The sequence below is a fragment of the Psychrobacter sp. PP-21 genome, from assembly GCF_033790785.1.
GTDB lineage: Bacteria > Pseudomonadota > Gammaproteobacteria > Pseudomonadales > Moraxellaceae > Psychrobacter.
Genome location: NZ_JAMYEB010000001.1, coordinates 346,029 through 576,714 on the forward strand (window position 1 = coordinate 346,029; position 230,686 = coordinate 576,714).

General features: G+C 44.0%; 179 protein-coding genes and 1 tRNA gene (2 of these 180 only partly in view). 85 read left to right on the forward strand and 95 right to left on the reverse strand.

What is annotated here, in order from left to right:
• The 5 genes from NJD71_RS01480 to NJD71_RS01500 form a co-directional block, all read right to left on the reverse strand.
• A protein-coding gene (locus tag NJD71_RS01480) for an FdhF/YdeP family oxidoreductase (protein ID WP_319050152.1) crosses the window boundary here: on the reverse strand, positions 1-1,300 show its 5' portion. 1,031 nt of this gene lie to the left of the window's left edge; the window shows 1,300 of its 2,331 coding nt (coding positions 1-1,300); it begins with the start codon at positions 1,298-1,300; its stop codon lies off the left edge, out of view.
• Positions 1,301-1,491: 191 nt separating this feature from the next.
• Complete coding sequence (locus NJD71_RS01485; protein ID WP_058024151.1) at positions 1,492-2,286, reverse strand: ABC transporter ATP-binding protein; 795 nt, start codon at positions 2,284-2,286, stop codon at positions 1,492-1,494.
• Between the two features lie 64 nt (positions 2,287-2,350).
• Entirely contained in the window at positions 2,351-3,250 is a 900-nt protein-coding gene (locus NJD71_RS01490) for an ABC transporter permease (protein ID WP_319050153.1), read from the reverse strand.
• A gap of 446 nt (positions 3,251-3,696) precedes the next feature.
• The gene (locus NJD71_RS01495; RefSeq protein WP_319050154.1) at positions 3,697-4,737 is read right to left on the reverse strand and encodes an ABC transporter substrate-binding protein; all 1,041 of its coding nucleotides are present in this window, start codon (positions 4,735-4,737) and stop codon (positions 3,697-3,699) included.
• Positions 4,738-4,814: 77 nt separating this feature from the next.
• Positions 4,815-5,858: an ABC transporter substrate-binding protein gene (locus tag NJD71_RS01500; protein WP_319050156.1), complete on the reverse strand. Its 1,044-nt coding sequence runs from the start codon at positions 5,856-5,858 to the stop codon at positions 4,815-4,817.
• Between the two features lie 575 nt (positions 5,859-6,433).
• On the opposite strand from NJD71_RS01500, the gene NJD71_RS01505 reads away from it, so the two are divergent.
• Positions 6,434-6,829 carry a hypothetical protein gene (locus NJD71_RS01505; RefSeq protein WP_319050157.1) on the forward strand — a complete coding sequence of 132 codons (396 nt, stop codon included), beginning with the start codon at positions 6,434-6,436 and terminating at the stop codon, positions 6,827-6,829.
• A 132-nt stretch (positions 6,830-6,961) separates the two neighbouring features.
• On the opposite strand, the gene metG is transcribed toward NJD71_RS01505, so the two are convergent.
• Together metG and NJD71_RS01515 are read right to left on the reverse strand one after the other, a co-directional pair.
• Entirely contained in the window at positions 6,962-9,061 is a 2,100-nt protein-coding gene (gene metG / locus NJD71_RS01510) for a methionine--tRNA ligase (protein WP_319050158.1), read from the reverse strand.
• Positions 9,062-9,410: 349 nt separating this feature from the next.
• Positions 9,411-10,826, reverse strand: coding sequence for a GntP family permease (locus NJD71_RS01515; RefSeq protein WP_319050159.1), 1,416 nt, complete (start codon positions 10,824-10,826; stop codon positions 9,411-9,413).
• A 431-nt stretch (positions 10,827-11,257) separates the two neighbouring features.
• On the opposite strand from NJD71_RS01515, the gene NJD71_RS01520 reads away from it, so the two are divergent.
• The 6 genes from NJD71_RS01520 (at position 11,258) to dcd (ending at position 17,392) form a co-directional block, all read left to right on the forward strand.
• On the forward strand, positions 11,258-12,598 hold the full coding sequence (locus NJD71_RS01520; RefSeq protein ID WP_319050160.1) for a short-chain fatty acid transporter: 1,341 nt from the start codon (positions 11,258-11,260) through the stop codon (positions 12,596-12,598).
• A gap of 220 nt (positions 12,599-12,818) precedes the next feature.
• On the forward strand, positions 12,819-13,532 hold the full coding sequence (locus NJD71_RS01525; RefSeq protein WP_319050161.1) for a CoA transferase subunit A: 714 nt from the start codon (positions 12,819-12,821) through the stop codon (positions 13,530-13,532).
• Positions 13,533-13,671: 139 nt separating this feature from the next.
• Complete coding sequence (locus tag NJD71_RS01530; RefSeq protein WP_319050162.1) at positions 13,672-14,301, forward strand: 3-oxoacid CoA-transferase subunit B; 630 nt, start codon at positions 13,672-13,674, stop codon at positions 14,299-14,301.
• Between the two features lie 156 nt (positions 14,302-14,457).
• The gene (locus NJD71_RS01535) at positions 14,458-15,258 is read left to right on the forward strand and encodes a 3-hydroxybutyrate dehydrogenase (protein WP_319050163.1); all 801 of its coding nucleotides are present in this window, start codon (positions 14,458-14,460) and stop codon (positions 15,256-15,258) included.
• 212 nt (positions 15,259-15,470) lie between these two features.
• A complete protein-coding gene (gene apbC / locus NJD71_RS01540) occupies positions 15,471-16,682 on the forward strand; it encodes an iron-sulfur cluster carrier protein ApbC (RefSeq protein ID WP_442967626.1) in 1,212 nt (403 codons plus the stop codon).
• A gap of 134 nt (positions 16,683-16,816) precedes the next feature.
• Positions 16,817-17,392: a dCTP deaminase gene (gene dcd / locus NJD71_RS01545; RefSeq protein WP_149489812.1), complete on the forward strand. Its 576-nt coding sequence runs from the start codon at positions 16,817-16,819 to the stop codon at positions 17,390-17,392.
• A 120-nt stretch (positions 17,393-17,512) separates the two neighbouring features.
• Here the strand turns inward: dcd and NJD71_RS01550 are convergent, their stop codons facing one another.
• The 6 genes from NJD71_RS01550 to NJD71_RS01575 form a co-directional block, all read right to left on the reverse strand.
• Positions 17,513-17,950, reverse strand: a complete 438-nt coding sequence (locus NJD71_RS01550; RefSeq protein ID WP_319050164.1) for a ClpXP protease specificity-enhancing factor — start codon at positions 17,948-17,950, stop codon at positions 17,513-17,515.
• Positions 17,951-18,024: 74 nt separating this feature from the next.
• The gene (locus tag NJD71_RS01555) at positions 18,025-18,639 is read right to left on the reverse strand and encodes a glutathione S-transferase N-terminal domain-containing protein (protein WP_319050165.1); all 615 of its coding nucleotides are present in this window, start codon (positions 18,637-18,639) and stop codon (positions 18,025-18,027) included.
• Between the two features lie 195 nt (positions 18,640-18,834).
• Positions 18,835-19,548, reverse strand: coding sequence for a cytochrome c1 (locus NJD71_RS01560; protein ID WP_319050166.1), 714 nt, complete (start codon positions 19,546-19,548; stop codon positions 18,835-18,837).
• Positions 19,548-20,753 (reverse strand): cytochrome b, encoded by a 1,206-nt coding sequence (locus tag NJD71_RS01565; protein ID WP_319050424.1) that lies wholly within the window; start codon positions 20,751-20,753, stop codon positions 19,548-19,550. The genes NJD71_RS01560 and NJD71_RS01565 overlap by 1 nt, the downstream gene beginning before the upstream one ends.
• 22 nt (positions 20,754-20,775) lie before the next feature.
• On the reverse strand, positions 20,776-21,360 hold the full coding sequence (petA, locus tag NJD71_RS01570) for a ubiquinol-cytochrome c reductase iron-sulfur subunit (RefSeq protein WP_319050167.1): 585 nt from the start codon (positions 21,358-21,360) through the stop codon (positions 20,776-20,778).
• Between the two features lie 532 nt (positions 21,361-21,892).
• Positions 21,893-23,836, reverse strand: coding sequence for an ATP-binding cassette domain-containing protein (locus NJD71_RS01575; protein ID WP_319050168.1), 1,944 nt, complete (start codon positions 23,834-23,836; stop codon positions 21,893-21,895).
• Positions 23,837-24,074: 238 nt separating this feature from the next.
• Between NJD71_RS01575 and NJD71_RS01580 the strand changes: the two genes are divergently transcribed.
• The 3 genes from NJD71_RS01580 (at position 24,075) to NJD71_RS01590 (ending at position 27,569) form a co-directional block, all read left to right on the forward strand.
• Complete coding sequence (locus NJD71_RS01580) at positions 24,075-24,332, forward strand: SlyX family protein (protein WP_319050169.1); 258 nt, start codon at positions 24,075-24,077, stop codon at positions 24,330-24,332.
• Between the two features lie 231 nt (positions 24,333-24,563).
• Positions 24,564-25,766 (forward strand): OmpP1/FadL family transporter, encoded by a 1,203-nt coding sequence (locus NJD71_RS01585; protein WP_319050170.1) that lies wholly within the window; start codon positions 24,564-24,566, stop codon positions 25,764-25,766.
• A gap of 378 nt (positions 25,767-26,144) precedes the next feature.
• Positions 26,145-27,569, forward strand: coding sequence for an outer membrane protein transport protein (locus tag NJD71_RS01590; RefSeq protein ID WP_319050171.1), 1,425 nt, complete (start codon positions 26,145-26,147; stop codon positions 27,567-27,569).
• Positions 27,570-28,072: 503 nt separating this feature from the next.
• On the opposite strand, the gene putP is transcribed toward NJD71_RS01590, so the two are convergent.
• The gene (gene putP, locus NJD71_RS01595) at positions 28,073-29,572 is read right to left on the reverse strand and encodes a sodium/proline symporter PutP (RefSeq protein ID WP_319050172.1); all 1,500 of its coding nucleotides are present in this window, start codon (positions 29,570-29,572) and stop codon (positions 28,073-28,075) included.
• 461 nt (positions 29,573-30,033) lie between these two features.
• On the reverse strand, positions 30,034-30,906 hold the full coding sequence (locus NJD71_RS01600) for a LysR family transcriptional regulator (protein ID WP_058023799.1): 873 nt from the start codon (positions 30,904-30,906) through the stop codon (positions 30,034-30,036).
• A gap of 505 nt (positions 30,907-31,411) precedes the next feature.
• Here NJD71_RS01600 and leuC point away from each other — a divergent pair.
• From leuC to NJD71_RS01625, 5 genes are all read left to right on the forward strand, one after another.
• Positions 31,412-32,830, forward strand: a complete 1,419-nt coding sequence (gene leuC / locus NJD71_RS01605) for a 3-isopropylmalate dehydratase large subunit (RefSeq protein WP_319050173.1) — start codon at positions 31,412-31,414, stop codon at positions 32,828-32,830.
• 141 nt (positions 32,831-32,971) lie between these two features.
• A complete protein-coding gene (leuD, locus tag NJD71_RS01610; protein ID WP_319050174.1) occupies positions 32,972-33,622 on the forward strand; it encodes a 3-isopropylmalate dehydratase small subunit in 651 nt (216 codons plus the stop codon).
• Positions 33,623-33,773: 151 nt separating this feature from the next.
• The gene (locus NJD71_RS01615) at positions 33,774-34,490 is read left to right on the forward strand and encodes a hypothetical protein (protein ID WP_319050175.1); all 717 of its coding nucleotides are present in this window, start codon (positions 33,774-33,776) and stop codon (positions 34,488-34,490) included.
• Between the two features lie 42 nt (positions 34,491-34,532).
• Positions 34,533-35,636: a 3-isopropylmalate dehydrogenase gene (gene leuB / locus NJD71_RS01620; RefSeq protein ID WP_319050176.1), complete on the forward strand. Its 1,104-nt coding sequence runs from the start codon at positions 34,533-34,535 to the stop codon at positions 35,634-35,636.
• 291 nt (positions 35,637-35,927) lie between these two features.
• Positions 35,928-37,181: a L,D-transpeptidase family protein gene (locus NJD71_RS01625; protein ID WP_319050177.1), complete on the forward strand. Its 1,254-nt coding sequence runs from the start codon at positions 35,928-35,930 to the stop codon at positions 37,179-37,181.
• A gap of 254 nt (positions 37,182-37,435) precedes the next feature.
• Here the strand turns inward: NJD71_RS01625 and infA are convergent, their stop codons facing one another.
• From infA to dinB, 7 genes are all read right to left on the reverse strand, one after another.
• On the reverse strand, positions 37,436-37,657 hold the full coding sequence (gene infA / locus NJD71_RS01630) for a translation initiation factor IF-1 (RefSeq protein ID WP_021814850.1): 222 nt from the start codon (positions 37,655-37,657) through the stop codon (positions 37,436-37,438).
• Positions 37,658-37,778: 121 nt separating this feature from the next.
• The gene (gene truA / locus NJD71_RS01635; RefSeq protein ID WP_319050179.1) at positions 37,779-38,618 is read right to left on the reverse strand and encodes a tRNA pseudouridine(38-40) synthase TruA; all 840 of its coding nucleotides are present in this window, start codon (positions 38,616-38,618) and stop codon (positions 37,779-37,781) included.
• Between the two features lie 43 nt (positions 38,619-38,661).
• The gene (locus NJD71_RS01640; RefSeq protein ID WP_319050180.1) at positions 38,662-39,762 is read right to left on the reverse strand and encodes an asparaginase; all 1,101 of its coding nucleotides are present in this window, start codon (positions 39,760-39,762) and stop codon (positions 38,662-38,664) included.
• A gap of 161 nt (positions 39,763-39,923) precedes the next feature.
• The gene (locus tag NJD71_RS01645; protein WP_319050181.1) at positions 39,924-41,624 is read right to left on the reverse strand and encodes a FimV/HubP family polar landmark protein; all 1,701 of its coding nucleotides are present in this window, start codon (positions 41,622-41,624) and stop codon (positions 39,924-39,926) included.
• A gap of 51 nt (positions 41,625-41,675) precedes the next feature.
• Complete coding sequence (locus NJD71_RS01650; protein ID WP_319050182.1) at positions 41,676-43,463, reverse strand: type IV pilus assembly protein FimV; 1,788 nt, start codon at positions 43,461-43,463, stop codon at positions 41,676-41,678.
• Between the two features lie 111 nt (positions 43,464-43,574).
• Entirely contained in the window at positions 43,575-44,777 is a 1,203-nt protein-coding gene (gene queA, locus NJD71_RS01655) for a tRNA preQ1(34) S-adenosylmethionine ribosyltransferase-isomerase QueA (protein ID WP_319050183.1), read from the reverse strand.
• Between the two features lie 177 nt (positions 44,778-44,954).
• The gene (gene dinB / locus NJD71_RS01660) at positions 44,955-46,040 is read right to left on the reverse strand and encodes a DNA polymerase IV (RefSeq protein ID WP_319050184.1); all 1,086 of its coding nucleotides are present in this window, start codon (positions 46,038-46,040) and stop codon (positions 44,955-44,957) included.
• 503 nt (positions 46,041-46,543) lie between these two features.
• Here dinB and NJD71_RS01665 point away from each other — a divergent pair.
• Positions 46,544-46,789 (forward strand): hypothetical protein, encoded by a 246-nt coding sequence (locus NJD71_RS01665; RefSeq protein WP_319050185.1) that lies wholly within the window; start codon positions 46,544-46,546, stop codon positions 46,787-46,789.
• Between the two features lie 125 nt (positions 46,790-46,914).
• Here the strand turns inward: NJD71_RS01665 and NJD71_RS01670 are convergent.
• Positions 46,915-47,001 (reverse strand) — tRNA-Leu (locus NJD71_RS01670).
• A 140-nt stretch (positions 47,002-47,141) separates the two neighbouring features.
• Positions 47,142-47,915 carry a ferredoxin--NADP reductase gene (locus NJD71_RS01675; protein WP_319050186.1) on the reverse strand — a complete coding sequence of 258 codons (774 nt, stop codon included), beginning with the start codon at positions 47,913-47,915 and terminating at the stop codon, positions 47,142-47,144.
• 442 nt (positions 47,916-48,357) lie between these two features.
• Between NJD71_RS01675 and tsaA the strand changes: the two genes are divergently transcribed.
• From tsaA to gspK, 8 genes are all read left to right on the forward strand, one after another.
• Positions 48,358-49,263 (forward strand): tRNA (N6-threonylcarbamoyladenosine(37)-N6)-methyltransferase TrmO, encoded by a 906-nt coding sequence (tsaA, locus tag NJD71_RS01680; protein ID WP_442967627.1) that lies wholly within the window; start codon positions 48,358-48,360, stop codon positions 49,261-49,263.
• Between the two features lie 53 nt (positions 49,264-49,316).
• Complete coding sequence (locus NJD71_RS01685; protein WP_319050187.1) at positions 49,317-51,104, forward strand: GspE/PulE family protein; 1,788 nt, start codon at positions 49,317-49,319, stop codon at positions 51,102-51,104.
• Positions 51,105-51,306: 202 nt separating this feature from the next.
• A complete protein-coding gene (locus NJD71_RS01690; protein WP_319050188.1) occupies positions 51,307-52,095 on the forward strand; it encodes a TatD family hydrolase in 789 nt (262 codons plus the stop codon).
• A 233-nt stretch (positions 52,096-52,328) separates the two neighbouring features.
• On the forward strand, positions 52,329-53,012 hold the full coding sequence (locus tag NJD71_RS01695; RefSeq protein WP_319050189.1) for a TetR/AcrR family transcriptional regulator: 684 nt from the start codon (positions 52,329-52,331) through the stop codon (positions 53,010-53,012).
• Between the two features lie 159 nt (positions 53,013-53,171).
• Positions 53,172-54,011 (forward strand): prepilin-type N-terminal cleavage/methylation domain-containing protein, encoded by an 840-nt coding sequence (locus NJD71_RS01700; RefSeq protein ID WP_319050190.1) that lies wholly within the window; start codon positions 53,172-53,174, stop codon positions 54,009-54,011.
• A complete protein-coding gene (gene gspI / locus NJD71_RS01705; RefSeq protein ID WP_319050191.1) occupies positions 54,011-54,505 on the forward strand; it encodes a type II secretion system minor pseudopilin GspI in 495 nt (164 codons plus the stop codon). Before NJD71_RS01700 ends, gspI begins: the two co-directional genes overlap by 1 nt.
• Positions 54,502-55,320: a type II secretion system minor pseudopilin GspJ gene (gene gspJ / locus NJD71_RS01710; RefSeq protein ID WP_319050192.1), complete on the forward strand. Its 819-nt coding sequence runs from the start codon at positions 54,502-54,504 to the stop codon at positions 55,318-55,320. The genes gspI and gspJ overlap by 4 nt, the downstream gene beginning before the upstream one ends.
• Positions 55,321-55,368: 48 nt before the next feature.
• Positions 55,369-56,424 carry a type II secretion system minor pseudopilin GspK gene (gspK, locus tag NJD71_RS01715; RefSeq protein ID WP_319050193.1) on the forward strand — a complete coding sequence of 352 codons (1,056 nt, stop codon included), beginning with the start codon at positions 55,369-55,371 and terminating at the stop codon, positions 56,422-56,424.
• Positions 56,425-56,445: 21 nt separating this feature from the next.
• Here the strand turns inward: gspK and NJD71_RS01720 are convergent, their stop codons facing one another.
• The 4 genes from NJD71_RS01720 to ychF all read right to left on the reverse strand — a co-directional run bounded on the left by NJD71_RS01720 (position 56,446) and on the right by ychF (position 60,585).
• A complete protein-coding gene (locus NJD71_RS01720; RefSeq protein ID WP_319050194.1) occupies positions 56,446-57,126 on the reverse strand; it encodes a TetR family transcriptional regulator in 681 nt (226 codons plus the stop codon).
• 105 nt (positions 57,127-57,231) lie between these two features.
• Positions 57,232-58,644 carry a deoxyguanosinetriphosphate triphosphohydrolase gene (locus NJD71_RS01725; RefSeq protein WP_319050195.1) on the reverse strand — a complete coding sequence of 471 codons (1,413 nt, stop codon included), beginning with the start codon at positions 58,642-58,644 and terminating at the stop codon, positions 57,232-57,234.
• 182 nt (positions 58,645-58,826) lie between these two features.
• Entirely contained in the window at positions 58,827-59,309 is a 483-nt protein-coding gene (locus tag NJD71_RS01730; protein ID WP_319050196.1) for a hypothetical protein, read from the reverse strand.
• A gap of 184 nt (positions 59,310-59,493) precedes the next feature.
• Positions 59,494-60,585: a redox-regulated ATPase YchF gene (gene ychF / locus NJD71_RS01735; RefSeq protein ID WP_319050197.1), complete on the reverse strand. Its 1,092-nt coding sequence runs from the start codon at positions 60,583-60,585 to the stop codon at positions 59,494-59,496.
• Positions 60,586-61,088: 503 nt separating this feature from the next.
• Between ychF and NJD71_RS01740 the strand changes: the two genes are divergently transcribed.
• The 3 genes from NJD71_RS01740 to NJD71_RS01750 all read left to right on the forward strand — a co-directional run bounded on the left by NJD71_RS01740 (position 61,089) and on the right by NJD71_RS01750 (position 65,244).
• Entirely contained in the window at positions 61,089-63,272 is a 2,184-nt protein-coding gene (locus NJD71_RS01740) for an ATP-dependent helicase (protein WP_319050198.1), read from the forward strand.
• Between the two features lie 326 nt (positions 63,273-63,598).
• On the forward strand, positions 63,599-64,846 hold the full coding sequence (locus tag NJD71_RS01745; protein ID WP_319050199.1) for an NAD(P)/FAD-dependent oxidoreductase: 1,248 nt from the start codon (positions 63,599-63,601) through the stop codon (positions 64,844-64,846).
• 59 nt (positions 64,847-64,905) lie between these two features.
• Positions 64,906-65,244 carry a RidA family protein gene (locus NJD71_RS01750; protein ID WP_319050428.1) on the forward strand — a complete coding sequence of 113 codons (339 nt, stop codon included), beginning with the start codon at positions 64,906-64,908 and terminating at the stop codon, positions 65,242-65,244.
• Positions 65,245-65,349: 105 nt separating this feature from the next.
• Here NJD71_RS01750 and NJD71_RS01755 read toward each other — a convergent pair whose 3' ends face one another.
• The gene (locus NJD71_RS01755) at positions 65,350-66,162 is read right to left on the reverse strand and encodes an enoyl-CoA hydratase (protein ID WP_319050200.1); all 813 of its coding nucleotides are present in this window, start codon (positions 66,160-66,162) and stop codon (positions 65,350-65,352) included.
• A 192-nt stretch (positions 66,163-66,354) separates the two neighbouring features.
• Positions 66,355-66,855: a lactoylglutathione lyase family protein gene (locus NJD71_RS01760; RefSeq protein WP_101205448.1), complete on the reverse strand. Its 501-nt coding sequence runs from the start codon at positions 66,853-66,855 to the stop codon at positions 66,355-66,357.
• A gap of 108 nt (positions 66,856-66,963) precedes the next feature.
• On the opposite strand from NJD71_RS01760, the gene NJD71_RS01765 reads away from it, so the two are divergent.
• Positions 66,964-67,833 carry a LysR family transcriptional regulator gene (locus tag NJD71_RS01765; protein ID WP_319050201.1) on the forward strand — a complete coding sequence of 290 codons (870 nt, stop codon included), beginning with the start codon at positions 66,964-66,966 and terminating at the stop codon, positions 67,831-67,833.
• Between the two features lie 99 nt (positions 67,834-67,932).
• Here NJD71_RS01765 and NJD71_RS01770 read toward each other — a convergent pair whose 3' ends face one another.
• The 8 genes from NJD71_RS01770 to ppsA all read right to left on the reverse strand — a co-directional run bounded on the left by NJD71_RS01770 (position 67,933) and on the right by ppsA (position 76,696).
• Positions 67,933-69,069, reverse strand: coding sequence for a glycerate kinase (locus tag NJD71_RS01770; protein ID WP_319050202.1), 1,137 nt, complete (start codon positions 69,067-69,069; stop codon positions 67,933-67,935).
• Positions 69,070-69,181: 112 nt separating this feature from the next.
• On the reverse strand, positions 69,182-70,540 hold the full coding sequence (locus NJD71_RS01775) for a GntP family permease (protein WP_319050203.1): 1,359 nt from the start codon (positions 70,538-70,540) through the stop codon (positions 69,182-69,184).
• A 554-nt stretch (positions 70,541-71,094) separates the two neighbouring features.
• Complete coding sequence (locus tag NJD71_RS01780) at positions 71,095-71,334, reverse strand: hypothetical protein (protein WP_319050204.1); 240 nt, start codon at positions 71,332-71,334, stop codon at positions 71,095-71,097.
• A 353-nt stretch (positions 71,335-71,687) separates the two neighbouring features.
• Positions 71,688-72,194: a 50S ribosomal protein L9 gene (gene rplI / locus NJD71_RS01785; RefSeq protein ID WP_319050205.1), complete on the reverse strand. Its 507-nt coding sequence runs from the start codon at positions 72,192-72,194 to the stop codon at positions 71,688-71,690.
• Between the two features lie 20 nt (positions 72,195-72,214).
• A complete protein-coding gene (rpsR, locus tag NJD71_RS01790; RefSeq protein WP_010198808.1) occupies positions 72,215-72,445 on the reverse strand; it encodes a 30S ribosomal protein S18 in 231 nt (76 codons plus the stop codon).
• Between the two features lie 16 nt (positions 72,446-72,461).
• Complete coding sequence (rpsF, locus tag NJD71_RS01795) at positions 72,462-72,866, reverse strand: 30S ribosomal protein S6 (protein ID WP_101205443.1); 405 nt, start codon at positions 72,864-72,866, stop codon at positions 72,462-72,464.
• Positions 72,867-73,158: 292 nt separating this feature from the next.
• Positions 73,159-74,142, reverse strand: coding sequence for an RDD family protein (locus NJD71_RS01800; protein WP_319050210.1), 984 nt, complete (start codon positions 74,140-74,142; stop codon positions 73,159-73,161).
• 169 nt (positions 74,143-74,311) lie between these two features.
• On the reverse strand, positions 74,312-76,696 hold the full coding sequence (gene ppsA, locus NJD71_RS01805) for a phosphoenolpyruvate synthase (protein ID WP_319050211.1): 2,385 nt from the start codon (positions 76,694-76,696) through the stop codon (positions 74,312-74,314).
• 628 nt (positions 76,697-77,324) lie between these two features.
• On the opposite strand from ppsA, the gene ppsR reads away from it, so the two are divergent.
• A complete protein-coding gene (gene ppsR / locus NJD71_RS01810) occupies positions 77,325-78,221 on the forward strand; it encodes a posphoenolpyruvate synthetase regulatory kinase/phosphorylase PpsR (protein WP_442967628.1) in 897 nt (298 codons plus the stop codon).
• 165 nt (positions 78,222-78,386) lie between these two features.
• Positions 78,387-80,030, forward strand: coding sequence for a Si-specific NAD(P)(+) transhydrogenase (sthA, locus tag NJD71_RS01815; RefSeq protein ID WP_319050212.1), 1,644 nt, complete (start codon positions 78,387-78,389; stop codon positions 80,028-80,030).
• 163 nt (positions 80,031-80,193) lie between these two features.
• Here sthA and NJD71_RS01820 read toward each other — a convergent pair whose 3' ends face one another.
• The 5 genes from NJD71_RS01820 to NJD71_RS01840 all read right to left on the reverse strand — a co-directional run bounded on the left by NJD71_RS01820 (position 80,194) and on the right by NJD71_RS01840 (position 86,650).
• Positions 80,194-81,390, reverse strand: coding sequence for an ABC transporter permease (locus NJD71_RS01820; protein WP_319050213.1), 1,197 nt, complete (start codon positions 81,388-81,390; stop codon positions 80,194-80,196).
• Positions 81,390-82,703 (reverse strand): ABC transporter permease, encoded by a 1,314-nt coding sequence (locus NJD71_RS01825; protein ID WP_319050215.1) that lies wholly within the window; start codon positions 82,701-82,703, stop codon positions 81,390-81,392. Before NJD71_RS01825 ends, NJD71_RS01820 begins: the two co-directional genes overlap by 1 nt.
• 3 nt (positions 82,704-82,706) lie before the next feature.
• The gene (locus tag NJD71_RS01830) at positions 82,707-83,906 is read right to left on the reverse strand and encodes an HlyD family secretion protein (RefSeq protein ID WP_319050216.1); all 1,200 of its coding nucleotides are present in this window, start codon (positions 83,904-83,906) and stop codon (positions 82,707-82,709) included.
• Between the two features lie 62 nt (positions 83,907-83,968).
• Entirely contained in the window at positions 83,969-84,835 is an 867-nt protein-coding gene (locus tag NJD71_RS01835) for a YihY/virulence factor BrkB family protein (RefSeq protein ID WP_319050217.1), read from the reverse strand.
• 222 nt (positions 84,836-85,057) lie between these two features.
• Positions 85,058-86,650 (reverse strand): TolC family protein, encoded by a 1,593-nt coding sequence (locus NJD71_RS01840; RefSeq protein ID WP_319050218.1) that lies wholly within the window; start codon positions 86,648-86,650, stop codon positions 85,058-85,060.
• Positions 86,651-87,285: 635 nt separating this feature from the next.
• Between NJD71_RS01840 and NJD71_RS01845 the strand changes: the two genes are divergently transcribed.
• The 4 genes from NJD71_RS01845 (at position 87,286) to NJD71_RS01860 (ending at position 92,021) form a co-directional block, all read left to right on the forward strand.
• Positions 87,286-88,920 carry an FGGY family carbohydrate kinase gene (locus tag NJD71_RS01845; RefSeq protein ID WP_319050219.1) on the forward strand — a complete coding sequence of 545 codons (1,635 nt, stop codon included), beginning with the start codon at positions 87,286-87,288 and terminating at the stop codon, positions 88,918-88,920.
• A 369-nt stretch (positions 88,921-89,289) separates the two neighbouring features.
• Positions 89,290-89,760 carry a hypothetical protein gene (locus NJD71_RS01850; RefSeq protein ID WP_319050431.1) on the forward strand — a complete coding sequence of 157 codons (471 nt, stop codon included), beginning with the start codon at positions 89,290-89,292 and terminating at the stop codon, positions 89,758-89,760.
• A gap of 308 nt (positions 89,761-90,068) precedes the next feature.
• Complete coding sequence (locus NJD71_RS01855) at positions 90,069-91,091, forward strand: endonuclease/exonuclease/phosphatase family protein (RefSeq protein ID WP_319050220.1); 1,023 nt, start codon at positions 90,069-90,071, stop codon at positions 91,089-91,091.
• A gap of 237 nt (positions 91,092-91,328) precedes the next feature.
• Complete coding sequence (locus NJD71_RS01860; RefSeq protein ID WP_319050221.1) at positions 91,329-92,021, forward strand: TetR/AcrR family transcriptional regulator; 693 nt, start codon at positions 91,329-91,331, stop codon at positions 92,019-92,021.
• Between the two features lie 154 nt (positions 92,022-92,175).
• Here the strand turns inward: NJD71_RS01860 and NJD71_RS01865 are convergent, their stop codons facing one another.
• The 5 genes from NJD71_RS01865 to NJD71_RS01885 all read right to left on the reverse strand — a co-directional run bounded on the left by NJD71_RS01865 (position 92,176) and on the right by NJD71_RS01885 (position 103,056).
• Positions 92,176-92,973, reverse strand: coding sequence for a hypothetical protein (locus NJD71_RS01865; RefSeq protein ID WP_319050222.1), 798 nt, complete (start codon positions 92,971-92,973; stop codon positions 92,176-92,178).
• Positions 92,974-93,120: 147 nt separating this feature from the next.
• Entirely contained in the window at positions 93,121-98,442 is a 5,322-nt protein-coding gene (locus tag NJD71_RS01870; RefSeq protein ID WP_319050223.1) for a hypothetical protein, read from the reverse strand.
• Between the two features lie 105 nt (positions 98,443-98,547).
• The gene (locus NJD71_RS01875; protein ID WP_319050225.1) at positions 98,548-100,587 is read right to left on the reverse strand and encodes a hypothetical protein; all 2,040 of its coding nucleotides are present in this window, start codon (positions 100,585-100,587) and stop codon (positions 98,548-98,550) included.
• A 44-nt stretch (positions 100,588-100,631) separates the two neighbouring features.
• Positions 100,632-101,096, reverse strand: a complete 465-nt coding sequence (locus tag NJD71_RS01880; protein WP_319050226.1) for a hypothetical protein — start codon at positions 101,094-101,096, stop codon at positions 100,632-100,634.
• Between the two features lie 268 nt (positions 101,097-101,364).
• Positions 101,365-103,056 carry a hypothetical protein gene (locus NJD71_RS01885; RefSeq protein ID WP_319050227.1) on the reverse strand — a complete coding sequence of 564 codons (1,692 nt, stop codon included), beginning with the start codon at positions 103,054-103,056 and terminating at the stop codon, positions 101,365-101,367.
• A 542-nt stretch (positions 103,057-103,598) separates the two neighbouring features.
• Here NJD71_RS01885 and aceE point away from each other — a divergent pair.
• The gene (gene aceE, locus NJD71_RS01890) at positions 103,599-106,412 is read left to right on the forward strand and encodes a pyruvate dehydrogenase (acetyl-transferring), homodimeric type (protein ID WP_319050228.1); all 2,814 of its coding nucleotides are present in this window, start codon (positions 103,599-103,601) and stop codon (positions 106,410-106,412) included.
• Positions 106,413-106,437: 25 nt separating this feature from the next.
• On the forward strand, positions 106,438-108,159 hold the full coding sequence (locus NJD71_RS01895) for a 2-oxo acid dehydrogenase subunit E2 (RefSeq protein ID WP_319050229.1): 1,722 nt from the start codon (positions 106,438-106,440) through the stop codon (positions 108,157-108,159).
• Between the two features lie 214 nt (positions 108,160-108,373).
• Here NJD71_RS01895 and NJD71_RS01900 read toward each other — a convergent pair whose 3' ends face one another.
• Positions 108,374-109,000, reverse strand: coding sequence for an OmpW/AlkL family protein (locus NJD71_RS01900; RefSeq protein WP_319050230.1), 627 nt, complete (start codon positions 108,998-109,000; stop codon positions 108,374-108,376).
• Positions 109,001-109,816: 816 nt separating this feature from the next.
• Here NJD71_RS01900 and NJD71_RS01905 point away from each other — a divergent pair.
• Positions 109,817-110,800, forward strand: a complete 984-nt coding sequence (locus tag NJD71_RS01905) for an ion transporter (RefSeq protein WP_319050231.1) — start codon at positions 109,817-109,819, stop codon at positions 110,798-110,800.
• 197 nt (positions 110,801-110,997) lie between these two features.
• On the opposite strand, the gene NJD71_RS01910 is transcribed toward NJD71_RS01905, so the two are convergent.
• The 3 genes from NJD71_RS01910 to NJD71_RS01920 all read right to left on the reverse strand — a co-directional run bounded on the left by NJD71_RS01910 (position 110,998) and on the right by NJD71_RS01920 (position 115,882).
• Positions 110,998-111,645 (reverse strand): TerD family protein, encoded by a 648-nt coding sequence (locus tag NJD71_RS01910; RefSeq protein ID WP_319050232.1) that lies wholly within the window; start codon positions 111,643-111,645, stop codon positions 110,998-111,000.
• A gap of 144 nt (positions 111,646-111,789) precedes the next feature.
• Positions 111,790-112,863 (reverse strand): helix-turn-helix transcriptional regulator, encoded by a 1,074-nt coding sequence (locus NJD71_RS01915; RefSeq protein WP_442967637.1) that lies wholly within the window; start codon positions 112,861-112,863, stop codon positions 111,790-111,792.
• Positions 112,864-113,155: 292 nt separating this feature from the next.
• Positions 113,156-115,882: an AAA family ATPase gene (locus NJD71_RS01920; protein WP_442967629.1), complete on the reverse strand. Its 2,727-nt coding sequence runs from the start codon at positions 115,880-115,882 to the stop codon at positions 113,156-113,158.
• A gap of 398 nt (positions 115,883-116,280) precedes the next feature.
• On the opposite strand from NJD71_RS01920, the gene rsmG reads away from it, so the two are divergent.
• The 10 genes from rsmG (at position 116,281) to NJD71_RS01970 (ending at position 126,335) form a co-directional block, all read left to right on the forward strand.
• A complete protein-coding gene (gene rsmG, locus NJD71_RS01925) occupies positions 116,281-117,000 on the forward strand; it encodes a 16S rRNA (guanine(527)-N(7))-methyltransferase RsmG (protein ID WP_319050235.1) in 720 nt (239 codons plus the stop codon).
• 246 nt (positions 117,001-117,246) lie between these two features.
• Positions 117,247-118,026, forward strand: a complete 780-nt coding sequence (locus NJD71_RS01930; RefSeq protein WP_319050236.1) for a ParA family protein — start codon at positions 117,247-117,249, stop codon at positions 118,024-118,026.
• Between the two features lie 147 nt (positions 118,027-118,173).
• Complete coding sequence (locus NJD71_RS01935) at positions 118,174-119,304, forward strand: ParB/RepB/Spo0J family partition protein (RefSeq protein ID WP_319050237.1); 1,131 nt, start codon at positions 118,174-118,176, stop codon at positions 119,302-119,304.
• Positions 119,305-119,404: 100 nt separating this feature from the next.
• Positions 119,405-120,130, forward strand: a complete 726-nt coding sequence (locus NJD71_RS01940; protein WP_319050238.1) for a MotA/TolQ/ExbB proton channel family protein — start codon at positions 119,405-119,407, stop codon at positions 120,128-120,130.
• Between the two features lie 85 nt (positions 120,131-120,215).
• A complete protein-coding gene (locus NJD71_RS01945; protein ID WP_319050239.1) occupies positions 120,216-120,647 on the forward strand; it encodes an ExbD/TolR family protein in 432 nt (143 codons plus the stop codon).
• 76 nt (positions 120,648-120,723) lie between these two features.
• A complete protein-coding gene (gene msbA, locus NJD71_RS01950; RefSeq protein ID WP_319050240.1) occupies positions 120,724-122,511 on the forward strand; it encodes a lipid A export permease/ATP-binding protein MsbA in 1,788 nt (595 codons plus the stop codon).
• 105 nt (positions 122,512-122,616) lie between these two features.
• Positions 122,617-123,747 (forward strand): tetraacyldisaccharide 4'-kinase, encoded by a 1,131-nt coding sequence (gene lpxK / locus NJD71_RS01955; protein ID WP_319050241.1) that lies wholly within the window; start codon positions 122,617-122,619, stop codon positions 123,745-123,747.
• Positions 123,748-123,795: 48 nt separating this feature from the next.
• Positions 123,796-124,656, forward strand: coding sequence for a 3-deoxy-manno-octulosonate cytidylyltransferase (gene kdsB / locus NJD71_RS01960; RefSeq protein ID WP_319050242.1), 861 nt, complete (start codon positions 123,796-123,798; stop codon positions 124,654-124,656).
• Between the two features lie 89 nt (positions 124,657-124,745).
• Complete coding sequence (locus tag NJD71_RS01965) at positions 124,746-125,876, forward strand: DNA polymerase III subunit (RefSeq protein ID WP_319050243.1); 1,131 nt, start codon at positions 124,746-124,748, stop codon at positions 125,874-125,876.
• A gap of 111 nt (positions 125,877-125,987) precedes the next feature.
• Positions 125,988-126,335, forward strand: coding sequence for a PilZ domain-containing protein (locus NJD71_RS01970; RefSeq protein WP_319050244.1), 348 nt, complete (start codon positions 125,988-125,990; stop codon positions 126,333-126,335).
• A gap of 90 nt (positions 126,336-126,425) precedes the next feature.
• On the opposite strand, the gene ppk2 is transcribed toward NJD71_RS01970, so the two are convergent.
• A complete protein-coding gene (gene ppk2, locus NJD71_RS01975; RefSeq protein ID WP_319050245.1) occupies positions 126,426-127,526 on the reverse strand; it encodes a polyphosphate kinase 2 in 1,101 nt (366 codons plus the stop codon).
• A 179-nt stretch (positions 127,527-127,705) separates the two neighbouring features.
• On the reverse strand, positions 127,706-129,358 hold the full coding sequence (locus tag NJD71_RS01980; RefSeq protein ID WP_319050246.1) for an acetyl-CoA C-acetyltransferase: 1,653 nt from the start codon (positions 129,356-129,358) through the stop codon (positions 127,706-127,708).
• A 551-nt stretch (positions 129,359-129,909) separates the two neighbouring features.
• On the opposite strand from NJD71_RS01980, the gene NJD71_RS01985 reads away from it, so the two are divergent.
• From NJD71_RS01985 to NJD71_RS02000, 4 genes are all read left to right on the forward strand, one after another.
• Positions 129,910-131,310, forward strand: a complete 1,401-nt coding sequence (locus tag NJD71_RS01985) for a 3-oxoacyl-ACP reductase (protein ID WP_319050247.1) — start codon at positions 129,910-129,912, stop codon at positions 131,308-131,310.
• Between the two features lie 312 nt (positions 131,311-131,622).
• The gene (locus tag NJD71_RS01990) at positions 131,623-132,540 is read left to right on the forward strand and encodes a MaoC family dehydratase (protein WP_319050248.1); all 918 of its coding nucleotides are present in this window, start codon (positions 131,623-131,625) and stop codon (positions 132,538-132,540) included.
• Positions 132,541-132,601: 61 nt separating this feature from the next.
• Positions 132,602-133,186 carry a beta-lactamase hydrolase domain-containing protein gene (locus NJD71_RS01995; protein ID WP_319050249.1) on the forward strand — a complete coding sequence of 195 codons (585 nt, stop codon included), beginning with the start codon at positions 132,602-132,604 and terminating at the stop codon, positions 133,184-133,186.
• A 216-nt stretch (positions 133,187-133,402) separates the two neighbouring features.
• Entirely contained in the window at positions 133,403-134,824 is a 1,422-nt protein-coding gene (locus NJD71_RS02000; RefSeq protein WP_319050251.1) for a serine hydrolase domain-containing protein, read from the forward strand.
• A 97-nt stretch (positions 134,825-134,921) separates the two neighbouring features.
• Here NJD71_RS02000 and NJD71_RS02005 read toward each other — a convergent pair whose 3' ends face one another.
• The 3 genes from NJD71_RS02005 to NJD71_RS02015 all read right to left on the reverse strand — a co-directional run bounded on the left by NJD71_RS02005 (position 134,922) and on the right by NJD71_RS02015 (position 139,323).
• On the reverse strand, positions 134,922-136,169 hold the full coding sequence (locus tag NJD71_RS02005) for a cation:proton antiporter (protein ID WP_319050252.1): 1,248 nt from the start codon (positions 136,167-136,169) through the stop codon (positions 134,922-134,924).
• A gap of 263 nt (positions 136,170-136,432) precedes the next feature.
• Positions 136,433-138,319 carry a dihydroxy-acid dehydratase gene (gene ilvD / locus NJD71_RS02010; protein ID WP_319050253.1) on the reverse strand — a complete coding sequence of 629 codons (1,887 nt, stop codon included), beginning with the start codon at positions 138,317-138,319 and terminating at the stop codon, positions 136,433-136,435.
• A 191-nt stretch (positions 138,320-138,510) separates the two neighbouring features.
• A complete protein-coding gene (locus NJD71_RS02015; RefSeq protein WP_319050254.1) occupies positions 138,511-139,323 on the reverse strand; it encodes a hypothetical protein in 813 nt (270 codons plus the stop codon).
• Between the two features lie 396 nt (positions 139,324-139,719).
• Between NJD71_RS02015 and NJD71_RS02020 the strand changes: the two genes are divergently transcribed.
• The 4 genes from NJD71_RS02020 (at position 139,720) to dusB (ending at position 144,710) form a co-directional block, all read left to right on the forward strand.
• Entirely contained in the window at positions 139,720-140,541 is an 822-nt protein-coding gene (locus tag NJD71_RS02020) for a hypothetical protein (RefSeq protein ID WP_319050255.1), read from the forward strand.
• A 140-nt stretch (positions 140,542-140,681) separates the two neighbouring features.
• Entirely contained in the window at positions 140,682-141,125 is a 444-nt protein-coding gene (locus NJD71_RS02025) for an HIT family protein (protein WP_319050256.1), read from the forward strand.
• Between the two features lie 386 nt (positions 141,126-141,511).
• Positions 141,512-143,557, forward strand: a complete 2,046-nt coding sequence (locus NJD71_RS02030) for a BCCT family transporter (protein ID WP_319050257.1) — start codon at positions 141,512-141,514, stop codon at positions 143,555-143,557.
• A gap of 121 nt (positions 143,558-143,678) precedes the next feature.
• A complete protein-coding gene (gene dusB, locus NJD71_RS02035) occupies positions 143,679-144,710 on the forward strand; it encodes a tRNA dihydrouridine synthase DusB (protein ID WP_319050258.1) in 1,032 nt (343 codons plus the stop codon).
• Between the two features lie 87 nt (positions 144,711-144,797).
• Here the strand turns inward: dusB and NJD71_RS02040 are convergent, their stop codons facing one another.
• Positions 144,798-145,205 carry a DUF1622 domain-containing protein gene (locus tag NJD71_RS02040; protein WP_319050260.1) on the reverse strand — a complete coding sequence of 136 codons (408 nt, stop codon included), beginning with the start codon at positions 145,203-145,205 and terminating at the stop codon, positions 144,798-144,800.
• 199 nt (positions 145,206-145,404) lie between these two features.
• Between NJD71_RS02040 and NJD71_RS02045 the strand changes: the two genes are divergently transcribed.
• Entirely contained in the window at positions 145,405-146,292 is an 888-nt protein-coding gene (locus tag NJD71_RS02045) for an SDR family NAD(P)-dependent oxidoreductase (RefSeq protein WP_319050262.1), read from the forward strand.
• 988 nt (positions 146,293-147,280) lie between these two features.
• Entirely contained in the window at positions 147,281-148,135 is an 855-nt protein-coding gene (locus tag NJD71_RS02050) for a patatin-like phospholipase family protein (RefSeq protein WP_319050263.1), read from the forward strand.
• 61 nt (positions 148,136-148,196) lie between these two features.
• Here the strand turns inward: NJD71_RS02050 and NJD71_RS02055 are convergent, their stop codons facing one another.
• The 3 genes from NJD71_RS02055 to lipB all read right to left on the reverse strand — a co-directional run bounded on the left by NJD71_RS02055 (position 148,197) and on the right by lipB (position 150,396).
• On the reverse strand, positions 148,197-148,664 hold the full coding sequence (locus NJD71_RS02055; protein WP_319050264.1) for a hypothetical protein: 468 nt from the start codon (positions 148,662-148,664) through the stop codon (positions 148,197-148,199).
• Between the two features lie 168 nt (positions 148,665-148,832).
• Positions 148,833-149,363: an inorganic diphosphatase gene (locus NJD71_RS02060; RefSeq protein WP_319050265.1), complete on the reverse strand. Its 531-nt coding sequence runs from the start codon at positions 149,361-149,363 to the stop codon at positions 148,833-148,835.
• A gap of 196 nt (positions 149,364-149,559) precedes the next feature.
• On the reverse strand, positions 149,560-150,396 hold the full coding sequence (gene lipB, locus NJD71_RS02065) for a lipoyl(octanoyl) transferase LipB (protein WP_319050266.1): 837 nt from the start codon (positions 150,394-150,396) through the stop codon (positions 149,560-149,562).
• A gap of 506 nt (positions 150,397-150,902) precedes the next feature.
• On the opposite strand from lipB, the gene NJD71_RS02070 reads away from it, so the two are divergent.
• From NJD71_RS02070 to pncB, 4 genes are all read left to right on the forward strand, one after another.
• Complete coding sequence (locus tag NJD71_RS02070; RefSeq protein ID WP_442967630.1) at positions 150,903-152,387, forward strand: coniferyl aldehyde dehydrogenase; 1,485 nt, start codon at positions 150,903-150,905, stop codon at positions 152,385-152,387.
• Positions 152,388-152,865: 478 nt separating this feature from the next.
• On the forward strand, positions 152,866-154,794 hold the full coding sequence (locus tag NJD71_RS02075) for a glycine betaine ABC transporter substrate-binding protein (RefSeq protein WP_319050267.1): 1,929 nt from the start codon (positions 152,866-152,868) through the stop codon (positions 154,792-154,794).
• Between the two features lie 63 nt (positions 154,795-154,857).
• Positions 154,858-155,778 carry an ATP-binding cassette domain-containing protein gene (locus tag NJD71_RS02080; protein WP_319050433.1) on the forward strand — a complete coding sequence of 307 codons (921 nt, stop codon included), beginning with the start codon at positions 154,858-154,860 and terminating at the stop codon, positions 155,776-155,778.
• Between the two features lie 364 nt (positions 155,779-156,142).
• Positions 156,143-157,369: a nicotinate phosphoribosyltransferase gene (pncB, locus tag NJD71_RS02085; protein ID WP_319050268.1), complete on the forward strand. Its 1,227-nt coding sequence runs from the start codon at positions 156,143-156,145 to the stop codon at positions 157,367-157,369.
• A gap of 21 nt (positions 157,370-157,390) precedes the next feature.
• Here pncB and xseB read toward each other — a convergent pair whose 3' ends face one another.
• The 3 genes from xseB to NJD71_RS02100 form a co-directional block, all read right to left on the reverse strand.
• Complete coding sequence (gene xseB / locus NJD71_RS02090; RefSeq protein ID WP_319050269.1) at positions 157,391-157,651, reverse strand: exodeoxyribonuclease VII small subunit; 261 nt, start codon at positions 157,649-157,651, stop codon at positions 157,391-157,393.
• 58 nt (positions 157,652-157,709) lie between these two features.
• A complete protein-coding gene (xseA, locus tag NJD71_RS02095; protein WP_319050270.1) occupies positions 157,710-159,242 on the reverse strand; it encodes an exodeoxyribonuclease VII large subunit in 1,533 nt (510 codons plus the stop codon).
• Positions 159,243-159,480: 238 nt separating this feature from the next.
• A complete protein-coding gene (locus NJD71_RS02100; RefSeq protein ID WP_319050271.1) occupies positions 159,481-159,849 on the reverse strand; it encodes a hypothetical protein in 369 nt (122 codons plus the stop codon).
• A gap of 303 nt (positions 159,850-160,152) precedes the next feature.
• On the opposite strand from NJD71_RS02100, the gene NJD71_RS02105 reads away from it, so the two are divergent.
• The 11 genes from NJD71_RS02105 to purF all read left to right on the forward strand — a co-directional run bounded on the left by NJD71_RS02105 (position 160,153) and on the right by purF (position 171,076).
• Positions 160,153-160,812, forward strand: coding sequence for an alpha/beta hydrolase (locus NJD71_RS02105; protein ID WP_319050272.1), 660 nt, complete (start codon positions 160,153-160,155; stop codon positions 160,810-160,812).
• Between the two features lie 211 nt (positions 160,813-161,023).
• A complete protein-coding gene (gene zapE / locus NJD71_RS02110; protein WP_319050273.1) occupies positions 161,024-162,124 on the forward strand; it encodes a cell division protein ZapE in 1,101 nt (366 codons plus the stop codon).
• Between the two features lie 226 nt (positions 162,125-162,350).
• Positions 162,351-162,935, forward strand: a complete 585-nt coding sequence (locus NJD71_RS02115; protein WP_319050434.1) for a nitroreductase family protein — start codon at positions 162,351-162,353, stop codon at positions 162,933-162,935.
• A 123-nt stretch (positions 162,936-163,058) separates the two neighbouring features.
• Positions 163,059-164,351, forward strand: coding sequence for an NAD(P)H-dependent glycerol-3-phosphate dehydrogenase (locus NJD71_RS02120; protein ID WP_319050274.1), 1,293 nt, complete (start codon positions 163,059-163,061; stop codon positions 164,349-164,351).
• A 66-nt stretch (positions 164,352-164,417) separates the two neighbouring features.
• Entirely contained in the window at positions 164,418-164,876 is a 459-nt protein-coding gene (locus NJD71_RS02125; RefSeq protein ID WP_319050275.1) for a SixA phosphatase family protein, read from the forward strand.
• A gap of 94 nt (positions 164,877-164,970) precedes the next feature.
• The gene (gene gspL, locus NJD71_RS02130; RefSeq protein WP_319050276.1) at positions 164,971-166,293 is read left to right on the forward strand and encodes a type II secretion system protein GspL; all 1,323 of its coding nucleotides are present in this window, start codon (positions 164,971-164,973) and stop codon (positions 166,291-166,293) included.
• 32 nt (positions 166,294-166,325) lie between these two features.
• Positions 166,326-166,895: a type II secretion system protein GspM gene (gspM, locus tag NJD71_RS02135; protein ID WP_319050277.1), complete on the forward strand. Its 570-nt coding sequence runs from the start codon at positions 166,326-166,328 to the stop codon at positions 166,893-166,895.
• A gap of 237 nt (positions 166,896-167,132) precedes the next feature.
• Positions 167,133-167,546 (forward strand): DUF4870 family protein, encoded by a 414-nt coding sequence (locus tag NJD71_RS02140; RefSeq protein WP_319050278.1) that lies wholly within the window; start codon positions 167,133-167,135, stop codon positions 167,544-167,546.
• 223 nt (positions 167,547-167,769) lie between these two features.
• A complete protein-coding gene (locus tag NJD71_RS02145) occupies positions 167,770-168,804 on the forward strand; it encodes a quinone-dependent dihydroorotate dehydrogenase (protein ID WP_319050279.1) in 1,035 nt (344 codons plus the stop codon).
• Positions 168,805-168,834: 30 nt separating this feature from the next.
• Complete coding sequence (locus NJD71_RS02150; protein WP_319050280.1) at positions 168,835-169,332, forward strand: CvpA family protein; 498 nt, start codon at positions 168,835-168,837, stop codon at positions 169,330-169,332.
• A gap of 208 nt (positions 169,333-169,540) precedes the next feature.
• Positions 169,541-171,076: an amidophosphoribosyltransferase gene (gene purF / locus NJD71_RS02155; RefSeq protein WP_319050281.1), complete on the forward strand. Its 1,536-nt coding sequence runs from the start codon at positions 169,541-169,543 to the stop codon at positions 171,074-171,076.
• Positions 171,077-171,195: 119 nt separating this feature from the next.
• On the opposite strand, the gene NJD71_RS02160 is transcribed toward purF, so the two are convergent.
• The 6 genes from NJD71_RS02160 to yajC all read right to left on the reverse strand — a co-directional run bounded on the left by NJD71_RS02160 (position 171,196) and on the right by yajC (position 177,871).
• On the reverse strand, positions 171,196-171,555 hold the full coding sequence (locus tag NJD71_RS02160; protein WP_319050282.1) for an AzlD domain-containing protein: 360 nt from the start codon (positions 171,553-171,555) through the stop codon (positions 171,196-171,198).
• Positions 171,545-172,276: an AzlC family ABC transporter permease gene (locus NJD71_RS02165; protein ID WP_319050283.1), complete on the reverse strand. Its 732-nt coding sequence runs from the start codon at positions 172,274-172,276 to the stop codon at positions 171,545-171,547. Before NJD71_RS02165 ends, NJD71_RS02160 begins: the two co-directional genes overlap by 11 nt.
• 116 nt (positions 172,277-172,392) lie before the next feature.
• The gene (locus tag NJD71_RS02170) at positions 172,393-173,796 is read right to left on the reverse strand and encodes an MATE family efflux transporter (protein ID WP_319050284.1); all 1,404 of its coding nucleotides are present in this window, start codon (positions 173,794-173,796) and stop codon (positions 172,393-172,395) included.
• Positions 173,797-174,032: 236 nt separating this feature from the next.
• A complete protein-coding gene (secF, locus tag NJD71_RS02175; RefSeq protein WP_319050285.1) occupies positions 174,033-175,277 on the reverse strand; it encodes a protein translocase subunit SecF in 1,245 nt (414 codons plus the stop codon).
• Between the two features lie 9 nt (positions 175,278-175,286).
• Positions 175,287-177,164, reverse strand: a complete 1,878-nt coding sequence (secD, locus tag NJD71_RS02180) for a protein translocase subunit SecD (protein ID WP_319050286.1) — start codon at positions 177,162-177,164, stop codon at positions 175,287-175,289.
• A gap of 377 nt (positions 177,165-177,541) precedes the next feature.
• Entirely contained in the window at positions 177,542-177,871 is a 330-nt protein-coding gene (gene yajC / locus NJD71_RS02185; RefSeq protein WP_319050287.1) for a preprotein translocase subunit YajC, read from the reverse strand.
• Positions 177,872-178,559: 688 nt separating this feature from the next.
• Here yajC and NJD71_RS02190 point away from each other — a divergent pair.
• From NJD71_RS02190 to NJD71_RS02200, 3 genes are all read left to right on the forward strand, one after another.
• Entirely contained in the window at positions 178,560-179,780 is a 1,221-nt protein-coding gene (locus tag NJD71_RS02190; RefSeq protein WP_319050288.1) for a hemolysin family protein, read from the forward strand.
• A 313-nt stretch (positions 179,781-180,093) separates the two neighbouring features.
• Positions 180,094-180,588, forward strand: a complete 495-nt coding sequence (locus NJD71_RS02195) for a hypothetical protein (RefSeq protein ID WP_319050289.1) — start codon at positions 180,094-180,096, stop codon at positions 180,586-180,588.
• 327 nt (positions 180,589-180,915) lie between these two features.
• Complete coding sequence (locus NJD71_RS02200) at positions 180,916-183,897, forward strand: LysM peptidoglycan-binding domain-containing protein (protein WP_319050290.1); 2,982 nt, start codon at positions 180,916-180,918, stop codon at positions 183,895-183,897.
• A 142-nt stretch (positions 183,898-184,039) separates the two neighbouring features.
• Here the strand turns inward: NJD71_RS02200 and NJD71_RS02205 are convergent, their stop codons facing one another.
• The gene (locus tag NJD71_RS02205; protein WP_319050291.1) at positions 184,040-185,248 is read right to left on the reverse strand and encodes a transglycosylase SLT domain-containing protein; all 1,209 of its coding nucleotides are present in this window, start codon (positions 185,246-185,248) and stop codon (positions 184,040-184,042) included.
• A 983-nt stretch (positions 185,249-186,231) separates the two neighbouring features.
• Positions 186,232-187,050 (reverse strand): Nif3-like dinuclear metal center hexameric protein, encoded by an 819-nt coding sequence (locus NJD71_RS02210; RefSeq protein ID WP_319050292.1) that lies wholly within the window; start codon positions 187,048-187,050, stop codon positions 186,232-186,234.
• 311 nt (positions 187,051-187,361) lie between these two features.
• Between NJD71_RS02210 and NJD71_RS02215 the strand changes: the two genes are divergently transcribed.
• Positions 187,362-188,690 (forward strand): S1C family serine protease, encoded by a 1,329-nt coding sequence (locus tag NJD71_RS02215; RefSeq protein WP_319050293.1) that lies wholly within the window; start codon positions 187,362-187,364, stop codon positions 188,688-188,690.
• A 133-nt stretch (positions 188,691-188,823) separates the two neighbouring features.
• Here NJD71_RS02215 and yfaE read toward each other — a convergent pair whose 3' ends face one another.
• The 7 genes from yfaE to NJD71_RS02250 all read right to left on the reverse strand — a co-directional run bounded on the left by yfaE (position 188,824) and on the right by NJD71_RS02250 (position 196,346).
• The gene (gene yfaE, locus NJD71_RS02220; RefSeq protein WP_319050294.1) at positions 188,824-189,093 is read right to left on the reverse strand and encodes a class I ribonucleotide reductase maintenance protein YfaE; all 270 of its coding nucleotides are present in this window, start codon (positions 189,091-189,093) and stop codon (positions 188,824-188,826) included.
• Positions 189,094-189,170: 77 nt separating this feature from the next.
• Positions 189,171-190,304 (reverse strand): class Ia ribonucleoside-diphosphate reductase subunit beta, encoded by a 1,134-nt coding sequence (gene nrdB / locus NJD71_RS02225; protein WP_319050295.1) that lies wholly within the window; start codon positions 190,302-190,304, stop codon positions 189,171-189,173.
• A 97-nt stretch (positions 190,305-190,401) separates the two neighbouring features.
• The gene (locus NJD71_RS02230; protein WP_319050296.1) at positions 190,402-190,773 is read right to left on the reverse strand and encodes a hypothetical protein; all 372 of its coding nucleotides are present in this window, start codon (positions 190,771-190,773) and stop codon (positions 190,402-190,404) included.
• Positions 190,774-190,857: 84 nt separating this feature from the next.
• Entirely contained in the window at positions 190,858-192,018 is a 1,161-nt protein-coding gene (locus NJD71_RS02235) for a hypothetical protein (RefSeq protein WP_319050297.1), read from the reverse strand.
• A 62-nt stretch (positions 192,019-192,080) separates the two neighbouring features.
• Positions 192,081-194,357 carry a class 1a ribonucleoside-diphosphate reductase subunit alpha gene (nrdA, locus tag NJD71_RS02240; RefSeq protein WP_319050298.1) on the reverse strand — a complete coding sequence of 759 codons (2,277 nt, stop codon included), beginning with the start codon at positions 194,355-194,357 and terminating at the stop codon, positions 192,081-192,083.
• A gap of 501 nt (positions 194,358-194,858) precedes the next feature.
• On the reverse strand, positions 194,859-195,149 hold the full coding sequence (locus tag NJD71_RS02245) for a YbeD family protein (RefSeq protein ID WP_442967638.1): 291 nt from the start codon (positions 195,147-195,149) through the stop codon (positions 194,859-194,861).
• 270 nt (positions 195,150-195,419) lie between these two features.
• Positions 195,420-196,346, reverse strand: a complete 927-nt coding sequence (locus NJD71_RS02250) for a bestrophin family protein (RefSeq protein WP_319050299.1) — start codon at positions 196,344-196,346, stop codon at positions 195,420-195,422.
• Positions 196,347-196,978: 632 nt separating this feature from the next.
• Here NJD71_RS02250 and NJD71_RS02255 point away from each other — a divergent pair.
• Positions 196,979-198,478, forward strand: coding sequence for a SulP family inorganic anion transporter (locus NJD71_RS02255; RefSeq protein ID WP_319050300.1), 1,500 nt, complete (start codon positions 196,979-196,981; stop codon positions 198,476-198,478).
• A 70-nt stretch (positions 198,479-198,548) separates the two neighbouring features.
• Here NJD71_RS02255 and rpoD read toward each other — a convergent pair whose 3' ends face one another.
• From rpoD to NJD71_RS02270, 3 genes are all read right to left on the reverse strand, one after another.
• On the reverse strand, positions 198,549-200,471 hold the full coding sequence (rpoD, locus tag NJD71_RS02260; RefSeq protein WP_319050301.1) for an RNA polymerase sigma factor RpoD: 1,923 nt from the start codon (positions 200,469-200,471) through the stop codon (positions 198,549-198,551).
• A gap of 545 nt (positions 200,472-201,016) precedes the next feature.
• Positions 201,017-203,212 (reverse strand): DNA primase, encoded by a 2,196-nt coding sequence (locus NJD71_RS02265; protein ID WP_319050302.1) that lies wholly within the window; start codon positions 203,210-203,212, stop codon positions 201,017-201,019.
• 138 nt (positions 203,213-203,350) lie between these two features.
• Positions 203,351-204,559 carry an outer membrane protein assembly factor BamD gene (locus NJD71_RS02270; RefSeq protein ID WP_319050303.1) on the reverse strand — a complete coding sequence of 403 codons (1,209 nt, stop codon included), beginning with the start codon at positions 204,557-204,559 and terminating at the stop codon, positions 203,351-203,353.
• 826 nt (positions 204,560-205,385) lie between these two features.
• On the opposite strand from NJD71_RS02270, the gene NJD71_RS02275 reads away from it, so the two are divergent.
• Complete coding sequence (locus NJD71_RS02275; RefSeq protein ID WP_442967639.1) at positions 205,386-206,501, forward strand: RluA family pseudouridine synthase; 1,116 nt, start codon at positions 205,386-205,388, stop codon at positions 206,499-206,501.
• Between the two features lie 139 nt (positions 206,502-206,640).
• Entirely contained in the window at positions 206,641-207,537 is an 897-nt protein-coding gene (locus NJD71_RS02280) for a polyphenol oxidase family protein (RefSeq protein ID WP_319050304.1), read from the forward strand.
• Positions 207,538-207,641: 104 nt separating this feature from the next.
• On the opposite strand, the gene NJD71_RS02285 is transcribed toward NJD71_RS02280, so the two are convergent.
• A complete protein-coding gene (locus tag NJD71_RS02285) occupies positions 207,642-208,898 on the reverse strand; it encodes a YeeE/YedE family protein (RefSeq protein ID WP_319050305.1) in 1,257 nt (418 codons plus the stop codon).
• A gap of 743 nt (positions 208,899-209,641) precedes the next feature.
• Between NJD71_RS02285 and NJD71_RS02290 the strand changes: the two genes are divergently transcribed.
• A complete protein-coding gene (locus tag NJD71_RS02290; RefSeq protein WP_319050306.1) occupies positions 209,642-210,253 on the forward strand; it encodes a flavodoxin family protein in 612 nt (203 codons plus the stop codon).
• A gap of 105 nt (positions 210,254-210,358) precedes the next feature.
• On the opposite strand, the gene NJD71_RS02295 is transcribed toward NJD71_RS02290, so the two are convergent.
• A complete protein-coding gene (locus tag NJD71_RS02295) occupies positions 210,359-210,490 on the reverse strand; it encodes a hypothetical protein (RefSeq protein WP_319050307.1) in 132 nt (43 codons plus the stop codon).
• A gap of 676 nt (positions 210,491-211,166) precedes the next feature.
• Here NJD71_RS02295 and NJD71_RS02300 point away from each other — a divergent pair.
• From NJD71_RS02300 to guaD, 4 genes are all read left to right on the forward strand, one after another.
• Positions 211,167-212,867, forward strand: coding sequence for a xanthine dehydrogenase small subunit (locus NJD71_RS02300; protein WP_319050308.1), 1,701 nt, complete (start codon positions 211,167-211,169; stop codon positions 212,865-212,867).
• A gap of 64 nt (positions 212,868-212,931) precedes the next feature.
• On the forward strand, positions 212,932-215,505 hold the full coding sequence (gene xdhB / locus NJD71_RS02305) for a xanthine dehydrogenase molybdopterin binding subunit (protein ID WP_319050309.1): 2,574 nt from the start codon (positions 212,932-212,934) through the stop codon (positions 215,503-215,505).
• On the forward strand, positions 215,498-216,562 hold the full coding sequence (locus NJD71_RS02310) for an XdhC family protein (RefSeq protein ID WP_319050310.1): 1,065 nt from the start codon (positions 215,498-215,500) through the stop codon (positions 216,560-216,562). Before xdhB ends, NJD71_RS02310 begins: the two co-directional genes overlap by 8 nt.
• Positions 216,563-216,669: 107 nt before the next feature.
• Positions 216,670-218,091 carry a guanine deaminase gene (gene guaD / locus NJD71_RS02315; RefSeq protein WP_319050311.1) on the forward strand — a complete coding sequence of 474 codons (1,422 nt, stop codon included), beginning with the start codon at positions 216,670-216,672 and terminating at the stop codon, positions 218,089-218,091.
• A 124-nt stretch (positions 218,092-218,215) separates the two neighbouring features.
• Here guaD and NJD71_RS02320 read toward each other — a convergent pair whose 3' ends face one another.
• From NJD71_RS02320 to uraD, 7 genes are all read right to left on the reverse strand, one after another.
• Complete coding sequence (locus tag NJD71_RS02320) at positions 218,216-219,025, reverse strand: DUF5020 family protein (protein ID WP_319050312.1); 810 nt, start codon at positions 219,023-219,025, stop codon at positions 218,216-218,218.
• Positions 219,026-219,549: 524 nt separating this feature from the next.
• Positions 219,550-220,080 (reverse strand): ureidoglycolate lyase, encoded by a 531-nt coding sequence (locus NJD71_RS02325; protein ID WP_319050313.1) that lies wholly within the window; start codon positions 220,078-220,080, stop codon positions 219,550-219,552.
• Positions 220,080-221,201 (reverse strand): allantoicase, encoded by a 1,122-nt coding sequence (alc, locus tag NJD71_RS02330; RefSeq protein WP_319050314.1) that lies wholly within the window; start codon positions 221,199-221,201, stop codon positions 220,080-220,082. Before alc ends, NJD71_RS02325 begins: the two co-directional genes overlap by 1 nt.
• Positions 221,202-221,286: 85 nt before the next feature.
• On the reverse strand, positions 221,287-222,267 hold the full coding sequence (puuE, locus tag NJD71_RS02335) for an allantoinase PuuE (RefSeq protein ID WP_319050315.1): 981 nt from the start codon (positions 222,265-222,267) through the stop codon (positions 221,287-221,289).
• A gap of 82 nt (positions 222,268-222,349) precedes the next feature.
• A complete protein-coding gene (locus NJD71_RS02340; RefSeq protein ID WP_319050316.1) occupies positions 222,350-223,696 on the reverse strand; it encodes a urate hydroxylase PuuD in 1,347 nt (448 codons plus the stop codon).
• A 195-nt stretch (positions 223,697-223,891) separates the two neighbouring features.
• Positions 223,892-224,260 carry a hydroxyisourate hydrolase gene (gene uraH, locus NJD71_RS02345; RefSeq protein ID WP_319050317.1) on the reverse strand — a complete coding sequence of 123 codons (369 nt, stop codon included), beginning with the start codon at positions 224,258-224,260 and terminating at the stop codon, positions 223,892-223,894.
• Between the two features lie 120 nt (positions 224,261-224,380).
• Positions 224,381-224,902 carry a 2-oxo-4-hydroxy-4-carboxy-5-ureidoimidazoline decarboxylase gene (uraD, locus tag NJD71_RS02350; protein ID WP_319050318.1) on the reverse strand — a complete coding sequence of 174 codons (522 nt, stop codon included), beginning with the start codon at positions 224,900-224,902 and terminating at the stop codon, positions 224,381-224,383.
• 476 nt (positions 224,903-225,378) lie between these two features.
• On the opposite strand from uraD, the gene NJD71_RS02355 reads away from it, so the two are divergent.
• On the forward strand, positions 225,379-226,044 hold the full coding sequence (locus NJD71_RS02355) for a TetR/AcrR family transcriptional regulator (RefSeq protein ID WP_319050319.1): 666 nt from the start codon (positions 225,379-225,381) through the stop codon (positions 226,042-226,044).
• Between the two features lie 207 nt (positions 226,045-226,251).
• On the opposite strand, the gene NJD71_RS02360 is transcribed toward NJD71_RS02355, so the two are convergent.
• From NJD71_RS02360 to tolR, 4 genes are all read right to left on the reverse strand, one after another.
• Entirely contained in the window at positions 226,252-227,658 is a 1,407-nt protein-coding gene (locus tag NJD71_RS02360) for a nucleobase:cation symporter-2 family protein (RefSeq protein WP_319050320.1), read from the reverse strand.
• Between the two features lie 467 nt (positions 227,659-228,125).
• On the reverse strand, positions 228,126-229,418 hold the full coding sequence (locus NJD71_RS02365) for a translocation protein TolB (RefSeq protein ID WP_319050321.1): 1,293 nt from the start codon (positions 229,416-229,418) through the stop codon (positions 228,126-228,128).
• A gap of 135 nt (positions 229,419-229,553) precedes the next feature.
• On the reverse strand, positions 229,554-230,576 hold the full coding sequence (locus NJD71_RS02370; protein WP_319050322.1) for a cell envelope integrity protein TolA: 1,023 nt from the start codon (positions 230,574-230,576) through the stop codon (positions 229,554-229,556).
• A 67-nt stretch (positions 230,577-230,643) separates the two neighbouring features.
• On the reverse strand, positions 230,644-230,686 hold the 3' end of the coding sequence (gene tolR, locus NJD71_RS02375; RefSeq protein WP_319050323.1) for a protein TolR. The gene runs 419 nt beyond the window's last position; only the last 43 of its 462 coding nucleotides appear in the window; its start codon lies off the right edge, out of view; it ends in the stop codon at positions 230,644-230,646.

Sequence of the window (230,686 nt, forward strand, 5' to 3'; positions counted from 1 at the left end):
CATCGTAGCCATGTTCTTTTGGCATAGGGCGCTCAAAGACGCGCTCTAGACTGTCTAATAAGGTTTTACTCGGGCGTTCATGGATACCCATGGTACGATCGCCCTGAACGTTGGAGTGACCACGAACAGGGGAGGCGCCCGCACCATCAATACCAATCATACCCATTAGCAGCAGTAAATTGGTAATCATTGCGACATTGTCATCGCCTTGTACGTGCTGGGTGATGCCCATGCCCCAAGTACAAATCGTCGCTGAACTGTCAGCAACTAGCTTAGCGAGATTGACAATATCTGTTTGAGTGATACCGCATCCGAGCGTGATATCTTCCCAATTTTGCGCTGTTAGCCACTGTTTTAGCGCTTCAAAACCTGAGGTATGAGTGGTGATAAAATCGTGGTTGATTCTATCATTTTCAATCAGCCATTTGGCAATGCCCGTCAATAGCGCGGCATCCCCGCCGATTTGAATTTGAATGACGTCATCAACCATATCATCGCTTTGACCCGCGGCCATATGCGTTGGTTTTTGCGGATTTCTAAATCTACTCAAGCCTTGTTCACGCATCGGATTGATTGAGATGATGCGGCACCCTTGCTCATGCGCGTGGGCGAGCATCTCCAGCATTCGTGGATGATTAGTCGCTGGGTTTTGCCCAAACATCAAAATAAGCTTGGCCTGCTCAAAGTCTTCTAACATGACGGTGGCTTTACCAATACCTAACTGTTTGCTGAGCATGACCGATGTGGGTTCATGACACATATTAGAGCAGTCTGGCAAGTTATTAGTACCAAAGCAGCGTACAAATAACTGATATAAGAAGGCTGGCTCGTTGGTCACGCGGCCTGATGTATAAAATAGTGCTTCATCGGGTGAATCAAGCTGTTTTAGCTGTTCAGCGATCAAGCTATAAGCCGTTTCCCAAGGAATAGGGACGTAGCGATCTTGCGCGGCATCGTAATAGACAGGCTCTGATAAACGACCACTATGCTCAAGCTCGTAGCCAGACCATCCTTGTAACTCGGTCACGGTATGCTTCGCAAAAAACTCGGCATCAGCTTTGTGCGTCATGGTTTCACTAGCAATGACCTTGATGCCGTTTTCACAAACATCGATGGCTTTATGCGACTTATGATCAGGCCATGCACAGCCTGGACAGTCAAATCCGCCTCGAGGTTGATTGCTTTTGAGCACGCTAAGGCCGCCCCGTAGAAACGTTTGATAGTCCATCAGTTTTTGAGTCGAGGAGATCAGCGCAGGCCAACCAGCAGCAGGGTGGGAGTAAATAGGAATTTTGCGCATGACAGACCTCATAGATAGATGACAATAACGAAGCATTGATAGACAACAACTATATAATGGTCAACAGAAACTTCATATGATCATTAACTATAGATAACAAAAAACCTTCAAGAAAAATCAATTCTCTTGAAGGTTTTAGGAGTAGCTAAAACAGTTATATCTGCTACGTAAAATTCATAAGTTAAAAAGTATTAGCTTAAAATCAAGCTGTCATCTTCGACCTTTTCGCCGCGTGTTTGCTCGAACATATCTAACAAATCGTGTACGGTCATGCCTTTACGAATGTCTCCAGACACGTCCAAGACCACTTGCCCTTGGTGTAGCATCACGGTGCGCGTACCATGTGCCAATGCTTGTTGCATAGAGTGGGTCACCATCATGGTGGTGAGCTTATTGTCTGTGACAATTTTATCTGTCAATTCTAAAACAAAGGCGGCAGTTTTTGGATCAAGGGCAGCAGTATGCTCATCGAGCAATAAAATCTTAGAGGGCTGTAGCGATGCCATCAGCAGGCTCACCGCTTGACGTTGACCACCAGAGAGTAGACCCATACGGTCTGTCAGGCGATTTTCTAGTCCCAGTTTTAACACAGACAGTTTTTCACGGAACAAGTCACGGTTGTTTTGATTTAGTGCAAACTTCAAGCCGCGCTTGCCGCCACGTTTGTAGGCCAGTGCCATGTTTTCTTCGATCGTCAGCGCTTCACAAGTACCTGCCATCGGATCCTGAAAGACACGAGCGACCCAGTGTGCACGTTGATGGGCGGATTTTTTGGTGACATCAATGCCATTTAGCAAGATTGAACCACTATCGACGCGCGTGGTACCGCTTACTGCGTTCAAAAAAGTCGATTTACCTGCACCATTGGTACCAATAACAGTGACGAACTCACCATCAGCAATGTTTAAGCTGATACCACGTAGGGCAGGGTTTTCGATAGGTGTGCCTGGATTAAAGGTCAACTGTAAATCGGTGGCTTGCATCATAATCGTTATTCCTTATTATCTCTTCGGGCAAAGCAAGTGCTGTTGGTACTTGCTTAAACTGTCATTAGGCGCGAACTTTGCGTGATAAAAACTTCGTTTTCGCTTTTGGTAAGACCAAAGCCAGTACCACGAGTAACGCGGTAATTAAGTTCAAATCTTGCGGACCAAAGCCGATACTACGCAGTGTATCGCTCGATAGTGCGACCTGAATAAACAGCTTGTACAATACTGCACCGACCACAACCGCAAAGGTAATTAACCAAATACGCTTGGCAGGAATGATGGTCTCACCAATGATGACTGCTGCTAGACCGATGACGATGGTGCCGATACCGATAGAAATATCAGCGCCGCCTTGGGTCTGGACAAATAGCGCACCTGCCAAGGCAATCAAACCGTTAGAGATTGCCATACCGATGATGGTCATCCATGAGGTATTAATACCTTGTGCTTGTGCCATTCTCAAGTTTGAGCCCGTAGCACGCATTGATAAACCAGTTTCGGTACTATAAAACCAGTTTAAAAATATCATAGCAATCGCCACGACGACCCCGATAATCAGACAGCGCATCCAATAACCATTACCGTCAGTGACTAAGCTACTAAATACTGTCGTTTCACCAAGTAAGGGTAGGTTTGGCGCACCCATAATACGTAGGTTGACAGAATATAGAGCGACCATCACCAAGATACTAGCGAGCAGTTGCAGGATACCGAGCTTGACGTGCAGCCATGCGGTGACGATACCAGCGACTGACCCTGCTAACATACCAAAAGCACAGGCGATCCACGGGTTGATACCAGCGACGATAGAGATGCCAGCGACGGCGCCGCCTAACGGAAAACTACCGTCAGCGGTCAAATCAGGAAAGTCGAGCGTACGAAATGAAATCAGCACACCGAGTGCGACTAGGCCATAAATCAGACCACTTTCAAGCGCACCAAAAAAAGCAATTAAAGACATAAGAGATCAGTAAGTCATAACCCAGTGTCTAGCGTATGGTATCAAGATAGGTAAGTGGCAATGGCCAAAACCCTCTACATGCTAAACAGCTAAGCGGTGAATTTAACAGATTAAGCAATCTGCGGTTAGGGTAAACCAAAACAGGTCACGATTAACAACGATCATAAGTTACCTTGGTTTAAAGCTCTGATTCAAGCGACAGCAATATTCGATGCGGTAAAGTGTATTTTACGCAACAAGTACCAGATAAGCCACAAGCTAAATACCGCAATATACGAAACAAGCTCATTGAAATAGGCGTTACTGAAACAAGAAGCCCAGCCTACTGATTCATAGCTGGGTTTCTTGTCTAACATTTAACATCGAAGCATAAGATAGACGATCAATTAATGAGCGTTACGGCTATCTTATAACGGCTGCTGCTCTGAGCCAAATATAAAGGTGCGTTATTCTACCACTTCTTTTGCTTTATCGATAACCGCTTGTGACAAAGTAATGCCTTCTTCTTTGGCATGTTTTGGGCTGACATATAGATTAAGCGCTTGCGGGGTATAAACAGGGATAGCGCCTGCTTTTTCACCGTTTAAGATACGCACAACGATTTTGCCCGTTTCACGGCCAAGCTCATAGTAGTCCACGCCTAATGCTGCAACTGCACCGCGCTCAACCGAGCTGGTATCCGATGCGATAAGCGGGATTTTGCTTTCTCTTGCGATTTGATAGAGTGACTCGTACGCAGATACCACGTTGTTATCAGTCGACGTATAGATCATATCGACCTTGCCTTCGAGACTACGGGCTGCCATTGCAATGTCATTACTACGCTGTGCTGGCGCTTCGAGTACATTGATACCTAGTGGCGTTAGTTTCTCTTTTAGGTTCTTTAGGATAATGGTCGAGTTGACCTCGCCTGGGCTGTAGACATAACCAACGTTCTTTAGATCTGGAATGATTTGACGCATCAGCTCGATTTGTGGCTCATATGGTAGAGCATCTGATGCGCCTGTGACATTGGTACCAGAACCATCTAGAGTAGGTACGAGCTTGGCCGCTACTGGGTCAGTTACCGCAGAGAACACCAATGGAATACTGCTAGTAGAAGCGGCAACAGACTGTGCAGATGGAGTGGCGATAGCAACGATAACATCTGGTGCGTCAGCGACGAATTGCTTGGCAATCTGTCCGGCAGTCGCTGTATTACCTTGCGCGCTTTGGAAGTTAACCGTTAGATTTTCACCGTCTTTGAATCCTGCTTCGTTCAGTTCATCAATGACACCTTTACGCACATCATCAAGCGCTGGGTGTTCGACGATAGCAGTGATAGCGACTGTCTTCATCGCTACCGTATCACCGCCCACTGCACCATCAATAGTATCTGGATCATCTGTTGGCGACTGATTACAACCCGTCAAGATAGCGGTGCAGACGCCGCCTAATAAGATAGCTTTGCCAAAATTAAAACGACCAAAACGATTTTGAGACAACATGGGTTTTACTCCTAAAATAATAGTGTGTCCATACACTATATAAATAATGAATGTGCTAATGGATAGCTGAATACTTTTTATTTGGTATCAGTATCGACATTGATGGCATTTTTTAGCAAGTCTGCTGGCAAGTTGGCACCTTGTGTTTTAGCGTGCTTAGGACTGACATACAAGGTTAGATCGTTCATGACTTCAGGCTCGATAGTATTGACGGCTTCACCGTTTAATACACGATATACCATTTTGCCTGTGGTACGTCCAAAGTCATAATCGTTGACACCAAGAGCAGCGGTGGCGCCGCGTTTCACACTGAATTCATCAGATGCGATAATCGGTAGCTTTAGCTCATTTGCTGCTTGTGTCATTGCTTCAAAGGCAGATGCAACGTTGTTGTCAAATGAGGTATAAATAATATCTGCACGTCCCTGCAAACTACGTGTTGCCATACCGATATCGGTTGGGCGGTTGGCAGGAATATCTAATAACGACAGACCTCGTGCTGGCAGGGCTTGTTTGAGACTCTCTCGCAATGATACTGAATTGGCTTCGCCTGGACTGTAGACATAGCCTATCGTTTTTAGGTCAGGCTTTATCTGCTGCAACAAATCTAACTGCGGCTCTAGCGGGAGCTGACTTGATAGTCCGGTCAAATTGCTTTGAAAAGGCTTGCCATCTTCGGTGATGAGCTTGGCACCTAGTGGGTCTGATACCGCGGTATAGATAATAGGAATCGTGGTGGTCGCCGCTACAATCGACTGAGCTGATGGTGTAGAGATTGCCACGATGGCATCCGGATTGTCTCCTGCAAACTGCTTGGCAATCTGTCCGGCTGTCGCTGTATTACCTTGCGCACTTTGAAAATTAACCGTTAGGTTTTGACCTTCGACATAACCATTATCTGCCAATTCATCAATAATACCGCGGCGCATATCATCTAATGAGGGGTGCTCAACAATTTGGGTAATGGCAATGGATTTGGCGGGTTTGTCTGTAGCGCTACTATTTTCAGTTGTCGCTGCAGTATCAGTAGAGGAGTTTGAGCAGCCGATGAGGCTAAGTGTGCTAACGGCACTAAGAGCAACGCCATATAGGCTCAAGCGTAGAGTAGAAGCAATAGTCATTATTAGATTAACTCATAGGTTATATCAATCACAAAAGTCAAATGAGTGCTATCAGAGTGGTCGCGACTACTTGTGGTAGTGCTCAAACCATCTGTCAGGCTCTATTTTTGATTGTTGAAAAAGGATATTGGAGAATGCAGATTAGCCGAGTCAATGCTATGTCGATAACGAGATAACAGGCTAACCATTAAATACAGTAATCGTTCCATCGATTATTATGTTTATATTATGACAGCAATGTAAGTTATCGCAATAAAAAATTAAAGCGCGTTCGTCATAGGTACGACAGATACAGGTATTGACGAGCAGTGTAGAGGTTTATTTTAAAGAGGTCATCATAGAGTAATGCCTTTCAAGTGAACGTTATACTCAAAAAAATAACAATAAAAAGCTTACATTCGAGCAACCCATCTATCACGTACCCGCTTCATCATTAATGTAAACTTATCTTCATACGGTAATGCGAATGCGCTAGTGCATATAACATTGAAATAATCACTATACTAAAATAATAAATATGTGATGCGCTCTGCTATTTACCCAATGTCTCGAACAACTATTGTAAGGATAATATGATGAATATCGCTAATCTGAAACTATTAACTATCGCTGGTATTACGGCCACTTCATTAGTTTGCCTGCCTGCTATGGCAAAAGACAATAATGGTAATGGACACGGTAACGGCAATGCCAAAGGCAAATCTGTTTATAGTAGTAAAGATTATAAGCAAAACGGCAACGCCCAGCCCAATATCAATGCTTATCGTAATGCTAGCCCAAACGCTTCGTTCAAGCGTGATCTTGATAAGTACGGTTATAGAGTAGTCGGCAAGATTGATAGAAGAGATTATGATCGTTCTGTTATTTTAGATCGTTATGATGATCGTTACGTTCGTATCCGTACGCCAGATAATAATATCGTGACCGTAATCAATGACACGTTGCAGATCATCGATATTTTAAGTAGATAAGATTTCAAGTAGATAACAGCAAGCTCTATTCTTTTTAAGTGAGTCATAAAAAAACGGTCTAAATAGACCGTTTTTTCGTTCTTTATTTTTCGTTCTTTAATGATTACTTACATCATTAGTGAAGCCAACGTTTTATGCGAGGACATCACCAATGACACAGTTATCAGGTAGCGTAACGACCGTTAGCTGAGTTTTTGGATTACCTGTAGAGAGTACCATGCCTTCTGAGATACCAAATTTCATTTTACGCGGGGCAAGATTGGTGACGCAAATAACTTTCTTACCCGTCAATTGCTCAGGCTCATAGAACTTACGAATACCGCTAAAAACGTTACGTGGCTTGTCCTCACCAACATCTAGGGTGAACTGTAGTAACTTGTCTGCGCCTTCTACATGGTTGCATCCTAAGACGTGTGCGACCTTCATCTCGACCTTGGCAAAGTCTTCGATGCCAATGTAGTCAGTCTGCTCGGTATCAGCATCTGTCGCAGCCGCTTTTTCGTTTGCGGCAGGCTTGCTACTTTCAGTTGCGGCAGGTGCGTCTGTTTGAGTCAGTGATGCTTTGGAGTCTTCTACCATGGCTTCAATATCTTTTTCTTCGATACGCTGCATCAACGGTTTGAACTTATTAATTTTATGACCTAATAACCACTCATTACGACTGGCAAAGCTTAAATCATCAATGTTCAAAAACTCTTTGGCATTATTAGTCAGCTCAGGCAAGACTGGGGCAAGATAGACCATCAATTGACGGAAGATATTAATAGCAACCGAGCAGACGTCTTGAACCTCTTGCTCAGTACCCTTCAACTTCGCTAGTGACCATGGTTTTTTGGCATCGATATATTCGTTGGCTTTGTCCGCACATTGCATGATAAGACGCATGGCACGTGAGAACTCACGATTCTCATAAGCCGCCGCAATTTCATCGCCTGTTTTGGTGATGTCTTCTAACAGCGCTGACTCGGCGCAAACTTCTGACAGTATACCGTCGTATTTCTTAACCAAAAACCCTGCACTACGGCTTGCGATATTGACGACTTTACCCACCAAGTCAGAATTGACCTTTTGCATAAAGTCTTCTAAATCAAAGTTGATGTCTTCTACTTTATCGGTCAATTTACTGGCGAAGTAATAGCGCAGATATTCAGGATGCAAGTGCTTAGCGTAGGTACGGGCATTGATAAAGGTGCCGCGTGACTTACTCATTTTTGCGCCATTGACCATCAAGAAACCATGGGCAAAGACGCCAGTTGGGGTGCGCAATTCGCTACCCGCGAGCATTGCTGGCCAAAATAGAGCATGGAAGTAAACGATGTCTTTACCGATGAAGTGATAGACTTCGGTTTTGTGCTCGTTTTCTTGTGCCCAGTAACGATCGAAATCCAGCGCCTCATTGGTGCCGGCACGCTTATCACATAAGTTCTTAAAACTTGCCATGTAACCGACGGGCGCATCTAGCCAGACATAAAAGTATTTGTCTGGCTCATCGCTTGGCGTATCTGGGATTTGGAAGCCAAAGTAAGGGGCATCACGAGAGATATCCCAGCTGGCGAGCCCAGAGTCGAACCACTCTTGAAGTTTGTTAGCGACTGATGTTTGCAAACGATTGTCACTGCGCGTCCAGTCCTGCAAGAACTGCTCAAACTCTGGTAGATCAAAGAAATAATGTTTAGAGGTTCTTAGGACAGGCGTTGCGCCTGAAATAGTTGAGCGTGGGTTTTTTAACTCTACAGCATTATAAGTTGTGCTACAAACCTCACAGTTATCGCCATATTGATCCTGTGCACCACATTCAGGGCATTCACCTTTGACAAAACGATCGGCTAAAAACAATTGCTTTTCAGGATCAAACAATTGCTCGACATCTTTGGTACTAATATGACCTGCATCATTAAGGCGACGATAAATCAGCTCAGAGAAATGCTTATTATCTTCTGAATGGGTAGTGTGATAATTGTCATAATCAATAAAAAACTTTGCAAAATCGGCTTCGTGTGACGCCTTTACTGCTGCAATTTGCTCTTCTGGCGTGACGCCATTGGCTTCTGCCTTGAGCATAATGCCAGTGCCATGAGCGTCGTCTGCGCACACATAAGTGACTTTATGGCTTTGTGCTTTCATCGCACGTACCCAGATGTCAGTCTGAATATGTTCTAAAAGATGCCCCAAATGGATGTCTCCATTGGCGTAGGGCAGCGCACTTGTTACTAGAATCTCACGCACTTTCATCACCTATATTTTTATATAAACGGGTTGGTTATCAAACGTCGTCAGCTATTTATGGCTATTGGACGCGATATTATCAATGCTAAAAACTTCCAAAAATGAGGAAAATTTAAAAAGTGCGCCTATGATACCGTAATTCAGTCAAATTTGTGATATTCCTTAGTAATTACTTCTCATTTACCAGCTATTTACGAGTTGTAGATAGTCGATTTTCACTGTGTTTATAGACGGTATGTTGCTACAAAAAACCCACTAAGCATTGAGCTAAGTGGGTTTTATTTGTGATGCGATGCGCTTGAACACTAGGAGCACATATCAACTTGCAACTAGACTGTCCTAGAATAAACCAAACTTAGAATGAACCAAACATTGTACCTAGCGTGATCACAGCCACCACAGCGACCAATGGAATGACCATGGTGACCATTGCCAAGTTTAGATAAGACTGTTTGTGGGTGAGACCACAGATAGCCAATAGCGTAATGACAGCACCACTGTGCGGCAGTGTATCAAGACCACCTGCTGCCATGACGGCGACACGGTGCATGAGTTCAGGGTCAATACCCGCATTAACAGCCATTCTGAGATAGTCTTCGCCCAACGTCGATAGCGCAATACTCAAACCGCCAGATGATGATCCTGTGATACCAGCCAGCGTGGTCATAGCAACCGCTTCTGAGATCAGAGGGTTGTTAGGGTTTAGGTTCAGGATGCTATCACGGATAAGAAGAAAACCAGCTAGCGACGCGATAACTGCCCCGTAACCGACTTCTGATGCGGTATTAAAAATCGGCAACATAGAATCATAAGTACCGCGGTTGATGGTTTTTTGTAGATTATTCCAATGTCCGATACGCAGCAGAATTAACACCACACAAGCCACAACTAGTGAGATGATAATTGACCACAGCCCTAATGAGCCTGCGACATTTAAGTCCGGAAACTGAGTTTGCAGACTACCAAAATCTATCGTTGGAAAAATCACATAGGTCAATAAAGCGTTCAAGCCAATAACCAATACGAGTGGAATCATAGCAACAGTGAATGAGGTTTGATGAGTGTTTAATACCTCAGCTTCTTTCTCAGCGGCACCTATACCGCCTACATCCTCTTCATCATGCTGACCATAACCTTCGCCTGCTGCATTGGCTTTTTTGGCGCGCGTTTGTAGCCACATCCACCCACCGATGAACATAATCGTACCACCGATGATACCCAAAATAGGCGCAGCAAAGACGTTGGTATTGTAGTAAGGAATAGGAATAGCATTCTGAATCGCTGGTGTGCCTGGCAGGGCAGTCATCGTAAAGGTAAATGACCCTAGAGCGATGGCTGCTGGAATCAAACGCCTTGGAATGTCTGCGGCTTTAAATAGGTCTTTGGCGATTGGATAGATAGCAAAAGCTACAACGAATAGCGATACACCGCCATAAGTCAAAATTGCACAGACCAAAATAACAGCAAGTATGGCTTTGCTCGCACCGAGCTTTTCGACAACCGTATTGGCAATAGCGGTTGCTGCGCCAGAGTCTGCCATCAAGCGCCCAAACAATGCACCCAGCAAAAATATAGGGAAGAATTTGAGTAAGAACCCACTGAGGGCGCCCATAAAAATATCAGTATAAGCGGGGATGGTACTTAAAAAATCACCTGATAGTAAGACTGCTAGTGTCGCCATAATCGGTGCTAGGATAAGCACTGAATAACCGCGATATGCAAAAAACATGAGTAATAATAGGGTAATGACAATAGCAAGCGTACTAAACATGACTGGCCCTCCTTGGCAAAATTGGCAAAAAAATAAGGCAGCGAGTATGCCGTTCTTATCGTTATAGGTCAATAAAATTAATCAAAATAAGCCTATTTCGTCTGTTTTATCAAACATAAATCCAGATTATCACTTAATTAATAACAGCTATTCTGTCGATCTATATAGCGCATTGCATTGACTCGCGTGCTTTTGGTGTTCTTTTCTAGTCGCTACGAAAATAATATGTTAAGTTAGCACAACTGTTTCATGCATGATATAGCGATATAGAATGTATTATTATAAAAAATACGATAATATATAATGTTTGCTACTTATCAGATGCAGAGCGCAGTAAGTGAGCTTGAGTCTGATAGTGACGCAAAGTAAGCGTTAAAAATAAGCAGTAGTCATCCTCAGAACCAAACATCAAATTTACAAGGAATGTGAATATGTTTAGTGCCATTACCAATATGAGCGTGCAGTTAGTCAATCGCTACCTGCCATCTCCATTTGTCTTCTCTATTGTGTTGACACTCATTGCCTTTGCTGTCGGTCTTGCGATTACTGGTCAAGACATGATCGCGATGGCAGGACACTGGGGTAATGGGCTTTGGTCACTGCATAGCTTTGCGATGCAAATGGCACTTATTCTAGTGACAGGTTATGCGTTTGCCAGTGCGCCATTCATTCAGCGTTTATTGGATAATCTAGCCAGTAGAGTCCATTCTCCTACGACTGCCATTATGGTATCGACCTTGGTCGGATTGGTGGGTTCATGGATAAACTGGGGATTTGGTCTGATTATTGGTGCTATTTTTGCCAAAGCACTAGCAAAAAAAGTCGCCAACGTGGACTATCCTTTGCTCGTCGCTGCTGCCTACTCAGGATTTGTGATTTGGCATGGGGGTTTTTCAGGGTCGATACCTCTAACGCTTAGCTCTGGTGGTGATACTTTGCTGACATTGTCAGGCAATACTATGACGGAGGCAGTACCATTATCGGAGACTGTTTTTGCTGGCTATAACTTGCTGATCGTGGGTCTGCTTATCGTTATTCTGCCAATTCTAAACCGCTTTATGCATCCAAAGAATCCTACGGTTATTGATCCTAAGCTCATCAAGGAAGAAGTGTATGTCGCGCCGCAAAGAGACACGCCTGCGCAAAAGCTAGATGATAGCCGTATTATCGCGGTGGTATTGCTAGCCTTGGCATTGATGTATTACATTAGCGAGTTTGGTACCAATGGTTTTAATCTAGGATTAAACATTGTCATCGGTCTATTCTTGTTCATAGGTCTGCTGTCGCATGGGACACTAGAGCGGTATTATCGTGCCGTCAATTCAGGGATAGGTGGTATCACCGGTATTGTGTTATTGTTCCCGTTTTATGGCGGTATCATGGGCATTATGACTGGCGCAAACGCTGATGGCATCTCTATTAGTACCCAAGTGACCCAGTTTTTTGTCAACTCCGCCTCTGCAGACAGCTTTCCAATTTTTGCATTTTTGAGTGCTGGATTGGTCAACGTCTTTGTACCATCGGGTGGTGGGCAGTTTGCGGTACAGGGACCTGTCATGATACCTGCCGGTATTGAGCTGGGTGTGAGTCCAGCCGTTACAGCAATGGCAGTAGCATGGGGTGATGCATGGACCAATATGATTCAACCTTTTTGGGCCTTACCGCTACTCGGTATTGCAGGTCTGGATGCGCGAGCCATTATGGGCTATTGCCTGATCGTACTTGCCGTATCTGGAGCCATCATTATGGGTGTGTTTTGGCTAGTGGTATAGTCATTCCATTATAAAAGTACTACGGCGTTAACCTCGCTTATACTATTTTTAAATGGAATCGACTGTATAACGTTATAACGCTCAAAAGAAAAACAAGCATGATTCATTTTCGCTGTTGGTTTTTGCCAAGAGCATCACTCAAATGGATAATTGAAACACTTAATTCAGCATTAGTTTGTGCAAGAATTAAAAATATAAACGATAATTATAGGAGACTAGCATGAGTCAATCAAAAGTATATAGCAGTGCTGAAGAGGCGCTAAAAGATGTCGTCAGTGACGGACAAACGCTTGCTATCGGCGGTTTTGGTCTGTGCGGTATTCCAGAGGCATTAATCGAAGCATTACGTGATAGCAAAGTTAAAGAACTGACCTGTATCAGTAATAACGCTGGTGTCGATGACTTCGGTCTTGGTCTGCTGCTACAAACGCGTCAAATCAAAAAAATGATCTCATCATATGTGGGTGAAAACAAAGAGTTTGAGCGTCAGTATTTGGCAGGCGAGTTAGAAGTTGAGCTGACGCCGCAAGGCACATTGGCTGAAAAGCTGCGTTCAGGTGGTGCTGGTATTCCTGCGTTTTATACTGCAACTGGCGTAGGCACACTAGTTGCTGAAGGCAAAGAGACGCGCGATTTTGATGGTCGCACTTACGTGCTCGAGCATACCTTACGCGCTGATGTCGCACTCATAAAAGCGCAAAAAGCTGATAAAGCCGGTAATTTGATATTTAATAAAACTGCTCGCAACTTCAACCCAGACTGTGCGATGGCTGGCAAAGTCACCATCGTCGAAGTAGAAGAAATCGTCGAAACCGGCACATTTGATCCAGATGAAGTGCATCTGCCAGGTATTTTCGTTCAGCGTATTGTACTGAATGCTAATCCTGAAAAACGTATCGAAAAAACCACGACTAAAGCGGTAGAAGGCGCGTAAATAACAACGTGATCGAAGCTCAGTCGTATATAACATTGATAGTCAGTTTTAAATGAATCATAGTTCATACAGCTTATCGATTACGTAACTGGCTGTCTAAATAATAACAATAGCATATTGCAAAAATAAGGAAACCGACATGGCATGGACAAGAGAACAAATGGCGCAGCGCGCTTCACAAGAACTACAAGATGGCTACTATGTGAACTTGGGAATTGGTCTACCAACGTTAGTTGCCAACTATATCCCTGAAGGCGTTGATGTGTGGCTACAGTCAGAGAATGGCTTATTAGGTATTGGTGAGTTCCCTACAGAACAAAACGTCGATGCGGACTTGATTAACGCCGGTAAGCAAACGGTCACTGCAGAAGCAGGTGCCAGTTATTTTAGTAGTTCAGAGTCTTTTTCAATGATTCGTGGTGGTCATGTCAATTTGGCTATATTGGGCGCTATGGAAGTCTCAGAAAAGGGCGATCTTGCCAACTGGATGATCCCCAAAAAAATGGTCAAAGGCATGGGCGGGGCGATGGATTTGGTCGCAGGCGTACAGCGTGTCATCGTATTGATGGAGCAAGTCAACAAGCACGGTGACCCTAAGATTTTAGCCAACTGCGAGCTACCGTTAACCGGTAAAGGCGTGGTTGATCGTATCATTACCGAGCTTGCCGTATTAGATGTTACTGACAGCGGGCTGAAGTTAGTAGAGTTGGCAGATGGTGTGAGCTTTGAGGCATTACAAGAAAAAACGCCAGTAAACATTATCCAGTAAGCATTGCACGGTAAGCTCTTTATAGTAATGCGACTGTTATTAAATAAATGATCTGTACTACTGAATAAATACGCCACTATGATTATAGTGGCGTATTTATTCAGCTCTGTTTTTATAGTATTCAAATAATACGTTAGACCATGATAAGGAGTATATATGGCGACCCAATTACAACAAGATTTGACAGGTAAAGTAGCGTTAGTCACAGGCTCTGCAAGTGGTATCGGCCGTGATATTGCTGAGACTTATGCTCAGGCAGGTGCAGCCGTTGGTATTGCTGATATCAATATTGAAGCAGCACAAAAAACCGTTGATGCTATCGAAGCTACTGGTGGCCGCGCGCTTGCGATTGCTATGGATGTGACGTCAGAAGATGCAGTAAACGACGGTGTGCAAAAGCTGGTCGATGCTTTTGGTGGTATTGATATCTTGGTCTCTAATGCTGGTATTCAGATTATTGATCCTATCGATAAAATGGCATTTAGCGATTGGAAAAAAATGCTCGATATTCATTTAGATGGTGCGTTTTTGACAACCAAAGCCGCAATTCAGCATATGTACAAAGCTGATAAAGGGGGCACCGTCATTTATATGGGCTCTGCTCATTCGCATGAGGCTTCACTATATAAAGCCCCTTACGTGACTGCCAAACACGGACTGCTGGGTCTGTGCCGCGTTTTGGCTAAAGAAGGCGCCACGCACAAAGTACGCTCGCATGTGATTTGCCCAGGGTTCGTTAAAACACCTTTGGTCGAAAAACAGATTCCAGAGCAGGCTGCCGAAAAGGGCATCAGTGAAGAGTCGGTCATCAACGATATCATGCTGGTGAATACCGTCGATAAAGAGTTCACGACAGTCGAAGATATTGCTCAGCTGGCGCTGTTTTTAGCGGCTTTCCCAACCAATGTATTTACAGGGCAGTCTATCGTTGCCAGCCATGGCTGGTTTATGAACTAGGATTGATATCGAGTTGTAGCAATATGACTCTTGTATACCACAGCGTCAGACCTACTGGCGTTGTGGTTTTTTTATGCGTCCAATTCAGCTACACTGTCACGATAAAAGGTTTGGTTAAATGCTCATCGACGCTATCGCATCAACAGATGCGCTAAGATATAAGATAAGCCGTTCACTAAGCCCACCCACTTTTATAGGCAACAATAATAGCTATGTTTAATTTTATGAAGAAAAAACCCACAAAAACTGAAACGCCTGAGCAGCAGGCAGAGCGTGATAGCGCCGTTGACAAAGTCCTACTAGGATATGAGATAGGCACCGTCAGTATCGCAACGATGGTTACAGGGCTTGAGCGTGATGGCGAAGCACTCACCTTAGACTTGCGTCTACCGCAAGACAGCAACCCTGAAGCTATTCAGCAGGAGCTTGGACAACTGTTACATCCGCACGGTATTACTACGATTCATATGAATGTGCGTCTACCTGCGCCAGAAAAAGGCGCAGGCTCAAGCTTGCCAAAGCAAATGCCGAGAACAACGAACGCAATGGAATCACAGTCCAAGCCGACGTCTAATGCTAACAATGCTGAGCCACCAATCACTAAGGCTGCACCCACCCAAGCCTCATTGGCCGCGCACCCGCGTATTCGTCATATTATCGTTGTGGCATCAGGTAAGGGTGGCGTTGGTAAATCAACGACAACGGTCAATATCGCACTAGCACTACAGAAGCTCGGCAATCGCGTGGGTGTGCTCGATGCGGATATTTATGGCCCTAGTATGCCAACGATGCTGGGCGTCGCTGATGTAAAGCCGCAGCTAGAGAACGAGCAATTTGTGCCAGTCGATGCGCATGGCATGGCTATGCTGTCTATTGGCAGTCTGCTCGATGGAGACAGCACGCCTGTTGCATGGCGTGGACCAAAAGCCACAGGCGCACTGATGCAGCTGTATAACCAAACCAACTGGCCACAGCTAGATTACTTAGTGATTGATATGCCGCCAGGTACAGGCGATATACAGCTGACATTAGCACAGCGTATCCCAGTCACGGGAGCAGTGATTGTGACAACGCCGCAGCACGTTGCATTACTAGATGCACAAAAAGGTGTGGAGATGTTTAACAAAACCAAAATACCTGTGCTGGGTGTGGTCGAGAATATGGCACTACATACCTGTAGTAACTGCAATCATACCGAAGCGATCTTTGGCACTGGCGGCGGTGAGTTTATTGCTGAGCAGTATCATGTACCATTATTGGGTCAATTACCGCTCGCCAGTGGTATCCGCGAACAAGTTGATAAAGGCGAGCCAAGCGTATTGGCTAATGATGAGTTTGCAAGCTATTATCTGGACATCGCCAAAAACATCGAAACCAATATCAATAAATTTGCAAAACCTGTCGATGATAAGCGGATTTTCTAGTAGGTAATAATAAGATAGGGTATTGGTTACTTAGTCAGTCTAAAACCAATATAGGATAAAGCAGCCATCACGCTATAAATCTAGCTGTCAATTCCGTATAATCGTCGCTATTAAATATTTGCTAAGGAACAACAATGTCTATCAAGTCTGACCGCTGGATTCGTAAAATGGCTGAAGAGCATGGCATGATTGAGCCATATGAGCCAGGTCAAGTGCGCTTTAATGATGCAGGTGAGCGTTTGGTAAGCTACGGCACCTCAAGCTATGGCTACGATGTACGCTGTGCCCCTGAATTTAAAGTTTTTACTAACGTACACTCAGTCGTTGTCGATCCTAAAAACTTTGACGAAAAAAGCTTTATCGATATCGTCGGTGATGAATGTATTATTCCACCAAACTCATTTGCGTTAGCGCGCACGATGGAATACTTCCGTATTCCGCGTGATGTACTGACTATCTGCCTTGGTAAATCAACGTATGCACGCTGCGGTATTATCGTCAATGTCACGCCGCTTGAGCCTGAATGGGAAGGGCACGTCACTTTAGAGTTTAGTAATACGACCAATCTGCCAGCCCGTATTTATGCCGGTGAAGGGGTGGCACAGATGCTGTTCTTCCAAAGCGATGCTGATGACGTCTGCGAGACCAGTTATAAAGACCGTGGCGGTAAATACCAAGGTCAGCGTGGCGTGACACTGCCAAGAACCTAGATAGTCAGCTTCTATGCATCATATTAAGCGCTTAAGCCTTTAAATAGGCAACAAAAAAGCCAGTCATATTAATTATGGCTGGCTTTTCTTATGTCAAAAAGAATAGATATGGTGCTCCAACTACTTCAATACTTTTAACCCTGCTTTATTATCACGCTTCGGTTTCGGAGCTTTTGTAGGGTTTTGGCTGGCTGTTGGCACTGAGTCATCTTCTGGTACATAGTCATCATACTCTTTAGGGTCAAAAAACATTCCTTGTGAGTTTTCTTTGGCGTATATACCCATTACCGCAGTGAGTGGTACCCAAATCTCTTGCGAGACGCCGCCAAAACGAGCGCTAAAATGTATGTAATCATTTTCCATACTCATGTTACCTGTCGCGCGACTGGCAATGTTGAGTACGATGCGACCGTCCTGTACATGCTCTGTGGGTATCTGAACATTATCGGCAGTGGCATCTACCATTAAATAAGGCGTCAAAGCGTTGTCTTCTATCCATTGATACAATGCGCGTACCATATAAGGACGGGTCGGTGTGATAGAGGTGTTTTCGCTCATCTAATGATTTCCTATAATAATGATTTTTGATAATTGAAAAATATATTTCTTAGAGTTTTGTCAAATGACAAATTCTACTTAACACTTTTTTGAAAGCTACTACGTTCAAAGACTCTCGTTTGATACTCAAACAATGGACGGCTGATCGCACGTGGCAACTCGATACCCATCTCATCCAACCGCCATAACAACGGTGCTAACAGTACATCACACCAGCCAAACTCATCAGCCATAAAATAAGGTTTATGAGCAAACAAAGGCGATAAAGTAATCAACGAATCGCTCAGTTGCTTTTTGGCAGCACCAGCTTGCGCCTTATTAAAGCTATCTGGATGTGTCAATAAGCGCTTGCCAAGTACGAGCCAATCACGTTGAATGCGCCAAGCCAGCTGACGAAACTGTGCACGCTCTTGCGGCGTATCAGGGAGCAGTTTATTAGTATGATAGCGCTCTTCAAGATATTCAAAGATCACGTTGGTTTCATAAAGAGCGATCTCACGCTGCTGTAATACAGGCAAGGTATGATAAGGGTTAAGCTCAGTCAAATCTTCAGGGCGCTCAGAATGCAGACGAGACAAGTAATAAGCGAGCTTTTTTTCTTCAAGTAACAGGCGTACCACATGACTGTCGTAGCCGTCATCAGCATACAGAATTAGCTGACTACTTGGAATGTCATTCGCATCAATCATGAAAGCCTAATGTTAAGAGTGAAGGCTGTCATCGTAAACAAACTCGCTCTGTTTATCAAGGTAGTGTACGTAAACATTACCTCTAAGAGGCTTATTTTTCAGCTTATCTGGCATTTGGGCTCACTATCAAGGCATAAAAAAGCACTACCGAAGTAGTGCCTTTTTTATTTCTAAAAAATATCTATCGACGATGACTTATTTGACGTCTTTCCAGAATTCTTTATTCAACAAGTATACTGGGATGAGCAACACTAATAAGAATAAAATCACAAAGAAACCGATAACTTGACGATCATGACGAGCAGGCTCACCCATCCACGCCATAAAGTTGACCAAGTCACCAACTTCAGATTCAAATTCTTCTTGGCTTAGCTCTTCTTGCATATTGTGCAATACATGAGGCATAGCAGCATTTGCCAGTACTAAGTTATTAGCGCCCCAAGGACGACTTGGATCTTCATAGAACGATAGTAGGTATGTGTATACCCAGTCATCGCCACGTAGACGTGTCTCAAGTGATAAATCAGGAGGCGCTGCACCAAACCAAGATGCTTGAACTTCAGGATCGATCTCAGCATCGATATGGTCACCGATTTGATCAGTGGTAACCATCAGATATTTTTCGACCAACTCAGGTGGTATCTCTAAATCTTTGGCAATGCGCGAATGACGAACATACTTTGCTGAGTGACACCCAGCGCAGTAGTTCATAAAGATCTTTGCACCGTTCTGTAACGAGCCCTTATTAGTAAAATCAATAGGGGCAGTGCTACAGGCCAAATGCTCGTCAACACCTTCAGCATTGGTGAACGTACCACATCCACCACCAGCTGCTTGGGCAGTACCAGCAGTTAAGGTCAATGCCGCGCCTAAGCCTAGACCAGCTAGGGATTTAATTAGCGTGTTCATTAGTGACCTCCGGTGACGCGTTCTGGTGGCTGTTTACACTTCTCGATAGCAGTGTAGAACGGCATCAGTAAGAAAAACAAGAAATATAGAACCGTGAATATACGAGACATCAACGTTGCTGTTGGCGTTGCAGGTGTCGCACCCAAGTAACCCAATACAACAAAGCTAATAGCAAAGATAGTCAGGGCAATCTTAGACAAGATACCTTTGTAGCGCATTGAGCGAACAGGAGATCTATCTAGCCAAGGCATTAAGAACAATACCGCAATAGCCGCACCCATCGCAATCACACCGCCAAGCTTATCTGGAACTGCACGCAAGATGGCATAAAATGGTGTGTAGTACCATACTGGTGCAATGTGCGCTGGCGTTTTCAGTGAGTTTGCCGTTTCAAAGTTTGGTGGCTCAAGGAAGAAGCCGCCGCCTTCTGGGAAGAAGAACACCACTGCAAAGAAGCAGATAAAGAATACAACGATACCAACCATGTCATGCACAGTGTAGTAAGGATGGAATTCGATACCGTCCAGTGGCACACCGTTTTTGTCTTTTAGTTTCTTGATGTCGATGCCATCAGGGTTGTTTGAACCCACATGATGTAGCGCTACAATGTGCATAAATACTAAACCTACTAGGACTAGCGGAATAGCAACAACATGTAGAGCAAAGAAGCGGTTTAGGGTGATACCAGAGATGATATAGTCACCACGTACCCATTCAGCAAGACCGTCACCAATCACTGGCAGCGCTGCAGGTAGGTTCAAGATAACCTGTGCACCCCAAAATGACATGTTGCCCCACGGTAGTAGGTAACCGAAGAAACCTTCAGCCATCAATGCTAGGTAAATACCCATACCGATGAGCCAGATAAGCTCACGAGGTTTTTGATATGAACCGTATAGCAAGGCTCTAAACATATGCAGGTATACAACTACGAAAAACGCAGAGGCGCCAGTTGAGTGCATATAGCGAATGAGCCAACCGCCTTTTACGTCACGCATGATGTATTCAACAGACGCAAATGCCCCTTCGGCACTTGGGTTGTACATCATCGTCAGCCATATACCAGTTACCAATTGGTTGACTAATACAATCATCGATAGCACGCCAAAGAAGTACCAAAAGTTGAAGTTCTTTGGTGCGTAGTACTTCGACATATGGTATTCATAGGTTTCAGTCGCCGGAAAACGCGCGTCCACCCAGTGCATTAACTTTTTACCTATACTCATGTTAAGCCTCCCCAACCGTCAAAATGGTACCATCCATACCATATTCTGGAACGGGTAAATTAAGCGGTGCAGGAACGCCACTGTATACGCGGCCTGCTAAGTCATATTTTGACCCGTGGCACGGACAGAAAAATCCGCCATACCAATCATTACCACCTAAATCAACCGCGCCCACATCAGGACGGTAGTTTGGTGCACAGCCTAAATGGGTACAAACGCCTTCGACAACCAATACGGTTGGTTCTAAAGAGCGAGTAGGGTTTTTGCAATATTCTGGCTGTAGAGACGCATCAGACTCAGGATCAGATAATAAAGGTTTGACTGATTCTAGTCCTGCGACCATGTCTTCTGTGCGTTTAACCACATAAATAGGTTTGCCACGATATTTGACAACGATCATTTGTCCATCTTCGATAGAACCAATATCTTGGGTTACTGCAGCCCCTGCAGCCTCAGCTTTAGCGCTTGGGTACCAAGAACGGACAAAAGGTGTCGCCACGGCAGCTACCCCAGCTGCACCAATTGCGGCAGTTGAGGCAATAAGAACTCTACGGCGTTGTACATTAACGCCTTCGGCTTGGCTCATTAATACTTCCTCCAGGTGAATGAAATGGGATTATCCCACACTGGGTTTGTGGCTTAGAAAATATACAATATCAAGCCACTTTAGCTGTGCCTAATTTTGCTAATTGTTGCTATTCTAAGCTATTTCGGTGATAAAATAAATTATTGCGTTAAAAATAAAGCAACCTTGATAGGACATATTATAAGGTTGAATATGACAATCAAACCAAAACAGCTGGATTATCAATGTGTAACGTCGACTTTGTTTTGATCAGGATTGTGAGTGCGATGACCTTATAATTAATAAGGATTTTTAGCAACAGCGAATGATACTTGAAATCAAGGCAATGTTCACTAACTTTCACTACCTAACTGTTTTGTAAATCATTATAAAATAGACATCACCACTACATATAATGAAGTGGTGATGTTTTTATCATGACAGTCATCATCTTTATCTAGATATAAATACCTGTCTATCTATTGCAGCAGGCTATTGATTATAGCCTGCAGCTTAAATAAGGCACACCTAAACAAAGACAGATAGCGAGTTGCTAACCTTCTAGTTCGCTCCAGCGTTCAAGCTTAACCATCATCTCATCTTCGATCGTTAATAAACGCTCACTTGCGGCAGTCGCAGCATCTACATCGGTATTGAACCAAGACCCATCAGCCAGTTTTTCTTGCAACTGAGCTTGTTCAGTCTCGAGCGCCGCGATTTCTTTTGGTAAGTTATCCAGCTCGCGCTGTTCATTAAAATTTAGCTTCTTAGTAGCTTTATTTGGCTTGGTATCTGTGCCAGATTTATGTGCTGTTTTTTTGCTAGTGACATTATTGGTTGGTGCTTTTGCCGCACGCGCGGCTTCTTCGCGGTTTTTTTGCACCAAATACTCTTGGTAGCCACCAACATACTCATTGACCACACCTTTACCGTCTTCATCTTCGCCAAACACCCATGTAGAGGTGACAACATTATCCATGAATGAGCGATCATGGCTGATCAGCAATATCGTACCGCCAAAGCTGGCTACAGACTCTTCTAGCAGCTCAAGCGTTGCCATATCTAAATCATTGGTTGGCTCATCGAGCACCAAGATATTGGCAGGCTTTAGCAACTGCTTGGCAAGTAAAACACGGTTACGCTCACCACCTGACAGTGCTTTGACAGGGGTACGCGCACGCTCTGGTGCAAACAAGAAGTCTTGCAGATAGCTCATGATGTGTGTCTTGCGACCGCCAACTTCGACAAAGTCAGAACCTTCTGAGACGTTTTGCGCCACGCTTGCTTCAAGATCCAATTGATCACGCAGCTGATCGAAGAATGCGATTTTCAGATTAGTACCTAACTCTACACTACCAGACTTGGTAACTTCGGCATCAGACATATCGAGTAGGGCTTTAATAAGGGTAGTTTTACCCGCACCGTTAGGGCCGACAATACCAATTTTATCGCCACGCATAATAGTGGTCGTAAAATCATCTACCAGTACATTACCATCGTATTCAAGATGTAAGTTTTTAACTTTACAGACAAGCTTGCCGCTTTTCTCGCCTTGACCCATGGTGATGTTTACGTTGCCCACTTGCTCACGGCGTTCACTGCGCTCTTCACGTAGGGCTTTTAGCTCACGGACGCGGCCTTCATTGCGGGTACGACGTGCTTTGATACCTTGGCGAATCCATACTTCTTCTTGCGCCAGTTTTTTATCAAAGTTAGCGTTGTTCTTTTCTTCAGCCTGTAACTGTAGTTCTTTTAGCTCTTGGTAGCGTGCATAGCCCCCTTCGCCTTGTGTCACGTCGTAACTGGTCAGTTGACCACGATCAAGCTCAATAATGCGTGTCGATAGCTTGTTTACAAATGCTCTATCATGGGTCACGAATAATAAAGTCAGACCTTGCCAGTCAAGCAAGAAGCGCTCAAGCCATTCGATACTTTCAACGTCCAAATGGTTGGTTGGCTCATCAAGTAGGAGTACATCAGGCTTAGTCACTAGTGAGCGCGCAAGTAACACGCGGCGCTTACGGCCACCCGAGAGTGATGACAAATCATCGTCCGGATCAAGACCCATGGTGGTGATAAGACGCCTAGCATCGCGTTCTAAATCCCAGCCATGTACCGCATCGATATCATGTTGCAATGTCGCCATATGCTCGCAAGCATCCATGTCGCCATTAGCACACATATCGACCTGCTCGTTATAGTTAATGAGCAGGTCAGCTGTACGGCGACTACCGCCCATGACGATGTCTAATATACGACCACTAGACTCAGGGACATCCTGTTCTAGCATAGCGACACGCATGCTGCTGTTGGTGATAATCTCACCGCTATCAGGCTGCAATGAGCCATTGATAAGTTTGAATAAAGTTGACTTGCCTTCGCCATTACGGCCAATCAAACAAACACGCTCACCTGAGTTGATAGAAAAATCAATACCATCAAGAACAGGTGCGACGCCAAAGGCTAAGTGAATGTCTTTTAAATGTATCAGTGCCATAGAGTATCTTAAGCTTATATAATAGTGAGGTAGGGGTTGTTGCAAAATTGCCAGCAGTATAACATGCCACCGTCTAACTGTAGTGCGCGTAAATGGTTTTATCAGTACTATTTATGGCGATGACCAACAACTAACACTTTGTGATTGTCATCATAGGCTTACCACTGGTGTCCAGTATTCATTGTCCACTTTACTTACTCGCCCTCCGACCTATACTCACTATACTGTAGAGAAAAACATGAACCAATCCGATAACAAAAACGAGGCTTATAATATGCAAGATGACCTACAAAACCAGGTGATTGATCTACAAATGAACTTGGCACATCTTGAGGTCACAGTAGAGCGACTCGATGAGGTTATTGCACGTCAAGACAAAGATATTCAGACACTACAGCGTCAACTTCAGCTGATTTACAAACAAATTGAGGGACAGGACACAGATAATGGTATTGCACCATTTGATGTTATAGCAGACCGTCCACCACATTATTAATAAGTGCAAAAACAGACGTAAATGAGACATATAGCTGGTGATTAATGAATCCTATATTAGCATTTTTGAATAAGAGTAACGTCTAGTGACTATAAGGTCATAATTCGAAAATAATGTGTTTTTGCAGTTGTTTTAGTGTTAAAAAATCTTTACTATCTTCCACCTCGGATACTGCTTATCTAGAAAAATCGGATATAGCGGTAAAACAATGCGGATGTTTGGAGATATAAAATGCGCGCCACTTTTCATTTAAAAACTCTTGCAGTAGCTATCGCTGCTCTTTCTGTTGCTAGCGTCGCTAGTGCTGCCGGTCTTGATCGTTCAGGTCAAGATGTCACCGCATTTCTACAAGATGGCACCTATGCTGAAGCTGTTTATACTTATATCGACGCTGATGTAACAGGTGAAGACTCTTCAGGCAACAAGCTCGATGATATTGCAGAGTCTTATGACTTTTTTCGTTATGGTGTAAAAGCAGACATCAACGAAACCTTTAGCATCGGTGTTTTATATGATGAGCCTTTCGGTGCAGCGGCTGATTATGTAGGCGATAGCAACTTTGTAGATGCAACAGGTGAAGGTACGAATGTAGAAGTACGTACAGAAAGTATTACTGGTATCCTTGGTGCAAAAATTGGTCAAAACAAAAACTTCCAAGTATACGGTGGCCCAGTTGCTCAGCGCGTAGAGGCAGATGTAAAGTTACGTGGACCTGCTTATAGTGCTGCCAATGGCTATACAACACATATTAGTGCTGATCAAGACTACGGTTATATCGCCGGTGTGGCGTATAGTAAGCCTGAAATTGCATTAAAAGCAGCATTAACGTACCGTTCAGAAATCGAACATAACACGCAAGCGGCTGAAATTTATCCTTTTGCTCCAAGAGTAGGGTTATCAACAGATAGTACCAATACTATTGAGGTTACTACTCCTGAGTCAATAAACTTTGATTTCCAAACAGGTATCAACCCTACAACGCTAGCGACTGCAAAGGTGCGTTGGGTGCCATGGAGCGATTTTGCAATTACCCCATCGCTATATAATGGTGTCAGCCAAGTACTTGCAACAACACCTGCTGGTGCTGGTATACCTTTAGATGGTTTAGACTTAGTCAGTTATGACGACGATCAGTGGCAAGTGGAGTTGGGTCTAGCCAAGCGTGTCGCACCAGCATTGGCTGTTAGTGGTACTGTAGGTTGGGATAGCGGAGCAGGTAACCCTGTAACTTCACTAGGACCTATCGAAGGCTACTATAGCGCTGGCCTTGGTGCCAAATACAACGTGACCGAAAACTGGGCGGTATCTGCTGGTGGTAAGTATTTATGGTTCGGTGATGCCGAAGGTCAAATTCCAAGTAAAACCATCGTTAGTGATTTTGAAAGCAATGACGGTTTTGTATTGGGTGTAAAGGTCTCTTACCAAGCCCAATAAATCATAGTTTCACTATAAAATGATTTTTATCGTCTAGTGATAAAAAAAGCGACTCTATTAAGGGTCGCTTTTTTTTATGTCGTATTTCTCGATACGTGCTGTTTGAAATATTGTGAACCAACATATTTAGATTGTTGATATTACTCGGCAATGTAAATATCACGATGAAACAAAACTAAAAAACAATATTTCACTAATATCTTATTTGTACTGTTCAGTCATAATTGAGAAATAAAGCACTTTAATTGTTGTTTTAGTGTCAAAAAGGCATTAGTATTCAACTTAGGACACGACTTTAATAGTTTCAATGTTTGGTAAATCAATGCTAAATACTGATTATTAAAGTAGTAATACAACAAGGACCGTTGGAGATACATAATGCGCACTACCTTTCACTTGAAAACCCTTGCAGTAGCAATTGCCGCTCTTTCTTTCGCTAGCGTAACCAACGCTGCTGGTCTTGATCGTTCAGGTCAAGATGTCACCGCCTTTTTTCAAGATGGTACCTATGCTGAAGCTGTCTATACTTACATCGATGCTGATGTCAGTGGTAGAGATAGTGCTAATACTAACCCATCTCAAAACGATTATGAACGTGGTAATGCAACGGGTGATATTGCCGAGTCTTACGATTTCTTCCGTTATGGTGTAAAAACTGATATCAACGATACTTTCAGTATTGGTGTTTTATACGATGAGCCTTTTGGCGCAGCAGCTGAATACACGCAAGGTAATTTTGTAGGGCAAGGAGACATTGATGCTTCCATCGCGTCTATTACTGATGGTGCTGCTCCGAGCCTTGCAGCAGCACAATTTGGTATATCTCAACTTGAACCAGGAGAAACTGCTGGTTTGTTGACCGATGAACAACAAGCAAGTTTGGATGGATTGCGTGGAGCAGTAGCAGTAGCAACAGCAGAAGCTACTGGTGCTGGTGAAAATACTAATGTTGAAGTTCGTAGCCAGAGCTTAACAGGTATTCTTGGGATGAAGTTTGGTGCGAATAAAAACTTTCAAATTTATGGTGGTCCAGTAGCACAGCGTATTCAAGCAGAAACAAAACTGCGCGGCTTAGCTTACGGTCCTGCTTCTGGTTATACCTCAAATAGCAATCCTGATATGGATTATGGTTATATCGCAGGTGTATCTTTTAGTAAGCCTGAAATTGCTTTGAAAGCTGCTTTGACCTACCGTTCTGAAATTGATCATGATGTAGAAATATCTGAGTCTTATCCTTTGGTAGCGATTAGAGCTATATCAGCAGGAGCTACGCCAGAACAGGCAGCAGCGCTGTCAAACAGAGTGAGTAATTATGAGATTTCTACTCCTAAATCAGTCAACTTTGATTTCCAAACAGGTATTAACCCAACGACTTTAGCTACGGCAAAAGTGCGCTGGGTGCCATGGAGTGATTTCGTTATCACACCACCACTTTATAATGATACTAGTAAAATCAGCTATGGCCCTGATGGATTAAACTTGGTTGAGTATGATGATGACCAATGGCAAGTAGAGCTAGGTCTTGCCAAGCGTATTGCACCAGCGTTAGCTGTTAGTGGTACGGTTGGTTGGGATAGTGGTGCTGGCGATCCAACAACATCATTAGGTCCTGTTGAAGGCTACTATAGTGTCGGTCTTGGTGCCAAGTACAACGTAACTGAAAACTGGGCAGTATCAGCTGGCGGTAAATACTTGTGGTTCGGTGATGCTCAAGGTCAGCTACCTAGCGATAAAATCGTTGCTGATTTTGAAGACAATGATGGCTTCATCGCTGGTGTAAAACTGTCTTATCAGGGAAAATAGTTTCTTGATGTAACTGTTAGATAATGAAAAAGCGACCTACAATAGGTCGCTTTTTTGTGGACTGTAATATTGTGATTGTTATGAAAGGTTTTGAGTGCAGGTGGTTATGTGATCATAGTCAGTTAGAGGGACGAGTGCTATTTCAATACTAGAGTTTGGCTTTGTAGCTACTATCTATTGTTTATCTATGCGTTGATGCTAACTTTATGTAGGTGCTCGACGAGTTTTCAAGCCATCTTCGTGAGTTAATAACGACAGGATACTGTCATTCTACTATCGATGCTCTAGCGAGGTATATGTTTAGCGCTATGATGGCTGGATCGTTAGTCAAGCAAGGATAGGTACCTGCATAGTACTTCAACGCCTTGCTCCACTTATCTCAATTGCTTCACTTATCGCGACTGCTTAGCTTGTAGTTAAAAGATACTGATAAGCAAAGTCAAAAAAAACCTCGCCACTAATGGCGAGGTTTTTTAGTCATAAAGTAAAGCGAGTGTATCAACTTATTTATTTAAGTTAAGCTCCATCTCTTTATACTTAGCAGATACTGAAGGTCTTGGACCACCAGTCATAATACTAACGGCAAAGATAGCGATAGTGCTTAAGATAAAGCCTGGAACGATAGCATATAACCAGCTGTTAAGCGCCATACCATCGACTTGGAATGGACCATAGATCCATAGGATAACTGTCAATGCACCAACAACCATACCAGCAACAGCACCGTTACGGTTCATACCACGCCATGTTAAGCTAAAGATAACCAACGGACCGAAAGCTGCACCAAATCCTGCCCATGCATTAGAAACCAAGTTCAATACTGAGCTATCTGGGTTAGAGGCTAGCATAATAGCGACAACAGCAACGATGATTACTGAAATACGTCCAACCAATACCTGACGCGCTTCTGGTGCGTCTTTATCAAAAAATAGCTTGTAAACATCTTTTGTTAGAGAACTTGATACCACCAACAGCTGTGATGAAATTGTGCTCATGATGGCAGCTAGAATAGCCGCTAATAAGAAACCTGACACTAATGGATGGAACAAGAACTGAGTAAATACTAAGAAAATCGTCTCAGGATCATCAAGCGTCATCGCTGTTTTTTGTACATATGCGCGACCCGCAAAACCAGTCATTAATGAACCGATAAGGCTGACAACCATCCAGCTCATACCGATATTACGTGCTGTCGGTACATCTCTAACCGAGCGAATAGCCATAAAGCGTACAATAATATGCGGCTGACCGAAGTAACCAAGACCCCATGCCATGAGTGAGATAATACCGATAACACTCATACCACTCGTCACATTTAACAGGCTTGGATCAATGTTTCTAACCGCTTCACTTGTGGCAGAAATACCACCAAGATCATTAAAGGCAACGACAGGTACGATTACCATTGCAAAAAGCATGATAACACCCTGCACAAAATCCGTCATTGACACCGCTAGGAAGCCGCCGAATAACGTGTAGGCAACAACGACACCAGCAGTAACCCATAGACCAGTACTATAAGATAGGTTAAGTGAGCTTTCGAAAAGCTTACCGCCACCTACTAGACTTGCAGCCGTGTAAACGGTAAAGAATAGAATGATAACCACCGCCGAGATAACGCGTAGCATGTGCGACTTATCTTCAAAGCGGTTGGCAAAGTAATCTGGTAAGGTGATAGCGTTGTCAGCTACTTCGGTATAAACACGAAGGCGAGGCGCTACAATGATGTAGTTTAAAAGGGCACCAAGGGTCAAGCCAAGTGCAATCCATATACTAACGACACCGTCAGCGTACATATAGCCTGGAAGACCAAGTAATAACCAACCTGACATATCTGAGGCACCTGCTGATAGTGCAGTTACTGCTGGGCCCAAGTTACGGCCGCCGAGCATGTAGCCTTCAGTATCATTGGCTTGCTTAAAGTAAGCATAGACGCCAATCCCGATCATCACTAAAAAATAGGCGCCAAGCGATATCAGCACGCCACTAGAAACTCCGTTCATATAAATTATCCTTAACCAACATGGTTGGCTGTAATTATTTTTTAACTATAAAAGTCTTCATCCTACAAGGCGATGTTCAAAACAATATCTAAAGACAAAAAAAGCCATTAATGTGAGACATAATGGCTTTTTTCAGTATCTAATGTAGTTTTATATGATTGAGATGGCTCTATGGCTAGCACTCATATAGAGATAGAGAACAACGGGAATGTCGCATTCCGCTTATTTATTATTGCTCGCATCTGCTATTTATATATGAGTATTAGCAACCTACATAATCAATCAGATGAAACCATTAAACTTACTGTTAACCATCATATCTTACTAGAAGTATTCGATATATGACTATCAGTGTCCCTGTGGTAAGTTTTTGTTATTAAAGCAACGTCAAGCGCATTATAACGCATGGCAGTCACAAATGCGAATAGCTTAATCTGATAAATTGTTATAGTAGACGGTTTTTACTCGATAGGTGCAAGCAGGTCTAATAATGCAGTCACGCTACTAGATTGGGTTAACTTTGGATTGATAACCACACCTAAATAGCGTTGTAATTCGATATTGTCAGCCATATCGATACGTTCTAAATCTTGACTGACCATTGTTTGTGGCAACACGGACCAGCCAAGTCCAACAGAGACCAACATACGAATGGACTCAAGAGGGTTGGTGCTCATCGTGGCATATGGCTTTAGGTTATGCTTAGCAAATTCAGCCAAAGTGATCTGACTGGTAAAGGTATTGGCAGACGGCAAAATGGCAGGGTAGCGTGCTAGCTGCTCTAGTGTGACATTCGATTTGGTAGCCAAAGGTGATAGCGTACCGGTCATAAAGTAGAGCGGATCTGACCATAGCGTATGATACGTTAGACGCTTATCATATACAGGGGGTAGTGTCACAAATGCCAACGACAGATCACCATCCAATACTGCTTTGTGCGCTTTTTCTGAATCAACAAAATGCACTTCTAACTGGACTGCTGGATAAGTCTGGATAAAATGCTTCAGTACTGGTGCCAGATGATGTAAGCCAATATGATGGCTCGTACCAATCACAAGCTTTCCAGATACGATATGCTGAGAGTGCTGTAGATTAATCTTAAAATTCTCATAATCTTCTAACCAGCGCTTGGCATGTGGTAACATCTCGCTGGCTGCTTGAGTAGGTACAATCCCGCGCCCTACAGTATCGAACAGAGTAATGTTAAATTCATCTTCTAGGTTTTTGATGCGCTTGCTGACGGCCGGCTGAGTGATAAACAGCTTTTCTGCTGCACCTGATATACTGCCGGTGTGCATAACGGTAACGAATGTCGTCAAGTTTGTAGTGTTCAAGCGGGTGTCCTTAGCTACTTTATGAGCTATAAATAAAAGTTGGCGTATCTAATTATAACGTATTAGAAATAAAAGTTTGCATCTGGTTAAAAATCATCAATTATTATTATAGGATTTGCCTGCTATAATCACAAGACATCAAGACGTATTGTCACATATTTATTCTACAAACCTGATTATTTACGACATAAAAACATGCTTTGAGCACTGATAATTGTCATAGAGTGCAAGTTATAGGTAAGCAATCTGTACTACTGGTTTAACGATGAGTCTAAAAATAGCGATTGAAAAATTAGCAGTCTTACTTTTGGCCTTAAAAACCATAGCCTAAAGAATATAATTTAAAGGGTATAACCTAAACAGCATAAGTGATTATCACGATTGTAGAGACGACGTTATAGATCAGTATAATATTTAAACAACCACTCAAATAGATAAAATCCCAGCTTGCCATTGAGTAAGTCTGCGAAAATTAAGTCATTAGTCATCAATAAAGGATAGCATCATGGCCGGTCAAACATTATATGACAAACTTTGGAACGCTCACGAAGTCACCAAGCGCGATGATGGTTCGAGCTTAATCTATATCGATCGTCATCTTTTACATGAAGTAACTAGTCCACAAGCCTTTGAAGGGTTAGAGCTTGCCAATAGGGCACCATGGCGCCTATCTGCCAATATCGCAAGTCCAGATCATAATGTACCGACTGTCACCAAAGAGCGACTAGAAGGCGTACCTGGTATTAAAGACAAAGTGTCACGCTTGCAAGTTGTCACTTTAGACGAGAACTGTACCAAGTTTGATATTGCTGAGTTTACCATTAATGATGCGCGTCAAGGCATTTTGCACGTCGTTGGTCCTGAGCAAGGCTTAGTACTACCTGGTATGACCGTTGTCTGCGGCGATTCGCACACAGCCACCCACGGGGCGCTTGGTTGTTTGGCTCATGGTATCGGTACCTCTGAAGTTGAGCATGTATTGGCAACGCAGTGTTTGATTCAAAAGAAATCAAAAAACATGCAGATCCGTGTTACTGGTCAACTGGGTACTGGTGTGACATCAAAAGATGTCGTATTGGCTATTATCGCCAAGATCGGTACGGCGGGTGGCACAGGACATGCGATTGAGTTTGCAGGTCAAGTATTTGAAGACATGAGTATGGAAGGTCGTATGACCGTCTGTAATATGGCCATCGAAGCCGGTGCCCGCGTAGGTATGGTAGCAGTTGATGATACGACGATAGATTATGTCAAAGGTCGTCCGTATGCGCCTGATGAATCACAGTGGCCACAAGCGGAAGCTTACTGGCGCACACTATATTCAGACAATGATGCGGTATTTGATACTGTGGTTGAAATCGATGGTAGTCAAATAGCGCCTCAGGTGTCTTGGGGTACCTCACCTGAGATGGTGGTAGATATCACGCAATCTGTACCAACGCCTGATCAAGCTATTGATGAAGCGCAAGAAGAGGGCTGGTTACGCGCTTATACCTATATGGGGCTAGAGGCAGGTCAGAAAATAACAGATATCCAGCTTGATCGTATCTTTATTGGCTCATGTACCAACTCTCGTATTGAAGATCTGCGTGATGCAGCAGCGGTAATTAAAGGCCGTAAAGTTGCTGATAACGTCAAAGAAGCTATCGTCGTTGCAGGCTCTGGACAAGTAAAATTGCAAGCAGAAGCAGAGGGTTTGGATGCTTTGTTTACTGAAGCGGGCTTTGAGTGGCGCGAACCAGGTTGTTCAATGTGTCTTGCGATGAATGCAGACAAACTTGAGCCACAAGAGCACTGCGCTTCAACCTCTAACCGTAATTTCGAAGGTCGTCAAGGTAATGGTGGACGTACGCATTTGGTGAGTCCAGCAATGGCAGCCGCTGCAGCATTGGCCGGTCATTTCGTGGATGTTCGTACGTTTTAGGTCCGATGAAGATGAGTTGAAAACTGGTATATATAGTTATGACTTATGCCAGTATATTGTTTGAATCAGTGAGAGATTTATTGCCGTTTACTGACTCATCAAAGTCTTCCGCCAGCAAAAATACAATTGATAGGAAATTTTATGCAAGCTTATAACACCCAAACCGGTATCGTTTGCCCACTTGATCGCGCAAACGTTGATACCGATCAAATTATCGCAAAACAGTTTTTGAAATCTATTAAGCGTACAGGTTTTGGCGTAAATCTATTTGACGATTGGCGCTATCTGGATGAAGGCTATCCAGGTCAGGACAATAGTACACGCGTTATTAATCCAGACTTCGTGTTGAATAAGCCGCGCTATCAAGGCGCTACCATATTGCTGGCACGCAGAAACTTTGGCTGTGGCTCTAGTCGTGAACATGCCCCTTGGGCGCTTTCAGAGTATGGCTTTCGCACCGTCATTGCGCCGAGCTTTGCAGATATTTTTTATAATAACTGCTTCAAAAACGGCATGCTCCCGATTGTTTTAGACGAAGCTATCGTGGATACTTTAATGAAAGCCACGATTGCCAATGAAGGCTATGAGCTTACCGCTGATCTAGAGCGTCAGGTGGTTATCACGCCAACAGGCGAAGAGTACGCCTTTGATGTCGATGCTTTTCGCAAACATTGCTTACTCAATGGACTTGATGATATCGGCTTAACATTGCAGCAAAGTGATGCTATCAAAGACTATGAGCACAAAATGATGCAAAAAACGCCATGGATATTCAACAGCGTACGCGCTTAGCTGGTGGGTCGATGATGAGTTTATGGGTTATTGCTTACAAAACTACCGGACAGGCGTAACGCAGCGTTGAGTTATGGCGGTGAACTGGCTAAAATGAAAGGTGGTTTTTTACAATATTTTATTATCTCTATTACAAATAGTAGCCGCCATTATGAATAAAAAACATTATGCTCTATGGACAAGCACCATTGTTACTGCAAGCTTATTTTTGTCAGGCTGTCAGCTGCTGACGGGTTACCAAAAAATAGACGAGGCAAAAAGTGCGCAAGCGTGGGTAGGTAAAATTCAACCTATCGATGGGGAAGTAAACATCGCGTGTGTGGGCACTTATCACTGTGAAATTGTGCAAATAGACAAGACGCTCATCATCGCGCCTGACAGTCACAAACCAGTCAATCCTCAGATTGTAGTGGATATGCCCAGTTACCAAGGTGCGATAAACGCCCCTGCAAGTATGGATATGACGCCTCTTATCAATAAAAACGCTATAAAGATAGTACCGTTAGCAGCGTCTGGCATGCCTGGGTTGACCAATTACTATGCTCGAGTACTGCCTGCAAAACACGAAGTCCATGTTAATTTTTATCCAGAAAACAACATGAGCTATATTGAGCGTTTTGCGATGATTCATGATTTTGCTGAGGCAGGTACTTATCAGTTACGTGCTTATCAAAAAAACATGAGCAAAAAGCCTGGTAGCCTACTAGAAACAGCATCACCTGAGCCTTTGTGTATTGAGCTATTGCAAGGTAATGAGGTGCAGCGCCGCTTCTGTAAGCAACTGGAGGCTGAGCATCAAGGTGAGTTTGTAGAGACTGACATCATAAAAACTGTATCATCATCCAAAGCCAAAAAAATCAAAGCGTAATAAAATTAATTTACCAATAAAAATATATCCAAAAGGATTAGTATGGCAACGATTTTAACATTAGCAGGCGATGGTATTGGCCCTGAAATCATGACTCAAGCTATTGATGTGCTCAAAGCAGTCAATGATAAGTTTTCGCTAGACTTAACATTAGAGTCTGGATTGATTGGCGGCGTAGCCATTGATGCAACAGGTGAGCCCTTACCTGATGAGACGTTAGCGCGTGCGCGCGCAGCAGATGCTGTATTATTAGGTGCAGTCGGTGGACCTAAGTGGGATACAATTGAACGTAGCAAACGCCCTGAGCGCGGTTTGCTAAAAATTCGCGGCGAGCTTGGTCTATTTGCTAACTTACGTGTAGCAAAACTTTATCCGCAACTAGCCAATGCGTCAAGCATCAAACCTGAGATCATATCTGGTTTAGATTTGCTTATCGTTCGTGAGCTGACAGGTGGTATCTATTTTGGTGAGCCACGTGGTATCCGTACACTAGACAACGGCGAGCAGCAAGGCTATAACACAATGGTGTATAGCACCAGCGAGATTGAGCGTATTGGTAAAGTTGCTTTTGAGCTGGCAAAAACACGTGCCGAAGCCGCAGGTAGAGCTGCCAAAGTATGCTCAGTAGACAAAGCCAATGTCCTAGAAGTGACTGAGCTGTGGAAGCAGACGATAACTCAGATGCAACAAGCTAATTATAGCGATGTGGCGCTGTCGCACATGTATGCGGACAATGCGTGCATGCAATTGATCAAAGATCCTAAGCAGTTTGATGTCATGGTGACGGGCAATATGTTCGGTGATATCTTATCTGATGAAGCAGCAATGTTGACAGGCTCCATTGGTATGTTGCCATCAGCAAGCTTAGATGAAGCTGGCAAAGGTATGTATGAGCCATGCCATGGTTCAGCACCAGATATCGCTGGGCAGGATAAAGCCAATCCACTGGCGACTATTTTGTCTGTTGCTATGATGCTGCGTTACACCTTTAAGCAAGAAGCAGCAGCACAAGCGATCGAGCAAGCAGTTAGTGAGGTTCTCGATGATGGTTTGCGTACGCTTGATATTCTAGACAGTAGCGAAGCTGGCTTAAAACAAGTAGGGTGCCAAGAGATGGGTCAAGCTGTTCTAGCTAAATTATCGTAAGTTTGTTGATGTGATATAGATTTCTTTGACAGCCTTATTTGTGTTTTTTGGACCCATAAGTTATTAAGTAACTTATGGGTTTTTTGTACTATAGGCATAGAATCGCGCTTTAATGTAAACAAACCAGTATGTTTATGCGCTCTATTAACAAATGCACAGTAGGAATAGTCAGTTATTAACATAAAGCTGTTAGAGGATAGTGGTAGCACTGTGGCAATATATTCCTACAATAAATTTTTTGACATTTTTTCGATACTTTTTTCGATATATAGTAATTATTTAGGAGGTTTTATGTCTCAACTACTCAAGGTTGGCGGCGTTGTCGTTGCTATAGGGACAGCATCATTATTATCAGTGGGTTGCAGTAACGCTAATACCACTGAAAACAGCGTACAAACGACTAATGACGCGGCAGATATGGAGACGAGTGCAGAAGCTCCTACAACGGATAGTAGTATGACTGCAAATACAGACACTGACATGAGCGCTATGAGCAATCAAAATAATGACAGTACCAATACTGGGGCAACAGACAGCATGATGATGGGTGGCAACGATACCAGTCCCGTCACCAATGGTGTCAGTCAGCAAATAGAAGGTGATAGCAACACTGCCAACTCGTTGAATAAACTACTTCCTAAAATTAAATATAGCACAACAGAATTATCGGAAACTGCCAAAAAAGTAAATGACGCCACATGGACAGCTGACAGTAAAATAGATCGAAATATCGGTACTAAAGTACAAGCACTATTGAACTGGAATCATAGTGGTGTTGGGGCAGTGGATGGCTACTGGGGAAAGAATACACGTAAAGCCATGCAAGCGTTCCAAAAAGCACAAGGCCTACCAGTAACAGAATCGCTGGACGAAACAACGTGGCAAGCATTAACTCAAAATAGTACGCTTACTTCACAACCCGTATTGGTCAGCTATCAGTTAACCGACGCTGATGTAAACGTCAAGACAACTCAGATTCCGGCTAGCGCAGAAGCCAAAGCGAAGCTAGATGGTATGTATTACGAAAGCATTCTAGAATCTTTAGGTGAAAAATTCCATATCAGTCGTGACTATCTTAAATTGCTCAATCCTAATGCTAGCTTCGAAAGTGGTGAAACTATTATCGTTTATAATCCAGGCAATCCTAACACCACACCAGTAAGTCGCGTGGTCGCTGATAAAGACACACAAACGCTATATGCTTATGACGATAGTAATAATTTGGTAGCCAGTTACCCGACGACAGTAGGCAGTACAGCAACACCTTCACCAACAGGTACGCATCAGGTCAAAGTAAAAATTCATGAGCCCAATTACACCTATACTAGTGATGATGGTAAAAAGTCGATCATACCACCAGGTCCTAATAATCCAGTCGGATCAGTGTGGATTGGGTTAAGCAAGCCCTCTTATGGCATTCATGGTTCACCAGATCCTGAGCGTATCAGCCGTCAAGCATCAGCAGGCTGTGTTCGCCTCACCAACTGGGATGCACTTAGTCTATTAGGAGTTATCAAGAGCGATGCAACTGTCGAGTTTAATTAATCTATAATTTAAGCAGTTCATAAAACACAGACAAAAAAATACCGCTAATATTGAGCGGTATTTTTTGGTAAAAATAAACAGCGAATACTAAATAACTAAAACTGTGATAGGCAATAATGAGTAGGTCATCATTTTCATTATTATTATCAGTTAAACCACCCAAGCGTCTATATTAGCTATCAGCGATAAAGTAGCTATTTGGTTGTTGGCTGTATTTTTACAAATACGTTTGTAACTATTTGGTTGGTATGTATTTAGTTCTTACCACGGTACGTGATACGACCCTTAGATAGGTCATAAGGGGTCATCTCGACCTTAACTTTATCACCTGTCAAAATACGAATATAATGCTTACGCATCTTACCTGAGATGTGTGCAATGATTTCGTGTCCGTTTTCTAAACGAACTTTGAACAAGGTGTTAGGAAGGGTATCAATGACTTCGCCTTCAAATTCGATAATATCGTCTTTTGCCATAATTTGTATCAATCAATTAAAAATAAGCCCATATTATACGTAAGTTAGTAGATTAAAGCAATACAGAACCTGGTTTTGACTTGACAGCCTGTAAGTGATATGTATATCAGGTTATGTTGCATCAATCAGGTAGATTTAGCCAGACAGGCGTTAATGGTGCATCTGGTAATAAGGACTGGAAGCGTTCGGGGTAGTAGGCATTGATAAAATACAGACCGTCGCCTGACGCCGTGGGCGGCGCAATGGTTCGATCTTTTTTATTCAAAATGTTCAAAAAATCTGCTGGTTTTAGCTCATGTCTACCGATAGCGTATAACGTACCCATTAGATTACGAACCATATGATGCAAAAAACCATCTGCCTGTATGTCGAATACAATAAACTGTCCATGAGCAAAAAGATGAGCATGACTGATGGTACGGACTGGCTGGTTGGACTGGCAGGCCGCCGCACGGTAGCTGCTAAAGTCGTGCGTGCCAACAATATCGGACGCCGCCTGTTGCATAGCGGTGAGATCAAGAGGCTCATAGATGTGAGTCACTTGATGATTCAGTATCGCAGGTCTCTGTGTTTGATTGAGCGTGATATAGCGATAACGCCGGGCAATCGCGCCAAAGCGCGCATGGAAATCAGCGGGCATTGGCTGAACCCAGCGTAGCGCAATATCATCAGGCAAGAGGCTGTTTACACCGCGTAACCAGTTATGAGTAGGGCGATACGCATGGGTGGTGAAATGAGCAATCATGTTACTGGCATGGACACTGGCGTCAGTACGTCCAGCAGCAATGACTTCAACTGATTCGTTGGCGACTTTGCTAATGGCATTCTCTAACGCTTCTTGGACACCCAGCACCTCTCGTTGTCGCTGCCAGCCATGATAGTGTGTACCCAAGAATTCGATGGCAATCGCTAAAGTATATAGTGGCGATTGTTCATGATCGATGATTTTAGTATCAGACATTGTGGTTTCTAAGCTTATAAATTTGGAATGGATGGAGAGTTGCTTATCTTTTTTTGATGCTCGTACCCGCTTGACTGACATTATTCAACCAACGCTGTCGACGTCTTGCTGGACTGTCATAGCGCAGTAGCAGCCATAGCAAACGTGCATAAATAGCAGGGATAGTTAAACGACCACCAGCAATTACATGATGGTCATATTGCCAACTACCAGCGGCATAGCTGTCGCTTACACCGCCAAACGGACATTGGCTAGCGCATATCACGATGTGTCCCTGCTTATGAGCAAGATTGAGCGTATCTGCTAGCGTATCTGAATAAGGAATATTACCAGCGCCAAACCCTAGCAGGATAATGCCACATGGCGGCTGAGATAATAAACTTTGTAATTGATTGTTTATTACAGACGCATCATTGGGCAAGCAGTATAAGGCATGAATCTTGGACTGCTCAGCGCGTGCTGTGATATTAGGTAGCAAGACTTGCTGATCATCAAGCCAATGCTGTCTGCGAGTCTCTGGGAGGTTTCTGATATAACTGTTGGCCGGATATGCCGCGCGCGAATGACCCGTAAATGCCATAAGATCATGACTGTGAATCTTTTGCACGGTTTGTGCAGGCCACGATTCACCGCCAAAGCTAATTTTGACGCCTGACTCACCAGCAGCAGCCAACCTTAATGAGTCGTTAAGATTGCCCCAAGCATCGCTATGGTCGTCAATCTCATAGGACTGTATTACCTCACTGTTTAGCAATGGTCGCATGCTTCCAGTCACTACGATACAAATATCGCTACCGGCAAAAGCTTCTGCTAAAAATGCACCTAAGTAACTCAATGTATCAGTGCCGCTAATCAACACAAAGCATCTCTCACCTTGTATGTAAGCATTAAGTAACAGCTGATAAAAATGTACAAAATCGCTGGGGGTAAGCTGGCTACTGTCTTTGATTAGCGTGTTGTCCAACCATGAAATGGCTGGTGAAGTAACGGCATTATCTTGTTCAGACAATAGTTTTTTTAGTGTAGGCAAAAAGACTTCTGCTGATAAAGGGGCCAAAGGGCGGCCATAGCTACCAAAGGTACCGCCAGCATAAATCAGTTGAATAGGATCGGATAGGTTTTTGGATGTAGCAGAAGATGGCATAATATCAACACAGTAAAAAGTATGGAAGAAAAAAGGTGCTATAGAGTTTAGTAGCAGCAGTGATAGCATTTAATAATAGATGGTATCAGAATTAGATGCAAAAAAAACAGCAAGTACACCTTAATTAGGGAGTACTTGCTGATGACTACTTTGTTTGTTGATTATGCAGTACGTTCAAGCAGTACTTGTGCTTGTTGTTTTTGCTCGCTATTACCTTGAGCAACTACTTCATTCAATAAGCGTTTTGCACTGTCATACTCACCCAGTTGTAGATACTGACCTGCTAAATCTAATGTCACCTGATTGCTATCTAGAGACTTCACAAAATCGAAATCAGCGGCAAAGCGTGATGAAAAGTCTTCTGCTGATTCAACAGCTTCAGTGGTGTTATCAGTTTCGATCTCTACTGGTGCGGTTGTAGAAGCGGGAGCTTCTAATAAAGAGTCAGCATCATCAATACCAAAGTCATCATCTATGCTTGTATTGTCATCAAATCTTAGCGGTGCAGGTGATGAATCATCCGACGCTTCAACAGGACTATCTTCAATATCATCAGCGAGTAGTTGTTCTTCAAGATTAAGATCTACAAAACTATCATCTTCAAATGTGCTGTTTTCAAACGTATTGTCTTCAGCAGCAGCTTCTTCAAAGTCAGTGTTTTCTAAAATAAAGCTATCGAGGTCATTACTTTCTTCGGTAGTAGACAATTCGTTATCAAAACCGGTATCGACATTAGAGACAGTATCAACGTTATCTGGCGTATCTAAACTATCTAGAGATAAAGAAAAGTCATCTTCACTGCTTTGAATAGCATCAGTAGAAGTGCCTACTAAGTTATCAGTTACATCGTTAGTTATTGCTGTATCTGTATCCGCAGCTAAGTCATCAAAATCTAAGACAAAATCGTCATCTTCTAACGCTAACTCTTCGTTTTGGTCGTCTACGGTATCTGAGATGATAGCGTTGTCAGTCGACGTATCGTCAGTCGCCGAGTCAAAATCAAACTCAAAGTCACTAAAGTCATTGTCTTCAACAACTTCAGTACTTTCATCAGTAGATGTAACGGAGGTGTCATCATCTGCAATAGATAATGGTGCAACAGGATTGTCAGCAGTAGTATGAGGCTCGTCAAAATCACTTTCTAAGTCGCTTTCTAATGAGTCGCTTTCTAAATCACTAAGCGTCAGGTCAAAGCTATCTGCCGCATTTTCAGTAGTTGGACTGGTATCATTGAGTTCATCGGAAAGTACTGGCTGAGCAATAGGCTCGTCTATCACAGTATTTTTGTTGTCTTCAATGACTGGCTGATCAGAGACTGTATCTGTGTCATTGACTTGGCTAGTTGGTAAATCAAAATCTAGACCGTCAAAGTTATTATCAACAGCATCCTCAGTTGCTAGTTCTTGTGTAGCGACTGGACGTGGCTCGCCAACATACAGATCTTTGAGTTCATCAGCGAGCGTAAGGGTCTTGCCATCGTTATTAAGTTTAATGGTGTTATAGACGTTATCGAAGTTTTCTGGCTGATCAATAGTGGCGTATATACTGAGTAATTTGATAGATAATTGACCATCATTAGGTTTTTCACTTAGACCACGATTGATTGTTTCGATCGCTTTGTCGTAGCGCTGTTGATCTATGAAGCGCTGAGCAATGGTAATGTGATCAAACTTATTGTTAGCGTGTTCATTGCTTTGGGCAGTAGTGCCATAATCCGTTTGCGGTGCCCGAGTAGCAGAGTTTCTTAGCGAGTTGACAGGGGGTTGAACACTCTGTTTTTGTGCTTTGTTTTTGCGCAATAACAAGCCTGCAACTAACAGAATAAGCACCAATCCGGCGATAATATATAGCATATTGTCCATTGTTACTCCTACGCCTATGATCATAGCGTCTTGCGTTGATCAGTTAGGCAATTATTGATTGCGTAGTTTTTTAAGACGAGCTTGTAGCTCAGCCAGTTTTTGATTTTGTAGTTGGAGCTTTTTAGTATAGCTATTGAGTGCGCTGCTAGTCTTTGACAAACGCTTCGCCTGTGAAGCTGTTCCTTGTCTTGACGATTTGAGCGTTGCTAAAATATCAGTGCTTAGACCATTACCAGTATCCGCCGCAGATTTTGCTTGTGTTCCATCTGCATTGCCGTCACTACCAGGGGCAAGCACAGAAAACTGTGCTTGCGGCAGTATCTTTGTTTTAGTCGTTGTGGGTTTTTCAGGACGCTTGGCTACTTGCGCTGTTTCAGATGATTTTTTGGTTGGTGATGGTGCAGCCTTTTTGATTACAGGTGTATTTGCTCTACGGTTATACTGTCTTTGGGCGCTAATAGCAGCTTCCAAACTCTGCTGCGACGGTATGATATCGTAACTGGGCAGGCTCAGCTTCGCATCTGCTTTTAACTGATCGGCATCTTTATTGATAAAGGCATCAGGGTTTTGTGATTGAATCTGCTTCATTACTGTTGGCGTATCTAGATTGTTTTCTTCTGCAATCTGCTGAGCAATCACCCACAAGCTATCGTTGCGCTGTACCTGATACTGAGTAGTAGCGCTACTCACAACTTTATTACTGGCTGTCATCGAATCATTAGGCGATGGTACAGATAGTGCTGTGCTATCCGCGGTCTTGCGGTCTTGAGAGGCCGCCGTAGGAGTATCACTCGCATCTTGCGCGATTGTTGATACGCTTATGGGCTTGCTCGTTGGTACGAGAGGTGAGCTTGCTATAGCATCTGCTTTGCTGCTTGGCTGTATTTGACGTGTCACTTGTATATTGAGAATATCGAGCTGCTGATTGGTTCTTGGTTTATCTGCTACCACTGTATTTATGCTGTTTTTGTTAGGGCGTTCATTTATAGCACTATTGTCAGTTGTCGCCGTGCCACTATTGCTACTTGCGGTACTCAAAAGGCTATTGCTCAGAGAGTTTGTTAAGTTACCGCGATTATCAGTAGGGCTAGAATTATTATCTGTATCAGAAATACGGTTCAAACGTCCATTATCAAGGCGACTAGGTGCATAAGCGAGACGGTTGACCTGTGAGGTAACGGTCACAGTGGGCGCTTGTACGTTAGGCGCCGCTAACGTGGTCGCCAATAAGGCGTCTGTTGGTGCTTTTGGTGTTGATAATTGGGGCGTTGATAATTTAGGCGAGGATATTGCAGGTACCGAAATCAGCGGTGGCGGTGCACCTCTGCGGACTGTCAAAGGCATAGCATTACTTGCAGAGACGCTAGGTAGATTTGGTTTCTTTGCTGCTGTCACCATAGTGTTACTGGTATTGATAGGCAGGGTTTCTTTCAAAGGCATCAGTAATGTTTTTGGCAACATATTGCGCTGCCCATTGTCGTTTATCGCCAAAACAACATCAGCAAACGGCTTGGATACCGGCTGTGAGGTGGTGATAAGCAATTGGCCACTGGTCGCCGAGGTCGGCTGAAAGCGTACCATCATAGAGTCAGTAGGGGAGAGTCCCATTTGCTGGTAAATAGTAGAGTTTGCCAAACTGGCTGAAAAATCCGCGGCTTCTATATTACTAACAGCGATACTCGCGGCTAGAGGCTCATGCTGAGCTGAGGTAACTACCGTTTTACCGATAGTTGCCGCCTGCGCACTTGATACTAGGACCGCCCAACCTATAGAGCAAAGCATTGCCATCGATACCGCGCGATGTACAGGAGTCAAGCGACGAGATAGATGACAAGACATGAGTAGTCCTTTAAGATATAAGTTATCTTTGCTGTTATAACAAAATACGGTTTAGTTTACCAGTTTATTTCACAACTGTTGTGTGCAATACCTCAAATGTTTAGGTCATGTTTAGTCGACTTTTTTATCTAATAGCATGGCATCACCGTAGCTGAAAAACCGATACTGTTTTTCGATCGCATGTTGATATGCATACTCAATAGATGATTTGCCTGCAAATGCTGACACCAGCATGAGCAGTGTTGATTTAGGTAAGTGAAAGTTCGTCAACAGTCGATCGATGACACCGAACTTAAATCCTGGATAGATAAAAATATCGGTATCACCTGACCAGCTAGAGAGCTTTTGCCCGTCGATAGCTGTCTTTTGATATGCCGTCTCTAGGACACGAGTGACTGTTGTACCGATAGCGATAACTTTGTTCCCATTTGCATGAGTCTGATTGATTAGCTCTGCCGTCGTTTGTGGTAGGTGTGCATATTCGCTATGCATGGTGTGATTGAGTAGGTTGTCTGTTTTGACTGGCGCAAAGGTACCAGCACCAACGTGTAATGTGACAAAAGCAGTATTGATGCCTTTTTCTGCAAGCTTGCTCAGTACCGCTTCATCGAAGTGCAAACTCGCTGTAGGAGCCGCTACGCTAGCAAGCTTAGTAGGATCATGAAAAACGGTTTGATAACGAGTGTTGTCAGTCTCATCGGCATGACGCTCAAAATAAGGTGGAATAGGAAGTTCACCATAGAGCTCTAATTGCGGTAAAATCGGCGCATCAAATGCCAAGATAAATAAGTTATCTTGACGTCCAATCATTGCAGCACTCATATGACCGTTAGCAAGTTGCAAGCGCTGACCCAGCTTAAGTGCTTTGCTTGCTTTTACATGACAAAGCGCAATGTGTTCTTGATTCACTGGCTCATCACTCATGTCTTTTAGATGCAGGGCTGCAGTATCTAAATCATCAAGATTAACTAAGCGTTCAATCAGGACTTCAAGTTTGCCGCCAGTATCTTTTTGGCCGAATAGACGCGCCTTCATTACCTTTGTATCATTAAAGACAATCAGATCGCCTGCATCCAATAAGTCGGGCAATGCAGAAAACAGACAGTCTTCTATTCGAGTAGTGTTTGTCTGAGAGTTAGCAGGCAAGTATAGCAATTTTGAAGCAGAACGCTGTGCTAGAGGATAGCGGGCAATCAAGCTATCTGGCAGCTCATAATCATAGTCCTCAACGCTCAAATAGTTTGAGGTATCGTTATTGGCGATGGTATCAAGCGATGTGTTTGTATCAGTAAGTGCAGTGTGAGAGTCAGTCATAATCAGTCTTTAGTTCAATAGAGATTTTGGCATAATTGTAGCAGAAATGCTTTTATGAAAGGATACTTTACCCGATGATAGCAGCGTATGATATGACTGTTAGAACAGAGTAATAGCCTAAGCAGAAATACGAAACTGATTGCTTTTATTAAAAATAACCATCAGTCAGCGATTAGGCTATTCAAATAAAGTTAATTGAGGCAATAACTGCGTAGAAGGTAATAAAGAAGAAAAGGTCACACCTACCAGCCGAATGGGCAGCTCGCGTGGAATATCTGCAAATAGCTTGTCTAACCAATAATGTGCAGACTCGGCGCTATCAAAAGTGGTAGATAAAGTGTGCGAGCGCGTAATTTGAGTGAAGTCCGAGTATTTTATTTTGAGCGTGATGGTATGGGCAACGAGGTTTTTTTTGTGCAGCTGGCTAAAAGCATCAGCATTCTGCTCATAAATCTGTATACGCAGCTCGTCATTATCACTCAAGTTATCTCTAAAAGTCGTCTCTGAACCGACTGATTTGTGAGTACGCTCAGACTTGACTGGTCGCTCATCACGGCCATGAGCGATATCGTAATAAAACTGACCACGTTTACCGAACTCCTCAACCATAGTAGCTGCTGGCACACGCCGGAGATCTGCGCCATTGCTCACACCCATCGCATGCAATCGCTTTGCTGTTGCTTTCCCTATACCGTGAAAGCGTTCAATAGGTAGCGTACTAATAAACGCATCAGCATCTTTTGGTGTGATGATAGCAGTGCCATTGGGCTTGTTGATATCGGAAGCAATTTTAGCCAGCATTTTATTAAATGAGACGCCAGCAGAAGCAGTCAACCCTGTCTGCTCTAGAATTTGTACCCTCAACCAGTTGGCCATTAGTGTTGCTGAGCCTTTGTGCGCGCTAAGCCCAGTAACGTCCAAATAGGCTTCATCTAGTGATAGTGGCTCAACATGAGGCGTCAAACTATGCATAATACGGCGAATATCACTACTGACCGCTCGATAAACCTCAAAACGCGGTCTGACAAATACCACCTCTGGACAGCGTCTACGTGCCTCATAGCAAGACATTGCTGAACGTACGCCAAATTGACGCACCTCGTAACTGGCAGCGGCAACCACACCGCGACCGTTAGGATCGCCGCCAACTACCAATGGCTTGCCTCGAAGCTCGGGAAAGTCGCGCTGCTCAACACTGGCATAAAAAGCATCCATATCAATATGAATGATTTTGCGAGGACTGGATTCTTTAGAAATGGTCATAGTCGATATTTTACCTGACTTGCTGACTTTTTCTATTATCAATTGTTAGATTTGATAGGAGCCAATAAAAACTGATAAACAAAGTTGCATTAATATCCATATTTTGATATATATAATAAAGTAAATATAATATAAGTGGCGCACCGCTGTTCTAGATAGATAGGAAGTTTCATGCTTTTGCAACGTTAGTGAACAGTTGTTTCTTTTTGCCCAGTTTTATTAAAAAGTTTGTTAAGTGTTTTTATTCAACTAAGCCGTTTGTCTTAGTAGTTTTGCCATTCATCGCTAATCTGATAGCTATCTATTACAGTCAGTCCATTAAAGTTTTACACTAGTAGATACTCAATAGTAATAAGCGCGGTGAAAAACAAATAACGCCTAACATGATTTTTTATACGAAAACATTGTTTGTCGTTAATACCAAATTTATGAATTGAGTACGGATAAATCAACTCTTGAAAGGTAGGTATTGTGAGAGAGTGCAGAATGTCAAGGAGCCGATGATGAATAACGAACTGAAGGGGAGTGACCTAACACGGGCAATGCTAGCACGCGGTACCAAGCGAATATGGTGTGCGGTTTGTGATGACAGCGATGAGCAAGCAATGATGGATCATTGTGGCAATGATTTTACCGCCTATATCGTATCATTCCGTGATGGATTTTTTTACTGCAGTGCGGGCATGCCATGGAGCTATGCCGTACCGATTAAGATAAGTGCGGTTACACAATACGAAGTAGCGGTATAAGTACAAGCAAATATTGCCAGTAAGAAGTGGCAAGACCAGTAAAAAGTGACAAGCGTAACGTAATAGTCATAAAGTTACAGGCACAAAAAAACCTCCGAAGGGGGAGGTTGAATTGCACTACATATTGGTACCAGTGGTCGGACTCGAACCGACACGCTTTTAAAGGCAACGGATTTTGAATCCGTCATGTCTACCAATTCCATCACACTGGCATGTTAGGAGATAATGTTTATTAAAACTATTATCGAATTTGGCTACAGTGTTGACTGTATAGGCTGCGTATTATAGCAGCCTATTTGCAGGCGTCAAGAATTATTTTAGATAATTTTCTATTCCCTAAATTACTCTCAATCTAACCGACAAAGGCGCGCTCAACGGCATAGTCAGCCTGTACACCCATACGTGGTGAAACAGTAAGACCAAAGCCATCTAGAATCTCTGAAACCTCAGCATTGAACGGCATGCTACCACATAACATGACACGGTCATCGTCTTTATTCATCGGTGGCAAGCCAATATCTTCAAACAGTTTACCTGACTTCATTAAGTCTGTGACACGTCCCTGATTCTTAAACTCTTCACGAGTAACAGTCGGGTAGTAGATGAATTTTTCGCGGTACCATTCACCAAATATCTCATCATTAGGCAGCTCGTTTTCAAACATATCACGATAAGCCAAGTCATGAGCATGACGGACACCATGTACTAAGATGATTTTATCAAAACGTTCATAAACTTCAGGATCACGTGCTAACGCTAAGAATGGTGCAAGCCCAGTACCCGTCGAGAGCATATATAGATGCTTACCAGGCAGTAGGTCATCTAGTACCAATGTGCCGGTGGGTTTTTTGCTGACCAATAACTCATCGCCCACTTTGATGTGCTGTAAGCGTGACGTCAATGGACCATCTTGAACTTTGATAGAAAAGAACTCTAATTGGTCTTCGTAGTTAGGACTGGCAATCGAGTAAGCACGTAACAATGGTTTACCATCGACAACAAGTCCAATCATCGCAAATTCGCCATTACGAAAGCGTAAGCCATCGTCACGAGTAGTTTTGATGCTAAATAGAGAGTCATTCCAGTGATGAACCTCTGTGACCGTTTCGGTGCGAAGTTTTGACATAAAGTCCTCGTTAATTAATAAGTTGCTGTCGGTGTCGTCACGTTTAAATACGTATTAAATCAAAATTTTCAATGATAGATTAAAAAATATAAAAACCTACCAGTATTCTAATAGTTATCGAAAATACTGATTATTAAAACGCAAGTAACGAAGGTTTAATAATAAATTTGGCCTATCGGTCTCTATAAAAGAGAAGGTAGCCTATACTGTATTTCGTATACCCATTCATAATTAATACCAATAGCCTTTACAAATAAGTATCAGAGAGTACAAATGAAAAAGACTCTCATCAAAATTATTGCTCATAATACCAAACTTTAAAATAAAAATCCGTCTGGCCGTTACCTTCTAGCATGATAAAATGGAATATCGTTAGTGAGTAATTTTGTATCATTTGATAGAACTGTCTAAAAAGACAGTCAGCTATTACTGGAGCAGGCTTATGTCTGATGGCAATATGCCTTTAGTTGGTTATCATCAATCGCCTATTATTGGCTACCACCGTGCACCGCTTTCACAAAAGTTTGGAGCACCGCGCCAGCCAAATTTGGTCGCGCTGACCAGCGCTATTGAAATGGTCGCGCCTTATGATACGCCAGCCGCGTTTGAGGGATTAGACGCTTTTAGTCATATATGGATCAGTTGGCAGTTTCATCATAATTATCAATACAAAAATTCTGGACATAGCGACAACCATCAAGCGGATAGTAACTTTCGAGCACAAGTGCGCCCTCCAAGATTGGGTGGTAATCAAAAGATAGGGGTGTTTGCCAGTCGTAGTATGTATCGACCATCAGCATTGGGGTTATCTGTCGTTAAACTTGAGCGTGTAGAGGTGATACAAGGTCGTATACTACTAATTATTGAAGGTGCTGACATGATAGACGGCACCCCAATTATTGATATAAAGCCATATGTATCCTATAGCGATGCACTCATACAGGCACAAAGCGGGTTTGCACCCGCTGCGCCAACGCTGCTAGACGTGATTATGACCGAGCATGCTTACGAGCAGTTTATGCTGCTAGTGAGCACTAAAGAACCAGCTGGTATCAACGATAGTGACGAGGGCAGTACTCATATAAGTAACCACATAAGTAGCCATATAAAAAGTGCCACCAGAAATGCTACAGTAGCTGCAACACTTCGTCAGATACAAAGCCAGCTGGTAGTCTCTGATATCGATGCTATCAAAGCGCTGGTCGCTCAAGACCCGCGTCCAGCTTATCGTCGTCAAGAGGTGGATGCATCATTTGTGATGCGTTATAAGTCTGTTGATGTGGGCTTTAGGCTAATAGCGTCAGGGCAGCTGCAAATAACATCAGTGGTGGCAATAGCGCTCGTATGATTTGATGCCTTGTTTGATAAGAGACCATTTAACCATAATAGAAGAAGAAAAATATGTCTGCTCAAAATTATTCGATAGTGATTGATTTGCGTTGGTGCCTAGATGAGTTATTGGCAGATAAAATCATTGATCAGCGCAGCTACAACCTAGTGATTACCAGTCGCCGTGATAAAACGCAGCATCCACTGCTGACGATTAGTGAGTTTGGGTTGCCGAATGGTCATGCAGCAGACACGAGCGCTGAAAATAAACTGACGCTGGCATGGTTAAATCAGTGGCTAGCATCAAAAGCGGGCGTGCCGCTGGTCCGTATCGACCCGCTCAAGATTGATGTTCCTGCCGTCACGCAGCTGATGTCATTTGAGTACGCGCGCTCACAGCATATTTTGCCGATAGAGGTTACTCTAGATGAGGTCGTCATCGGTACCGACCAGCCTTTTTATACCGATTGGCACTCCAGTATTGAAAAGCTGATTAAATTAAAGAACTATCGCACAGTTTATATCAGTCCTGACCAAATCAACCGTTACCGCCAGGAGTTCTATCAAGTCACGCAAGCGATCGCTGGGGCAAACAGTGTTCACAAACGCGCAGCGGCTGATGTCACTAATGTCGAAGCGTTATTACAGTTAGGTGACAATACCAATCCTGATGCCAATGATCAGCATATTGTCAGAGTCGTTGATTGGCTGTTGCAATATGCCTTTGAACAGCGCGCCAGTGATATCCATTTAGAGCCACGCCGTGAGACAGGAAAAGTGCGGTTCCGTATCGATGGCGTGCTACACACTGTGTATGAGATGCCGCTTGCGATCATCGTGGCAGTGACAGCACGTATCAAAATTTTGGGGCGTCTCAATGTCGCAGAAAAACGCAAACCCCAAGATGGTCGCTTAAAAACCCGTACACCAAAAGGATTGGAGACTGAGTTACGTCTCTCAACCATGCCCACTGCCTTTGGTGAAAAGCTGGTCATGCGTGTATTTGATCCTGAAGTACTCGTACGCTCATTTGCTCAGCTCGGGCTCTCAGGCAAGCAGCTTGAGACTTGGCATCAGCTGACTGCGAACCCTAATGGTATTATTCTAGTCACGGGCCCGACAGGCTCAGGTAAGACCACGACTCTTTATAGCACGCTCAAGCAACTGGCCACTGAGCAAGTCAATGTCTGTACGATTGAAGATCCGATTGAGATGATAGAGCCTGCATTTAACCAAATGCAGGTCAATCCAGGAGTTGATCTGTACTTTGCTGATGGTATTCGCTCGTTGATGCGTCAGGATCCTGACATTATTATGGTGGGAGAGATTCGGGATGCCGAAACGGCAAATATGGCCGTGCAGGCTTCACTAACAGGGCATTTGGTACTCTCGACGCTTCACACCAACGATGCACCAAGCTCACTCACTCGCCTGCATGATCTCGGTATCCAGTCGTTTTTGACGTCAGCGACGATACTAGGGGTTATGGCACAGCGATTGCTACGTACGCTATGCTCGCATTGCAAGCAAGCAGTAGACGTGACACCAGATAGCGAAATCGCCATTCAATGGCAAGAGTTGGTCCAACCATGGCGTGCAGCAGTACCTGCGCAGATTTATATGGCGCAGGGCTGTGAGCACTGCCGCTATACAGGCTATCAGGGCCGAGTTGGCCTCTACGAGATTATGCCATTATCTAATGAATTGAAAAAATTGGTCACCGCTGATGCAAACTTGGATGTGCTCAAACAACAAGCGTACCGTGAAGGGGTACAGCCACTGCGTCTCTCAGGTGCTAAACGCATTAGCGAAGGGGTGACAACGATAGAAGAAGTCATGCGTGTGGTGCCGCTGCATTAACGTTAGGCACAATACGTTAAGTGAAAATACGCTTATTAAACACCTAGCAGAGCGTAGACGTATCTGCCGTTGCATATGCTGAACTTACGCCACTACTTGAAAACCATCATCGATAGAACAATTAAGATACTAACGAATTTTTAATTTGCATAGTTTTTATTGCATAGTTTTTACCGATACGCTTCCAATAACGAGATTATTTATGTTTACAGATACACATTGCCACCTAAACCGCTTAGATTTAACCAAGTATGATGGTCAACTGACAGGCGCAATTGATGCCATGAAAGCTGCCAATGTGACGCGTGCGATGGCAATTATGTGTGATTTTGCGGAATATGATGAGATTGCAAAGATTGTCAGTACCTATGGCGATGAGACACTCAATTTAGGGATGAGTGTGGGTATCCATCCTTGTGAAGATATTGGTGTTTTGCAATCAGCAACAGTCGAGCGTCTAATAGAAACTGCAAAGGCTGATCACGTATGGGCAATAGGAGAAACGGGTCTTGACTACTATTGGTCAACAGAAAATAAGAAAGAGCAGCAAGCCAGCCTTGCGCGCCATGTTCATGCCAGTCAACAGTTAAAAAAACCGCTGGTGATCCATATGCGCGATGCAAAAGAGGATACGATAGATATCCTAAAAAGTGAGGGCGCTGAGCATGGCATCATTCATTGTTTTACTGAAGACTGGGAGACCGCAAAGCGTGCTTTGGATCTGGGTTTTTATATCTCATTCTCAGGTATCGTGAGTTTTAAGAGCGCGCAAGATATCAAGGATGCTGCTAAACAAATGCCAAGAGATAGAATATTAATCGAAACTGATAGCCCGTACTTAGCACCTGTACCCAAACGCGGTAGACCCAACGAGCCTGCGTATGTGCCCTACGTGGCGAGCTGCATCGCAGACATGTATGGTTGTAGTGCAGAAGAAGTAGGGGCATTGACGGCAAAAAACTTTGAAAATTTACTGGCACAGTACCACTAAAATGGTTATGCTATGACCAATCAGTCATTTATTCGATAGTCTTGTGGTTCAATCCCCCTAAGTATTTATCACAATAAATATAATCACATGACTACCGATAACTATGTCAGCAAACATAAGCATATTCCCCGTTGTAGAGCTTTAGCAGTTTTGGTATAGCATTAAACGCTTACTACCTATACTGCTGTGAATGATGGTTGTATGCTTAATCTTGTCATGTTTTAGGAGAGATTATGAGTCGTCAGCATCAGTTCAAGGCACGAGAAGAGAATATCTTAGCGATGGCAGAGCAATTGCTACTTGAGTCAGGCGATGGTGATATTACGTTGGACAGTTTGGCAGATCAGCTAGACTTGGCCAAAGGCACGCTATATAAGCATTTTTCTAGTAAAGATGAGCTCTACCTACGTATTATTATTCGTTATGAAGAGCAACTGTTCGATATCAATCGTATTGATGATTGCCCATCAGCAGGTGTTGCCCGCATGATTTTTCAGCAGCTATTTAATCCGCAAAAAGCCATGCTACTGAATCAAATCGAAGAGCGTCTTGCCGCATCAGTTACTGGTCTCAATCGCTTGTTTGGTGAGTTATATGATATTCGCCGCCAACGTATGAAACGCTTGATTGATATTATTAGTGCTTACTTAAAAGACGAACACAGTAGTTTGAGCACACGTGACTATTTGTCGTCTATTTGGGCAATGGGCCAAGGCGGTGCAGGGCTGCTAAATTCAAGTTTTTATCAGCGTTATTTAGGTCGCCGTGATACCTTGCGCTACGCGTTTGTTCAACAAATGCTAGAGTTGCCTAGTCACTATCCTGCTGAGGATGATGAGGTGATGGATGAGGACATGCAAGAGCTAGTAGAGCAGATCGACACTGAGTCAGAAGAGCATCGTAATACCAATTATTAAACAGTCTTTGATTTATTATTTTGGCTACTCTTAATGGTGTCATTTCTGTGTTGTCATACCCGCGATGGCAACACATTTAAAGGTCTCCTTTTAGCATTTGCAAAAGCAAAATCTATCATCCTACATATGTAAACGAATTACAGGCTCTATAGGTGCAATATGCCGGTCACTGTCAAGACTCAGTCCAGCTCAGTGGCCACTCGCCCTTTAGCCTTAATCAGTCAAACCTCACGTTCCTTACGTTTACCTCACTTTGGTACGATAACTACCAACCCTCACTACAGCGGTGCTTCTTCAACTGTTTGTGACTCATTATCTCCTTTATCGATATATAAGACCACGCAGACTGGCTTTACGCTGGTTGAAATCGTAGTAGTGGTGGTTATTTTGTCTATATTTGCTGGCATGATGAGTCTGTCTGTTGGGAGTAGCGAATCCCGAAAAAACCGCGCCTTTTATGAGCACCTTACCGACTCCTTGAGCTACGTTCGTCTACTGTCAGCTGAGCGTATGCAGCCAATGGGTTTACGTCTACAAGCAGATAATCAAGGTCAAATAGAGCCCGTCATCGTTACCTTGTCAAATCCCTATATCGCTTATCAAACTGCTGATAGCGTATCAGGCAACCTATCAGGTAATTTCGACAGCCAGTCCAAAAATTCGATGGAGCTGTCTGCAGATCTGGGCGGTATGTCAGGCTTCACTGGAGAGCAGCAGCCAACACCGAGCTGGGATCTTGAGTCAGAAGTGAGCTTGCCTGAGTTACCTGCTGGTGTCAGTATCAGAGTCCAAAGTTTGGACGCTATCAATCTGGCAAGTACAGGACAGACGCAGTCGCTACAACCTTGGTTTAGTGATCAAACCGTACCACAGCTATTATGGTTTGGTACGGGACAAGCGACACCAGTTACTATTGAAGTCATCCATGATTCGCGACTAGTAGGGGAAGTGATTACCATTATGCCTGATGGTAGTATGATGATAGGGCAGGGACTATAGTGAGTAAACGATCTAACAGTCCTAGAAGGATCAATAAGGCGAGAGCAATCAATGCTAAACGTGAGAGTGGATTTACGTTAATCGAAGTTATGGTTGCTTTAGCTATCTTGGCAGTAGTGGCAGTAGCAGCCAGCCGTGCCAGCAGTGCGTATTTAAAATCGGTTGATATATTGCGTACCCGTACGCTCGCTCATTTTGTGGCGCAAAATGCCGCTGCTGACTTACGAATCCAAGAGACATGGCTGACCGCCAATCGTACTCAAACCGTGAATGCTCAAGGTCGTGACTGGCAAATAGTGATGACAGTTGGCGATGCCATCACACCTGCTCTAAAAGAAGTTAATATATCGGTGGCACCTATCATAGATGGACAAACGCGTACCTCGGTCACTGATATTAGTGTCATGCTAAGTAATGCTGAGCAAAATACGGCAAGCTTAGACTTTAATAACGTGGGTGGTGATAATACCCGGCAAGCAGGAGATGGCCTGTGAAGCGACAGCGTGGATTTACACTGCTCGAGCTGATGGTTGCTATGGCGATATTCGCGATGCTAGCAGTCGCAGGCTGGCAAGTATTTGATAGTGTCAACCGCGCTCGTGAACGCGCCCAAACCCATGCGGATAACTTGGCTGTACTACAGTATGCTTATTTGCAGCTGCAACAAGATATGGCACAAGTAGTCCCTTACCAAGCGCTTAGCGATCCAAACGTCAGTGTTGCTGTGCCTACAAATAACCGTACAGATAGTACCAGTCCAGCAGGCAAGCAAACCAGAGAAACAGTACCTGAGCCTTTTATGAAGGTAGATAGTGAGCACATCAGCTTTGTACGTTTTGCTGATCCTGACCCACGCTATCAAAGCAGCACAAGTATCCAGCATATCGAATATGTATTTGCAGATGGGCGCTTGATACGTCGGCAGTACACTAGTCTAGAAAATGGAAGCAATAGCGTCAGCTTAGACAGCGTGCTATTAGAAGATATTAGCGCAGGACGTTGGCAAGCCTATCTGCCAGAGCTAAGCCCGAAATTTCCAAGTGATGATGTCAATAATAGCGCCAGTATCAACACCGCCTTAGGACAGACAGCAACTACTGCGAGTACTAATCCCGATGCTGTCCTGCTCCCAAAAGGTGTTTCTATTAACTTTACGTATCAAGATATGCCAATCACATGGCAGTGGGCGCTTACTCCGCAGCCGATACCACAAAGTACGCCAAGCTTGACTAACAATCCTGAGGGTAATGGTAACGATAGTAATGGTAGCAGCAATACAGATAATGGCAGTATAGAAAATGGTAATTGAGAGGGTAGTATTTAACAGGCATCACTTGCCGAGCAATAAAGGCTATATATGTCAATAACAGTGAACGCTCAGCGCGGTGTGGCGCTGCTTACGATATTACTATTGGTCGTGAGTATTACCGTGGTTGCAGGAGCGATGTTGGCCAGTCAAAAGGTCGCTATTAGGCGTAGCGGCTTATTGTTTGATCAAAATCAGCTATTGCAAGATATCGATGCCGGTCAACAGTTGGCAGTGACGATGATTCGCGCGGATAGTCAGCTTAACGATACCGATAGTGAGCGAGACATTTGGGCACAGCCAATCCCGCCTTATACGTTGGCGAACCATAGTATTAGTATTGAGTTACGCGATGAGGCGGGTCGTTTTAATATCAATAATTTGTACCAAGGCGGTGCGGTTAATACGGCTGCACTGGCAGTCTTTCAGCGATTATTGACTCAACTAAACCTAGAGACAGATATTGCTGTTGCGGTACTTGATTGGCAAGACGCGGACAGCGATGTCTATCAAGATGGTGGTGATGAAAGCACAGTATACGCCAAGCAGTTAAACGGCACTGCAAATGGCGCTTTACCTAATCAACCTTTTGTCAGTATTGATCAGTTACAAGAAGTGCGGGGAGTGAGCGCTGAGGCGTTAGCGACCATGCGACCTTATCTGACTGCGGTTCCTTATTACGTGCCTATCAACATCAATGCTGCCAGCCCAGTATTGTTAGCAGCACTGATTGATGATGCAACCAGCCAGCAGATGCAAGGATTGGTCGACGCGCGCGCACGGCAAGCACTGACATCTACCGATGAGATATGGCAGCTGGCAAATCTGAGCGACGTAGATGATGCACAGCGTCAAGCGATAGTTCCGTTGCTAGCAGTTGACAGTCAAGCTTTTATGGCGCTTATCACAGCAAATGACAATGCTGTGACTGATAATGGACGGGGTAGACAGCGCTTTGCTACCGTTTTAATCAGCAAGACCGCAGTGAATGACAGCCAGCAGTCAAATAATAACCAAACCCCAAACGGTAGTAATACCGATAGCGACACGCCCAAAGAAATCAAAGTGGTTGGACAGCGACTCTGGGCTTTTCGTCCGAGTTTTTAGTGAATCATCGTGAATGACTCATCAATCTCGCAGGCGAGTCTCTTCACTCGATTTCCAGTTGTAAGCACCATAAAACAACATCTGTGCTTGACGAGTACAATTATGGAGCATCAACTGCTTATTCTCTTCGATCTCATTTAGATCGATCTCATCATCGTGGTCTTCAGTATAGGTCAACTCCAACCAGTCGATAATCCAAGAAAAGAACATATTTACGCCAGCCTCAGCCAGCAAACGGCGATCATAAGCATTGATATGCGTAAACGCTGGCTGTAACGCCAAATCATCTGCTAAGCTTTGAGCATGCTTTTTTACTAACTCATTAATAGCTTTGCGTACCGCTTCTGAACCGCCATAACGCTCACTGACCAAAAACTGCCAGTAATAAGGCTGGTCGCTGACCATATACAAAAACAGCTGAATGCTCTTGGCTATTTGACGATCAAAACTGCGCTTGCGTCCGATTTGTAGACTATCGCTAAGCGCGGCTAGCGTACCGCCCAGCTCCTCGATGACTAAGGCGCGCCCTAGTGACTCCATATCATCAAAATGACGATAAAACGCAGTCGGCACTACGCCAACCTCGCGGGTGACTTGCCTGAGACTAATAGAGCTAAAAGATTGCCCTGTCATACATAGATCGAGTACGGCGTTAAAAAAAGCGTGCCGAGTTTGAAGTTTCTTTTGTTCGCGACTGCTCATAATATTTCAAAATTGTCCGATAAGTGTTTATCATACTCATTTCAACGCATAAATACGACCAAAATGCGCAATTCGTGTGAATTTACTAGACCTGTACCTGGTTTTTTAAACCACAGTACCCCAATGGCCTTGTAGTTCTTGCGCCAATCGATAAGCCTCGTGGTCATTCATACCTGTAATAAAATCTAAAATATTCAATATATTGTCATAAATATCGTCTGATAACACGCGGCGATGTTCGTCAAAATGTGGCTGTAGTAAGCTCAGTAGACGCTGCTGCTCAAAAGACATCGATGATAAGTTGTCTACTTGAGAGCCTGTCCAAGCCAATGGTACAAAAGCATCCATCAGGCGATGCAGACATTGATTGGCCATCAGCTCCATTCTGACTTTGCTTGGGTGATTGAATATTTTTTCACGCGCCAATTGCTTGGCCTGCAAGATACCGTTTTGTACGCTAGTATCACAGTGAGCAAACAAGCTGCCTTGCAGTGTACCAGCCAGCAACGCTGCACTGTTGGCGACAAAAGCATCGGTGACTGTATTAACCAAACGCATCATAGCGCGTGATCGCAATGATGCGAGGCTCTGCCTAACAGACATGTGCGCGGGCAGGCTGACGCTATCAGGACGCTCACCAATCAATTCATAAAATATCGTGGCAACCTCATGATAGGTGAGCATATTGAGATTAATGCCATCTTCTAAATCAATTAGGGCATAGCAGATGTCGTCTGCCGCTTCTAATAAGTAGGCTAAAGGATGACGAGCAAACCCATCGTGTTGTGTGGCACGCGGCAGCTGTAAACACGCTGCCAGCTCCTCTAACTGAGCAGCCTCACTATAAAAGCAGCCGAACTTCTGTATATTGTGGTTTTTATCATTAGTGTCATTGCTGTGAGTGGCGAGCCAAGGATACTTCATAAAAGCGCCTAGCGTTGCGCAGGTGAGACGCATACCGCCTTTATCAGGATGATGCTCATTGCGTACTAAGAGCCGAAACCCTTGAGCATTGCCTTCGTAAGCCAGTAAGTCCAGTCGCTCATTGCTACTTAGCTGTTGTAATATCGTTTGAGGATCGGACTGCCTAAACCAATCACGAATGGCGTACTCTCCAGCATGGCCAAAGGGCGGGTTACCAATATCATGAGCGAGACAGGCGGCCTGTACTATCACCCCGACATCATACGGTGAGACGCCTGCTGGTAGACCACTGCCCAACTTATCATGGAGTTTTTCTGCTGCCATCATGCCTAAGGAGCGCCCAATAGAGGATACCTCAAGTGAATGGGTGAGGCGAGTATGAATGCCCAGTTGATTGGTCAAAGGATGGACTTGGGTTTTTTGGTTTAACTGACGAAATGAGTGAGAAAATACCAACCTGTCGTAGTCTTTATGGAACTGAGAGCGTGTACTGGTATTTGCGTTAGGCTTTTTGGCAGCGCCAAGACGTTGCGAGTTGAGAAGATGAGACCATTGCGCGGTAGAAGACAGCAAAGAGGGAGAGGTACTTAGCATACTAAAACATCCGAAACCAAGGGAGCCTCTAGCATAGCAAAATAGCGCCCTTGGTACAGCTATAGTCCATCCTTTATACAGTGGATAGAGTGTCAGTTTCGCCTAGCTGACTTATTTTAACTGACTCATAACAGTACTGTCACTCGCCGCCTTTATAACTAATAGATATTGAACGGACTATATTAAGACTTCTGACAGTCAAAAAGTACGTCTTCATCTTCAGAAGCGATAGTGCCGTCTATTGTCTTATTCCGCAATGTCGCACTGTCACCATTTACTTGCCAGATAATACCATGATCGTTATCTAAGCCAATATCACTGGTGTAGATGGCTTTATCCGTATTCACATTGCTATCAGAAGCCGCTGACAAATCGTACTCGATACCATCGATAAGCAGATGCGCTGTCTGCGGCGTAACATCATTATAATAAGAGACACCGATAGTAGCAGCTGGCTCACAGGTGAACGGTATGCTGTTGCTGGCGTGCTCAGAATGGTCGTGACCTGCATGCTCATGTCCTTCGTGAACATCCATGTCACTATGGCTTTCATGGTCATGTCCTTCATGATCATGTTCTGCATGACTGTCTGTGGTTGTTACATCTTCAGATGCTACTGGTTCACTGTCTGTTTTGGGCTGGCAACCTAACAGTGAAACTGTCATAACACTGCTTATTAGAGAAATGCTTACGAATTTGGAGAAAGTAAAAGAATTGATCACAATATAATCCTAGAGTAAGACAAAAAAGATATGTTATATTATAACAATTAAGTAATAAAATAAAGCCGATGCTGGAGAATATCCAGCATCGGCTTGTTAGCGACTAAACAGTGTTAACTATCTAAAGCTACACGTTAAATCTAAAGTGCATGACATCGCCATCTTGCACGATATAAGTTTTGCCTTCTAGACGTGATTTACCAGCAGCGGCAGCGCCTTTCTCACCATTATGTTCGATGAAATCATCATAGGCAATGACTTCGGCACGAATAAAACCACGCTCAAAATCAGTGTGGATCACGCCTGCTGCTTGCGGTGCGGTTGCGCCAATGGCTACTGTCCATGCGCGCACTTCTTTTACGCCAGCTGTGAAGTAGGTCTGCATATCAAGTAAGTCGTAACCACCGCGGATGACTTGGTCAAGACCGGCCTCTTCCATATCCATCTCAGCCAAGAAGTCTTTCTTGTCGTCTTCGTCCAGCTGAGCGATTTCAGCTTCGATTTGGTTGCATAGAGCGATCACGATAGAGTCTTCACCAGTGGCATAATCGCGTACCGCATCGAGGTATGGGTTGTTTTCAAAACCATCTTCAGCAACGTTCGCGATATACATGGTAGGTTTTAGGGTGATTAAACCATAGCTTCTGATTAATTTTTTCTCATCAGCATCTAGAGTAGCCGCACGTGCCGCTTTGCCTTCTGCTAATAATGGCTCAATCTTCTTGAACACATCAAGCATGGCGCTGGCGTCTTTGTCACCGCCCTTGGCTTTTTTAGTCAAGTTAAGGATAGCGCGTTCAACGGCTTCTAAGTCGGCTAAAGCCAGCTCAGTATTGATGGTTTCAATATCATCAATCGGGCTGACGCGACCATCAACGTGTACCACGTTGTCATCGTCAAAACAGCGAACGACGTGAGCAATCGCATCAGTTTCACGGATATTGGCTAGGAACTGGTTGCCCATACCTTCACCTTTTGAGGCGCCTGCGACCAGCCCTGCGATGTCAACAAACTCCATCGTCGTAGGCATCACGCGCTCAGGATTGACGATATCCGTCAGTTGCTTTAGGCGTGGGTCAGGTACTGGTACGATACCAGTATTGGGATCTTTGGTACAAAATGGAAAGTTTTCAGCGGCAATACCCGCTTTGGTTAATGCATTAAACAAGGTGGATTTACCCACGTTTGGTAGGCCGACGATGCCGCAATTAAAACCCATAACATTCTCTCAATGTATTAATAAAAATAGTTGGTATGTAGTGACTATCAGACTGATTATGGCGTAAGCCTAAAACTTCACCTGTACGAAACGAAGCGCGTTTAAAATAGGCATTTAGAACAGCAGTCAGATAGTCAATCAAAATTGGGCACATTGTAGCAAATTTACCTGAATAGGGGTGAGGTTGTTACTTTATATGCTAAGGTTTTTGCCTGCCAATGACAGCCTGCTCGATGGCTAGGTTCGTATACATAGAGCGTCCATAAACGAGTCGGGCAGCTTATATGAGTGGTAAGCATTACTTTTGCGCGGTTATTCAAGACTTTTTAGTATGGTAAGCTATCTGATACAAACAGTACCCTAAAGCATAAGACGATGAAGCACTTGTGTGGTGTTTGACTTAACAGCTAATACTGATTCTATAGCCTGATATCACAGCGATAAAAAGCTGACCAAAAAACAATCAGTTCGCACCAAAATAAAACGTAAGGCAATATCTGACGATGACAATCTCGATCTTTGATACACAGCGCTATAAATATCCGCAAAACTTCCTTGAGATGAAGCCTAAGCTTGCTCGACTTGAGCAGGCCATAAAAAAGCTAGAGGCAAATTTAATTCATGCCAGTGATGTCAAAAATACCAAGCTTCTCGCTCAACGGTTAGATAGTCATTTAGGATTAACGGTTGACTATGCCAGCGAGTTAAATCCCGATCAGCTTATGGCAGCCACTACCACCGAAGGTAAAGTGTTGGTCATTGCGGGCGCAGGCTCTGGCAAAACCAAAACATTGACTTACCGTACCAGCTATTTGCTCGAAAACGGGGTATCACCTAAAGAGATATTGCTGCTGACCTTTACCCGTAAAGCCGCGAATGAAATCAAAGACCGCGCTAAGTCTTTGCTGGCAAGTAGGCTAACAAACGAAGAGCTAGCTGAAGATAAATTACCAACAGATAAGGCATTAAACAGCATAACGAGTGGCACGTTCCATTCTTTTTGCAATATGCTGCTACGTCAGTATTCTGGGCTGCTTGGTATCAATCCACGATTTACTATTTTGGATACCAGTGATAGCGAAGATGCGATTGATTTGGTGCATAAAGAAAAAAAGTATCCCGCACAAACCAAAACCCAAGCTTTTCCACGCAAAAAAACACTGCAAAACATCATATCAACGTCTAGAAACAGACGGATTCATATTCGTGACCTGATAGAAAGCAATTACCCTGATATCGCGGTACACATTCCTATCATCGAGCAGTTAGCAATCGATTTTCATGAGTATAAGCGCGCCAATCATCTGTACGATTTTGACGACATCATCAGTCAAGTGGTGCGTCATCTAAAAACCAACGACACCTTTAGGCAGCGACTCCAAAGCACGTACGGCTATGTCATGGTTGATGAATACCAAGACACCAATATCCCTCAAAAACAGCTGATCGATTTGATATGTGAGCCTGACTCGGTGTCACTGATGGTCGTTGGCGATGACAATCAAAGCATCTACGCCTTTCGCGGTGCGAACTACGAAAACATTTTGCTGTTCGGTGAAACATATTCCGCCGCCAAACTTATCAAGCTTGAGCAAAATTATCGCAGTACGCCATCAATTCTAAGCTACATCAATGCGTTGTCAGCGCAAATCACCTTGGGCTATCAAAAGCAGTTGCACTCTGACGCACCCATAGCAGGTGATAAGCCAATATTTCGACGACTCAGCGATGAGACAAAAGAAGCGGGTTATATCACTGATAAGATTGTCGAGTTAAAGCCAGAGTTTGACTATAACGATTTTGCTGTGTTGTGCCGTACGTCTTTTCAGTCGAATTACGTACAGCTAGAATTTATGGCGCGCAATATTCCCTTCATTGTAGTAGGCGGTATCAAGTTCATTGAAAGACGACATATCAAGGATGTGTTGGCGTTCGTCAAAATACTCTATAACCCAAATGACACGATTGCATGGCACCGTATATTGACATTGTTTAAAGGAGTGGGTGCAGTTACTGCCACACGGTTGACCCAAGCTATCACCGCGGATAATAATGCCTTTGAATCGTTACTGGCAGCGCCGTTTGCCAAAAAAAGCGAACAATTACAACCGCTATACCATACGCTTACTAATGCTCAGCAAGCTGAATCAGTTGAGACAGCCATTGAGCATATTCTTGAGTTTTATATTCCTGTGTTAAAGCTGATTGAAGACAATTGGCGTGAGCGTACCGAAGACTTTCGGGTGTTAAAGAACTTAGCAACAGAGCATACCAGCCTTGATAGTTTTTTAGAAAATCTTGCGCTCGACCCACCGAATGATTCGGTCGCGGTCATGGGGCGCTCTGACGATGAACAGAGTAATGATAAGGTCACCATTTCAACCATTCATAGTGCTAAGGGGCTTGAGTGGCCAGTTGTGTTCGTCAACTCGTTAGTAGATGGCATCACGCCGCATCATCGCTCGCTAGATGACTTTGAAGCATTGGAAGAAGAGCGTAAACTGTTTTATGTGGCCTGTAGCCGCGCAAAAACTCAGCTGTATCTGACCGCGCCGAACTATTTTTCTAGCTACTCTGGATACTTTGATATGGCCTCACGCTTCATCGCGGAATTATCTGCCGACGAGGTAACAGTAGAAACGGTAAAACCGCCTATCATAGACAATGATGATCCAATGTGGTGGTAACTGTTGATGAGACTGCGTAATTACGTTATTTTTATAAGACAAAGAAGAAGAGTATATTTGTGACATTAAATGAGGTTTATAGCAGAAAACTGTGCTGATTTTTAGCTTATTCTTTTTCATTTTTATGTCTAAATAACCACGCCGTACCTCCGTTATTCCTTTTGAAAATACTCTACCAATAAAGGCATAACCAAAAGTATTTAATAACGAAAATATTTTTCAGATAAGGGTTTCATATTTAGCCCAATGCGTTACTATTAGCACCTAATTCGGTTCGACCCTTATATTTGATACTCTGTATTAACACCCTAAGAAAAGGATAGGTTATGCGCTACGAAGTGATCGTTATCGGTGCAGGTATGGTTGGCACGTCAATCGCGTGGCATCTACAAAAAAATAACTCAAATGTATTACTCTTAGATAAGAAATTGCCAGGTTCAGAGACCTCGTATGGCAATGCAGGATTAATTCAGCGCGAAGCCATTCATACGCATCCTTTTCCGCGTCAGCTGACAGAGATGATCAGGGTGTTGCCGAACCAAGGTACTGATATTCGCTACCGTATACCAGCTATTTTGCGTTATCACCAAGCGCTATTACAGTACTGGAAATACTCTACGCCAGCATCTGTTAAACAAATCGAATCTGAGTGGCAGACGCTGATTGAGCATTGTACCAGTGAGCACCAAACTATGATCAGCGCCTCTGGTGCTGACGAGCTCATTACTCGTGACGGTTGGTTGCAATTGCATCGCTCGGAAGAGACGTTCAAAGAAGCCCAAGTATCAGCCATCGATGCGCGCAACCAAGGTGTTGAGCATAACGTACTGAACCTTGAAGAACTCAAGGCCATGGAGCCTAGTGCCAATTTTGAAGGGTTCGTTGGTGCGATTCATTGGAAAAACTCTTGGCAAGTATCAAACCCAAGCTCGCTTGTAAAAGCCTATGCAAAAAACTTCCAAGACATGCAGGGTACGATCAAAGAGAATGACGTTAAAGAAATCGTCAAAGATGCTGACGGCTGGAAAGTTATCACTGATAAAGATACTTACTACAGTGATAAATTAGTCATTGCAGCAGGTCCATGGTCGAATGATTTGATCAGACCACTGGGATATAACCTACCGTTATTCCCGATGCGTGGCTACCATCAGCATTTCAAAGTAACAGATAAGAACACCATCAATCATAGTATGTTTGATATGGACAAAGGCTTTGTCATGGGTCCAATGCAGCAGGGTATCCGTATCACGACTGGTGCTGAGATGACGACCATGAATGCGCCAAAGAACTTTGGTCAGTTAAAAACCGTATTGAAACTTGCTAAGAAAATCTTGCCATTAGAAGATGCCGTTGAAAGTGAAGCATGGGCTGGATCACGTCCTTGTATGCCAGATATGAAGCCCGTCATCGGACCTGCTGACAAGCATGACAAACTATGGTTTGCGTTTGGTCACAGTCATCAAGGCTTTACCTTAGGGCCAATGACAGGGCGCCTAGTTGAAGAGATGATTCATGACAAGCCGGCATTGGTAGATTTGGCACCATTTAGTGCACAGCGTTTTTCTAATTAAAAGCGCGTCTAGCAAATTTAGCACCATTTTAAATTAATAAATTAAAGGTAGATAACATGATAAAGAAATTACATAGCACCCCACGCATGAGCAGAATCGTCGTCCACAATCAGACCGTTTACTTATGTGGTCAGGTCGGTAATGCAGAAGACGATATCAAAGCGCAAACATTGACATGTCTAGAAAAGATCCAAACGCTATTAGAAGAAGTGGGTAGTGATAAATCAAAACTGCTTTCAGTGACGGTTTGGATCAAAGACATGGCTGATTTTGCAGCTATGAATGAAGTTTATGACGAGTGGTTTGAAGGTATCGAGCCACCAGCGCGCGCTTGCGGCGAATCAGCACTGGCACGTCCTGAGTTATTGGTTGAGATGATTGCCATCGCTGCTGAGTAAAGACTGCTTGCAGCACCTTTAGCCAAGCAGTAAAAAAAGCCATGATAGCAATATCGTGGCTTTTTTATGCTTTATAATAAATTAGTTTAATTATTTATATGACTATTAGCACCCTTTCCATACCGCTCGGCGCTTTTCAATAAAAGCATCAATGCCTTCGCCCACATCGCCCGCCATCATATTACAAGTCATCACGTCACTGGCATAATCATAAGCGTCTTCGAGGGTCATACCCAGCTGCTTATAAAACATATCCTTACCCGTTCTCACTGCGACTGAGGATTTGGCTGTAATCGCTGATATTAATGATTGTAGCGCTTGATCGAGTTGATCTACTGGTGCGACTCGATTGATCAATCCATATTGTAGGGCGGTATGTGCATCGATAAACTCTCCCGTGATGAGCATCTCAAACGCCTGCTTTTGAGGTAGATTGCGACTGACAGCAACGGCAGGCGTAGAGCAGAAAAGCCCCACGTTTATCCCAGAGGTAGCAAACTTCGCATTATCAGCGGCAACGGCTAAGTCACAAGCTGCGACTAGCTGACATCCTGCCGCAGTGGCAATACCTTGTACTTTTGCAATGACGACTTGTGGCATCTGGTTGATAGTAAGCATCATCTGGCTACACTGTTGGAATAGGGCACGGTGAAACGCTTCATCGTCGTGTGCGCGCATTTGTTTTAGATTATGACCCGCACAGAATGCTTTGCCTGTCGCTTGAATGACAACCACTCTGATCGTATTATCCTGAGCGATGTTGTCTAGCTCTATTTGCATGACAGACAGAACTTTCACGGATAGGGTATTGAATTGTTTGGGTTGATTTAAGGTGAGCGTGACCACACCGGTTTCTTTATGGTCTTCTCTAACAACCAAAAGGTTATCCGTGTCTAGAGTGGTGCCTAATTGAGTCATATATCATCCTTGATAATGGGTTGGTTTAGAATTTTATATAATTAACTAAATAGTAGCATGGCTTATATTCTATACAATAGATGACTGACATAGAAAGCCCACAAAAAAATAACGCACTCAGATAATGAGTACGCTATTGGTTTTTCAGTCAGATATAAGCTAAATCTATACTAAGTTAAATTTATAATGAGATTAGTATGCACCTTCGCTATAGATAAGCTCGTAGCTATGGCTATATATCTCGACGATGTTGCCAAACGGATCTTCCATATAGATCATGCGATACGGTTTTTCGCCAGGGTAGTAGTAGCGCGGTTTTTCCATACGCTTTTTACCACCTGCGGCAACCATACGCTCAGCCAACTCTTCCACATTTGGGTCTTGAACGCAGAAGTGAAAGATACCTGTTTTCCAGTATTCAAAGTTATTTTCAGGGTTTTCTTGATTTTTGAATTCAAAAATTTCTACTCCGATACGATCACCAGTAGACAAATGAGCGATACGAAAGCTTCCCCAACCTGCACCAAATACTTCAGTACACATCTCACCAATCGGACTGTCATCTTCGACAATCTCAGTTGGTTCCATGATGGTGTACCAACCCATCACTTCGGTATAAAATTTTACGGCAGCATCTAGGTCTGGGACTGATAGACCAATGTGCGAAAAGCTTCTTGGATAGACGTTATTCATAGTTTGTGCTCCTGTTTGATGTGCGTTTTCTTTAACGTGGAGCCAGTATACAAATACAGGTTAATTATGTAAAATTATCAAATATTATATAAATAAGTATGAAATGTAATGATAAACATCACATGGCTACGTACTTTTTGCACGCTTGCTGAGGTCGGGCATTTTACGCGTACCGCTGAGCGCTTATACATGACGCAGTCTGGCGTGAGCCAGCACATACGTAAGTTAGAAGAGCAACTAGATACGGACTTGTTGATTCGACAAGGTAAGCAGTTCTCACTGACCAATGCAGGCGAGCAGTTGTATAAAGAAGCAGGCGAGATATTGCAGCGTCTATCAAATTTAGAGCAACGTATCGGTGAAGACCCGCCTTATGAAGGGTTGGTACGGCTAATGTCACCGGGTAGTGTAGGGCTTAAGCTATATCCAAAGCTTCTAAATCTACAGCAGCAACACCCACAGCTGGTGATTGATTATCGTTTTGCACCCAACTCAGATATTGAGCAAGCACTTGCCAACCATGAGATTGATATGGGTTTTATGACAGATATCTCAGAGGATGAAACGGTTAGCTGTAAACCTATGGCGCAAGAAGCATTGATACTGGTGACACCTGCGACGACAACCGAGCCGAGCTGGGAGCAGCTTACTCAGCTTGGATTCATTGATCATCCGGATGGTGCCCATCATGCAGGCATGCTACTGACTGCCAACTATGAACAATTTCAGCATATCAATGATTTTGAGAAAAAAGGATTTTCTAATCAGATTGGTCTGATTTTAGAGCCTGTCAGCAGAGGAATAGGCTTTACGGTTTTACCTGCACATGCAGTAGCTGCTTACTCAAAGCCTGAGCTCATCAACAGCCATGCTTTGCCAGTTGCCGTTAGCGAAACGCTATATCTGGCAGTCAGACGACAGCAGGTACTCTCTAATAGAATGCATACGGTCATTGATGATATAAAAAAATGGCTATAGATATGTTGAAAACGATAGATGCACCGCTAGCAGGTATATAGGAGCGGTGCATCTAATATTTTTACGTTTAGTGCAAGCTATGGATTTGAGAGCGTTGCGCTACTTTAGGCTTTGACCCAGCTTAATACTTGCAGCAATATTAGTAGCAGTAGTCTCAATATTGTTGTAAGCAGAGCCTAACACATTATCGATCGTATCTACTTTTTGGATACTCGGCATGACCACATCGAACTGACTGGTCTGCGCAGGTTTTAGTCCATCAACGCTGCCACAGATAGCGATAACAGGAGTACGGCTAGCCTTAGCGATTTGGCTAATACCGCCTGCCACTTTACCCATGGCGGTCTGCGCATCGAGCTTACCCTCGCCAGTGATGACAAGATCAGTTTCTGCAATATGCTGTGACAGATGAGCCACTCCGGCAACTGTGTCAAAGCCTGACTTTAGCTGAGCTTGAAAGAATGTCATCATCGCATAGCCAAGACCACCAGCAGCGCCAGCACCTTCGACGTGTTGACAGTCTTTATAGCCATGCTGATTGCACATTGTTGCAAAGTGATTCAGTGCCTTGTCCAAGGTATTGACTTGCTCTGGGTTAGCGCCTTTTTGTGGGCCAAATACTGCGCTCGCCCCAAGTAGACCACAGAGTGGATTGGTCACATCACAAGCGACCTCAAATACAGTATTGAATATCTTGGTATTGAGGTTGGTGCTGTCGATATGATGTAGGCTGGCAAGTGCACCGCCACCATGAGTGAGCAAGCTATCATTGATGTCATGAAATGTCACACCTAATGCCATGAGCATACCAAGACCTGCATCATTGGTTGCGCTACCACCAAGACCGATAATGATGCGCTTGGCCCCTTCTGCTAACGCATCTTCGATCAGCTCACCCACACCATAACTACTCGCAATAACAGGATTACGCTCATCAGCTGTCAGTAGATGCAATCCGCACGCTTGAGCCACTTCGATTACCGCAGTCGCGTCAGGCAACAATAAGTACTTTGCGGTGATTGGTCTCATCAAAGGATCGTGTACTTTGACTTCTTTCCAGTGACCCCCTAATACATAAGACAACACTGCTGATGTGCCTTCGCCGCCATCTGCCATTGGCAGTAGCTTGTAATCAGCATCTGGAAACACTTGGCTAAAGCCAGACTGAATGGCACGGCAGACATCGAGGGCTTCTAGACTTTCTTTAAACGAGTCAGGGGCGATCAAAATTTTCATACGGCTCTCTTTGAATATCGTAATGACACGATCATTGCGATGGTGTCATGTTTTAAAACGTTTACTTAGTAACAGCCAAATAAACGTCTGTAGAAATATCCAATCTTGTGAATTAGATAAATACTAGCGTCAATAACCAGATAAATACGATGCTGGTCACACCTTGGATACCAGTGGCCATTGAATGAGCTTTGTAGGCTTGTGCCACGCTCATACGACTGAACTGGCTCACAATCCAAAAGAAGCTGTCATTGGCATGTGAGATGGTCATGGCACCGGCACCGATTGCCATCACACAAAATACCCGGCCAAGCTCGCTGTCTAGACCGATTTGGTTTAGAAGAGGTGCGACCATTGCGGAAGTCGTAACCAATGCGACTGTGGTTGAGCCTTGTGCGGTTTTTAGGGCAGCAGAAACGATAAATGGCATAAAGATACCCAATCCCAAAGCAGATAGCGTTGAACCCAAATAATCACCAATCGGTGTCACTTTTAACATGGCACCAAATGCGCCACCAGCACCAGTGATCAATAGGATAGGGGCAGCAACAACTAAACCTTGTGAGATGCTATCGCTAATTTCTTGCGTTTTTTGGCTTGATTTGATTAAGAAGAATGATAAGAACAAACCGATAAGTAACGCAGTCAGTGGATTACCAATGAATATTAAAATCTCAGCTACCATGCTACTGCCAAATGGTGCACTTGGGAAATTAGCAACAGAAGACAGACAGATCAAGATAATAGGAACAATAATAGGTAAAAACGCCATTGTCGCTGACGGTAGGTGACTATAATCATCACGAGTTTTCATGCCTTCAGGCATTGCTGCTGCTGGCGCGTTAGCCTCGTTTGTGTTGTCAGGTGTTGCATTGAGAAAGCGATTAGACCACCACCAGCCAGCCAGTACCGCAACGGCAGTCACGACCACACCGACCATGATAACCAAACCCAAGTTGGACTCTAGTCCTAAATTCCCCGCTGCCGCGATTGGACCTGGAGTAGGTGGTACGAAAGTATGAGTAGCATATAGACCAGTAGCCAAAGCAATACTCATCGCCACACTTGAGACGTTCAAGCGCTCAGCTAAAGATTCTTTTAGAGAGTTCAAGATGATATAGCCTGAGTCACAAAACACAGGTATTGATACCACCGCACCAACGATAGACATTGTCAAAGTAGGAAAGCGCGGTCCCAATACTTTGATCACTGATTCTGCCATTACGATAGCAGCGCCTGTCTTTTCAAGGATTAAACCAATAATCGTACCAAATACAATAACTAGACCGATGTATCCTAAAATCCCACCGAAACCATCAGAGATTGTTTTTGCGACTGTATTGAGCGGTACTTGATAAAATAGCGCGACCAAAAAAGCAGATAGAATCAATACTAAAAAAGGATGCCACTTCAGTTTTGCAGTAGCGAAAATAATAAAAAGAATGGTCAGTACAAGCCAAAATACAATCATCACTGTCTCAATATGGTTTAGAACTTAATGGATTATTAATACAAATACAGTCAGTTTTATATAAATCATATACGGCATCAGCGCTGCTCAGACTATATGTCATAGTGGCAGGAATCTTATTTGCACAGGTTTTTATATGAGTCATCTTGAACTGATTATAAACATCAATAACGATACGAAATTTTGAAGGGGCATATTCTATAGCAAATGGCGGCTACTAGGAAATATATTCAGCGGAAATATAGTGCTATTTCTATCCATGCCATATTGAAAAATAATATGGCTGTATCGGACCGCTGTTTATTGAAGCCATTCTAAAAGAAAATCAACGTTTGTTCAAAGTATTTCATGGCATCGACACTATTGAAGTCTATTTTATTAGAATAGGTTATATGGATAGGGCACAAAAAAACTGGCCACATTTAGTGACCAGTTTGTACTGATAAAAGATAATGTCTAACGCAATGCTCATATCAAAGTTTTAGCCCAAAACAAGGTATGAACAAGCGGTATTTAAGCGATGTGGTATTGAACCAACGAACACCTACATATGACTACGCGATTTTATCAAAAAACGCTTTGTTTGGCGTGGTTAATACCGTTGTATCAAAGCTCACATGGATGCCCTGTTCGTCATGAGTGGCATACCAATGATCATCATTGCCACTCGTCAATAATTGGAAGTACTTGTCATTGACGATTCTGCCTACTGTATAAATTTCACCTTCTCGGTAAATATCATTGCCTTGAATACATAGAAGCTTATCATCAGTGTATATCTCATTGTCTTTCATATTTGTGCGCCCTGTTGTAAATAAAACAGCAGAATATCAATTCTGCTGTTGATAATAAAGACGATTATATAGGCACTATCTTATTGTTTGGTATACCATTTTTAAGTTAGTTGTAGTAAATAGTTGCTATATCATTACATAGGTAACATCGCCGTTAGGACAGTATTTTTTTAAGTAACTTATAACCGACTAATATTTAGCCGACTAATATTGAATTGAATTTTAAGCTATCAGAATAGCGCTGCGCAAGACGACAGTAAACTAGTCTACAATTAATCAAAAACCGTACACAATAAAAAAACCAGCAACACAAGGCTGCTGGTTTTTTTGAACAAATCTAACTGTCTAAAGAATTACTCTTCAGAGTAGTCTTCTTCAGATGCTTCTTCATCAGCTGAATCTTCGTTGTTACCATCTTCAGAAAGAATAGTAACTAAGATGCTAGCAGTAACGTCATGGTGTAGCTGAATATCAACATTGTATTCGCCAATTTGACGTAGAGTGCCTTCAGGTAGCTTGATTTCAGCACGGTCAACTTCTAGACCTGAGTTAGTCAATGCTTCAGCGATATCGCGAGTACCGATAGAGCCAAATAGCTTGCCTTCGTCACCTGATTTAGCACGCATGATAACATTAACGTCAGTTAGTGCATCAGCACGCTCTTGAGCAACAGCGATCTCTTTTGCTTCTTCAGCTTCAAGCTCAGCACGACGTGCTTCGAACTTTTCAATGTTAGCTTTAGTAGCAGGTAGAGCGCGGCCCTGAGGGATAAGAAAGTTACGTCCGTAACCTGGTTTTACATCGACAGTTTCACCGAGTTTACCAAGGTTGACGATACGCTGTAACAAAATAATTTGCATGAGTCATTCCTAGTTAGCGGTTAACCTTGATGGTTATCAGTGTATGGAAGTAGCGATAAATAACGAGCTTGCTTGATAGCAGTCGCTAGTTGACGCTGATATTTAGTAGATGTACCAGTAATACGGCTAGGTACGATTTTACCATTATCACTAATATACTGTTTTAGCAATTCAACATCTTTATAGTCGATGTGAGTGATGCCTTCAGCAGTGAAACGGCAGAATTTGCGACGGCGATAGAAACGTGCCATGAGTATTCTCCTTTAATTAGTCTTCACTGTTGTCGTTGTCGTCATTATCGTTTTCACGATTGTCTGGACGACGAGTAGTTGCTTTGCGTGCGCGTTTTTCATCGGCATTCTTGGCTAACTGCGACTCTTCAGTGACAGCTTCGTCACGGCGCATAACTAGACTACGAATGATCGCGTCGTTATAGCGGAATAATTCTTCAAGTTCAGCTAAAGTCTCGCCGTCAGTTTCAATGTTGAAAAGAACGTAATGAGCTTTGTGAATCTTGTTAATTGGGTAAGCCAGTTGACGACGGCCCCAATCTTCTAGACGGTGGATAACACCGTTGTTGTCTTGAACTAACTTGATGTAGCGCTCAACCATGCCGACCACTTGGTCGCTTTGGTCTGGGTGTACAAGTAACACCAGTTCGTAATGTCGCATTATGACTCCTTACGGATTAGTAGCTATTAACCCTATGTTAATAGCAAGGAGATTTATAAGGTAAGCCCTAATTCCTAAAAATATAATAAGAAAAAAGCTTAGTTTATAAAGCGCCGTATTATAACAGTACTCGGTGATTAACACAAAGGTTAATCACCGAGTACTGCCAATAAGATATAAAAAGAGGATAAATAATCTCTGCCAAATAAAAAAGCCGCGATTATACGCAGCTTTTTTATAGTAACTACAAGAAAAAGTAGAGACAGTATTGATAATCGAGTATAAAAAAGATTTACTTCGTTTTAGGCTTCTTTTCCAGCTGGCTACTGTCCGCTTTGACGACTAAGGTTTTGGCAAGTTTGTCATGCCAGCCGATATTTTGAGGGTTTCTTGATGCCATATAGTAATGAATGGCAATAATCACAAAACCTAAAAAGCTGGTAAATGAAAACAGCAAGTTGTAGATGATGAACAGTAATAATGTACGCGTACCGATAAGCTTTATGAATGAAGGCAGTCGATGCGTGGCTTGATCCACCACTCGAATACCAGTAATCAGTTTGCCTAGTGATTGACCGCGCATGGCAATAAATAACAATTGCAAAGCAAATAGTCCAAATACCATCACTTGCGACATCATTAACGTGCTACTAGGAAGACTTTCCATGAGCGACATTGAATACTGATAAGCGGCGTCCATGTCTTGGATATTTTGAAACTTGGTGTAATCCACATCCAATTTGGTCAATGCCATGACCAATGGCAAAATGGCTAAGACATACAGTAAACCATTTAGTGCTGTTGCCAATACACGCGACATAATAGGCGCGAGCACGACGTTACCCACGGTTTTGTCTGTAGCCGTCTTTTTGAGATTGGACTTGTTCAACGATACATTGTTATGCGGCGTTTGATGACGATTGGTCGTCATATCTGCCTTGACGCTTTTTGGACGTTCAGGCTTGCCGTACAACCTATCTAGTGAGACAGACTTATCTTCTTGACCACTCACGCTGTTAGCATTGTCTTCAGGAAACACGGTTACATTGTTGATAATGGAATCGTTGCTTTCAGAGCGACTACTAGTAGTAGGTCTATAAGCCGCTTGGTTGTTGGTGAGATTGCCTACACGTTGCCATTGGCTCAAGCCTTCATGCCACATCAAATCATCTAGCAGTACTTCACCAGAGGCGAGCATGATATTCAACTGTTCCAAATCGTATGGGCCAGCTTGTACGTTATTTCGAGCAAGGAAAATCTGCATAATTGCCTGCATAGTTAGTCATGTCTTAATACATTGTATTAGGGTCTATTTGAAAAAATCAAATAGACCCTAATAGTGGTATCTTTAATGACTGTGTGAATTACTCCAGTAACTTAATACTGTGACTTAGCATAGTGAGTCAGTATAGTTGCTTAACACAATGGTCACTTAACACAGTGACTTACTGTGCTTCTTCACCAGCTAAGAAGAACCAAGTATCTAGTACCGAATCTGGGTTCAATGATACTGAGCTGATGCCTTGCTCCATGAGCCAGAATGCTAGATCTGGATGATCTGATGGACCCTGACCACAGATACCAACATATTTGTTCTGTTTACGGCAAGCGTCAATAGCCATCGTTAATAGTTTCTTAACCGCAGGGTCACGCTCATCAAATAGATGAGAGACAATACCTGAGTCACGATCAAGACCAAGCGTTAACTGAGTTAAATCGTTAGAACCAATAGAGAAACCATCAAAGTACTCTAAGAACTCTTCTGCGAGTAAGGCGTTGGTTGGTAGCTCACACATCATAATGACGCGTAGACCGTTTTCGCCACGTTTTAGACCATTCTTTTCAAGTAGCTCAATTACTTGTGCTGCTTCGTCAGTGGTACGGACAAATGGGATCATAATCTCAACATTGGTCAGACCCATCTCATCACGAACACGTTTTAGTGCTTTACACTCAAGCTCAAAGCAATCACGGAAGTTGTCAGAGACATAACGGCTAGCACCGCGGAAACCAAGCATTGGGTTTTCTTCTGATGGCTCGTATAACTTACCACCGAGTAGGTTAGCATATTCGTTTGATTTGAAATCTGACATACGAACGATAACTGGCTGATCCATAAAGGCAACGGCTAACGTTGAGATACCTTCAACCAATTTATCAACGTAGAAATCAACTGGTGAGGCATAGCCTGCAATACGCTCTTGGATTGCTTGTGAGATCTCACGTGGCAAGCTGTTCATGTTTAGTAGTGCTTTTGGATGCACACCAATCATACGGTTGATGATGAACTCTAGACGCGCAAGACCAATACCTTCGTTTGGCATTTGGGTGAATGAGAATGCGCGATCTGGGTTACCAACGTTCATCATCACTTTAAATGCAAGCTCTGGCATAGACTCAACAGAGTTGGTCTGTACTTCGAAGTCAATCTGGCTCTCATAAATGAAACCAGTATCACCTTCAGCACAAGACGCAGTCACGTCTTGACCATCAACCAATAACTCAGTGGCGTTACCACAACCAACGATAGCTGGCACACCTAGCTCACGCGCGATAATAGCCGCATGACACGTACGGCCACCACGGTTAGTGATGATAGCAGAAGCGCGCTTCATAACTGGCTCCCAATCCGGATCAGTCATGTCTGATACCAGTACGTCGCCTTCTTCTACTTTGTCCATCTCGTTTAGGTTGCTAACGATACGCACTTTACCTGAACCGATACGTTGACCGATTGAACGACCTTCACACAACACTTTTGCGCCAGTCGTGTCGATGACATAACGCTCCATGACATTGCTGTCTTGGCGGCTCTTAACAGTCTCAGGACGTGCTTGAACGATAAAGATCTCACCGCTATCGCCGTCTTTTGCCCACTCAATATCCATTGCATGACCATAATGCTGCTCAATGGTTACGGCTTGTTTGGCAAGTGAGGTCAGCTCTTCAGTAGATAAAGAGAATTGCATACGCTCTTGCTTTTCAACATCGACAGTTTTCACTGATTTAGCCGTGCTGCCTTCATCACCATAAACCATTTTCTTGTGCTTGCTACCTAGGTTACGACGGATAACAGAAGGCTTACCATCAGTTAGCAGACGTTTTGAGATATAAAACTCATCTGGGTTAACTGCGCCCTGTACAACCATCTCACCTAGACCGTAGCTTGAGGTGATGAATACCACTTGATCAAAACCACTTTCAGTATCTAGCGTAAACATAACACCAGCAGCACCAGTCTCTGAACGCACCATACGCTGTACAGCAGCAGACAAGGCAACGCCTTCATGCTCAAAACCTTTGTGTACACGATAAGAGATGGCACGGTCGTTATATAAAGAGGCAAATACTTCTTTAATAGCGATTAGAACGTTATCAATACCACGAATGTTCAAGAAGGTTTCTTGCTGACCTGCAAATGAGGCATCTGGCAAATCTTCAGCGGTAGCAGAAGAACGGACAGCAACTGCGATGTCTTCACCGCCACTCATCGTTTCAAATGACTGACGTACTTCTTGCTCAAGATCTTTTGGCAGCTCTTGTTCAATAATCCAAGTACGGATTTTTTTACCTGTTTCTGCAAGTTTTTTAACATCATCAACATCTAGTGTTTTTAGCTCGTTGTTGATTTTGTCAAGCAAGCCTGTTTCTGTCAAAAAGCGATTGAATGCATTTGAAGTGGTGGCAAAACCGCCTGGAACACTAACGCCTAAATCAGACAGATGGCTGATCATTTCACCAAGAGAGGCATTCTTGCCGCCAACCATTTCGATATCGTCTTTTCCTAGCTGATCAAGATTGATTACAAGTGCTGTAGATTGCGCTGCCATGATAACTCCAGAAAATAAGGTTATTTAGTAAAGATTATAACGGTGAATTATACCGCCATATTATGAGAATTTCGAGGGGTTTGACCAAAAAACTTGTTAAAAATACACAAATTGTAGGAATTGCCACATAAATTTTGGTAAGTGACTGAGATTTTTTTCTTCAAAAGCACAAAAAATATCAACAGTATCAGTAATGGTATGTGGTTAGTTAAGTAGCTATAAGCATCAATTAGTTTATAAATGAGTGCGTTTGAATAACGATATTTGAATATTCCCACAACTTCTGTTTCTACATAAAAGGTTCAGTAATAAAAACATTTAATGAGTATTTAGTTGAAGGTAATAATTGCATGAAAAACCGTGTTGGTTCTAAGTGTGCGCCTGTAACATTGATTTCTATTAAGGGCTTAATATGCGTATAATGTAGCGCATAGATAGGTGATGTGCATGGTTCTATCAACGTACGATACAGATGCCGCTGTGTATCTCGTTTGAGAGCACTCATTGAGTACTTAAATAGCTAATCAGGTAACTCAATTAAGCCGCCAAATTTAGATAAACGCTATCAAATCATCACTAGAAGCTAAATGAAGATCATTATTGAGTTTTCAACCAAGGTGCCAACGTCATGTACTCAAGCAATCCATCTGAACAAGTTAAGTCCACTATCCAAAACCATCACGCACTCAACTTGGACAGCTCACAAGCCATCAGAACGGCATTTTTTATCTCAGATGGCACAGCGATTACTGCTGAGACATTGGGTCGCGCTATTTTAAGTCAGTTTGCTTCAGTGCCTTTTGAAACGCGTGTCTTGCCATACGTTGACAGCCTAGAGCGTGCTGAAGACGCAGTCGAGCAAATCAATATGGCCTATCAGCGCGATGGCTCACTGCCGCTGGTGTTCGATACTATCGTTAATTCAGAGATCCGCGAAAAGATTAACTCAGCCCAAAGCTGTAACTTGGACATGTATGAGGGATTAATAGGACGCGTTGCAGAAGAAACCGGCGTTGAGCCAGATGGTCACTCTGGTCATGCGCATGACGACGTTGACTCTGAAACCTACAAAGAGCGTATCGATGCGGTTCATTTTGCTTTGGACAATGACGATGGAGCGCGTACTCGCCACTATAATGCAGCAGATATTATCTTAGTGGGGGTGTCGCGTTCTGGTAAGACACCGACATCGCTATACTTGGCATTACAGTTTGGTATTCGAGCGGCAAACTATCCTTTGACCGAAGATGATTTGTACGACAATCAGTTGCCAAAAGCATTACGTGAGCACAAAGATAAATTGTTTGGCTTGCTCATTGATACCGATCGCTTAGTAAAAATCCGCCAAGAACGCCGTGCGGGCAGTCGTTATTCTAGCTATCAACAATGTCAGCAAGAGCAGCGTGCGATACAAGGTATCTATATCACTCATGGTATTCCAAGCTTGGACGTATCGGAGATGTCTGTTGAAGAGATTGCCACCCGTATCTTGCAAATGACTGGTCTTAAGCGCCGTATTGGCTGATAAATTATTACTTTGTAGTGCGCAATACGTATCAAGATTGCAAAAACGATATCCATACTCTATGGTGGCGTGATTTTACTAACCTAATTTTATTAAATTACGTAGATCGTAAAAACTCACTCCCATACAAACCTATTCATATAATCAATAAATAAAGAGGACATCATGGTAAGTAAAAGTGCAAGCGACGCGACCAATGATACTGGTAAAGATATTCATACCGAAGTATCTAATAAAGAGAACGGTCGCACGCCCAACCCTGAACATACCGAAGGTAAAGACAAAAAACAAAAAATTGAACAAACCCACGAGCAAGTTACTGATGATGTCATGCACCATCCAGACCTTATCAACCCGCTCGATGACACCCGTATCGATATTCAATCGGGTTTTGCCAAAGACTCTCGTCGCCTAAAAAGCGACAATCACGACTATGAATACGATGTAGTGGTATTGGGTGCAGGACCAGCTGGAGAGGCTGCTGCCATGAAGCTTACCAAATCTGGTAAGAGAGTGGTGGTGGTCGATCCGCGTGATCAGGTGGGTGGTAACTCGACTCATGTAGGTACGATCCCGAGTAAAGCACTGCGCCAATCGGTATTTAACTTGATTAACTTTCGCCGTGATCCAATGTTCACCAAAGCGATGGAGTATAAGCAAGTTCCGCTGAATAAAGTGCTTGCCAACGCTCGTCAAGTGATACGTCGTCAAGTGAACACGCATACGGGTTTTTATGAGCGCAACCGTATTGAAGTCATCCAAGGGTGGGGCAGTTTTGTTGACAAACATACTCTGCGTGTTGAAACTGATGACAATGTGTTTGAAACCATTACCTTTAATAAAGCCATCGTAACGGTTGGTAGTCGTCCATATCGTCCTGATATCTTAGACTTCAATCATCCGCGCGTTTTTGATTCTGATAAGATCCTACAGATGGATTATATCGTCAAAAAAATCATCATCTATGGTGCTGGCGTGATTGGCTGTGAATACGCTTCCATCTTTACTGGTCTTGGCTATAAAGTGGATCTGATCAACAACCAAGATCAGTTGCTCAACTACCTCGATAGCGAGATTAGCGATGCCATCGCGCACGATTTTAGACAGTTCGGTGTGCTCATTCGCAGTAACGAAGAGATTGATCATCTTGAGACCCATGATGACTGCGTAATCCTACATCTCAAAAGCGGTAAGAAAATCAAATCAGATGCCATTCTGTGGTCAAATGGACGCTCAGGTAACACTGAAGGTCTAAACCTAGAAGCTATCGGGCTAAAAGCGAACAGCCGTGGTCAGCTAAAAGTTGATGATACTTATCGCACTGATGTTGATAATATCTATGCAGCAGGCGATGTGATCGGCTGGCCATCATTAGCATCAGCGGCATATGACCAAGGACGCTGTGCGGCTGCATTTATGGTTGGCGACAGTGATGCTGAACCTGTATCTAGCGTACCAACGGGTATCTATACGATCCCTGAGATTTCTTGTATTGGCAAAACCGAGCAAGAGCTGACAGATGAGAAAGTACCTTACGAAGTTGGGCAAGCTTTCTTTAAGCATCTGGCTCGCGCACAAATCATTGGTGAGCGTACAGGCGTACTAAAGATACTATTCCATCGTGAGACACTAGAGATTTTGGGTATTCACTGCTACGGTAACCATGCCTCAGAGATTATCCATATCGGACAGGCGGTTATGAAGTGTAACAATACGCTTGAGTACTTCGTCAATACCACCTTTAACTATCCAACGATGGCAGAAGCATATCGTGTTGCGGCGCTCAATGGTTTGAACCGAGTGTTTTAACGATTACCTTTAACTACTGAGAATGCTTTAACGTTTGGAAGTACAAGGTTCGGAAGTACAACGTTTAGAAGTAACAAGCTTGGAAGTATAAAGTCCTCTCCACAAAAAGCGCCTGCTATTATTAGCAGGCGCTTTTTTGTCGGGGTCTTGAGCTCAGTTACTATCAAGCGCTATAAGCGGATTGTCTTTGCGGTATACGTTTGCGTAAAAACAGTAGTAAAGCAAAATAAAATAGCCATAAGCTTGCCAGTGCATAAAATCCAATAGCGACTTGCGACACGCTGGCACCCATTTGGTTCAGCTGTACAGAGGTATTGATCGCAGGGGTTGTGGGCACGATCCAGCGTATGACTTGTAATATCTGAGGCAACTGGTCTGCTGGCCATGGGTAGCCACTCAAGAAAAATATCGGTAGCGAGACAAAGATTAAGATTTGCATGCTGCGTTCTCGTTGCCGGAACCATAGCCCAAGCACGCAGCCGAGCGTGGCGACCGTCGGGCAAAATAATGCCAAAAACAATAACGTACCAAGCATGTTTTGACCACGTGGATAATGATGAAGCTCAAACGCCCAGCCATAATAAAAACAGCCGACGATAAAGCTTAGCGTGCTTAGCGCTCCGATGCGTCCTAGCCAGCCACGTATGCTCGTCGCATGGCGGCGTTGCTCATACCATGTGCCAATCAGCATTGCTGTCGCCATCAGTAGTGTTTGCTGCAAGATAATGACAGAGACAGCTGGCACGACATAAGCACCATAGCCTTCAGTTTGGTTATACAGTGGTATGATGCGTAGCGGTATTGCTTGCGTGCTCTGTGCGGCAGTGGGTGCATAAGTCCCTTTCGCAACGGCCTTCTTTACCTTTATACCTGCTGATACCGTACCCACTGCTTGAGAGAAGCCCAATTGAACATTTTTATTCAGGATAAAATAGCCACCATTACCCAAAACACTGACATGGGCTTGTTGACCTGATAGTACTTGCGCTTCAAGCCCACTAGGAATCACCATATAACCTGCAATTTGATTGGACCACATGGCTTCTTTGGCGGCTTGCTCATTGACAAAACGCTCGGTATCTAAATAAGGGCTGGAGCTTGAGTAACGAGCGAGCGTACGCGATAAGTTGCTATTGTCATAATCGATGATACCTACCGGTACATGATTGACCACCTCAGTAGAATAAGGCCACGGATAAAAGAAGCCATAAATAATAGGGGCGATGATCAACATCAGCAAGATGCCTTTATCCCCAAAAATATCTTTAAGCGTTTGGACAAAGCTTGTCCAGAACGACGGTGATGGCGAAGACTTTGTTGATTCAGATTTTTTGAGATTGGGGTTGGATTCTATTGACATTAGCGTGCTCCCCAACGTTCAGGATGTGCCAATGCACGTTTGGTTAATAATGCGGCTAGTAGCAGTGCTATGATCATAGCAAGGGTGAGACCGTAGACACCAGGCAGGGATATAGCAATGGGTGCCTGCATCTGCAGTTGTGCAATATGAAGCTTCAGATAATGCGTCAGTGGTAGGATATTCGACCAGTACTGCGCGCTATCACTAATCGCAATATAAGGAAAGGTCACACCAGCAAAGGCGTAAGAAGGCGCTGAGATAAAACCAGTAGCGGACAGCCCCATACGTAGAGAAAAAGCATTCAACGTAAAGATCGCACCTAGCCAAAACGAGAGTGTCATTAGGCATAACAGACCAGCATATACTACGGCAAGCGAAGCTATGCTTATAGATTGGTTTGAGGTTGCCAGCCACAGTATCATAGCTGACCATACACTATAGGCCAGCATTGGCCAAAAATATTTACCTAACAAACCAAACAACAATACTGACAGGCTAACTGCCTGTGGCGCTCGTAAGGTTGATGAGACCGTAGCATTATCGCGGCTGTTATTGACACTATCCTGCTTGGTGAAAGGCGCGGTTGGTGTTTTCGAATATTGAGGTGATGTTCGCTCAGGATTTTTGGTATCGATAAAACGGTACCAGCGACCAATATTTTTATCACGTAGCTCACGTCCAATAGTCGTTGCACCAACGACCATTGCCAATATATGTAGTAGGGCAGGTATCACGGTTGAGGCCAAAAACTGCTGATAATTGGTCGCTGCATTGAACAGACTGATACGCTGAATACTGATAGGCGCGTAAGTTGTCGCGGTTTGTGATGGTGCTATGCCTTGCTTGAGCAATCGCTGTATCTCGACGCCTGCGGACAGTGTACTTGCAACTGCTTGAACACTCGTTTGGATAATGCCAGAGTGAGTACCATACTGTGCGTTTACTTGTAGTGTGAGTGGCGCAGGTGTATTCGATAGAATATGGCGAGAGAAGTCTTCAGGAATCGTCACGACTGCGTAAATATCGCGTTGCAATATTGCAGTCTCGGCCTCTGCTTGAGAATAATACAACTGCCTGACTGTGAGCGTAGGACTGGCTTCTAAGTAGCGTACGGCAGTATTGGCCATCGCACTATTGTCTTGATCGATAATGCCTATAGGCAAATCAGTAATCTGAGTCTGTGAAAATATCCACCAAATAAGTAGGACGGTTGCCAGCGGTATCCATACCACCATGCTAAGGTCCCACTGGTTTTTGGTCAAAAATCGCCGCTCATAGGCTGCACTGCGCAAAAACGCCTCAATTAAGCGCATGGTTTACTCTTGGTTCTGGTTAATAGGCGCAGGATTGATACGCACAACCACGCTCATACCCGAGCGAATACGAGTATCTGGCGTTGATGGTCGAGCTTTTACCTCAAAGGTACGCACATCAAACCCATCGTCGTTGTTAGTCGGTCGCCAAGTTGCAAAATCAGATAGGGTCGACGTCGCATAAACAGTGAACTGTTTGCTATAAGGTTTGTCTGCTGATGATAGAGCTGGGATAGTTCCTATAAAAGTTTGACCGATAGCAAATTGATTCAGATAAGATTCAGTGACGTTGAGTACCACCCATTGGTCATTGGTATCTACCAAAGTGAGCAAAGGAACGCCTTGACCGATGACTTCACCAGCACTGACGATGACGTTGTCAACGATACCTGCGATAGGGCTTTTTAGATTGGCTTCTTCTTTTGCGACCAGTGCCTCGTCCAGTTGGGCATCGACCTGTGCGACTTGGGCGGTAGCGGCTGACTTATCTTCACTACGCGCGCCCTCTAACGCCAAGTCATATTGCAGACGTGCCGCTTCAGTCTGATCTTCGGTAGCAAGGTACTGTGCATACGCCTCATCGCGCTTTTGCCGCGCCATCAACCCTTCTTCGTAAAGGCGATTAACGCGCTGATAAGTGTTCTTCGCCAAATCAGAGGCCGCTTTATTGGCTTGCCAAGCCGCTTTGGCTTGAGCGATTTCTTGCGGGCGTGCGCCATTTTCGGCTTTGTCCAACTGGCTCTGTGCGATTTGCTTGCCAGCCCGCGCCTGGTTGATCTTGGCATTAATTTCAGGCGAATCCATTTCGACCAGCTGTTGCCCCGCTGTGACAGCATCACCTTCTGTCACCATAATCCGTGCAATGCGGCCAGGTACTTTTGCAGCGATAGAGGTTTGCTGCATTTGCATTTGCCCCTGAAGCGTAATGATTTCAGGCTCGCTCTGTTGATTGCTTTTATATAGACCATAGGCAATCACAGCAAGAACAATCAATGTAAGCCCTGCAAGTAGCGCTTTTTTTACACGAGCAGATTTATCAGCGTTAGCATTACCGCGATTGTACGGTGGCGTAGGCTGCACCGGCTCAGCGTCAGGCGTGTTTTCTGCTGGTTTAGCTGAGTATTGACTGTCCTGAGAGGTCACTGACTCGGTTGAATCATCAGATTGATTTGAGTCGTTTGATTCATTTGGCAATTCAGACATGACAGCGGGATTCCTAAAGCAGCAAAGTTGAGAGTAAAGGGTCTAGAATAAAGGGGTTATGATTAATACATTCGAACAGCGTAAGGCTTAGCACTGTCTAACGCTTCAGAGTTGAAAATAGCACCAAAAGCGACAATAAATGCCGAATAATACAGCCACAGCATAATTACCACAGCAGCTGAAAGCGCACCAAACTCAGCACTATAGTTATTGAAGTTTTGTACATAGATAGAAAACAGCACAGACAATACAATCCACATAATGGTCGCTAGTGCGGCGCCTGGTACTAGCCTTTTTAGCGCGACAGCATCGCGATTAGGTGCTAAGCGGTAGAGCCCCAAAAAGCTCAGAAATATAATACCAGCCAATATTGGCCATCTGCTCCAAAGCGCAATCGTTTCAGCTATCTGAGGAAACGGGAAAAAAGCCGCTCCCACAGGAATAATGGCGATAGAGGAGACTGCTATAATCAAGACAACTACTGCGCCAAAGGTTAGTCCAACGGCTCGAATAGTACCTTGAATGAACCCACGCTCATGAGTGATATGAAAGGCGAGGTTGATAAGGATAATTAAAGACTTAATGCCTTTAGAGCCAGCATAGAGGGCGAGTAGTGACGATAAAATAAGGCTAAAAGTCAGTTTGGACGTGGTAGTAGAGACTAGGTCGTTCAGGCGTGAGTTGAGGACTTCATATACGGTATCGGGTATAAATGGACTCAAAAGTGAGATCTGTTCTTGCATCTGGACAGGTGAAAACACGAGACCATAAATGAGTACAAACACTGCCATCACGGGAAATATCGACAAAAAACCAAAAAACCCCACGCTTGCACAGTGTGCCCAAACGTTAGAGGTGTTTGCAAGCTGCCATGTTTTGAGTAAAGGCTGCAACCAATGACTTATCGATTTAGAGGTAGATTTTTTCATAAAACAATTATTCACAATAGAATGAGTAACAGTATGGATGTTGTCAGCGTTGTGACAGGCCCCGTACTCAGTGCATTACAAAGGTATGACCGCACCTCACGCACTTGAGGCAGTCGATGTACCGTACCGCTCAAAGACATCGTTATTAAGGACATCGTTATAACGAAAGGCTAGATCGACTGTACAAGCGCTGATCCATACGACTTATGGTTTTCATGTTCATTATTGTTCAGTATACAAAGTTGGTAGTTGAATGTCAGCGGCATTCAGATAAGCATTGAAAGCAAGCGGGGTGCCACAGCTTTGCATGAGTGCAGCCAATGACTGTACATAGCTATTGGCAGCTTGTGCTTGCTCAGTACGTGCTTTGAGCGACTGAGTCTGTGCTTGTACCACATCGACGGTGGTATTCACGCCTTCTTGTAAGCCAAGGCGGCGCAGTCGCAACACTTCTGTCGCCAAATCGACGTTACTCTGAAGTGCCTGATAGCGTGACTGGGCATTATTGACATCATGCCAGTTTTTTTCTACGAGCAGGAGTAGGTTGTCACTGACTTCAATTTCAGAGAGATCGGCTTGACGGATTTGAGCGCTACTTGATGCCAATGATGCTGTTTTATCAAGTCCGCCCCAGAGTTTCCAACTGGCAGATATACCAGCAACCCAGCTTGGATCTTTCTCTACCTGACCATAACCATACAGCAAAACGGTCGGTTTATAACCAGTATCAGATAACGCATGCAGCTGCTGTGCTTGAGCACGTTTGGCGGCAACTTTCTGTAATCCTGGGTGATGACTCAGAGCCAGATCTTGAAAATAACTGACATCTGGTAGCGGGCGACTAGACACAAACAAAGGCGTCGTCGGCTTAATACGGTAGTTGGTACGTAGTAACCGCTGTAATGCAATCATAGCCAAGCGTGCATCGTTATTGGCATTAACAGACTCGCTTTTGGCGTCGGCAAGCGCAGATTGCGCTTCCAACCTATCTACCCGTGAGATAAAGCCTTCTTCAAATAGACGCTCTGCCATATGGTCAGTTTGTTGCAGTGTATCGTAAGCGTCTTCACGTAAGTAAGCGGCAATGATCGCTAGCTGCGCCTTAAAGTAGCGCTCAATCAACGTATTATACAGCTCGTTTTTATCAAGAATACTATCTGCTAGCGCTTCTTGGGTGCGTGCATCGGAGGCGCTAGTCAAGGCATCTGTACGTCCAGCAGTATAAATAGGCCAGACCACACCAACACCTGCTCCAGTTGTGGAGCCTGAGCGTTTGAGGTCATACGAGTCTGGAATCCGCTCACCAACCAATTCGCCAAAGTTGGGTAAGTCTGGCAAGCTTGCAATAGGAGGAATGACACTATCGACACGATTATTCACCCCATCTATGATGCCGTTTTTAAGAGTGGATAAATCTATATCTTGGTCTAGATGGTAAGCACTGGCAGATACGCGAGCAAATACGAGCGGGTTATCGATGGTTCTTAGAGCATCAGTTTGGTATTCGCTGGCAGCAATGGCTGCTTGATTGGCCGCTATCTTGGGCGATACTTGGACTAAAAGTTTTTGTGCTTGCGCTAAGCTCAAAAAGCTGGAGACCTCTAACGGATAGCTATTATCAATCGTTTTGTGTGAGATGGGATCGACAAGGGTAGCCAGTGAGGGTTGCCCGTCATAAGGATCTATTGATGTATTATTAGGCGTTGTGGTTGTCTTATGATTGCTCTGATCGTCAGCATCCATGATCTGTGTCACAGAGCCAGATGCCATACCAGTTGATTCGGTACGAGCGGCATCAGTGCTTGCATAAGTCATAGGCGCAACACTTATGAGTGTAACAGTCATCATAGCGGACGGTAGCGCTGATAAAGCGAATTTCATAAGTCACATAAACCATTAATTGAGAGGTAAGGTATTATAAGACAACGGTTATCATTGATAGACCGTATTGCTCAAAATATTAATCAAATTATTATAGACTATCTATGAGTGACCGCGTCTACCAGTCATCGAGTAAATGATGCCGATACAAAACATTTATTGTCAAATAGGTCAGGGCTTTTAAATAAAAAGGGTCTTATCATAGCGTCGCTGACAGTCTATCATTTGAAACATCATTTAAATTAAGGCGTACACTGTAGAGCCACAATGGTGACGGGTCAATGCTCAGTATTTTTTGGTTTTCTATTGTATGGGCAGTAGCGGTATGATAGAAGCTCAACTCTATATTTAAATATCTCTTTATAACTAACAACATAGCTTAGGAGGTATTTTGAGATGATTCTATTTGTCTTCAAATAAACTTTGTTTTTAGTTTTACTATTAAAATAATTAATCAGTCATTCATAAAAAAACAGCAAGCGATGAACGTTAATCAATGAAGAGTAAATAGTCACTTATTACGAATTTTTGTCAAATAAAATAAATAACCTTAGTAGAGGATGTGCGTAATGGCAGGATATATTTTGGCGCTGGATCAGGGAACAACATCGAGTCGAGCGATCCTCTATGACGATCATGCACGCCCTATAAAAATGGTACAACAACCAACGACCCTCCAAACGCCAAGTGCTGGATTTGTAGAGCAAGATGCACAGCAGATTTGGCAAACCCAGATCAGCTGTGCGCACGATGTTATCAATCGGGCAGGTTTGCTTGCAACGGACGTCACCAGCATTGCCATTACCAATCAGCGCGAATCTATCGTGATGTGGGACAAACAAACGGGTAAACCATTGGCACCTGCTATCATCTGGCAGGACAGACGGACGGCAAACTACTGTAAGACGCTTGCTGCCGAAAGCGCTACCAATAGTATGGATGATAGCGGCTATAAAAACAGCGCTCATACGAACACGTCTGAAAATCATCAAAATAATATGGCGCATGAGGTACAGCGTATTACAGGCCTGCGGTTAGACCCTTATTTTAGTGCCAGCAAGATTGCGTGGTTGCTCGAAAACAATCCAAAGCTTAGTGTGCGAGCCAGTAAAGGTGAGATAGCTGTCGGTACTATCGACAGCTGGCTGATATACAAGCTAACAGGTGGAGAGCACGTTATCGATGTGACTAACGCCTCTCGCACTTTGTTATTTGACATCCATAAACTGGCGTGGTCAGAGACACTTTGTGATCGCTTTGCCATTCCTATGAACATATTACCCAAAGTGCTGCCCTCAGACGGTGATTTTGGCAAAACCAAAAAAGGCTTGTTTGCCAAACAAATACCCATTCAAGCCGTACTTGGCGATCAGCAAGCAGCACTCTTTGGACAAGGTTGTCTTGATACAGGTATGGCAAAGAACACCTATGGTACAGGGTGTTTTATGCTGATGAATATCGGTCAGCAACCAAAGTTGAGCGACCATAAGCTACTGACAACTATCGCGTGGCAACGAAAAACATCGCCAACCCGTCCAGACAATTTATCGTTTGATCAGATTGTACAGTCAGGAAAGCGTATGCTACAACCGCCCAAAAAGGAAGTTACTTATGCGTTAGAAGGGAGTGTCTTTATGGCGGGCGCTATCGTCCAGTGGTTGCGTGACAACTTAGGTATGATTCAACAAAGTAGTGATGTTGAGGACCTAGCGCGCCAAGTGGATAGTAGTGAAGATGTGGTGCTACTACCGGCGTTTACTGGACTTGGGGCACCTTACTGGCGTTCTGATATCAGTGCCAGTATTACAGGTATGAGCCGCGGTACAACTAAAGCGCACATTGCTCGTGCAGCCTTAGAGGCGGTAGCCTATCAGACGTATGACGTACTTATCGCTATGCAAAAAGACAGTCCTCATCCATTGACCGAGCTAAGAGTGGATGGCGGCGCGGCAAACAATGATTTGCTGATGCAGTTTCAGGCGGATTTATTAGATGTTCCTGTGCTACGTCCAAGAGACACAGAAATTACAGCAAAGGGCGCGGCGTTACTCGCAGGTCTAAAAACTGGGTTATACGATGAGTCAACAATGAAAGCATCATGGCAGGTAGATCGTATCTTTGAGCCAAGTATGTCTACTGATGCTCGCGAACAACATCTTGACAAATGGCAGCGTGCTATCGAGAGATCGTTGATGCAGCTATGAGCTTGTTCTACTTGGCAAATTGAGTGTCAACGCGTTTTTATAATTACTCAAAGTATAGATCAATCGTACACAAACGTGATAAAGATACAGGCTGTAACGCAAGCCTACAAAGATATCGACATAGCTTACATAACCTGTATATCGTAGGGTAGTGATTGTTCCTATACTTCGAATGCTAGTCAAATAAGGATTTTGATAAGACCTAGAAGAACAAACGGAAATCAATAACTAATTAAGGATATATTTATTATGAATAACCATGACGAACTAAATAAAACAAAAATTAATGCAGATGGTACTACACATACAAATGTAACAGACGACTACAACCGTGACCATGATGCCATCGACCGTAGCGAAGTGAAACATATGTCTGATGAGACAAAAGACGATTTGAACGCTGATATGATCACAGGTGAACCAGGTTCACATCCAGTGGGTACTGGTATCGGTGGTGTGGGCGGTGCAGCAGCAGGCGCAGCAATCGGTTCGATGGCAGGTCCACTAGGTACATTGATCGGTGGTGCTATTGGTGCAGTTGTTGGTGGCGGTGCAGGTCATGCAGCAGGTGAAGCGATAAATCCAACACACGAAGAAGCGTACTGGCGTGCAGAATATGCAAACGCTGACTATTATAAAGAAGGACATGATTTTGATCGCGATCTGCATCCAGCCTATGCAGTAGGATATGCAAACCGTGCTCGTTATCCAGCAGATGCTCGTTTTGAAGATCACGAAGCAGATTTAGAGCGTTCATGGCACGAAGTAAAAGGTGAGTCTCGTCTGGCATGGGATGAGGCACGTCTAGCGTCACGTGATGCATGGCACCGCGTTTCGTAACACATACAATACAAAAAGCCATGTAGCTGCCTTCTAGCTACTGAATTAGTCAGGGTTTGTCAGGTTACATCTTGAAGCAGCATTGATTCATAAAATTATCAAGTAAACGGATAATCTGAAATATTGTTGATTCATTGCTACAAACAGACTGATTGTATGATTAGTTCTACTAATAGCTTTAACTATCAAATTTATGCTATTTTGAAACTTCCAAGGTTGACCTTGGAGGTTTTTTTAGGCATAAAATTTGCTGTTTATACACATAAATGAATATTATATATTATAATGATGAAAACAATAGGGAATATATGAGTAATCACGCTGATAATAATAAGCAGTTTTATGTTGCCACAGCCAATTTATTGAATTTCGCCAACCCTGATCGGATTTATTACGACAATGCACCGGCTTACGATAAGCAAGCCTATGAGCATAAGCTGCATGGTCTTACAGACTTATTATCTAAGGCGAATGCTGATATCATTGCCGTGCAAGAAGTATGGGATAGCGAGGCATTAGAAGCCCTATCTGTCTCGTTAGGGTTCAAACCAGAGCATGCAGTTATTCCGCTGGCAAGTAATGATAGCGCGAGTCCATATACTCAAGGTATGGGGGCACAAGGTACACCAGCTGTCGGTATCATCAGTCGATTTGAGCAGTTAGAAACCAGTCTATTAGAAGGTATTGCACCAAAGGCTGTGATTGATATTCCAGATATAGGACCTTATGAGCGTTTTAATCGTCCACCGCTCGTATTGCGTGTCGATGCATATGGTCAACCAATAACGATTATTACTGCGCATTTAAAAAGTAAACGTGCTTTTTTCTTACGTGATAAGAACGGCAATCTACTAGAAGATATGGATGATCCCAATATTCGTATTCGTGCCAAGCTGCGCAGTTTGTGCATGCGTGCTGCAGAAGCTGCATCGATTCGAATGGCGATTATGGAGCGTTTGCATCATACGCGTGAGCCATTGATACTGCTAGGTGATATGAATGATGTGACAGGTAGTGTTACCACTCAGTTGATGACCGAAACTGGTGAGGTCAATTACGATAAAAGTATGCGCGACGTCGCACTTTTTGATGCTGCTCGTATTCAGGCTCGTTATGGCTGGATGAAAGATGTCGCCTATACCCATATACACCAAGGCATGCCAGAAGTAATCGATCAGCTGTTTGTCTCAGAGGAGTTTTTACCTGATAGTAAGTTTTCGCTTGGTCAGGTTGAACGCGTTGATTATTTCAATGATCACCTTAAATGGGATTATGCAGACAGAGTCACTGATCATGGTATTATAAGAGCGAAAATCAAACTTAATGATTAACTTTTTAAAATTAAACAGTTAACTCTAGTAGAGTATTAATCGATACATGAACTTCTAACCCATTCATGTCCCTTGCTTGATAGTGTACAAGCGTTTATGATGCCTCCTCATCGAGTGTGGTAACGATAATATTGGCGCTATATTTTAGCCAATAGCCAGTAATCCGTTAGTTTTGGATGAATACTGTCTGATGAAGATTATATCTATACAATAGGGCGTAACATAAAGAGATTTATAATGAGTGATAACAAAGACGACAAAATTGAAGATGTGTTGGTAGACTCAGAATTGGCAAAAAAACTTGTACCGAACAAGTTTAAATTTACCAGCCAACAAGGCCGTGTACGCCGCCAAAAACTTTTGGCTGGTGCCAAAAAACTGAGTGAAACACAAGCAATTAATGATATTACCTTGGCTGCCGTATGTGAAGAAGCAGGCATACCAAGAGCCTCTGCTTATCACTTCTTTCCTAATATTGAAGCAATATTTCTAGCATTGCGTTTTTTGAATGCCATCGAAATACTGGAGATGGTAGAAACAGTTGATATCGGTAATTACGATAGATGGCAAGGGTATTTGACTGCACTTATTGATCAGTGCGTGATGATCTTCCATAGTGATGAGACCAAAGCCAAGCTAATTTACGATACCAATACGCCTGACTTTGAAGGCGACAGCTTTGGTGAAGATATGGACCATCAAATCGTTGACTTGGTATATAAGCGCTTGTCAGAGCGTTATGAGATGCCAAACTTTGATGATATCCAAAACACCCTGTTGATTGCTTATAGTATCGTCAACGCTATCTTTACCTTGTCTTATCGTCGTCATCAGAGCATTACTGAGGACTATATTCAAGAAGCAAATACGGCATTTATTGCGTATCTGCGCTGCTATCTACCAGAAAAGCTACGACGCAAAAGCGTTTAATTTTCCATACCAAACGAAAAAAGCCGACAAAGATGTCGGCTTTTTTATGTTTTGTATTTACTACAATATTCTAAACACATAGTTGTCGTCCATTGAGACGTTATACGGTCATAGCAGTGATGATTAATGGTATTTGTTAATAGTAAGCTATTTCTCAACTATTTGGCGTTAAGTCTTGTCCACGGCAAACATCATCGACAGCATCTAAAGGGGCGTATTGCTGATAGTAGCTGATTATTGATGTTTCTAACGCTACAGTGGTCTGTGAGTCATGAGCGTTGATATAAGCTTCACGTGCTTGCTCAAGCCATCGATCTGCCATGCGAAAGTGCATACCGGACTCTCGCCAGCCTCGTTTGCATTGGTTGGTGGCGGCCCATATTAGAGCCACTTCACCAAACGCCATTTCACGAGGTGCTGACGCTATACCATTACTATCTTTGAGCGCACTCAGCGTTGCCCATAGGTCAGGTCGCATCAGCGCAGAGGTAGTAGGAATATCCTGATATATACTCATGTCTTGTGCACTATTATTTTTTAGTGCTTGCAAAATAGTCTCTGCCATTTCTACTGCAACTGAGCCTGCAGATGAGCGGCTATTCATACTGTCTTTGTTGATAGCATAAGTAAGCCATGCTTGTGCTTTATAAGCGAGATACTGCTCAAGAGCTGTCTTGTCTTTTTGTTGATACGGCTCTAATTGCGCTACCATACAGTTCAATACACGCTGTTGTTGGCTTTGATACTTATAAGAATGCGCTTGTTTCTGCACATGGCTCTGCAAGTCATCACGACAGTCAGTAATATTAGTCGTATTAGTGATTTGAGCTGAAGTATTAACGATGTCACTGTTAGCTAAAGCAGGTGGGGCTACCGTCAGTAGCAGTATTGCCGATAAGGCAGTAGATATCGTTTGCTTATCAGGTATGGTTTTCATGACAGCTTTAAACATAATGCAAACCTTGTATGAAGGTAATAAGGGGTGTTATTTACCATTATCAGGGCTAGTGCTACTCATAGCTTGGTAGGTTGTAATGCAGTTATAGCGGCATTGTCATAAGACGGTACTGAAGCAATGCCATTAGATCGTGTTGTCAATTTACAACGTATTATCGCTAACGGTAGTAGAGCTGCTCATCAAACGCTGGTTTTTTCGTGGATCTTCACGTTTGAATAGATCTTCGTCGAATTTGAAGCGCAGTCTGAAATAAGCCCCTTCTTGAGTACTGTCATCATAGGCGATGTCTTCGTCTTCAAAGCCCATAAAGTTGTAGCCAAGTGATAACCACAGATTGGTCATTGGACTATAGCCAACCTCTGCACCAAGCATATAAGCCAAGTCGTTTGCTTGATCGTTCCAGTAAGTGCCTGCTTGTAAGCCAATATCCCAGCGCTCACTGAGGTCATAAAGCCCGCGACCATAGACAGCATGTGCCGTATTGTCACTGGTCAATGCATCTGCTTTGTACTCTGTGTATTTACCAGCATAACGTCCAGATAAGGTTAGTGGACGCGTCGGATGGTAGTTACCATTCCATGACCAGATGGTTGTGTCTTTTCGATAAGTGTCATCACCAGTGTTGTTATCATCCAAGCGATACTCAAGCTTTGCTAGCATATCTAACTGGTTGCTATCATAATCACGATAAGCTGCGCCTAGCTGAAAGCGATTAATAGTACGGTCGCCATCAGTGTAATCAGTGCGTGAGTAGATGTCTTTGGCAAGTAGGGTGATCTCATCAGTATAGCGATAGGCAATACCAGCACTACCTAGTAATGTATCACTTGTTTCGCCCCAGCGTTTTTCAAAACGCCCTGATGCTTTGTAGTTTTCTTTGGCAAGATACTCAACACCAATACCTGCTGCGGTTGCCGTGTTGTCTTCTTCACCTTCAAGCGACTCAACACGCTCAAACAAGGTATTTAGAGTTAGACCTTCTTGGACATACCATTTGTTTTTTAGACCGATAGCGGCTTCGGCCTCGCGTGCACTAATAGCGTCACTCATACGGTATTCGCTATACACTTTACCATCTTTCATATAAGTGGCATCGAAACCAAAAACAGTACGTTGACGCTCATCAGTATCATCAAGACCATAAGTACCCGATAAGCTGTTGATCAAATCGTGACGCGCGTACAGTCGTCCCAAGCTACCAAGAGGGGTCTCGCCGCCGATGGAAGTGGCATTACGTGAGCTGTTGTCGATATCTTGCTCATACTCTGCAAATACCAAGCTATTATTCAATTTGGGCAGGCGAGAGGTAATACGAGCACGAACGGTTGTACCTTCGATGTCTTCATCAGCATTACTAACGCTACTTAACGCTGATTGATTGATGATGTCATCATTAAATAGCGTATCGTCTGTGATATCCAATACGTCTGTCGCCGCTTGGGTATTGCGTGAAGCAGCGGTAGCATCTTGCTTATAGTAGCGTACGCCAATCTCACCGACAACATTCTCACTCAAACGCTGCTCTATGCTAGCCTGGATACCTTTGACGCTCGCCTCGGTAGTATGGTCTTCGGTACGTACACCTTCTAGCTTTAATGCTGTTTTTTTGTTGTTTATCGTGTAAACGACTTCTACACCAGACTCGGTACGCCCCGCCGTAAGCGGTGACGCACCAGTGACGAAACCTTCATCAGCATCATTGTAGTACGCTTTGGCACGGGTGTTTTTCTTATTATCAAAGTCAATCTCAAGACGCAGCGCATTACCCTCAACATCACTCTCATCGAGTTCTGTGGTGTTGATTTGATTACTGGCTTGAAAATTTGGATTCTCAGCTTTATTCATGGCATATTCAGCGACTAGCTTTAACTTGTCGTTAAATTTGATAACGCTGTTGAGACTTGCAAGCTCTTCTTTGTTCAGTGGATCGTCGCTATTGATATAGCTACCACCGATAGATACTTTGTTGGTTAGTTGTTGCTTAGCAGCGATACCACCAACCAGATAATCTTCACCACCTTCATCTACTTCTACCGTGACACGAATATAGACAGGATTGCCTTCGATGTCTTGACTGGCAATCGGTGATTTCAAGAATAAGCTGCGGCTGATTGGGTCAATCTCATAATCTGCAAAACGCGTGAGGGTCTCACGGTTGACGATTAAGCCAGGGTTATTACGGTCGCGAGTGATCACTTCGATAGTTTCTGAGTTCTCTAACACGGCATCGAAGTCTTCAGCTAATGGGTAGGGACCTGAGATACCTAAACCACGCGTCTCATTCACACGCTGCGATGAGCTAGTTTCGGCAAGAAAAGTAGTTACGCGCGTATTAGCATCTTCGTACTGCGCTTTTAGACCGGTAAGCGTACGATTATACTGACCAAGTTTGATACCATCATCATTGTCGATCTGAGTCTTTAGGTCACCATAAAAGGCAAATGAGCGACCTTTATCTAAGCGTACATAGAGCTTACTCGTTGACTGCGCATCAAAACCTTTAGCTGATGAGTCGCCATAGACAGGGTAGTACTCGCCAGGTTCGATATCACGGAACAAGCGCTCACCTTTTTTGTCACTATCATAAGCAAGCGTCAGTAGATAATCACCGCGCACTTTACCTTTGAGGAACATTGCTGCACGGCCCGTCGCTGAGTAATCATCATTACCCGAAAACTCATGAAGCTCTTCTTCAAACGCGCCTTGAGCATCAGTGATACTACTACCATCAAAGTCTTTTAGTGAAATGGCACCTTCAACGATACCTACAGCAATCAGTGGACGCAGCTTTGGAATAAACTGCAGATCGATAACTTGCTTGCTACTACCCGTATCGATGATAAGCTCACCTTTACCCGCGACGCTTGGCGCAATAACAGGGATCAGTATCTCACCGCCATTAACGGTAACCTGCGTGCCCGCTTTATCTTTACTACCGTCAGGTAAATTGATACGACCGATATTGGTATCGATAGTGATCGGCGTTGACGCCACATAAGGACGGTTGTCACGATCTTTTAGGCTGACGACAATCTGGTACTCGCTGATACCATCAGCTTCAACCAAAGTCTCTTGAGTACGGTATTTAATCGCCTGCAAACTGTCAGGAGTCGTCACGTCAATAGACTGCTCAGAGATAACCTTACCATTAACATCAGTGGCTACGCCGCGCAAAGTGTTACGACCACGCTTTAGATCAACGGCGTAGTAGTCAAACGCGGTGACGTTTTGTTTTTCTTGCTCAGCCGTTTTACCGATTTGCTCAGCTGATACCACTTTGTCATTAGCATATAGCGTGAAGTTTGAGCCTAGCGGCGCTTGTACCTGTACCATCTGTTTATAAGAGGCAAGCTGTTGACCACTGCTCAAATTAATAAAAGCAACGTCGTTGTTAGCAACTTCTTTTAGGTACTCTTCGAGCACTTTTTCTTTGGGTTGAACGACTTTTGTGACGTCCATATTAACGCGCTCAGCACCAGGCTTGACAAGCTCTGTTACTATCGCTGAATCGCATTTGATACTTTGGTCTAAGACATCATTAGACTTACAACCACTAGCATCGACATTATCGGTATAATCGCGATCATAGATAGGTTCTAGATCAAGCTTGCTCTTAACCGCTTGTTCTAAAGTGTTATTTTTAGCACTGATACTTTTGCTACGAGCGACAAGCTCAGTATTTAAGCGCTCGGTACTATCGCCTATACCGCCAACGATAGCAAAATCAGCACGGTGCAACTCGCCATACTTAAGGTCAACAAAACGGCTACCACCATCTCCAGCGTTACGATTACTTTGGGTAATCAGCTCACTGGCAGCAGGTATTGTCGTGCGGTCAACTTTGAGCACGTGCGTCTTGGCACTAACGCCATAAAAGTTATATTTACCTTCAGGGTCGGTGACGATGAAGTTACCGTTTTCCATATAGATGCGCACGCCAGCTACGCCAAGCTCGCCGTCTTCTTTTTGCTGGATGCCATCGCGGTTGATATCGTGGTAGACCTTACCGATGATGATACCGTCAGTGTTCATCACGCCGCGGCTCACTTCGATGGGCCACTGTGCTTCTAACGATGCTAAGGTATTGTTGTTTTCGTCACGGCCATGCGCAGTAGCACGGTTGATACCGTCGCCGCCTAGTGCAGAAGCACCGACCAATACGCGATAAGTGACATTTTTAGTCTCGCCAACAGCTAGTGTACCTAAGTTTAGAACTTGATATTTGCCATCCGCTTTAAACTCAGTCGTCTGTGCCTGATTAATATCAAGATCGGTATCCGCATCGCCAGCGCCTTGAGTGATACGAGCACTGCCCTCGATGTAGGCAAAACCTCGAGGCAGAGCATCTTTTAACTCGACATCGTAGGCAGTCGCTGCACCGTTATTGGTAATGTTAATGCTGTAGTTGACATAATCACCCAGATCAGCTGATTTAACGTCACCTTCTTTAGTGACTTGTAGACGAGCTGACTGATCCATCACAGTGATGTTGCTACTGATATTACTATCGATGTTAACGCGATCACCCTCAGGCGTGATACAGGCATCAAGCGTTACCGCTAGGGTATCGCCTTGTAGCGTCTGAATGATCTCATCATCGATCGCATTAGCATTGTTTTGGGTAGGCGCCGAGACTTGATACTTACCTGTATTGTCGCCTGTCTCTGTGGCTTTTAGAGAATACTTGTCGCCTGTAAGCTCAGAGGTAATCGTTACCCATACTTGATCTTTTGCATTAGGCTGCACGTTACACTGCGCATAGTTGGCTTCAACAAAAACATTTGAGCCGACTTGCGTAGTATTTTGAGTGCTTTCAAAATTTTCATCCGTGAAACCAATGCTTGGCTTAACGATAATGAGTCTATCAGTTGCCGCAGCTGTCACTGATTCATCTTCAACGACGACTGCACCGATTTTGATCTCAGCAGTATCGTTACTAGCGGCGTTGCGATCAGTTAACGCCTGTACGATAAGCTGAATACTCTCGGCTTGACCCAAGGCAATTTTTGCGCTCAATCCGTCTAAGGCCAGCTGCTGATCAGCACCATCTATAATGTCATTATTGTTTATGTCTTGATAAACAACAAAGTTAGACAAAGTATTCGGGTAGTCGAAGCTGACAATAACGTCTTCATCATACGTGCCGTTATTCGATAGCACGTTAATCCACTGAGCTTTATCGCCAGCATTGACAGTCTGCAGGGGGGGCTCAGTGATACTGACGTCATACTCAGGGAGCGTCAAGGATTTAAAGCTAACCTGATTTGAGGTGCCTGTTTGCGTGCTATTGCCAACTTTATAATTGGTCTGTGCAATGTTGTTAATCGTAGTCACGCCCTTGCCGTCTTCAGCATGAGCGATATTTGCTTGCATAAGTAGCATCGACGCTGCTAACGTCGTCAGGGCAGTTAGTGCACCTGTACGGTAGCGAGGGTTACGAGACGAAAATACAGCTTGACGCATATTCGGTAATCCTACTTATGAAAGAAAACATAGTTAATGTATAAAGGATAAAAGGGGAGTTTTCTTAATCCGGTTAAGAAAACTCCTTTGATCATGATTCAGTAATTATGGAGCTGGGTTAGTACCTGTTTGTGAAATAGTAGCAGAGAAGTAGATAGTACCTGTTTCCTGTCCTACTAACGTAGTAAACTCGCCACCAACCGTTTGACCTGACTGTATGAGTGAAGCTGGAGTCGAGTTAATTGAGGTTTCAGAAGAGAAACTACCATTTTTGTATGTCAGTTTATTCGATAACTCATCAGATAAAACAAGAGAGTTAACTTCAGTATTAGGAAAAGTATTGGTCGCTTCTAGCTTGTAAAAAGCGCACTGATCAGCACTTGCAGCTAAAGGATTAGCAGCTGTTTCTGATGACCATTGAGAGTCAGGGATTGAAGTAGGCGTCACATCACAAGATGCTACGGCTTGAAACTTAAACAGATCGACACCTTGCATGGTAATTTTAGAAGTAGTGGTATCAGCTGAGGGTGCAGGTGTACCATCTAACACTCTTTGCGCTTCAACTGTAATGATATAATCTTCAAACTTACCAATATCACTATCTTGTCCGTCATTGCTACCTGAACCATTAGTATTGACTAGCATACCAATATTGACAGAAGCACCAGGAGCAAGACCTGTAGCACCGACTGCGTCATTTAAGTCATACTGATCTTGATTATTAGCAGCCAATACTGTCTCACCAGCATCAAGCTCGCCATCACCATCAGTATCGACAAACACAGTAGCAACATCAATTTGAGTTAAATCATCCTGAGGTGTTATGGTGAAGAAAACATCACCAGCTTGCGTAGCCTCAGTCAAATCAACACTTTTGTTAGTAATGGTGTAAGTATAACCATTACCAGTACTTTGTAAGGGTACATCTTTTTCATCACTACCCGTAATTTCTAGCTCGCGGTTCTGGTTTCTAGGGATAACAGTACCGTCATCAGGGTCACCATCTTCACCACGAGGGTCACCTGGTTTTTCGTATGTGTTATCAACAGTATCATTTGTACTATCAGTAATATCTGGAATGCCATCACCGTCTAGATCATCTTCGACTACAGCATAGTTGACAAAGTCGCTAGCTACAGTAGCATTGTCAGCGGCTCTAGCGCGGAAAGTTACAGTGATAGTCTCACCTTGAGCGATATTTTGTCCTAAGACAGTAATGGTTCTGCCATCAGTTGAAATACCAGGCGTATTAGTATTACTACTGCCGTCAGTCGAAATAGTAGGTGCTACATAGTCATTCTGGCCATCTTGTATCGCAACTAAGCCATCAGGAAGCGCATCTGTAATAGTAACATCGCTACCATCGATGTTACCTTCGTTCTGTACCGTTATAGTGTAGTCAACGTAGGCACGGTCGTTATTTAAGTCAATAATTTGAGTATTGAGATTGGTTCGCGCAGACTTAGTAATAGCATAAATAGGCGCTATAGTAATAGCATTATCGGTGTTCGTAGCTGCTGTATTGTCACCCTTGCTAGCTAGATACTGGCTAGTCGCTTTAACAATCAAAATACCATTGTCATCTATAACGCGATCTTCATTAACTTTTGCCGTAATAGTGATATCAGCTGATTCGCCTGGATTAAGCTCTATGGTTTCACCATTTGCAATAGTAATGACATTACCAATAGAATTACCATCAACATCCAGTTTTTGATAAGTGATGACACTCTCTGCAATATCGTAGTTGAAATCATCGTTGACACTATCGTTTTCGATACTAACAGTATAAGTATCTGATACGTTACCATCGTTGCTTAGGGTATGAGTAAAAGCTACCGTCGCGCCTACAAAAGGTTGAACGTCTATATCTTCATTAATGTCATCAGTCGCACTCGCGCCGCCAGTCGCTAATAGTGTAAACGACCCTGTTTCAGAGACACTAATAGTAACTTCGTTCGAGCGAGCGCTTTGCGGATTATTAGTATCACCAGCAACTACATAACTCGCGGTTGCGACGTTTTTGACTTCAAAAGCATCTGCCTGATCATAGCTAACATTATCAGCATGAGCAGTACCAGCGATACCCATAGCAGCGATGACGCCGACGGTAAGCACTGAGTATTTAAAAGCGTTAGGTTTCATGCGGTAAATCTCCTAAAGGATATAAATGAGTAGTCCGAAACGAACTATTCAACGATGGTGTTCAGTGCCACAGCGGCAGACTTCTTAGCGGGTAGTAATTTAATATTCCAGCGTAGAGTACGGTACTCAGAGTATGGAATCTTGACCATCTTGCCATCAACTTTGCGCATGAGCGGCATATCGGCGTAGTTCTTACCATCGATACTTGCCTGAGCGCTAGCAGGCATTGCCTCACCATTAAATACCATGTTGGCAGGAATGGGCAAAATAACCGCTAAATCGTTGATGTCTTTATTGATAGTATTGGTATAGTTGGCTTTGTACTGAATAACAGTACCAGCGGGCGCTGTGCTTACAGGGGCATAGCTCACTTTGCCGTCAGCATTCTTGATGACTTTATTGGCAGTCAATTCCATTTCTAAAGCGTCTTCAGCATGAGCTATATTTAGTAAAGAGCTAGAAGCTATAGTGGCTAATAGAATATTGCGTAGAATCTTGAAACGTTTCATATAAAATCCTTTCCTATACCGTTACTATCATTGGGATACTGATGCTTTGGGCTACCGTGAGGCTGTCTATAATTTGATATCAAGATTGTCTGTAAAAAGCACACACCTCCCTTTAAGCTATTGTAACGTAATCGATACAAGTATCAATTATAAAAATGACAAATGGTATTTCAAGGTGACCGAACGGTAAAAGCCCCGTCTAAGAAGACAGGGCTTTTTTATATTAAAAAAGGAAATAGTAATAATCTAGAGTTGCAAGAGATAATAGCTACTGAGCGTTCACAGTAGTGCCATATTTGGTATTAAAATAAAAGTTGCGGTTTGATCTGGCGTTTAGGGTAAAGGAATTGGTTATTACTGTACCGTTATTACCGATAGCCACACTATTAGAAGCATAGTCGGTTGTACTGGCTACTGGATTGGCTAAGGTTGAGGTAACCGCTGCGCCATCACTTTTGCTTTGCAGTTTATCCTGCATCACAAAGTTTGTGATGGGGACATTAGCGCGATTGGTGGCGGTAATGCGATAAGCAATACACTGACCAGGGGTAAGGGCATTTCCATTATTAGCACTTTCACTAAAGCCATTTCTAAGGTCTGTTTCACCTACACGATTGAGATCAGGATCAGTATAAGGGATGGTAGAAGGACAGTTATTAACGTATTGAGCTTTTCTAAGGACTAAGGCGGCGTTTTCTGCAATGACGCGACCAAAGTTCCTGTTGGGATAGTTGTAGGTGGTGGTTGCAAATCCAGTATTGATATTGTCTATTGTGGTTCGAATAGGATATGTTGCGCCCGTTCTACTCTCTATCAAACATATACTTCGATTAGTACCAAAGGTTGAGAGAGGGACACTAAATTGAAACTCACCGATAGTCGCGCCGCTACTATTAACAGTTTGTGTAGCATAAGTGAGAGGGTTGTTACTATCGCAACTGGCTAGTTTGACAGTACTACCGCTGATCCCCGTCTCTTGGGGCGGATTAAAAACACCGTTAAAGTAGTTTGTATTATTATAAGTCCCAGAATTGAAGTTGGCATTAGTAGCGCTCGCTTGCGCTGCTGTGATACCACCATTATCGTCAAATACCGTACCAGAAAAAATGTACTGAGGAACGTAACAGTAGTTGTCTACTCTAAAAAAGATTTGCTGATTAGTTGGGTTATTTCGATTAAAAATACGATAATTAGCGTTGCTATAGCGAACTTTTACTGATCTTACTGGTTCTGCAAACTGAATAGAGCCTTGACATGCAGTATCCAAATTATCCCCTGAACATTCGTTAGCATTAATACTACTAGTATTAAAAAGTCCTAACCCTGGAAAAGTAGCTCTATTGGAATTAGTTTCTCTAAAAGCACCAATATTTGAGCCTACTGTTGATTGAAAGCTACCATCAATAGTTGTGCCATTTGCAGTTACTCCCGTAAACAGCACATAGTCATCAAAAGAGTTGTTAGTGTTATTGACAACGTCAATGTCAAAAGCACTCATAGCAACATTAGTTAAAAAGATAGGTTGCTCCGTTATACTGTTACGAAAGTCAAGATCGATGGAGGTAACTGAGGTCACCGAAGGAAAGTTCCGAACTATATTAAAAGCACTATTACTACCTATTGTTTGTACGATAAAACTACCAGTCGTAGGCGGACCGTTAAGTTCTGATGTGGTCATTCTTATCTGCAAAGGTATACTGCCTGATGCGTTGCCTGCGATGTTGACATAATTATCAGTATTCACTGCTGAGACTAGGTTAGTGTAGTCTGCGTTTGTCAGGCTGCTTTGAGAAGCACCTGCTATTCCATTACAAGTTGCCCCACGATTAGGAGCAAGCGCATGAGATGAGATGCTCATCAATGACAATATTACAAACCCCATCAAATTCAGTATTTGAGATTGATACTTATTGAACGAAAAAGCATTCGCTATATTTAAGGATTTTTTAGCCTTATACATGTCACTAGTCCTAAGAATCAAGGTTGCTCAATTAATATCATGGTTAACCATATTTATACAAATATACTAGTATGGGATACTAATAAGCAATTTGTCATAAATCCAGTGTAAAGTTACCAGTGGTCGATTTGGTATGATGAAAAGTAAATTATATTCATAAGATTACACATAAACAAATTACAATATTGTCATTTTTAAAAAAACTAATCGTTATTTATTTAAAAAATACTTGTTATTTATCCATTTCTCTACAGCCATAAACAATCTCTCCACAAACGCCTATAATAGAGTGTCAAAATCATCTATGACAGGATATACAGGGTTAACAGTATGAGCTGTTTTGTCATGGCATCTATTTGATGTACAAGTCAGCTTACCGTAGTAGTATTTTTTACCATCATGTTCTATACCACCGCACAAAACAATGGAATGATTGAAGATAGCAAGGAAGCCATCAGTAAGTCGATATCCCATCACTCACCAGTATTTAACAAAGCCTTGCCACATAGGCAGGTACGACTGATATAAAAGGATTAACACCAATGAATTATTATAAGGATGCTGATAGCACCGAAACCCAAGAGTGGCTGGCAGCCTTTGAATCTGTGGTCAAACACGCAGATAAGGACCGTGCCCAGTTTCTACTAAAGGCGTTGTACAACATGGCAGTTCAAGAAGGCCTGCCTTTTAATAGACTAGATACCGCTTACGTCAATAGTATCGCCGCAGAAGATGAGCCAATGTATCCAGGCGATCTAGGCATGGAGCGTAAGATACGTGCTTTGATTCGTTATAACGCACTTGCCATGGTTATGCGTGCCAACAAAAACGATGATGACTTGGGTGGTCACTTAGCGACATTCGCCTCTAGTGCAACGCTTTATGAGACTGGTTTTAACCATTTCTTCCGAGCAGCCAGCGATCATTTCGGTGGCGATATGATTTATTACCAAGGTCATTCAGCACCAGGTATCTATGCGCGCTCGTATTTAGAAGGTCGTTTGACCGAAGATCAGCTTGATAACTTCCGCCGTGAAGTGGGTGGTAAAGGTCTATCAAGCTATCCACATCCATACCTGATGCCTGATTATTGGCAGTTCCCAACGGTATCAATGGGACTTGGGCCCATCATGTCGATCTATCATGCCCATGTACATCGCTATATGGAAAACCGCGAATTACTAGAAAAAGAAGGTCGTAAAATCTGGACGTTCTTGGGTGATGGTGAAACGGATGAGCCAGAAAGCTTAGGCGCAATCTCTCTTGCTGGTCGTGAGAAGCTAGATAATTTGATATGGGTGGTCAATTGTAACTTACAGCGCCTTGATGGTCCTGTACGTGGTAATGGCAAGATCATTCAAGAGCTAGAGTCTGTGTTCCGCGGTGCAGGCTGGCGCGTCATCAAAGTTATCTGGGGTGGCAACTGGGATTCACTACTTAGTAAAGATCATACCGGCGTGCTTAAACATCGTATGGAAGAAGTGGTCGATGGTGAGTACCAATTATATGAAGCACGTACGCCTGAATTTACCCGAAAAGAGTTTTTTGGTAAATACCCAGAGTTAGAAGAGATGGCAGATGCGCTGACAGACGAAGAGATTGCACGTCTGAACCGCGGTGGCCACGACCCAGTAAAAGTCTATGCTGCTTTTAGTGAAGCAATGAAGACAAAAGGTCAGCCCACTGTTATTTTGGTCAAAACTGTCAAAGGTTACGGCTTATCTACTCAAACGCAAGCCGTTAACAAGTCACATCAGATCAAAAAGCTAGATCAAGAAGCCTTGATGTATTTCCGTGATCGTTTTAATTTGCCGTTTACTGATGAGCAACTAGAGACCCTACCATTCTATCGCCCTGAGGAAGGTTCGGCGGAGATGAAGTATCTCAAAGGCCGCCGTGAAGCATTAGGTGGTCATCTGCCAAACCGCCGTAGTGGTCATATTCCGCTTAATATTCCTGAGCTATCGATGTTTGATCGCGTACTAAAAGGCAGTAATGGCAAAGAGCAATCTACCACGATGGTCTTTGTACGTTTGCTATCTGCGATGCTCAAAAACAAAGATATCCAAGATCGCGTTGTACCAATCGTCCCTGATGAAGCGCGTACATTTGGTCTAGAAGGTATGTTCCGTCAATTGGGTATCTACTCGGCTGTTGGTCAAAAATATACGCCAGAAGATAGTGAAGCGTTGATGGGTTATAAAGAAGCCATCGATGGTCACATGCTAGAAGAAGGTATCAACGAAGCGGGCGCAATGAGTACATGGATTGCTTTAGCAACCAGCTACTCTGTGAACGCCTTACCAATGATTCCGATGTATATCTATTACTCAATGTTTGGTTTCCAACGTGTGGGTGATTTGGCTTGGGCCGCAGGCGATTGTCAGGCACAGGGTTTCTTACTAGGTGCAACAGCTGGTCGTACAACGCTTAACGGCGAAGGTTTGCAGCATCAGGATGGTCATTCACAGATACTATTCAATACCGTACCGAACTGTGTAACCTATGACCCTTGTTTTGGTTACGAGCTGGCAGTAGTGATGCATGATGGCCTACGCCGTATGTATGGTGAAGGCGAGCGCGTCTATTATTACTTGACGCTGATGAATGAAAACTACGAGCAACCTGAAATGCCAGAAGGAAGCGAAGAAGGTATCAAGCGCGGTATGTACTTATTAGAAGATAATGGCTCAGCACAAGTACAGCTGTTAGGGTCTGGTGTGATCTTACGCGAAGTACAAAAAGCATCACAGATACTAAAAGATGAGTTCAATATCACATCTAACGTCTGGAGCGTTACCAGCTTTAATGAACTGACTCGTGATGGTATGGATTGCGACGACTACAACCGCTTGCACCCAATGGATGAAGAAAAAGTGCCTTGGGTTACTGAGCAGTTGGCACCGCACGAAGGTATCGTGGTTGCTGCGACAGATTATATGCGTAACTACTCAGAGCAGATTCGTGCTTGGTTACCAGACAACCGTCCTTATACGACTTTGGGTACTGATGGTTATGGCCGCTCTGATACGCGTGAAAACCTACGTAGCTTCTTTAACGTTGATGCCGCACACATTGTTGTGGCAACGCTGAAACGCCTAGCCGATGAGGGTGAAGTTGAAATGCGTTTGGTCAAAGACGCGATTTCAAGCTTAGGTATTGATGTGGATCATCCACCTGCATGGCAACAGCAGTCTTATTATGATCAGTCTCCGGATGCACCAGCACCAGGTAATGTCAATCCAAAACCCGTTCCTGAGTTTGTTGAAGAAGATGATGATGAAATCAGTGATGAAGGTCGCGCGGAAGACCAAGCAGATGCAAACGTACTCGATGATAGTGATGTCAAAGAATAATAACCATAAGACGAGGAAATAAATCATGGACATTAAAGCCCCCGATTTAGGTGTGGATAGCGCCGAAGTCAGCGAGATTATGGTAGAAGTTGGCGATGTCATCGCAAAAGACGACAACATCGTGTTGTTAGAGTCTGACAAAGCATCAGTCGAAGTGCCAAGCTCCGCTGCTGGTAAAGTCACTAAAATTAGCATTGCTATTGGTGATCAAGTCAGTGAAGGCATGGTGCTCATTGAGCTTGAGAGTGCAGATGATAGCAATGACAGCGATAGCACTGCTGATGACAAACAAGATAACAACACCGCAAAAGACACATCTGCTGACACAGAAGAAAAATCTGAGCCTGACACTACTGAATCAGAGCAATCAGAGTCTACTGCTAAGCCAGCCACTGGTGCTGATCAGGCAACCACTCATGCGTTACCTGATCTAGGCGTTGATGAAGCACAGGTTTCTGAAATCATGGTAAGCGTCGGTGATACTGTCAGCGCTGAACAGTCGATTTTATTGATCGAATCTGATAAAGCTTCAGTTGAAGTACCAGCGCCCGTTGCCGGTAAGATCGAAAAAATCTTGGTCGAAGCAGGAGATATGGTTGCTAACGGTCAGGACTTTATCGTTATTATGGAAAGCGGTACAGATAATGTGAGTGATAGTGAGTCTGAAGCTTCTAAACCACAAGAGTCAGCACCCGCTAAAGCAGAAGATAAAACAGCTCCTAAAACCACTGGTGAGCCAAAACAAGCTGCCAAACCGACCAATACTGATACAGCTGCTAGCAAACCAGAGGGTAAACTCACTGAAGCACAGGTCAATGAAAAATTGGTCGATGTGTATGCAGGTCCTGCCGTGCGTAAGCTAGCGCGTCAGTTAGGTGTTGACATCACACAAGTGACTGGCTCAGCATTAAATGATCGTATCCTAAAAGAAGATCTGTTTGCCCATGTCAAAGACAGCCTGACCAAGCAAAAAGCAGCGCCTGCGAGCAGCAGTGCCGTAAGTTCAGGTCTACCGAAACTGCCTGACATGAGTAATACAGAGGTTTGGGGTGAGACAGAAACCCAAGACCTCAGCCGTCTGCAAAAAGTATCAATACCGCAGCTGAACTACAATACCTTGCTGCCACAAGTAACACAGTTTGATTTGTCTGATATTACCGAGACTGAAAAACTGCGTGGTGAGTTAAAAGGCGGTATGAAAGCTGAAGGGGTTGGGCTGACTATCTTGGCCTTTATCGTTAAGGCGACTGCATATGCGCTCACGCAGCATCCACGCTTTAATAGTCATTTAAGCGATGACAATACGCAAATTATCTTGCGGAAGAGTGTCAATATGGGTATCGCAGTAGCGACTGATGATGGTCTGATTGTACCTGTTATTAAGGACGCGCAAGCTAAAGGTATCAAGCAAATCGCAATTGAGATTGGTGAACTTGCTGTTAAGGCTCGCGATAAGAAGCTCAGTACCAAAGATCTACAAGGGGCAAGCTTTACTATTTCAAGCCAAGGTATCCTAGGTGGTACAGCATTTACGCCACTGGTCAACTGGCCACAAGTAGGTATCTTGGGCGCCTCAGAAGCCACTATGCAGCCTGTCTGGAATGCTGCTAAGCAGACTTTCGAGCCACGCTTGATGTTGCCATTATCATTATCTTATGATCACCGCGTTATCAATGGTGCTGATGCGGCAGTGTTTACCCGCTATGTTGCGACCTTGCTTGCAGATCCACGTCGTATTTTGATCTAGCGCTTACTGATAAACAGAAAAAGACTGTCTACGGACGGTCTTTTTTATGGCTTGCTTTTCGTTTCTAGAAACCACTATTCTAAAAATAGCTATCTAACGGCGAGGTGAGATGTAGATGGTAGTAATAGTGAGTAGCAAGTGATAAACAGCAATTAATAAATATAAAAAAGCCAGCTAACAAGCTGGCTTTTTTGACTCATGATACTTGACTGGCTTAAAATTGTTTGACAAAGGCAACGCCATATACCCAAGGGCTGATATCAATTTCACCGATATCACTGCCGTCTAAAGTAGCGTCGGTTTTGATGTCCATGTAGCGTGCATCGATTCGGAATGCTTCAGTAGGCGCAAAAGGAATATCAAAACCTACGTGACCAGCTACGCCAACGCTATCATCAAGATCTAAATCACCACCACTAGAGATTCTTTCTTTAAAAAATGTCGTGTAGTTCACACCAACACCGATAAAAGGCTTGATATTCATTGGCATACTGTAATTATCGAAGTGATACTGTACAGAAAGCGTAGGTGGTAAATGTTGGGTGCTACCTGTCAAAACTTGAGTACCATCAGCACTATTCAGGTCAAAATCATGATGAAATGGGATAGCTGCAAGCAATTCGACACCAACATTATTAGCGATAAAGTATTCGCCGCTGATCGTTGGACGGATATCATCATCAACTTTTACTGCTAGTGTACCGTCGGCTAATGTACCGTTGTCGCTTTTTGGGTCGACCATATGGGCGCCAGCAGCAACAGACCACGTGCCAGCAGGGATAGCAAAAGCAGTGGTCATCGTGAATACGGCAGCTACCAAAACTAGGGATTGTAGTTTCATTGGTTGGTTCCTAAAATGTGAAAAGGGTCAGTGAAATGAGGGATGGCATTGTACACTGATACATAATGTTATAATAGATAGTTAATCTGTAACATCATGGCATCATTATAGTTTAAAACCACATTTATTGTAAGGTTTTAATTTGAGATTTAAGTGCTTTTATTTAGTCACTAACGATAGAAGGAATTATTTGACAGCTTTTGACTGTTAAAAAACTAATTATTGTGGGATAGGGTACAACCGCATTGTGATACTCTGATATAACTGGTTCAAAAAACTGAGATAATAATGGTTATCTGAATCGAAGAGTTGATGAGCGTCAAATTATTAACGATTGATAATGGCTTATGGAATTGATATTGATGATATGACAAGAGGCGTAATATATTATGCTCGGTTATTGTAGTAATTCTCCTCTACGCTGTGAGAATGCACGCTCTACAAAGATATTGAATCAGGTAGACTCTTGTTGCCCTGAATGCAATTTGTTTTTGGTGCCTGCTCAAGATATAAGCCAACAGCTTATTGCTGATGAGCAGTTTTTAAGACTTTCTATTTTATCAACCGCACTGATGCTGCTCATATCTGTCTATATCTATTATTTAAAGTTTACGTAACCCTTTATGGTCAAGTATGATAAAAACCATGAGTAATACGGGTGGCTTCAAGTCAGGGGCTGTCATAAGATGTCAGGCGCTCCATCGAATGAGCTGTATTTTTGACCATCTGTTTTTTTAAGCTTATAGGTAGTCATATTCTATGATCACTGCTTTATTCTACTAATATAATACCGGTGTTTCACCGCATAGGGACGGCATGCTATTCCAATCTATACGGCGCTTGCGTCATTTTGTTTATGATGTTTTGCAGAACGAAGCGCACGACACGTTGTTTAGTCGTTATCTCGATTATTTTCTTATATTCTTGATCATGACCAATGTGGCAGCTGTGATAGCGGAATCAGTGGATAGTTGGTATTACCCATATCAAGAGTATTTCACATGGTTTGAAAATTTCTCTATAGTGATATTTTCTATCGAGTATTTACTACGGTTATGGAGCGTCGCTGAAGCCAAGCCTGACAACACAACGTGGCGGCAGCGTTGGGATTGGATCAGAAGCCCGTCAGCACTTATTGATTTGGTGGCGATTGTCCCAGCTTTCCTAAACTTCTTTGTCACCATTGACTTGCGTTTCTTACGGATTCTGCGTTTGTTCCGTATTCTCAAGCTCACTCGCTATTTTGCGTCCATGCGTATTCTACTGGTGGTCATCAGTAAAGAGCGCGGCTCGTTTCAAGCCGTTATCTTTATATTAATTATCATGATTGTGACCGCATCGAGCGGTATTTATTTGGTCGAAAATCATGCCCAACCAGAAGAGTTTGAGTCGATACCCAAAGCGATGTGGTGGGCTGTGGTGACGCTTACGACTGTGGGCTACGGTGATGTAACCCCGATTACCAATGCTGGCAAGATATTGGGGGCAATTATTACCATATTGGGTGTGGGTCTCGCAGCACTTCCTGCAGGTATCTTAGCAACAGGTCTGGCAAATGAGCTTGCGCAGCGCCGTGAAGAGCTGGAGCAACATTTTCGAGAGCAGCTGATCGATAGCGACTTTGATCTGGTACAGAACCAGATGATGATTGATAAGATTCGCCGCGAGCTAGGATTGGACAAAGAGCAGGCGCAAAATATCGTATTACAAGTGCTGCGTGAACAAGAGCTGGAGCGCCGCGAAAAAGAAGTAGAGAACCGTCAAAAGAATTTTTGTCCACATTGTGGTGAGGTCTTATAGATAAAAATTAGATAGGAGTAGGTGTTTTTTAAAGGAGCTACTAAGGTAACTATTGAAGGAGCTATCGAAGTAGCCATTCAAATAGTAATCTAAACAGTCACCAGATAACGGTGTGGGCGATAAAAAAATGGTGCTGTGTGATCAAAACACAGGACCATTTTTATATTTTACTATTTGTTGATAATATATATCTAGGACTATACACCCTGAGGAATAGGCATCGCACGTGCCAACTCATGGGCCACTTGCTGTGCTGCACTTGATAGATCTTCTGCATCTAGTGGTAGGTTTTGCAGCGTCAGATGCCAGTCATCGACAGAACGACGCAAATGAGCAACCCAAAGGGTTTTACAATCACGTGGCAGCTGTTTTAGGTTGACTTCAAAACAGCGGTTGCCCTCGTCATCGCTCAGATGAATCTCGCCTTTCTTAACTCTTGAAAACGCGTGACCATGGTATGAGTTGGCAAGCAACGCAATATGAGTGATATGTTCTGGAACTTCTTCTAACTCCAATCTAATTTGCTCTTGGTCAAGTGGCGCAAGATACATGGCTTGCTCACCGCGATCCTTGCCGTTTAGACTGTCTCCTTGATGCTTGACTGATTCGGCTCTATCACGCAATTGTTTGAACCAGACGATGTCACTAATGATGCAATTGTCATCATATAAGACGCAGGCTAAGTCGATATCGACTGCGCTTTTGTCCTTTTTAAAACGTTTAAATAACCCTTTTGGCTCAATCTTGGTAAATTCATAATTGAGCGCAAAAAATAAGGTTCCCGTATCCAAGCCCAGTCCTCTTAAACTGTCGGAAAGCAGTGGTGATGGGGCAGTGGTCGGCATAACATTCCTTTTTTTAATTCTTAGTGGTTAATTCTTGGTTCTTGGTTCTTGGTTCTTGGTTCTTGGTTCTTGGTTCTTGGTTCTTGGTTCTTGGTTCTTGGTTCTTGGTTATTAGCGCATATTGTGGTCTAAGGGTTACTTAGCTTAGACGTCGCTATCAGTATTCGTTGTCGCTCGAGGTTTGTCTAATACCGCTTGGTATAATAATTCAGGCTTAGCATCCAACAAACCATTGCCAAAACCACGTAGCCACCAAACCAGTTGTGAGGTCAGATTAACCGTCGCTTTTATCGTTAAGGTTCCGTCATCATTTGCTATGACAACCTGATCGTCACTCAATTTACTCTCGGTGAGGCTTCTACCTGCTTGCTGCGTAAATTGTAGCTCAATGGTGGTGTTTTTACCACGCTCAGCCAGTTCACCGAAAAACGGGTGGCTAAACCCCATACTGCCTTCGTCCAGATACGTATCGAGTTGAAAGTTATCTGGGGTTTGTGCGGTACTTTCTAAAATATCCACACTATCAAATCGGTGTAGTGCAAAAGTGCGAATAATGACGTCTGGATCATCGGTACGAGTGGCCAGTAGATAGATAATTACACCACGCTGAATGATAGCAATAGGGTTTAGCGTATACTCACTGGCCTCTGACTTGTTGCTACGAGTATAGCAGGCATTGATTTGTAACTGATAAAATAGCGCATGATAGATGTTGTCTTTGCTATCTAAGTCTATGTGTGGCGCAATGAGTGGCTGAGTCGCAGGCTCGATACGAACGCGGTCTATCCAGGAATGTGTTACTTTGCTATTTTTGAGTTGTCGCCTTGCCAAGTCAAACCAAGGGAACAGCTCATCTAAAATGACAGGTGGCAATAGCTGAGTCAGATTGGCCTCAACCATATTGAAGGCAACGGCTTGCGATAAGTTCATGTGCGGTAAGCTTTGTAGCGGGGCATCTTCTTTCCAGCGCCAGCCTTGAGGATTGGCATTGTTTTTTTCGATAGGAAAGCGTTTGGCCAGCGCATTCAAATCACGCTGTACAGTACGTAGACTGATATCGAAACCTGCCATCATGAGCTGTTCGTAAATATGGGTGGTGCCTACCCAGCGATTGCGCTGTAGCTGTGACAACACCTGCCATTGACGAGCAGTCGTCGCCGCCCCATGACGGTTGTCATTGCTCTCTTTTAGCGCGTTGCTCTCTGTAGCCACCAGCATATTCTCTTGCTCAGTAGCGTTGGCTTGAGCGTGGATGTCATTGGCAGTGGTAGGACGTACAGTCATTAAGAGATACCCTTTATGAAGTCATAGGTCATTTTTTTGTAGGTCAATATTTTCAAGATTAATACTTTAAAGGCTAATGTTTTATAGGTTTTAACCAGTTAGCAGCCGTTTATCATCGCAGAAAAGCATCGTGGCGTCTAGGGACGTTCGTACATGTCGACGCCATATCGAACGCTCTGTATTTAATAATGAAGACTAATATAGTAGATATTAAAGCTAGTGGGTACTAAAGCGATTCATCACCAATGACTTCAGTCTCACCATTTTCGTCTTTACGATTTTCTTCCTTTTTCTTATCCTCTTTTTTCTGACGCTTTGCTTTACGCTTTTTTTTCTCTTTCTTTTTTGACTTTTTATCATCGACATCATCATCGCCATCTTGGTTCTCATCCCACAGCATTAGACGATCCAGAACTTTACCGAATAGCGTATTTTTGCGATATCGACCTTTCTTGTTCATGGTGTCGATGGGTAGACCTGTCATCAAGGTCAAGGCTTCACTCAATGTATAAACACCATAGATATGAAAGTTGCTGTCTCTTACAGCAGCAATGATATCGTCACGTAACATCAGTTGTTTGACATTGGCCATCGGAATAACCACGCCTTGCCCACCTGTGAGTTCTTGCTCACGGCAGGCATCAAAAAACCCAGCGATTTTGGCATTGATGCCGCCAACAGCCTGTACTTCACCCAGCTGATTCATGGAACCAGTGATGGCAAATGATTGATCAATGGGGACATTGGCTAAGGCGGATAGTAGGGCGCAGCCTTCGCTGACAGTGGCGCTATCGCCATCGATATGAGCGTAGCTTTGTTCAAATGCGAGCGAAGCACTAAAATTTAGGGCATGGTGCTGGCTAAACAGCGCCCGCAAATAGCTGGTCATGATTAGCATGCCCTTAGCATGCAAGCTACCACCCAAATCTACATCACGTTCAATATCAAGGATTTCACCTGCGCCAATATTGGGTTGAATCACCGCGGTGAGACGCGCAGGCATGCCAAACTCACTATCAGCGTAACTGACGACAGTCAGGGCATTGACCTGTCCAACTGCACTGCCTTGCGTTTGAATCAGTTGTTGCCCGTTTTTGAGCTCATCCCAATATAGGTCACGCAAATATCCTGAGCGCTCATCCATGTCGTCAATTGCTTGAATGACATGGTCAGCAGTAACCATATTTTGTGCGCTCAAACGCGCATGACGGTTAGACTCATGTAGCAGTTTGATGAGCAAGTCACTATGTAAGCTCAAGCGGTCTTGTTCTTCAGCTTGTAAGCTTAAATGCTCAAGTAAGGTGGCTTGAGCGCTACTATCGAACGGATACAGATCGGCGTAGTCAATGATGTCTGCCATTTTCGCTACCAGTGCCAATTCATGCTCGCTGGTGCGCGTTACATCATCATGAAAGTCCGCGCGAACTTTGAACACCGCATCGAACTCAGGCTCAAGCTCTAACAGCTCATAATATAAGTCTGCTTCACCTAATAGGATCACTTTAATATCAAGATCAATGGGCGCAGGTGATAAAGACAAGCTACCTGTTAGGGTTAGCATCTGCTCAAGACTTGAGAGCTTAATTTTGCGAGACTGTAGCGCGCGCTTTAGACCTTGCCATGCATAAGGGTGCTCAAGTAAATGGCTGGCTTCTAGGAGCAGGTAGCCGCCATTGGCACGGTGCAAGGCGCCTGCGCGAATCATACTGACGTCAGTCGTTACGGTACCCAATTGAGTGATTTGCTCAACGTGACCCAACAGATTAAGGTGAGTCGGCAGGTCTTCAAAGACAACAGGTGCACCACTGTCTGGTACGTGGCTGACAATAATATTGACCGCATAACGGCTGGGTGTCGTGGTTAATACTGCCGACACAAATTCTTCGTCATCACCGTTGACGATGCGCTCTACATGAGCAACCATATCGGCAAATATGGCTTTGAGGTAATCAACAACAAGCGGGTGTGTGGCAAACTGCTCATAAATAGGGGCAAACAAAGGTTGTAGCGCACGGTGTGCGATACTGCGATGCAATGACTCGATTGCATCGTTGGCTTCATCTTCTAACTGCTCTAAAGCGATGTTCAGTTGGCTGAGCCGTTTTTGCATATGGTTTTTCTGTACAAAGTTATTTAATTCAGCTTCGTACTCGCTATTGCCATACTCAGAATTTTGGGCATTATTTTGATCTTTATTACCGTTAGTTTTATCGTTACTTGGTATATTGGCTTTTTCGGTACTATTTATCGGTGATGAGTCATCATCATTGCTAGATGATTTTGAATCCTTTGAGTGGTCGCTGCTATTGTCTGTCGTCAGTTGACTGGGATGAACGAAAACTGCTTTATTATCAAACGAGCGAAACGTTAAAGCTAAGTCATATTGTTTGCCTTCAGCGTTTAGCGCATCATAGGCATGACTCTCTTTTTGATGTGTATTGTTCTTTATTGCTTCGATTTTACTTTGGTATTGGTCACTACGAAACCGTTGGCTTAGTCGCTTTTTGGCTTGTTGCCACAAGCTATTGACGTGCTGCTGTAGTTGTAATGCTTGACCTGCAGGCAGACGCAGCGCGAGCGGCGTACGGGGATCAGTAAAATTATGCACATAGACCCAATCGTCAGGCGTCGGTGCATCAGCGGCGATGCGGGTAAGCAGGCGACTAATAACCGTGCGTTTGCCCAAGCCGTTCTCACCAGCAGCAAACACATGGTAGCCACTAGCCTTGATATCTAGCGCCGTATGCAATGCTTTGAGTGCACGCTGCTGACCAAAACCAACATCCAAGTCCGGTGCCGTACGGGTGTCTGTCGGTAGCTCATTAGGGTCGCTATAGCGCTTTAGTTGCTCAGCTGATATGCGGCAGTTTTGCTGAACTTCTATAAAAATAGGATTGGGCGTATTAGGTGTGTCTTGCTGATTGTTTTTTGAGTCAGCGGTAGGTAGTACCATATTATTAGCGTCTTTTGATATTTGAGATATAGGGGTGCGGAGTTGCTCAGTCATAGGATATTAAAACATCATCTTAAAGGTATAGATTGGGGTACGGTATTTTATACGAGGCTTGTTTGTTCTAAAACTATCACTTTCAATAAAGACATCTTACAAGATGTAGCCGCATGTTAGCGAAGTCATTGAGCGCAGTTTTGTATCATATTCAGATAACTTATATAGAATAATGAATAAAAAAACAATAAATGGCTCATGGCATGCTATTACAGCAGAATAACGCCTCACAATAAGCGTAGATAGTATAAGATGTCCCACATTGGCGCAATCTGCAACTATTCAATGAGCGGGTCACATGATAAAATAGGCGGTTCACATGTCAAAACTGGATAACTCGTTGTATGTCAGCTTCCGCTAAAACCTCTTCATCGTCTGCTAACACGGGTAACATCCGTATTGATCCGACTGGCTTTGTCAAACTTGGGGCACAGCTGCCAACGCTTGCTAATATCTTAGCACAAGCAATAGCCGAGCTCGGTTTATCTCTAAGTGAGAAACAGCAGCGAACGTTATTATTATACTTAGACCAGCTTTTGTTATGGAATAAAGCGTATAATCTGACCGCCATTACCGATCCAGAAGAAGCGCTGATTAAACATGTGATTGATTGTTTGTCTATTATAATGCATTTACCAGCAGGTTCACTGCTTGATATTGGCACAGGAGCAGGGTTGCCTGCAGTGATTATTGCGATTTGTCAGCCTGAGCGCCAATGTACAGCACTTGATAGCAATCAGAAAAAGATTCGCTTTATCAAGCAAATCAGCAGTGAGCTTAGTTTGGGCAATATGCAGCCAATCGCTTCACGTATCGAAGCACACGAGGCCAGTTACGACGTAGTGACTTCTAGAGCATTTGCCAGTTTGATAGATTTTGTTGAGGTAGCGCAGCCAAGATTAGTAGATGGCGGCTATCTGTGTGCGATGAAAGGCAAAGCACCGAGTGATGAAGAGCTGCAAGCGCTCGATAGTGATTGGCACATAAAAACGATCAAGCTATCAGTACCGCGCCTGCATGATAGCCGTCATTTGATTCAGATGTCTGTCAAAACATCTAAATGACAAACACTTCTCAGTCATGAAACAGCTATCACTTTTTGTGAAACATAGTTTACGTTTGTACTCAAATGACATAGTATTTAAAAGCACTAAAACTACGTAAGCGGAAATTGAGCAGTTGACATCTAAAACGGCTGCGGATTAAGAGTGCTGGTGTAGTACGAATTTACCAGTATGAGCGCTACCAACTGCATCAAATACAGTAAAAGAAAAATCAAGTAATAGATTTTAATAATATTGAGTGAGTGTATGGAAATCATAGCAATTGCGAATCAAAAGGGCGGTGTGGGCAAAACCACAACGGCGGTAAATTTGACCGCCAGTTTAGCTGCTAAGCGCAAGCATGTACTTCTGATTGACTTAGACCCACAGGGTAATGCAACCAGCGGGACTGGTGTTGATAAAAATGAGCTAACGCTTACCATAGCAGATGTTTTGCTTGATGGGGTATCACTGACTGAAACTATTGTCACTAGCCCTGCTGGATTCGATGTTATCGGTGCCAACCGCGATTTGGCAGGTATGGATATCACGTTAATGAGTAAGACTGATAGCCATGAATTGTTCAAAACTGCCATGGCAGATTTGGTTAATGATCAAGTCGCTAATAAAAAGCAGTCATATGATTATGTGATTATAGATTGTGCGCCTAGTTTGAATCTATTGACCATTAATGCTCTGGTCGCAACTGATAGCGTCATTATTCCAATGCAGTGTGAGTATTATGCATTAGAAGGGTTGGCTGATTTATCCCAAACGATTGAGCGTCTAACAGAGTTAAATCCTAAGCTATACATACGCGGAGTCGTGAGAACGCTGTTTGATGCACGTAATACACTTGCTCGTGATGTGTCTGCTGAATTAGAAGCACACTTCGGCGATATCATGTACAAGACACATATTCCAAGAAATATTCGCCTAGCAGAAGCGCCTGCACATGGTTTGCCCGTCATTGCTTATGAGAGATGGTCAAAAGGCGCACGCGCGTACCAAAAGCTGGCTGCTGAAGTCATAAAGCAGAGCAGTTGATTTTTATATAAGCGTTGTTTATATAAGCGAGTGTCACTGGTAAAGACAGTAAGCAATCAGTTGGACAACAGAGCACTGAAAATTGTATCTAGTAAGCCGTAATAGTAATCAATAGGCTTTTATTTTAGCGTTAGAGGATAGGTAATCATGGCGAAGAAAAGAGGGTTGGCTGCCAATCGAGGCTTAGATGCCTTATTGGGATCAATCAAAAAAGAAAAGCAAATCACCGCCTCTGCCTTGCAAGACGATATGGCTGCACGTGACAACACGTCGCCAGCTGAAACACCGAATCCCAAAGTGCCTGCCGATACTACTTCGATTAAAACCAGCAAAAAATCGACCACAACGTCTAATGATGCTGATAGCGACAACGGTACTCGCGCACCGCGTAGTCCGCGAGCTGCGAGTAAGTCTACTGTTGCTAAGTCACGCAATAGCAGCACAGAGGCAAGTACGCAAGAAGATCAAATCAGCCTCGTACAAATCGATGTCACCCTTTTACAAGCGGGCAAATATCAGCCACGTCGTGATATGAGTGAAACGGCGCTTGCAGAGTTGGCGTCTTCTATTGAGCAGCATGGCGTGATGCAGCCTATTGTGATTCGTCCTTTACTGGCCAATGAAGATAAAAGTGAAGATTTTGTTACTCACGAAATTATCGCGGGTGAGCGTCGCTGGCGCGCGGCAAAAATGGCCGGAAAGTCGGTTATTCCAGCTATTGAACGTGCGCTATCTGACGAGCTCGCCATTGCACTCGCATTGATCGAAAACATCCAGCGTGAAGACTTATCCGTCATTGAGCAAGCAGCAGCATTGCAGCGCTTTCATACTGAGTTCGGTATGAGTCATGCCATGATTGCTGAAGTCGTTGGCAAGGCACGCACAACGGTATCGAATCTACTGCGGTTAAATCAATTACATGATACGGTAAAAGACCATTTGGCAACCAGCGCGCTAGATATGGGTCATGCCCGTACGCTATTGGCATTGTCTTCTGAGCAGCAGCCTATCATCGCGCAAAAAATCATCGATGGCGGCATGACGGTGCGAGAAGCGGAAAAACTGGTCAAATCTATTTTGCAGCCGGCTCCCAAAGCCAATCGTATCGAACAAGCGCAATCTCGTGACGCTGAACGTCTCACTCAAAGACTGACGGATATGCTAGGCGCCGAAGTCAAACTTAAGCACAAAAGAGATGGACAAGGTAGCGTTGAGATATTCTTCCATAATCAAGATCAACTGGCCGCTTTGATCAAGCATATAGAAGCGCAGGCTTAGGATAATACGCGAATTAGTAGGACTGATTTATTAGTAGCAATTGTTTACGCATGAATCCGTCTACGTCATAACTGTTTTGAGAACATGGAAGAAAGTAAGTATGTGGGAGTTAGTAAAGGCAGGTGGCTGGCTAATGACACCTATCGTCGTCTGTTCTATATTAGCACTGGTTATCATCATTGAGCGTAGCCATACGCTACAATTTAACAAAATTGTGCCCACTAGACTACGAGAGCAGCTCATCACTCGCTTACGTGAAAATGGTGATATTGGCCGTACGCAGCTGATGAATGTCAAAGAAAAGACAGCGCTTGGTGATATTTTGGCAACAGGTCTGCTTTATCGTCAGTATGGCTTAGAGTCTATGACCATGCATATGCAAAACCGTGCCAGCGTACAAGTGCATCAATTAGAAAAAAATATCAATATGCTGGGTACGATTGGTGCTATTGCGCCATTGCTTGGACTATTGGGTACAGTGCTGGGTATTATCTCTTCATTCTTAGCCATCACTGATGGTGCGATGCAAGATCCAACTATGCTTGCTGCTGGTGTGTCACAAGCGCTAATCACGACGGCTGCTGGCATGATCGTGGCTATCCCAGCACTGGTTGCGTATCGTTATTTTCAGCGCCGCATCATCGATATCAATGCGCATTTCGAGACGCAAGCAGGGCTTATGATTCAAGAGCTATACGACTACCAATTGCTCGAAAATATTCACACGTTGGCGCCTGCCAATAGTACAGTAGCTATGGATGAGCATGCAAGAGTTCAGTTAGATGCAGGCTTAGATACAGACAAGGTCAATATGGCGACACCATAACGGTCATAGTTTTGATTCTATATAATAGCGATGGTTTTCATACGAAAGTATGCCCATGCGCACTAGATAATTTGAAGAGATTCATATGCGCTTTAGAAAACCGACGATTGAGCCGCTTGAGATTAATCTAACACCGATGATTGACTGCTTATTGTTTTTGATTGTCTTTTTGCTACTGGCTACCTCCTTTAACCATTTTAGTCGCTTAAACATTATCCTTCCTGAAGCAGAAGGTGTGGCACAGACAGAACCACAAAATAGCATTGAAGTGGCTGTGCAAGAAGACGGCAGTTACTTGGTCAATGGTATTACGCTCGCCAGTAGCAACGAGGCCGAACTGACCAGCATGTTGCAGCAAGAAGCAGGGAGCAATCGCGATATGCTCTTTGTGATTGCAGCGGATGCCAACGCTACCCATCAGTCTGTCGTACGGGTGATGGATGTCGCTGGCAAACTTGGCTTTTTGAACCTGAATATCAGCACCGTTGTCCCACTTGGTCAAACTTTGCCGCAATAACATTTGCCGCATCATTACTATAAACTGTGTATCAAGCACAGCCCATTCATGTTATGACATCTACATTGAGGCTTTTATGAGCCAAGCTTATATACCTGACTCTACAAAACCTTCTGCTAAAAAACCTTCAGCAGCACCTTCTAGTCCGCCCAAAAGTAAGACCTTGTTGCGCCTACTGAGATATCTAAAGCCGTATTGGTGGGCCTTGCTACTAACGGTTGTGGGTTTTGCTATCAATGCAGGCACTGAGATTTGGATTGCCAAGCTATTGCAATACATCACTGATGCCATCAATCAGAATGACCGCAGCAAACAAGCTTTATTTCCCTTGCTCATCATTGCCTTGTTTTTTGTACGCGGTGTGGGTAGTTTCTTGGGTAACTATTACACTGCTTTGGTGTCACGTAACTTGGTTTATGAGCTGCGGGTTGAGGTTTTTAATAAACTACTACGCTTGCCAAGTTCATTCTATTTGGCCAATCCTGCTGGTACGATCTCATCAAAACTGATATTTGATGTTGAACAAGTTACCGCTGCCAGTACCGACTCAATGAAGACCTTGCTACGTGATGGTTTGACGGTTGTGGCCTTGATCGGCTTTTTGTTGTATAGCAACTGGCGCTTGACGCTCATTTTGTTTATCGTATTACCGCCGATATTGTGGCTCATCCGTATTGCTTCTAAGCGTTACCTTAAGCTGTCTAAAGGCATTCAAAAAACGATGGGTAGTGTTAGTCATATCACTAATGAAGTCATCGGTGGCTATCAGGTGGTAAAGAACTACGGTGGACAAGCGTACGAAGCCGAGCGTTTTGATAAGACTTCAAAAAAGAATTTACGCCAAGGCATGAAGGTGGTGGTCACCAACAGTATCAATACCCCAGCGGTACAGTTATTAATGGCGATAGCCATGTCAGTGGTGGTATGGCTTGCACTTAGACCTTCAGTCATCAGTAATATTTCAGCGGGTGAGTTTATCTCTTATATTGCGGCGGCTGGTCTGCTCAGTAAGCCTGTCCGATCACTGACCGATATCAATCAAAAGTTGCAAAAAGGTATTGCCGCTGGTGAGTCGATTTTTGCGTTACTTGATGAACCAGAAGAGGAAGACACAGGTACCATTAGTAAGGCGTTATCCGGTCAAATGTCTTTGGATAATATTAGCTTGGTATATCCGGACTCAACGGTTGCTCTGCGCGACTTTACCTTAGATATAAAAGCAGGCGAGACAGTTGCACTAGTCGGAAGAAGCGGGGCGGGTAAATCATCCTTAGTGAATCTTCTAACACGTACTTTAGAGACGTCCTCAGGGCAGATTACTCTGGATAACATGCCCATTGAGGACATCAAATTAGAAAGCTTGCGTGCACAAATTGCCATGGTGAATCAACAAGTGGTGCTATTTAACACGACAGTATTGAACAATATCGCTTATGGCGGCTTGGCTGATAAAACCCAAGCTGAGGTCGAGCAGGCCGCAAAAGCGGCGTTTGCCCATGACTTTATCATGAAGATGCCAAACGGCTACCAAAGTGAAATCGGTGCTGAAGGACTACAGCTGTCGGGTGGACAGCGTCAACGACTGTCTATTGCTCGTGCCTTGTTAAAAGATGCACCAATTTTGATTTTGGATGAGGCCACTAGTGCGCTTGATAATGAGTCAGAATACTACATTCAACAAGCCCTCGATAATGTCATGAAAGACCGCACGACACTAGTAATCGCGCATCGTTTGACGACGATCGAGTCCGCTGATCGTATTGCTGTGATGGATGGTGGACAAATCGTTGAGCTAGGAACGCATGACGAGCTGATGCAGCTGCAGGGTCACTATGCGCAAATGTATGCTCGAGATTTTGAATAGCACCACATATCTGTACTTCGATTTATGGTAAGTCTGGTAGTCTTTAAAACTGGAACGACCGTTAGCACCTACGTAATAAGTTAATAGAATAAATGGCAATTATCAATGAGCATCGAGACGACAATCACCCATGCATGGCAACGCCGCGCCCTTTGGCTTTGGCTATTGTTGCCTGTTAGCTGGCTTTATGGGTTGATTACCATGCTTCGCCGCAATGCTTATAAATCTGGGTTGCTATCAAGCTATCGTGCACCTGTACCCGTCATGGTCATTGGCAATATTACGGTAGGGGGTAGTGGTAAGACGCCGCTTATCATTGCTTTAGTTAGTTATTTGCAAAGACACGGCATAAAGGTAGGGGTTATCAGCCGCGGTTATGGTGGTGATACCAGTCAAATGCCAGCCGTGGTAAGTGCTACCAGTTTGCCGAGCGTAGTAGGTGATGAGCCTTGTTTGATTGTTCATACGACAGGCGTTGCTATGGCAGTATGCCCCAACCGTCAGCAGGCGATTGCTGCTTTGCTGGATGCTCAGCCTGATCTACAATTGATCATCGCTGATGATGGTTTGCAGCATTATGCTCTTAAGCGCGATATAGAGTGGATTGTGGTAGATGACGCGCGAGGGTTTGGCAATGAGCAGTTGCTCCCGACTGGGTTTTTGCGTGAGCCGATGTCACGATTACAAGGGACTGACGTCATCTATCACGAGAAGCCTGCCATAGATTCGGCTTATGATAATAAAAGTGGTGAGAAAGCGCGACGTGCTGAGCGCTTGACCATGCATTTGCAAGCGGATACATTGCAAAAGCTATGGAATCCACAGTCGGATACGCCTCAGACCGATAACGCAATACCGGTTAGTAACAACCGTATACATGCAGTCAGTGGCATCGGCTATCCACAGCGCTTTTTTGATACTTTAAAATCTCTTGGTTTTGATGTCGTAGGACACCCTTATCCTGATCATTATGACTTTAGTTTGGCTGAGTTATTGCAATATAGTGATTATCCAATCGTGGTGACCAGTAAAGATGCAGTAAAAATAAGCGCGTTATTGTCAGGCTATACAACGGATCAAGTGCTGAATGCTGAGTACACAGAGTTAATTAGTAGATTATGGGTATTACCTGTGACAGCTGTTTTATCCGATAACTGCTACGATAATCTCAACCAGCAATTAAAAGCTTTAGGTGTCAATGCTAATCAAGATGCTAGTATAAGCGTCTCATCATAGACATTGGTTAAGACACCAAACTGCACCGCAATTTTATAGGAATCAACCATGTCGCTTGTCGCTCCCTCTACTAAAACCCATATCGTAATTCCTGCTCGCTTTAAGAGCACTCGGCTACCTGGTAAGCCATTGCTAAGCATTCATGGCAAGCCGATGATACTGTGGGTGGCTGAAAAAGCACAGGCAGCTACCTTTGCAGATGATATGTGTATCGCGACGGATGACGAGAGTATTGCAAAGGTTTGCACCGATGCAGGTTTCGATGTTGTTATGACCAGTAGCGAACATGCTTCGGGGACGGACCGTTTGGCAGAAGTAGCTGCTATCAAAGGCTGGGCTGACCATGACATTGTGGTCAATATGCAAGGGGATGAGCCACTTGTACCGCCATTGCTGCTCGAGCAGGTACAAGCACTTTTGGTCGCGGATGAGGCTAGCGTCATGGCGACACTCTGTGAACCTATCGATGATTACGATACGTTTCAGCGACCATCTGTGGTAAAAGTCGTCAGTCAACAGGCAAACAACCTACAGCGCGCACTCTATTTTAGTCGCGCGCCCATCCCTTGTGATCGTGATGTTGCGCTGGCTGGTAGCAGTCAAAGACAACCACCAAAAAATGCGTATCGCCATTTGGGTCTATATGCTTATCGCGTCAGTTTATTACAGCAGTTTGTACATTGGCCACAGACGCCGCTCGAGTTACTCGAAAGTCTAGAGCAGCTACGTGTGCTAGAAAACGGTGAGCATATTGCCATTGCCGAAGCTGCCTGCCAATTACCTGCTGGTGTGGATACACAGGAAGATCTAGAGCGTTTAAATGCGATGAGCTTAGCTGACTTTCAGAGTCCTGCTGCTCAAAACCCTGCTACCCAAAATGGCATTACTCAAAGCCCCATTGCACAGTAATCTAACCACATATTTTTAGAGCAGTGGTCGCATGCTGCCTCTCAAGCCCAAGTACCCAAAAACGCGATAGAGCCAATAGAGCTATAACTATGAATGATATGACAGGGAATGTAGGTACACTGGAGGCGTCAGGCAGTATCTATTTTGCACCATTGTTGCCATGGCAGCAAACGCTGTGGACGCAATTGACACAGCGAGTATTGATGCAGCAGTCATTGCCGCATGCACTACTTGCTGCTGGTATGCAGGGTATGGGTAAACGGGCCTTTGTGTGGCGATTGGCTGCTTGGTTACTGTGCCGCAAGCGTAGTACACATCCATCAGGAGCCTGCGGCGTATGTGAAAGCTGTCAATGGTTAAAGTCGGGCACTCACCCAAGCTTGCAAGTCTTACCGCTAGTCAGTATGCCCATCGAGTCAGACAATGAGCCTCTCAAAGAAAAATCAAGCAATACAAAAGACAAGAAAAATACCAAAGCAAACAGCAATAGCGCTCTTAAAATTAAAGTTGATGACATTCGAGCGCTCCAGCCTTTTATATATCAAGGCGGACAGGGGATGCGTATTTGCGTGTTAGATCATGCTGAGCAAATGACCGTTGCTGCTGCCAATGCTTTACTTAAAACTTTAGAAGAGCCGCAAGCGCAGGTTCATTTGTTTCTGATTAGTGATACACCCGCTCAGCTACTTCCAACCATCAAGAGCCGAGTACAGCAGTTAGCGCTACAGACGATAGAGCCTGCTGTTGCCATCGATTATGTGACTCAAGTGCTAGGTCATACGATCAACCGTGAGGCAGTGGGTCAGACAGCCATCGAGCAGCTCATACAGCTGGCAAATGGTGCTCCGCTCGCTGCTATAGACTTAGCGCAAGCACCGTGGTACAGCAAGCGCGCGCTATGGTTGACCACATGGCAGGCACTGCGTAGCGGCAAGCGTAGTAGCGTGGCAGCAAGTGATTATTGGCAAAGTCAGCTGAGTATCAAAGAGTTTATCCAGTTGTCTGAGTTGATGATTCTTGATATACGCCGTGTTTGTTTGGGACTTAGCGAACTACAAAAAGACATTAACCTCTCATCAGCATTGGGATCGTACCAGCCCACTGGTAGCGGACTAGAAACCGTAGCTATGAGCTTGCAGCAGACCAAAGTTGCTCTACAACAAAATGTGCAAGAAAAATTCGCCTATGATAAGCTAATGCAAGAGTTGGCATACTTGTAAGGCAGTGCTGTAGCGTCTTATAAGGGATTGCTAACTCACAATTGCTTTTATTTATATATGTCCAATACGCTCATAAAATACATTTAACTCATTCGATAAAGGAAGCTGACTATGGCAATGCCAGGCCGCGGCGGGATCTTAACCTGCCACATTGAAAGTATCGAGACATTGTATGCCAGCTATTTATCCTTTGTGAGTAATGGTGCGCTATTTGTGCCCTCTGATCAGCCTCAGCAGTTAGGTAATGAGGTGTTTATTGCCATTACGTTACCAAACTCTAGCGAACGCTTACCGATGAACGGTAAAGTCGTTTGGATTAATTCTAAAACTCAAGGCGGTCGTCCAGCAGGTTTTGCGGTACAAATTGGTAGTGATATTTCTGGACAGCGCATCAAAAACGAAGTTGAGCGCTTGCTGGCTGGTAAAATCGATAGCTTACAATCCACATATACGATGTAATGTTTTTAAAGGTGTATACGAAAAAGCAGCCCCATTAAATAAAGGCTGCTTATAGCAATTAAAGTCTTTTTGATTGTATATAAATATAGGCTAGTAGCGGGGCGGTACATACATGTCGTCAGGTATGGGTTCGCGGTAGTACTCATCGTCGCGCTTACGATCAGGCAGTTCGATCTCATCACGAGGGACTTCTTTATAAGGAATTTGTTCGAGCAGGTGAGCAATACAATTGAGCCTTGCGCGCTTTTTGCTATTGCCTTCAACCACCCACCATGGCGCTTCAGGGATATGAGTACGCTCAAACATGGTCTCTTTTGCTTTGGTATAGTCTTCCCAACGTCTACGTGACTCTAAGTCCATTGGCGAGAGCTTCCACTGTTTTAAGGGGTCATGGATACGGCTCATAAAGCGCGAATGTTGCTCATCATCGGTAATAGAAAACCAGTATTTTACCAAGCGTATGCCTGAGCGGACCAACATACGCTCAAAATCTGGTACGGACTGAAAAAACTCCTCGTACTGCTCATCAGTACAAAACCCCATCACCCGCTCAACACCGCCGCGGTTGTACCAGCTGCGATCAAACAATACAATCTCGCCTGCTGCTGGTAGATGGGCAACATAGCGCTGAAAATACCACTGCGTTTGCTCACGCTCAGTCGGCGCAGGCAATGCGGCAACCCTACAGACTCGGGGGTTCAACCGCTGAGTGATGCGCTTAATAGCCCCGCCTTTGCCTGCGGAGTCACGCCCTTCAAATATCACAACGATACGTTCACCGTTCTCAACGACCCAATCTTGTAATTTGATGAGTTCGCGTTGTAAACGAACCAACTCTTGAAAATAAGTGCGGCGGTCGAGCTTCTCTTGGGTGGTTAACTGACATCCATCAAAATAAAAGTTACGCATATAATCGTCTATTTCGTTCTCTAACTCTTCGTCATGGCTATCGATCAGGTCTTGGTGCATTTTTCGACGTAACTCATCATAGTCGACTTCTTTTTCGATACGCTTAGATAACGTGGTCTGCTCGCGCTCGTGTCGGCTCTTATTGGCATTGTCGTAGGTATGAGACGAGATAGGTTTAAATTCTGTCACCGTTGAAGGCTTTTTTTTATCGTGTTGGACAATTTGATGCTCATCAAAAATCACTTGCCTGAGCTTTTTTAACAAGTATTTCATCGTACTCATAAATATTACCTTTGTTTGATAAGCTGGCGTTTGTAAAAGGCTATCGTCATAGAGCAAATTTATGATAACAAAATAAAGGCAAATAAAATGCTCTCTAATTCAATTAGAGGGCATTTATTTTTTGACAGCGTCATTTATGTTAACGACGCTCAATTAACAAACTATATTGGCGTTAGATCTTATTTTTCTAAGATACAAGTCACACCTTGACCACCAGCCGCACAGATAGAGATAAGCGCACGACCTGAACCTTTTTGATCCAGTAGTTTTGCGGCAGTCGCTAGGATACGAGCACCAGTTGCGGCAAATGGATGGCCTGCTGCCAACGACGAGCCATTTACGTTTAGCTTGCTACGGTCGATAGATCCTAGAGGCGCATCAAGACCTAAGCGCTCTTCACAGAACTTCTCATCTTCCCAAGAGGCAAGGGTTGATAGCACTTGCGAGGCAAAGGCTTCATGGATCTCATAGAAATCAAAATCTTGCAAGGTTAGACCAGCACGCTCGAGCATACGCGGTACTGCATATGCTGGTGCCATTAGTAGACCTTCTGTGGTACCAGATTTACCAATGAAATCTACCGCTGCGGTTTCTTGATGAGCGATATAAGCCAGTGGCTTTAGACCATGCTCTTTTGCCCATTCATCGGTACCTAGCAACACACAAGACGCACCATCGGTCAGTGGCGTAGAGTTAGCAGCAGTCATCGTTGGGTTAGCACTCTTTTTACCAAAGACTGGCTTTAGCTTGCCGAGTTTTTCTAGTGTGGTATCTGGACGCAAGTTGTTGTCACGAGTCAGACCTTTGTATGGTGTGATTAAATCATCAAAGAAACCTTCGTCATAAGCACGCGCTAGGTTTTGATGGCTGTTAAATGCCAACTCATCCTGAGCTTCACGGCTGATATTCCACTCAAGTGTGGTGATTGCTTGATGCTCGCCCATTGATAGACCTGTGCGTGGCTCACCGTTTTGTGGAGAGTCGATTAGATCTTTTGGATTTAGACCCATCAATGCTTTTAGACGTTGTTTGTTGTCTCTTGCTGCACCCAGCTTGATAAGTACTTTACGTAAGCCATCACCAATAGCGATAGGCGCATCAGAGGTGGTGTCTACGCCGCCAGTGATGGCAGAGTCGATCAGACCCAAGGCGATTTTGTTGGCAGATGCAAACGTCGCTTGCAAGCCAGTACCACACGCTTGTGCGATATCATAAGTTGGTGTGTGCGGGTTTAGCGCTGTGTTTAGCGTCGCTTCACGAGTTAAGTTGATGTCACGGCTTAGCTTCATGACAGCGCCAGATACCACTTCGCCTAGTATCTCACCTTGTAGGTTGTAACGCTCAACCAAACCGTCTAGGGCAGCAGTCAGCATATCTGTATTGCTAACATCAGCATATGAGCCGTTCGAACGTGCGAATGGGATACGGTTACCACCTAGGATAGCGACACGGTTTTGGTTTGAGGCAGGCTTGGCTTTGCTCGTCTTTTTGGCAGTGGCCGCTGGCTTTCTAGCAGCAGGGGTTGCTGCCTTTTCGTCATCTGCTTTTTTTGCAGTATCTTTAGTAGCTGTATCAGTAGCCGCATCTTTAGTGTCAGGCTTCTTAGGTGCTTCAGTTTTGGTGTCTTTTGCAGGCACGTCTTTTTTTGAGCTATCTGTTTTTGTATTGTTGGTATCTTTTGTACTGCTAGTATCGACCGCTTTTTTTGCCACGTCTTTGACATCTGCAGTAGGCTCACTGCTTGCCGCTGTTTCTTGTGGTTTTGCATCATTCGCTTTAACGACAGTACTTTCGACAACTGGGCTATCAGGGTGGTTATTTTTGTTACTCATAATATTATCCTTAAAAAGTATGGGTAGAAGAAATGGAGGGTAAAGAATAGGTAATGTTATTTTAAGCAAGAAGCAAATATTATCATTTATCACATCATATAGCTGTGTATGATAAGGCGTTTTTACTCGTTTAATGTATATCTTTAGCAAACGATGTGACGCTTGTACAAGCGTTATCATCAGCCTTAGTAATAATGGGTGAGACGTTAATCGCCCAACCAACATTAGATATTAGCATTGCATAATGGTTCGTTTGATAATATATTGTTATCGATAATTAAACTTGCCATAACTTATAGGTCGGATTCTAGCATGATATGATGGCGATTAAAGCGATAAAAAGTTGCTGGCTTGTATACTGAGTTGTTTACAGATTGTTGTAGACATTGTCTGTTTTTGGACTTGTTTACAAGGGCAGTGTATAGTTAGGCTGGTTTTAAAATGATTTACCAAATATCAATAATTACAATGTCGATGAGCCTATATAATAGGTGCATTACCTCTTGTGTTTACTATTCTTCTAACCATTTATTATTTATAGGGAATATATTATGTCAGACCGTTATGGTGATTTTGTTCAATCTTCTCTTGGCAAAAAAGTAGCAAAAAACTTAGGTTTGCCGATGCCAACCACGCTTGATCGTTTTGAGAGCGGTGAGCGTTTGGTTCGCGGTAGTGTGTTGGTTGGCCGTGCGAATGGGGACGACAAGAGCGTTGGCGAATCAGTTGCGCGTATTTTGTCAGATGTTCATGCTGAGGTTTATGTAAACAGCAGCGATGATATCAAAGACGCATTGGCTGATGCAGGCATTGAGGCAAAAGCAAACACAGGTGGCGATGATCAATTCAAGGTTTTACTTTTTGATGCCAGTAACATCAGCAACGCCGATCAACTAAAAGAAGTATATGACTTTTTTCATACCGTTGCCCGCCGCGTAGAAAAATCAGGCCGAGTCATCATTGTGGGTCGTACGCCAGAGAGTATTACTGATATCGAAACGGCAATGGCACAGCGCGCACTCGAAGGTTTTGTAAAATCAGTCGGTAAAGAATTTAAGCGCGGTGTTACGGCGCAGCTTATCTATGTAGAAGCAGGTGCCGAGCAGAACCTAGATTCAACATTGCGCTTTTTCACTTCAGCACGTTCAGCGTACGTTTCAGGACAAGTGGTACGTGTTAGCAAAGGCGAGTCGGTCGATGTCGATTGGAATCAACCTTTAGGCGGCAAAACCATGCTAGTGACTGGTGCCAGTCGCGGTATTGGTGAAGCAATTGCTCGTGTCTTGGCTCGCGAAGGCGCGCATGTGATCTGTTTGGATGTACCACAGCAGCAAGCTGACCTACAAAAAGTAGCAAGTGAAATCAGTGGCTCTGCACTGACGGTAGACATCACAAGTGATGATGCTGGTGCAGAAATTGCAGATGCGGCGCAAAAGCGTGGCGGTTTAGACTCGATCATTCATAATGCTGGCGTAACACGTGATAAGACGCTCGCTAGAATGGATGAGAAAAAGTGGGATATGGTTATCGATATTAACCTAGGCAGCATTGCTAAATTGAACCGTTATCTACTGGATAACGACGTCTTAAAAGAAAATGCTCGTATTGTCTGTGTGTCATCAATCTCAGGTATCGCTGGTAACATGGGTCAGACCAACTACGCGACTTCTAAAGCGGGTGTGATCGGCTTGGTCAACGCAACTGCAAAGCAGCTAGAAGGCAATGCTAAAGGCATGACTATCAATGCAGTGGCTCCAGGGTTTATCGAAACGCAAATGACTGAAGCCATTCCTTTTGCTATTCGCGAAGCGGGTCGTCGCATGAATTCAATGAGCCAAGGTGGTTTGCCAGTAGATGTGGCTGAGACTATCGCATGGTTTGCCTCACCGGCTTCTGGTGGTCTAAATGGCAATACTGTCCGCGTCTGTGGCCAAAGCTTACTTGGTGCATAATACGAATTTGTTTGAGAGCATTTGTGGTAATCAAGGGGAGGGAAGGTGCATAGTATTCCCTTCCATTTTTGATTGACTTCACATATGCTTACGAATAATTGCTGATAAATTGTAATAAAGCTGCCCACGGGTGGCTTTTTTATGATAAAAACACAAGACCCATTAGCCAAACTATTTTTTGCTATTAGAGATACTCATAAGATTGATTGAATATGGCGCTTATTAAATGATTTAATAATAGGTTCTAATCAACGACTGCAGAATGTCTTTAGATACGTTAAAACTTGTTCAAGCCACATTTAGGATTTACTTATGTCAGACACACATTATGATGCGTTGCCAAAAGCGCACACTACCTACGCCAATATCGTCAAAAGCTTATTGCCTATTGGCAACAGCGAAAAAATCAGCAAAGATCAATTACCACAAGCGACTTATTACGTTGATGACTTGCATATCGATCAAGACAATCTAAACGACTATCGTAAAATTTGTGGATTCGCTGATGATGGAAAAGTTCCAGCGACTTATTTTTCCGTACTATCGCAAACGTTGCAGATGAACATGATGGTAAAAGAGCCATTCCCATTTGCTATGTTAGGTCTGGTGCATATCGACAACAGCGTCACTCAGTATCGTCCTATCGGTGAGCGCGAAACAGTCGCAATGGCAGTCACGTTTAGTAACTTACGCGATCATGCCCAAGGTCAGCAGTTTGATTTTGTGACAACTGTAAAATCAGAAGACGAAGTTATTTGGGAAGGGACGTCAACCTATCTGTCACGCAGCAAAAAAGCCAGCAGTAGCAAAGACAAAAAAAGTGCGCCGCGCCCAGTTGCCGTCAAACCAGAAGTCGGTGAGAAAGATGTCCATAGTATTTTTGAAGTGCCAGAAGATATCGGTCGCCGTTATGCATTCGTTTCAGGTGACTTCAATTTGATTCACTTGCATCCTTTATCAGCTCGTGCCTTTGGTTTTCCAAAAGCGATTGCACATGGTATGTGGTCAAAAGCCAAGTGTCTTGCTTTAATGGATGAGCTACCTGACGCTTATACTATCGAGGTTTCATTCAAGCTGCCTATCTTTTTGCCAGCTGAAGTAGAGCTCATCGCTGAGCCAGTAGCACAGCTAGAAAACACAAGTGATACTTGTGAGTTTGGCCTATATAGCTCTAAAAATAGCAAGCCACATTTGGCTGGTGTTGTGACCTTAAATAGCGACAGCAAATAGCACATACCATATAGCGTCGCTTTTATTTTAATAGCCATATTTAACGAACACATTTATCATTATGACGTCACAAAATACAAACCCACAAAGCAATGCGACAAGCACCAACCACGCTGATAGTTTAGCAGCTAATGACACAGTCGCTGCTAATGACACCTTAATCACTGAGGCTTTAGATAGTGGCTTAGATAGTGACAACGGTATCGACTTAGCTGCTGTCTTTGAGCCTTACTTCCGTCCGGATGACAAGACTATTGTGTGCGGGGCATTGGATGACGAAAAGGTCACTGTTTTGGCAAAATCTGGTGTAGAGTTAGTCATCAATTTACAGCCAGATGATGAGCTTACTTTTGATGAAGGAGTAGCGGTTGAGCAGGCAGGAATGAGCTATGAGCATCTGCCTATCAATGGGGCTACCGAGCTAAAGCAGCTCAAAATACTGGCATTCGATAACATACTTCGCCAGCATCATGGCAAAAAAATTGCCATGCATTGTGGATCCGGTAATAGAGTTGGTGCAGCGATTGCGCTACGAGCAGGTTGGCTCCGTGGGCGCAAAATGGATACGGCCATGGAACGCGGTCGTAGTCATGGTCTGACCAAGCTTGAACAAGAGGTTCATAATCGTTTGTTGGTGCCACGCTAGACTAGTTACTCAATCTGCGTGAAATGATTCAATAAATACTAGCGTGTCACATAGTTTTAGTAACACTCTAAAATATTATTATGAAACAATCAAAGGCGACCAATAGGTGGCCTTTTTTATTGATTGCTCATTCATTTATACTAGTCCAGACCTTATGATAGCGTGTTTATGTAATTCCAAAATGACAATAATTTATAGCACTGGAGCCAGACAATAATGACGGAACATAATAAAGAACACTCTCATGCACTAACAAGGATGGACTTGCAGCAACGTTTGCAGCAGCTACTGACTGTATTACAGCTTGATGATGCACCAGCAGGTGGTGCGGTGGTGGTATATCAGGCAGGTGAGTGCATCGCGCAAGCAAGTATAGGAATGGCGCGTCCTGATGCACCATGGCAGCCTAGCACGCTAGCGATTAACTTTTCTACGGGTAAAGGCATTTTAGCGACGCTCGTACATGTGCTGGTCTCTCAGCAGCTGCTCACTTATGACGTGCCCATCGCTAAGTATTGGCCAAAGTTTGCTGCAAACGGTAAAGACAAAATCACCTTGCGACAAGTCATGTCACATCAGGCTGATCTGTTTTCGATCACCAGTATCGATGTTGATAGTGACACTGTGCTCGACTGGGACGCGATGCTGAGACATGTTGAGGGTATGCCTGTCACCGCACCTGAAGATGCAGCAAAATATGATAGCGCGTACAGTGCGTTGATATATGGCTGGGTGCTGGGCGGTGTAATAGAAGCAGTGACGCACTTGTCACTGGCCGAAGCACTACGTCATTATCTTACTGATCCTCTGGGTATTTCAGACAGTTGTTATTTTGGTGTACCAAAGGATAAAGTCGAGCAAGTAGCAAAACTGGCAAAAGACTTTGAAACTTCAGGCGAAGATAGCGTACTGCTACGTAACAAACGCAATAAACCAACGCTGAAATCCGACTCACAAGACACATTGCATACCTATGCCAGTTTGCCCAGCTATATGTGCTGGCAGCAGCAGGGCTTGATCAATGACCAAACACCCACTCCAGCTATAGCTAATGAGCAAGATACAGGTAATGAGCAAAATGATTTACCACTCATGGATACAGCTTATATTAGCCGTTTGTACTTTGACACCAGTCAGCTCAATCTAAAGAACTATAAAGCGGCGCTCATTCCTGCTGGTAAACAAGCACTTGATTATCATAATCGTAAGACGTTGGAGGCAATCATTCCCGCTGCGAATGGTGTCGCCTCAGCTGATGCACTAGCCACTATCTACGCCATGCTAGCCAATGGCGGCGTATGGCAAGGGCAGACGCTGATCGATAGGGCTACTTTCGAGCAACTGTCTACGCCGCAAGTCACCGGTCTAGATGCAGTGATGCCAGCACCCATGCAATGGCGCTTGGGGTACCATAAGCTATTTAGTATAGGCAATAACGAGAGAGCTACCGATAATAGCGTAACGCCTGCCACATCAGGGTTTGGGCATATGGGGTACAATGGCTCAGTGGCGTGGTGTGATCCTGCGCAGCAATTGTCATTTACCTTTATTCATAATTTTGACACCACGATGCTCAACGACATCCGTCAGTTTGCGCTTACAGAGGCGGTTTTGGACTGGATCAATGAGCTACATTAGTTAGTGCGCTCTTAAGTTAACGTGCTCTTAGATAATTGCTGTAGTCAAACTGATTTTACCCAAACAGATTTATTAAAAATAAATCCAGTATGAATAATCAACTGGGCTTTTGAGGGGTTAGTCTTAGGAGCCTAGCAGCACTTAAACCGTGGATAAAGATAGAGGCCAAAATCACAATTGAGCAGACAATCCATAGTTTGAGTGCATCTTCATCAGCAAAAAAATCTTTATTGAGCGCATAAGACAGATAGTACAGCGTACCAATACCACGAATACCCAGTGCTGAGATTGCGTATTTTTCGGTATGCGGTAAGTTAAGCCCTGATAAGGCGATGAACCCCCCAATCGGACGTATGAGTAATAGAAAAGTAAAGCTGACGATATAGACACGCCATGTCAGCTCAATCCCAGACTGTAACCCTTGGCCCAAGAACATACCGAAAATCACCAGCACCAGCGACATCAGCAAGCCTTCTGACTGCTCAGCAAAGTCGTGAAGTTTTTGATGATAGCTATGCTCACACTCTGAACGCCGAAAGGCAAATGCCGCAACGAAAACTGCGATAAACCCATAGCTATGTACGTATTCTGCGACACCATAGGCGACTAAGGTGAGGGCAATAACAACATACCCCTGTGAGATAGTCGTGTCACGAGTATGTTTAGAAAACACGACTTTGGCCATCGCTTTGCCTACCAAAACACCAACAACGACGCCTGCGCCAATTTTCCACAAGACATCATGAGTGAACCACGACCATAGCATATCGTAGGTAAAAGCCTGTCCTTCACTAAAGGCTTCTGCAATTTTGATGGCTAAATAGACGAAGGGAAAAGCAAGCCCATCGTTTAATCCTGCCTCTGACGTTAACGTAAAGCGCGGTGTGTCTTCTCCACCAGTATTAGGCGGTCCAACCTGAATGCTCGATGCCAAGACAGGGTCGGTAGGTGCCAATACTGCCCCTAACAATATAGCAGCGCCTAGGCTTAAACCAAACGCGTAGTAACCTAACACTGCCATTGCAAAGATACCAATGGGCATGGTGATCAGCAGTAGCCTGACAGTAGGTCGCCATAACTGCCAAGAGAGCTCGGTATCAATCTTTATACCCGCACCAACCAACGAAACCAATACCACGATCTCAGTTAGCTTTTCGATGAGCATGCCATTGTCTATAGGGTCCAAAAAGGACAAAGAGGTCCACCAATAGCCCATCATCAAACCAAAGCTAACTTGTAGCATGGGTAAGGAGATAAAGTTACGCTTAAAGATGACAGGAAATAATGCCCCTAATAAAAAGGCGATACCGCAAATCAATAAGAATAAGTTATATTTTTCAATCATAAGGTTTGCGCACGTCAGTATATTTTAACTATTAGTTTTAGGGTGTTGTTTTTGATGCTGCTTTTTGACGTTGACGAAAGTCTATATCAATAAAAACTTTGTCTAACGGTAAAACTTATCATGCCGATAAAAAACGATTATTACCGAAAGAAATAGTTATCAAAACGATTACTGCGTTGTTTTTTGGTGAAAAAAAAGCCTGCATAGCGCAGGCTTAATAAATGATACAAGTAGCTTTTGAATGTTAACGGTTCAAGTAGAGCTTAGCGCTCAACTTGGCTCACGTCGCGTATGGCACCAGTATCGGCACTCGTAGTCATAGCAGCGTAGGCACGTAGCGCAGGGGTCACGTAGCGCTCACGACTGACAGGCTTCCACGCATCGCGTCCGCGAGCTTCCATGGCTTCACGGCGAGTCGCCAAATCAGCATCGCTAACCTGCATGTTGATAGTACGATTAGGGATGTCAATATGGATAGTATCACCTTCTTCAACCAGACCAATCGCCCCGCCTTCAGCAGCTTCTGGGCTGGCATGACCGATTGAGAGACCTGATGTACCACCAGAGAAACGACCATCGGTGAGTAGGGCGCATTCTTTACCCAGTCCTTTTGACTTCAAGTACGTGGTTGGATAAAGCATCTCTTGCATACCAGGACCGCCTTTAGGGCCTTCATAGCGGATAATGACCACATCACCGGCAACGATTTTGTCATCCAATACCGCGGCAACCGCATCATCTTGAGACTCAAATAAACGTGCACGCCCAGTAAATACTAAGATGCTTTCATCAACGCCTGCGGTTTTGACCACACAGCCACGCTCGGCAATGTTGCCATACAGTACAGCCAAGCCACCATCTTGCGAGTAAGCATGTTTGGCACTGCGGATACAGCCAGACTCACGATTGACATCGAGGTTTGACCATTCTTTGGATTGTGAAAACGCCTCAGTGGTACGTACGCCACCAGGCGCGGCTAGATAGCGTGCGCGTGCCTCTTGGTTGTCCGCATTCATGATATCCCATTTATCAATCGCCGCTTTCATCGTTGGGCTATGAATGGTCGGAACGTCCGTATTCATTAATCCTGCACGGTCAAGCTCGGCCAATAGCGCAAACACGCCGCCAGCACGATGCACATCTTCCATATGGTACTTTTGTGAGGCAGGGGCGACCTTTGCCAGACATGGCACACCGCGGCTTAGGCGGTCAATATCTGACATCTTAAAATCAACTTCTGCTTCGTTCGCAGCGGCTAATAAGTGCAAAATAGTATTGGTCGAGCCGCCCATCGCGATATCTAATGTCATCGCGTTTTCAAAGGCGGCTTTGCTAGCGATTGAGCGAGGTAAGACCGAGTCATCATCTTGCTCATAGCGACGTTTGGCAAGTGAGACAATAGTACGTCCTGCTTCTAAGAACAGCTCACGGCGCAGTGAGTGGGTTGCCAGTAGTGAGCCATTACCTGGTAGTGCCAACCCTAAGGCTTCCGTAAGACAGTTCATAGAGTTGGCAGTGAACATTCCAGAGCACGAACCACATGTCGGACAGGCTGAGGCTTCAATCGCGGCCACATCTTCATCACTAATGCTGTCATCAGCAGCGTCCATCATGGCATCGACCAGATCGAGTTTACGAACAGCACTGCTGTCATTACTATCAGTATTGTGGCTCTTACCGACGGTGCTGGCTAGGATTTTGCCTGCTTCCATTGGACCACCTGAAATGAATACTACTGGAATATTCAGGCGCATGGCAGCCATCAGCATACCTGGAGTGATCTTATCGCAGTTTGAGATACAAACGAGCGCGTCAGCACAGTGAGCATTGACCATATACTCGACCGAATCAGCAATCAGGTCGCGACTTGGCAGTGAATACAACATGCCGCTATGACCCATCGCAATGCCATCATCAACGGCAATGGTGTTGAATTCTTTTGCCACGCCGCCTGCTTGTTCAATCTCACGTGCGACCAGTTGTCCCAAATCTTTTAGATGCACATGACCAGGTACAAACTGGGTGAAAGAGTTAGCAATCGCAATGATTGGCTTGCCAAAGTCGCCGTCAGTCATACCAGTTGCACGCCATAATGCACGCGCACCTGCCATATTACGACCGCCGGTAGAGGTTTTTGAGCGATAATCCATGTGATATTCCTTACAAATAGGCGGAGTTATTAAAAATTACACCCTCAGTTTTAATAGGGATAGTGTGCTTTTTATAGAGAGTGAGGACTAGTGAATAATACTAAGTCGTTACCATACCATTAGATATGAATAACTTAAAATAATATGCCAATAATAATGGTTCCAAAACCGCTAAAGGTGAGTAAAAACCATTATTTAAGACGCGCCAATATGGCTGTGTCAAACCAAGGTAAATCAGCTTTGTCAGCTTCTAGTTTGACAATAGCTGCCAGCGCATGAGTGGCTAAAAGCTGTTGATAGTCGTTACTTGCGCCAATCGTTAGCAGTGATTCGGTAGGTAGTGCTGGGGTACTGGGGTTTTGCTCATCGATGCTGATCAATGCCTGCTTGTTATTTTTATAAAGAACGTCCATACGACCAAAAAACTGCCAGTCTTTAAAAGCTGCGGTAATCGCATCTGCTGCATCTTTGGTATATACCTGCTGCGTCTCTTTGCCCGTATTGGTCCAATGTAGCCGTACGGCCAATTGCAATGATTCACTAAACACGACTAATGAGCCAATTACCTTTACATGCCAAGGGCTGGTCAATAACTCTTGATTAATACCAATTAAGTTAGCAGCCCCTTGAGCTGACATGGGCGTATTGAATTGAGTCAGTAGTTCAGGCGTAAGGGGGTGCGCCTGTTTGATGGTATCGTCTAAGCTATCATAGTGATACAGAAAAGGTAGTGGTAAGTCTTGAGTGACCGTCTTTTTTATGATTTTACAGTTGTGTATTTGCCAGCTGATGGCTTTGTCTGTCAACGCTTCTGCCAAGATGATGGCGTTTGGGTCGATGGTCTGAGTCATATTTTCAGATTCAGCATTGGGTTGTTCTGAAGCAATGCTGTCAGATATAGGGATATTTGCCCCAGACGTTTGGGCATTATCATTGAGTATTGAAGAAGGGTCGCCGTTATCTAGGCTATCTGATCTATTGGTCGGCAAAGTAGGCAAATCCATAAACATAGCGTTGTTAAAATAGAGGGTTAATATAACATTTAAAAGGCATGACTCGCCAATAAATTGGTGATCTGAGGAAGTGATTTATGCTAATAAAAGAATATCATTGGGTAAATAGTCAATTATGAACTAGTCGTATTTTGTTTGTTAAAAGAATGTAGAATATAACCGAATTTTTAGATAAGTATATAGATAGAGTAATTAATGAAAACCCCTTCCGATAACGAATCTATTCAAGAGTAGATAACATCAGACCGTCTCTATGAAGAGTATCTCTTCTTTTATTTACTCATATGCCTGTTTTGGTTTTTCATTGGTTTGTTTTCTATTGGTATACGCATACCAGTATTCAACGATATTCAAAACCTGATCTTCAACTCAGTATGGTTCTTGCTCTTGTGTGTGGCCTTAAGTGTTCCTAAGTTTTGGTATCGGCTGATAAAAGGCAAAAATGCGTACCTGTTTCAAGCCACTGCCAAAGTGTATGAAACGCTAGACAGCATAGAGGATATTGGGCAAAGAGAGCAGGTACATAAGCAGATTACTAGCAATGGCAAGTTGCCACCTAACCGACTAGAAACGCTATCACTGGCATTTTTATTTGCATTCATACTCTTCGATATATTGTATACCCGGTGCTGGATAAGAGGTCTGAGCCTAGTGTGGCAGCCTGACTGGGTCAATGCCTGCATTGGTTGGATACATAATAATTTGGCGCTGCCTCCGACTAGTGAGAATAGAAAATTCTTTAATCTGTATTTTAGTGGTAATAGTGCAGATACCAAACTGAAGCAACAGTTTGGCGACGAATGGGCGTTTTTGGCTTCTCCATTTGGTGATGCCGCAATGTTTTACCACTTTATTCGAGTGGTCATGTTTGTTCCTATCTTAGCGGCATTGTCGATTGTATTGTGGAAGCCGCTAAAGTTTATGGGAATGCAGCAAATTGACCCCAGAAATATTCATAGCGTCATGTCTTTTTTACGTAGCTGCGCTTGGTCACTTATCTTTGGATTTTTTATGACCATTGGTATGTTAGGTTTTTTAACCAATGCAAACTGGTTCACATTAGGTCTGATAGATCAAGAAGCATGGTTCGAGAATTTATATATCAACGGTTTATATCTGTTTATCGTTTTTGGTATCCGATTTTTTTATGGCTGGTTCGTTTTTTGGAAAAATATTTTTTTTAAGTGTGTAAAAAAATTCAGTTATTAGAGGTTCGTTCGCTTTGAACTCACATTGCTGACTTGTACTAAAGTCATATTTCGTCCACTATATGACAGACGCTTTTATCTATTTTTGATAGCTATTAAGCTATTAATTAACTAATAATAAAACTTTTAAAGGAAAAAATAATGACTGAAGTAAATCAAAAGACTGCTTATGACGACAATAATATTTTTGCCAAAATGCTGGACGGGGATATTCCATACCACAAGGTTTATGAAGACGATAAAACCCTTGCCTTTATGGATATTATGCCGCAAGCAAAAGGTCATGTATTGGTCATACCTAAGCAAAAAACAGCTGATTTGGCTAATCTTGAGCCAGAGTATGCTGCCGCTGTTTTGATGACCTCCAAAAAAGTCATGCAAGCGCAGCGTAAAGTGTTCGAGCGTGAAGGTATCATCCAAATGCAGTTGAATGGTGCGCAATCAGGTCAAACGGTTTTTCATTATCACATACATCTGATCCCCTCGAGTATTCATGAGCTGGGTCGCCATGCGGTGGCACAAGCTGATCAAAGTGAACTTGCCAATATTGCAAAGCAACTTGCTGCAGCAATCAATGATGCTTAATCGCAGTACCATGTTTTGTGATATAAATACCATGCTTTATGACCTTAATATCTATAGCGATATGTAGGTCTAAGTCATAGCGCATTAACATAAGTGGTGTACAAGATAAGAAGACAGCTCGCAAGCTGTCTTTTTTGTTGCTTAGTAATAGTCATGTAACGAGCGTTAAGGTCATGTTACGAGTCAGCTGGTCGTCTAGGGTTTTTGAAAAGAATGTGATAGATATGATGCGTGTTTACTAACTTATCGTTAATCGACTTATTACTAACTAATTTAGATTTAACGCACAACCATAAACTATCTATTAGCTATCTTACATTCACCTTTGTCCTTACCAGTGAATAACTATAAAAAAGGCAAAATCAACTTTTGGGAAATCGCTTTTCATGAGTAAATTACCTCGTTCTACTATTTTATTACCAGTCTTTGTACCCGCTGCCATCATTATGCTGCTACTGGTCATTGGTACAGCGATCAATCCTGAAGCAGCAGGTGCTTTATTCAACGATGTACTTGCCTTTACGACTGAGACGTTCGGTTGGTTTTATATGTTGGCAGTGGCACTGTTCTTGATGTTTATTATCGTATTGGCATTTTCGTCCTATGGCAGTATCAAGCTTGGCCCTGATCATGGCGAGGCCGAGTACAAGTTTCTTGAATGGTTTGCTATGCTCTTTTCGGCAGGCTATGGTATCGCGCTCCTGTTCTTTGGGGTAGCAGAACCAGTGATGCATTTTGCCAGTCCGCCACTCTCGGAGCCACAAACGATTGCGGCGGCAAAAGAAGCGATGCAAATTGCCTATTTTCACTGGGGATTTCATATTTGGGCGATTTATGGGGTAGTGGGGTTGTCACTGGCGTATTTTGCATTTCGCCACGGTCTACCATTATCGATACGCTCAACGTTGTATCCAATCATCGGTGACAAGATTCATGGTCCTATCGGTCACACGGTCGATGTGTTTGCGATATTGGGCACGATGTTTGGTATTGCGACCAGTCTCGGTTTGTCAGTATCGCAGATCAACGCGGGACTCAACTACCTGTTGCCAGATCTCATTCCAGTGAACACCACCGTGCAGGTGATTGCTATTGCATTAGTGACGTCAGCGGCTCTGTTGTCTGTGTTGGCAGGCATGGACAAGGGTGTCAAACGCTTGTCTATTTTAAATATGGTGCTAGCGACAGCACTGATGATTTTTGTGTTTATTGTCGGTCCGACCATCTTTATCTTGAATGCCTTTATGGAAAATACAGGCAGCTACTTGGGCAATATCGTTGAGCGTACCTTTAGTTTACAGGCCTATGAAAACAGCGACTGGATCGGTAGCTGGACGCTGTTTATTTTTGCGTGGACAATCGCATGGGCGCCTTTTGTGGGTCTATTTATTGCCAAGATTAGCCGCGGTCGTACCATTCGCGAGTTTGTATTGGGCGTGATGCTGGTACCTACGTTCTTTACGTTCTTTTGGTTTGCTGTGTTCGGTGATACCGCACTACATATGATTATGGTCGATGGGTATAACTCGCTCATTGGCGATGTACAGGACAACCAAGCGATTGCTTTATTTAAACTATTAGAGAACTTACCATTCACTGAGTTTGTGTCGTCATTGACTATTTTATTGATTATTACCTTTTTTGTGACGTCGTCAGATTCAGGTTCATTAGTGATCGATTCACTAGCGGCTGGTGGTCGTAGTGATACGCCGTGGTGGCAGCGTAGCTTTTGGGTAGTGACTGAAGGAGCCGTAGCAGCGGTACTCTTGATCGCAGGTGGTCTAACAGCACTGCAAACAGCAGCTATCGTCAGTGCGCTACCGTTTGCCATTATTATTCTAATCTCAATGTTTGGTATGTGGCGTGCCCTACGTATCGAAGGCCACCGTAATCAAAGCCTCGGTCAAAATAATAAACTGCCACCGCATCTACTCAAACCATCAGCATGGCGCGAGCGTATTGACTATATGACTGACAAACCAACGCGCGATAAGGTCTTGAGTTATATCAAAGAAGTGATTATGCCATCCATGATGGAAGTATCATCTAAGTTTGCAGAAACAGGCTGGACGACTGAAGTCAATTACGATGCGGTCAATAACCGTGCAGTACTTGAGTTGCAGCGTGGCGATGATGTTGAGTTTTGGTATGAAGTGCGCTTATCCGAACATGATGCGCCTGATTATTATACTGAGGGCACCGCGGATACCTTACCGCAAGAACATCATCACCGTGCTGAGGTCTATCTACGCCGCGGTGGTCAAACGTATGATCTATACGGCTACCAGTCTGAATCAGTGATTAACGACATCATCGATCAGTTCGAAAAATATCTGCATTTCCTCAATGTATCGCCTGATAGTCTCCCATGGCGTATGCAAGCGCACGATGAAGATATCACCCTAGAGCAGGGCAGTGTACTCGACAAATAATAGAGTGAATGCGTCAATAGTAATTATAAATCAGGCAAGCTATTTACCGTAATAGCTTGCAATAAATATAAGATTCCTTAGAATAACGGCTTGTTTTCCTTACAAATCAAGCCGTTTTTTTATGTCTATTGATTCTTCAGTTTTATCCTCGTCCGCCTCAGTGTCTGACCATCCGTTATTGCAGCCATTAGTCATCGGTGGTCTGACTATCGAAAACCGTCTGATGGTAGCCCCGATGGCAGGGGTGACGGATAACCCTTTTCGCCGTCTGTGCAAATCATTCGGTGCAGGTCATGCGGTCAGTGAGATGATTATCGCAGATACGGCACTCTATGCACGCAAAAAATCACTATATCGTGCCAATTTTAATAATGAGATTGCCCCTATCTCTGCACAGATAGCAGGTGCGGAGCCTGACAAATTGGCTGAAGCGGCTCGTTATCAAATCGATAACGGTGCACAGATCATTGACATTAATATGGGCTGTCCTGCCAAAAAAGTCTGCCGTAGGCTGGCAGGTTCAGCGCTGCTACAAGATGAGGATTTGGTCGCGCGTCTGTTAGATGCCGCAGTCAATGCGGTGGATGCCCCTGTCACGCTAAAGACAAGATTGGGATTTGAGAATGGTCGCGAGAATATTTTGCGAGTAGCGAAGCGAGCTGAACAAGCAGGTATTGCGGCGATTGCCATTCATGGGCGTACACGTGAGGATATGTATACGGGTGAAGCGCGTTATGAGCTCATACGCGAAGTCAAAGACAGCATCAGTATTCCGGTTATCGCTAATGGCGATATCGATAGCGCGCAAAAAGCTCAGCACGTCTATGAGATGACAGGCTGTGATGCGGTGATGATTGGTCGTGCGGCGCAAGGGCAGCCATGGATATTTCGTGATATTGAGCATTTCTTGCGTACGGGCGAGCGTCTGGATGCCCCAAGTATCAGTGAGATAAAAGAGATTGTACTGGCGCATCTACAAGAGCTCTATGACTTTTATGGTGAGTACTCTGGCTGCCGTATAGCGCGCAAGCATATCGCTTGGTATACGACAGGTATTCCGAACTCTAATGCCTTTCGGCAAGCAATGTATGGCGAAGAGAGCACCGCTGGACAATTCCGAGTGGTTGAGACTTTTTTGCAAGCGCATGAGTAGTAGAAGACAATGATGCTATTATGCTCATCTAGTATCTATCATCACACTTGTATAGCAGATACTGCATACGCGTATCTTTGTCGTTTCCTATGCTCTATTGATAGGTGTCGTATTATTAGTAGGGGTAGTGGCGAGATTTTCTTTCGGCAACGGTTTTTCTTTTTGCCAAGGGAACCGACCTTCTAGCTCTACCTGTAGTGATAAGCTCAAAAACGTTCTAATAAGTACGATAATACCCAATACTATTACGCTACGTAATGATGGCTCTGTGACCACAGTGGCGACGATATCAGCAGCGATCAGTACCTCTAGCCCTAATAGGATAGATTTGCCAACAGTCTGCCTGATATCGACATATGTATTATGGTTGAAGCCTCCTGGTAGTCGAAATGCCCTATAAAACGCAAAAAATATGCCAAAAAACATTATAAGAACCCCAATGACTTCAACTATTTTGGCAATTAGATCGATATAGTGGGTTAACGTTTCTATCAAAATATATCCTCCTCAAACTCAATTATTACATAGCAGAATACTAAGTCTTACCGCTATTGTATGACTATATACCAATGCATACCTGCATAATCATCGTACTAACGGTCAGTTACTGGTGTTTTGTTCACTTTATACGATATTTTTTTGCTATGCTATAAACGAATATTTATTGGCATAGGACAGACAAAAAGGACTTTTTATGGCTAATCCCTCGAAAAAAGCAATAACCAAAGCAGTGAAAGGTAAGAATATTATCATTACAGGCGCGTCAAGCGGTATTGGCGAGCGTACCGCTTTTTTATTAAGTGAGTGCGGCGCCCACGTTATTTTGCTTGCACGTACTGAAGACAAGCTTAGAACAGTAAAAGAAAATATTGAAATACTTGGTGGTAGAGCCAGTTATTATCCATGTGACCTCACCAACATGGATGAGATCGAAAAAACCAGTGAAAAAATTCTGACTGATTTTAAACATGTCGATGTCCTCATAAACAATGCTGGTCGCTCGATTCGTCGTTCGGTGCATGAGTCTGTCAACCGTTTTCATGACTTTGAACGTACGATGGAAATTAACTATTTCGGTGCCGTCAAGATTATTCTTGGGTTTTTGCCTACGATGATTGGTCGCCGTACTGGACAGATTGTCAATATATCGTCAATTGGTGTATTGGCAAATAGTCCTCGATTTTCTGCATATGTGGCATCAAAATCCGCATTGGATGCCTTTAGTCGTTGCCTAGCAGCAGAAGTGAAAGGGGATAACATTAAAGTCACCAATATCTTTATGCCATTGGTACGTACGCCTATGATTGCTCCAACTAAGCTGTATCGTTATATGCCTGCGCTCATGCCAGACGAAGCTGCATTGATGGTAGCAAGAGCTATTGTTGATAAGCCAAACAGTATCGCTAGTAATATGGGTAAATTTGCATCAGCGACCTATTCGTTGGTACCAGCATTCAACGTCGGTATTCAGTCGATTGGTTATCGTATCTTCCCAAGCTCTACTGCAGCACAGACCAAAGATAGCAAGCCAAACCTTGCTCAACGCGCTTTTGCTAAGATTTTGCCTGGTGAGTATCACTAGAGTAGAAACTTTTTGAGTTTTTAAGCAAACAAAAAAAGGATACGATGTTATCCTTTTTTATGCTTCTGACTTTTTGAGTGATCTAATGATTAGCTTATTTGATTATTCGGTTGCCGTGAGAGAGATATTTAGATGATATTTCGATTTGTTTTTGATTTTAAGAATATTTATTTGAGAGTGATCGGAGACTATCGATGGCTATCTATAAAAACTTCGAGGGTCAGCAAAGGAGTCCGTAATTTACAGACGGTTTTTAGGTTATGAGCTATAAAACAGTGTCTACAGTCAGTCTACTTAACGCCTATTTGACTTGCTGGAACCATGCATCGTTGATCGCCGTTTCGTTCGAGTTAAAATGGACACAAATCCTTTCGTTGCATTTTTTGGCATACCAGTATTCGTCGAGCCCTATTTTTATTTCAAATAAATCCTTGGTCACGACATCGCCAACCGTATATATAGATCCTTCTTCAAAAAAAGGATTGCCAATGATGCATATAAGTTTGTCACCAGAAACTATCACAAGTGTATCTCCCCAAAACCAAAACAACATAGAATATATATTATTTATGAACAAATGCCAATTATAAAGACGGTATTTTTTTGTATTTCTGGCTTATATCGTCGATTATCCGATAAACGGTAAAAAAAAGTCTATTTTATGACTGTTTGTTTGTATTAGGATTATTTTTGTAAAGTTGGTATTTGTTACTAAAAGTATTGATTGCGCAAACTAATATCTATCTGTTTGGCTTTGTTATTTATGCTCAGATAATATAAATAGGTGATAATAGGTTCCTGTACCTAGATACCTATAACGTTCAGTTATTCATATCAGTCAGAATGTACCCATGACTATTTACTACAAAGTCTCTTATGGCGATAATAATGACTTGAGAGCCCGACCCTAAACTCAAAATTATTTGTATATATTTTCTCATCTAGTGTGCTGGTAAGTGTGCGCTGCGTGAGTTATCAGAGGTTTTTAATGATCAAACAACATCGACAGGCATTAGTCGTTGAAGGTGGCGGAATGCGCGGCGCATTTACCAGTGGCGTTTTAGATGCTTTTTTACAGCAACAGTTCAATCCTTTTGACCTTTGTGTGGGCGTTTCCTCAGGTTCAACCAACGTCGCTAACTATTTGGCTGCACAAGAAGGTCGTACCTTGCACATTTACTTAGATCACTCTCTTCGATCTGAATTTATCCGTTATGGTCGTTTTTTTAGAGGCGGTGACTTATTAGACTTAAAGTGGATGTGGGAGGTTGTCGAACAGGAATATCCGCTGAATCAGGAACAATTATTTGCCAATCATGCTGAATTTTATATGGTATTGACGCATGCTATTTCAGGAGAAGCGACCTATATCAAAGCTTGCAAGGAAAATGTTTTGGAAGGGCTAAGAGCATCAAGTTCTATTCCAGTGCTGACCAGGCAAGCCGTTGAGATATTTGGTGAGCCTTATTTTGATGGCGGTGTGGCTGATGCTTTACCCGTACATTGGACAGCCAAGCAGGACCGCGTCGCTAAGATGATGGTTGTACGTACTCGCCCCAAAAACTACTATAAAGCGAGTCTCAAAGGCGATAAGTTACTGGCAAAATACTACGCTAAGCAGCGCCAAGGTTTTGCTCAAAGCTTATTGACACGAACCCAACGCTATAATGATGCCGTGCAATTTTTGCATACATCGCCAGCACAGACGCTTTTAGAGATTTGCCCACCTGACTTAAAAAATATGGCGAGCCGGTTGTCTAAAAATAAAGCTAAAATCCGCTATAGCTATGACGTCGGGTTGGATGCTGGGTACCAAGCGATGGAAGAGTGGTACAAGCTTTAGCTCAAAGAACGATATAGAAAACATGAAGCCCGTTAAGTTAAGCGCTTATTCAATATAATTTTTAACCAAAAACCCGCCATAATATCCAAAACACCCCCAGCATTATGATAGCGATAACGAGCAAGCGTTTTAGCCAGTAGGGGAGTAACGGTTTTTTGTAACCCAAATCATTCAATTGACTGTCTACACCCGCTTGCAGACTTTTAAACCCTTGCTCTGATTTAGTCGATTTGACCCGATTTTTTACTAGCGGTCCAGAGTCCTCTTCAATGTCTTGTTCTCTATCGAAGCTAATGGCTTGATTAGGAATGCCTTGTTTATTGGCAATGGTGCTTAGCTTTTGCTGCTGCTCTATTTTTAGCTTGGTCTCATAAGCATCAATCCGTACCTTGGCCTCGTCCATACTGATGTTTTCATCAGCTGCCAATGTCTTGATCGCCATGACCAAGTTATTTTTTTCGATCATTGTAATGATTGCTTTGGGCAGCTTTGTATTGACGGGCTTTGTGATAGGGTCGGGATTAAACATGGTTGTCCTTAGTGTCAAATAGATGCCACATAGAGTAGGAGAGTATCGTCGGTTTATTATAACCATGTTACACAAACAATATTCAAGCAAAAAAATACCGCCATCACATTATGATTGCGGTATTTTATTATTTATCTTGTGTCAGCATTGATGCCAATTTTTGATAAATTAGAGATCTTTCCAGCGTTGAATGGCTTCATGGATGACTTTTTTGGCCTCGCTGACATCGCCCCATGATTCGACCACAGTGGTTCCTGGTTTTTTCAGGTCTTTATAGTGGTTGAAATGATACTCTAGCTGATTGATGATTTGCTTTGGTAGGTCATCCAAGCTGTTATAGGCGTTGCTATTGTTGCGATCATCGGCAGGAACAACAACGATCTTGTCATCAACTTCGCCATCATCAACGAATTTCATTACACCAATTACTTTGGCTTTTAAGAAAACACCTGTGGTCAATGGCTCTTCAGTTAGAATCAACAAGTCCAGTTCATCGCCATCTTCGTCAAGAGTTTGCGGGATAAAACCATAGTTGCAAGGCTTTGCAAAAATTCGTGGATCAACACGATCAAGCTCAAATACCGCCAATTCGCGGTTCCATTCGATTTTGTGGTTGCTACCAGTTGGAATCTCAACAACGGCGTTAATAATGCCGTCGTCTACATCGCCTGCGTCCAAGATTTTATTAAAATCTGCCATAAAATACTCCATTTTCTTTTGTTTTAGAAGTTTGAATAAGGGGTTGAGCTTGCAGTGCCACAACATCATGTTGGGGCATCCGATTTATGCTGCATGCGATTATAGCAAGTTTGAATCAAGTTTTCTCACAATGCGTAAGTCTAAGCGGGCAAGACATTATGCAAAAAAAGATTATGCAAAAATGGACTCAAAGCACTTATTTAGGTGCAATCGCTCGTAATTTAATCAAACCAGCATGGCGTTTTGCAATATTGTCGATGAGTTTTTGAGTAACGACGTCATAGCTCAGTGCCTCACTTGTTTGTTGAGCCGTTCGGTTTTGTTTCTCTTTTTGCATATCTACAAAATCCGATAGGCGTAGCATTTGCATACCTGCATACCCGCATGGGTTGATCGCATTAAATGCTGACAAATCGCAATTGAGGTTAATCGCAATACCGTGATAGCTAAAGCCATGCTTAATCTTGAAACCTAACGAGGCTATTTTGCCCAGCATAATTTTATGATCAAGAGGTGTGTCATCAAACGAGGTGCTGTTGGTTGATATGTCAGTATCGGTAGGGTCAGCGTAAAGATAAACACCAGGGGCATCACGCCGGGCATGGGCGCTGATGTGGTCATCACTAGATGATGCTGAGCTATGCAAACAGTCGTTGACGACATCTTCGATGGCCTGCTCTGCGTGAGAGACCAGATGACGCACGCTCCATTTAAGGCTGTCCAAGTCAAACAACCAGTAAATCACTAATTGTCCATGACCGTGCCAAGTTACCTGACCACCGCGATCGGTCTTTATAATGGGCGTATCGGTACGCTGTAATATGTGTTCTTCTTTGCCTGCTTGTCCGAGTGTATAGACGTCGTTATGATCCACGATCCACAACTCATCAGGGGTACGCTGTTCTTGTTGTTTTTTTAAATCGATACGAGCAAGTGTGCGTGATAGCATCGCATCAAGCGTAGAGACGTAGTCGGCTGCTGATAGAGATTTACTGATCAGTGTGTCATTGAGTTGTTGCGTGTCGTTTGGCATGAGAGTGTCTTATTATTGTCTGGTGTAAAGGCGCATAACGGTTTGGCGTAAAGGTATAGTGTATAGATAGGCAGTGTAGCAGTTTTGGCGACTATCGCTCAAAATTATATGCTATCACGCTGCCTGTAAAGGTGGCCGACGCTCATAAAAAAGAAGTACGAGAAAGGGCTAAAAATATTTGTATATCATTGCGTTAAAGGTCGAAAAACAGTATTGATACAAACCCTGTAGTCAATCAAAGATGCTGTTCATTGCGCAGTCGATGCGCTACATTAAAGTAGCACAAATGGAACTTGATGGAATCTACAGTCAAAGCAGTATAGTAAACAGCAGGACATTCAAAAGTACATAGGACTATATAGAGCTGATCATAAAATAGACCTGAATACAAAATAAAAAGGTCTGCCTAGTAAGACCGTACCTATAACCCAATATAGCGCCGTGACTGCATTATAATATATGAACATAAATGATATGAGCATAAACGACTACGACAAGGAAGAAAAATGACAGATAACAATCAACACACCCCTGAGCAGACATCAGCTGATGCCCGAACTGTGCTACAGCGTATGCCCGAAGCACTGAGCACTGCTACTACTATCGATGAGATGAAAGCACAGTTTTCACGCTTGCAGATGTTGAGTCGTACGCAGCCAATCAATGACTGGAGAGAGCGTGAGACTCATCTGGATAATTTAGAGGTGATGCTGAGCGATAATCAAGAGAGCTTTGCAAAGGCGATCAGTGCTGACTTTGGTTATCGCAGCCAATCAGAGACTCAGTTTGCTGAGCTGTTCCCTAGCTTTACGGGTATTAGTCATGCCAAAAAACACGGCAAAAAATGGATGAAGACGCATCGCGCGCCTATCTCAGCCCTATATATGCCAGCACATAATGAGATCCAGCCGCAGCCATTGGGAGTGGTTGGTATTATGGTGCCTTGGAACTATCCACTATACCTAGCCATTGGCCCAATGATCGATGCGCTCACTGCGGGCAACAGAATCATGGTCAAGATGAGCGAAGCGGCGCCGCAGTTTGCTCAGGCGTTCGCGGATGCTATTGCTCGTTATTTTTCACCAGATATGATCTGTGTGGTACTGGGTGAGGTTGATATTGCTGCGGCCTTCAGCGAGTTGCCATTTGATCATCTGCTCTATACAGGATCGACTGCTGTAGGCAAAAAGGTAATGGCTGCTGCTGCACCTAATTTAACGCCAGTGACGCTTGAGCTCGGTGGCAAATCCCCAGTGATTGTATTAGATGATGCCAACTTAGAGTCTGTGGTCAATCGTGTGATGATGGGCAAGACATTAAATGCCGGTCAGACCTGTATTGCTCCAGATTACGTGTTGATTCCGCGTCAACATCATGACCAGTTCATCCATTTGGCAAAAGAGTGGATGGCAAAACACTATCCTAATATCGAAGAAAATCCGGACTATTCGCGTATCATCAATGGTGAGCAGTTCAAACGGGTCAAAGGCTATCTAGATGCACTAACTGGTGATGAAGTACATGCTCTTACCACTGCGGAGCCTAATATAGAAACACGTCTGATGCCGCCAGTCATCGTGAGCGAGCCTGCACCTGATAGCGATATTATGCAGAACGAAATATTTGCCCCAATTTTACCATTGGTGCATTACGAAACCCTTGAGGATGCGATTTATTTTGTCAACTCACGTCCACGGCCATTGGCGTTGTATGTCTTTAGTGATAACTACAGTAGTGTGGAGAATGTGCGTAATAATACAGTCTCTGGTGGTCTATGTATTAATGAGGTGATTATTCATGTTGCCCAGCATGACTTACCATTTGGCGGGGTTGGTGACTCTGGTACAGGCGCATACCATGGCAAAGCAGGTTTTGAGCGTTTGAGCCACATGAAGCCTGTCTTTGTACAAACCAAGCTTAATGGTCTCAATTTCTTGCTGCCGCCTTATGGTGGACTGTTTAAAAAGGCGATGGCGCTGTTTTTAAAATGATAGCTTCTAAAATGATAGTTTGTGAAATAACAAATTTTGAAACAATCTCTTCCAGAGGGTTGGTTTTTAAAAGAAATACCTTTGGAATAATCGTTCCATAGTAGACTTTTCAAAGATAGCTCGATTACAGACGATTTTATAACTCACATTTTACAACTTACAGTACCTATTTAGATAGGTGCTGTTTTTTTTATTCAAAAATTAATTAACGCAATCAGAAAAAGAGTGTTTAGTACCAGAGTGTCTATCTTTGTGGTATCAAAATCAATCATCACAACCATGATATCTATCGATAAATAAGCATTTGTCATCACTCACATAAATCGATACACTTTGTAGTAAGTCTAAACAACAGTAGATAATATTTGCATGATTCATAGATGTCATTGATCGATATGTCACCACGGAATGCCATTAAAAGGCTTTGCTGATTTGATGCTTACTTCATGCTAATAAAAAACAAAAAATAGGACAAAGCATGCGTCAATGGATTGCATTAAGCTTACTGTGTATGAGTGCACTGTTGCTACCCGTATCGGCATCTGCAGCTTGTGAGTCACCTATCAAATTTGGAGCACTCACTTGGGAGAGCGGTCAATTTATCTCTGGTGTACTCAAGTATATCGCAGAAGATGGCTATGATTGTACAGTTGAGGAAGTGCCAGGAGCAGGCCCTGCGCTAGAGACCGCACTGTCGCAAAACGATATCCAAATCATTGGTGAGCAATGGATTGGTCGATCACCAATTATGGAAGACGCTATTGCACAAAACAAAGTCGCTGTCATTGGTGATACGCTAAAAGGCGGTGCGACTCAAGGCTGGTACGTCCCAAAATACGTCTTAGAAGAAAACCCAGGACTGCGCAGTTATCAAGATCTGCCTAAATATGCTGACCTATTTATAGATCCCGAAGATCCAAATAAATCGCGCTTTATGAACTGTCCCTCTGGTTGGACGTGCGAGATATTCAATACACGGTTGCTAAAAAACACCGGTCTAGACAGTGCTTTTAATAATGCTCATCCTGGTACTGGCGCGGCGCTCGACGCCGAAATCGCCTCCGCTTTTGAGCAGCACAAGCCGCTATTATTCTATTACTGGCAGCCCACGGGTCTCATGGCAAAGTATGATTTTGCCGCGTTGGAATTTCCTGCTCATAAAGATGCTTGCTGGCAAGATCTATTGCTTGCTAACGGTACGTCTGACTGTGTATCAGGATTTCCTGTATCGCCTTTAGGCATCGCAGTATCTACGCCATTCATTAAATCTAATCCTAAGCTGGCAGAGGTGTTCGAGCAGGTGCAATTTACGCCTGATGAGCTCAATGGTGCTATCTTGGAGATGAGCGAAACAAAGCGTAGTGGGGATGAGCAGGCGCTGGTGTTTTTGCGTGAGAACCCAGACGTTTGGCGTGAGTGGTTGTCTGAAGAGGCCAGTAACAACCTCGCCACAAACTTGGGTATCGGCTTAGATGGTGCTATTACTGAGGATACTGCTGCCGCTAGCATCGATGGCTCAGCCCAAGCAACAATATTCCCTTCATGGTCACTTGAGACGCCACTCAATAACGCTTTGGCAAGTGTGGTTCAAAATTATGGAGACGTATTTCGCACCATTAGTACAGCCGCGCTTACGTATTTACTTTTACCTATCGAGCGATTGCTGACCATCATTCCGCCTTGGCTGATTATCGCTTTGGTAGCTGTGCTAGCATGGTTTGGTGTTCGCAAGATTTGGTTTGCGTTGGCATGCGGCGCGGGGCTGTTTTTGATTGGTGCCTTTGGATTATGGGGCGCATTAATTGATACCTTGGCGTTACTTATCGTATCAGTATTGGTCACCGTAGTGATTGGCATTCCTATCGGCATTGCGATGTCAGGCAGTAAGCTACTGCGTAAGATTGTGACGCCAGTACTCGATGTGATGCAGACCATGCCAAGCTTTGTGTACCTTATCCCTGTGCTGATGCTATTTGGCATTGGTAAGGTGCCTGCATTGTTTGCAACGGTTATCTATGCACTGCCACCACTGATTCGTCTGACGACACTAGGAATTACGCAAGTTAATCACGAAATGGTCGAAGCAGGACGCTCTTTTGGTAGTACGCATTTGCAGCTACTTATTTGGATCAAACTGCCACAGGCGTTGCCCAGTATCATGGCAGGTATCAACCAAGCAGTGATGATGTCGCTTGCGATGGTGGTACTGGCGTCGATGATTGGTGCCCCAGGGCTTGGCGAGGATGTATTGCAATCTATCCAAACCCTCAATATCGGTCAAGGACTGCAAGCAGGGACGGCTATCGTTATCGTTGCCATTATCATTGACCGTATTACTCAAGCGTTTGGTCAAGGAAAGCGTGCGCGCCAAAAAACGATTAAAGCAGGTAGGCGTCCAATTGGATAGTTATTTATCTAGCCGTAAACAACCAAAGCAATAATAAAAAATCAGGCAATAGTGAGAGCGATGATGAATCATATCCAACTAAAAAATATCAGCAAAATCTACAATGCCAATAGCACACAAGCACAATCTGCATTGGCATTACTGGCTGAGGGTATGGACAGCACTGCTGTCAAAGAGCAAACTGGCTATTCGGTGGGACTCTACGATATTAACTTGGATATTAAGGCAGGCGAGTTACATTGCATCATGGGACTATCAGGTTCTGGTAAGTCAACGTTGATACGTCATCTTAATCGCTTGATCGATCCTACTAGTGGTGAGATATGGGTGGATACTGCGCTTAATGCAGATCGTATTACTCAGGCAGTGACAAATACTAAAAGCCGTGCAGGAAGAATAGAAACGCTCGACCCAGCAGCAGAGGCACTTTCAGGAACTGCCACCAATATTTTGTCGCTTAATGATAAGCAATTGCAGCACTATCGGCAGCAGACGGTTAGTATGGTATTTCAGCATTTTGGTTTGGTGCCGCACATGACAGTGATGCAAAATGTCGCTTATGGGCTACGTGTCCGCAAAATGAGTGTGAATGAACGCAATGAGAGTGCACGGCACTGGCTAAATGAAGTGGGACTTACCAATGTAGAGCACAGTTACCCAGACGAGCTGTCAGGCGGTATGCAGCAGCGTGTCGGGCTGGCTCGAGCATTAGCAACCGACAATCCGATTTTATTGATGGATGAGGCATTCTCTGCGCTTGATCCACTTATTCGCGCCCAGCTGCAAGATCAGCTGCTTGCACTGCAAGACAGACTCAACAAAACCATTGTTTTTATCACTCATGATATTGATGAAGCCATCAAAGTCGGTCAGCGCATTAGTATTTTAAATGGTGGACGATTGATACAGACTGGCACCTCAAGTGAGTTACGGCATAATCCTGTTGATGACTATGTCGAGCAGTTCATGAGTGCAAAAGCTTGATAGATCCTAATACTTAATAAGACTTGATAAATACTAAGAAAACTCTGATCTAGAATAAATAAAAAACGCTAAGCTAAGCCTTAGCGTTTTCTGTGTTATATGCCCAATATGCCAGCTCACTAATTTGAAGGTTGTACTAATTTTGCTGCAATCTATAGTGAACTCTGAAATAAACACCAAACTTCGTTATACTTAATGGCTTTTTGATAACACGCGCTTGATAAAGGTTTGTCGTTTATTATTTAGATACTATTTATAGTTCAAATACAGTCTATATCTTAAATACAGTTTATATCTCAGATACAATGTCGCTTGGTCTATTCAGTGACGCTTGTTTCTCATTTTGCACTTCTAAGGCCATAGCATGACTGCTACCTATACCCCGATCATTACCTCACTGCTTGATAATGACTTGTACAAATTTACCATGCTGCAAGCGATGCTGCATCAGTTCCCTCAGACACATGGGGTTTATCGTTTTCGCTGCCGCAATAATAAAGACACGGCCTATCCATTGGCTGATATCCAAAAAGACTTAGAGCAGCAACTAGACAGCTTATGTGAGCTGCGTTTTTTACCAGATGAGTTGGATTACCTGCGCAGTTTGCGTTTTATGCGTTCAGACTTCGTCGATTATCTTGAATTATTTAAGCTAAAGCGCCGTTTTATTACGGTCAGTACCGATGAAAAAGGGCGCTTATCTATCGATATCGAAGGACCGATGATTCAAGCGATGTTCTTTGAAGTATTTGTGCTCGCTATCGTCAATGAGCTATATTTTAATGCACTATCGAATGATAGCGTGATTGAAGAAGGGCAGCGCCGCCTCGATGAAAAGGTCACGCTACTGCACCAATATGCGGTAGAGCAAGCAAACAATGGTGTCGATACACCGCCATTTATTGTGGCTGATTTTGGCACGCGTCGACGATTTAGTAAACGCTGGCAAGCGCATGTGGTGGAGACGTTATACAACGCTGAACCAAAGATCGTGAGCGGTACCTCTAATGTATATTTGGCAAAGCAGCTTGGAATGACGCCAATAGGGACGATGGCACATGAGTTCATGCAGGCATTTCAGGCATTGGATGTGCGTCTGCGTGACTCACAAAAGGCCGCACTTGAAGCATGGGTACATGAGTATCGTGGCGACTTAGGCATTGCCTTAACCGACGTGGTCGGAATGGATGCGTTCCTGCGTGATTTTGACTTATATTTTGCCAAGCTCTTTGATGGGCTACGCCACGATAGTGGCGACCCCTATATTTGGGGCGATAAAGCAGTTGCTCATTATGAGAAGCTAAAAATAGACCCAAAGACCAAGATTTTGACCTTTAGTGACGGGCTGGATTTAGAAAAAGCGTGGGAGCTGCATCAATACTTTAAACATCGTATCAGAACCAGCTTTGGCATTGGTACTAACTTGACCAATGATATGGGGATTACACCGATCAATATCGTACTAAAACTGGTAGAGTGTAACGGCCAACCAGTCGCTAAACTGTCTGATAGCCCAGGCAAGACCATGATCAATAACGACACGTATCTTGCCTATCTTCGTCAAGTGTTTGAGGTAGATGAGCCAGAATAAGCCAGAAAAACACTCTGTTGTCTAACTATCAGCCTGATTATGCTTGGAGTCGCTAGTAGGATTTTCTTCAGCAAAGGCGGCATCCAATGCTTGTTGAACCGCATTGATGCGAGTCTCGCACACGCGATAAGCGGCGATAGACTCTTCAACTGTGGTCATCAGGTTATCGATGTCAGGCTCGTCTTGTTGCTGTAGTTCGGCTGCATTGGTTTTCAAAATATCGTAGGCCGCCTTAAAAGTTTTTGGGGTGGCTTTTTTGCGTCTGCGAGTAGGGGTGGTCATAAAATTTCCTAATGTTTAAAGGTAAGTAGACGAGTGTTCTTTAGATATTATTATTTTGTTAAGTCAAAGTGCCTGAGGTTTCTGTTACTTCTTTATCCATAGTGATATCTATAATCTGTGCTGTTGCGCTACCATCTTTTAGAATGATATTGACTGTTTGCTCAGGGTGCAGTTGAGCGCTGCTAGTGAGTGTTTGTTTGCCTTTCTTATCCATAAGCATGGTATAGCCTTGCTTGAGCACGCGAGAGGGTCGATGTAATAATACAATGTCTCGCAGATGTTCACTATCGCGCTTCGCTTGTATCACTTGTTGTTGCGCGTTTTGCATGATGGACTCTTGGTAATTTTTACTACGAGTAGCGGCTTTTGTGAGCTGCTGATGCGCTAAGTTTTGTGTCTGTATGTACCGCTCAGCCGTCAATCTAGCGGCTTGCTTCACTTGGCGCTGGGCACTTTGTTGAATACTACGCCATGCGTAATCACTGTCTTTTTGTAGAGCGGTGAGCTGTCCGATAGTTTTCGATTGTATTTGGCTCAACTGGCGCGTGGTTTGTTGCTCGGCAGTATTCAATTGGCGCTGAGCGGCTTGCTTAATTTGCGCTTGATATTGTAGCGTCTGAGAGACGAGCTGCGCTAAATGGTTATAGATAGCAGCAATGACTTTGGAAGGCGTATCGAAGCTTGTGTGCGCAACTTCATCTAAAATCACGCGGTCCCGCTCATGACCGATACCGACCCAGACAGGAATAGGTAGCTCAGCAACCAACGCTGCCAACTCATAATCATTCAGATAAGCCAAATCACCAACTGCACCGCCGCCACGAATAATGACTAACAAGTCTGGTAGGTGCTGGTAAGTATCATAAAACGCCTGTTGGGCGCTAACAATCGCTTGTCGTATCTCGGCGGGCGCGTGATTGCCCTGAAAGGTCGCATGATGATAGTGGAACTGACAAGCGCCTGTATTCGCTAAGCGATTTGCATCGGCTTGAAAGTCGCCCAATCCAGCAGCCTTTTCGGGTGCGATGACCAGTACATGCTCGATATCAAAAGGAGTCGGAAGCTGTTGGTTAAGATGCAGTAGGCCTTCGCCTGTCAAGCGATCAACCATCTCTGCATATTGCCGTGCTAAGTCACCTAGCGTATAGCTAGGATCAATATCTTCAATGGTGATAGAAAAGCCATATTGGGCATGGAAACCTGCCGATACTTTGAGTAGGACAGTCAAGTCACGCTCAAGGGGCATGCCTGTTGCGCGCTCAAACTTAGCCAACACACGAGACGCTTTAAAACGCCATAGATTACCGCGGCAACTGGCAATTACTTTGCCCTCGTCGTCTTTTTCTGCCAACTCAAAGTAATAGTGACCACCCTTACTTGATAAATTGCGGATTTCCGCCTTGACCCAGACACGGTGATCAAAGGTTTGCTTGATGACCATTTCAACCGCCGATAAATAGTCGCTCAGGCGTAGGACGGTATCTTCTAAATGGTCTTCTTGCTCAGCGAGTTCTGCTTCCAATGTTGCCAAATCTTTAGCAGGCGCTAATACTTTGGCGGGTTTGATATTTGAAAGATTGGGTTTGCGCATGATATGAGACCGAAGATGATTGAAATACAAAGACTGATGAGGTAGTGACAAGTAGAATATGAACAGTTTAACCCAAAAGGGCGTGTACAAAAAGCGAAGCCAACACGCTTTGAGCGATATATTATCGACATCGAAGCTTGTTGGCTATTTGATTGGCATCAGATTGTCTGTGATATCAGCAGATGACTCGTAAATCTACCATCCTTAAGGTGGCTATCGTATAAAGTAGGTTGTTGGCTTATTGGCAACGGAAACTAATAGTGTATTCATAGTCATCATCACGCGACAAGTTAGGTGTGCCTGTACCAAAGATAGAGCCAACGACTGCACCCATTTGTCCAACCATGCGACCAGTACGCTCATTCAAGATACCGTTATATTGCACGCTATCTTCTACGATAATCACTTGCTTGCTACGACAGGTTTTTTGCGCACTATCTATGGCATTCTGTTGCGCCTTTACTTTGGTATCGCTGATACCAGTAGTCTCATAAATGGAATTGGCACGTTGAATCACAGGCGATGATGGTGTGCTTTGACACGCACTCAATGTCAGTATAGCCGCGAAGCACGCACCTAGACTGGCGGTTTTATTAAAAGTATTCATAAATGATTCCTGAGGTTACAAAAAAAACATCATGATTATAAGTAAAGCTCTATGAATGTAACCTAACGATATATTAAATGTCTAGACGCTTATGGTGTGTTGTATTGCAGCAATATTGCGAAGAGACACTGCCATAAGTGCGTTTAGTGAAATGAGTGAGGTCTAAAGCCTAAATCCCAAGGCTAAAAATAACTTTCATTCGTTTAAAACAAAACAAGACACGACCATACACAGCAAATCACTTGAAATATAAATCATATCTAGCATAATTGAGCCATTCATTTTTTATTAAAAAGTAATACTATGCAATTGATTCCTGCTCCTGCTGGTGTGCTCGAGGTCGACGCACTATGGCAACAAGACAATCCGAATGACCCAAACACCGATACCGTGGCGCTACTGTGTCATCCTAATCCCCTGTTTGACGGTACGATGAATAACAAAGTAGTCACGACTATGTATCGCTTTGCTCGTGATAATGGCATGCATGTGGTGCGCTTTAATTTTCGCGGGGTGGGACAGTCGACAGGTGAGCACGATTACGCGGAAGGTGAAGTCGTCGATGCAATGACCGTGCTACAATGGATCGCCGAGCAAACCAATGCCCGTAAACTATGGCTTGGTGGTTTTTCTTTTGGTGGATATGTCACAGCCCGTGTGGCTGAGCAAGTGCTTGAAGCCCCGCATATATGGGGAGTGAGTGATTTTGAAGTTTCAAAAATTGCCCTTATTGCACCATCAGTCGAAAAAAACGACAGTAGTGACATTGATCTACCCGCTGACAAAACCTTTGAGATTTATGGCAATGCTGATGAAGTGATTGAACCTGACAATATGCAAGCATTTGCAGATCGTCTAGGGCTTGAGGTTAGCGTCGTCGATGGTGCTGGACACTTTTTCCATGGACGCTTGTCAGAGCTCAAAAAATTATTAGAAGCCCATAGCTTTAGGCATGACGGCTAGCTTTGGCTTTATAATTGTTCTTCAAAGGCCGTTATTTCACAGCTTTGTCTTTGAAGAGGCTTTTTGTAGTACATCTCACAGCCAATACTTTTGAGTGAAGTACCTTGATGTGAAGTGTGTTGACGGGTAGTGTTTCTTGTCAGATGCTTGGCTATCCCACTGTTTTGTTATTTAATTTTGATATTTATTGAATCCAACGATGAGTCGTATTATGAGTTTATCTCCATTGCAACGTTACGAGAAAGCCGTCAGTACAGATGAGTTTACCCGTGATGAGCAGCAGTTTCAGGCCATGAGTTCTCTTGATGAGATATACCATCAGCTCATCAATAGTGCGCCGCAAAAGAAAGGTTTTTTTGGGTTTTTGAAGTCTAAGCCGGTCGCACCAACTGGGCTATATATGTGGGGCGGTGTAGGACGCGGTAAAACGTGGATGATGGACATGTTCTATGATTCATTGACCATTGAGCGCAAAATGCGCCTGCATTTTCATCATTTTATGCAGCGCGTCCATCAAGAGTTGAATAAACTCCAAGGTGAAAGCAACCCACTCGAAAAGGTCGCCGATATTATTTATGAAGAAGCGGTCATCATCTGTTTCGATGAGTTTTTTGTGTCTAACGTCTCCGATGCTATGATTTTAGGTGATTTGTTCACCATGCTGTTTAATCGTGGTATTACCTTGGTCGCCACATCAAACATTGAACCCGCTGGACTATACAAAGATGGCCTGCACCGTGACCGTTTTTTGCCAGCCATTGCAGAAGTTGAAAGCCATACAAAAGTGATGAATATTGACTCTGGTATTGATTACCGTCTGCGAGTGCTTCAGCAAGCGGAGCTATATGAGTCGCCAATGACCAAGGCCAACCATCACTGGTTAGCCAACCGTTTTGCCAGTCTGTCTGATAACCAAAAAATCAGTAATGATCCTATTACTATTAATGGTCGCGAAGTAAAAGTCAATGCGCGTACTGACGATATTCTATTTTGTGATTTCCGCCATCTGTGCATGGCACCGCGCTCAGCATCTGATTTTATTGAGCTTGCCAAACAGTTCAGTACGGTATTGGTCGACTCAGTACCCGCCTTAGATGATGATCTGCGTGATCCAACGCGCCGCTTTATCTACCTTGTTGACGAGTTTTACGACCGCCGTGTAAAACTATTGGTAAGGGCAGAACAATCGATTTTGGACTTATATCAGGGAGAAAAGCTGGCGTTTGAGATTGAGCGTACTCGCTCGCGCTTGCTTGAGATGCAATCAGAAGACTACCTACGTATGGAGCACCGTGTCGAGGATGCCGCATAGTTATCCTCAAAACTGTACTGCTGATGCTCCATGCTCACTGCTTCTAAAAGTACTGTTAAAGATTTATTCTTTAGAACTGCTGAGTAATAAGAATTAGGCAGTCAGTGATAAATATTACAAACAATCAGTAAAAATAGATAATAATAAATAAGGATAAAAAATGACTACGACAAATGAAGAAACTCTAGACAATAAGCTGTCTGTGAAAAATGTATCAGGAAGTGATATGTCATCTACCAGTGATGAGATAATAGGTTGGATCAATTCAAGACGCAGTATGGGTAATCTAGATACACCAGCACCGACGCGTGACCAGATTGAGTCTGCTATTGAATGCGCAGCAACAGCACCAGATCACAAAAAATTGCGCCCATGGCGATTTATTGTGACGCAAGGTGACGCGCGACATGAGCTTGGCAATGCTCTGGTTAAAGCCGTCAAAGCAAAGGCATTACAAGATGGTGAAGAGGTGTCTGAGAAGACCATCAAAAAAACCCACACTATGCCACTTCGTGCACCAGTGATTATAACTGTGGTTACTCAAATGCAAGCCCATAAAAAAGTCCCACCATTTGAGCAAATGCTTAGTGCTGGCGCTGCGGTGCAAAACCTTATATTGGCGTTAAAAGCCCAAGGGTTTAGTACAGTGTGGCGTACTGGACTACTATGTAACGAGCCGGCAGTAAAAGCCTATTTTGGCGTAGGGCCAGATGATTATGTGACCGCTTTTGTTTATACTGGCACAAGCCCCAAAGATGAGTCTGCCCGCAAACCTATCGATATCGAACCGTTAGTACGCTTCGAGTCATGATTTGACCCTATAGGATTTCTTGGTAATAGTATTGCCAAAATAGACAGTCAACCTGTGTATCTAAGATATCAGGGGTAAGATAGATTCTATTGATAATAAGTCAGTCAACACGGATAAAAGAACATGACAAGCCCTAACAATAGCAACAAAGACAATAGCAGCGCTAATGATGAGACGAGCAACAATACGTCTGACAAACAAAACGGTATGCTGGCAGGTATCTTAGAGCGTGCAAGTAAGTCAGGCATCGGTCGTAAGAAATCAATACCGAGTCCAGTTGCGTCTGCAGTTGCAAAGGATATGGCAGATATTCATAGTAATCCTACCAAGCTGCGTTTGGCATTTTTGGGTGGTGGTAGCTTTGGTACGGCAATGGCAAATTTGGCCGCACGTAATGGCTGTGATACCACGCTATGGGTACGTAATAAACGTACTGTCAAAGCAATGGCAAAAACCCAGACCAACAAAAAATATCTACCGGGCTACAAGCTTGATGATCGTCTAAAATACAGCCATGATTTGGCGGCAAGTGTCAAAGACAAAGATATCATCTTTATTGCTGTACCGGGCTTGGCCTTTCGCGAGACCCTCAAGAGTATCGCGCCATTTATCAGTGGACAGTCTATTGTCTCATTGACAAAAGGCATGGAGAAAGACACTTTTGCGATGATGAGCGACATCATCAAAGAAGTGCTGCCTGAGGTGAACTTTGGTGTCATGTCAGGGCCAAATCTGGCTATAGAAATCATGAAAAACATGCCATCTGCTACAGTCATAGCAAGTGAGTCGGAACCATTACGCCATGCCGTACAAGCTGCGCTGCATAGTGCGTTTTTTAGAGTGTTTGCTAGTGATGATATACGCGGCGTTGAGCTTGGCGGCGCACTCAAAAACATCTACGCCATTGCTATGGGGATGGCAGCTGCTTATGAAGTAGGCGAGAATACCAAGGCAATGATACTGACCCGTGCGCTGGCAGAAATGAGTCGCTTCGGTGTCGAAGAAGGAGCAAATCCGCTCACTTTCTTAGGTCTGTCGGGAGTCGGGGATTTATATGCTACTTGTAGCTCGGAATTGAGCCGCAACTACCGTATCGGCAATATGCTCGGTCGTGGCATGAGTATTGACGCCGCTGTCAAAAAGCTCGGTCAAACTGCTGAAGGGGTCAATACGATTCAGCAGGTTCACGAAAAGGCCACTAAAGCGGGCATTTATATGCCCATTACCCATGCACTCTATGCCGTGATTTATGAAGATAAGGCAGCACTAGGCGTGGCACTACATTTGATGGAAGCAGGATTCCGTAGTGATGTTGAGTTTGTGATGGCTCATGACCATAGCAATGCCGCGCTGACCGCTCATATGAAAAACAGTGCTACAGACAATGCCAACGATAGCGATGCTGATAGCAAGTAAGACCTATCATTTAGGCAAAGTACTATTAGGTAAAATACACTGCCGCCACATGCACCAAGGAAGGTTATGAAAATTATATTAGTACGTCATGGTCAAGCAGAAGATGAGACGCGTCCAGATAGTGCGCGCCAGTTGACTGATTTTGGTCGGCAGCAAGCAGTGCAAACGGCGGAGTACGTGACCACTCATTATAGCCCAGATCGTTTCATAGTCAGTCCTTATGAACGCGCGCAACAGACACTGTCTGCATTTCAGTTGCGAGCGCCAAAAACACCATCATCTATCCAATCCAACATCACGCCTTCTGATAATGCTCGTCAGGCGCTAATAGATATCGCTAATATTGACGCGGAGTGTCTGGTAGTGGTTTGCCATATGTCGATTGTTGCTTATATAGCGGGGCTGCTTACCGGTGAGTCTCCTGAGTCATTCTCTTTGGCAGAAGCTAGAGTGTTTGAGATGGAGTTTGTGATGACAGGTATGGCAACAGAAGTGGATCGGTTTGTGCCTGATCAGCCTTACTAAAAAATTTGGACATTTGAACATTTAGCAGATGCCTTTGGGGTTCTGCCTCATGAACGTATGGTTACAATTGCATCAATAATTGAGGACACGTTTAGTGTTACACGTTTGGTTACGAGCGCAGCATAGTCCGTTAGCTGTCTGGCATGAAGAGGTACAGCAGTGGCAATTGGTTGACAGCTGGCAGCAGCTGCAAACTGTCTATAGCCATTATAAATCCAATAGCCAAAAGTCACTTTGCCTATATTTTCCCTCGAGCTATGCACTGCAGGTAGATACCGAGCTTAGTGCTACTCAGCTCAAGCAACTGGGTATCAGCGGTAAGCAGTATCTGTTTGAAGAGACCTCGCTCACACCTGTTGAGCAATTGGCTATTCGCCAGTTAGGTCATGCTGATACTACGCAACTGTATGCACTGGCGCAAAGCGATATTGAGTCCTGGCAGCAAAGTGCTCAGCTTATTGGTATGAACATCGTTGCCTTACTTCCTGATTTTTTACTGTTGCCGCCGCCAGAGGAGGGAGCAGGTCAGCAAGTGACACTGTACCAAGATGAGCAGACCATGCTATTGCGTCAGTCAGTGCGCCAAGGGATGGCTATCAGCTATTTACCACTGATATTGGAGCGTTTTCCGCACTTAAGTGAAGTGATGATGCTATCGTCCATTGAAACTCCGAGTCTCGTAGACAATCAGTTGATAAATGATGGTTCAAATACGGCTATAGAATCTAACGAGACTGCTGTTACGGGTACAAAAGATACCCAGATGATGCCAGCGACAACCAGCGCCATCGCACAAACAACAGCGCTTATCGCTGATGCTCAATTGTTATTGACGACGCTACCGAGTATACCTAAACCCATTGACTCTCCTGAACGTCATGCTCTTAACTTTTTTATTAAATCAACTGACTCGCAGCTATCACCTTATCTGCGAGTGGCAATGATGGTTGCGCTAGCGGCCTTGGTGCTACAGATGGCAACCGATGGCGTACAGTGGTACAAGTACAACGAGGCCACTGCTGCAACCAAGACCGAAATCGCGGCGCAGTATCAATCTTGGTTCGCTGATGAGCCACTCAGTACACGTACCAAACTCCAAGTACAACTGCAACCCAAGCTGATGAGCGACAGCCAAGCACCCGAGTCGCATATAGCCGCACTATCAAAGATATCACCTTTGATCAAACAGTCCTCGCTACGCGCGCAATCATTAGTCATGCAACCATCAACACTCAGTTTTACGCTTATTGCACCTGATCGCGGCAGTCTAGATCAGTTTACGAGCACACTGGTTGCACAGGGATTGAGTGCTAAGCTTGCACAAGTGAATAGTAATGAGCAAGGCCAGTTCAGTGGTCAGATCACTGTAAATATAGTGGAAGGGAGTGGTACAACAGACAATGTGGCAGCGTCATAACTCATCTAGGTATCGGTAATAAAGGTTAAAATATGAAACGATTACAGCGCCGTACCAAACGTAGTGCAGCTGCCTCTACACCCAATACTACAACGCATGCACTCTCAGATCGGATTGGCACTTATCAAAACATGCTGGTCACACGCTGGCAGGCTCTGCCACCACGTGACCAGCTAGCGTTAGCCGTATTGTCCGTGTTTCTGCTGTTGTTTATCGGCGGTTATGGTGGTTATAGTATTCATCAAGCCGCAAAAACCAGCAAAAGTAATTACCAAGAGCAAGTGTCTGATTATTTTTGGTTGCGTGCGCAAGCAGGTAATATCGATAATAAGGCATTGAATGCTAATAATACTACTAACGGCGTGGCTGACATGCCGCCTGCCAATCGCATCAGTGCGCTACTCAATAATTCAGGTATTACGGACGCTCAAGTCGTTGCTGCTGGCGATTCGGTGCAGTTGAGGTTTGTGCATCCTAGTCAAGCTGTTGTCAGTACTGCACTTGGTAAGCTTGAGCAGCAAGGTTGGCAGTTCATGCAGTTATCTATGCAGCAAAACCTAACGGACAAATCCATTGAAGTGCAAGCCACTATCACTTCATAGTGTGGTGTGCTAAACGTGATATATCAGTTAAGATGAGCGATGGCCAGTACTTAAGACGGCGTGCTGGGTCCAACATCTTAGATTAGGTGCCATTTTAGCTTGAGTATTATTTTAGATTGAATGTCATTGAAAAGCCTTTTACTGGCACCATTAATTATTTATTAGCCACTGCTACCTACAAATACGTATCATAAAAAAGTATCTAGATAGCAAACTCGGTAAGGAAGATCGCCTACGATGAGTGACAGTATGAGCAAAGACAAGCACCGTTCTTTAGTGACTTACAATCACATTACTTATTTCTTATATGTGATCAGCTATTTTACGGCTGGTTTGCTATGGATTGTGCCGATTGTGATGAACTATGCCAAGCGTCATGATGCAAATGGCACATGGCTAGCCACGCACTTTGATTGGCAAATCAAAACCTTCTGGTACAGTATTGTCTGGTTTGTCATTGGTGTTATCATCATCACCTTTGCACTGGGCGGCTTTGGTGTCAGTGTGTTGGCTGATAGTGGTAATATCGCTATTGGTTCCATATTATTGGCTGGATTTGGTCTATTGATTATGACCTTTACCTTTATCTGGCATCTATATCGTATCGTTCGTGGTTGGATTGCTCTGACTGATGGTCGCCCAGTACCTTAGTGCTTTAATATGGTTTGAGTGTTTTTTGATGTTGATGCACTGAACAGGCAGTGACTTATTATCGTCATTTACTAAATGCTTAGGAGTGCTAAGAGTTACTTTGGGGTGGAAATTTACCGTATGAAACTTTGCCCTTGTTTCTGTTAAGCTGATATAATCGCTGCGCTTGATTTTATTCATATTCTTTATTCACTATTGCTTTTGAGCAGGGTCTGTCGTCATTATGTCTTATGCCTTACTTCGTCCTTTTTTGTTTAATATGGATCCTGAACACGCCCATGAGATGACTTTGTCTTTATTGGACAAGGCACATAAGGCGCGCGTCTTAGGCTTGGCATATGGTCAGTCGATGCAGCCCACAGACTGTATGGGATTACAATTCTCTAACCCAGTAGGTCTTGCCGCAGGTCTGGACAAAAATGGTGACTATATTGATGCCTTAGCTGAGCTTGGATTTGGCTTTATAGAAGTAGGTACCGTCACACCAAGACCACAAGTGGGTAACGATAAACCCAGACTGTTTCGAATCAAACAAGCAGACGCTATTATCAACCGTATGGGTTTTAATAATGAAGGCGTTGATTATCTGATTGATAACGTCAAACGCTGCAAGTACAAGGGTAATATCGGTATCAATATTGGCAAGAATGCTGATACGCCAGTAGAGCAGGCAGCAGATGATTATGTCTATTGTCTAGAGCGTGTTTATCCTCATGCGTCATATATCACAGTCAATATCTCATCGCCAAATACCAAGAACTTACGTGACTTGCAAAGTGGGGAAGCGTTGACCCAGCTGATGGATACGATTAAGAACCGTCACAGTCAGTTAGCCACTGAATATGGTTTTTATGTGCCGTTGGTATTAAAGGTTGCCCCTGATCTAGAGCCTCTGCAAGTCGACTATATCTCACAGCAGTTGTTAGATTTTGAAATCGATGGTTTGATCGCGACCAATACGACATTGAGCCGTGTAGGTGTCGAAGACTTGCGTGATGGCGATCAAATGGGCGGTCTTTCAGGTCGACCAGTCAGCCATATTAGTACTCAAATTTTGCAGCAGTTCTCCGATCAGCTGGATGGTAAAGTGGCTTTGATCGGTGTCGGCGGTATCGATAGTGGTGCCAAAGCCGTCAAAAAAATCGAAGCGGGTGCAGACATGGTGCAGCTCTATACAGGACTGATCTATAGAGGTCCTGGACTGGTACAGTCGTGCATTCAAGCAATCGGTGGGTATTATGATGCCATGGAAGGCTAATCACATGAAGCAGATAGTGAGGCGCAAAGTATGAGCGGTCTAGATATTGTGATTGCTATCGTTGTATTGATTGGCTTGTGGCGTGGGTTCCAAGTCGGACTGATCAAAACAGCAGTAGGCTTGGTAGGTTGGTTCATTGCGCTTATTGCCGCAACTCGCCTAGCAGGCGTAGTATCGCCTCAACTGTCTGGTATCGTACAAAGCCCTGTGTTACAAATGGCGTTGGCTTTTTTGTTGGTAGTGATTGCAATATTGGCTATCATGCACTTGGTGGCTTTTGTGTTCTCAGGTGTACTAAAAACCCTACGCTTAGGTGTGGTTGACAAAATGGCTGGCGGGGTACTTGGTGCTGCCAAAAATGTCTTGATGGTATTGGTCATTTTGAGTGTCAGTGCACCTCTATTGGTGCAGATGCCGCAATGGCAGACCTCAGTACTTGCCCCTGAACTCATGCCCTATGCACCCATGGGCAAAGCCTTGGTTTCAGATGTGTTAGGCATGGCTTGGGATCAAGTCAATCAATCGTAATTTTCTAAAGTTTTCATTCTTTTTATACTTCTAAATGTTTGTGCGTGTCGCGGATCATCAAAAACAAGTTATCAGAAACTATCGTTAAGTGTCTTACAAAATCATCAGGTTAGCGGCGAACGACAGTGAGTGATTTTAGCAACATGCTGTCGTTGCATTTGCCGTTATTGTCGTACTAATGTGTGGGTCAAAATAGGATATAGCTATTATGTGTGGAGTCATTGGAGTTGCAGCTCATGAGCCAGTCAATCAGATACTTTATGACGGCTTGACGATGCTACAGCATCGCGGGCAAGATGCAGCAGGTATTGTCACTTTGCAAGATGGGCGACTCTATCTACGTAAAGAAAATGGCATGGTACGTGACGTATTTATGAATCGTCATATGATGAAACTGGTTGGTAAATTTGGTATTGGTCACGTTCGTTACCCGACGGCTGGCACCTCTAGCAGCGCTGAAGCCCAACCTTTCTATGTCAACTCACCCTATGGTATTACGCTTGCACATAATGGCAACTTGACCAATGCTGAGAGTTTGGCCAAATCGCTATATATCGAAGATCGTCGTCATCTAAATACTGACTCAGACTCTGAAGTACTGCTAAATGTACTGGCGCACGAGATGCAAAATCTTGGCAAGACTCATCCAACGGCTGATGATATTTTTGAAGCAGTAAAAGCGGTTTATAAACGTTGTGAGGGTGCTTATGGCGTTGTGGCTTTGATTACTGGTCATGGTCTGCTGGCATTCCGTGATCCAAACGGTATCCGTCCGCTTATCTTTGGTAAACGCATGGCACAGAACGGCGGTACCGAGTATATGGTCGCCTCAGAATCAGTAGCGCTAACAGGGTCAGGATTCACTATCGTTCGTGATGTAAAACCAGGCGAAGCGATTTTTATCGACTTGAACCATAAACTGCATACGCATCAGTGCGTAGAGCAAAAAGAATACACGCCTTGTATCTTTGAGTATGTGTACTTTGCTCGCCCAGATTCAATCATGGACAATATCTCAGTTTACAAGTCACGCTTACGCATGGGTGAAAAACTGGCAGATAAAATCCTTGCTGAATGGGGCGATGGACATGATATCGATGTGGTTATCCCGATTCCAGATACGTCACGTACGTCAGCCATGGAGCTGGCACTCAAAATGAACGTCAAATATCGTGAAGGGTTTATGAAAAACCGCTATATCGGTCGTACGTTTATCATGCCAGGCCAGCAGCAGCGCAAAAAATCAGTGCGTCAAAAGCTTAGCGCTGTTCCATTAGAGTTCAAAGGTAAAAATGTACTATTGGTTGATGACTCTATCGTTCGTGGTACGACCTGTCATGAAATCATCCAAATGGCACGAGATGCCGGTGCAAATAAGGTGTTTTTTGCGAGTGCTGCGCCACCAGTAAAATTCCCAAATGTCTACGGTATTGATATGCCAGTGCGTAGTGAGCTAATAGCTTCAGGTAATAGTGTCGAAGAGGTGCGTGATATCATTGGTGCTGATCGTTTAATTTTCCAAGATTTGGATGATTTGATCGATGCGGTAAAAGACACCAAGCATAGCCGCGTTGAAGGTTTTGATTGTGCAGTATTCAATGGCTGTTATATCACAGGTCAGATCAATGAAGCGTATCTTGATCACTTGCAAGAACAGCGTAACGACACTGCTAAAACGGGAAAAAAGGGTGTGCAAATAGTGGCCGATACCCCAGTAGATATGATGGGTGTTGAAGAGCTCTAAGTCATATACCGCTGAGGAATGATGTTATAAAAGAAGCTGGATTCTGAGTAGAATCCAGCTTTTTTGTATGTAAAGCACAATCAAAAATATTGATAGTAGTATAAGCGTACGTCATACAGTTAGCTAAAAAATCGACTAAGCATCCAAAACAAACCATTGATTGCAGCAATACCAACGATCATACTTACTAAAAGTTGACGGCTAATATGGTAAACAAATAGTACCAAAATAAGCGCACCAACTTGAGCCATCAATAAATGGAGCTCAGAGTTATTGAACGTGATATCTGCTGGTAAATTCTGATAAGACAGACTGGTCAAGATAAGCAAGACCATGACAGATAGTGGCAAACTCTCATTCAATCGATGTAGCCAAGGTGTGTCTAAAATTTTTCTAGGTATTAGTGCTGGCAATGCACGAGTGATGAAGGTAACAGCAGCCATGGCAAGTGTTGCAAAAATAAGATAACTACTGGTCATGATGTTCTCCTATCTCTTGACGTTGTATCCAAAATCCACGTATCAAAATCATGATCATGCAAATAGTAATGGCTACTAATAGCAACCAATCGCTCGTAAATAGCGAGGCGATAATTAGGCCAATCACGGCAATACCAATTGGAAAGTAACGCTTGATACTTTGAAACTGCTCGTAGGCCAAAATTGCAAACAGACAAACCAACGCAAAATCTAAATGCGGTACTAAATCACTGAGCGTGCTACCAATGACCACGCCAATAGCACTCGCGAGCACCCACCAGCTTTGATTGAATAAGCTAATAGGCAGTATCAATGCCCGTCGTGACTCATGGGGCAAACTGGTCATCACCGAAAATGTCTCATCAGTTAGGGCAAATAAACAATACGTTTTGGTGAGTTTGTGTTGAGGTAAATACTGTAATAACGGCATACCGTAAAATACGTGACGTAAATTTATCGCTGCGATATTGGTTGCGATATTACCGATTGGTAAGCCTGCGCTTAGCATGGGTAGACAAGCGTATTGTGCGGCACCAGCATACAACACAATGCTGAGCATGATAGTTGCCCATATAGGAATACCGGCAACTTGTGCCAGCACACCAAAGGCAATACCCGCAGGCAGATACCCCATAGCAACGGGTAAGCTTTTTTTAAACCCCTCAGCCCAGTCGTAGCGACTGTTGTGTTGCCGGCTTAATTCATTTGAATGAGTACTCACATGACATCCTAAATTTGTCTTGCTAATTTTTTATAAATTCATAGATTTATACGTTCTAAGGATAAACCACTCATTGCATAAGGTGGCTAACCAAGCAGGCATTTAGTCGATAACTACTATGCTTCAGGCTGTAGCATCTCATAACTACCTGACAGATGAGCACGGTATAAAAACCCACTTAAAATGATCAATCTCAATAGCAACAAACACCACACGCTGAGCCAAATACCAGTCATATCCCATTGCTGATAAAGTAACCAACTCAATGGAAAGAAAACAACAGCCAGTATCAGTGCCGCATTTCGAATGACATTACCCGCGGTCAAACCAAAAAATATACCATCCAACCAGTAGGCACCCACGCCGACAAGAGGCAACAGTACGGCATACCAATGGTACTCATAAGCGAGGGCAAATACTGGATCAATATTGGTCATAAAGTCTAGGTATGTGGGCATTGCAAGCCACCAAATGGCACTCAACATGATAGCGAGAGCATAGCTAACCACACCTGTGCGTTTGACGATCAAACGAAAACGTGGCCAGTCACGTCGACCAGCAGCTTGTCCGCTCAAGGTTTCAGCAGAGACAGCAACACCGTCAAGCGCAAAGGCTGAGATACTTAATACTTGTAACAAAATCGCGTTAGCTGCCAGTATGACGTCGCCACTTTGAGCCGATAGGCGAGTAATCCAAGCAAAACTTAGCGTCAAAATAAGTGTACGTACAAAAATATCTTTATTTAAAGAAAATAGCCTAAGCATCTTTTCTTTGGTGAAATGTTGGCTATCAGCTCTAAAAAGTGCGCTCCAAGATATTTTTAAGTGATGACGACTCAGCCATAATGCCAGCAACACGCCTAGCCAAAACGCAATGGTGGTACCTAGTGCCACACCAGCCAAACCCATCTGCATTACAAATACAAAAAATAAGGTCAGTATGATATTGAGTACGGCAATAAACCCCTGCTGGTAGAGCATATATCGTGTCTTACCTTGTCCTGCAAACCATCCAATAAATGCAAAGTTCATGAGTTCTGCGATCACGCCCCAAAAGCGTACATCTAAATAGGCTTTTGCCGCGCGACCACTTTCGGGGTTGGCTGACAGTGCTTGTAATCCATAATCAATCAGCCATGGCTTTGCTAGCAGCAAGATGGCGCCAATGATAAAGGCCAATAACAGCGCACGCTGCAAAATAGAGAGCAAAGGGGTAGCAGAGGTTGCTGTAGTACGGTCAGTATTATTAGCCAGCTGTCCTAACGCTTGCGCAGAAAGCCCAGATGAGGCGTACTGCAGAAAGTTAAAACTAACCAGCAACAAAGACAACAGCTGTATTGCTAAACCCATGCCAGCCAGTTTGGCAGTATCATTCATATTGCCTACGATTGCTGTATCGATAACACTTTGCAGTGGCATGGCTAGATTTGCCAATAGCACAGGCAGGGCAATCGCGATGATACGCTTGTAGCTGGTATCAATAGGCAACATGGCATTAGATGTTGAAGAATTGGCTGACATTGGGAGCTCGTTTATACTGAGGTGATAAAGAGAGTAATATGTTATTTAATCTGTAGCAAAACAGTAGTGCCATAAATATGATAACTGAGACAAAATAGCTATAAAGACAAAAGCACCTAGACTCATCATTCATGAGTCAGGTGCTCTTATTCAAACGTTATAGCTATTTATTCAGCAGTCATAGACAGTATTGATAATACATTATATCAGCGTACTAACTTACCTAACCTGCCTTACTAGACGTTGTCCTGCTCAAACATCTTTGGATCATTAAAAGTAACAATTTCTTCTTCGAACTCTGGTTTTACTTTAACCACAAAGTCATCACGCGATAGACCCATACGTAATGGAATCGAGCTTGCGATGTAAGTCGATGAGTATGTACCAGCAAGTAAGCCGATAAATAGCGCCACTGAGAACCAGTATAGTCCATCGCCGCCCAAGAATAACATGGCCAATACGACCAATAAAACGGTCGAAATGGTCATAATGGTACGGCGTAAGGTTTCAGTCAAAGATAAGTCGACAGTTTGGCTGGGCGAGATGCCACGAACACGGCGGAAGTTTTCGCGGATACGGTCATAGACAACGATCGTATCGTTCAATGAATAACCAATCAAGGCCAAGATAGCTGCCAATACCGTCAAATCGAACGGGAAGCCAAATAGTGCAAACACACCGATAGTTACGACTGCATCATGAAACAGAGACAGTACAGCGCCCAAAGACAGCTTAAACTGAAAGCGTAAGGCAACGTAGCCCAGCATACAGGCCAGTGCCAATGCTAGCGCCATAACTGAATTTAAGTACACTTCATTACCCACTTGACTACCAATGATATTAACGTTGCTAATATCAGCAGTATTACCAGGTAATGCTAACGCCTGAGTGAGACCTGCGCTTAGACCGTCAACGTTGTCTGACTGTGGCGGCAGACGTACCAGTAGCTCCTCACGAGTACCTAAATACTGTACAACAGCGTCGTCAAAACCACCGTCTGCTAGGGCCTGTACTACGGCTACCTGTTCGACAGGCTGTTCATAACGCACGTCGGCTGAGACACCACCAGTAAAATCAAGACCTAAGTTCAAACCGTTGACAGCGATAGCGATGATACTAGCGATAACCATAAATAAAGATAATAGCGCCATTGGCTTTTCTATCTTCATAAAGGGAATAATACGCTGATTACCAACAGCTTTGATACCACCTTCCGCTGCAGCTGCCGCATCATCAGCGGCATCACCAGATACTAAATTGGGATCAGTCGCAGTAGATAATGCCTGACTGTCTTTACCACCGCGGCGACTGCTTTTACCAGATTTTACGGCAGTTGGGTTGTTGGTTTTAGTGTTGCTGCCTTTGCCATCACGACGCGGTTTTTTGCGGCGACGCGTACTTGCATTAGTCGCCTCACCAGTTGAGCCATTTCGATCAGGGTTGTTCTGCTGTTCTAAAGGGTTGTTATTATCGATCGCCATAGTATTCTCCTAACCGATGCTCAGACTTTTGATGGATTTACGCTTACCGTAAGCAATTTGTACCAGTGCACGGGTCACCAAAATAGCGGTGAACAGCGAGCTGACAATACCAATAGCTAGCGTAATCGCAAAGCCTTTAATCGGACCCGTACCAATCGCGAATAGGATAAACGCGACCAATAGGGTAGTAATGTTGGCATCAAAAATACTACTAAATGCGCGATCAAAACCTGCCACGATAGCGGATTTTGGCCGTACGCCATTGGCAATCTCTTCTCGTATCCGCTCAAAGATCAGTACGTTGGCATCAACGGCCATACCGATGGTCAAGACAATACCAGCAATACCAGGTAGGGTCAGTGATGAACCCAAAATTGACATAATAGCAATGATAATAATAACGTTCACGGCGAGTGCCACGTTGGCAATCACTCCAAACAGACGATAGAAGATAATCATAAACGCAAAGACTAGAAGATAGCCAACCTGCGTAGAGAACAAGCCTTTGTCGATGTTTTCTTGACCCAGCGATGGACCAATAGTGCGCTCTTCTACAAAATACATTGGTGCCGCAAGTGCGCCTGAACGTAGCAATAGAGCAAGCTCAGCTGCTTCAGCACTGCTGTCTAAACCAGTGATACGGAATGATGAACCCAGTACCGCTTGAATGTTAGCGCGGTTGATAACTTTAGTTTCAGCATAAGGCGTACGAACTTCAGTCGTCTCACCAGTCTCTGGATCTTCTTCGTAAGTAATTCTTTGCTTATTTTCAATAAACAATACAGCCATTTGTTGACCAACAGCGGTACGAGTGGCGTTCTGCATGAGCTTGCCGCCAGCACTATCCAAAGTAATACTTACTTCAGGTAAGCCGCTTTCATCTACGCCAGTTTGTGCGTTGGTTACTTTATCACCTGTGACGATTGCTTGGCGATCTAGTAATACTGGTGGACCATCTAGTGTCTCAAACGGGAATGCCTCTGTGCCTGCAGGAGGTATGCCGCCTGTATAGGTATCGGCGTCGTCTGCCACCATACGAAACTCAAGGTTTGCGGTACGGCCAAGGACACGTTTTGCTTCAGCGGTATCCTGTACACCTGGCAGCTCGACCACAATACGGCTAGCACCTTGAGACTGTACCAAGGCTTCAGTAACACCTAGCTCAGCAATACGGTTACGTAGGGTCGTTAGGTTCTGATTGACCGCGTAGCTATTGATCTCATCAAGCGTTGCATCATTATACGACAACACTAACGCAGGCCCTTGATCATCAATAGAAGATTGCAGATTAAACGTATTGCTCATCGAGCCTTGCAACACATTCTGTGCACGATTACGCGTATCAGTGTCAGCAAAATGCAACACAACACCGCGCTCTTCAGTTTTTATACCTTTGATCGCCACTCGCTCAGCACGTAGCTCGCGTCGCATATCACGACTGGCACTAGTCAAACGCTGCTCAAGTGCCTTGTCCATATCAACTTCTAGTACAAAACGAACACCACCGCGTAAATCAAGACCGAGCTTCATCGGTTTTGCACCGATATCACGCAGCCATTGCGGGGTCGTCTGTGCTAAGTTGAGAGCTACTACATAGTCCTCACCCAAGTTTTGACGGAGTACTTCCTGCGCTTTTAGCTGGTCAACTGGGTTGTTGAGACGTACCAGCGCACTGTTTCCCTCAAATGTACCATCATGATTGTCTAGTCCTGCCTCTTCGAGTAAGCTTTGAGACTGGGTCAAAATGCCTTCAGACAATTGTGTGCCAGCTGCTGCACTGGTAATCTGCACTGCAGGCTCGTCAGGGTAGAGGTTAGGAGCAGCATACAGACCGGATACGAGTAGCACGACGGCAATAATTAAGTATTTCCAAGCGGGATATTGCATAATCACTTCTTTAGGTTGATAAACGACTGGCGATGTGAGCCACAAGTTAGCAGATGGGAAGTTAGCGACAGCAATGATTGACTGTCTATTTGGCAGGCTTCATTGCGATCATCCGCGGTGATAGTAAAGCATAAAACAGTAAAGCAAATAATACAGAGGTATCTTTATCTAGTCACCAAAAATATCACTAAGCAAATAGATAAAACCAATATGTCTCAAGAGCCAACGTATATAGACAAAAAATCAGCCTATATGGCAACTATACTTTACTGCCTTAACAGCGAAAAATGACCGTAAATGATATACGGTCATTGTTTTGTCATGACACCCAGTGGTGAGATGACCATCAAATCATTACTAGTAAGAAACAGTAGTGACTATACGCCTTCGATTGTGCCAGTAGGCAATACTGAAATAACAGAAGCACGTTGTACTTTTACGTCAGTATTGTTGTTTAGGCTTACGACGGCATAATCGCCCTCTATCGCTTTGATACGGCCCATCAAGCCACCAGCAAAAATGATTTCATTACCAACGCTCAAGGCGTTAACCATTGCACGGTGCTCTTTGGTACGCTTAGACTGCGGGCGAATAACCAAGAAGTAAAAAATAGCAAAAAAGGCAACAGGCAGCAAAATCTGACCGAATAAACCTGCAGCACCTGCAGTCTCTGGGGCAGCATGGGCAGCTTGAATAAATAGGCTCATAATATCTCTCAGTAAGTCATAGATAACAATAAAATTAGACGCATAGTAACAAAAAATACCCGACTTGGTAACTGTTAATCATAGGCTGAGCGTGTTTTTGTTAGCGTAGCGGCATACTAGCAGTACACAGGTGTCACAACAACGTTTTACTATTCCAGGTATAGGATACGCAAATACGAAGCCATAAATAGCATTACAAGGAGCCATAAACAGCAGTGACTCGCTCAGTAATATTGAGGCAATAATGAACAATAAAAGTGACCAAAAAATAAAAACTTAAAAATAGCGACTTATTGTGAAATGCTACTATCAATGCTACTATCAAATGGCAATGATTGCCTGTATTTAGTCTGCTGTCTATTGAAGCGAAATATAGCTTTGGAGCAGTGCTAAGACAGCTTTGAGCAGTGGTATCGGTTCATGCAGTGTAGCGAGGTAGATGGTGAGTAAAAGTACTACAGAGTAGACTAAATAAGCCTGACACCGTATCTGATCTATATATAATCAACATTATAATGATCTCTAGAGATCTTGTAGTACGCTGCTAACCGACACCGATTGCTCTTTATGTCATATTCCATTTTCTCTTTTTAGGTTACCTAACTTGTTCACCACTTTTATGTTTGTACCTCGTTTATGTCGTCCGCGCGCTCATCGTGAAGACGCATCTGCAGAACCTCCCCCGAGAATGAAGAATAGTTCTCAAATTGGTTATACATTTTTTTCTGCGTTAGCGTTATTGATGCTACCGCAGTCTGTATGGGCAGCTGGTGCTGTAGCCACAACCACCGCTGCTGCAGCACCAACGGCGCTTAGCGTTACCCTCTTAATATTTTTTGTTCTGCTTGCTATTGGCGTCTCTTTTGTCTGCTCGCTTGCAGAGTCTGTCCTGCTTAGCATGACGCCATCGTTTATTGCCGATGTGCAAGAAACAAGCCCCAAAAAAGCAGCGATGCTAAAGAGCCTTAAAGTTGACAATATCGACCAGTCATTGGCCGCTATCTTGACCCTAAATACGGTCGCGCATACGCTTGGCTCTATCGGGGCTGGTGCGCAGGCGACGATCGTATTTGGTAGCGCTTGGTTCGGCTTATTCTCTGCCATTATGACGCTTGCCATTTTGTTTTTATCTGAAATTATTCCAAAAACACTGGGTACGGTCTACTGGCGTCAGCTGAGTGGCATGGTGGCATACTTTGTCCGCGGTATTATCATGATTTTGTACCCACTTATTTGGGTGTCAGAACGCTTGACTAAGCTACTAGTACGCGGTAAAGAGACGCAAACGTTTAGCCGTCGCGAGTTTGCCGCACTTGCTAGCATTGGTGAAGAGTCAGGTCAGATCGATCCATTAGAGTCACGTATTATTCGTAATCTACTGGCGTTTGGTGCTATCAAGGTCGAAGACATCATGACGCCGCGCTCAGTGATGCTCGCATTTGAAGAAAACAAAACAGTGGCTGAGTTATTGGTTGATCGCCCAAAACTGACTTTTTCTCGACTGCCTATTTATGATGGTGACTTAGATAATATTACGGGTTTTGTTTTAAAGACTGACATGTTATTGGCCAAAGTCAATCATGCTATGCACAAACCGTTGACCCAGTTCAAAAGAGACATTACTTTCGTATTCTCTAAAATGAAGCTATTCGATCTACTAGAGCTTATGCTAAAAAACCGTATTCATATTGCGATTACTGTCGGTGAATATGGCGAAGTAAAAGGCTTGGTCACGTTAGAAGATGTCTTTGAGACACTACTAGGGCTTGAGATTGTTGATGAGATAGATCGCGTAGAAGATATGCAGGCCTTAGCTCGACAAATGATGGACAGACGTGTAGAACGTTTGGGTATGAAGCTCAGTGACGACGAGCAAGATGACGATAGCAATAGCGACGCTAAATTCTAGTATTGAGAGCTGATCTAGTATTAAGAGCCACTATAAGAGCCCTTGAGATCAAATGTTATGGTACCAAACGTCATAAAAATAACCGTTTTAATGACGTGCGGTGTCATAGCCGCAAATGTGAGACTTCTGCGTTTTGTTAGTCGCAATAATTACACAGGGTGTCACATGGCTGTGAGAATTCGATGATAGGCTCGGCATATTATATAAGTATAATCATACAGATATATCTATAAAAACGTACTGCCAAAATAAATGATAAAGAGCGTTGATCGTCACTATATGACGCTAACGAAAAATATCGCTAAGGATTATCATGAAAAAACTATTGGGTAATGGGCTATTAGCTCTCTTGGTAAAAGGCGCCAGCATCACTGCGATAGTAGCAGTAGCCAGCACCATTAGCATCAGTGCACAAGCTGCCACGATGACAGAAGCTTTGGTGCAAAATTATGCAGCAGCAATGAAGTCCTCTGCAAATAACCAAAGCATCAATCAAGTGGCGCGTCTTGTATCTGATGATGCGCTGATTTCTTTATCTAGAAAGGGTAAGTCGACTAGCCTAGATAAAGACGCCTACTTGAGACTATTGCAGAATAGCTGGAACGATACGTCGAATTATCGCTATGACATATCAGTAGATAATGTGGTCATCACAGGTGATCAGGCCAAAGCCAATGTCACAACAAACGAAAGCTGGATTAAAAACGGTCAGCCAGTATCGTTTGTTACCACCTCTCGCGTGACGCTGACGGTATCTACTGGCAATGCCATACTACTGCGCGCAGTATCGCAAGTAGCTATTAACTAAGTCTGACTCAGAACAAGCGTAGTTAGCTGCTGCCTATTACCTGTTAACAAAAAGAGTAGGTAGCCAAGCATGTCCGTCAGACAAAGCAAAAAACGGTTATTTGTTTGAAAAAGTAGCCAGTCTGATTGTCGATGTCAAAACCTATGACTAAGGATTTTGACATTAAAAGTCTGACATCAAAAGTCTTTAAAAGGTGTCAGCTTTAAACGATTCTCTAAACGATTATTACTATCTTTTATATTAGGCTGGTTTTTGCTTTACGTTGCATACTATACTATCTATCAACTTTATCTTATCACTTTCTGTCGTTAGGAAACCTCCAATACCATGTCTACTGTGCTATCAAAATCTCGCTCATTTGTCGCGTTACCCTTGACGCTTGCAGTATCAACGTTACTCATTAGCGCGTGTAGTAACACCTCAGCAGTAAAAAACACAGGTGCGACTAACAGCTCATCTGTTGTTACTAAACGTCCTGCTACTCAAGTGGCGACGAATAGTACAGACTATTCTACTGCATTTTTGGATGCAGAGAGTTTAGATGAGTTGGCAGATTTGTTAGAAGCAACTGACATGACAATGGTGGAAGGCAACCAGCTTGCCATTCAACAGTATGGTGATTTGTGGAATCGCCTGCGTGCCGGTTACCGTATGAACGGTGGTAAGCCGATTTATAATCAGCGTATCGAAGGACAAAAAAGCTGGTTTACTAGCAGACAAGACTACCTAAACCGTCTAACAGCGCGTGCCAGCCGTTATATTTATCATACGGTACGAGAAGCTGAGCGACGTAATATCCCGACAGAGCTGGCTTTGCTACCTGTTATTGAGAGCTCGTATGACCCAAGCGGTACCAGTAGCGCAGCTGCGGCAGGGTTATGGCAGTTTATTCCAAGTACGGGCCGTATTTACGGTTTGAACCAAAGCAGTACTTATGATGGTCGCCGTGACGTGATTGAGTCGACCCGTGCCGCTTATGACTTCTTGACCGCACTGCACAACCAATTTGGTAGTTGGGAGCTTGCGCTGGCGGCTTATAATGCAGGTCCTGGTCGTGTACAAAAAGCCATTGATGCGAACGCTGCACGCGGCTTGCCAACCGATTATTGGTCACTGCAGCTGCCTACAGAGACTATGAACTACGTGCCACGCTTTTTGGCAGTTGCCGAAATTGTTGCCAAACCTGAGCAGTATGGCGTATACCTACCGGCTATTGCCAACCGTCAGCATTTCCGTAGTGTGCCAGTCAACTATGGTGTGAGCTTGTCTGAAGTGTCACAGCTCACAGGTGTGACTTATGATGAGCTCGAACGACTCAATACGGCATTGACCTCAGGTCGTGTTGATTCTTCAGGTCCGCAGCGTGTCATTATTCCTAACGATGTTAGCCTAAATGCTGATGCTAAACTGAGCCTATTGCGCGGCAATGGTACAGGTAACGTATTGGCATCTGGTAATACAAGCACACCGGCGTCAACGACACCAAGCTATAATAACAAGCCATATACCTCATCATCACTACCATCTAGCAGCAGCGCTTTGGCTGATTATGCTGCTAGCGCTAGCGTCCCTCAGCAAACGACAAGCTATATCTCACCATCGGCTCAAACGACGAGCAGCTCTGTTTATAGCGGTAGTGCCTCAGTTCGTACTGAGCCACCATTGACTAATGCTGAGACCAAAAAAATCAATGCTGAGCTTAAGAGTAGCAACAGTCTACCGACCACTTCAGCTCAAATCACTCAGAACAATACGATTGTCCAAGAGCCACCACTGAGTAAAGAAGAGCGTGATTTCATTGCCAATCAAATTCGTAGAAGCACCTCTGAAACTAACGTAATTAATGCTGATGGTAATATTAACCTATCAGCCGTTCAAACGCAGCAGTCTATCCTAGAAGCAAGTGGTGCAGAGAAAAAACTTAGCTTTGCAAAGTCATCGGCCAGCAAGCCAAAACCGCAAGGCACGCGCAGTACTTATACAGTCAAGCGTGGCGACACCCTATCGAATATTGCAAGCCGTGCTGGGGTAAACTGGCGTGATATCGCAGAGTGGAACCAGATAGACGCCAGTGCCAACTTATTGTCTGGTAGTACGTTATATTTATACAATGCTAAATCTATCGAGCCATTGGCTGCTGCCAATAATACTGCAGCCAGTCAGCCTGATAGCTATATTGTACAAGGCGGCGACACGCTCATCGGTACAGCAAATCGCTTTGGCTTGTCAGTCACTCAGCTTGCCAGCTACAACAATCTTAGTAGTCGTGCAGATCTGCTTAGAGGACAAAAGTTGTGGTTGATACCGGGCAAAGTGACTGCACCGGCGACAACACCTGCGGCACCTTCTACTCGGTCGAACAAGTCAAACGCTGCAACTAAGAGTTATAAAGTAAAATCAGGAGACGGTCTGATTGCTCTAGCGCGTCAGTTCAATGTATCAACAGACACATTAGCCAGCCTAAATGGTATCAATACTAATAGCTCACTATACGTTGGTCAGACATTAAAAGTACCAGCTAGTGTTAATTTTGATACAGCAAGTACGTCAAGCTCTAGTAGTGCCAATAGCGCAAGCTCAGTAGCGACCACCAGTTACAAGGTACAATCAGGTGACACCTTGATTGGCATTGCCAATAGTGTGGGTGTTAGTGCCGCAGAGATTGCTGCTGTTAACAGCAACTTTGATGCAAGAGCACGTCTCCAACGTGGTCAAACGATAAAAGTACCTGTTTCTAAAGAATTGGTTGATCGTCAGCTCAATGATAAAGCGGTTAGCTATAAAGTAAAATCAGGTGATACGCTAACTGGTGTGGCGAGACGCTATAACATCGGCTTGAGCGATTTGGCATCAGCGAATAACTTAACGACCACTTCTAATTTGATACTGGGTCGTACGATTACGATTCCTGCTGGTGGCAGTGTTGCAAGTGCCTCTAGCAGTAGTCAAAGCAGTAGTTCTACTAGTAGTAACAGCAGCAGCTCTGCGAGTAGCGGAACAAAACTGAGTAACACTGAAAACTACAAAGTCCAATCAGGTGATGGTTTAATTGCTTTGGCACGTCAATTTGGAGTTTCTGTTGAGGATTTAGCAGCGACGAATAATCTGGCAACTAACGCACAGTTACAGCGTGGTCAAACCCTTAAAGTACCAAAAGTAACTGTAAGCTATACCGTTGGTTCAGGCGATAGCTTGATTGGTCTAGCTCGTAAGTATGGCGTATCGACACAAGAGCTGGCTGACATGAATAACATCGCTGCTGACACTATGTTGCAGCGTGGTCAGCGTCTGACAGTACCCAATCGTTAATGAGACCTTAGATACGGTATCTAGATATCGTTCTGACTGACCGTATGACAAAAAAGCTGCTCTTAATAAGAGCAGCTTTTTTTTGGATATTTAGTTCTAGATACTTAGTTCTATAAGTGTCTATCCAATAGAGATCTATCGACTAGACAGTTTGAGTTTTGATGGTCTCAAGGTAGCTTCTGATGTTACTGACATAATGCATTGCTTGCCCGTAGCGGCTGTTGGAAGCTTTGTTATCTGCTAAATAAGCATAGACGTTCGCCCAGCTCTTATCATCAATACCTTGAGCACGTAGTTCACGCTGAATTCTTTTGACTGCATTGGGACCCATGTTATAACCTGCAAGGGCAAACCAAATACGGTCTGTTTTGGGTACATCAGAGAAGTCGTCTTTGACTTGCTCTAGGTAGCGTGCACCGCCACCAATACTTTGGTAAGGATCAACACGATCTGAGACGCCCATTGCTTTTGCGGTGTTATTGGTCAGCATCATAAGGCCACGTACGCCAGTCGGTGATACTGCATTGGCATCCAAATGCGACTCTTGATAACCCATAGCCACTAGCAACTCCCAATCATGATTATAATTGCGTGCTTGCTCTTCAAACGATGATTGATAATCAGGCAGTTTTTCTGTCAGTGTTTTTTGGAAATGATCCTGACTATACGCATCTTTTAGCAAGTTCTGATTGTAGAATGCTGCCAGCTTTTGTGTGTTTTGTAGCTTGATGCTATCGCACAAGAAGTAACTGGCTTTTTTGGATAGTGGGTCATTAGGTGAACTGAACGTCCAGCTGACTTTTGGATGTAAGCCATTTTTAGTCAAACTGGCATCATAACCACAGCTGACATTGATAGAGGACAGATTAAGCTGGCTTTTTAGCTTGGTGCTGGCAGTAGTCAGCGCCATATCAGCATCACCTGATCTGATAGCTTTTAGCGCAGCTTCTTCGTTAGCATAAGCTTTTAGGTCGATATCAACACCCAGCTCATCAGCGTAAGTGCGCACCAAGTCAAATCCAAAGCCATGTTGGAAGCCATCAGTCGCAAAGTAGGTACTATCGCCTGGTACTGCGGCAATGGTTAAGGTGTTCTCTAGCATGACGTTGGCATAAGCTGGCACAGGCGCGCTCATAGTGGTCAGACTTTCTGCTGGCAGAGAGAGTAGTGCTATACTGGATACTTGTGCCAGCTTCTTGGTTCTGGCAAAACGCCCTGACGCAGTAGGGGTAACGGATGAAACGATGTTACTTTTGGTGTTAAGCAGGCGTTTAGATGGACGCAGTAAATAAGAAATACGGCGTTTGGCCCCTTGCGCAGATACTTTTACACGATAAGTAATACGTTGCATGGATTTCTCCTGATTTTAGCCATCCTTCTTACCACAAAAACACATAAAGACAAGTGCACGTCATTTTGCATCTATCGATATAGCGTCTCAGACGATATGGTACTTTTAAATAAAACAAGTACATATCATCTTGCTTGAATACAGTGCCACTAGCATACTCTCTCTAAGAGTTAGCGATATGAGCGATCATTAACCGGCGATTCAGGTATCCTCTATATCATCACAACAGTCGTCTCAAAATCTGGACGCACGACTATAGGAAGGATATAGATCAGATGATTCCTTCATCAACGTTTCGATGTGGCTAATGGTCAAACAACTATATATCAAACATAGGTAAGGTCATGAGTAAGTCATTGGGACAATGACATAGCGCTAAGCAGCATTGAGATATTTTAAGATTAAAATAAATATCTTCATTTGCCTTTACTATGCAACTTTGAAAGCTGGCGACACCTTGTGTTATTAGTAATAAGGTGGCTTGCTACAAAGTTTCTTGTCCAGCGATGAGAGTAAGTACAGTAGCTATCAAATAAAACAAGCCACGTCTTATTGTCATCGCGACACTAAAATTAAAAACGCGATGTTGCCAAAATATATTGCATACGTCGTGTCTCAGTGGTCAGTATTCTAAAATATCATTACTTATCATGTGTAATAAAATCTTAGATTACTGCCAATATCACTCTAGTGCCATAACCGGAAGCTGTAATAATGGGAAGTTTCATGACAAAACGTTCTTTCTTACAGGTAGTAATATGCGGTTACCGATTGTATTATTCAAGTAGAGTTAAGAAAAAAGCGATAAAACTTAACAATAGAGACATAAGCGGTTAAATTACCGTACATTAACTGTCTGTTATTCACAAAAAGACTAATAATGGCTAAAAACAGATAGACAGTGAATTTAAATAAGCCCGAAACTGTCAATTTTCAATCTGTTTTTCTACCATGTAACTGTCCATACAAGCTATGCTAATTTCTTAAGCAGGATTACTGATATCAATAAACGTCACTGGTAACTCGAATTTTTTGGCAACGATATCGCCCAATGCTTGGATACCGCCACGCTCGGTTGCATGATGACCACAGGCAAAATAGTCGATACCCAACTCTCGCGCACTATGCGTGGTACGCTCAGATATCTCTCCTGATATAAAGGCATCACAGCCCATAGCAGCCGCTTGTTCAATCATATCTTGGGCACCACCTGTACAAATACCCACTCGTTTGATCAGTCTGTTCTGTGAGTGAGCATCTGCGTTATCTTCATAATTGGCTGAGATATGAAGCGGTACGCGCCCTAATACTTGAGTAATTGTGGTGATAAGATCATCAGTAGTTTGCGGTGTACAAGTGGCAATATTGCCAACAGGGTGCGACTCGGAAGGGTAGAGCGCACCAGTCATCGTCATACCTAAGACATCGATCAACTGGGCATTGTTGCCAACCACAGGATGCGCATCAAGCGGCAAGTGATAGCCAATCATAGAGATACCGTGCTGCATGAGTTTACGGACACGTCGACCCTTCATGCCTGTGAGCGGAGCAGGTTCGCCTTTCCAAAAGTAACCATGATGTACCATAATGGCATCAGCATTATCAGCGATAGCAGCGTCAATTAAAGCTTCACATGCTGTCACCCCTGTCACGATGCGTTGTATCGGTCGTCCACCATCTACTTGTAGCCCGTTTGGCGCGTAGTCTTTAAATGCACTGGCAGATAGATACTCATCACAGAACTGCGTCAGTTCTTGTGCACTGATACTACTGGTCAAAGATTTAGTCGTGTTTTGGGTCATTAGGTTTCCTTATTCTTATCGTATCGGTCTCTGTGGCAAGTATTTTACATGGTTTTTATTTTAACATGACGCTGCAAAAGAGTAGACAAGATGGATAACTGAAACGGTACACGATACGTTACTATTTCACGGCATTGCGGTTATAATTTATACATGTAAGTCTGCCTATCTGTGCATCCGTTGCCTAGCCAGACCGTTTCATTGCTTAGCCAGGCAATGAAATGAGATGCGATCAGTCGCAACCAACTTACTTTATCTCTTATAACTTTATTTTTCACTGTTTGTTTGCATTACATTTATAGAGGTTCTATATGTCGTCATCCCAGAACACCCATAACAAGGCACCCCTATTAAAATGGTTGCCTTGGGTTTTATTGTTGCTAGTGTTAGCAGCGTTTATCTGGTTGTTTATGAGTATGAAGTCGACATCAGAGGCGACGTGGGAACCACCAAGAACCACGCCAGCTGAGCAGCAAGCCTCAGCACCAGTGGCAGACACGCCAGCGCCGATATCTTCTTATCATAACGCAGTAGCACGCGCGTCACAGTCGGTGGTCAATATCTATACGACCCAAGCGATGATGGAGCACCCTTATATGGATGATCCTGTATTGCGCCGTTTCTTTGAAAATTATAGCGGACCGTCACAAGATCAAGGGTCGACCAATCTAGGCTCAGGGGTCATCGTATCAGAAGACGGCTATATCGTGACTAATGCTCACGTGATCGAAAAAGCCGATGAGATCACAGTCGCGTTTAACGATGGTCGCAAGAGCCGTGCTAGAGTCATCGGTACCGATCCAGACAGTGACTTGGCAGTGATCAAAGTCGATATGACAGGGCTGACGCCACTTGGTTTCCGTGAAGATCCAATCCGTGTCGGTGATTTGGCCCTAGCTATTGGTAATCCATTCGGTGTCGGTCAGACGGTGACCCAAGGGATTATCTCAGCGACTGGGCGTACTGGACTGGGTGTCAATAAGTTTGAAGACTTTATCCAGACGGATGCGGCGATCAACCCAGGTAACTCGGGCGGGGCACTGGTCGATGCGCGCGGTGAGCTGGTCGGTATTAACACCGTAATATTCTCACGCTCTGGTGGCTCGATGGGTATTGGCTTTGCGATTCCTACGGCGCTCGTTGAGCAAGTGATGAATGCGCTCATCAAAGATGGCCGCGTCAGTCGTGGCTGGCTCGGTATCGAGATTCAGTCACAACTACGTGACCCAACGCAGCTCGAAACCTCAACTGGTGTGGAAGTGCTAAATGTCATTCAAGGTGGTCCTGCTGCCAAGAGTGGACTGCGTGTTGGTGATATTATCCTAACCATCGATGGTGTCGAGATGACCGATGCCAATACCTTGATCCAGTATGTCGCTCGTAAGCCGCCAAATACTGAACTGGATGCGCAGATACTACGCCAGGGCAAAAATGCACAAGTCAAAATCATGCTAGAGGAACGTCCTGTCCAAGAGCCTATCGAGCGTCCTGTCGTACTGCAAGGAGAGAGTATGGGCGGTATGGAAGCAGAGCCAAGTATCCAAAGTGATGAAGAAGCGCCAATGATGTCAAAAGCAGAGCGTGATCGTATGCGCGAAGAGCTGATGAAACTGTTTGAGCAAGACACGGCGGCACAGTAAGGTGTATTAATTTAGCTAGTCGCATAAAAAAGCGCGCTCCTTATCTAAAGGAGCGCGCTTTTTGTTTGAAGGTTTGCAACACTTTTAGTAACGCTGACTGTCGTAAGCTTAGGGTTTTGCGTTTACCATTGCATTATAACTTTTCAATGGGGTCATGGTTGATATGAATAACCCCTTGCACGCGGCAACAGCAGGGCAGGATCTCATCGTCCTCAATCATCGCAAGCGGATCAAACGGATAGTCCACCGTATGCGAGCTGGCAATACGCTTGACTCGGCAGCTACCACAGTAGCCCTCGCGGCACTGATAGTTTACCTCGTGTCCGGTGCGTAGCAATCCATCTAGCAGACTCTCGTCATCATGTAGATAGAACTGCTTTTTACTGGTCATTACCCAAGTCATCGTTGATCCTATTGGGATATGTTTGTGCTATTGCTATCCCTACTATTAACCCATAAGACGATTACAGTTATAAACGTTTATAGCTCAAAGTCATCAAAATCACTGTCTGATAAGTCAGAGTCAATCTGACCAACCAAGTACGAGCTAATCTCAGTCTCTTGCGGTGCTACTTGCACATTATCAGACGACAACCAAGTATTGATCCACGGGATTGGGTTTGATTTTGAGTTCGGGAACGCCGCTGGCAAGCCGACGGTTTCCATACGCAAGTTAGTGATGTATTCGATATATTGGCACAGAATGTCTTTGTTTAGACCAATCATCGAGCCATCTTTGAACAGATAGCCTGCCCAGTCTTTTTCTTGCTCAGCTGCCTTGCGGAAAATCTCAATGCTTTCTTCATAACACTCTGCTGCAATTTCGACCATCTCTGGATCGTCACGACCATTACGCATGAGGTTAAGCATGTGCTGAGTACCTGTCAAATGCAGCGCTTCATCACGAGCGATGAGTTTGATGATCTTGGCATTGCCTTCCATCAATTTACGCTCAGCAAACGCAAATGAGCAAGCAAACGACACATAGAAACGAATGGCCTCCAACACATTGACCGCCATAATGCATAGATACATTTGCTTTTTGAGTGATCGTAAATCAACCGTGACTTGCTCGCCATTGATAGTGTGCGTGCCAGCACCGTATAAGCTATATAGCTGCGAGTTGCGATACAGCTCATCATAGTATTGGGCGATATCAGAGGCACGGCCTAAGATGTGCTCGTTTTGCATAATGTCATCAAAGATAATATTTGGGTCATTAACGATATTACGAATGATATGGGTATAGCTGCGCGAGTGAATCGTCTCGCTAAACGACCATGTCTCAATCCACGTCTCAAGCTCAGGGATAGACACTAGCGGCAGTAGCACCACGTTTGGACTACGACCTTGGATCGAGTCGAGTAGGGTCTGGTACTTGAGGTTGCTCAAAAATATATGCTGCTCATGCGAGGACAGATTGCTAAAGTCGATACGGTCGCGTGAGACATCGACTTCTTCTGGACGCCAAAAGAATGACAGCTGCTTTTCAATCAATTGCTCAAAGATCGGGTGCTTTTGTTGGTCATAGCGCGCCACGTTGACGGGCTGACCAAAGAACATCGGCTCTGTTAGCGCATTGTTTGGCGTTTGCGAAAAAATCGAGTAAGTCATGGGACTGCCTTTATAATTGATACGGTTATTAATTTATAGGGGTTTGACTGGTTTTGATTTGAGGTTATGACACGTTTTTGGATTATAGCGTTTTAGCTTAGAGGTTCTCTAGTGATATCTGCGACGACTCTTGCCCATCGTTCATATAGGCTTTGAATATTTCGCTCAGCTCACTATCATCTAGTGCTTCTAATTCATCAAGTGCGCTTTTACGTAGGGTACTCACATCAGACTCTTCCGCTGCTGTTTTTAAGTCTTTTTTAGCCGCTCTCGATACTGGCTTTTTGGCTGCTTTTGCCGCGCTTTTTTTGGCGACCGTTGTCTTTGGTGCTTCATCCACACCTAACTGCTGACGCACCGCTGCAATATCAACCTCGACTTGTACGATATGCGAGCCACCATCGTTTAGGTCTGAAAATACGTTTGGGATAAACAAACCACCGTCTTTGATGATTGCGGTATAGTTCAAGTTTATGATCTCCATTTTTTATTTTGTATATGTGTTTCAATTATAGCGGTAGCCAATTCTGCCTACTGTTTGTATCTTCAAAGATTACTTTGAGCCTTTATTAAATGAGCTTAGAAGTCCAGTTAGCTGTTCAAGGCCGTCAAAAGTTGCTGGCATTTGATCTTCAGTAGCTACAATAGGCGCAAAAATCACACTCTCAAATTTGTCAAAACTTTCCTTCATATCTTCTGTTCTAAGTTTGGCAGTTTCTGTATTATAGTTATGTATAAACCTACATAAAGTTAAGCGTAAATCAATCTGAAGTATTTGCGACTTAATAGATTTGACATTAACTAATGATATTCTAAAAAAATAGAGTAATATAAATAGGAACAAGATTGTTGAAATAGTTACTATGATAAATATAGGACTATCAAAACTGTTAGAAATTAAGTAATTTGCCGACCAGACAGATTTTGAGATTATTAGTAAAATTATTATAATCATCAGAGTATAATATGAACCATTTTGCCAAAATAATTCATTTTTTTTCTCATCTTTGAGTGTTTTAAAACCATCTGATAATCCTAAGAAGTTGTATGCATTTTTCTGTTCATCTAATGATAATTTGATTGCACCAATATCAGATACTAATTTCTCACTTTCAGTATTTTGCTTCTTAATGAAAGCTTCGTTATTTTGCAAAGCTTTAACAGTCTCAAGAACTTTAGGTTCAAGATGTTGATTCAAATGTACAGTAAAGACATTTTTTGGAATTTCGAACCATAAGTATCTCAATCTTTTTATAGTTTCAGGTGAAAGGTATTCAATATAATAATTTAATTTATTAATTATACCTTCAAAAAATTTTTTATTATGTATGTCAGAAACTATGAAAGATGCTTCATAGAAATCTGCATATAATACTAGATATAGAGATTCAATAATATTATCAAACGCAAAACTTTCTATGTTTTCTCCATGTATTATCTTTAACAAGGTAATATTGCAATTTGCTAAAAGGTTTTCATTAATCGCTTTACCACTGTCTGACCAGCTGTTATATGTTAAATTTAGCTTATCCAATTTGTAGAGTCTGTCAATATTAGCTTTATTTATAGCCTCACTCAAAATGGCAGATAAATTTCTTTTTTCACCAATAATAGTTGTATCGTTACTTTTTTTATCTAAAAAATCGTATAGAGTTACTTGTAGCGTTTTAAAATCTGGCGTTTCATATCCACAAATCATTTGTATTATTTCCATAAAAAGAATTAGTAGACAAATAGCGAGTCTAACCTAAAAGCAAAACTCGCCACCTAATAAACCTATATCTTACAAGCCCCACCTGCACAATCATCTTCCATATCCGCTTGGGCATCGTTCGCACCATCACGAGTGTTATGGTAGTACAACGTCTTCACACCCATTTTATAAGCGTTTAGCAAGTCTTTTAGCAAGATCTTCATCGGTACACGGCCACCAGCATAACGAACTGGATCGTAGTTGGTGTTGGCAGAGATACTTTGATCGACGAATTTTTGCATGATAGCGACCAGCTTTAGGTAACCGTCATTGTTTGGCATTTGCCATAGTAGCTCGTACTGATCTTTTAGCTTATCAATCTCAGGCACGACCTGCTTTAAGATGCCATCTTTTGACGCTTTGATAGAGACCAGACCACGTGGTGGCTCGATACCGTTGGTCGCGTTGGCGATCTGGCTTGAGGTCTCAGACGGCATCAAGGCGGTTAGGGTAGAGTTGCGTAGACCGTGCTCAGTGATCTCGCCGCGTAGCGTTTCCCAATCGAGATGTAGCGGCTCTTGGCAGATTTTGTCCAAGTCGGCTTTATACGTATCAATCGGCAAGATGCCTTGTGAGTACGTCGTCTCATTGAACGCAGGGCACGCGCCTTGCTCTTTTGCCAATTTGTTCGACGCTTTTAAGAGATAGAACTGCAACGCTTCAAACGTCTGATGAGTCAGACCAAGCGCGCTGTCGTCTGAATAACGTGCGCCATTCTTGGCTAAGTAATACGCATAGTTAATCACGCCCACACCGAGCGTACGGCGACGCATGCTGCCGTTTTGAGCCGCTTTTACGGGATAGTCTTGGTAGTCGAGCAGGGCATCAAGCGCACGCACGATTAACTCGGCTGGCTCTTCAATATCGCTGACATTTTCGACTTTACCCAAGTTGACCGCTGATAGCGTACATAGGGCGATTTCGCCTTCTTCATCATTGATATTATCCAGTGGCTTGGTCGGTAGGGCGATTTCCATACATAGGTTTGACTGGCGAATCGGCGCAATGGCCGCGTCAAATGGGCTATGCGTGTTGCAATGATCGACGTTTTGGATATAGATACGACCCGTGCTGGCGCGCTCTTGCATCATTAGGCTGAACAAATCAGCGGCTGGGATTTGACGGCTACGGATGTTAGGATCGTTTTCGTACTTGGTATATAACTCTTCGAACTTGTCTTGATCTTCAAAGAACGCATCATACAAGCCTGGCGTATCACCTGGTGAGAATAGCGAGATGTCTTGGCCTTTGATTAGGCGCGTGTACATTGTTTTGTTTAACTGTACGCCGTAGTCCATATGACGGACGCGGTTGTCTTCAACGCCGCGGTTGTTTTTGAGTACCAGTAATGACTCAACTTCTAAATGCCATAGTGGATAAAATAGAGTCGCAGCACCGCCACGGACGCCACCTTGTGAGCAGCATTTCACCGCTGTTTGGAAAAGTTTGTAGAACGGGATACAACCAGTATGCTGTGCTTCGCCGCCACGGATAGGGCTACCAAGGGCACGGATACGACCTGCGTTGATGCCGATGCCAGCACGCTGTGACACATAGCGTACGATGGCGCTAGTGGTGGCGTTGATTGAGTCTAGGCTATCACCACATTCGATCAGTACGCACGAGCTAAACTGGCGCGATGGCGTACGTACACCTGACATGATAGGTGTCGGTAGGGAGATTTTGAACTCTGAGGTCGCATCATAGAAGCGTTTGACAAAATCAAGACGATCTGACTTGTCGTATTGGCTAAACAGACACATACCGACGAGCATGTATAAGAACTGCGGGCTCTCATAAACCGTCTTGCTCACGCGATCCTGTACCAGATATTTACCAGCCATTTGCTCAACAGCCGCATAAGCAAGATTCATATCACGCCAGTGATCAAGGTATTCTTCTAACTCATCAAATTCAGCACGGCTATAGTCCGCTAGGATATGCTCGTCGTATTTGCCAGCGTCTGTTAGCGTTTTGACATGGTCATACAGATGCGGCGGCGTGAATCGGTTGTAAGCAATCTTACGTAGATGGAAGATAGCCAAACGCGCAGCTAGATATTGATAGTCAGGCGTGGTCTCAGAGATGAGGTCGGCGGCAGATTTGATGATGGTTTCGTGAATATCACGAGTCTTGATACCTTCATAAAACTGGATGTGCGACTTTAGCTCAACTTGTGATACCGACACGTTGTCCAAGCCATCCGCGGCCCATGCGATAACCTTGTGAATTTTGTCTAAATCAATAGGCTCTAAACGTCCATCACGCTTGGTTACTTGGATTTTATCAATATGTGTCATGCTGGCCTCTATTTTGATTGCTTATTGTGATGTCGCGCGCCAAAGCAGCGGCAGACATTCTTTATAACGCTATGATGCTGGGTTGTGCTAGCTGTTTTTTAGGCAAAAAGCGACCACTACTCGTAGTGATGGTTAAAATCACTGAGTACTACATATAGCGTGTTTGTTAATTGGTAGGCACAATATAGCGGGAAAATTCTGAAAATACTATATTGATTTTAGGATAAAACTATGTTGCTACAAGGTTGTAGCCAGTCCAAATTTTGGCAAAGGACGATGGGATAAGGGTTAGACGCAAATGCGGTCAATAATAAATTTTTTGTAAAAATAGTGCAGGGATTTATTTTTCATTCTCTCGGTTATTGTCGACTGATATTGCGAGTCATGGCGGCAATAATGCGGGCGCAGATTGTACATCAAACCACAAAAAATCGCCACCCATATCTTATTACTAGCGAGTGACGATTTGGACTAAAAAGGCGTTAAAGTTTTCTATGCGACTTATAAAACAATACGAACCGTCTTGGCATTGTCAAGCGCGGCATAAAGCGTATTGACTTGATCAGCGGCGGTCAGGTACAGATTGACCCGTGCTGAATGAAAACGACCCGTTCTAGAAGGTTTCACTTCAATAGACGCCAAATCAAAATCAGGGAATTGGCTACCTAAGATAAGCTTGATTTCATTGAGCAAACTCTCGTGCTCACCTTCATGACCAATGATGCTGAGTGGGTAGTTCATTGGGAACTCCCACAGCTCTGGGTTTTGAATGTCTGTTTTTTTTCCTTTCAGAACGCCTTTATTTGGCGTCAAATCAGTGACTTTCACTGACGGCTGATTGCTGGTTGGATTATTTGTGCTGTTGTCGACGTTGTCTTTTGAATCATCACTCATGATGTGAGCCTCGCTTTTATAGATAATATTTTTGAATAGATCAGCTGGTTAGAGTAGAGGTTTTTGCCTACGGCAGCTTTGTCTGCTATTTATAGTGGCGTGCGTGGGATTATTCAAGTTGCCTTTGTCTCTAGTTTGTCTTGTTACGCTTGGAGATGACTCAGATGCTTACGGTAAATAGCCATCGATAGGCGTGATATCAGGCGGGATGTTGGTTTCTCCCAGCGCTTCTCGCAGATTAATCTCGATAGTGCGTGACAAAGCGGTCAGAGGTAACTGATTAGCCGCCAAGCCAAAAGGTTCTTCTAGCTCTTCACTCAATGCATCTAACCCAAAAAAGGTATAAGCGATTACCGCGCAAATCAACGGAGTCGCCCAGCCGAGTGAGGCCACCAAGCCAAAGGGCAACATAATGCAATACAGATAGGTCGTACGATGCACCAATAGCATATAAGCAAAAGGTAGCGGTGTATTGAGAATGCGCTCACAGGCCGCCAAGACAATCGTCATGGAGGTCAGGCGCTCGTCCATGTTTTGTATAACCTGCTCTGAGACCAGTTGTTGACGCCGAATATCGCCAAGCTGCTTACCCATGAGGCGCATTACATAATCAGGCACGTTTTTTGCTTCGCGCATACGGTCATGGTGTATGGATGCGACGAAGGGATCAATATCCGCCCAAGGTGGCGTACCACGCAATCGATGACGGACAGCATGCACAAATGCAATGGTCAGGTAAATTATGTTTTGCTGTGCTTGTTGTCCAGCCTCGTCTTTTTCGTCTATAAAAGAGAGTACTTGACGGGTTAAGCTGCGAGAATCATAGACCAATTGACCCCATAGTCCGCGCGCTTCCCACCAACGCTGATAACTGGCATTATTGCGAAATCCGAGAAACAGCGATAGAGCAATCCCCAGTAAGGTAAAAGTCGCAATACCATAATAAGGAAAAGAGTCAGGAAGCCAATGCTGAATAATCGTGATAAGCGTACTAAGGATGGTAATCAATAGCAACTGCGGATAGATTTTTGGAATGATTGAACCGCGAAGGGCGAAAAATATCTTAAAAGGGTGGGGTGTTTGCCGGACAATCATGTCAGTTTCCTAGCGATGGGTTCTATGAGCACAGTATTGAAGGTGCGGTATGATTTTAATATAGAATTGGAATCTGTAAAGGTTAGAAAATTATCAGTGTAACGGGAACTAGTAATAAAATCCTATTGATTAGAGATTGCTATACAGATGAAACAGAGTAAGACGATAATTAAAGCTCAATGACTCAGTAACTTAGCAAAAGATAGACGGTTTTATTGACTTACCTATATGTGTTAAAATGATGCGAAATATCACTTCTTAATTCTATAAAAGCTGTCCACTATAAAGATGAATACGCCACCCTAGTTGTACCCCTCCTCAGTAAACATTGCTCCCGACAGCAATGACTCTCATAAAGCGTCTGACGCTTTTTCTTGTGCATATGCACTGCTTTAACGTTTGTATCATTATCCGATGTATCGATTAGATCATTAACTGATAAAGTAAGTTATGACAATAACTCGCTAACGATGACAGTTCACATTTTTATATTTATTATTTGATGGGCAATGTGCCTAGATAGAGATGTGTCAGACTTTTCATGTTAGATATTCCTTATGTCTCTCCTAGAGATTTATTAGATACGTTGTGTATTGGCAGACTAAAGCAGTTCCTAAAAAACTGAGTGAAACATGTTAAACAAAATTAAAGAGCAATGGCTAGGCAACGTGAGAGGCGATGTCTTGGCTGGCATGGTCGTTGCTTTAGCGCTTATTCCTGAAGCCATTGCGTTTTCCATCATCGCTGGTGTTGATCCCCAAGTAGGCCTTTATGCCTCGTTTTGTATTGCTGTAGTTATTAGCTTCGTCGGTGGACGTCCAGCGATGATTTCAGCAGCGACTGGCGCAATGGCGCTCCTCATGGTCACACTGGTCAAAGATTATGGCTTGCAATACTTACTGGCAGCCAGTGTCCTGACAGGTGTGATACAGATTATCTTTGGCTTTTTAAAGCTGGGTAATTTGATGAAGTATGTGTCTCAATCTGTTGTCCTTGGTTTTATCAATGCTTTGGCCATTTTGATCTTTATGTCGCAAATTCCTGAGCTGATGCCGCAAGCTGGCTCAAATTTAATACATGTCTATGCTTTGGTAGCATTAGGCCTAGTGATTATTTATGGCTATCCATACATACCAAAAATTGGCAAAATCATTCCATCGCCACTGGTCAGTATCGTACTGGTGACGGCCATAGCCATTCTATTGGGCGCAGAGGCTCGAACCATCAATGATATGGGTCGGCTTCCTGATACCTTACCGATATTTTTGATACCTGATATCCCGTTGAACTTAGATACTTTAATCATTATTTTTCCATATTCTATCAGTCTGGCGATAGTGGGCTTGCTTGAGTCTATGATGACCATGACCATTGTGGATGATTTGACCGATACCAAAGGTGATCGTACCCAAGAATGCAAAGGTCAAGGCATTGCCAATGTTATAAGCGGTTTTTTTGGTGGAATGGCAGGCTGTGCGATGATTGGTCAATCTATCATCAATGTGAAGTCTGGCGGCTATACGCGTCTCTCGACCTTAGTAGCAGGCGTATTCTTGTTATTAATGGTTGTGTTTTTAAGTGATTGGTTAAGGATTATCCCAATGGCTGCGCTTGTCGCTGTGATGATTATGGTATCTATTGGTACCTTTAAACGGGGTTCTTTTAGAGAGCTAAAAACCAAACCGCTACAAAGTAACGTCGTGATGCTGACGACGGTTGCTGTGGTGGTCGCGACGCATAATTTGGCCTATGGCGTATTGATAGGTGTGCTGCTGTCAGCACTGTTCTTTGCTAATAAAATTGAGCGCTATATGAGCGTGCATAGTCACATGGATGAAGCAGAGCGAACACGTTATTATCACGTTGATGGTCAAGTATTTTTCTCATCAGCAGAGCGTATGATGGAATCTTTTGACATTAAAGAGTCTGTCTCTAAAGTGATCATTGATGTATCGCGCGCGCACTTCTGGGATGTGACAGCAGTCGCCGCGATTGATAAAGTGATTATTAAGTTTCGTCGTGAAGGCACTGAGGTAGAGCTTATCGGTTTGAATGAAGCGAGCCAAGCGATGATAGAGAGTTTCGGTGTGCATGATAAGCCCGATGCTGAGCAAAGTTTAGGCGCGCATTGATAACATAGATTAACAGACACAAAAAAGCCGAGATAAACTCGGCTTTTTTTATACTTAACTAACTAAAAGCTTAGTCATTTTCTAAGAAAGAGCGTAGGTGCTCAGAACGCGATGGATGGCGTAATTTGCGTAGTGCTTTTGCCTCGATCTGACGAATACGCTCACGCGTGACATCAAACTGTTTACCGACTTCTTCCAAAGTATGATCCGTTGGCATATCGATACCGAAACGCATCTTGAGCACGCGCGCTTCACGTTCAGTTAAGTTGCCGAGTACATCACGAGTGGCTTCTTGTAGTCCAGCCGCCGTCGCATCGTCGACAGGGCTTGAGATCGTACCATCTTCGATGAAGTCACCTAGGTGTGAATCTTCATCATCACCGATAGGCGTCTCCATAGAAATAGGCTCTTTAGCGATCTTGAGCACCTTACGGACTTTGACTTCGTCCATCTCTAGACGTTCGCCTAATTCCTCAGGCGTTGGCTCGCGTCCCATTTCCTGTAGCAGCTGACGTGAGACACGGTTAATCTTATTGATGGTCTCAATCATATGTACTGGAATACGAATGGTACGCGCTTGGTCAGCAATAGAGCGAGTGATTGCCTGACGAATCCACCACGTAGCATAGGTTGAGAACTTATAACCGCGGCGATATTCAAACTTATCAACGGCTTTCATCAGACCGATGTTACCTTCTTGGATCAGATCCAAGAACTGTAGACCACGGTTTGTGTATTTTTTCGCAATAGAGATAACCAGACGTAGGTTGGCTTCAACCATTTCTTTTTTGGCACGGCGAGCTTTTGCTTCACCAACAGCCATACGGCGTGCCACATCTTTCATATCGTGGATTTTCATATCGAGCTGCTGCTCGTAGTCACGGATACGACGTTGTAATAAGATGACGTCATCAGTGACTTTTTCTAGCGTACCAGCAAATGCAGGCTTACCTTTGATACGCTCAATGAGCCAATCAACATTGGTTTCATTGCTTGGGAAAGTCTTGCGGAACTCTTCGCGCGGCATACGACCACGGCGAATCACCAGACGCATGATCTGGCGCTCTTGCTTACGCACATCATCATAGACATCATGCATGATTGCCATAACTTGATCTGACAGACGGTTGTTTAGCTTCAACATCATGAAGCGTTCAGCAAGTAGGGCATACGCAGTATCTGCCTGTACGCTACCACGACCATAATCTAGCAAGGCTTGCTTGGCTTTGATAAATAGATGCTCGATCTCTTCTAGACGTAGACGTACTTCTTCTGGATCAAGACCGCTGGTTTCTTCTTCAGCTTCTTCTTCAACGTCGTCTTCATCTTCGTCTTCATCATCAAGGGCTTCGGCTTTGGCATTGACCTTGGCTTTGATAACTGGTGGGTTTTCTTTTTCTTCTTTGATGCGCTCACGCTCTTCTTTCGCCGCTTCTTTTGCTTCTTGAGCAGCGATTTTGTCTTCTTCGGTTTCAGGGTCTAAAAAACCAGTGATGACATCAGACAGCTTTTTTTCGCCGTCTTGTACTTTTTGATATTCATCAAGGACGAACTGTACGGTACCCGGCCAGTAAGACATAGCGTGCTGTACGTCACGAATACCTTCTTCGATACGTTTAGCAATAGAGATCTCGCCCTCACGGGTCAGTAGATCAACGGTACCCATCTCACGCATATACATACGGACAGGGTCAGTGGTACGGCCAGGCTCGGTCTCAACAGAGGCAAGTACCGCTGCTGCTTCATCTGCTGCCATGTCATCGTCACTTGAATCATCATTCATCAAGATGTCATCGGCATCAGGAGCAGACTCAAAGATTTTGATACCAACATCGGTTAGCATCTGCACAATATCTTCGATCTGATCGCTTTCGGTAATAGAGTCGGGCAGCTGGTCATTCACCTCAGCATAGGTAAGATACCCTTGCTCTTTGCCCATTTGGATTAAGGTGGCCAGTTGAGATGTGGACTTAGAAACTGACTTATCGTTCATAAATACTCGCTTACTTGCATCGGACATTTTTATATTGTGACACGCTATCGCTCGCTCTTTGCGTTGATCTTATCAGTCGATTGATCAAAATATGGCGTAGAGGTTGTCAATAATATCAAAAATGAGTTGATATGAATAAAGGCTCAAAACACTACAATAACAATGCTAAAAAAATAACTATGCTAAAAAACAGCTAAAAATTAGAAAAGCTAAAAAACTTCAATACAGTACCCAAAAGAATATAGTACTCAAAATACAGTACTTAAAAATAGTATCTAAAAGCGGATACGTAAAAATAATACCTAAAATTTGTGCTTAACGATGCATGCTCGCAGTCATTCACCAAGCAGTGCTGTCAATATACAGCGACACAGTTTAACACAGACCGCAGCTCTCAAGCACGAGCTAGTGATAGCTACTAGCCATTTTTACTGATTATTTATTATCAGTTGAATGATATAGGAGCTGCTCATGCTACTGGGCATAATCATTAGTAGTGGGGGCAGTAACTAAACTTTTAAAGGGTCGACATTTGAAATTGAGCATTAAGACTGGACAGTGACCATTTGTGATGAGCGTTCGGCATGTTGCGCGCGCAGCCAATTACTCAAATGCTGGGCTTGCATACGTACGATTGCTTGTTTGATATGATCAGGGTTTTTTATTAATTCTTGCATTTTTTTCTTTATATTACGCTCGAGTAGGGAGCTTACTAGCTCTTGTATTAAGTCATCAAGACTGAGAACGTTCCTTGCGGTTAATGCTCTATAAAACCCGCCCCAGCTACCGCTCAATGTTACTTGATTGGTATGATCAAGGTTAGATAATATAAAATGTGCCGCCGCATTGGCATCTGTTGGTAAATGCATGACACAACGTTTGATGGTTGTAACAACATTCAGTAGCGCAGCATCTTGCAAGTCTTCCCATGCGATAGCTCGGAGTGCATCGCTCGCGGCCTTTTTTTGTATGTGGGCTGGCAGCTGTAATCTTGTCAGCCCAGACTGTTGCCAAATAGACTCAATAGGATCATCGACTAACGCGCGTGGCTGAAATAAAAAACAAAGCTGTAGTTGCTGACTGATGGTCATGTCACCATCGAAATCTAGCAGCGCATCTTTGGCTTCGACATTTTGACTGCGCTTGCCGCCCAGCTTTTGATACACATCATTGTTGAGCAAATAGCGAAAACTACTGCCTTTAGGTAAGGCGGTGGTCAACGAGCGTACTTGCGACATGAGTTTGGCTTTGCCTTCAGCCAGACTCATGTCATAGCGCTCACTCAAGTATGCAAAAATATACTGTGATAGCGGCATGGCATTAGCGATTTGCTCACGCATGGCATCGCTGCCCTGACTTTTGATAAACGTATCAGGATCATGATTGTTAGGCAGGGTCAAAAACCGTAGCTCTTTGTCATCGGCCAATACAGGTAGAGCAACCTCAAGCGTACGCCAAGCCGCTTTTTGTCCGGCACTATCGCCATCAAAGCTCAAGGTAAGCGTTGGGTTTAGAGTCAATAAACGTGATATCTGGCTTTCATTGATGGCAGTACCCATTGACGCAATAGCACCATAGATACCAGCCTGATAAAGAGCAATGACATCCATATAACCTTCGACCACCAGCCAGTCATTGGCACGCTGCTGACGCGACTCGTAATAGCCATAGAGTACGTGCTGCTTGTGAAAGACAGGCGAGTCTGAGGAATTGATATATTTGGGCTTAACTTCATCGTCAAGCGCTCGACCACCAAAACCAATGGTACGACCTTGATTATCACGAATAGGGAAAATCACCCGATCGCGTAGCAGATCATAGTCGCGACCAGATTCTGACTGGCGCACTAGTCCCAAGGCTTTGAGTCCTTCGATATCTTGTGGAAACTGGTGCTCAAGATGTTGCCACCCAAATGGCGCATAGCCTAAACCAAAAGTCTCAAAAGTCTCTTCAGTGAGTCCACGAGACAAAAAATACTGCTTGGCATGAGGGTGAGTGGTTAGGTTATGCTGATAAAACTGCTGAATTTGCTCTAGCAACACGTACAGGTTGCCATCTTGGTCAGTCGTCTCAATACTAGCTATGCCTGCATCGGTGTCCGTCAGCCATGCTGGCGGGTAGCCATCATCCTGTGAATAATCGGACGGATATGAGTCCGCTGCGTATGGCACTGAATCGTAAGCATCTATCGGCGGGAAATTATCGTAGCCCTGAGCATCTGGATAACTGGGCTGATCCATGTAGCTTTGGTCGCTGCTATCTGCATGGCTCTGATCTGCATGACTATGATCTGTATGAGCCTGTTTTATATTGCTCTTGCTTGAGTCGCTATCATTTGGATGGCTTTGATTGACAGCTTGACCTACGGCTGCGCTAGAACGGTTTTGTTCCTGCGGCGGAGTCACAGGTTTGGGTGCGCGGCGCTGGTAGCTGACGTTTTGTTGTTCTTCTTTTGGTACCTCAATGCCTGTTTGTTTGGACAGCTCATTGACCGCTTCGATGAAGGTCAAGCTTTCATAATCACGCAAAAAACTGATGGCATTGCCACCAACACTACAGCCAAAACAATGGTAGATGTTTTTTTGTGGATTGACATAAAATGAGGGTGATTTTTCACCATGAAAGGGGCAACAGCCTTTATATTCGCTACCAGCACGTTTGAGCGTGGTATGTCGACCAATAATGCTGATCAGGTCAGCTTGGCTATTTAGTTGTTCAAGAATATGGTTAGGGATGCTCATACAAAAAACAGTTTACCATAGGTCAATTATATTGGGGCAGAGCGAATAGCATACCACTAGAAAAATAAGGCCAACATAGTGTTGGCCTTATTATTAATCATATAGACGATGATGACTTAACCCAGTCACTGAGTGTGATTATTCGTCGTCCATATCTGATGGGGTCAGTAGTATGCTATTGCTACTATCATCTAGGGTGGTGCGGCGTGTTGGGTTGATGTTTTGTGGATCAACGTTGGCTTCTCTCGCCGTAGAGCCAGTGCTTGATTGACTGGTAACGCGTTCAGCCGATGCTTCTGGTAGACCTAGCCCAACATTAATACCGTTGTTGCCTGAGGCCATCGCAGTATTGGCAGTGGTTGCACGAGCAGCGCTTACACCATTATCGCTTGGTAGTCTGAGCTGGTTTGCATTGCGAATCATTTGGGTCTTGGTCGCGCCATTATATTCGCCAGTTGCCACTGAGTTGTCAGTTGTGTTTGAGCGACCAAGCTTACCAAAAGTCACTTTGTTGAGCCAAGAGCGATCACGTTTAGTGCTTAGCTTCACACTGCCGTTGCTGGTCAACATGTCTGGATAGTTGATTTGCAAGAGCGTTTTGTACTCGTCTGCCAAATCTGTTAGACCAAGCTTGTCGTGGCTATAGGCTAAGACGGCTAGGGCATCTGGAATCGATTCGCTAAGTGGGTAGTACTGGAACACCCATTTGGCGCGGTTAACAGCTGCCACATAAGCTTCACGCTCGATATACCAGTTGGCTGCGCTCATCTCGCTTTGAGCAAATTGATTGTAGATGAAGGTCATACGCTGAGCGGCATCTGGTGCGTAAGGGCTGTTTGGATACTTGTTGATAAGTTCTTGGAAGTTGGCAAAAGCAATACGCAAATACGCAGTATCACGCTCTGCTTGGTTGAGTTTAAATAGCTTTAAGCTCTCAGATGAGCCTTCCATATTGGCAACGCCGCGTACATAGTAAGCATAGCTGACTTGCGGGTTAGACGGATATAGACGGATGAATTGCTCAGCACTTGCCGCTGCCATCTCGTATTTATCAGCCTCATACTGTGCGTACATCATGTCGAGCAATGCTTGCTCAGCATACTGTCCAGTTGGATAAAAAGTACGCAAATTGGTCAATTCTTCAATACCTTGGAGATAACGACCTTTATCGATTTGAGCAACGGCATCGCTATAGTAACCTTGCTCTGATTTTTCTGCAGTTTCTACCGCATCGACGTCTTTGGCACCCGTTAGGTTTTTGAAAGTTTGGCAACCCACTAGATTGACGCTAAGCGCAAGTAAGGTTATTGAGGACAGCTTGATAAACGTATTGCCAACAGCTTGCATACTTCTTCTCCGACACAAGACGCATAATAGCAGCAGCGCTATCATGCTATATAAAAGGTTAGTGATAAAAACAATTCACGAATAATAAGGTTTTTATCGAATGCAGTTTTTGTTATGACGTATTTTACTCATAGAACTGATTAAGCTATGAAAAATTTATAAATGTTCAGCCGCGCATGCGTGTTTTATCACAGTCAAACGATATAGAGAGCAAACGTTGTCGATAGAGTGCAACGGCACTCAAATACGGCATGTCAACAGAGCATTCAAATACAAAGCATTCAAATATAGTGCCATAGCATACAGCAAAACATGGCTACACTTTATAGAATAACGTCAGCTTCGTCTATTTTTTCGCCACAGGTATTTTACAGGCAGTTTAACATGAGCGGCTATCACGAGCGATATCGAATATCACTGGCTGGGACAAATATACAGTAAATTACAGCAATGTTATGTTCCAGAGAGCTAAGGGGTAAATGTTAAACGCTCAAAATCGATAGATACCAGCCACTTTTATAGGGCTTGGGCGCGTGACATGGTACACTATGGCGATATTGTTTCCGATTTTTTGAGTCCTGATTGCTTTTGTATGTCAGCTAAAGGTCAAAAAACGCCAACGTTTTATAATTTTTCTATTACTTTTTTTAAGGCTGCCTTATCACTATCTGTTAAGGGTCTTGATATGTATAAATTCGCTATGAACAATAACGCCATGACTACCCATTTATCACAGAATCAATCGTCAAAGACTGATTCATCAGCACAAGAGCCACCAATGCCAAATAACGTTTTAAATAATGAAGAGCTACCTGATAATCAGACAATGATTGATGAAGCACATGATGAAGTACTGGATAACGACGATATGCTCATCGACGATGATGGTGTTGAAGAGCGTGGTATTGATGATGGCGATGCAGATGATATAGATGATAGCGACGATGATGAAGCGCCAGTAGCAGGTCAAGCGGTGCCAGTAGTCGTAGATATGACACACATCGTCACAGAAGAAGAGTCTGGTTTGCGCATTGATAAAGTCGCCTCGCAAGTATTTTCAGACTTTTCGCGGGTGCAGTTACAAGGATGGATAACCGACGGCAGCTTGCTATATAACGGCAAAGTGCAAAAGCCAAAGGTCCGTGTAAAAGCAGATGATGTGCTACATCTATCAACGACGCTGCAGCAGCATAGCGAAGATCAGCCAGAAGACATCGATATCAATGTGGTCTACGAAGATGATGAGGTACTGGTGATCGATAAGCCTGTCGGCATGGTGGTCCATCCTGGGGCAGGCAATCAAACTGGCACTTTAGTCAATGCCTTGCTATACCATTATCCGCAGCAGCACCATCTACCGCGTGCTGGTCTGGTACACCGTATTGACAAGGACACCTCTGGGCTGCTGCTTATTGGTAAGACCAAACCTGCTCAGATGGCGCTAATGGAACAGCTAAAAGACAAGTCTGTCTATCGTCACTATAAGTGTGTGGTAGCAGGTGACCAAGCAAGTTTGCTGCGTCATCGCCGTATTGATGCACCGATTGGACGCCATCGTACGCAGCGTACCAAAATGACAGTCATGACAGCAGGCCGTGAAGCGGTGACGCATTTGCTGAAAGTGACGCCCCTTAATGACAACTACTGCCTGCTAGATGTGGGGCTTGAGACGGGTCGTACCCATCAGATTCGTGTGCATTTGAGTCATGTGACTTATCCGCTAGTAGGAGACCGTGTTTATGGTGGTCGTCGTCAATTGCGTGCAGGATTGTCCGAAGCACAGCGTCAAGCCATTAATAATTTCCCGCGCCAAGCACTGCATGCTTATACTTTAGGTTTTGTTCATCCAGCGACTGGTGAAGACATCGAAGTTACTACGCCGCTGCCAGAGGACATGCAAAAACTAATAGCCGTATTAAGTGATGGTTATGATGAAGAGTAAAACCTGCTAAAACAAAGCTACGGAAACAATGCTGCGGTTGAGTCATTGCTGTACACAGGTATGACACCTATCTAGTCTACGGCAGTGATACAACCAACCTCATCGTGAGGTAATCGGTGGATAAAGGGGTAGAGCAGTCATGATAAACAAGCTTCCGATAACAAATAACTTCCCAATGACAATGCTTGCGCAAATGGACGAAGTGGCTGTTTTTCAAACGGCTGCGTTTGCGTATGATGATAGGGATGACTCTGTTACCAGAAACCAGCGTACGGGGTATGAGGGTCAGTCAAATTACGGTGAGCTGAATCTAGGTCTTCATGTCAATGATAATGCACTGCAAGTATTAGATAACCGCATGAGTCTATTAGCTGCTATCAATGAGCAGCTGGCAAGTGAGTCATCACTAGATGGGCAGTATGGCAGGATCAATAGTATACATTGGGTCAGTCAAGTCCATGGACAGCAAATCCATGATATTGATGCGACGACGTTGAGTATGACGCCATTGGCTGCTGATGCAATGGTCAGCCAACAACGTGGGCGCGGACTAGCGATAATGACGGCAGACTGTGTGCCGATTGTCTTATACCAGCCTACCAGTGGCAAAATAGCGGCGATCCATGCAGGCTGGCAAGGGCTGGCGTGTGGCGTCATTCAAGAGACGGTACAGCGCTTTACCGATTCAGGGGCTATACAGGCTTGGATAGGGGTCTGTATCAGTCAGGCTAACTACGAAGTAAATACAGACGTTCGCGATAAGCTACTAGCAGGATGCATAGAGCATCAGGCATTATCACAGGAACATATCGATAATTTTGCGACGCTGTTTTCTATCCCATCTATCGATGACAAGGTCAAGTTGGATTTACCGAAGCTTGCTGCCATGCAGTTAGAAGCGGCTGGCGCTACCATTATGAATGATTTGCCGGTTGATTGTAGTTACGCAAATACTCACTATTACTCTTACCGTCGTCAGACACACATGCAGCAGCTGGCAACGGGTCGGATGGCACTGGTCATAGTGCGTCGTTAGAAGCGCTCTAATTATATACGTAAAACAATAGACAATAAAAAACAGCAGAATAGTCTGCTGTTTTTTTATTTAAGAACTAAATTTTTATTAACACAAGATCTGCATTAACAAACAGAATCGCTAGATTTTGGCACTGACAAGCCAAATAAAGGACGTAAATATAGTGCTAAAAACGTACCTGCCATTGCGAGTATGCCCCAGATATAGCCATGCAAACTAAAAGAAGCGATACCGCCAAAATAAGCGCCAATGTTGCAGCCGAATGCTAAACGTGCGCCATATCCCATCATCAACCCGCCAATGACAGACGCTGCAAAATTACCTGTAGTAATCTTAGTAAATTTGAACAAGCCGCCCGCTGCAGAAGCGATAAACGCACCGACGATGATACCGATATTTAGTACTGTGGTCGAATCTGCAAAGATAGAGGCTTCTAGGGCTGCTGCATTAGCACCCTGCCAGTAGCCCCAGCTGGCGACATCCATACCAAAGCCGCTTGCAATTTTAGAACCCCATAATGTAAAGGCAGAGGTAATCCCCCATGGCTGACCACGCGTGAGCAGTGTCAGTCCGTTAAGTAGAGCCAATACGATAGCGGCAGCAAACAGTGGCCAAGAACCGCGAAAGATTCTTCTCCAGCCAGACTCAGAAGGTACGGGTGCCATCTTTGGTGCGTTTCTTTTTTTCTCAACGATCAGAGTCACCCACGCGATGATACCGAATATCGCAAGAGACAATAGCCATGCCCCCGTATAACCGAGATCTGTGGATGTTGCCAAAGAAAAAGGCGCCGCTGCGGGCATCTCCTCTGTCCAAAACGGCAGATGATAAGCGCCAATCGTCGCGCCTATGATGAAGAAGATAAAGGTGATAAACATTACTGAACGGCCGCCGCCTACCGCATAGAGCGTACCAGAGGCACAGCCTCCACCAAGCTGCATGCCGATGCCAAACACGAACGCACCGACGATCAGGCTGACACCTAACGGGGCGACATAACCTGCCACAGTTCCACCGAATAGCGTCGTACCATAAGCAAGTATGGGCGCAAACAAGGTGACGGCAACCGCTAGCATCAGCATATGAGAGCGCATCGCCTGACCATTGCCCACTGCCATGATGCGTCTAAAAGCAGAGGTAAAGCCAAAGCGTGCATGAAAGAGGGTATAGCCCAACAACAGCCCAATGCCAAGTAGCAATGATTGAGAGATATGCTGGGTAGCCAGTAGATACACAAGCACCATTAATCCTACGATACCGCCCCCTATGATCAAGGGTTTTTGCGGGGCATTCAGAGTAAGATCGTCTCTGACAATGGGGTCTTTTGTATCGTTTACAGGTTGAACGAGAGTAGTAGTCAAGGTAATAGCTTCCTTATCCGACAGTTTTATCAGATATCGTTTTTACGAGGATTTATGTTTTATATGTATGCAGGTTTATATATATGCAGGTCTACAGAGTTGAAAAGTCGTATCACGGTCAAATTAAGAGAAGCGCTACATCTTAATCCTATTAAGCGTAATGTAAACCTGAAGAGAGTAGAATAATTTGAATTAGCATATAATTATTTGGAATATAGGAGTTAATTGCTGATATTGTTCGAGGTTGATAGTCGTCTATGTAGTTAATAAACATAAGGGTTATCAGCGTATGAAGGCCATTACGTCTATTTAAGGTAAGACTCTAGGCTGTATTGATCGTGCATAGCGCATCGTTTGGTAAACCGCGTAGCCTGATAGTTTGATAGGTTGGAATCTAACAAATAACTCAAAAATAAAAATACGTCTGATACAATAGGCTTGAATTCAATGAAGTTCATCGCATATATGATGATACGTGTACGCTGACGTATAAAGGTCATGTGGAAGCTTTGTTATTTAGAGATTTTACCATTTAGAAATGCTGTCATCGACGCTTTTGTCCATGAGAATGATTGATTTAGTAATCAATTGCTTAGAGTCGCCTGTCAGCACTTGATTGCTCATCAGTGATAATGATGACGCCTTTACCAATCAAAGCGATGTCACAAGCTACTGACCATCGCTAAGTAGCCGATATTTTATAATCTTTGTTATTCAACCAATTATTTATTATTAGAGTACGTATGAATACACCTGTTAAATCGTCTGAAACATCTACTGATAGCACGCCCAACGTATCAATCGCTGTTATTTTTCATAGTAATTATGGTCATACCAAGCGTGTCGCTGAAGCGATCGTAGAAGGTGCGTATCAGCAATTGCCGCAAGCTCAAGCAAGGGCAGTCGATATTTATGATATTGATTGGGACTATTTAGATCAGGCAGATTTGCTGGTTTTCGGTAGTGCAGTATATATGGGTAGCGTGACCGCTGAATTTAAGACCTTTATGGATGAGACTTCAAAGCGCTGGTACAACCGTAAGTGGGAAGGCAAGTGGGCCGCAGCCTTTGCCAATTCGGGCGGTTTGAGCGGTGATAAGCTTGCTGTACTACAGCAAATTTCGTTATATGCGATGCAGCATGGCATGAACTGGATCGGTCTGCCCTTGATGCCGACAGGTCATGAGTCACATGATTTAAACCGTTTATCTAGCTTTTTGGGTTTGATGACGCAGTCGCTTGATGGTCCACCTGAAGAGACACCAGGGAAAGGGGATATCGACACCGCTATTTGGTTCGGTGATCATTTGGCAAAGACTATTATCAAGCACCAGCCAGCTGATACTAAAGGCTAGACAAACGGATAGCTGACAGACCAATAGAAGAAAAAAGCAGACACCTTGTGATGTCTGCTTTTTTTATGCCAAATTTATCTTGGAGAGAGTTTTTGTATCGAGTATTTATTGAGCAGTTAGCATAGCAGGAGCAGGAGCAGCAGTCACAGGAATGGGGCTGTCAACAAACTGAAATGCCTGACACCCTGTCAGCATTGTCGTCACTACCAACAAATAAATAAAGCTAAATGACTTCATGATCGTATCTCAAGGGCAGTGTTGACCAGTAATATTTTTCTACTACCGATTATCATAAGCGATGACAGTAAAGTATTGGATGTATTTTAGCTATTATATATAAAAATCAGCCAGCTATAAAAGTTTAGACAAGATATATGTGTTTAGCCTTGTTTTTGAAAGAATTATTTATTTGATTATAATCTACTTTATTGATTACTTCGCTTTTTCTGTTCCGCACATGATTAAAGCTGATGTGTAGTGGCAATATATTTGCTGCTACACATATCAATCAGAGCCATTAAGCATCTTTTTATATATCAACTATTCGGTAGTATTGGCAGGCATCCTAATGGGTTGTATTGTAAATAAGAATAGTGATAATATGTTGAAAGCTGACCAAATAGTCAGGTATCTTACATCCTTAACATTAGTTTCTAAAGCGTTTGTGAATTTCTAACGAAACTGCCTGGTGATTGCTGATATTTTTTATCCGTTTATTTACTATAAAAGTGTACTGTCGTCAATGTATTGGTATCTTGCAAGTGTGCCACAGAGCAGTCAATAAATTAAAGGCTGTAGCACCCATGAATGATACGAAAACAGTTGCAATACGATACAAGTCGAGCGCTTAAGCTGAGTGTTTGAGCCGTCAAATTCCTTATTTTTATCTTCATTATTTTAGCCGAGCCTTGCTATGATTAGTTTTTATCTCAATGGAAAAATCCAAGAGCTAACCCAGCTTAACCCCAATACGACGGTGCTTGAGTATCTACGATTGTATGAAGGCCAGATGGACACAAAAGAAGGCTGCGGTAGTGGTGACTGCGGTGCCTGTACGGTGATGGTTCAGCGTTTACCCACAACCAACCAGCAGTCGTCTGATGTCGAAAACGGCAGTAATGAAAGCATTACGTCGCCGTTCTATACTATCAATGCCTGTATCACGCTAGTCTCGCTCATGAATGGTCATCATGTAATGACAGCGGCTTACTTAGCAGACAATCCTGAGCATCACCCCGATCGTGCCTTGTTGCATCCCGCCCAGCAAGCAATGGTCGAGTGTCATGGATCACAGTGTGGTTTTTGTACCCCTGGGTTTGTGATGTCGCTGGCTTGTGTCTACGAAAACAAGCGTTCGCAAACCAATCAGAATGACAGTGAACAAAGTGATGCCAAGCCATTAAGCTATGATGAGGTCGTCGCGTCGATATCTGGCAACCTATGTCGCTGTACAGGTTATCGTCCGATTATTGAAGCGGGTCTACTGATGGGTGATATCGGTCAGCAAAGACAGGCAGAGCAGTCAGCGGTGAAAGATCTGACGGTCAGTTTGGCGACAGATGCCATGAGTAGTACAAAACAATTAGCAGCCTCTCATACTGCCTCAACTGAAGTCGAACCAGATAATACAGCGCCTCAAAATATTGAAGCTGCATTGACTGATGCTGGGCGACAGTTGTATATGCCTAAAACAGTAGATGAGCTTAATCAAGTATTGGCAGCCAATCCGCAGGCAACGATTTGGGCAGGTGGCACGGATTTAGGGCTGAGCGTAACCCAGCATCTAATTGATCATGACATCATTATCCAGCTCTCAGGCGTTGAGGCACTAAAGTCATGGTCGCTACTTGACGCAAAACCTGACTCTAATAGTGATAAGTCGGATAGCGAAAAGCTGACAGCTCAGTCACTAGTGCTAGGTGCTGGCATGAGCTATCAACAGATGCTGCCTGTGCTTGAGCAACACTTCCCAACCTTTGCGCAAGTGTTTGAGCGTATTGCCTCTCCGCAAATTCGTAATATGGGCACCATCGGGGGCAATATAGCCAACGCGTCGCCGATTGGTGATCTGCCACCGATTCTATTGGCACTGGACGCTTCTATTCATTTGCGTCACTGTGCGACTAATACTGAAGCGTCAAGCGGCTCGTCTCATACGGATGAAATCATACCGTTATCAGAATTTTTCTTAGATTATAAAAAGACTAAGCTGCAAGCAGGTAGCTACGTCGTCGCTATTCATATTCCTTTGCTACAAGACAATCAGCACTTATTTATCCATAAGATTAGCAAACGCTACGAAGATGATATCTCAGCTTGCTTGCTTGCGGCGCGACTGGATGTGTCAGCAGATGGTGCAACCATTGAGAGTGCCAAGCTAGGGCTTGGTGGTATGGCAGCAATACCATTATTAGCGACCAAGTGCCAGCAAGCACTTATTGGACAAGCTACTGAAGTGGCAAGTTTTGAGAAGGCAGCCCAACGCTTATCTGCTGATGTGACACCAATGACTGATGTCAGAGCCAGCCGGGAATACCGCATGCATGTGGTACAGCGTCTACTGATGAAATGTGGTAAGCAACTGACAGCAGCTATGCGGACTGAGAGTGCCTAATCATTAACATTGCCAAAAATCAAAAACAGCATCAATAAAAGCGTATTAATAGAAGAGACTTGCCATGAGCCATCATTCGTCCTTATTTGACAGTTATAGTATCCGCCGTGTGCGTCCGCCAAAAAACAAAATTGGCACCTCGGCCAAGCATGATAGTGCGATCAGTCATGTCATGGGGACGGCAACCTATGTGGATGATATTGCAAAACCACAAGGTACGCTACATCTAGCAGTCGGCAAGAGCAGCCATGCTCATGCACGTGTCCTGAGTATGGATTTGAGCGCTGTTAGAGAGGCTGATGGGGTGGTAGATGTTCTAAGTTTCCAGGATTTACCGGCACAAACAGATATCGGTGCGGTATTCGATGGTGAGCCACTCATGGTTGATGATATTACAGAGTATGTGGGTCAGACACTATTTGTGGTAGTAGCGAGCAGTCATCGCGCCGCTAAAAAAGCGGCTACTAAAGCCATTGTCGAGTATGAGCCATTACCAGCGGTGCTGAGTATCGATAAGGCATTGGAACAAGAGTTTTTTGTGCGTCCGAGTCACTTTATGAAGCGCGGTGACGCCGCGACGGCGCTTGAGAACGCGCCAGTTCGTATCGAAGGTCATATTCATATGCGCGGGCAAGAGCACTTTTATCTTGAAGGGCAAGTGTCTTACGTGGTGCCGTGTGATGATGGCGGGCTAGAAGTATACACGTCGTCGCAGCATCCAAGCGAAGTGCAGCAGCTCGTCGCTGAAGTGACAGACTTGCCATTCAATGCGGTCAATACGGTCGTGCGCCGTATGGGCGGCGGTTTTGGCGGTAAAGAAACGCAAGCCGCGGCATGGGCTTGTCTGTGCAGTATCATTGCCAAGCGCCATAACGTTCCTGTCAGTATGCGTCTAGACCGTCAAGACGACATGGTTGTGACCGGTAAGCGTCATGAGTTTGCCAACCGCTATGAGGTTGGCTTGGATGAGTCGGGTCGTATACTAGGCGTCGATATGCAATTGGCTGGTTTGTGCGGTTATGCGCCAGATCTGTCTGATGCCATTGTCGACAGAGCGATGTTCCACTGTGACAATGCCTATTACTATCCAGCGGCTCATGTGGCAGGTCATCGCTGCAAGACCCATACGGTATCCAATACAGCCTATCGCGGGTTTGGTGGACCGCAAGGGCTGATGACGGCTGAATATATGATGGATCATATTGCCTATACCTTGGGTCAAGATCCACTGCAAGTGCGCCTAGCCAATCTATATCAAGATGGTCAAAGTACGCATTATGGTCAGACCATTGAGCACTTTGATTTGGCGACCATCATGAGCACACTGGCAGAAGATTGCGATTATGACAATCGCCGTCAGCAAATCATACGAGCCAATCAAAAAGCTGCTGCTGAAGGCAGTGACAAGCGTTTAGGCATCGCGCTAACGCCCGTCAAATTCGGCATTTCATTTACCGTGCAGACACTCAATCAGGCAGGTGCGCTGGTACATATTTATACCGATGGCAGTATCCATCTCAATCACGGTGGTACAGAGATGGGGCAAGGGTTATATATCAAAATCGCCCAGATCGTCGCTAATGAGTTCGATGTGGATCTGGACACGGTCAAAGTATCGGCAACGCGTACAGATAAAGTACCTAACACCTCGCCAACGGCAGCCTCATCAGGTACTGATATCAATGGTAAAGCGGCGCAAAATGCTTGCTTGAGCATCAAAGCGCGCATCGTTGAATTTGCAGCTGAGCATTTTAAAGTGGCACAAGAAGACATACGTTTTGAAAATAACCATGTCTATATTGGTGATAAAGAAACGCTAACTTTTGCTGAAATGATTCAGCTGTCGTATCAGAATCGCATCAGCCTATCGTCTACTGGCTACTACAAAACGCCAAAGATATTTTATGATCGTTCTAAAGCATGGGGGCGTCCGTTCTTTTATTTTGCGCTAGGTGCCGCCTGCGCTGAGGTTGAGATTGATACGCTGACAGGGGAGTACAAAGTGCTGCGCTGTGACGTGCTACATGATGCAGGGCAGTCGATTAACCCTTCCATTGATATCGGTCAAATTGAAGGCGGTTTTGTGCAAGGCATGGGCTGGCTCACAGCAGAAGAGCTGATCTGGAATGATAAAGGGAAGCTTGCATCTGACAGTCCTGCCAACTATAAAATTCCAACCGCGCATGACTTGCCTAAACAGTGGAATGTTAAATTATACGACCGCAAAAACGAAGAACAAACTATCTATAACTCTAAAGCCGTTGGTGAGCCGCCGTTTATGTTGGCGGCCAGTGTCTGGTGCGCACTCAACAATGCCGTCGCAAGTCTCGGTGATTATAGAAAGAATCCAGAACTGACCATGCCTGCAACGCCAGAAGCGGTACTAAAAGCAGTGATGCGTATGGAAGGTACCTCATGGGAGCTAGAGACCAAAGCGGACAAGGATACGATGGATAGCCTTGCCAAAGGTGTAGAAGAAAGTGGCGACCTTTATAACGACAAGGTAATGCCGCAAGATGTGCGCCATGCAAAAGACATCGATCCAAAAGAGGTGACAGGCAAACAGACCGATGAGCAGCCAGAACCGATAGAGCATCCGAATGTCGCAGGGGCGAGAGGTCCTGCGCACAGTGAGTGAGTCATTAGCACCGCCAGTGATCTGGTATGAAGGTCTGGCGCGATATCAACAGCAAGGTATCGCTCATGTGTTGGCAACGGTTGTGGCTGTGAATGGCTCGGCTCCGCGTGCGCTACAGGCCAAAATGATCGTCACGCAGGATGGCATCGTAGATACACTGGGCGGCGGCGGTCTCGAGCACGATGTGATTACTACTGCTCGTCAGCTACTGAACGGTGAGATTTCAGCAACGGTATCAAAGGAAGTCAAACCAAAAGTATCTGAAGTCAATGATACAAGCGCGTCAAATCCTTCTAAAGCGGTGCGCCGAGACGCGGTTTATACCAAGCATTACCCGCTGGGTGCGAAATTGGCCCAATGCTGCGGGGGTAGCGTCACCGTTATGTTTGAATGCTTTAATGTGATACCGCCGATGTCAGTACTGGTATTTGGGGCAGGGCATGTGGCCTCAGCACTCATGACCATCCTTGCTGAATTGCCATGTCAGGTAGATTGGGTGGACAGTCGCCCAGAGATGTTTGAGCGTTATTTAAACAACAAGCCAAATACTGATAAAGCAGATCAAACAGCCTGTAACCGCCACACTTCAATATCACATAACGATGCTGAAGCACGACCATTAGCATCAAAAAAAACAGCATCAACCCAACCAACCTCTTACAAATTACCAGCGCATATCCGTCCGCATATCGATGACGATCCTGTAGATTTTGTGCGTCCATTTATAGAGCAGGGCGGTCAGCGTTTTATTTTGGTTATGACGCATGACCATAGTGTTGATTTTGAGCTGGTGCGAGCAGCATTAGATACTATTTCTGATAGCAGCCCAGATGATGATAAGCGCTCAGATATCCCAGTACCTTATATCGGCTGCATTGCTTCGGCCACCAAAGCCAAACGTTTTAGAGACCGTTTGATTCAGCGCGGTTATAGTGAGTCATTAGTAAATCAGCTCGTCATGCCCATTGGACTATCAATCGGCGGCAAAGAGCCAATGGCAGTAGCAGTCTCTATCGTGGCACAGTTGCTACAGCGTTATCATCAGGCTGCTCTTTGAAGGAACTAATTACCTCATAAAACCGTGTCACTTTTTATTAAACAATCAAAACGCTCAGTACTATTTATCAAGATGCTCAGTACTATTAAGCCATGTGAGACCACCAAATGACCCTACATATTTATCAAGCTCGACTGCTGCATTATTTGACCGAAAGCGATCGTACTGAGCGTACACCCTCTAAAATAGCGAACACCAATCAACCTGATCATGCACAGGTATCAACTATTGATCACAGCACAATGTTATTACCTGTGATTGCAGGCGAGCGCATTTATCCTGAATATATTGCTGATGGTGCGCTTGTTGTAGATGATGTGACAGGACGTATTGTAGAGTACGGTCATAGCGAAACTATCTTATCGACGTATGCTAATACAGAGGGTAGGCCAGCAGTTAAAGTGCATGACTATCGCGATAAACTCATCATGCCAGGTTTTATCGATACCCATGTGCACTATCCGCAAATCGATATGATTGCCGCTTATGGTGAGCAACTGCTCGACTGGCTCAACAACTATACCTTTGTCACCGAAGCCAATTTTGCTGATCCAAAAGTAGCGCACGACACCGCGCAGTTCTTCTTAGACCAACTGCTGGCCAATGGTACGACCAGTGCCATGGTTTTCTCTACCAGTCACCCGCTATCTGCCGAAGCGTTTTTTGCTGAAAGTCACAGGCTCAATACACGTATGATCACGGGCAATGTATTGATGGATCAAAATGCGCCTGAGCAACTGTGCATTCCTGCTGAGCAAAGTATCCGCGATACGCAAGACATCATTGATAACTGGCATGAGCGCGGACGTCAGCATGTCGCCATCACCCCGCGCTTTGCGATTACTTCGACACCGAAGCAGCTACGGCTGGCAGGAGAGTTGTATGCCAGCTACGATAGTGTCTATTTGCAGACGCATCTAGCAGAAAATCGCGATGAGGTGGCTTTTGTGCAGCAGCTGTATCCCAATCACAAAGGTTACCTCGATGTCTATGATGATATGGGTTTGTTAGGTCGTCGTACGACTTTGGCGCATGGGATCTACCTTGAGACATCAGAGTATGAGCGCCTACGCGTGACTGGCACACAGATATCACATTGTCCGACGTCCAATCTATTTTTGGGTAGTGGACTGTTCGATTTACCCAAGACCTTAAGCTATACCGGTGTCAGTATCGCCACCGATGTTGGGGCAGGCACGAGTCTGTCTATGCTGACGACGTTATCAGAGGCTTATAAAGTTCAGCAACTACAGAGCAATCAGTTGTCAGCGCATCAAGGGTTGTATCAGATTACTTTGGGTAATGCACAGTCGCTGCTATTGGATGATAAGATCGGTAATTTTATGCCCAATAAAGAAGCCGATTTTGTCATCATAGATATGGGTGCGACGGAGCTGATGGAGCGACGTATGGCACAGACCAAAACGCTTGAAGAGCAGCTGTTTGTACTTATGATGCTGGGTGATGATAGAGTGATCGAACAGACAGTCGTTGCAGGCGTGAGTCGCTATTGCAGCGCTGCCTTATAGGACAAATATATCAGTGTGTGCTTGCACCAATAGCGCAGCCAGTAGATATCTCTTAAGAACAAACCCCCTGCTTCTACCAAATAGAAGCAGGGTGTTTTATGAATAAAGGTATCTTTATCTGGTGTTAAAAATGGAACTTTACTAGGGCGCTAGGGGCGCTTTGATTGACACCATCGACACCGTATTTGTTTTTCCAATAACTATACTCCATGCCGACTTCTAAGCGGTTATCAATACCGAGCACCTCTTGTAGATTGTATTTGATTTGCGGATTGATATGAATGTTATCTTCAATATCATCGTTATTAAATGAATAATCAATAAAGCCGTCCACTACAAAATTGTTACGCTCCCAACCGTAGGTTAAGGTGATTTGTTGATCATCATCGATATTGTCATTAAAAGCATGGTATAGCGTTGCAGACGCGTACGTCGTCCCTGGAATAGGGATATTTAGATCGGCACCAATACCAACCAGATAGTTATCCTGATCAAAGCCAGTACTGTTTGAGCCAAATTCATAAGTAGCGGCTAAATTAACTTGCTTTATAAAGCTATTGTCAAAAGTCGCCATTTTGAGTGTAGGAGACAGCTCGCCATAAGTTTCTCTAAATCTATTGTTTTCAATATCATTGGCACCTTGATTTCGATCGACAAAGAAGAATACACCGCCCCAGTCGTGCGCAGAGACATGCTCTAATGTAACAGTCGTCAGCTCTCCATCCTCTACAAGGTCATAGTCACTGCCGTAAAGTACAGAAACGCTCGTATCGGTAAAATAGGTCTCAGCTTGGAGGTTAGACATGCTACCGAAAGCGGCGACAGCAACTGCCATCATTGACAACGGTTTAAGCAAAGACGGCTTTGGGCTAAATGGTTTCTGATTAGACAGTTTAGAGGTGGAGAGTGGGCTCGTTCGTAAATCAAAATGCAAAATGTAACTCCTTTATGTACGATGGAATATTAATTACCCTAAATTTATCTTTGATAATTCATAAAATAGGTTGTTGTTTGAAAATCACTATCAACTAACAATAAGCGTGCTATTGACCGGTTCTGTTTTTAAGTAGTAATCAATAAATAGCATTCATACGCTTATCCCTAAAGAGTATTCAATAATCGTGCCACGAACCTATAAAATATATGCTCTGCAGCATTTACTGGCTTTTATGCTTATTTGCTATTATCAGGGTATAAAATAAGCAAAATAGTCCTTAGTTTTTCTTAAATGCCAGACGCATCTTCTATATATTTGAGTAAATACAGAAAACAGTGCTTTTGGATGAAAAAGCACGTGATAAAAGCACCAAAATGGACCTTTGTATGCCCCAACTTGGGCTGTATAAAAACGCCTTTGAGTCAATATAAATAGGACTTGCCAATCTGCCAAACATAAAAAAGCCAGCTAATAGGACTTAGCTGGCTTTTAGTTTGTATCGTACGTGCCGTATTAGCTGGTTAGCTGCACTCGTCTGCTAGTTTAATAAATACATGCCAGTCAGTAATATCTATCTCGTGGCAATTGTTACCGTCGCCATTGATGCGATCAACCACTAGAAAATCACTATCACGCCCTAGAGCCAGTAGTGGATGATGCCAGACGTTAGCGTCATATTGCACACCCTGATGAGAGGTGGCATAGAATACAGCGAGGTCTTCAGCAGACTGGGGCGGTGTACCCGCTTTTGCAACAACGACGACATAGTCCTGACCTTCCATAGACACAAACGCTTGTGTTCCAAGTGGGTGGTACTCCATGACGGAGAGGACAATAGGGTTCTCGCGCTTTTTGGCACAAAAGATACTCATACCTACTGTACCACCCTCAAGCTGGCTTTCAGCAAGTGCATGATGGCGAACGGCATAGCCATTATTAATCTCATAAGTATTGTCAGCGGTTTGCTCATCATCACTATAGCGCTCGATCACCGAACCATAGGGGGCAAAATTTGCCTTGGTTAAAGGTATGGCAGTTAATGTGACAGACATTAGGTGGTCTCGCTATCGTTGGGCTGGGCCGCGGCATTGTCAGCAATCTGTCCATATATACGTACGCGGCTGATACCACCATCTGGGAAAATATTTACTCGAATATGAGTGATAGGCTGCTCTATTTGAAGCTTATCTTTACTAAAAGTGTGGACGTCATTAGCATTGGTCTTTTGCGGCTCAAGTAACGTCTCCCAAAACATACTTTGAGTCACTAGCGTTTGCTCTGGTGTGTTTGGTGAGTAGACTGCTTGGATCGAGACTTTGTCAGGATAGTTGCCCTTAAAATGAGCCGTATCAATCTCAATAGAATCAACGATACCTGCTTGGCCTAAAGCAATAATACACCAGTCGTTACCTGGCTCACGGCGACGACGAGTCTCCCAGCCATCCCCCATATTGGGTGCTTTGGTCGGTAACAGTAAGTTGCTGGCTGCGCCAAAGTGCGCATCATTGCTAGCAATCGCGCGACCACCATTTAGCGCACCTGCCAAATCGAGCAACTCGCCTTGAGTATTGAGGCTCGCATCAAGCTGGATATCACCGTAGACACGTAGCCTAGCAACGCCGCCATCTGGATAGATGTTCAAGCGAATATGGGTCACCGTTTGCTCATGATCGATCTCGACAAACTCATGATTGTGTCCTTGTAGCGGCGTCATACCTACAAGCGTTTGCCAGTTTTTACCGTCCCAGTCTTCTTTGCTTAGGTTGGCAAGTTCAGTATCAGCCTGCTGTAATAGCTCTGGTGCATACAAAGCATCGACACTGGCAGAAGATGGGAAGTTACCTGTAAAGTGACTGGTATCGATATCGAGCCCAGCTATTTTGGTTGGGCGGGCAAGTTGAATAACCAAATAGTCGTAACCCAAATGACGTTTGCGACGCGTCTCCCAGCCGTCCATCCATTTACCATTGTCATCGAACTTACCAACCACAAATATAGGCGCATCCGGATTTAGAATACGGCTTTTATCTGCAAAAAAATCATCAGTCGCAAACAGTGATTTTGCGCCCAATCGACTGTCAGCCACGTTTGATTTTTTGGTAAATGCTGGCAATGTCTCAGGTAAATTGTTTGCTGAGAGTATTTGTCCGACTTCTGAACTACTTTGACTCATCGTTATTTCCTTTATTCTATATTAGGTTGTATTTATCGTATGCGGTCTGTCTTATATGGTCAATATATCAAGATAATGACGGCGCTCACATCCAGTTGGCAGTGTTGTCTGACGTGGCAGGATGGTTGTTGTACCAGTGCTTAGCGATGTCATCACGGCGACATATCCATACGGCAGGTTTATTGGTGATATATTGCAAAAACTGCTTTAACGCTTTGATGCGTCCTGCACGTCCAATAATACGGCAGTGCAAACCAATCGTCAGCATTTTAGGCGTGTGCGCGCCTTCTTCGTAAAGGGTATCAAAGCTGTCTTTGAGATACTGATAAAACGGCTCTGCATGAGTAAACCCTGGGCTTGAAGAAAAACGCATATCATTGGTTTCTAAACTATAGGGTATGACCAGATGCGGCTTACGCGTGATGACATTGCCATCTTGCACTTTTACATTGAGCCAGTAGGGTAGCTCATCCCCATACGAGTCAGAGTCGTAGACATAGCCGCCTTGCTCAGCGACTAACTCGCGAGTATTTGGGCTATCGCGTCCGGTATACCAGCCGAGAGGCTGATTACCTAGCATACGCTTGAAGATAGCAGTAGCACAGCGAATGTGCTCGCGTTCAGTCTCACGGTACATGTCCTGATAGGTAATCCAGCGTAGACCATGACTGGCAATCTCATGACCGTCTTCTAATACACGCTCAATAATGTGCGGCGTTTTTTCGGCAGCGGCAGCACAAGTAAATGTGGTGATAGGGATGCCGTACTCTTTAAAGACGTCTAATACACGCCATACACCGACACGACTACCATACTCGAAAGCAGACTCAATAGACTGGTGACGGTTATTGAATTCTGGTGTGCCCAAGATATCAGATAAAAAGCGCTCTGATTGTCCATCGCCATGAATGACGCTATTCTCTGCACCTTCTTCGATATTGAGTACAAACTGTACGGCGATTCTCGCGCCGCCAGGCCAGTTTGCTTTTGGTGGATTGTCGCCGTAGCCCTTTAGATCTCGTGGATATGTACTTAGATCAAAGTCACTGGTAATTTTTTGGGTCATTACTATTGTTCCTATATTGCTTAGAGCCTCGAATATTTATTTAAATATTACTCGTCAGAGCCCATTATTTTTCAATCACAAATTAAAGTGATGAAGCATACGCGACAAGTTGCTGGCGCTCTGTATCTGTTAGCTGCGTGATATTGCCAAGTGGCATGTAGCCTGTTTGTACCGCAGTGACGACTTTTGCTTTATGTATTCTTAAATCTTCTGGTGTCTGTAAGATAATACCTGCTGGAGGCGCGGCAAACCCTTGTTGCGTTGGCTGCACGGCATGACAAGTGCTACAGCGCGTATGCACCACATCCATCATCGCGTCATCTGCTGACGCGCTTATGGGTACGGCTTCAGCAGTGGCAGTATCATTGGCAACGCTATTGTTAGTACTAGTAACGGTATCAGTGTTTGAGTCAGTAGTCATGCTTGCAGCTGGTGGCGGACTTGTCACTGATGGAGCGTTGTCAACTGTAGCAGTAGTTGCTGAAGCTGCAGGCATCACAGGCGCAGGCTCAATCGGCTCAGGTCGCATCCAGATAATGAGCAATACGGTCAGTATGGCTGGTATGACCAAGTAACGCGGTTTTTTGTGTCCCAAGTGCTTTTGGTTAAAGTAATGACGGGCAGTCGCGGTAATGATACCGACGAAGACCAACACCAACCAACCTTGCTCGTGAGCATACATCATTGGATAGTGATTACTGATCATGGTAAAGATAAGTGGTAGGGTAAAGTAGTTGTTCATCAATGATCTGTTTTTGGCTTGTAGCGCCAACTCAGCCACTTCTTTACCCGGTTTTTCACCGCGCCTTACGCAATCTACGAGGGCGCGCTGTGCCGGCATGATACCAAAGAACACATTACCGACCATCACCGTACCCAAGATAGCACCGATATGGATAAATGAGGCGCGATCACTAAACAGCTGGTACGAACCCCAACAGGCAATGATCAAGAGAATAAAAATCAACGTACTAAATATTAGGGCGTTTTTACCCAAATGACTGCGCACGATGACTTCGTAAATAAAGTAACTACCAAACAAAAACAGCAAACTTGTGGCAATAGCGCCGATACTGGTAAAAGGTACCTTACTTGGGTCAATTAGGTAGGCAGTTGCATTGGCATAATAGACGATAGACATCATCGCCGCACCCGTTAGCCACGTGGTATAGGCTTCCCACTTAAACCAATGTAGGGTTTTTGGCATCTCTTCTGGTTCGAGCTTGTATTTGGCAATCTCATAAAACCCGCCACCATGTACGGCCCAAAGATCGCCTGAGATGCCTTTGTCTGCTTTCCACTGTGGCGGCTTGCGTAGGCTCAGATCTAGCCACACAAAATAAAATGAGGCACCAATCCATGCTACCCCAGCGATGACATGAAACCAGCGGAAAAATAAACTCAACCATTCGAGAAGATAGGCACCCATGTAGTAATTGTCCTTTAATATGACCGTGTCTTGATAAAATATATTGATAAGCTTTTTTGATAATTAACAACGACCATGGTTTACAGTCGCTTGGATATAAAGTAATGAGATAAAGTGGCAACGTCAGCAAAATGTCAGCAATGAGTTATGATCATATAACGCGAATACACATTAAAGGACACCACGCTCTATAGGCTACGATCCACGGTACGTGCTATAACCATGGGCACTCAGTAGTAGTGGTACGTGATAGTGACTGGCATCATTCACCACAAAATCGATAATGACTTGCGGATAAAATGCAGTCAACTGCTGGGCATCAAAATAAGACTGAGTATCGAAAGTCACGGTATAGCGCCCGATGCTTAGTTGCTGCGCTGCGCTATCAAGCGTGGTATCAAATTGCCAAGCATCTGGTGTGACACGGCCATCTTCATTAGTCGTACCGTGTGCAAGTAGGGTGGCGCCGCCGCTGTCCTGTATACGGTGTAAGGTGACAGCGATATTGGCGGCAGGCTTACCGAGATGAGTATCCAAGATATGTGACGATAGGGTGGCAGACATGATGCTTCCTTTATATTTGTTAGCGATGTAAATTCAGTAGCGATGTGAATGAGTCTAGAGTGATTGATGAATAAACCATTGTATGAATGTTGATCTTACGGTTCATCAAGTCGCAGTTATCTATGCCTGACCGAATAATTTATGTAGACGTAGGCGTGTGATCTTGTTTTGTTCAGTGGCTGCGTTCGCCAGCTCAGTGGTACGCTCATTAGGCAGACGAGCCAATAGTAAATCAAGCATTTGCTGCGCGCTTTTGCCAGTGGCAAAGACAATAAAAATAAAACCAAACTTTTCCAGATAGTCCTGATTGCCTTTGGCAAGTGCTTCGAGCACATCGTCAGCTGCATCATTAGCACCTGACTGCTCGTGGGCGGCGCTACCTTGCGTATTGCGATATTTTTCTTTTAGGGTTGCCACGTTACCGATTTGTGGATGACCATCGAACGCTTCTAGCAAGTCGGCCTCGTTGGTTTGTACCTCATGCCAGATAGTATCGCTACTCGTTAGCAGTGTATCTAAGTCTGTAAAAGGACGCGCATCAGAAAGTTTGCTCGCCCACGTGCTACTGGTACAACACGTTAGAAGGTGCTCGGCAGCCAGCTCTTGAGACAGATCATTAAATTGCGCTAAGGTTAAGCTCACGATGATATCCTTTTATAATAGGACAGTCCGTTTACCTATCGGGTAACGGTTGTCTAATAATGATTTATACATTATGGTTATGGGCATAAATGTGACGGTAGCAGTAGACGTTTTACTATATCCATTTGCTATATCCATGTTGCTTTGCATGCGTATATATTTCACTTGATGCATTTAATTCTTTATTGCTAATAACCATGATTTGTGTGGAATAGCATTGATAATAAAAAATTGCTTTATCGAATAAATGCTAACAATTCAGTGGTAAAAAAGCATGGCAACATGATTTTAGTAGTAATGTGATGAATTTATAGTTACCATTTTGCTAAAACCTGACTAATTGGTCAACTGTTTTATTAGAAATATTTTTATCCAGAGAATAATGCTGCATAACTCTGTGCATCTATAACCAAACGTCTCAGGGAATATAACGACTATTTTGTCGAACCTGCCACTCGGAGTGAGATACCACTACCATGACTAAAGACAACCAAAAAGAAGATACCCTTACTACTGACGCGCCCTCGCATCGAAGCCAGCAAGCCACGCGTGCACACAATCAATCTCTAATACTGGCAGCAGCCGAAGAGGAGTTTGTGCTCCAAAGCTATCGCGGTGCTACGATGCAAGGAATTGCGGATAGAGCAGGGCTACCCAAAGCCAATGTTCATTACTATTTTAAAAACAAAAAAAACCTGTACATGGCGGTACTGCGCTCAATCATTCAGGAATGGAATGAGGGATTGGTCACTATGACCGTAGAGAGTGATCCAAAAACTGTCATTGAAAAGTTCGTCCGTACCAAATTGCAACAAGCCTTTGCCAACCCGAGTCGTCATAAACTGTTTGCTATTGAGGTTATTGGCGGTGCGCCGCACTTACACGAGTTTATGTCTACCACGATGAAGGACTGGGTAAACGATAAAGCACAAGTCATGAAAGAATGGCATAAGCAAGGAAAGATAGGTATTACGGATCCCTTGCAACTCTTGATTTTGATATGGGCGACGACCCAGCGCTATGCTGAGTTTGAGATAGAAATTGTCGGTTTGATGGACAAGACCGCTTATGATGCAGAGGATAAGGCACGCGCAGAAGCGTTTTTAGTACCCTTTATTCTGCGAGGTTGCGGGCTAGAATAATTACGGATTAAAGTCACAGACTTTATGTCGTATGGGTTGTCTACGTTGAGCAGCCTACCTCTCATCACCAAGCAGCTCTACTGTGTTTTTCGCTGTTTGGTGATTGAAGGTTGTCAGTCAAGATCAGTACAGCTCAGTCAGGTAAGAACAGCCAGATAAGATGAGTCAGCCAAGCGTAGTCAATCAAGCACTATGTACAGAGGCTTATCAAGCTGTTTCTTGGACTTGCTCTAGTGAGTCATCTTGGTGCTGCGCTTTTGTATCAAATTCAACGCCGTAGTTCTTCGGCAAAATCATATCAAGCGTAATCGCGACAATTCCTGACATCGTCACCGCTGAGCCAAAGATATTCTGAAAAAACTGCGGGGTTTGTGACAGTACATCAGGTACGAACGCAATACCTGTCGCCAAACCTAGAGAGGTAGCGATAATCAATACATTACGGTGGGTGAAGTTCACGGTAGACAAAATACGGATACCCGCAGTCGCCACAGTAGCAAACATCAATAGCGTGACACCGCCAACGACAGGTTTGGGTAATTGCGTAAAAACAGCTCCAAGCACCGGAAACAGTCCCATCAAGCACAATATACCACCAACATAAAAGCCGACATAGCGACTGGCAATCCCTGTCATTTGAATTACGCCGTTGTTTTGGCTAAAGGTAGTGACCGGAAAGGTATTAAAGACCGCCGCAATAAGAGAGTTGACACCATCACCCAATACGCCGCCTTTGATGCGTTTTTCATACAGAGGGCCTTTGATTGGTTCCCCTGAAATCATGGAGGTAGCAGTCAAATCGCCAGACGTCTCAATACTGGTAATAATGTACATAAAGGCAATAGGAATAAACGCTTGCCAATCAAAACCAAAGCCATATTTGAACGGTACGGGCACGGTAAAAAACGCCGCCTCAGACACCAATGAAAAGTCAATACGACCCATAAAGACAGCAGCGACGAGTCCAAGCATCAAACCGATAAAAATAGCGCTTGAGCGAATAACCTTGTTATTAATAATGCTAATGAGCACGACGCTTGCAAGTACGCCACCACCTAAAAGTAAATTTGGAATACTACCGAAATCCTCCGCACCAAACCCGCCTGCCAAATCAGTCAAACCTACCTTGGTTAAGGACAAACCAATCGTGACAATCACGCACCCTGTAACAATAGGGCTCATAAATGATTTGAGTTTGGTAATAAATTGACTCAAAAATATCTCGACAAATGCACCGAGAAATGAAACGCCAAAGATGACTGATAAAATCTCTTCAGGACTACCGCCACGGTTTTTTACCACAAACCCTGCGGTCAATACCGCCGCTAGAAATCCAAAACTGGTGCCTTGTAGCGCCATTAACCCAGAGCCCACAGGCCCCACTTTACGAGTTTGAATAAAGGTTGCCACCCCAGAAACAATCAAAGACATGCTGAGAAGGTAGGGGATATGCTCACCCAAACCTAGGGTACCACCGATAATTAGGGAGGGAGTGATAATACCAACGAAGGCTGCTAGTACGTGCTGTATAGCACCTAAGAATGCTTTGATAGGGGTTGGGCGGTCATGTAGTTTATATAGTAAATCGGTATTTTCTGGAACGTTTTCACTCATGGTGGTTTCCTCCTAAAATAACTACTTGGCACCCGCTCAACGGCATATATCAGACAACATAGAGATCAGACAGCATTAAGATTATTAGATAAAAATTAATACTCAACCTTTGAACAGTTTTTTTATCGATTTAGACAATAGGGGTGCGCATCCGATTAGATACTAACTAAAAAATCTATGTTTGTTGGCTAGTATTGTTAAAGTCTGACCATTTGGTCAGGTCCATTTAGGATATAGATAAATTATGAGTGAATGCAATGTTTTTTTGGGTACTAGCAGGTTTACGTAATTGTTACGTCTTAGAAAGAAAGGCTTAACTTGAACAAGAGAGATTTTAGAAAGTGAATATCACAAGGTAACAGTCCATCTCATCGCGTTTATTTTTCGAATACCCACAAAAAAACCCCGACCATACTTATTATGATTGGGGCTTTTTTGGATAGCTACATTGCAATAAAATCGCAAGTTTATTTTGGACTTGACGACCATACTGGCGAGCGAATAATGCCTTGTCCTGACTTACCAAAGGCTGCACCACCATTGAGTGATTTAATTGTCAGTACACCTTTGCCGCCTTGGGTCGATGCATAGACCACACGTTTACCATTGGGCGAGAAGCTTGGCGCTTCGTCGATACCAGTATTACCGAGGTTGGTCGTTACCGCACCACTGTTATTCATAATAGCGGCTGAGCGCCCACTCAAAAAGGCAATTTGCGTCCCATCACTACTAAACTGTGGACTGGTTGCATAGCCACCATTGGATACTTTAGTGGTGCGTCCTGAGCCGAACTCATAACGATAGACTTGCGGCTTATTAAACCCTGTTTTGTCACTGACATAGACAAATGACTTGCCGTCAGGGGCATAACTTGGCTGTACTTCACTGCTTGGCAAGTTGGTGAGTCTTCTAGGCGTACCGCCGCTGACACTCATCTCATAAATATCAGCGCTGCCCTCAAAGCTACTGGAGAACAGTATCTTGCTACCATCAGGAGAGAATGATGGGCTTAGGTTACTACCAGAAAAAGGTGTCAATACGCTGGCACCGCCGCCACTGACGTTCTGAATGTAGATGACAGGGTACGACTTTTCACGTTGTACCGAGTAGGCGATACGATTGCCATCAGGTGACCATGCTGGTGAGAAAATAGACCCTGCTACTTCGGTAATGGTTTTGGCGTTTTCCCCATCAGCATCCATTACCTTTAGACGAGAGACTTTTTGCTTGCCAGTACCTGTCTCTTCAATGTAGGCAATACGTCCCGAGAAATCCCCTGAAATACCAGTAATCAGCTCATAGACCTTATCTGCGATCACATGACCGGCGTAACGCATACTTTCTCTGTTGTTATCTGCCGTTAGGCTTTGCTTACCCTCTATCACGCGCCCAGATTTAACATCGATAACCTCGTAATCGGTGACGACTTTGCCACGATTGGTGCGGGTGCTACCGACAACGAGATAAGGGATGCCCATGTTTTGCCACACAGGTAGCGTACCTACCAGCTCGCTACTACTGCGCGGCTGCTGCGGCAAGTTTTGGCTGGTGACGGTCAGCTCTGTGTTGCTCAAGTCATTTAGGATGATAGGGGATAACACAGAGTCGCCTGCGAATGGCACAAACGCGACTTGGTTCTGTTGAACAGGAATATCATAGTCGAGCTCTAGTACGACAGGTGCTGCCAGCAAGCTTTGCGAGGCAAGCAATGCCGAAGCGCTAGCCAATAAAGAGACGAGTAGTTTTTTATGAGTACGCATGAGTTAATTGAGCTCCTAACAGTAGTATAATATTCATTTTTATAGTCAATAAGGCACGCATTTAAATAGAAAAAACCGATACGATACAAGCCGATTAACGTTACGTTATCAATAATACAAGACGCTAGCAACTGATTAGTTGCTACCTCTGAACTGTATGGTAAAAGTAGGGTATTTAGGATCATCAGTATTGATGGGTAGGCTACCTGTATTGAGCACTGCTTGTTTGGCGGCTTCGTTGACGGTGTTATCAGGTCCGGAGGCGGTAACATTGATGACGTCGCCATTGGCATTGACAGTGATGGTCAAAGTAGCACGCTGGGTGGAACCTCTCGCTGCGGTAGGCGGTGTATAGTTACGCTTGATAAGATTTATAATCTCGTTGTTGCTGGCACCGCGGCTACCACTTGAGGCGGAACGACTGCTGCCTCTAGAGGTGCTAGCCGTTGAGGTATCACCTGTGATGGTTGATTGACCATCAGATAAGCTAAAGGTTCGGCCGGCATTGCCAGAGCCATCGGTATCAATCTCTATATTACGATCGTTGGCAGTAGGTCTTTTTATTTTAGGTGGATTGTTTTGCTTTTGGCGAAAATCCCCAAGCCTTTTTTGCTCTTCGATCATCTGCTCTCTTTTGTTTTTTTCAACTTGCTCGAGCTCTTCCATGGTTGTCTCGTCCAACTGAGATGCCCACTCGGCCATTCTGCGCTCATATTCTTGGTTTTGTTCACGCAATCGCTGATGCTGCTCTTCGCTCATGAGCATGGGCTGGCTGGCTGGCTCGTCAGATCGTGTAAACACAGGAACGCGCTGAGAATCTGGCTGGCTTGCGCTTTGCGCGCTGGTACTACTGCTTGACGTTTGCGGTTGAGCGCTACTGGGCGAGTCGCTGGTGCTACTTTCCATTTGCATGGCACTTGCTGCTGCACGGTTGGCCAGTATCTGTCCTTGCATCTCAGCGAGCTGCTCAGGCGATACCATTACGGTTTCGATGCTACCAGAGGTTTCGACGTCAGCGGTTTGATAGTTATAAACCAGTACACCGATGATAAGCCCATGTGCTAGCAAGCTGAGTAACGTAGGTAGGGTCAGCCCGTTACTTTCAGGTTCGGTAGGTACATAGACGGCAGGCGCATTATGCATGGTATAGATACTCATGAACGGTAGTTATCAGAAACAAGAATTATCGGGCTGGCTATTGAGTCAGTATTTATGGAGCGTACCACTATTGGAGCGCAGGCGTTGGTAGAGGCGCACCAGTCAACAAT

Coding starts and splice junctions, on each gene's coding strand:
- NJD71_RS02210 (WP_319050292.1), bottom strand. CDS start 187,050: ATGACCCAAAACACGACTAAATCTTTGACCAGTAGTATCAGTGCACAA.
- ilvD (WP_319050253.1), bottom strand. CDS start 138,319: ATGGATTATCGCTCAAAAACCTCTACCGGCGGTCGTAATATGGCAGGT.
- NJD71_RS01745 (WP_319050199.1), top strand. CDS start 63,599: ATGCGCTACGAAGTGATCGTTATCGGTGCAGGTATGGTTGGCACGTCA.
- NJD71_RS02045 (WP_319050262.1), top strand. CDS start 145,405: ATGGCTAATCCCTCGAAAAAAGCAATAACCAAAGCAGTGAAAGGTAAG.
- NJD71_RS01625 (WP_319050177.1), top strand. CDS start 35,928: ATGTCTCAACTACTCAAGGTTGGCGGCGTTGTCGTTGCTATAGGGACA.
- pncB (WP_319050268.1), top strand. CDS start 156,143: ATGACTGCTACCTATACCCCGATCATTACCTCACTGCTTGATAATGAC.
- NJD71_RS01930 (WP_319050236.1), top strand. CDS start 117,247: ATGGAAATCATAGCAATTGCGAATCAAAAGGGCGGTGTGGGCAAAACC.
- NJD71_RS01490 (WP_319050153.1), bottom strand. CDS start 3,250: ATGTCTTTAATTGCTTTTTTTGGTGCGCTTGAAAGTGGTCTGATTTAT.
- NJD71_RS02060 (WP_319050265.1), bottom strand. CDS start 149,363: ATGGCAGATTTTAATAAAATCTTGGACGCAGGCGATGTAGACGACGGC.
- xseB (WP_319050269.1), bottom strand. CDS start 157,651: ATGACCACCCCTACTCGCAGACGCAAAAAAGCCACCCCAAAAACTTTT.
- uraH (WP_319050317.1), bottom strand. CDS start 224,260: ATGTCTGCCACCCTATCGTCACATATCTTGGATACTCATCTCGGTAAG.
- NJD71_RS01550 (WP_319050164.1), bottom strand. CDS start 17,950: ATGAGCGAAAACACCTCTATCACACCGACCCGTCCTTATATGGTACGC.
- xdhB (WP_319050309.1), top strand. CDS start 212,932: ATGAGCCATCATTCGTCCTTATTTGACAGTTATAGTATCCGCCGTGTG.
- NJD71_RS01585 (WP_319050170.1), top strand. CDS start 24,564: ATGCGCGCCACTTTTCATTTAAAAACTCTTGCAGTAGCTATCGCTGCT.
- NJD71_RS02170 (WP_319050284.1), bottom strand. CDS start 173,796: ATGTCAGCCAATTCTTCAACATCTAATGCCATGTTGCCTATTGATACC.
- NJD71_RS01880 (WP_319050226.1), bottom strand. CDS start 101,096: ATGAAACGTTTCAAGATTCTACGCAATATTCTATTAGCCACTATAGCT.
- guaD (WP_319050311.1), top strand. CDS start 216,670: ATGACCCTACATATTTATCAAGCTCGACTGCTGCATTATTTGACCGAA.
- NJD71_RS02200 (WP_319050290.1), top strand. CDS start 180,916: ATGTCTACTGTGCTATCAAAATCTCGCTCATTTGTCGCGTTACCCTTG.
- NJD71_RS02015 (WP_319050254.1), bottom strand. CDS start 139,323: ATGGATTTGCCTACTTTGCCGACCAATAGATCAGATAGCCTAGATAAC.
- NJD71_RS02050 (WP_319050263.1), top strand. CDS start 147,281: ATGATCAAACAACATCGACAGGCATTAGTCGTTGAAGGTGGCGGAATG.
- NJD71_RS01860 (WP_319050221.1), top strand. CDS start 91,329: ATGAGTGATAACAAAGACGACAAAATTGAAGATGTGTTGGTAGACTCA.
- NJD71_RS01965 (WP_319050243.1), top strand. CDS start 124,746: ATGAATGATATGACAGGGAATGTAGGTACACTGGAGGCGTCAGGCAGT.
- infA (WP_021814850.1), bottom strand. CDS start 37,657: ATGGCAAAAGACGATATTATCGAATTTGAAGGCGAAGTCATTGATACC.
- NJD71_RS02125 (WP_319050275.1), top strand. CDS start 164,418: ATGAAAATTATATTAGTACGTCATGGTCAAGCAGAAGATGAGACGCGT.
- NJD71_RS02115 (WP_319050434.1), top strand. CDS start 162,351: ATGTCATCTACCAGTGATGAGATAATAGGTTGGATCAATTCAAGACGC.
- NJD71_RS01640 (WP_319050180.1), bottom strand. CDS start 39,762: ATGCCATCTTCTGCTACATCCAAAAACCTATCCGATCCTATTCAACTG.
- sthA (WP_319050212.1), top strand. CDS start 78,387: ATGGTAAGTAAAAGTGCAAGCGACGCGACCAATGATACTGGTAAAGAT.
- NJD71_RS01665 (WP_319050185.1), top strand. CDS start 46,544: ATGAATAACGAACTGAAGGGGAGTGACCTAACACGGGCAATGCTAGCA.
- NJD71_RS02360 (WP_319050320.1), bottom strand. CDS start 227,658: ATGAGTGAAAACGTTCCAGAAAATACCGATTTACTATATAAACTACAT.
- NJD71_RS02255 (WP_319050300.1), top strand. CDS start 196,979: ATGTTAAACAAAATTAAAGAGCAATGGCTAGGCAACGTGAGAGGCGAT.
- NJD71_RS02235 (WP_319050297.1), bottom strand. CDS start 192,018: ATGGAAATAATACAAATGATTTGTGGATATGAAACGCCAGATTTTAAA.
- kdsB (WP_319050242.1), top strand. CDS start 123,796: ATGTCGCTTGTCGCTCCCTCTACTAAAACCCATATCGTAATTCCTGCT.
- xseA (WP_319050270.1), bottom strand. CDS start 159,242: ATGCGCAAACCCAATCTTTCAAATATCAAACCCGCCAAAGTATTAGCG.
- ppk2 (WP_319050245.1), bottom strand. CDS start 127,526: ATGAGTACGATGAAATACTTGTTAAAAAAGCTCAGGCAAGTGATTTTT.
- NJD71_RS01920 (WP_442967629.1), bottom strand. CDS start 115,882: ATGGTACTACCTACCGCTGACTCAAAAAACAATCAGCAAGACACACCT.
- truA (WP_319050179.1), bottom strand. CDS start 38,618: ATGTCTGATACTAAAATCATCGATCATGAACAATCGCCACTATATACT.
- NJD71_RS02300 (WP_319050308.1), top strand. CDS start 211,167: ATGATTAGTTTTTATCTCAATGGAAAAATCCAAGAGCTAACCCAGCTT.
- NJD71_RS01865 (WP_319050222.1), bottom strand. CDS start 92,973: ATGTTTAAAGCTGTCATGAAAACCATACCTGATAAGCAAACGATATCT.
- NJD71_RS01615 (WP_319050175.1), top strand. CDS start 33,774: ATGAATAAAAAACATTATGCTCTATGGACAAGCACCATTGTTACTGCA.
- dcd (WP_149489812.1), top strand. CDS start 16,817: ATGTCTATCAAGTCTGACCGCTGGATTCGTAAAATGGCTGAAGAGCAT.
- aceE (WP_319050228.1), top strand. CDS start 103,599: ATGAATTATTATAAGGATGCTGATAGCACCGAAACCCAAGAGTGGCTG.
- NJD71_RS02250 (WP_319050299.1), bottom strand. CDS start 196,346: ATGATTGTCCGGCAAACACCCCACCCTTTTAAGATATTTTTCGCCCTT.
- NJD71_RS01765 (WP_319050201.1), top strand. CDS start 66,964: ATGATAAACATCACATGGCTACGTACTTTTTGCACGCTTGCTGAGGTC.
- NJD71_RS02075 (WP_319050267.1), top strand. CDS start 152,866: ATGCGTCAATGGATTGCATTAAGCTTACTGTGTATGAGTGCACTGTTG.
- NJD71_RS01870 (WP_319050223.1), bottom strand. CDS start 98,442: ATGCGTCAAGCTGTATTTTCGTCTCGTAACCCTCGCTACCGTACAGGT.
- ppsA (WP_319050211.1), bottom strand. CDS start 76,696: ATGGCAGCGCAATCTACAGCACTTGTAATCAATCTTGATCAGCTAGGA.
- NJD71_RS02275 (WP_442967639.1), top strand. CDS start 205,386: ATGATTGATGAAGCACATGATGAAGTACTGGATAACGACGATATGCTC.
- NJD71_RS01685 (WP_319050187.1), top strand. CDS start 49,317: ATGTCTGCTCAAAATTATTCGATAGTGATTGATTTGCGTTGGTGCCTA.
- NJD71_RS01760 (WP_101205448.1), bottom strand. CDS start 66,855: ATGAATAACGTCTATCCAAGAAGCTTTTCGCACATTGGTCTATCAGTC.
- NJD71_RS01990 (WP_319050248.1), top strand. CDS start 131,623: ATGTCAGACACACATTATGATGCGTTGCCAAAAGCGCACACTACCTAC.
- NJD71_RS01835 (WP_319050217.1), bottom strand. CDS start 84,835: ATGAAAAAATCTACCTCTAAATCGATAAGTCATTGGTTGCAGCCTTTA.
- queA (WP_319050183.1), bottom strand. CDS start 44,777: ATGACTGACTCTCACACTGCACTTACTGATACAAACACATCGCTTGAT.
- zapE (WP_319050273.1), top strand. CDS start 161,024: ATGAGTTTATCTCCATTGCAACGTTACGAGAAAGCCGTCAGTACAGAT.
- NJD71_RS01485 (WP_058024151.1), bottom strand. CDS start 2,286: ATGATGCAAGCCACCGATTTACAGTTGACCTTTAATCCAGGCACACCT.
- rpsF (WP_101205443.1), bottom strand. CDS start 72,866: ATGCGACATTACGAACTGGTGTTACTTGTACACCCAGACCAAAGCGAC.
- NJD71_RS02145 (WP_319050279.1), top strand. CDS start 167,770: ATGTCTTATGCCTTACTTCGTCCTTTTTTGTTTAATATGGATCCTGAA.
- NJD71_RS01590 (WP_319050171.1), top strand. CDS start 26,145: ATGCGCACTACCTTTCACTTGAAAACCCTTGCAGTAGCAATTGCCGCT.
- NJD71_RS02025 (WP_319050256.1), top strand. CDS start 140,682: ATGACTGAAGTAAATCAAAAGACTGCTTATGACGACAATAATATTTTT.
- NJD71_RS02340 (WP_319050316.1), bottom strand. CDS start 223,696: ATGGGTGCCTATCTTCTCGAATGGTTGAGTTTATTTTTCCGCTGGTTT.
- rsmG (WP_319050235.1), top strand. CDS start 116,281: ATGTCAGCTTCCGCTAAAACCTCTTCATCGTCTGCTAACACGGGTAAC.
- NJD71_RS01560 (WP_319050166.1), bottom strand. CDS start 19,548: ATGAACACGCTAATTAAATCCCTAGCTGGTCTAGGCTTAGGCGCGGCA.
- NJD71_RS01565 (WP_319050424.1), bottom strand. CDS start 20,753: ATGCACTGGGTGGACGCGCGTTTTCCGGCGACTGAAACCTATGAATAC.
- rpsR (WP_010198808.1), bottom strand. CDS start 72,445: ATGGCACGTTTCTATCGCCGTCGCAAATTCTGCCGTTTCACTGCTGAA.
- metG (WP_319050158.1), bottom strand. CDS start 9,061: ATGAAAGTGCGTGAGATTCTAGTAACAAGTGCGCTGCCCTACGCCAAT.
- NJD71_RS02280 (WP_319050304.1), top strand. CDS start 206,641: ATGATAAACAAGCTTCCGATAACAAATAACTTCCCAATGACAATGCTT.
- NJD71_RS02120 (WP_319050274.1), top strand. CDS start 163,059: ATGACAAGCCCTAACAATAGCAACAAAGACAATAGCAGCGCTAATGAT.
- NJD71_RS02160 (WP_319050282.1), bottom strand. CDS start 171,555: ATGACCAGTAGTTATCTTATTTTTGCAACACTTGCCATGGCTGCTGTT.
- gspM (WP_319050277.1), top strand. CDS start 166,326: ATGAAACGATTACAGCGCCGTACCAAACGTAGTGCAGCTGCCTCTACA.
- leuC (WP_319050173.1), top strand. CDS start 31,412: ATGGCCGGTCAAACATTATATGACAAACTTTGGAACGCTCACGAAGTC.
- dinB (WP_319050184.1), bottom strand. CDS start 46,040: ATGACCATTTCTAAAGAATCCAGTCCTCGCAAAATCATTCATATTGAT.
- NJD71_RS02190 (WP_319050288.1), top strand. CDS start 178,560: ATGAAGAATAGTTCTCAAATTGGTTATACATTTTTTTCTGCGTTAGCG.
- nrdB (WP_319050295.1), bottom strand. CDS start 190,304: ATGACTTACTCGATTTTTTCGCAAACGCCAAACAATGCGCTAACAGAG.
- lpxK (WP_319050241.1), top strand. CDS start 122,617: ATGAGCATCGAGACGACAATCACCCATGCATGGCAACGCCGCGCCCTT.
- NJD71_RS01725 (WP_319050195.1), bottom strand. CDS start 58,644: ATGCTAAGTACCTCTCCCTCTTTGCTGTCTTCTACCGCGCAATGGTCT.
- NJD71_RS02365 (WP_319050321.1), bottom strand. CDS start 229,418: ATGCGTACTCATAAAAAACTACTCGTCTCTTTATTGGCTAGCGCTTCG.
- NJD71_RS01820 (WP_319050213.1), bottom strand. CDS start 81,390: ATGTCAATAGAATCCAACCCCAATCTCAAAAAATCTGAATCAACAAAG.
- NJD71_RS01520 (WP_319050160.1), top strand. CDS start 11,258: ATGTTTAGTGCCATTACCAATATGAGCGTGCAGTTAGTCAATCGCTAC.
- NJD71_RS01845 (WP_319050219.1), top strand. CDS start 87,286: ATGGCAGGATATATTTTGGCGCTGGATCAGGGAACAACATCGAGTCGA.
- NJD71_RS02325 (WP_319050313.1), bottom strand. CDS start 220,080: ATGTCTGTCACATTAACTGCCATACCTTTAACCAAGGCAAATTTTGCC.
- NJD71_RS01495 (WP_319050154.1), bottom strand. CDS start 4,737: ATGTTGTCTCAAAATCGTTTTGGTCGTTTTAATTTTGGCAAAGCTATC.
- lipB (WP_319050266.1), bottom strand. CDS start 150,396: ATGCCAAACGACACGCAACAACTCAATGACACACTGATCAGTAAATCT.
- NJD71_RS02100 (WP_319050271.1), bottom strand. CDS start 159,849: ATGAATACTTTTAATAAAACCGCCAGTCTAGGTGCGTGCTTCGCGGCT.
- leuB (WP_319050176.1), top strand. CDS start 34,533: ATGGCAACGATTTTAACATTAGCAGGCGATGGTATTGGCCCTGAAATC.
- NJD71_RS01800 (WP_319050210.1), bottom strand. CDS start 74,142: ATGCAGGCAATTATGCAGATTTTCCTTGCTCGAAATAACGTACAAGCT.
- petA (WP_319050167.1), bottom strand. CDS start 21,360: ATGAGCCAAGCCGAAGGCGTTAATGTACAACGCCGTAGAGTTCTTATT.
- NJD71_RS02150 (WP_319050280.1), top strand. CDS start 168,835: ATGAGCGGTCTAGATATTGTGATTGCTATCGTTGTATTGATTGGCTTG.
- NJD71_RS01645 (WP_319050181.1), bottom strand. CDS start 41,624: ATGGACAATATGCTATATATTATCGCCGGATTGGTGCTTATTCTGTTA.
- NJD71_RS01580 (WP_319050169.1), top strand. CDS start 24,075: ATGAACCAATCCGATAACAAAAACGAGGCTTATAATATGCAAGATGAC.
- NJD71_RS01690 (WP_319050188.1), top strand. CDS start 51,307: ATGTTTACAGATACACATTGCCACCTAAACCGCTTAGATTTAACCAAG.
- NJD71_RS01850 (WP_319050431.1), top strand. CDS start 89,290: ATGTCTGATGAGACAAAAGACGATTTGAACGCTGATATGATCACAGGT.
- NJD71_RS02290 (WP_319050306.1), top strand. CDS start 209,642: ATGAATACACCTGTTAAATCGTCTGAAACATCTACTGATAGCACGCCC.
- apbC (WP_442967626.1), top strand. CDS start 15,471: ATGTTTAATTTTATGAAGAAAAAACCCACAAAAACTGAAACGCCTGAG.
- NJD71_RS02295 (WP_319050307.1), bottom strand. CDS start 210,490: ATGAAGTCATTTAGCTTTATTTATTTGTTGGTAGTGACGACAATGCTG.
- NJD71_RS01730 (WP_319050196.1), bottom strand. CDS start 59,309: ATGACAGTTTCACTGTTAGGTTGCCAGCCCAAAACAGACAGTGAACCA.
- NJD71_RS02105 (WP_319050272.1), top strand. CDS start 160,153: ATGCAATTGATTCCTGCTCCTGCTGGTGTGCTCGAGGTCGACGCACTA.
- secD (WP_319050286.1), bottom strand. CDS start 177,164: ATGCAATATCCCGCTTGGAAATACTTAATTATTGCCGTCGTGCTACTC.
- leuD (WP_319050174.1), top strand. CDS start 32,972: ATGCAAGCTTATAACACCCAAACCGGTATCGTTTGCCCACTTGATCGC.
- NJD71_RS01700 (WP_319050190.1), top strand. CDS start 53,172: ATGCCGGTCACTGTCAAGACTCAGTCCAGCTCAGTGGCCACTCGCCCT.
- NJD71_RS02000 (WP_319050251.1), top strand. CDS start 133,403: ATGACGGAACATAATAAAGAACACTCTCATGCACTAACAAGGATGGAC.
- NJD71_RS02265 (WP_319050302.1), bottom strand. CDS start 203,212: ATGAGCATCCCTAACCATATTCTTGAACAACTAAATAGCCAAGCTGAC.
- NJD71_RS01900 (WP_319050230.1), bottom strand. CDS start 109,000: ATGAAACTACAATCCCTAGTTTTGGTAGCTGCCGTATTCACGATGACC.
- NJD71_RS01940 (WP_319050238.1), top strand. CDS start 119,405: ATGTGGGAGTTAGTAAAGGCAGGTGGCTGGCTAATGACACCTATCGTC.
- NJD71_RS01535 (WP_319050163.1), top strand. CDS start 14,458: ATGGCGACCCAATTACAACAAGATTTGACAGGTAAAGTAGCGTTAGTC.
- NJD71_RS02055 (WP_319050264.1), bottom strand. CDS start 148,664: ATGTTTAATCCCGACCCTATCACAAAGCCCGTCAATACAAAGCTGCCC.
- NJD71_RS02370 (WP_319050322.1), bottom strand. CDS start 230,576: ATGAGTATCTATACCATGCATAATGCGCCTGCCGTCTATGTACCTACC.
- NJD71_RS02005 (WP_319050252.1), bottom strand. CDS start 136,169: ATGATTGAAAAATATAACTTATTCTTATTGATTTGCGGTATCGCCTTT.
- NJD71_RS01970 (WP_319050244.1), top strand. CDS start 125,988: ATGGCAATGCCAGGCCGCGGCGGGATCTTAACCTGCCACATTGAAAGT.
- NJD71_RS01935 (WP_319050237.1), top strand. CDS start 118,174: ATGGCGAAGAAAAGAGGGTTGGCTGCCAATCGAGGCTTAGATGCCTTA.
- NJD71_RS01985 (WP_319050247.1), top strand. CDS start 129,910: ATGTCAGACCGTTATGGTGATTTTGTTCAATCTTCTCTTGGCAAAAAA.
- NJD71_RS01575 (WP_319050168.1), bottom strand. CDS start 23,836: ATGGCACTGATACATTTAAAAGACATTCACTTAGCCTTTGGCGTCGCA.
- ychF (WP_319050197.1), bottom strand. CDS start 60,585: ATGGGTTTTAATTGCGGCATCGTCGGCCTACCAAACGTGGGTAAATCC.
- NJD71_RS01885 (WP_319050227.1), bottom strand. CDS start 103,056: ATGTATAAGGCTAAAAAATCCTTAAATATAGCGAATGCTTTTTCGTTC.
- NJD71_RS01875 (WP_319050225.1), bottom strand. CDS start 100,587: ATGAAACCTAACGCTTTTAAATACTCAGTGCTTACCGTCGGCGTCATC.
- NJD71_RS01525 (WP_319050161.1), top strand. CDS start 12,819: ATGAGTCAATCAAAAGTATATAGCAGTGCTGAAGAGGCGCTAAAAGAT.
- NJD71_RS01650 (WP_319050182.1), bottom strand. CDS start 43,463: ATGTCTTGTCATCTATCTCGTCGCTTGACTCCTGTACATCGCGCGGTA.
- puuE (WP_319050315.1), bottom strand. CDS start 222,267: ATGACCCAAAAAATTACCAGTGACTTTGATCTAAGTACATATCCACGA.
- NJD71_RS01910 (WP_319050232.1), bottom strand. CDS start 111,645: ATGCCGACCACTGCCCCATCACCACTGCTTTCCGACAGTTTAAGAGGA.
- secF (WP_319050285.1), bottom strand. CDS start 175,277: ATGGCGATCGATAATAACAACCCTTTAGAACAGCAGAACAACCCTGAT.
- NJD71_RS01770 (WP_319050202.1), bottom strand. CDS start 69,069: ATGAAAATTTTGATCGCCCCTGACTCGTTTAAAGAAAGTCTAGAAGCC.
- NJD71_RS01500 (WP_319050156.1), bottom strand. CDS start 5,858: ATGACTATTGCTTCTACTCTACGCTTGAGCCTATATGGCGTTGCTCTT.
- NJD71_RS02355 (WP_319050319.1), top strand. CDS start 225,379: ATGACTAAAGACAACCAAAAAGAAGATACCCTTACTACTGACGCGCCC.
- NJD71_RS01505 (WP_319050157.1), top strand. CDS start 6,434: ATGAATATCGCTAATCTGAAACTATTAACTATCGCTGGTATTACGGCC.
- NJD71_RS01855 (WP_319050220.1), top strand. CDS start 90,069: ATGAGTAATCACGCTGATAATAATAAGCAGTTTTATGTTGCCACAGCC.
- gspK (WP_319050193.1), top strand. CDS start 55,369: ATGTCAATAACAGTGAACGCTCAGCGCGGTGTGGCGCTGCTTACGATA.
- NJD71_RS02215 (WP_319050293.1), top strand. CDS start 187,362: ATGTCGTCATCCCAGAACACCCATAACAAGGCACCCCTATTAAAATGG.
- ppsR (WP_442967628.1), top strand. CDS start 77,325: ATGTACTCAAGCAATCCATCTGAACAAGTTAAGTCCACTATCCAAAAC.
- msbA (WP_319050240.1), top strand. CDS start 120,724: ATGAGCCAAGCTTATATACCTGACTCTACAAAACCTTCTGCTAAAAAA.
- NJD71_RS02140 (WP_319050278.1), top strand. CDS start 167,133: ATGAGTGACAGTATGAGCAAAGACAAGCACCGTTCTTTAGTGACTTAC.
- yfaE (WP_319050294.1), bottom strand. CDS start 189,093: ATGACTTGGGTAATGACCAGTAAAAAGCAGTTCTATCTACATGATGAC.
- NJD71_RS01740 (WP_319050198.1), top strand. CDS start 61,089: ATGACAATCTCGATCTTTGATACACAGCGCTATAAATATCCGCAAAAC.
- tsaA (WP_442967627.1), top strand. CDS start 48,358: ATGTCTGATGGCAATATGCCTTTAGTTGGTTATCATCAATCGCCTATT.
- NJD71_RS01905 (WP_319050231.1), top strand. CDS start 109,817: ATGCTATTCCAATCTATACGGCGCTTGCGTCATTTTGTTTATGATGTT.
- rpoD (WP_319050301.1), bottom strand. CDS start 200,471: ATGAACGATAAGTCAGTTTCTAAGTCCACATCTCAACTGGCCACCTTA.
- NJD71_RS02205 (WP_319050291.1), bottom strand. CDS start 185,248: ATGCAACGTATTACTTATCGTGTAAAAGTATCTGCGCAAGGGGCCAAA.
- NJD71_RS01555 (WP_319050165.1), bottom strand. CDS start 18,639: ATGATTGATGCGAATGACATTCCAAGTAGTCAGCTAATTCTGTATGCT.
- nrdA (WP_319050298.1), bottom strand. CDS start 194,357: ATGACACATATTGATAAAATCCAAGTAACCAAGCGTGATGGACGTTTA.
- NJD71_RS01515 (WP_319050159.1), bottom strand. CDS start 10,826: ATGTTTAGTACGCTTGCTATTGTCATTACCCTATTATTACTCATGTTT.
- alc (WP_319050314.1), bottom strand. CDS start 221,201: ATGAGTCAAAGTAGTTCAGAAGTCGGACAAATACTCTCAGCAAACAAT.
- NJD71_RS02270 (WP_319050303.1), bottom strand. CDS start 204,559: ATGCAAGCTGTTGGCAATACGTTTATCAAGCTGTCCTCAATAACCTTA.
- NJD71_RS01945 (WP_319050239.1), top strand. CDS start 120,216: ATGCGCTTTAGAAAACCGACGATTGAGCCGCTTGAGATTAATCTAACA.
- dusB (WP_319050258.1), top strand. CDS start 143,679: ATGTCTATTGATTCTTCAGTTTTATCCTCGTCCGCCTCAGTGTCTGAC.
- NJD71_RS01530 (WP_319050162.1), top strand. CDS start 13,672: ATGGCATGGACAAGAGAACAAATGGCGCAGCGCGCTTCACAAGAACTA.
- NJD71_RS01695 (WP_319050189.1), top strand. CDS start 52,329: ATGAGTCGTCAGCATCAGTTCAAGGCACGAGAAGAGAATATCTTAGCG.
- NJD71_RS02070 (WP_442967630.1), top strand. CDS start 150,903: ATGACAGATAACAATCAACACACCCCTGAGCAGACATCAGCTGATGCC.
- purF (WP_319050281.1), top strand. CDS start 169,541: ATGTGTGGAGTCATTGGAGTTGCAGCTCATGAGCCAGTCAATCAGATA.
- NJD71_RS01755 (WP_319050200.1), bottom strand. CDS start 66,162: ATGACTCAATTAGGCACCACTCTAGACACGGATAACCTTTTGGTTGTT.
- NJD71_RS01830 (WP_319050216.1), bottom strand. CDS start 83,906: ATGTCTGAATTGCCAAATGAATCAAACGACTCAAATCAATCTGATGAT.
- NJD71_RS01915 (WP_442967637.1), bottom strand. CDS start 112,863: ATGCTGGTGGCTACAGAGAGCAACGCGCTAAAAGAGAGCAATGACAAC.
- NJD71_RS01780 (WP_319050204.1), bottom strand. CDS start 71,334: ATGAAAGACAATGAGATATACACTGATGATAAGCTTCTATGTATTCAA.
- NJD71_RS01895 (WP_319050229.1), top strand. CDS start 106,438: ATGGACATTAAAGCCCCCGATTTAGGTGTGGATAGCGCCGAAGTCAGC.
- putP (WP_319050172.1), bottom strand. CDS start 29,572: ATGAACGGAGTTTCTAGTGGCGTGCTGATATCGCTTGGCGCCTATTTT.
- NJD71_RS01720 (WP_319050194.1), bottom strand. CDS start 57,126: ATGAGCAGTCGCGAACAAAAGAAACTTCAAACTCGGCACGCTTTTTTT.
- yajC (WP_319050287.1), bottom strand. CDS start 177,871: ATGAGCCTATTTATTCAAGCTGCCCATGCTGCCCCAGAGACTGCAGGT.
- NJD71_RS01995 (WP_319050249.1), top strand. CDS start 132,602: ATGACGTCACAAAATACAAACCCACAAAGCAATGCGACAAGCACCAAC.
- NJD71_RS01825 (WP_319050215.1), bottom strand. CDS start 82,703: ATGCGCTTAATTGAGGCGTTTTTGCGCAGTGCAGCCTATGAGCGGCGA.
- NJD71_RS02195 (WP_319050289.1), top strand. CDS start 180,094: ATGAAAAAACTATTGGGTAATGGGCTATTAGCTCTCTTGGTAAAAGGC.
- NJD71_RS02030 (WP_319050257.1), top strand. CDS start 141,512: ATGAGTAAATTACCTCGTTCTACTATTTTATTACCAGTCTTTGTACCC.
- NJD71_RS02080 (WP_319050433.1), top strand. CDS start 154,858: ATGAATCATATCCAACTAAAAAATATCAGCAAAATCTACAATGCCAAT.
- NJD71_RS01980 (WP_319050246.1), bottom strand. CDS start 129,358: ATGAGTAACAAAAATAACCACCCTGATAGCCCAGTTGTCGAAAGTACT.
- rplI (WP_319050205.1), bottom strand. CDS start 72,194: ATGCAAATTATTTTGTTACAGCGTATCGTCAACCTTGGTAAACTCGGT.
- NJD71_RS01775 (WP_319050203.1), bottom strand. CDS start 70,540: ATGATTGTATTTTGGCTTGTACTGACCATTCTTTTTATTATTTTCGCT.
- NJD71_RS01840 (WP_319050218.1), bottom strand. CDS start 86,650: ATGACTTATGCAAGCACTGATGCCGCTCGTACCGAATCAACTGGTATG.
- NJD71_RS01675 (WP_319050186.1), bottom strand. CDS start 47,915: ATGTCAAAACTTCGCACCGAAACGGTCACAGAGGTTCATCACTGGAAT.